This is a genomic window from Hymenobacter sp. PAMC 26628, from assembly GCF_001562275.1.
Lineage (GTDB): Bacteria > Bacteroidota > Bacteroidia > Cytophagales > Hymenobacteraceae > Hymenobacter.
Genome location: NZ_CP014304.1, coordinates 4956332 through 5181420, shown reverse-complemented (window position 1 = coordinate 5181420; position 225089 = coordinate 4956332). Strand labels below are relative to the sequence as shown.

The window sequence follows — 225089 nt, the reverse complement described above, 5'->3', positions numbered from 1 at the left end:
CGAAGCCTCGCCCACCGCTGGGCCCGCCCCGCGGAAACTCCACAACGCGCCCCACCGTAAAGCGGCGCAACGGTTGGGCTAACGCCTTGACTACTTGGGGCGGCCCCCTGGGGCTTGGCTGTCCAGCGGCCAGCCCCTTACTTCGCATCGTCCAATAGCCCGCCCCCGCCATGAAGAACCTTTTTCCCGCGCTCGTTTTTTTGTTGGTCGCCACCGGCTGCAACTCCTCCGCCCCGTCAGACAAGACCGCCGCCGGGTCACCGGCGGCGAAAGCCGCCGCCCCCAATGATACTTTGCAGCAGGCAGTGGCCAAGTACGTGGCGGCCCACGCCGCCGCCTTCCCCGGCTACGAGCCCGTGCGCTGGGGAGCCCCCGCCGCCTACACCAAAATAAACGAAGCCGCCGTCAAGGGCGTGGTAGCCATGCAGGCCTTCGACGATGCCCTGACGCCCCGCAACCAAGCGCTGGCCAACTACAAAGCTTCGCTAGCCCGCCACGACGCGCCGGCCAAAACCGCTGCCATCATGGCCCTCTACGGTAAGGCCAACAAGCACAACGACTCGCTGCTGGTCATTGCCAACAGCTTCATTGGCGTGAAAGACTCGGCCCGCCTGGGCACCCAGCTGGTGCACGCCTACCGCGCCCAAAACAAGGCCGGGGCCTTGGTCCTCGACAGCGCTACGTTCGTAGTGTACCCCGGCGGCCGCGTCGAGCAGCTGTAGCTCTGACCCGGGGCGCGGGCATCGGGGCCAATTTTTTCGGATACAAATAATATATTTTCTTTAATATACTTTATATTTGAAGAGAACAAACTGCGCAGTTTTATGTGGCAACGCGCTGAGGAAACTGTAATTATCCGCTACGCCCCGCAGGCTCGGGGACTTAAAAAGTCGCTTGGCACGCTGCATGCGCTGCTGGGGCGGGCCCCGGCAAAAACCCGTTTTGCATCTTTAGCCAGGGCCCCATCCTCAGCAGGCCGGCTTTCGTATGTCCGGTTGGTACTGAAGCCATAAAAACCAGCACCTTTTCTCTTTAATCCTTCGCCTCCCCCTGCTATGGCCACGCTACACAACATGCCGGAAGACATCAAAAACTTCCTTCGGGCGCACGGCCCAGCCCCCACTGGGCCCCTAGCGGCCGAGCACCAAGTGGGCGTGCAGCTGGCCATTTCGCGCGTAGCCGACCTAGTCATGAGCACCTTTAAGGAGCTGGCCGGGCAGTCAAGCGGCCGCGACTCGCTTTGGACTGCGGCCCGCGCCGCGCATGCATCGCCACAGCCCAATGCTGATGCAGACCTGGTGAAAACTGCACTTGACGACCGCTACCACGGCAAAGTGCACGGCGTAGCCACGGCCGCTGGCATCCAAACCGCATCGGTGAACCAGCTGGTGGAGCAAGTGAGCGGCGCGGCGCTCAGCATTATGGGTGGCCTAGTGGCCCAAAACGACTGGACGGCCCAAGAGTTGAGCCAGTGGCTGCAGTCCCAACCGAGCGTTGCATCGGCCGTAGGGGCCCCGCTAGCCAACGCCGAATTTGCCGCCGCGCCCGCGGCCGCCCGCTCAGCCGCCGGGGCCCCGTCATGGGTAACGCGGCACGCCGGCGCGCTGCTGCTGGGCGTAGGCTTCATCGCGGTGGCCGAGCTTGGCTACATTCTGGGCACCCGCAACCCCGAGGCCGAAGTGGCCGCGACGGCCGCCGCCGAGCCGGGGCCCCCGCCGAGCCGGCCCTACACCGCTGTGCCGGTGGCCAGCCTAACGTCGGCGGCCGACGCGGCCCGAGGCAAAACGGCGGTGCCGGTGGTGCTCAAGCTAAAGAACGGCGTGCGTCAAATCATCGGGTCTAACTCAACCGAGAGTAAACTTTACCAGTTCCTCATCGATCCTACCAAAGAGGTTGATCTAGTAGATCCTTCCAAAGGCTGGATTGGTTTTGACCGCATTTATTTCGAATCCAACAAGGCCATCCTAACCAACGAGTCGCTGTGGCAGCTCTCCAACATCGCCAGCATCCTTAAGCGGTTTCCGGCGGCCAAGGTGAAGCTGGGCGGCTACACTGACAGCTCGGGTAGCCCCTACACCAACTTGCGCTTAAGCCAGGAGCGCGCCAAGGCAGCCATGACGACCCTCGTGGGCATGGGCGTGCCGGCCAACCGCTTGACGTCGGCGGGCTACGGGGCCCTCGATAACCTGGCCAGCAACGACACTGAAGAAGGCCGCTCCCTCAACCGCCGCGTGAGCCTTCAAGTGGTGCAGAAGTAAAGGCTCCGGCGCCTTTTTTAGCCGAAGCGTAGTCAATAAAAAGAGCGGCCTGAGTAGGCCGCTCTTTTCGTTTAATAACTTACTGGCAGCTACTTATTGCGCCATTTGTAGAGTTGCAGCGTGCGGATCGTATCGGGCCGCTTGCGGAAATTGCCGGTTAGGCTATCAAGGGCGGCCTCGCCGTAGAGCAGGAAGTTGTAGAGGCGATTGGCGCGCTGGGCGCGGGCCTGTTGCAGGGTGGCTTTGGCGGCCCAACTGGCGTACAGCACCCGGCCCAGGGTGTTGCCGAACTGGTTTTGCAGCACGCGGCGCTGGTTGCGCACGGCGTAGTACTGCTTCCAGGCGGCGGGCCACGGAATACCGTCGCGGTCGAACGAGGCGGGGTGGTAGAACACGCTGCTGGGCACCGTTACGATGGGGAAGCCGTTCTTCTGGGCCCGCGTCATGTACTCCACCTCATCGCCCCAAATAAATAGGTCTTTGTCGGGTATGCCGATGGTTTCCACTACGTTGCGGTGCACCAGCGTTCCGTTGAAAAACGAGGCCACGCCGTAAATCAGGTCTACGCCCGTCATGTCACTCACCTTGCGGTAGGCCTGGTTGGGGCGGTCCACGAAAAATGCTAGCTCGTCGCGGCTGTTCACGCTCACCGACATCGAATTCTTGATGCAGGGCCCCAGGTTGGGCGAGGCCAATAGCTGGGCCAGGGCGTCGGGCGCGGCCAAGCAGTCGTCGTCCATGCACCAAATCCAGGTGTGGCCGGCGCGGTACGCCGTGTCGATGCCCGTGGCGAAGCCGCCGGCCCCGCCCAGGTTGGCCTGGGTCGTCACCAACAGGTCGGGCTGGGTGGTCAGCCACTCGGCCGTGCCGTCGGTGCTGCCGTTGTTCACAATGAAAATAGCGTCGAGCTTGCGCGTCTGTTCGCGCAGCGTGTCGAGGCACTTTTTGAGGTCGGCCAAGCGGTTGTAGGTAACGACCAAAGCGGCAATTGTTTCCATAACTACCTGTTTTTAAACGCTAATACGCGTGATTTAGTAAATACGATGGCCTCGCGCAGGTGCGAGACCTTGATGACTTCGATGCCTTTCCAGCGCAGGTATACGTACATGGCTCCCGTGATGTAGGCCTCTGTGAGCACTAGCGCGTAGGCGGCCCCCACATGCGCGTAGCGCCGGATAAGCAGCATGTTCAGGGCCAGCCCCACCATCGAGCCCACGGCCGTGACCGTGAAAAAGGCGCGGTCCATGCGCAGGTTCAGCATGGTGTGCAGGCCCAGCAGGTTGCTCATGCCGATGATGAGTGGCAGCAGCGCCACGATGCGCAGTACTGTGACGGCCCCCGCGAACTTGGCCCCGTAGAGTAGCGTGATGACGTAGGGCCCCACCAACCATAACCCCGCGCTCACCAGGGCCATCACAATGAAAAGCGGGAAAAACGTGGTACGCACCATGCGCAGCCCCTGCTCGCGCCCCTGCCCAAACGCCTGGGCCACAATGGGAAAGAACGCCTGGTTGAGCGCCAGTCCCACAAACGACTCGGCCATACCTTCGAGCCGCGTGCCGGCCGCGTAGATGCCTACGTTGTAGGGCAAGCTGAGCAGGCCGAGGATGAACACGTTCGAGCTGGCGTAGATCGTAATCATCACCGACGAGAAAAACAGCGTGCGGTCCTCTTTGAAGCGGTTGCGTAGCTCGGGGCCCGTGGGCCAGCTAAACTTGATTTTGAAGCGCCGCACGGCTACGTAGAGCGCGGCCACGCTTACCAAAATTTGCGACACGCTGATGGCCAGGTTCTGGTACACGTAATCGTCGGCCTTGCGGATAAGCAGCAGCACCGACAGCGAAAAGATGAGTTTCACGGCCAAGTTGAACATGGCCACGCGCCCCAAATCTTCCATGGCCTGGTACAGCCAGAACGGCGAGAGCACCGTGCCGATGCACACCAGAAACGTGCAGATGTGCAGCCCCAAATGCCCCTTGAACTCGGGGTTGGAAAGCGTAACGATGGTGAACACGACCACCGACAGCGCCCACAGCAGTGCCTTGCCGGCCATTACCTGGCTGAAAATGCGGCTGGTCGCTTCGGTATCTTCGCGGTTGGCGGCAATGACGCGCACCGCCGCCATGTCGAAGCCGTAGTTGATGAGCAGGCTGAAATACGTGACGTAGGCCTGCGAAAAGTTGAGCAAGCCCAGCTTATCGGGCCCGATGATGCGCACCACGTAGGGCACCGTGAGCAGCGGCAGCAGGAAGTTGGCCACCTGCACGCTGAACAGCGACGCTACGTTGACGGCGAAGCGGCGCATGGTGGGCTTGGCCATGCCCGCCTCGTTCTTAACAATGGTAATCTCGTCGCTCACTAAAACGGGTTGAATGGTGGCAAAAAACCACAGGGCGGGCGCCTGCGGAGGCGGGCCCGGGGCCCCGGGCCCGCCTCCGCAGGCGCCCTACATACGGAGGCAACCCGCTTTCAGTCAGATGATTTACGAAATTAGGAGCGGCCTCCCGGTTTTTTTCAAATAACTCTTACTTTTCTTAAATCGATTGTTCTCAACATTTTTTTAGGGCAATCATCAATTAGTTAGCTGGTTAATTATATAGATTTTTTATAATGTTTAGTTGCACTTTTGTTTTAAAATTCATAAAAAAACTTTGCTCCACTTGTTATTCGCCGGGGATCGGGCTCTGGGGCAAACTGGGAGTGCGGGCTAAGCGGTTACTTTGCGTTTCTAACTACATATATCTCACTTTTTATCACCCCCTTATGATTCGAATTATTCTCGTGTTGCTGTGCGGCTTGCTTAGCTTGGCCGATGCCCAGGCAGCCGCCGCAGCCAGCGTCCCCACCGCCGACCACCACCCGCGCTACAAAGCCTACAAGTACCGGGGCCAGTCGCGCAAGCGCAACGCCCGTATGGGCTTCTTCGCCCGTCGCCGGGCCCGGCGGCAGGCCCGGCGTGCCCAACAACCCAAGCACCGTGGCGTCATCAAAGTAGGCGACCTGGAAGGCACCATGCCGAAGTAACCGCCCTACTGCCGAGACCTCGGTGGGGCCCCACAACAAAAACAGCCGCCCAAAATTGGGCGGCTGTTTTTGTTTATACTCTTGTTCATCAAGGCATTACCACGAGCCGCTATTGTCGTTGCTCGTGTCGTCGAAACCGCCCCCGCCGGTGTCATCCGAGGAAGTGTCGTCGTAAGAGGAATTGTCCGTGGAGAAGTAATCGCCCGACTGCTCGTTGCCGGTGTTGTTGTCGGAGAAGTAATCGGGGGCGCTTTCGTTGGCCTCTCCACCGCGCCCGGCAAAGTAGTCGCCCGCGGCGCCGGTGCCAGCGGCCCCGGCTACTGCCCCGGCCCCCGCCGCGGCACCGCCGCCCAGGCCCGCGTTGTTGGTATCGAAGTTGTGCGCGCTGCCCGAGCCGCTGTCGTGGCCTTCCGACATGCGGTTGCCGAGGTAGGCGCCTGCGGCAGCGGCGGCGCCGGTGGCTAAAATGCCACCCATGCCGAAACCGCTGCCACTTTGGTTGGGCGCCTGCCCGCCGTAGTTGGCCTGGCCCGGGCCATAGTTGCCACCCTGGGGCGAGTTGGGCAAGAAGTTGGGCGTGCCGCCGGGCCGGTTGGGCTGGTTCGGGTTGGGTTGGTTCGGGTAGAAGTTCGGGTTGTTGGAGGTTTGGGGCCCTGGTGCGGCGTTATCCGCGGTTTTACGCCGGAATATGCGAACCAGTAAATACAGCAGGCCGCCCATTACAAGCGCGCCGATGAGCAGTACGCCCGTGCCAATGCCCGGGGCTGTGGAATTACTTGAGGAAGAAACCGGAGACAAACCGCCCCCGCCATTGGTGGACATGTTGCTGGACGGAGTTTCGGGCGTGGCGCTGGGGGCCTGGCTGCTCAGCGCCGGGGCGGCCGCGCTGGGGGCCCCGGCGGCGGTGGGGGCGGTTTTGTTGGGGTTGGAAGCGGGGTTGGCAGCCAGCATCAGCGTGCTCAGGCCCTTGCGCAAGCCAGCGAAGTAGTTGTTCTGCTTGAAGTTGGGTCCAAAATCCTGCGCGATGACGCGCTGTATTAGGGCGGGCGTAATTTTATCGACCAGGCCGCTGCCGGGCTGGATGGTCACCTTGTGCTCCTGGGCGGCCACGATGACCACGAGGCCGTTGTTTTTGCCGCGCTGGCCCACGCCCCAGGCCGTGCCCAGGGCCCGGCCGTAGTCCGACACCTGGCGGCCGCCCAGGCTGGGCACCGTCACCACCACCACTTGGGTGCCGGTTTGGTCGGCGTAGCGGCGCAGGCCACCGTCGAGCTTTTTGGCGTCGGCGGGGGCCATCAGCTTGGCTTGGTCCGTCACGAACTGGAACGGCACCGGGCGGGCCGGCAGCCCGGCGGCCGACTGGGCCGCGGCGGGCCGGGCCAGGGCCCCCACAAAGAGCAAAGCGAGAAGCAACAGACGAGACATGGCGACAGAAGAAAAGGGTGAAAGTTTTGCCTTCTACGGCGTTTGGCGGCCCGGGGCTACGCGCCGCCGCGGGGGCCCTGGGCCAACAACATTAGGGCCCCGGCCAACTTCTGTATGGGACGGGGCGTTGTATTTTTACGGGCCGGGGCTGCGCGCGCCAATCCTCCGGGGTGGGCGGCTGCGTACCTCCCCACACGTTTGGCTTGTGCAAGGTGCAGAAGCCCGTTGTTGTTGCCGGTTGGCGACGCAGCACCGCTCCAGCGGCCCGCCTTCGGCAGACTATTAGTTGGCTTTTTCCTCTTTATGCTGCTTCCCAAATTTGCCCCCCCGCGCTCCTTCCACGCTGAGTTGAAGCGCCGCACGGCCGAGTATTTCCAAACCACGGGCAAGGCCCAAACCGGCAACGCCTCGCTGCTGGGTAAGGCCGCCCTGCTGCTCGGGGCCCTGGTGGCACTCTACGTGCACTTGGTGTTTTTCACGCCCATCGCCGGCTGGGCCCTGGCCGAGTGCGTGCTGATGGGCGGCGTGCTGGCGCTCATCGGCTTCAACGTGATGCACGACGGGGCCCACGGCAGCTTCAGCCGCTACGGCTGGCTAAACAAGGTGGCGGCCTTCACCCTCAACGTGTTGGGCGGTAGCAGCTACATGTGGGACGCCAAGCACAACACCGTGCACCACATGTACACCAATATCGAGGGCGTGGACGACGACCTCGACATCCGGCCCTGGATGCGCATGACGCCCGACCAGCCCCGCCACCGCGCCCACCGCTTCCAGCACCTGTACTTCGGGTTTTTCTACTGCCTGCTCTACATCTCCTGGATTTTCTTCACCGACTACCAGAAGTACTTCAGCCGCAAAATCGGCAGCGTGGCCCTCAAGCCGATGACCCTCAACGACCACCTCATTTTCTGGGGTTTCAAGCTCCTGAATTTAGGATTATACGTGGCGTTGCCCATTTACATGCTGGGCTGGGGCCCCTGGCTGGCCGGCTTCCTGCTCACGAGCGCCGTGGCCGGCTTCACGCTCAGCATCGTGTTCCAGCTGGCGCACACCGTCGAGCAGGCGGCCTTCCCCGTGCCCCACGAAACCACCCGCAAAATGGAGGACGAGTGGGCCATTCACCAGCTGCGCACCACCGCTAACTTTGCCACCGACAGCCGCGTGATTAGCTGGCTCGTGGGGGGCCTCAACTTTCAGGTCGAGCACCACTTGTTCCCCAAAATCTCGCACGTGCACTACCCCAAGCTGAGCAAAATCATCCGCCAGACCTGCGAGGAGTTTGGCCTCCCCTACCAGGAATACCCCAAGATGCGCTACGCCGTGGCCTCGCACGTGGCCTTCCTCCGGCAAATGGGCCGGGCGTAAGCTGTTGAGAGCCTATCCAAATAGGCCGTCACGCTGAGCGCAGTCGAAGCATCTCTCTCGCAGCAGTAATCCAACCAAAAAAGTTAGTTACGCGAGGGAGAGGCTTCGACTGCGCTCAGCATGACCGTTCTTTTTTGTGCTTATTCGGCTGGCTTTTAAGTTGATTGTAGCGCGGACTCTGCGAGTCCACGCTACTTGTTTTTTATGGCCGCCAGCATCCGGTTCAGGTCGGCGCGCTGGTAGGCTTTGCCGCGCGCCACCACGGCGGCTATCTGCTTCACGTTGTTGATATTGACTAGCGGATTGGCATTCAGCAGCAGCAAATCGGCGTCTTTGCCCACGGCGATGGTGCCGCTGCGGCCGGCCACGCCCATGAACCGGGCCCCGTTGAGGGTGGCCGCGCGCAGGGCCTGGGCGGGCGTTAGGCCCGCCTGCACCAGCAGCGCCAGCTCGTCTTGCAGCGAGGCCCCGGGGTAGGTGAACGAGTTGAAGGCCCCGCTGTCGGAGCCCGCCAGCAGGACGACGCCCGCGGCCTGCATCTGCGGCACCAGCGTCAGGAACTTGGCTTCCAGCTTTTGGGTGAAGGCCCGGGCAGCGGCGGGCTGCTGGCGGGCGCTGGCCAGCCGCCGCGCGTAAGTAGCCTGGATTTTGGGGTCGATGTAAGCCCGCAGCGAGTCGTGGGCGTGGTCGTTGTCGGGCAGCTCGGCCAGGGTTTTGCCGATGGCCAGCGTGGGCACGGCGGCCGTGTGGTGGGTGGCCATCATCCGGAAAATGCGCGCCGCCGCGGCCGGGCTGTAGGTGTCGTACACGGCGGGCAGCAGGGCAAACAGGCCCAGCGGCTTGGGCGTTTTCAGGCTGGCGCGCACCACGGCCGTGAGGCTGTCTTCCTTGCCCGAGCAGGCCTTGAAGACGTAGTACAAGTGCTCGGTAGCATCAAGGCCCCGAGCCACGGCGTCGCCCAGGGTGGTGGAATAGGGCATGTGGCCGGTGGTTTTCATGCCGCGGGCCTCGGCCTGGGTGATGACGTTCAGGTAGGCTTCGGCCGAAATCTTGCTGTCGTAAATCTTCACAAAGTCCACCTTCAGCCGTTGCAGCGAGTCGAGGGCCCGGCTGATTTGGTCGGGCGTTTCCACTTCCAGCGAGCCGGGCCAGTAGGCCCCGGGGCCGTCAATTTTGGGCCCCGACGTGAAGATGCGGGGCCCCGCCAGCGTGCCCGCCTCCTCCGCGCGCCGCCACTCAAAAACGCGACTCGTGAGGTCGCCGCCGCAGTCGCGCACCGTCGTGATGCCGTGGACCAGGTACAGCGCGAGGCTTTTCTTATTAGCCGCCGCCAGGCTGTCGCCGCCGCGGAAGTGCACGTGCATGTCCCACAGCCCGGGCATCAGGTAGCGGCCGGTGCCGTCGATGGTTTGGCGGGCGGCGTAGCGAGCCTGGGCCGCGGGGCCCACTTTCACGATTTTGCCGCCGGCCAAGGCCACCGTTTGGTCGGGCCGCACCTGGCCGGTGGCCACGTCTACCACGCCCACGTGGCTGATGACCAAATCGTAGGTTTTGGCGGGGGCGGCCGGGCGGGCCCCGCCTGCCAGTAGCGCAGCCCCGGCCAGGCCAAGGGCAATCGTATAGGTTTTCATCCGGCTAAGTTGGGCCCGCGGCGGCCAACAACTACCCGGCGCGGGCGCCACCGGGGCCCCGGGGCTTAGTCGAAGCGGTAGCGGCCGGGGGAAGTGGGGGCCGCCGGCACGGGCTCGCCCACCATTTCGCGCAGCGTGGCCTCGATGGTGTGGCTCAGGGCGTTCAGCGCCAAGTCATTGTCTTGCAACCCAAACGGTTCCTCAATTTCGCGCATGATGGCGTCCAGCGCCATAAACGTGTAGCCCACGAACACCACCACCAGCGGCGTGGCCCACCCAATACTGTCCACGAGCCCAAACGGCAGCAGGAAGCAGTAGAAATATACGGTGCGGTGCAAAATGACGCTGTAAGTGTAGGGGATGGGCGTGTTGGCCAGCCGCTCGCAGCTGCCCACAATGTCCGACAGCGCGTTGAGGTTGTAGTCGAACGCCAGCGGCACGGTGCTGCCTGGCAGGGCCCCGGCGGGGCTGCCTTGCACCCAGCGGCCCATTTCCAGCAGCAGGCGCACGAGCCGGAACGTGGACTGCCCCACGGCCGCCGCCAGCGCGGGTGGCAGCAGCCGGGCCAGGTCGGGGGCGGCGTCGGTGCGGCGCAGCTGGTGGCGCAGGGCGTGGGTGAAGGCGATGAGCAAGTGCACAAACTCGGCCGGGGCCCCCGCCCCGGTGGGGTGGCCGGCCAGTGTGAGGGCCTGACGGGCCAGCGAGCGGGTGGTGTTCAGCAGGGCCCCCCACTGCCGGCGGCCCTCCCAAAAACGGTCGTAGCTGGCGTTGTTGTAAAAGCCCAAAAAGATGGCCAGCGTGACCCCGAACAGGGTAAACGGCGCGGCGTTCAGCGGCACCTGGTAGCGCACCAGGTGGCCGTGGGCGTACACCACCGCTACCGCCAGCCCCGCCAGGGCCCCCAGCCGCGGCAAAATTTGGGGCAGCACCGAGCCGTGCCACGCAAAGAGCAGGCGAAACCAATTTTCTTTATCACGAATAATCATACCTGGGCACCAACGGCCCGGGCCCTGCTCCGGTTCGGCCGCCAGCGTTTGGCGGGTCGCCCCAGGGCCCCCGCGCTACGCCGCGGGGGGGCCCAACGCGGCGTCAGCCGCCGGCTCCACGGCCCGCTCGAAGCGCATGGGCCCCTCCGCCGTGGTCTCGACGAGCTCGAAGCCGTTGCGGCGCAGCACCTGCTGGGCCGCTGGGTGGGTGGCCGGGGCGTGGGCCACCAGCCGATGCACCAGGCCCGTGGCGGCGGCTTGCTGCACCAGGCCCGCCACCAGCTCGGTGGCCAAGCCCTGGCCGCGCCATTCGGCGGCAATGGCAAAATCTAGTTCGGCCGTGCCCGCCGCGTCCGGGGGCCCCGCGAAGCCGCCCCCGCCCACCAGCGTGCGCGGCACGTCGCCCTCGGCTTTGCGCAGCGCGTACCAGCCGTACCAGCCGGCGGCGTCGCGCCCGCCGGCGGTGAGCTGCGCCAGAGCGTTTTCCAGCGCCTCCCGGCTGTAGCCTTCGGCTGGCCAGGCGGCAGGTAGGGCGGCCCCCAGCAGCAGCGGGAAGTACTGGGGCTTGTGCAACTCGGCCGTGAGCAGCGCCCGGCTGGCGGCGAGGATGGTCAGGCGGGGCGTTTGGGCAATCAGTGGAATCATAAAGGGCTTATACGGCGCCGTGCGGCAGAAGGCAACCGCGGCACTCAGGCCCCCCACGGCGACGCGGGCCCCGGGCCAAGGCCCCCGCCGCACTGGGCCCCAGCGGAACGCAATACAAAACCAAAGCCTTGCGTTGGCTTCTAGAGCAGCCACTAAGTCCCTAGTAGCCACGGGCAACGTCCTCTATCCACACCGCAAATCCTTTATTTCCAGCGGAATAATTTCGCCCCTACTGGGGCCCCAGCCGCGGCGCGCCAGCGGCCAGCCGCACCCGGATGTACTGCTGGAGCCGCATCTGGTACAGGTTGTAGCCCACGTTGGTGAGCGCCAGCAGCCCGGCCCACCCCACCTGCCCGTGCACCGCGGCGTACGCGCCGATGGCCAAAAAGAACAGGAACAGCGCCAAGTGAAACCGCTCCTGCTGGTAGGTAGTGCGCACGAGCCCCGCCACGGCCCCCCGGGCCACTACGCGCCGGTAGCGCGGGTACCGCCGCCGGGTGAGGCGGTTCACGAAGTCGCCGTGCTGCATCACGCGGTTCGCGGCGGCCACGCCCAGCCGGCGGTAGGGCCCCGGCGTGCGGCTCAGCTGCCAGCGGCCCAGCCACGCCGCTGGCACTGCGTAGGCAAGCAAGCTGGCGGCCAGCAGCCCGTACAGCCATGGCCGCGTCACCCACTGGTAGCAATACACGCCAATGGGCCCCAGCCCCAGCACCGACCAGAACACGTTCGGTACCGCGTTGGCCAGCGCCAGCAGCGCGGGCGGCGGCGGCTCCGCGGCATTCGTTCCGGCAGGCGGCATGGCGCGAAGGGATTAGTTGCGTGGGGCCCCAGCCCCAAGGTACGGCCCGCCTCAGGATTCAACCCGGTGGCTAGCGCACAACTTGCACCCAACCAGTATATTGAGGACCAGTAGCGCGGCGCAACGCGTAGTAATAGATACCACTAGCTAGCCCCTCGGCGTTCCACTCCTGCTCGTAAGCCGGGGCATTGTACACCTGCTTTCCCCAGCGGTTATAAACGGTAAGCGCCCATTCTTTGTCTACCAGGTTGTTAATTTTAAAATAGTCGTTCTGCCCGTCCCCGTTGGGGGTGATGATGTTGGGAATCATCAGCTCCGCCAGCGGCGCCGGATTGCCCGGGGGCGCGGGCGCTGGGCCAGGTGCCGGGGCGGGCGGGGCCGCCTGGCCATTACAAGTAAACCCATCCGGCGTAGACGGGACGCTCAAGTCCCCCAGCCTGGTGATGAACACGTCGTTCGCACTGCCCGTGAGCAGCGCGGACGCAAAGCTGGTAGTGCCGGAAAACTGGCCGGTCAGGTAAATGTCCTGGTTGGGGCCCACGGCGATGGCCGGGTAAGCAAAACCACACAGTGCCTCGCGCTGCGCGGCCAGCACTTTGCCCTGGGGGTTATACTTCACGGCAAATACCAGCTTATTGCCGTTTGAAGTAAGCGTGGCGGTGGGGCCCAAAGTGGCTACGGGGGAGCCAAAAATGCCCGTCACGTACGCGTTGCCAACCTTATCCACCGCTACGCCAGTGCCATACTCGGTGCTGGGGCCTCCAATTTGATTGGCCCACAGCACGTTGCCCTTCGCATCGTGCTTTACCAGAAACCCATCGAAGGCGTCTTCTTTAAGGACATACGGCCCAAATGTGTTCGTACGCAGCGGGTTGCCGCCGAGCTGGCCCGTGATGAAGCTATTGCCTTGGCTGTCCACCGCAAGGCCGTCTATCCTGGCTGCCCCGGGGCCCCCTTCGTCCCTGACCCATTCGAAAGCGCCACTGCTGCTGTATTTCGCCAGCAACGAAATGCTGCCCGTGGTGGCGGGGGTCGGGTTGGTGAGGGTGATGGTGCCGAAAGTGGCAGTATTGCCAAAAAAGCCCGCTACGTAGGCGTTGCCCGCGGCGTCCACCCCCAGCCCCGTGCCTGCGCACCCAAGGCCCGTGCCCCCACCGCCTTGCCGGATCCAGAGTGGGTTGCCCTGGCCATCGTATTTGGCCACAAACAGGTTCAGGGGCCCCTCGCTGGTGATGGCCCCGGCACTGCCACCGAGGAAGGCGCTCCCGCGGAGGCTCCCCGCCACGTACACGTTGCCTGCGGCATCTACAGCTAAAGCACTTGCGCTGAGCAAACTTCCCGGTGCGGTGCCGCCGGCGCGCGCCCACAGTACCTGGCCCTGCGAATCGTACTTGGCTATCACCACATCGCCAGTGGCCTGGCTCGTGAGTTTGGTGCTGCCAAACGTAGCGCTGCCGCTAAAGGCCCCTAACACGCAGGCGTTGCCATCGGCGTCGATGGCAACGTCGGCAAAAACTACGGCCGGTGCTTCCTTGGCCCACAGCACGTCGCCCTGCGCGCTATACTTGGCTAAGTAGGCCTGGGAGCCGCCCGCGCCCGCCTGACCCAGGGTGAAGGCCCCGAACTGTGCGGGGCCGGTGAAACTGCCTACCACGTAGGCGTTCCCGCTGCCGTCGATGGCCAATTTCCGCGCGTTGTCCTGGCCAGGCCCGCCGGCTTGCCGAGCCCAGCGCGCCTGGGCCGCAGCCAACTCCCCGTGCAACAGGCTTCCCGCAAATAGCAACACCTTAACACTGGCCCAAAGCCGAGCAGAAAAATACATATCCAATCTGCTAATTATTAAATAACCAATATGTTCAACCTGTGAATATAAGCGCGTTACTTAATCTCCGCCTTGTTTAATGCCAATTAGTTCGTTCAGCCATTCACGCTGAAGTCAGACTCGGCTGATACCCAGCCGTGTTCGCGCCAGTTTCTTCGGCCGCTCTTCGCGTCTCGTAGCTAAGCAGGGCCCCAAGCGGCCGTTTCTACATTTAAGCCAACTTGCCCCAAACTAACCCCGCTACTAGGGGCCCCAGCGGCCGGGCGCGCCCAAGGCCGCGGGCAGCATCCCAGCTAGTTGCGGCCTAAATAAGGCGCGGCTTCGGCTATTCGGTAGGCCGGGTCGTCGCGGAAAATGCCTTGCAGCGAGCCCACGTGGCGCACGCCCATTAGCACGAGCTGGCGGGTTTGGTGGGTGGCCAGCTGCGTGGTCACGATGTTGGAATACACCTTCAAGTCGCGGTTGTAGAACACGGAGATGAACTCGGCGCCCACGTACTGGGGGTTGAGGAAGGCCGCGTCCACCATGGGGTCGGCCTTCAGGGTGCCGTTGGTGACGCGGGCCGGCGTGCGGTACACCAGCGCGTGCAGCTGCTGCACCGTGGCGGGGGCATTCAGGGCCCGCAGGTACTGCGGCAGCGTGTGGGAACCGTCTAAGAGCTGCTGGTCGAAGGGCGCCGCGAACGTGCGCCAGCGGGCGGTGGCCTGCTGGTAAAGTTCGATGTTTTGGCCCTCGTGCAGAACGCTTTGGGAGGTGCCGCCCGGCGCGTTCACGCAGTGAATGCGCGCCAGCCCCAGCCGCTTGCCCAGCGCAAACCCCAGCTGGTACACTTCGGAGCGGCCATCGGGCAGCGTGTTTAAGTCGAGCCGGCCCTGCCGGTACAGCTGGTAGAGGCTGTCGAGCGCGGCCTGTCGCTCGGGCAGTGCCTCCACCAGAATGCCGTCGGGCCGGTACCGCTGCAACCCGTCGAGGACGGCCCCCAGCTCGGCCTGGCGTTTCGGTGTGAGCACGTCCGAATTTGCATTACCGGCCTTGTAAAGCTGCGCCAAGTGGCTGCACCCCAGCAGCAGCACCGACACCGGGGCCGCCCCCGCCGGGCCCCCAGCCACGGGCGGGCTCTTGGTAGCAGCGCAAGCCGCCAGGCCCAGCAGCCCAAGCAAACCAATTAAACAACGCAGGTCACGGCGGCCGAAACAACTCATCTTGAAACGAAATAACGGGTAATGGTCGCCCGAAAATAGTCGTTCGGCACTCGCGCCGCGGCTCAACTCATCGGCTGGGGCCCTTACTGCCAAAAACCAGCCGCGCCCGAGACCCCAGCGGCTGGGGAAACGGCTAGTGCCTTAGGCTCATGGAATCCCTGCTTTCCCGCATCACCACCAACCCGCGCCAGTGCGGCGGCCGGCCCTGCATCCGGGGCATGCGCATCCGCGTAGCCGATGTGCTCCAGCTTTTCGCCGCTGGCCTCACGGCCGAACAAATTCTGGCCGAAATGCCCGACTTAGAAGCTCTTGACCTGCAAGCCGCTCTACAATACGTCGCCTAACTCCGTTATATTTGCCTCGTGACCTTCACGAGCTTCGTAGCCCGGTGCGGGCCACGGCAAAGCCCTCGGTTGTTTTAACTGGGGCACCTCATTACGAAAAGGCTCTGTAGCTCCCGAACGCCCAAGTACCACTTGGGACATTCATGTAGGGAGAACGGAGCCTTTCCATATTTACAAGGCAACAAGAAACCCGCCCTAGTGCGCTTGCGTCCAAAGAAGCAGAGGCGTGGCGGGTGTTGTTAAAACGGAGAAAAAAGATTCTAAGCAGCCTGTTGGAGTGGCTTGGAAACCTCTGCCGCAGGCAGCGTCAGCAGGGCTTGGGTGTTGCCGTCGGCCTGCACAAATTCTACTTCGTATGCTTCGCCTTGCGCGTGAACCAGCACTACAGTACCCAACGCGCCTACCAACAAGCCGCATTCCGGATGCGCTTGCTGCAATTGCACAGTGTCTAATTCAGCGAAGGATTTCATTAGCGGTCAAGTAAATGAGCAGTGATTAGCAAAACGTAGATACCGGGGGATTGTTCCATCCACACGGTTCGGATGGGATATTGCCGGCCATTGGGTGCCAGTAGCGGGCCATCTACTACAAATTTAGTCCCGTAAGGCGATTGTTTTTCTTCCGTCACCGTGCCTTGATGACCGTGCTGAATCAGGTCAGCTATCAGTTACTCGTAGCGCTGGCGCGAATAGCCGATTCCTATGAAAAACCGTGCTTTGGCCCCACCAATGGGATGGTCGGGATTGAGTAGATATTCCTGCACCTTATTCGGCGCAATGAACAACGGTTTATCGGAGAGTGGCATCCGACAAATCTACTGGCTAATCCGCCCCATAGGCTTGGCAGGCGCGCAAGTCCTCGGCTTCTAAATCTGGATAATCGGCCAGGATTTCGGCCTCCGTCATGCCCGACGCCAGGTATTCGCGCACGTTTTGCACCGGGTAGCGTAGGCCGCGCACCGTGGGTTGCCCGTGGCAAATATTGGGGTCAATGGTAATGCGCGGGTGAGCCGCAGAAACCGGGGTTTCCATGTGGCGAAGATACCAACCCCGCCCGGGGCCCCTACCCCAAAACAAACCAGCCGCCCCGGTACCGGGAGCGGCTGGCTGATGCTACACCTGGCCGGGCACTAATACACCTCCTTCTGGAAGCCGAAGGCCCGCAGCACGCCGCGCTGGGCGTCCTCGTCGGGGTAGTTGGCCTTGATGCTGCCCACCAGCGAACCCAACGCCACGCGCAGGGGCGCTTCGAGGGCATTTTTCTGGCCCACGGCGGCCGAGGCCGCGCCGCGCATCTCGCCGCTGTCTTTGGCCAACTGGGCGTATTCGGTGGCGATGGGCTGCCAGAAGGCGGGGCCGAATTTCTTCTTGTCGTACTGGTGGGCCGTGAGGGCGGCGACCAGCTTGCCCAGGGCCCCGGCGCGGGCCGTGCGGCCGGTGGGCAGGCGGAAGTTCTTGCCCTCGCGGATGATGCCGAACTCGGCGTAGTAGCCTTCGCCGCCGTCCTCGTCGTGGTCTTCGGCCAGGTAGCCTTTCACGAAGCCCAGGTTTTTGGTGATGAGCTTGTCGAGCGTTTTCAGGCGGTTCGACTGCGGGCTCCGGCCGTCGCCGGCCCCGTCGGCGGTGCTCAGGCTGGCGGCGTAAGCGGCGGCCTGGCTGCTAAAGGCGGCTTTGCTCACGAAGAGCAGCGCGGGCAGCTCGGAGGCGGGCCAGGCCTTGGCGGCGGCGGTGCCCAGCGTGGCGAGGGCCAACTGGCTGGTGGGCAGCCGTTCTTTCTTGTTGCGCTTGGCGGGGGTAGCGGGGGTAGCAGCCGAAGCGCCGGGCGTGGTGGGCGACATGAAAATGGGGTAAAATAATTGAAAATGAAAAGGATTGAGCCGCCAATGTATCGCAATTCCCGCCCATTTCCTACCCGCCGCCCGCCCCGTAGCTCAGGCGGGTGCCCGACGATGCCCCGGGGCGGCCCCGTAAGGCAGTCGGGCACCCGTTTGCCTCGCGGGGTGGCCCCGTAGGCCAGTCGGGCACCCGAATGCTTCGCGGGGCGGCCCCGGAGCATAGTCGGGTGCCCGACTGCCCTCCGGGGCCGCCCCCACGGCCTCCAAAAACAAACCAGCCGCTCCCGGGGCAGAGGCGGCTGGCGGTTGCTCAGGCTATTCGTTTTTCAGCTTCGTGTCTGGCGGCACCTTGCCCGTCTTAATTAAATAGGTCAGAAACTCCTTCGGCGTAAATGGCCCGGCCACGCGTTCAGCCTCGCACTCCTCAGCCGTTTTACCGTTCATCGATGTGGTAACCGGCTGCCGCGGCCGACACCGTTCGGCCGCCAACAGTAAGCAAGCCCGTACGTCTTCCGCTGTCAGTTCCGGGTAGTCCGCTTGCCACTCGGCTTCGGTGCGTCCGCTTGCCAGCAGTTCCAGTACTTCCCACACGGCGTATCGCCCGCCGCCCACTGTGGGCTGGCCGTTGCGGGTGAGGTCGAACGTGAGGCGGGAAAAGTCAGGAGGCGATTGCATAGGCCGAAAGTATATTCTATTTGGCTAAAAACAAACCAGCCGCTCCTGGGGCCCCGGCGGCCGGGGAAGCTTAGGATGATAGACAGCTATACCATGGCTACTTCTTAACACGCATAGACAATGACGTTATCTCAAAAACACGCAAATAATACTTCCGTTGTAAAGCTCTGCCAGCTATATGTACCTGTCGGCTGCTTCTATGAGCTTCAAGCGCAGTTTCATATTGTTCATTATTCAATGAGCTTATATGCAACGGCAATACGCCACGTCCATTACGATTAATCACAATGTAATTACGTTGACCATTTACATCGTGAGATTTAAGCTCGACAACTTTACCCCAACTATCAATATCAACTGGACTTGATAAAGAGTCTTGAACAAAGTTTATGTACCTATCTAAATTATCGTATGCAGCTCCGTCTACAATGCCTGATTGTATAGCTCTTGTATCACTTTGCTCTTGCTTATAGTAGAAGTTTATACTTTCTGCATTGGTGCGCTTAAGAAGGTTGCTTATATCTGTAAATAGCTTCACATTGATTAGCGCTAAATTCTGGTCTATTGCACGCTTATCAAAAGACACAATACCAGTTGTCACTTTTTCAAAGACAAACGACAAAACATCTACCAATTTATTATTGATAGCTTGTGAGTTCAGTGCCTCTACACCAATAAGCGGGGCTACCAGATTCCCCTCTGGCAATCTTATCCTCGAAACAAAACTACCCTTTTGTGTTTGCAGGAATTCACAATTATTCAAATACGTTTCTGCTTCCTCGGGCACATCTACACCAAGAGCATCATTTACGATACAAAAGCTTGCATTATGCAATAGCATTCTTCTCAATTCCTGTATGTGCGCTTCAAAGACATGGAATGGAATAGAACCATAAGAAGTTATTTCGTCTGAAATTTGGATTGACAGGGTATTTGTATCACCCTCAGAAAACAAAGTTTCTGCCATTTCATCAGAAATATCATACAGGCTAGATATAGTTTCTACAACACGAGCCAATTTCATATCCCTATCCTGTGGGACTTTCCGAGGCAATGTCAATACAAAGTCACTTATTACGTTGTCGGGAGCACGATACGCAATAAATTTTTCATTTAATTTTTCTAATTGCCAGCGGTTACCTTTAAGGAAGCCAAGGATGCTATTTAAGTTGAAGGGCGTTTCCATGACATTAAGGGTAATACTCTTTGAATTTTTTATCTATAAAATCAATATTTAACGCGTTTGACCTTGGTATTGATATTCTAGTTGTTCTTCCATTATTGCTGTAAATAGCGTTATCATCCGGAAGGTACCAATAAGCACATTTAGCAAGAGCAATTTCGTGATTTCGGATGCTCAACCACTGACTATCATCATCTGGAAGTATCATCAATATTAAAATCAATGGTGCGCCATCGTCAGCTCTATCAATTAAATCATTGTAAGACTTTGCTTCAAGGTCGTACTTGATAAATTTTGGACCAGCAACTACACTCTTTTCACAAGTGCATTTCAGTTGCACATCGATACTTTGTCCTGAGTCTAGCAGTCTTTTTTTGCCATTACTTCTGATGTACTCCCGCACTTTAATGATTGTAACATCTACCCCGTGGTCTAGTTCATGTGTGCGGCTTTTATAACCGGCCCTACTCGCTAACAGATGGAGGTATCCCTTAGATAGCTGCTCTTTAATCTGCTCCTCCGTCATAAGTTACAAGCCATTGGTAGATTTCCTTGAAAGGGGTGCTAATGTACACAAAAAGAGGAGGCCACTAATGTGGCCTCCTCTTTCTTATGGTAACTTCTGATATTCCTCTACGACCCGCAGGCCTCGCAGGCGTCTGGGTTATCCAGCGAGCAGCTCATGTCGCTTTGGTTCTGGGCGGCGACGAGCATCGGCTCCAGGGTTTCGGCGGCTTGCTTTTCCACCGGAATATAGTAGGTCGGTGAGTTAGCAAATGTACATGGCCTCCATGCTGTTGCAAGCGCCCTCGAACAGAACCTCCCCCCGTGCCTGTTCACGGTACTAAACTTTGCACTAGCTTTACTTAAACCGGGCCTTGGTTCGGTTTCCTTGCTTGTTTCCCTATGGCTACGCTCCTCACCGACCCTCACGGCCGCCTCACCAAAGCCCAGGTAGAGGTTTTACTCGTTCTCGACGACGACAGCGGCCAATACGTGGCCTACTGCCCGGCGCTGGAGTTATCTTCTTACGGCGACACCGAAGACGAGGCCCGCGCCGCGTTTGAAGATGCGCTGGCTATCTTCCTTAAAGACACAGCGGAGCGCGGCACCCTCGACCAACTATTGCTGGCTTTGGGCTGGCGGCTCCTCAAGCAGCCCGAGCCCGTGTATGAGCCCCCGCGCTTGTCCGTCGAGTTGCTTAACCAAACGGCCCGTAGCCGCCGCATCCTCACCGAAGAGGTACTATTACCGGCTTAAGCTCACCCGGACTTTTAAAGAAAAAGCCCCTGCTGGTAAAGCAAGGGCTTTTTCTTTGGTCTTATTGCTCGTTTTTGCGCTTACGAGCAGCGGCTTTCGCGGCTTTGGGATTGGCCTGTTCCGCCAGCATCTTATTAAATTCTTCCCTGGTTACTACTCCCGACAGCTCCAACGTGCTCAGGTTGGTGTGCATGTGCAACATTGGAATGTCTTTGTCCTTGTCGCGAACAGTGATGGTGCGAAGCAGTTTTTTACCTGCTCCAGGTGGGAAATCCCATTGCTGGTGGCTAGCCTCGGTGCGAATCAAAACCAGCCCCAGCATCCGCAGCAAGGCTACGAACTGTTGGTATGGAATGGACTTCACGCCGAACTACGACCCGCAGGCCTCGCAATCCTCTGGGTTATCCAGCGAGCAGCTCATGTCGCTTTGGTTCTGGGCGGCCACGAGCATCGGCTCCAGGGTTTCGGCGGCTTGCTTTTCCACCGTGAACTTGATGGCGTCGGCGGCGGCTTTGGTGCGCAGGTAGTACATGCCGGTTTTCAGGCCGCGCTTCCAGCTGTGGAAGTGCATGCTGGTGAGCTTGCCGAAGTTCACGTTCAGCACGTGCAGGTTCAGGCTCTGGCTCTGGCAGATGTAGGCCCCGCGGTCGGCCGACATGTCGATGATGCGGCGCTGCGAAATCTCCCACACCGTCTTGTACAGGTCCTTGATGTGCTGCGGCACCCGGGCAATGCCCTGCACCGAGCCGTTGGCGGCGATGATTTCCTGCTTCATCGCGTCGTTCCACAGGCCCAGGGCCACCAGGTCCTTCAGCAAGTGCTTGTTCACCACCATGAACTCGCCGCTCAGCACGCGCCGCACGTAAATGTTGCTCGTGTAGGGCTCGAACGACTCGTTGTTGCCCAGAATCTGGGCGGTGCTGGCCGTGGGCATGGGCGCCACCAGCAGCGAGTTGCGTACGCCGTGCTCCATTACTTGGGCGCGCAGCGCGGCCCAGTCCCAGCGGCCCGACTTGGGCGTCACGCCCCACAGGTCGAACTGGAACTTGCCCCGGCTCAGGGGCGAGCCGGGGAAGGTTTCGTAGGCCCCGTCCTTCACGGCCAGGTCCTTCGAGGCCGTCATGGCGGCGAAGTAGATGGTTTCGAAAATGTCCTCGTTCAGGCCCGAGGCCTCGTCGCTTTCGAAGGGCATGCGCAGCGCGATGAACGTATCGGCCAGGCCCTGCACGCCCAGCCCGATGGGCCGGTGGCGGAAGTTGCTGCGCTGCGTTTCGGGCACCGGGTAGTAGTTCACGTCAATCACCTTGTTCAGGTTCAGCGTGGCCTGGTACGTCACCTCGTACAGCTTATCGTGGTCGAAGGTGGTGTTGCCCTTGGCGTCCGTCACGAGGTAGCGGGGCAGCGCCAGCGAGGCCAGGTTGCACACCGCAATTTCGTCCTTGTCGGTGTACTCCAGAATCTCGGTGCACAGGTTGCTGCTCTTGATAGTGCCCAGGTTTTGCTGGTTCGATTTGCGGTTGGCCGCGTCCTTGAACAGCATGTAGGGCGTGCCCGTCTCCGTCTGGCTTTCCAGGATGGCGAACCACAGCTCCTGCGCCTTGATGGTGCGGCGGCCGCGGCCGTCGCGCTCGTACTTCAGGTACAGCTTCTCAAACTCGGGGCCCCAGGAGTTCTCCAGGCCCGGGCACTCGTGGGGACACATAAGCGTCCAGTCGCCGTTGTCCTCCACCCGCTTCATGAACAAATCCGGGGTCCACATGGCGTAAAACAGGTCGCGGGCGCGCATCTCCTCCTTGCCGTGGTTCTTCTTCAGGTCGAGGAACTCGAACACGTCGGCGTGCCAGGGTTCCAGGTAAATGGCGAAGGCACCTTTGCGCTTCCCGCCGCCCTGGTCCACGTAGCGGGCCGTGTCGTTGAACACCTTCAGCATCGGCACCAGCCCATTGGAGTTGCCGTTGGTGCCCTTGATGTAGGAGCCCGTGGCCCGCACATTACTGATGGAAAGGCCAATGCCGCCGGCCGACTGCGAAATCAGGGCGCAGTTTTTCAGCGTGTCGTAAATGCCGTCAATCGAGTCGTCCTTCATCGTCAGCAGGAAGCACGACGACATCTGCGGCTTCGGCGTGCCGGCGTTGAAGAGCGTGGGCGTGGCGTGGGTAAACCACCGCTCGCTCAGCATGTTGTACGTCTTAATGGCCGAGTCAATGTCCTCTTTGTGGATGCCCACCGACACGCGCATCAGCATGTGCTGGGGCCGCTCCACCACCTTGCCATCCAGGCGCAGTAAGTAGCTCCGCTCCAGGGTCTTGAAGCCGAAGAAGTCGTAGTTGTAGTCCCGGTCGTAGATGATGGCCGAGTCCAGCGTGGCCGCGTGCTTATGAATTACCTCCCACACGTCCTTGGCCAGCAGCGAGGCGTTGTCGCCGTTCTTGGGGTCCTCGTAGGTGTACAGCCGCTTCATGGTGCTGCTGAATGACTTAGACGTCACCTTGTGCAGGTTGCTCACCGCAATGCGGGCCGCCAAGATGGCGTAGTCGGGGTGGCGGGTGGTGAGCGAAGCAGCGGTTTCGGCGGCGAGGTTGTCGAGCTCCACGGTCGTCACGCCGTCGTAGATGCCGTCAATCACCTTCTTGGCCACCTCAATCGGCGACACGAAATCCATGTGCAGGCCGTAGCACAGCTTCTCAATCCGGGCCGTGACTTTATCAAATTTCACGGACTCGCGGCGGCCGTCGCGTTTAATTACCAGCATAGTGTGTTAGTTCTTTGGGGTGAGCAAAGGAAAATATTCAAGTGGCTTGCCAAAGCAGAACCAGGGTTTTCAAGACCGGAAATTACTCCGAAGGTTAGGGGCCCCCAAGGGAAAACTTTAGAAGTTTTCCACATAGCTTGAAAATAAGGCCGCCCGGCCGCTTTTTCAAAAACGAGCCGGGCGGCAGATGTGACCATTAAGTGAATAATGATTATAGGTCAGCTATTTATTGGCATTGTACTACGTGCAATATGCATCGTTTTTTGCTAATAAACTGCCATATCTCGCTCATTACCAGAGCTCCACCCACCACCGGGGCCCCAATCGTCACCGGGGGGCCCATCGCTTTGCACGAGCAGGAAGCAAATACCGGCCGGCCCCCAATGCGCATCCGGTGGTGGCAAAAAGCACAGGACGAAAGCGCGGGGTCGACTTGGCCGGGCAGCGGCCATTGTTCAGAACCAGGCTTCATCGGGGTACGGAGTGAAGGGGTAAAACCATAGCTTGCGCTCGGCGGCAGATACCGCATTCAGCAAAAGGTCGCCTTTCCCGCCTGCATGTCCGGCGCTCGCATGTTCGACGCCCGCCCGCCCCTGCCCCCCTTCACCTTCGAAACCGCCACCCAAAAAACCGCCTCGCCGAAGACGCCTGGAACTGCTGCGACCCCGCCCGCGTGGCCCTGGCCTACACCGAGGCCAGCCAGTGGCGCAACCGCAGCGAGTTCTTCGCCGGCCGCCCCGCCATTCAGGCCTTCCTCACCCGCAAGCGGGCCCAGGAGCACGAATACCGCCTCATTTAAGGAGTTAAGTAGTCAACCGAAAGTAAACGTAGAAAGACAAAGTGGGTGTTTTTGGGAATGCGCACTTCCTTGTTCTTAACCCTTGATGAAGTAAATACGCTCGAAGCGTGTAGTTTACGTGGCCCACATCCGCGCCAGCAGCGGCGGGCTCAGGCCATTCTGGGGCACCACCGGGGGCACTCGCTGGGGCAACTGGCCTCTTTTTTGCCGTTCGCTATGCCACGGTCCATGCTTGGGTCGAGGCCTGGGAAGCGGGGGGTATCGCCGGCCTGGCCGAGGGGGCCCGCAGTGGCCGCCCGCCCAAAGAAGGGGCGGCGGTAAAAAAAAAGTAGGCGAGTGGCTGGGCCAGGCCACCCAGCAACTGCGTGATTTCGTGCCCCGTCTGCTCACCGAACTGCATGTCCACGTCTCGGTCCAGACGTTGCGACACGTGGCCCGGGGCCTGGGCTACGCCTGGAAGCGCGGCCGACGGAGCCTGAAGAGCAAGCGCGACGGGACGGCCTTCGAAGCCATGCAAAAACAGCTCAAGCAGTGGCATTTGGCCGAAAGTCGGGGCGAAGTGGCCGTGGTCTACGTGGCCGAGTGCCGCTTCGCGCGCCTGGCGCCCGTGCCCTACGCCTGGCAACGCCGTGGGGCCCCGGCCGGGGCCCTGCCGGCCGAGCGCGAAGCCGGCGGCTACTCCGTGCTCGGCTTCTGGCAGCCGGGCCGGGCCGGGCAGCCCCTGACGGCTTATTCGCTGCCCGGGGCCTGGAACGCGGAGGCCTTTGTGGCCGATGAGGTCCGGGGCCCGACCAAGCTCGTGCTTGACAATGCCTCGATTCACCGCGCTGCCTGTGTACGGGAGCGGCAAGCCGAGTGGGCAGCTAAAGGACTAACCTTTTGTTTTTTACCCCCTTACTCACCCGGGCTCAACAAGATTGAAGTGCTTGGGCAGCGCTGCAAGCACTACTGGCTCACCCCCGCCGATTACGTCTGCGACCGAACCCTGAAAGAACGCCTCGACCAGGTGCTCCAAAACGTCGGCTCCCAATATACGGTTACTTTTGGTTGACTACTTACCACTGGCTTGCGGCAACTGGGTTTACTGCTGCGCCTTCCAGGACGTGTGCACGAAGCAGGTCGTGGGCTGGCAGGTACGGGCCGACATGCCCGAAGCCCTGGTGGCCACCGCCTTGCAGCGGGCGCTACTCGCGCAACGGCCCGCTCCCGGCTTGATTGCGCACTCCGACCGCGGCGGCCAGCACGTAGGCAACGGCTATAAAACCCTGCTGCGCGACGCCAAGGCCCAGCGCTCGCATAGCCGCCGCGGCGAATGCTACGATAATGCCCAAGCCGAGGGTCTCTGGTCGCGCCTCAAAACCGAACTACTCGAACTCCGCGAGTGGCCCGTTTTCCTGGACCTGGCCGACGCGCAAGCCAGCGTGGCCAACTATTTTGACTACTACAATCATGAGCGCCGCCACTCCAGCATTGGCTATTTAAAGCCTTATCTCTTTCACTAACACCAACTTGCCAATATCACCTAATTCTCTCCTGTTCAACTAGACCACCTCAGACCTGCTCAATAACTTGTTTCGTCATTCCTATACCCGCATCGAATTCTTATAGCAAGAATTAAACGTGAGCCGGCCCACTGCCGGTGACCTCTTCCCACTAAACTAGGCCAAGCTAAAGTAGAGAAAATCAGGCATTGTCGTACCTTAAACCAATAGACAGTGTCATGAAAAAGACCACGTTTACCGAGGCCCAAATGGTGTTCGCCCTGCGTCCCGCCGACACGGGCGTGACCGTCGCCGAGGTGTGCCGGAAGATGGGCATCAGCGAGGCCACCTACTACAACCGGAAGAAAAAGTACGGCGGGCTGGGCGTGCCCGAGTTGCGGCGGCTCAAGCAGTTGGAAGAGGAAAATCAGCACCTCAAACAGCTCGTGGCTGACCTGAGCTTGGACAAGCAGCTGCTGCAGGACGTGCTCAAACAACCTTCTAAGGCCCGTGCAGCGTTGCCACGCGGCCCAACACCTCCTTGACGCTTACCGCATTTCGGCCCGTCGGGCCTGCCGAGTCATTGGCTTGCAGCGCGCTAGTTGGGCCTACAAAGCGCCTGGCCGCGACGATACGGTCCTGCGCCAGCGTTTGCGCGAACTGGCGCAAGTGCGCGTACGCTACGGCAGTCAGCGCCGCTAGGTCCTACTGCGTCGGGAAGGCTGGCTGGATGATCACCAGCGGGTGCACCGCCTTTGCTGCCTGGAAGGCTTGCACTTACGCAGCAAGCGGCCCAAGCGCAATCGGGCCGCGGCGCACCGGTTAGCGCGGCTCCCAATGGGTCGCCCACATCAGTGCTGGCGCATGGATTTCGTGGCCGATAACCGCTTCGACGGGCGCAAAATCCGCGCCTTAACCATAGTCGATCATTTCAGTCGCCAGTGCGGGGCCATTCACGTGGGCCAGTCGCTCAAGGGCGAAGACGTGGTGGCCGTGATGCAACGCTTACACCAAGAATTAGGCGTGGTAGCTGAGCGCGTTCAGGTCGATAAGGGCAGTGCGTTGATCAGCAAAGCGCTCGACCGCTGGGCTGACGACCGGCACGTAACGCTCGATTTCTCCCGCCCCGGCAACCCGACTGATAACCCGTATATTGAATCGTTTAATGGCAGCTTTCGGGACGAGTGTCTGAATGTGCACTGGTTCTTATCGCTGGCCGACGCCCAAGAAAAGCTTGAACATTGGCGCCAAGAGTACAATGGCTTTCGGCCCCACAGCTCCTTACAGAATTTAACGCCCGATGAGGTAGTGGCGGCCGCCATTACCGTCGAGCTTCAGAACGCCTGATGCTCCACTTTCAACCGGCTCAGTAAATGGGAGGAGGTCACAAGCGGCCTGACTCCAGTTTTGACTGGCCCCCTTTTAGGGGAAGCTTACAGTCTAGGCTCCAGAACAGTACCGAATCAAAGCGTCGCTGGTGGGCAGCAGCAAACAGGACCTGAAGTTCGGAGCGCTTCCCGGTGCCGCTCGACTCGTGCTCCACATACTCTTTGTAGATGATGTAGCCATACGCCTGGGCAAAGCGCTGCAGTTCGGGCAGCTGATTTTCGGTGCGCTGACCTTTATCCTTGGTCGAGAAGCGGGCGTAGGGGGTAACGATTGTCACGCTCTGAAAGTACTCCAATAAGGGTCCCCAAGCCGATAGCGGCTGCCCAACCGTGCCGAGACAGCAACGTTTGAGAAACTAGTTTCAGGAGCACGCGGCGCGGTTCCTTGCACTATGCGGCCAGCGCCTAATCTGGGCAAACGTGGTCGGCTAGCAATAATTAACCCAAGTTGCGGACTATAAGCCGACTTGTTCCAGGGGGTGAACGAAGATGAAGAGGGCAATTTTGAGGACGAACCCTTGGGCCGTGACGGCGTGAATTTGTTTGGGAAAGCGGGCGGTGAGCTGGCTGAAGGTCGTTTCGATGGTTTTGCGAAAGTGCTGGAGCAGAAAGGTTTCGTGCGGCGCGTGGGGGCGCGCACGGTTGCCCTTGCGGGCGGTCTGCTGCCGGTTGCCGCTCGCTTCGGCGAACAGGTCTTCCCAGCCGTAGTCGGTGCAGCCGGCATCGGCATAGCGGACGCTGCCTTCGGGCAGGTCCGGGGCCAGGTGCCGCAGGCCGGTGCTGTCGGCTTCCGAGCCGGCGTGGACGTAAAAGTCCACCGGGATGCCGTCGGTGGTGGCCACGATTTGCACCTTGAAGCCGTAAAACCCACTCCGCTTGCTGGCACAGCGCCCCCGGTACGCTTCGCGGCCCAACAACTGGTTGCAGCCGATGCGCACGTTGTGGCACACGGCTACGGGAAAGGAGTCGATGACGTAGCGGGCCTCGGTGTGCAGGGCCTTGAGGGCTTGGCCGAAGGTGGCGAACAGCCCCAGCAGGGTCTCAGATAAGCGGTGCAGGTGGCGCGTAAAACCGCTCTTATCCAGCAATTTCATGCCCCAGGGCTGCTGCATGTAGTGCCGGCCCAAGACCAGGTTGCCGCCAAAGTAGCGGGCGGCGACCAGGGCCGTGGTCAGCACTTCGGCATCGGACAAGCGCCGGCGCGGGTCGGCCGGGCGTGCCCAAACGGGGCGGGTACGGGTCAGCAAATCGTCGAGGAAGCAGTACATTGCGATGGTCTGTTCGCGCATGGGACCGTGGGAATGAGGAGGTCAGAGACCTTAAACCTACTGCTGCTCTGCCGAGCAGACTTTTTTTATGCCCACCGTACTCCGCAACTTGGGTTAATTAGCGTGCAGCTGAGGGAGCAAGCGTGGTCAGAAGGGCTGCTAACGAAGCGATTCAAGGAGTAGTTGGTGGAGGTCTTCGCGGCGGTGATTGAAGCAGAATACAGATTCTCTCAGCCGTTAGAAGCGAGCTTTGGCAACGTTTCGCAAGGCCCCGATGCCGTTGGTCCAGGACGCCCGTAAACAAGTTCATTCTAGCCGCGGCGAACGCGAAAATAGCGAATGAAGTCCCTACCCACGAGTCCGTTGCAGCCGCGCCGGCCGTCGGTGTTGACGCGGCTACAGCCATTTTGCCACGAATGCCGGCCCGCACGGTCTCTTTTGAACGGTCGGGCACGATTTCCGTTTGTACCTGCCTGCCGCATTTAAACGGACCAAAGACGGTGGTTTTGCCACTGGTACCGTTTGCCGCGCACCCGCCGCGGGCCGAAGCAGCTTTCGTCTAGATCGGCAGCACCGCTAAGCTCGGCCGGCACCGGGCACCGGGCCTGCAACCGGCGGTACAAACGCGTGTACAAGCCGTTGGCAGCGCGCCCACTCAAGCACGTGAACCGGGCCGTGTTAGGGGCCTTCAAATCCGAGGCGAAGCAGCGCAGCACGCACCGGAGTTTAATCATCAATTTTTTTTCCGGGCTATAATGATAATTAGTTCGCTACATAACAGAACGTTACGTCATTCCTTGACGGTGCTTGCTTCCTAGTTTTACTATTTGTATATTTGCAGTAACGAATTATTTTAGTTTATTTATTTATATATAAAGAATATTTGTTTTAGATTTTAGCTGTGATTATTTCTTAAAAAAAATATTTCACCGCATCGCCCAAACATTTTTTAGGCCCGCAGCAAAAAATCACGCGTTTAGCCCCCTTTGTGTGTGCCGCCGGTGAACGCAGGGCACCGGAGCTAAGGGGGGAAAAATACCCGGCCCGGTGTTGGCTCCCGCGGGTTATGGATTATTAATATTCACAAAGCCCCGTTGCGTGGTACCTCCACCCTCTTTCGAAATAGGGTGGAACGAAATCGCCGCCTCACTTCACTATCAACAACCAGTAAAATGCACCTTGAAAAGGTAGGTCAATGAAAAAAATAATATTTAATATTTTAATGTTAACCGTGGTGCTGGCTAATTTCTCTTGTAGCTCCTATCGCAAAATCCCGTATTTTCAGAACCTTGACCGCACTGCTAAAGCGACGGAAGCGATTGATAATCGCTCGCCGCTCGTTATTCAAGACGGCGACATACTCGGCATCAACGTCACCAGTCTGAACCCGGAGGCTTCGGCCGTATTTAACTATAACCTAAGCCGCGTCAACGGCAATAATTACGACACCTCCCCGGGAAATCCGGTCGTTGGCTACTTGGTGGGCCCGCAGGGCGACATCCAGCTGCCCCTGCTAGGATCACTAAAAGTCGCTGGGTTGACCACGGCGGAAATCAGAGCGCAACTGCAACAGAAATTGGTCAGTTATCTTAAGGAACCGGTCGCCAGCATCCGCCTGCTGAACTTTAAAATTTCAGTGCTCGGGGACGTCTTGAAGCCGGACGTGTACACGGTTCAAAACGAGCGCATCAACCTGCTGCAAGCCCTGAGCTTAGCCGGTGACCTTACCATCACGGCCCAGCGCACCAATGTCCTGCTGGTGCGGGAACAGGACGGTCGGCGCGAATACATTCCCATCGACCTAACGTCGAAAGCGCTTTTCACATCCCCATACTATTATTTGAAGAACAACGACATACTTTACGTGCAGCCCGACAAAACTAAGTTTGCTACGGTCGACCGGGGCTACCGCAGTGCCTCGCTCGTGCTTTCGGGGCTTTCCATTATCGCAATTGTTTTTTCCGCCCTGCACCGCTAATCAGTTTATGGAACCATTTAACGGCCAAGTCTCCACTTTTTACACGGCTGCTACCGCTTCCCAACCCCTGAACCTGCGGGCGGTGCTGGCGAGGTACCGGTACCACTGGTCCCTTTTCGTGGCGGGCGTGGCGCTGGCCTTGTTGGGGGCCTACCTCTATACGCAACTGGTTCAGCCGGCCTACGAGGTCCGGGCCAGCTTACTAGTGGAGGGCGAGAAGAAGACGCCCGCCGAAAAATCAGCGCTCCAGGAGTTGGATCTCGTCACCACGCCCAAAGTGGTTGAGAGTGAGATGGAGATCCTAAAATCCAGAAAATTGATGCTAAGTGTGGTGCGCGACCTTCAGTTGAGCACCCTGTACCAGCAGCGCGACCACCTCGGCGCCCGCGACCTCTACGGCCGGAGCCCCGTGCAGTTCACCTTGGTACCAACCCACTCAGTGCCCCGGCAGCACGTGCTGGACATCGTGCTCAAAGACCAAACTTCCTTCTACATGGCGGCGACCAATGGAAACCTGACGGCGCATCCCTTCGGCCGCCCCGTCAGCGACAGCATAGGCACGTGGCAGCTCACCCCGGTCCCCGCGTTTGCGCTGCCCGCAGGCAGCCGCCTGCGCATCGTGGCCCGCGACCCGGATCTAGTGGTGACAGCCTACCAGAAGGCCCTGGAAGTAGATCTGATCAATAAAATTTCGCCGGCCATTAGCCTACAAATTAAGGACGAAGTGCCCCAGCGGGGCATGGACGTACTCAACCAGCTAATGGCTGTTTACAACGGCGCGGCCACGGCCGCGAAAAACAAGCTCACGGCCAACACCCTGCATTTCATCGATTCCCGCTTGGCCTCGCTCCGAGGCGAGTTGAGCCAGGCCGAAGCGGACGAGGCAGGCTACCGCAGCCAGCAGGGCCTGACGGATATCGCCTCGCAATCGAAAGTGTACCTAGAAAATGCCCAGGCCAACGACAGCCGCCTGAACGAGGCCCAGGTGCAGTTGGCGGTGGTCAGCACCATTGAGCGGACCCTGCGCGATCCCCGGCCGACAGCCACCGTCCCCACCGCGCTCGGTATTACCGACGCCACCCTAAGCAGCTTGGTAGAAAAGCTGACCGAGTTGCATGCGCAGCGCGAGCGGCTGCTGACCACCACGCCGGAGAATAATCCCCTCTTTAATCCTTTGAATTCAGAAATCCTGGCTACGCAATTGGCCATCAGGAGCAGCGTCAAAAACATCAAGGCCTCGCTGCTGGCCACGGTGCGCGAGCTGGAATCCTTCAACTCCCGCTTTGAGTCGTCCATCAAGCGCGTTCCCGGCCAGGAACGGCAGCTAGTAGGCAAAAAGCGCCAGTTAACCATCAAGGAGAACTTGTACACTTACCTGCTCCAAAAGCGGGAAGAAGCCTCGCTCAGCTACGCTGCAACCCTCGATGACGCCCGCATCATTGACAGCGCCTACGTGCTGCCCTCGAAGTGGCCCAACCGCTGGCTCCTCTACGCCGTGGCCGCGGCCGTGGGCTTAGTGGTGCCCGCCGCCCTGTTGCAGGTGAAAGACGCGTTGAGCAACAAAATCACGACGCGGGCGGAAATCGAGCGGGCCACCCGGGCGCCCGTGCTGGCGGAACTCGCGTTTGAAAAGGAACCCGGCCCAGGCCCTATGGTCGGCCCACTCCCGGCTACTTCCGTGCTGGCCGAGCAGGTGCGCGGCCTGCGCACCCGGCTACCCGCCTTGTTGCCAGACCAGCCCGCGGGCCGGGTTGTGCTGGTTACGTCCAGCGTTAGTGGGGAAGGGAAGAGCTTCGTCAGTGCCCACCTGGCCATTTCCCTGGCCGGTACCGGCCAGCGAACCGTGCTCGTCGATTTGGACCTGCGCCGTCCAGGAATGGCCAAATTGTTCGGGCTGGCCAACGACCACGCTGGGGTCAGCGATTTCCTAACCGAGCGGGCGGCCTGGCCCGCCATTGTGCAGCCCACCACCGTCTCTCCCAACCTGAATCTCATCGCTAGCGGCACCTTCCCCGTGGCGGACCTGCTGGAAGGGCCCCGTTTGGGCGAGCTACTCACCGGTCTGCGCGGGGCGTTCCACCACGTTGTCCTCGATAGCCCACCCTTGCACCTGGTGGCGGATGCCCTGCTGCTCGCGCAGGCAAGCGACCTCACGCTGTACGTGGTGCGGCAAGGGGTTACCGATCAGGACGAGCTGGCTTTCATCGAGGAGCTGAATCGGCAAGGAAGCCTGCCCAAGCTGCACCTCATCTTTAACGGCATCGACAGCCGCCGCTACGGCTACGGTTACGCCTATGAACGCCGCTACTTAAAATCGGCCTGATCACCGGTCGCCTTAGGCCCCTTAGGGCCCCGAACTGCTGCCTGCCCCTACACCGTATTTTAGCTACGGGCCCGCTATGAATGAGAAGATCGTAGTTTTCGGCGTACTCACGGCCTGGTACCTGGGCCGCTACGCCATGCTGCGCCTGCGCAACCAAAGCACTCGGCACCTGCTGCTCAGCTTTGTGCTGACCACAGTGCCTTTCCAAATCGGCATTCCGCTGGTAACACCAACCTACCACACAATGCCGGGGTCGTTCACGGCCAAACTGTTTTTCTCCATTCCCATGCTGGCCATTCTTATCATGCTGGTGCGGGAAAAAAACACCCGAATTTTCTACACATCGCGCGATGAACGTTGGGTGACGCTAGTGCTGATACTGGTCTTAATTTCCTTTTGCAACCCCAATAATTATGCCCTTTGGGGTACGGGGGCTTTTGCCTGGTTATTCATCACCTGCATTGTTTTCATTCGTTTGGTTGCCAACAACTTGAATCCAGTGGAGATCCTGGAGGGATTTTACGAGAGCTTCGTGCTCCTGTGCGTGTTGCAAGCCGTGCTGGCAGTGTGCTTCCCCCTGCTGGGCATGGTCAGCGTCACCCGGCTGTTCCAGGTAGGCGGAGAAGAATGGTCCACCCGCAACGGGTCTAGGCCCGGCGCAGTGGGCGTATTCGTCCACCCCGGCAACTTGGCCCTTTTCACGATGATGGCGTCATGCTTTTTTCAGGCCTGTTACCTGACCAACCTGAAAAAGAAGGTCAGCTTGGCGCTGCTCCTGCTCAACACAATGACCATCGTGTTGACTTATTCCCGCACTTCCTACCTTACTGCAATAGTGGCCCAGGTAGCGGTTTACTATTTGTATCAAAACGCGGATAAGCCGCTGGTTTCCTGGAAAAGCGTGTTTTTAGGGGTCTTGCCGACCATAGTTCTGCTCTACTGGATAATTTTTATTTCGCCGCTGAGCAGCAACTTCCTCGCCAGCAACGCTGACGAGATGTACCAGGCCCGCCTGGATCACTGGCAAATTGGCCTGGCCATTTTCCGGGAAGCGCCCCTACTAGGAGTAGGTTTGAATACCCACCTCGAATACATTGTCAATAATGTACAACTGATTAAAATTATTCACAATGAATTTTTGACGACCAACCCCATCCACGACATCCACATCGTAATTTTAGCCGAAACCGGAATCATGGGATTCGCCCTGTGGATAATATTTCTGGGCTACTCTATTCACAAGGCGAAAGTCAATATTGCGGCTAACAATAACGTTGTGTTTTCGCTGACGCACATTGGCATAATCGTTTGCTTCGTCTTTTATGGTATTACTGACTGGTCACCATTGTCGCATTCAATATTTCCGCTTTTCTTATTTCTAACATTTCTCGCCTATAAATTCAGCTTCGACCCCCGCTACTTTCCCAGCACCACTTTTCCGCCAACAAAGGTCCCCAGAGTTGCGCACGTAACACACGCTATTGCCAGTTCGCAACCTTCATGATCCTTCTAAATTTCACTTAAAAGAACTCTAAAACTTGAATTAAAAATATGACTAATATTATGAAAAGGAAACTTATTGTAATTACAAGTGAAGATTTATTGGATGTGGATATGCCTATTGTGAAAGAAATACATGGATATTATGATTTTATTTGGATCGTTATATTGAAAGGGTATGGCTGGTTTTCCGAGGTAACCATCAGGGATTTTTGTGAAAAAAATGATATAAAATACAGATTATTGTTTCAAAATCTAAAGCTTAAAAATCCTCAAATAATTTTTTTTCACTTAAAATTACTTATTTTTTTGAAATCACTAAATGCGGATTTGATATATGATAGCTATTTAGGCACCCCTCATCTGCACCTGCTTTCGTCCTTTTTTTTAAATAAAAAGAAGTTTGTTATCGCAATTCACGATGTCGTTCAACATTACAATATGAATCACCGTGCGATAAGATCGTTATATTACAATTTCTTAATGAAAAGATACGATAATATTCATTTGTTTTCAGCCAATCAAAAAAAACAGTTTTTAACAAAATATTCTGGTTACAAGAAAAATCTATTAATTGCCCCCCTATGTCTAAAGGATTTTGGATCAATGGAGGAACTTAATAACCGAAATAACGATGGGGAAAAGGTTGATTTCATTTTTTTTGGAATAATAAGAGAAAATAAAGGGCTGGATATTCTTATAAAAGCCGTGAACATGTTATCTAAAAAATATGGTAAATTTTCCGTAACAATTGCTGGCAAAGCAGCTGATTCCTATTGGAATATATGTGAAAATCTTATTGAAGACAAATCCTTTTATAACTTAAAGATACGGACGATTGACAAAAATGAGGTTGCAAATCTATTTCGGACCGCTCGCTTTCTAGTGCTACCCTACCGAGATATAACGCAAAGCGGGGTACTACTAACCTCTTACAATTACAACGTCCCAGTGATAGCATCGAATCTACCAGGTTTTGAGGAATATATTGAAAATGGTAAAACAGGTCTGTTATTTGAGGCAATGCAAACAGAGTCATTATCTGCTCAAATGGAATTAGCTATAAATATGGATGATGGCAAGTATAGCAAAATGAAATACGAGCTAAGTAAATTCGTAGAAATGAAAATACGAGCTTCTTCAATTGCTAAGAAATATGCACAATACTTTGATGAAGTGATAGAGAGCAATAAATAGAAAGTAATAATTAATTGAAAAGTTCCTTATGAATTTATTTGTTTCCCCTAATGATGAGAATCCTAAGTGATCTAAAGTTATATAATAAAAATTCAAAATTCCCTGTAGGAATGTTGAATATAATATTTTATGCAAATGTTATTTTCCGGGCCTCTAATTTTTTTTACTCAATCGGTTTATTTCCAATAGCAAAGATATTGTGGGTAATAAATCGTTTGGTGTTCAGTATTGATATAGACCCAAAGGCACAGATAGGCGACGGATTTATGATAAAGCACGGTCTGGGGCTTGTTATCGGAAGTCATGCCGTTATCGGTAAAAATTTTACGATCTATCAAGGAGTAACTATTGGCGGTAATTCTGGTAAAACCCGTCAACATGGTCATGGCTTGTTGAAACAGCCTTTGATTGGCAATAACGTTATCGTGAGTCCCAACTCCGTCGTTATTGGTCCAATAATCATTGGCGATAATTGTCACGTGGGAGCGTGCAGCCTAGTGTCTAAAGATGTTGCGGCCGGCAGTACCGTTGTTGAATACAACAAGATCTTATCTAACAGATTATGAATGCAAAATGAACACAAAAGCAGTGCTTTCGGTAACGACGAACCTTAGCCGGTATGGCGGGGCTCAGAAGGTTTTGGTGGATGTCCACAACGGGTTAAAGCTAAACTATGACGCAAAAATTGTTGGCTTCCAAAAGCACGAAAATATTCACCCCAAATACGGTATTAAAAAAGAAGAATACATTCAACTAAAGAGTCCATTTCTATTAAGGGATAAAATTATTATTGTGCATGCCCGCAACTTAATCTCCTTCATTACTTTTTTAAACAAGATTCTATTTCTTAATTCAACGATTATCTACGTCTCGCACAATGTGTACAGCACTTATAAAAGGTTGACTTTTCTCCCAGATATCCTTGTTTCTATTTCTAAAAAAGTAACGGAAAATCTGATAGATTATTTTTCAGTAAAGCAACAGAAAATTCATTTAATATACAATGGTATCATTGATGCCAATACCAAAAGTAACCAACGTAATTACGAGTCTGATAAAATTAAAATTCTTTACGCTGCCCGAGTAAATTCAACCAAAAGACAGTTGTATTTAGTGGATTGCTTAAAAGACAACCTAAGGCCCGAAATTCAGATACATTTTGCCGGCGCAGGTGATGATTTTGACGAATTACTAGAAGCATGTAAGGATAGCAAAAATTTTGTGGCGCTGAGCTTCATTGAGAATATGAATGACTTGATTCCCGAATACGATTACCTAATGCTTTATTCAGTTCAAGAAGGACTGCCGCTTTCCCTTATCGAGGGGATATCGCACGGCAAACCCCTTTTAGTGAATGACGTGGGTGGCAACCTTGAAATCGGTATCCCCGGATTTAATTGCTTTGAATTAGATGAATGCCCTGATTCGTTCATCAAGCAAATAAATAACCTGGTCGAAGTTGATAAAGATAAATACTATCAATACTCCATTAATAGCCGAAAACACTACCTTGATAATTTTACCTATCCAGTAATGATTGAGAAATACCGCCACTTGATCGATAACTTGGAACAGTAACATGAAAATACTTGCGATTGCATCAGCTGGTGGGCACTGGATACAACTTCTAAGGTTGCAGCCTGCTTTCAGGAATCAAGAGGTAGTGTTTGTCTCAACCAAAATGGGGTTCGAGAACATGGTAAAGGGACAAACCTTCTTTCTGGTGCCGGATTCAAACAGATGGGATAAATTTAGCTTGATGAAGGGCTTTTGGCATATCTACAAATTAGTTAACATTATCAAACCTGATATCATCATTACGACCGGCGCTGCCCCAGGATTAATAGCTGTTATCACTGGGAGGTGTTTGGGCATCAAGACTATCTGGATTGATAGCATCGCCAACGTGGAAGAACTATCCATGAGTGGTAAAATTGCCAAAGTAGTAGCTACCAAGTTATATACCCAATGGCCGGATTTAATTGAATCTGATGTCCATTACAATGGAAATGTATTGTCATGATTTTCATCACCATAGGGACTCAAGCCCCGTTTAACAGATTAATTAAAATCATTGACAGCGTAGCAAAACAATTTCCAAACGATAGTTTTATCGCCCAGACCCTGAATGGTAGCTATGAGCCGAGTAATTTAACCACCGTCAATTTTTTAACCCCTAGGGATTTCGACGATTTATTTAATGATGCTGATTTGATCATCAGCCATGCCGGCATGGGCACGATTATTTCTGCTTTGACAAGAAACAAGCCCTTGCTGGTCATGCCCAGGCAAGCAACGCTCTCGGAGCACAGGAACGATCATCAGCTTGCTACCGCGAAAAAATTTCAAGAGCTAAATTGTATTCATGTCGCCCGGAATGAATTAGAATTGTCAAGCACATTAACAAAAATGCTCGATGATAAAATTTTAACGTGTTAGGCAAAACTGACGCTTGGGCTTCCAAAGAATTAATATCCTCCCTTAAGAAGGATATCGCCGAACTTTCGAACCCAAAAAAAGAAGCTTTACTTCCCTGTACAAAAGCTTGTTCAACACCTAATACCTTGCCGCCAAAGTAAGAATAGTAGCCACCGCAGAGTCAGGCCGCTGAAGGGTATTCCCTATGCTAGCATTCCTCCTGGCTAGACATTTAGTGCCCGTTGGTGCCTCGTCTGCGACGAGCAGATATCCGGCCCAGCGATTTTCGCCATTTTCCGCTCCCTGCCCCACGCGTCTTCTCGCGCCCGCCCCATGAAAGTCTTGTACGTATGCTCCGAATTCTACGCGGGCCTGCTACCCTTTGCTACCTCCATCGTGAACATCATGCAGGAAGAGGGTAACTACGGGATTTTTGTTTGTACGCCGCAGTGCGACTACCGCAAGACCATCACCTCCCCCCCCGCAAATTGCGAGTTCATTGACTTCCCCCGGCATAAGCTGCAACAGCTGCGCTTCCGCCTCTACCCCCACCCGCTACTGCGGGCCATCGACCGATTGTGCCAGGAGCAGCGGATCGAGGTGATTCACTTGCTTACCGAGGACACGGCCTTGGCGCTTCACTTGAGCCGGCTGCGACGGTACGGCAAAGTGCTGTACGCGGTGCACGACTTGTTTCCGCATCCGGCCAAGTACCGCAACGCCGTCGCCCGGTTCGTGCGCGAGCTACTGGTAAAGCAACGCGTCGGTTACCTGATTCGACGCGCGGACAACCTGGTTACGTGCAGCCGGACCCAGTACGAGTGGATGGCGGCCAATTTTCCGGCCAAGCGCGTGTTCTTTCATGATTTTCCGACCCTAGTCACCAACAGCATTGCCCAGGGCACGGAGGGGGTCTGTGAACTAAAGGAGACGGCCGGCTACATCCTGTTTTTTGGCCGCATTGAGCAGTACAAAGGCATCGAGCTTCTATACGATGCCTACCTCCGCAACGACGATTTGCGCCGGCAGCCGTTGGTCATCGCGGGCAGTGGCCACGTCTATTTTGAGCGCGACGTTGCAAAAGAGCAAAACGTCATTTTTATCAACCGTTACATCGAGGACGGCGAAGTAAAAGACCTGTTTTCGAAGGCGGCTTGCGTGGTATTTCCTTACACCACGGCCACGCAGTCCGGGGTGCTCTCGCTGGCCTTCTATTTCCGGGTGCCGGCCGTTGTTTCGGGAATTCCCTTTCTGCAAGAATTGATTACCGAAGGCGTCACGGGCTTTTCTTTCTCCTTGGAAGAGCCCGGTGCGTTGGCGGAGAAACTACGCGAAGTGCGGGCCCACGACCCGGCGGCGGTGACGACTGCCGCTTACCAGCACTATGCACTCTCCTACGACGGCGCAGCCTTGAAAAACCAGCTCCTGCGCATATACGGTGCCTTGCGCTAGGGATGCCCCCTGCCCTCAACCCCACGCCCGACGCCGCCTATGCCCTCTTCTACGCTCCTCTCACCCACCCTGCCTTCTGCTACGCTGCTCGCATCCGAGTCGATTGCCCTAATTATTCCCGACTTCGACACGGGCGGCGAGGAAAAGCGGGTCGTGTTTTTGGCTAACCACTACGCGCAGATTTTCAAGCAGGTGTATTTATTCGCCCCCCGAGGGCTTAGCAACGCCTTGTTGAGTGACCGGGTACGGCACGTGGTGACCGCCGTGCGCAGCCCGGGTAGCCTAGCGGGGGTCGTCGTCACTATCCGGCGCGAGGGCATTCGTTTTTTGCAAGGCCACAAGCGGGCCACGCTGCCCTACCTGGTGATGGCTGAGAAGTTGACCGGCGCGGCCTGCGTTTTCAACTTCGACAACATTTACCCCCGTCACAACTACGCCAGCAAACTCTTGTCTCCCCGGCACCTGGTGTACTTGTCCGACGTGGTCAAAGACTTCTACGCCCCTTACTACCCGGGCCGCCACAACGTGACCATCAACATGGGGGGCAACTTTTACCCCGTGCCGTCCCCCGCCGAGCGCAAGCGCCGCCGCGAGGCGTGGGGGCTGGCCGACGAATTCGTGTTGCTGAACCTGGGGCGGCTCGCGCCGCAAAAAAATCATCCGCTGCTGTTTGAGGCCCTGCGGCAGCTGCCCGGCGGCAACTTCGTGTGCCTAGTGGCGGGCAGCGGGCCCGACGAGGCCCGGTTGCAAGCGCTGGCCCGCGCTTACGGGCTGCAAGACAAGGTGCGGTTTCTGGGCCACATCGCTGAGCCTTACCCGTTGCTGTGCGCCGCCGATGCGCTGGTGCAGTCGTCCGACTACGAAGGCTTCCCCAACGCCTTCATCGAAGCGGCCTCGGTGGGCCTGCCCATCGTGGCCACCGACGTCGGCTCGGCCCGAACCCTGGTCGGGCCGGCGGGCATCCTGGTGCCCCCCGGAGCGGCGGACCAACTGGCGGCCGCCCTCGTCGCGATGCAGCAGCAGCTGGCGACCTACCAGCAACGGGCCGAGGCCTTGCGGACAAGCGGCTTTTTTCAGCAATTCCATAAGCTGAGAATGGCTGAAAACTATGTAAGGTACTACGAAGCGCTCGCCAATACCCCCTGACGCTTGGAAGGTCAAGTCCATTTCTCAGCCGCTCGAGACCGCTACTAATCGAGTTTTCTTCTTACGGCCGGTAATTCGGCACGGTCTGCTTTCGACCACTGCATACTGACCACTTAAGGCGCCTCAGCACGAGTGATTATTACTATTTAATAACGCCGCGATGAGCTTAGCTCAAGTGCGAGCAGACGTTGATAGACTGGTAGAATAGCTGCAAACAGGATTTGTTCAATTCCATGAGCCTCAAACAAGAACGCATAAACTTTCTAGGTCTTCCCTTAGATACCGGCGTAACCCTGGCTGACGTCTGTGCCCTACCTCGCAGCAAAGGCGCTTTGCGGATGGTGACGTTCATCAACCCCCATGCCTGGGCCCTGGCCGAAACGCACAATGATTACGTGAGCACGCTGCACCAAATGACATTGGTTCTGCCGGACGGGGAGGGCGTGGCCCGCGCCTGTCGGGAGCTGACGGAAAAGCCTTGCCCCCGCCTGAGCTTTGACATGTCCTCGCTGGCCGACCCTTTCTTTGGGGCCCTACGGGCGGCAGAAGCTTCCCTAATGCTGATTGGCGGCGTTCCCGGCGTTAACGAAGGCGTCCAGGCGAAGCTGCACGCCAACTACGGCGAGGATCTGCGCGTGATCGGCACCGCGCACGGTTACGACAGCTTCGAAACCAAGATTGCCTCCGTGATGCTCCGGCAACCGGACGTTGTGGTGGTCGGCATGGGCTCACCACGGCAAGAAAAATTTCTGGTTGCCCTGAGAGACGCCGGCTACAACGGCATGGCAATAACCTGTGGCGGCTTCCTCGACCAGTACTTGAAAAAAGATTACTACTATCCTCGTTGGATAAATTACGCAAATCTGCGCTTTGCCTGGCGCATATACAAAGAACCAAAACGACTGTGGCGCCGCTATTTGATCGACTACCAAGTAATGACCAAGCTTGTGCTAAAGGCGTTTTACAAGAAGTATGCATCGCCATTAAAGTCGAGTTCCGCCAAAATCAAAAAGTGAGCATACTGCATCAATACTAGTAAACTACCAACTGACCGAATTTGACAACCAAGTGCGATAATGCAATTACTCAATTTGCGTCTTCGCTTGCAATTAAGTGCTAGGCCAAGCCGTCAAAGCAACCCATGATGGCTGAGCTAATCACAAAAAGGCCGCGTAAAAACTATCTTTGCTAATGAATAGCCAATTTAAAAAGTTTTCAGATGCCGCTGCTGTGTTATTTAAGCACACGTTGTTCAAAAATAGTAGTTGGGGGATCATCTCTCAGGGGGGACAGACTATTTTCATCAGCCTGTTTTTCGTAATCATTGCCCGCCAATACTCCACCACCATTTTCGCTGATTACTTGGTGGCTTCCTCCATGTATCAACTGGTGGCGGCCGTCTCGGCGCTAGGGCTGGGGCAGTGGTTTATTCGGGAGGTGGTGCAGGCCGAAGACAAAAGAGCCTTCATCAATCGGTTTGTGAAGATGCAAATCTATTTTGGTGTTGGCTTCTACTTCGTCAATATCGTGCTAGCGTACCTGTTTTACAGCAATCCCTTTGTGCGGATTTTGATTGTAATATTCGGGGCCAACATCGTTTTTGACAACATCATTAACGCCATTAAACACCTGAACGTGGCGGACTTCGAGCAGAAGAAGACGTTCATCATCCTAACCCTGGAGTCCTTTTTGAAACTGCTCGTCGCTTCGCTCTTGTTCGTATACCCTGTCTCGGTAATTATTTTCTCTGCCATCCTCGTGCTGGTGCGGTTCATCACCCTCAACCTGTTTCTGAAGTACGGTTCTTCCCAACAAGTCTCGCTGACTTCACTTTGGCACAGCCGCATCAGGGCCCGGGACGTTGGTACCCTGTTGCGGGCTAACTGGCCTTTTATCATCATTGGCGGGGTATCGATCATAAACTGGCGGATCGCGACCATCATCATCGCCAAAACCCTGACCGCTGTCGATGTCGCGAACTATGAGATATCGTTTAAGATATTCTCAATCGCTCAAATTCTGCCGATTATCATTTCCACAACGGTATTTCCGCTGTTAATCAAGCTGCTAGTTGCCGGCGACCAGCAGAAGTTCCGAGATTTTTATCGGCAGTCTTACCTGTATTATTTGTTATTTGGCCTGCTGGCCTACACGTTTGTCTACACCTTCGTCGACCAGTTGATGCCGTTGATATTCGGGGCGAAATACGCCTTGACGGGCGGTTACGCCAAGCAAATGTTCCTCACCATCTTGGTGTTTCCAACCGCTTTGCTGCAAGCCAACGTGCTGATTGCGCTGAAGCTGGAGAAGCAGGACATGCTGTTCAACACCGCCGCGCTGCTCGTCAACGTGCTCTTTTGTCTGGTAGGGCTACATTTCGTCAAATCGCTCTACATCGTTAACTACTCCATTTTTGCCTCTTTCCTGGTGTTTCACCTCTTGCAAGACGTGCTGTTGGTGCGTAAGCAGGTGACCACCCTCCGGCACGTGCTCAGCTTTTACGGCATCAGCGTAGGGGCCATTTTGGGCTTCATTGGGCTAACGAAAATTCTATTTGCGCCCCTGGTTTTCGCGCTTTGCTGGGGTCTTTGCGGGGTCTGGCTGTTCGGCTACCGTAAGCGGGGCACCCCCGCGCCGGGCCTGAGGTTTGCCGTGGATGGTAGTGGCTACGAAGCGGCCACGGGCCGGGGGGAGGGTTGAGCACTTAATTTGTCGGGCATGAAAAAAAGTGTACTGGCACTGGTCCTGGTGTCCTGGTTGGGGTGGATGAGCGGGGGGGCAATACCCAAGGCGCAGCCCGTGCTGGTCAGGCAGGGCCCGCCGGGCGGCTTCGGCCCCGCCGGCCTTGCTGCGAAGTGGGGGCCGGGCGCGCCCTTGCGGCCGCCGGCTCCCCTGGTCGACGTTCAATCCACTACTGGCCCATCCGCCGATGAGGTCAGCGTGGGGGCATTCGGGGCCGCTGGCGATGGGCGGACAGATAATGGCCCGGCCATTCAGCGGGCTATTGACTACGCCCGCGCCCACGGGATTACCGCGGTGTACTTTCCCCCCGGCACCTACTTGGTCCGGGCCGCAAAAGCGGGCCCGGGAGCCGTCAAGCTCGCCAACGGCGTGGGCCTCCGCGGGGCCGGGCGAGCCAGCTGCACGCTCCGGCTCGACAGTGGTCAGTTCAACCCGCCGGCCTTATTCTACCAGGCGTGGCGCGAAGAGCCGGAGGTTAGCAACGTGGTCGTGGCGGGCCTGACCTTCGATGGCAACCTAAGCCAGCAGCGCTTCGCCCCGAGCTACCAGTTTTGCCACGCGCTGAGCATCAACAACGGGCACAACATCGAAGTGCAAGGTTGCAAGTTCATGGGCTTCCGCGGCGACGGCTTGTTATTTGGCGACACGGACGAATTGACGCCCGACGCCCGCATCACGCGCAACGTGCGGGTGCACGACAATGAATTTTATGACATCTACCGCGAGGGGTGCATGTTCTGCTGCACCGAAGGGGCCGCCTTTTACCGCAACTGGGTGCACGGCCCGGGCTACCTGGTCGGGGGAGTGGACATCGAGCGGCACAGCGCCAACGAGACGGTGCGCCACGTGGCCGTGTACGAGAACCAGTTCGATTTTCGGCAAGGGTTCGGCCCGGTGGAGCGGGGCCGGCGCGTTCGGTACCGCCGGGCCGTGACCATGGGATTTTTCTATGCGGGCTACCCCCAGGGAGTTGCCGACGGCCGCAGCGGCGGTCACCAAGTGCGCGACAACACCATCTACCAAGGCCAGGTGGACTGCTACGGCCACACTGAAGTGGCCATTTCCGGCAACGTTTTCACCAATTTTTTTGAAGACATCACCGGAGTCTCTCACCTGACGCCGCACGTCATCCTCGTTGCCGACGCCCGCACCAGCACCGGGCTAGTGCGCGTCCAGATAGTGCGCAACGTCATCCGGTCGCAGATGCTGGGCAGCGGCATTGTGTTCAACAATTACACACTTTCCTCGGCGGAAGACAACAAAATTGCGGATGTGAAGCTGGCGGGCATCCAGCTGCTCAACGCCTCCGCTACAGTGCTCCACAACACCATCCAGAACGTGGGATCCGCGCCCGCCAAAGCCGCGGGCGTCCTCGTCAGCGGTGATTGCAACGGGGTAGTTATTGCCTACAATACGGTGCGTAGCACCGTCACCGGTCTGGCCAATCCTACCAGCTGCGCCGTAGAATTAGTGAGCTACAACCGCAGCAAAGTGCCTCCTACCATCCAAGGCAACCGGTCCGTAAACATGGCCGGCGGAGTAATCGTCGAGTACGCAGGTCAGCCGAAATACGCGTTGCTACTTGATAACCGCTAAGCAGGGGTCGCGCGATAGCGAGAACGGAAAACAACGCTAAGCCGCTTTGACCGCCAAAAACTAATTGATTTGCCTCAATAAGTCAGCTATTTAGACTTAAATGAGCCGTTAATGCGTGAGATGAGCAGGAGTGTCTCGTCCTGAAAAAAGTTGACCGGTTAGTGGTAGTCCGGGTCTGCGTTGACCGTTTCGGTGGAAGTCCTAAAATTACTGACTTTCGGTCCATCGCTCACGGGTGGTTTGTAGTAGTTTTTCCAGCGCCGCTCTAATGGTCCCCAACTGTGGTGTGCTTCGTCGGGGCTTTGGTAGTTGCAGCTCAGGTGGGGGCGTTTGTAATTATAGAGAAACACCGCCCGTTCGAGGTGTTGCTGCGCTTCGTCCAGGGAGCGTACGGGCTGGTGACTTAGATATTCCTGCTTCAGGATGCCGTTAATGCGTTCGGCCACCGGGTTTTCCAGCGGGTCGGAGCGCTCGGTCATGCTCACCTGCACGTGCCACGCCGCCAGTGGGGCCAGGTATTCCTGGCTGCAGGACTGAATGCCGCGGTCGCTGTGATGAATCAGCTGGCGACCGGCCCGTTTGGTAATTTGACGCAGGGCCATTTCTAGCGCGCCCCGGCAGTGGACCGTGGCCAGCGTCTCGGCTACAGCAAAGCCCATAATGCGGTGCGAGTAGGCATCGGTGAGCAGCGAGATATACAGCCAACCGTATTCGGTAAACCAGTAGGTGATATCCGCCACCCAGACCTGATTGGGGCGTAGGGGTGTCAGGTCTTTAATCAGGTTGGGGCACTTGCGGAATTGGTGCCGGGAGAACGTGGTAATCGTTTTGCGCTTGCGCCGCCGAATGAGCAGGAGCGGCCAGCAAATCAAAGAGGGCATCCCGGCCCAGCTTGATGCCTTGGGTAGTGAACTGTTCTTGCAGCAGATAGTAGAGCTTCTTGCCGCCCGTGCGCGGGTGGTCCTTTCGCAACTGCGCCACCAGGTCCAACACGCACTGCTCCTGCTGCTCGCTGGTGAATTGCCGGTTCTCGTGCTGATAGTAGGCCTGCCGGCTAAACCCAAGTACCCCACTGGCCCGCCGCAGGCAAAAGTGCGGGCAGCTGACTCGCAGGAGCTGGACTACTTGGTAGCGGACTTTTTTTCGATGCTCAGGCCCAGTTCCTGCTCGGCCACCCGGATGACGTTTTTGTAGTAGAGCACCTGCAGCTCGGCTTGCTCGAGCTGTTTTTGCAACTGCTTGACCTGGCCAGTGAGCACATCGGCATGCTGCACCACCTGCTCGACGAGCGTCGTAGGCGGCTTTTTCGACGTGTTTCCCATGGCTTGGGTACGCGCCTGCTCTTCTTGCCGGACACGTTCGAGCCATTTGGTAACGGTCGAGCGGGTGAGCACCTGGTACTTGCTCATCGCCGACTCAATGGTGTGGCGGCCGAAGGTAATTTCCTCGACCATCTGACGCATTTTCAACTCATGCGCCTGCTTGCGAAGTAGAAATAAGTGTTCCATCTGCGGGGGGCTGATGGTCAACTCATTTGTAGGACAAGACAATTCTCAAGTTCTTCATGCTCAGCCAACTCCTGGCCTCTTTCGCCACTCTTCCAGACCCGCGCTGCGCTGGGCGCACCCGGCACCGCCTGCTCGATATGCTCGTTATTGCCGTCTGCGCCGTCGTAGCTGGCGCCGAAACGTGGGTGGACACCGCCCACTACGGCCAGTTGAAACAGGGGTGGCTGGCTACGTTTCTGGACTTGCCCCGCGGCATTCCTTCGCACGACACGTTTCGGCGCGTGTTCTCCCTGCTCAACCCGCAGGTGTTGAAACAGTGCTTCCGCCAGTGGATGGCCACCTCCTCGCCACCCTTACCTCGCGAGGTAGTGGCCATCGACGGCAAAACCGTGCGCTGCTCCTTTGACCGAAGTCGGGCCCAGGGCCCGCTGCACGTAGTCAGCGCGTTTGCGACCGCGCAAGGGCTGAGCCTGGGGCAAGTAGCGGTGATAGGCAAAGGGCAGGAGTTGGCAACTATTCCCATATTAATCAGCGGCCTGCAGCTGGCTGACACCATTGTCACGTTAGATGCGCTAGGGCGTGTTCTCAAGAACGTGGGGGAGGCCAAAAGCGTATTGGGCTTATTTTCAAGATGAACGCCGACCGCACGTTGCTTACTGATGTTCATTGGGCGCTGCTTGCGCCCTTGCTGCCCGGCCGGGCGGGCCGGCGCGGGGTAGTCGCCAAAGACAACCGGGGCTTTGTCGAGGCCGTGCTGTGGGTGGGCCGCACGGGCCTGCCCTGGCGGGACCTGCCGCCGCACCTGGGGCAGTGGCACCGGGTGTTCGTGCGCTTCAGCCGCTGGCGCACCCGGGGCGTGTGGGCCCAGGTCCTGGCCACGCGGCAAGCCGCCGGCCAAGCGGTGCCCAGTCCGCGGCAGCGGCAGGTGCAACTCGATTCGACCACCGTGCGGGCCCACCAGCACGCGGCCGGCGCCCGTAAAAAAAGGCCCGCAGGCGCTCGGGCGTAGCCGGGGCGGCTTTTCCACCAAGCTGCACGTGGCCGGGGACGGGGCCGGCGGCCTGTTGGCCTTTGCCCTGACGGCGGGCCAGGCCGGCGATGCCCCGCAGGCGGCCGAGCTGCTCGCCCCGTTGTTGGCCCCGGCCCGGCAGGTGCTGGCCGACACGGCCTACGATTCGGATGCCTTGCGGGCCCAAATAGCCGAAACCGGTGCGGTGGCCGTGATTCCGCCCCGACCCAACCGCTTGCAGCCGCCCCGCCTCGACCCGCTCACTTATCGTGACCGAAACCAAGTCGAGCGGCTCATCAACCGCCTCAAACAGTTTCGACGCATCGCCACCCGCTACGATAAACTGGCCGATTCGTACGCTGCGTTCGTCCAACTACGCGCCATTATCCTCTGGCTAAATTGAGAACACGTCCTAGGCTGCCAGCAAGCCATTGCCCGGCAGTTGTTAGCCCAGCAGGCCGATTATATTTTCGCGCTCAAAGGCAACCAAGGGCGCTATTACCGGGCCGTCAAGGCCTACTGCCAAACAAGCTGTGTGGAGCGCTGGGCTGAGTATCCAGCCGACTATGATGCCTTCGACCGCCGCCATGGGCGCTGGGTGCGCCGCCGGGCCTGGGTGTTGCCGTTGCGCGACGAGCTAGTCGCCTTACGCGCCTGGCCGGGCTTGCGGGCCATTATCGTGGTCGAGACTATGCGGCAGGTGCAGCACCAGCCCGGCACGCACGTCGAGTGGCGCTACTACCTGACCAGTTGTCCCGATGCCCCCGCGGTGCTCATCCAGGCCATCCGCCGCCACTGGGCCATTGAAAACAGCCTGCACTGGGTGTTGGATGTGGTCTTTCGCGAGGATGAGTTCAGCTGTCGCGACCGGGTAGCCACGCGCAGCTTTGCCGTTCTGCGTAAGCTGGCCTTCAACCTCTTGCAGCAAGGACGGCCGTGCGCCGGCAGTCTACGGGCGCGTCGCCAACAGGCCGGTTGGAATAATGATTATATGGCGCAGGTGCTAATGCGCAGTCGACAGCAGGGCGTATCGGTCAACCTAGACTTTTGATGCGTAAGCCCTGAGCGTCAGAGCCAGGTGCCGGTGCGACAACGTTGCCAGGTACTGCGCGTGTCAGCTAGTGCGTCCTACACCTGGCAGCAGCGCCAAGCACCCGCCCCGGAACCAGCCTGGCAAGTAGCTGTACGAACGGAATTTAAGGGGCATTCCGCCCGTTATGGCCCCCGTCGCTTGCGAGCCGAGCTGCACGCGCAAGGCTACCGAGTGGGCCGCGGACGCATTCGGCGGGCGTTGGCCGCCGCGGGCTTGCGCGCCCAGCAACCCCGCTCTTTTGTGCCCTGCACCACCGGTGCCGATCCCAGTGTGCGAGCCGCCCCGAATCTGCTGCTGGGCCAGCCTGCCCCCATGGCCCCGAATCAGGTGTGGGTAGGCGATCTCACCTACTTGCCTAAACAGGGCGGCGGTTGCTGTAGCTGGCCACCTGGCTCGACCGCTACTCCCGCCAGGTGGTCGGCTGGGACGTGCGCTCTCGCCATGCCCGAAGACCTGGTCTGCGAGGCGCTACGCCGCGCCCTGGCCGTGCGCCGTCCCCCGGCCAGGCTCCTCGTGTACTGGCTGCCCCAGGTGCCGCCGCGGCGGCACCTGGGGCAGCCAGTACACGGCCACCCGATTCAAAGACTTAATCGCGCAAAACGGGTCACTTCAAAGCAGGAGCCGGCGCGGCAACGGCTACGATAGCGCCCACGCCGAGTCCTTTTGGAGCCGCTTCAAGGCGGAATTATTCGACGGCGGCGGTAGCTTCCCGAGATTAGCCGAAGCCAAGCTGGAAATCAGCCATCACGGGGCCCATTACAGCGCCAAGCGCCGCCACTCCGCCCTCGGCTACCACTCGCCCAACCACTTCGAATCTCAACTCAAAACCACCTCCCAATTGTGTCCGGCTTGGCTAGACCACCTCAGCTCAGCACTTGCTAGGTTAAGTCACTTGGATGGAGTTTTCAGCCTCCGTACCTTCGTTGGCTCAATTACGCTATGTATGAGTTAGGAGTTACGCAGTTGATGACTGGTTTTTAATTTAGGGCATGAATTCGCCGAAGGTCCATGCCGAGGAATACATCCAGTTTTTGGTAGCGAGCCCGGTGGCGGTGAGCGGCACGGAAGCCGCCCGCGTCCACGCCGGGCCGCTGGTGGCCCACGATGCCTACACGCGCCTGCTGCACCGGCTAGCGCCGGAGGCGGCCCCGCTGTGGCAGGAAGCGCAGGGCCTGGTTGCACCGACGAGCGGGGTCCTGGTGCTGGACGACACGACGCTGGATAAGCCCTACGCCCGGTACATGGGCTTGGTCACCCGCCACTGGTCGGGCAAGCACCACGCCGTGGTGCAGGGCATCAACCTGCTCACGCTCTTGTGAAGCGACGGGCAGGCCCTGGTGCCGGTCGATTACCGCCTTTACGACAAGGCGGCCAACGAATTGAGCAAAAACGACCATTTCCAGGCCCTGTTGCGCACGGCCCAGCAGCGGGGCTTTGCCCCACGCTGCGTGCTCTTCGACAGCTGGTATGCGAGCCTGGCCAACCTCAAGCAGGTACGCGCCTGCGGCTGGCCCTGGCTCACGCGCCTGAGGCGCAACCGGCGGGTCAACCCCGACGGGCAGGGGCTGCGCCCGCTCCAGGACTGCCCCCTGGCCGCGGGCGGGCAACGCGTCTGGCTGCAAGGCTACGGCTTCGTGCGGGTCTTCCAGTTCGCCGCCCCAGACGGTGGCACGGAAGGAGCTGAATACTGGGCCAGTAGCGACCCAGAACTGAGCGAAGCCCAGCGAGCCCCGCTGGCGGCCCTGGCCTGGGGCATCGAGCAGTACCACCGCGGGCTGAAGCAGTGCTGCGGGGTGGAAAAGGCCCAGGTGCGTGCCGCCAAAGCCCAGCGCAACTACATTGGCTACGCGCTGCGGGCCTTTCTGCGCCTCGAAGCCCAGCGCCTGCGCACCGGCCGCAGCTGGTACGAGGCCAAAAAGCAACTCCTGCGTGACGCTATCCGAGCCTATTTGAGCAACCCTACTTTCCTTTTGCATCCGGCAACTGCGTAACTCCTATGAGTATCAAACCGCAATTATTCGCCGCCGTGCGCGGCCTCATCACGCAGGCGCGCGAGCAGGCTGTACGGGCCGTCGATGCCGAGCGGGTACTTCTATATTGGCATATTGGGCAGGTTATTCTGGAAGAAGAGCAGCATGGGGCCGACCGCGCAGCCTATGGTAGCAGCCTCATTAAAGGCCTGGCGGCGGAGTTGCAGCCGCAGTTTGGCAGCGGATTTTCGGGACGACAGCTAGAACGCTACCGCCAGTTTTACCGCACCTTCCCAATTGCGTCCGCACTGCGGACGCAATTGAGCTGGATGCACTATAAAACGCTTATCAGCCTCGACAATTCTGATAAGCGTGAGTTTTACCTGGCCGAAGCGACCAAAAACAATTGGTCGGCCCGGCAGCTGGAGCGGCAGGTCAACAGCCAGCTGTTCGAGCACTTGCTGCTGAGCAACGACGTGGCGGCCAGCCGTAGCCCGTCAGGAAAAACCGCCCACGGAGGCCCGCGATATCATCAAGGACCCTATGGTACTGGAGTTTTTGAGCCTGAAACGGGAGGCCGCTTACTATGAACGCGACCTGGAAACCGCGCTCATTACCCACCTGCAGGAATTTCTGCTGGAGCTGGGCAACGGCTTTTCGTTCGTGGCCCGACAGCAACGCCTGCACCTCGACGGCGATAACTTCTTCGTGGACCTAGTGTTTTACAACCGACTGTTGCAGTGCTTCGTGCTGGTTGAAATCAAGACTGATAAGCTCATCCACCAAGATTTGGGCCAGCTGCAGATGTACGTCAACTATTATGACCGCCTGGAAAAGCTGCCCCACGAAAACCCCACTATCGGTATCCTGCTCTACGCTGATAAGAACGACGCGGTAGTAAAAATTAGTCTGCCGGCCGATAACCAGACCATTGTAGCCAGTAAGTACCAACTGTACTTACCTACGCAGCAGCAACTGCTGGCGGAGGTGAGGAAGGGAATTGATAAGTTGGACCAGCCGTAGCCTACAGTAAGTCATTGTGCCGAATACAGAACATCAGTCTGAACCTATCGAGGTATCGCTAGTGCGCAAGTGATGCTACCTTAATGTACTCCAATAAGGGTCAGCCAGAAAGACCTAAAAAAATTAGCTCTACGCGCTGGAAACGCCCTCAGTAAAAGCATCCAATAAAGGCAAAAGGCCCGTGGCTGTTGCAAAACTTAATATAGCGTAGCTAACCCAAGTTGCGGGCTAGTAGGGGCATAAAAAAAGTCTGTTCGGCGTTGTACGCTTCCCCGTTTAGTAAGCCAGTAGTTAGTAGAGGTTAAGCCGCTTGTTTAAATTCGATGGGAGTCATAAAATACAAGGCCTGGCGGGCCCGTTGGGTGTTGTAGTCGTGCATCCAGTCGGCCACAAGTTGGCGCACGTGGGCCAGCGAGCGAAACAAGTGGGCGTCGAGCAGCTCGCGGCGAAAGGAGCCGTTGAAGCGCTCGATGTAGGCATTTTGCGTTGGTTTGCCGGGTTGAATCAAGTGCAGGTCAATACCTTGTTTCTCACACCAGTCGCCGAGCCGGGCGCTGATGAATTCTGGCCCATTATCGGTACGCAGCTGCGTGGGCCGGCCATAGCACTCAACTAAGCGCGTCAGCACCTGCACCACCCGACTGGCCGGTAAGGAGAAATCAATTTCTACGCCCAGCAACTGGCGGTTGTCGTCGTCGAGCACATTCAGGGTCCGAAAACGGCGACCATCCGTTAACACGTCACTCGTGAAGTCCAGCGACCAGCAGACGTTGGCCGAAGTGGGCACCGCCAGCGGCTGCTTGACGCGCGCGGGTAGGCGTTTTGTGCGGCGGCGGGGCAAGTTGAGTCCCATCGCCCGGTAAATGCGTAGGGTGCGTTTATGATTGATTCTCAGCCCATTTTTACGTAACCGGTGGTGCAATTTCCAGAAGCCCCAGCCGCCATGCCGTCCGATTAAGACACGTAGGGCCTCCTGCACGGGCGCATCTGCTACTCTGAGCTGCGGCGGCTGCTCGGCATAACGAGCGCGCGAAAGCCCCACCAACGCACACGCCCGTCGTTGGCTCCAGCCCTTACTTACTAAGCCCTGCGCTGCCTGGCGCCGCGCCGCAGGGCTGGCTACTTTTTTCGCAGTATCTCCTTGATAGCCTGATTCTCTAAGCTCAGGTCGGCGAACAGCTGCTTGAGCTTGCGATTCTCTTCTTCCAAGTGTTTGAGCCGGGTCAGCTCGGTCACACTGGCCCCAGCGTACTTGCTCTTCCAGGCATAAAAGGTGGCCTCGCTCAGGCCATGCTCGCGCACAATCTGGGCCACGGTTTGGCCACTCTGTTGTTGTTGCAAAATGGCCACCATCTGGGCCTCACTGAATCGTCCTTTTTTCATCTCGCAGGTGTCAGGTAGTGAAAATACGCTTTTCTCTACTCACAACTGGCTCTCTATTTAGGGAAGCGTACAGGCGTGAACAGGCTAGGTTTGGGTCTCTGACCTCCCAACCTGACCTAACTCATGCGCGAACAGACCGTTGCAATGTACTGCGTACTCGATGATTTAATCCGCTTCACCCGCCCGGCTGGCACGCTGCCCCCGGCTTCGGGCCGGCGCCTGACCGATGCCCAGGTGCTGACCACGGCCCTGGTGGCGGCCCGCTTTTTCGGCGGCAACCTGGTCGTGGCCAAGCACTATATGGAGCAGCACGGGGGCCAGAACCGGTTGGACAAGAGCGGCTTCACCCGCCGCCTGCATGCGCTCACCGACACGCTGCTGGCCCTCTTCGCCCCGGTGGGCGACTTGCTCAAACACCTGCACCTGGAAGCCCGCTATGTGCTGGATTCTTTTCCCGTGGCGGTGTGCCATAATACCCGCATCCCGCGCTGTAAGCTGCTGACGGGCAAGGCCTATTATGGCCGCTGTGCCAGCAAGCGCAGTTGGTTTTACGGCCTCAAGGTGCAGGTCGTAACCACTAGAGCCTGTTATGTACTTGAAGCGTGTCGGGCGAGCATAATACAGGCAAAAACGACAAAATGAAGCTGCTGTAAGGTCTGACTCAAGCGCTCGTGGTCGCGGGCCAGCCGCCGAAAGCGGCTGCACCAGGCAAAGCTGCGTTCGACCACCCACCGGCGGGGCAATAATACAAAACCAGTCTGCCCTTCTGGTTTCATAATTACTTGCAAGTCAATGTCATGCACCGCCGCTTCGTACTCCGGGTCCTCCCCCGTATACCCCTGGTCGCCGAAGCTGACCTCGACCGTTTGACCCGTCACTTCCTGCACCTGCCGACATAGCTCGCCCACCTGCGCCCGCTCCTGCTCATTAGCCGGGGTGACGACCACGCTCAGCAGGTGGCCCAGCGTATCCACGGCGATGTGCGCTTTACTTCCCTTGCGCCGTTTGGCTCCGTCATAGCCCGCCCGGTGTCCACTCTCAGGCGTGCTTTGCAGCGTGCGCCCGTCAAAAATGACGGCCGTGGGTGTAGCTGCCCGGCCCAGTAACATTCGCTGCAACTCATTCAAGTCGTGTACGATACGTTCGAATACGCGGGCGTCCCGCCAGCGCTCCCATTGCTGGTACACGGCCGCCCAGGGCGGCAGGTCGTGGGGCAGGTAACGCCAGGGGCAACCTGTGTGGGCCAGATAGCGCAAGCCATTAAAGAGGGCGCGCAACGGGTGTTCCCGTTGGGGCGCATCTTCACGCATCAAGCACAGGTAGGGGCACACAAATGCCCATTCATCGTCCGAAATATCACTGGGGTAACACCGCGTTGTCGCCATACCCCAAATTTAACCCTCAGTACAGAACAGCCTCTAGCGACGGCCTGCCCGTCGAGTTTTATATCCATGCCGGGGCCGAGTCGGAGCAGACCGGCCGGCGCGGCCTGGCGCTGGACTTGCCTGAAGGGAGCGTGCTCTATACCGATGCCGGCTACACGGACTACGTGGCCGAAGACCTCTTCAACGAAGCCAGCGGTAGCCAGCAGCAAACAGCGCGCCGTTAGAACAGCAAACGGCCCCATCATCCGGCGCAACGTTTTCTGATACAGTTAGGACTTACGCAAAGCGTGTAATTTGAGTAAAAAAGGCATGAAAGTCACCGCTCAGCTTTACGGCCAGTTTTTGTTCAGCAGCCAGGTGAACTATACGGGCACCTATTTAGCGGAGCATTTAGCTGGTTTGCAGCACGATAACGTGCCGTATTTTCTCAAAACCACGCGCTTCACACCGCGCCAGCTTTGGCAACAGGTGCGACCTGAGTTTGTGGGCAGTGCGCGGGGCTATGTCCTCTTTGATGATACGGTGCTCGATAAGCGCCACCGCCAGCGTATCGAATTGGTGCGACGCCAGTATTCCGGTAACGCCCACGGCCTTATTAAAGGCATTGGCCTGGTGAACTGTGTGTATGTCAATCCGGAAACCAACCAATGCTGGCTGCTTGACTATCGCCTCTTCGCCCCCGAAGCCGATGGCAAAAGCAAGCTCGACCACGTGGCCGACAGGCTGGACCAACTCGCCAGCCGCCACATTCCGTACCGCACCGTGTTGATGGACCGCTGGTACGCCACCACGGCCCTGTTCAAGCAGCTCACCGAGGCGAACAAGTTCTTTTATTGTCCGCTCAAAAGCAACCGATTGGTGGACGACTCCGGCGGGCAGCAGCCCTACCAGCCCGTGGCCCTGCTCACCTGGTCAGCGGCCGACGTAGCGCAGGGCAAGCTACTGAAAGTGAAGGGTATGCCCAAAGACGCCAACCTGAAGCTCTTCCGCGTACTGGTGTCTACCCACCGGACGGACTACCTCGTGACCAACGCGTTAGCACAAGAGGACACGCAGGCTGCCGAACAAGAAAGCAACGTGCGCTGGCTCATCGAGCAGTTTCACCGTGAAGCCAAACAACTTACGGGTTTGCAGGCCTGTCAGTGCCGGTTGGCGCGCAGCCAGCGCAACCACATCGCCCTGGCCCTACGCACCTGGACGTGTCTCAAACGCCTGGCTTGCCAAGCCAAAACCACCGCTTATCACCTCAAACAGCGCCTGTTGGACGACTACATGCGCCGCGAACTCGCCCAACCTACCTTGCGCTTTGCGTAAGTCCTAACAGTATTTTCGCAAAGGTATCAAAACCTGTTTCAGTCAACTCACCGCCCAGTTTCCCAAGCAGATTCACGCCGTTACGGCCGCTGGCTTTGCCTTAAAAATCGCTCTTTTCATCTTTGCCCACGTCCTGGACCAAGTCGGCTTATAACCCGCAACTTGGGTGAGCTAGGTCGCTCTCAGTTCGCTTATCGAGAACCTACACCTGTTAAGCGAGTCCAAACGTGCTACGGCTATGGCGTAACTAGCGTCTACCCCGGCCAAGGAGGCCCGCCGGTCCCTAACGAGTGAATCAGTGGCTGTTCTGCACCCCCACCAAGGCACTGAAGAGCCGGCCGCAAAAGTGCTGAAATCCGATGCCATAGCCATTAAGCAGCTCATGGCGTAACTGGTTAATCAGCAGCGCAAGCTCGCTAGATGCAGCCTTAAGCAAGCCAAGTCAACCGCCAAGCAGGAAACTAAAGAAGCCTCGGTAAAAGCAGCCTCATCGGTCGGTTCTCAGCCGGAAGCCACAACGCCCGCCCCGTCGGCCCGCAGCCCCCCGGTGGTGCTACGCGCGGCTGGGCTACGCGTAGCACCACCGGGGGGGGCAAAACGAGCACGCCCCAACTTGCAGGTTGGGGCGTGCTCGTTTTAGAAGAATATTGCCACATGAATAGTACACGTAGTGTTCCGAAACAACACCGCAATAGTGCCCGCAAGGCCCAGGCCGGCCCTGCGGGGCTTATTTGCTTGACCAACCAAAAGTACCCCCATCCGAAGCTGCCCCAATGCGGTTTTCACAACCGTAACCGAACCATAACCCCCGCGAAATAGCCTGGGGCGGGCCCAATCCATTCACCAAAGCAAGCAGCACGCTAACCGGCCGGCCCTGCAAAATGGCTACCGCAGTGCCCTCGTTACACCTGATAATGCTCCCTGCCGGCGGCGGGGCTCAGCCGCGGGGCCCCCAGCGGCCCGCAATACTTCCGCGATAAGCTGGCTGGTGCAGGCGCTGGGCAATTTGCTGCGGAGCCGTAGGGCGGCCGTGGGGGCAATGCCAGCAGGGCCGGCGCGTTTAGGAGCCGGCCAACGGCCAGCAGCAGTTTTTGAACCATATGAAAGAATGGGGCCCCAGCCCGCGGGCTACCGGATGGCGTTGAGCACCAAGTCGACCCCAAGCGGGTTGTGCAGGATGCGGCAGATGACGGGAGAATCGGGGTTGTTGAGAATCCAAAGCTCGGTGAGGTCTTCCTGCGCCACGACGTGCAGCACGTCCAGCGGCTGGCCGTTGAGGCGCAAAGCGGCAGCTGCGGCCTTGCTCTGCCGCACATACACCGTCTGGTCGTAGGTGTAGCGGCCCTGGGCGCGCAGGTCGGCAAATGCCTGCTTCGACAGCATCAGAAACGTCTGGTGTGGCAGCGGCACCGAGGTGCCGGGCTGCGGCTGGGCAAAGTATAGCCGGTCGGCCCGCTGCCAGGCCGCGGGGGCCACGAGGCAGGCCCCCGTGGCCAGGCCGCGGATGCGCCAAGTCAGTTTCAGCGTGTCGGTGGCCCGGGCCACGGCCAGCTCGAAAGGCGCGTGCTGGCCGTGCAAGTCCAGGGTGTAGGCGAACGTGGTGCCGGGGCCCACCACGGGCCTGAACGGTGGGGCCTGGGCGGGCGCCGCGGGGCCAGCCAGGACGAGCAACAGCAGCAATAGAAGGTTTTTCATGCGGTGCGTGGGCACGCTAGTCGGTGGTGGGCGGCAGTACCTGCGTGCCCCAGTTCGCTGGCTGGGCGGCCATTTCCAATATCAGCTCGCCGCCCTTCACGATGTCCTGGTCCGCAATCCAGGCTTGGCGGAAGGGCTTGCCGTTGAGCCGCGCCGACTTAACGTAAACGTTGGTGGCCGAGAGGTGGCGGGCGGTGATGCGGAAGTCGCGGCCGTTTTCCTGGTGCAAGGTGGTTTGCTGCACCAGCGGCGCGTTGAGCAGGTAGTACGACTGGCCGGCGTTGGGGTAGAGGCCCATCATCTGGAAGGCCAGCCACGACGACATGGCCCCCGAATCGTCGTTGCCGGGCAGGCCGAAAGGGGTGGTGTTAAAGCTCTGCGCAATAATCTGGCGGATGCGCTGGCTGCTCAAGTCGGGCCGGCCCAGCCAGTGGTAGAGGCTGGGCGTGAGAAAGGACGGCTCGTTGGCCACGTTATAATACTTTTTGTCGAAGAGTGTGTCGAGCCGGGCCCGGAAGGCATCCCGGCCGCCGGATTTAGCAATGAGCACGGGCACCTGGTGCGGCACGCTCAGCGAGTATTCCCACGACGTGGCCTCGTAAAAAAAGCCGCACCAGTGGCACATGTACCACGGGTATTCGCGCATGAGCGGGGTGTAGACGAAGGTGGGGTGCTGCCGTACCGACGTGCCGTAGGGAATAGTGTCCAACCATTTGTCGGCCGCGTCGCGGGGCATGGTGAAGCCCGTGGCCCCGTGGTTGCGGTAGCCCTCGCGCCACAGGTTTTGCCAGCTGCTGGCCTACCGGTGGTACTGCTGGTACAGCTGCGGCTGGCCCAGGCCCCTGGCTACCACCGCGATGCAGTAGTCGTCGTAGGCGTAGTCGAGGGTGCGGTTGCCGGCGCGCGGCACGCCGTAGGGCACGTAGCCCAGGCGGTGGTAGTCGGCCAGGGCCCCGCGGCCTTCCTTTTCCTCGTTGCCGCCGGGCGGCACCGTGGCGTCGTGCAGCATGGCGGCCAGGCCTGGCGATAGTCGATGCCGGGCAGGTTCTTCACGAAGGCATCGGCGATGAGGACCTCGGCGTTGGAGCCGCCCTGGGTGCGGCCGTTGGCGTTGCCGCTGCGCGCCTCGGGCAAGTAGCCGTCGTGCTTATAAATGTCAATCAGGGAGTTAACAATTGCCACTTCCCGCTGGGGCGCGAGCAGCGTAATGAGGGGGTTGGACGTGCGAAAGGTGTCCCAAATAGCGTAGAAGTCGTCGTATTAGGGCTGCGGACCGTTCCAAAGCGGGTTTTCGCCGGTGCGGTCCACAGGCATGAGCATGGTGTGGTAGAGGCCGGTGTAGAACAGCTTTTTCTGGTCGAGCGGCGTGTCGGGGTGCAGCTCGGCGCGGCCCAGCAGGGCGTCCCAGCGGGCGCGCAGCTGCCGGCGCACCAGCCCGAAATCCCAGTCCGGAATTTCGGCCCGCACGTTCTCACTGGCCCGGGCCGCGTTCAGAAACGAGATGCCCACTTTCACCCGGAGCGTGTCGCCAGCGCTGTCCGCGAAGCGCAGCAGGGCCCCCGTTTTCTCGCCTGAGTCGGCTTGCAGCTTCTGGCCGGGCCGCAGCTGCGCGCCCTTCGAGGTGGCAAATTCGGCCACGGGCGCGTCGAACACGGCCGCGAAGTACACGGCGTAAGCGGGCCCGTTGTTCCAGCCGCCGCGGATGCGGCTGTAGCCCCGCACTTCGGTGGTGGATACCACTTCCACTTCGGAGCCCACGAATTGCTGGGCCTCGCGGCCATCGGGCCCGGGCTGCTCGCCCAGGAAGAAACCGGCGTCGATTTGCAGCGCCTTGGGCTGGCCCTGGGGGTAGGCGATGCGGTAGAAGCTCACCGTGGGCGAGGCCGTGAGTTCGACCCCGATGCCGGGCACCGCGCCGGCTGCCGCGAGCTGGGCGTGGTAGTAGCCCAGCTCGGCGTGCTCGGCCCGGCGGTGGGCCGATTTATCGCCTTGTATTAACGGCCCGCTGAAGGGCATGAGCAGGATGTTGCCGTACTTGGGGCCCCCGCCGGTGCCGCTCACGTGCACCTGCGCAAAGCCCGTGACGGGCGTGGGCTCGGGCAGCCAGCCGCTGTTGGGGCTGGCGGTGCAGTCGGGGCTGGACTTCACCATCCCAAAGGGGCACGAGGGGCCAACGAACACCCGCCCCAGCCCTTCCGAGCCAATCATGGGGTCCACGTACTGGCCGTAGCCCTGGCCGGCGGCCGGAGCCAAGCGGCTAAGCAGGCTGCCGGCCAGCAGCAGAATGTTGCCGAAACGCATGGCGAAAAGGAGTTAGCAAAGTAAATGCAGACAGCCGGGGGCCCCAGCCCTACCGCGGCCGGCTGCTTACCCAAATGGGATTGGTCAGGGCCAGCATGGCGCCTTTCGGGTTGCGCACTTCCACCCGCAGGTAGCGGGGAAGGCCCGGCGGCAGCTGCCAGCGCACGGCCGTGGAGCCGCCGGACGCGACCGGACTGGTCGCCAGTACCCCGTTTTCGCCCAGCAGCGTGACAGTGCCGGCCGAGGCGCCGCGCAGCTCGAACGCTACCCCGATGCGCTGCCCGGCGGCCACGGCCAGGGTGTCGCCGATGCCGGCCGGGGCGCCACCGGCCCGCGCCGTAAACGTCAGGTTAAGCGGACGGTCGGCTACCAGGTAGGCCCGCCGGGCGCGTAGGCCTTGTGTAATGCCGGCGCGCAACAAGGCACTGGCCTGCACTACGGTGCGCGGCCGGCCGAGCTGGTTGGGCGAAGGGGCCGCGGTGTGCGTGTCGCTGGCGGCCACGGCCAGCAGGGGGCAGCCCTGGCGCAGCAGCGCATCCCACCACGCCAGGGCGCGCTCGTTGCGGGCGTCCCAGCGGCCGTTCCACACCTCAATGCCATCGAAGTGCCGCACCGCGAACCGGAAGCGGTTGATAGTGTCCGGGAAGAACGGGTGGTTGATGATGGCCAGGCCGCCCACGGCGCGCACCTGCGCGGTATAGCGGGCAATGCTGCTGTCTGCCGGCGCGTAGCGCCAGTCGATAAGGGTAGTCGGCTCCAGCCCGAGCGCGTTCCAGTGCCCGAAAGCGGTGGTCGTCACTTCCTCCCCGTTGATGACCAGCAGGTTGGGGCGGGCGTAGCGGCCCCAGCTCAGGTTGGCGCTGTTGGTGTTGTGCTCGGTCGAAACGATGAAGTCCAGCCCCTGGGCCCCGGCTTCGGCCACCAATTCCTCGGGCGTGCGCCGGCCGTCGGAATGCAGCGTGTGCAGGTGCACATCGCCCTGGTACCAGCCCGGCCGGTTGTTGACCGCCGGCGCGGCGAACGCGGGAACGAACGCGGGGCCCGGCGGGCCGGGCACCAGCGCCACGGTCAGCGTCCAGTCGATGCCGGCCGGGGCAATGGTGGAGGCGTAGAGCAGCACGTGCCAGGTCCCGGGCCGCAGGGGCCCCGGCACGTAGCCGGGAGAGGCCGCTTGGGCGTTGATAAAGAAGGCCGTCCTGGCTCCGCCCGACCAGCCCCGGAAGCCCGCCGTGGTGCCCGGCCGGTAGCCCTCGGGGCCATAAATGCCCAGGTTGAGCACGTTCCCCGCTTCGTGGTTGTAGTCTTCCCGTACCCGGATTTCGGCCGTGCCCGCCGGCACTTCGATGGGCACGTACAGCAGCCGGAACAGGCTGTCGGCCGGCACGTGCCCCTGCCGGACTACCGCCGTAGGAGCCTGGGCCGCTACCGGGCCAGCCAGGCAGCACAGGCCCAGAAAAAGCAGCCAGTAGGCCTTTCGCTTCAGCTTTTTAACCAAAACGAGCACCGGGCTAGTTAGCTGTTGCCGAAGCCGACGGACCGGCGTTAACCGGGTTGGGCCGGAAGTACGAGCCGTCCGCGAAGCTGATGGCGTAGGGCGATTTGAAGTGCGTGCTCGGCGCGTAGTAATCGGTGCTGATGATTTGGGCCCCCGACTGCTCGGCGGCCACGAAGCTGGATTTGTCGTTGCGGCGCGCCTCCTGGGTGTCGCTGTCGGCGCGGGTGCGGATGATGTAGCCCTTCGCTACCAAGGCTTTAATGACGGCTTGGTCCTGTTTCGCGTTGTTCAGGATGTGGATGGCGGCCTCGGGCGTGCCGGGCTCGGCATCGGCAAACAGCACCCGGCCCTTCAGCGACGGGTGGCCCTGAATGTAGGTCGCGCGCTTCTCGCCCAGCTCATCGAGCACGAACACGAACTTGCCTTGGGCGGCGCGCAGCGTGGGCCAGTGGCGGTGCAGCACGGCGCTTTCCAGGGTGGCATACTGGCCGCGCACCTGGTCGGGGGTGATGATTTTATCGGCCCCCAGGTTGTCCAGAATTTCCCGGTCCAGGGCGTCGAACACGGCCGGGGTAAACGGCTCGGGCACCGTGAAGCCGGGCCGTTTCAGGGCTTCGCTCTTGGCGTTCATGGTGATGAACACGGGGTGGTGCGTGGGGTGCGCCGCCGACCATTTTTTCAGCTCCTGCAAGGCCAGCTTGAACGTGGGGGCGTTGCTGCGGTAGTCGAGGTCCTGGATGTGAAATACCTTGAAGCCGGGCTGCTTCATGAGGCCGGCCGCGTCGTAGGGCGGCTGGCCGGGGGCCAGGTCCAGGCCCTTGGGGTGGGCGTACTTGCCGCCCTGGGTGTCGGCGTACACATCGATTTCCAGCGCCAGCAGGCCCTTGTTGAGCTGCTCGGTCAGCGTCGCGTGCTCGTAGTCAATCTTGCTCATGCTGGCCGAGTCGGCCTTTTGCAGCACCGCAAACAGCTTGGGGTCGATGGCTTGCTTGTAGCTGTTGTGCGAGCCAATGACCTGAATCTGGTTCATCAGGGGCTCTGGCACCCGCTGGGTAGCGGCGCAGAGGGCCCCGGCGGCCAGCGCGCTGAAGATGAAAGTGGTTTTCATAAAGGGGCTAGTAGCCGGGGTTTTGCTGGAGGTTGGTATTGAGCTGCCGCTCAATGGTGGGCACCGGGTAGAGGCGGCGGAAGCTGCTCTTGTCCATCTTCAGCACGTCGTTGGGCAGCGGGTATTCCGTTTCAAACTGCCCAAAGCGAATCAGGTCGTTGCGCCGCCAGGCTTCCCAGCTCAGCTCGCGGGCGCGCTCGTCGAGCATGCCGCTCAGGGCGATACTGGTGGCCAGCTGGGCCCCGGCGCGGGCGCGCACCTTGTTCACGAGCACCAGCGGGGTTTGCATTTCGCCGTTGCTGGCGGTGGCCGGGGCCCCGCGCAGGATGGCTTCGGCCTTCATCAGCAGCACGTCGGCCAGGCGCAGCAGGGGCACGTCGTTGCCGTTGAGGCGGGTGGCCTGGATGGTGGCCGGGTCGGGGTAGTACTTAATGGAACGCACGCCCTCCGACTGGGTGACGATGGTGTTGCCCACGTCCATGGGCTTGGGCGGCACCAACGTCAGCACCGGGTTGATGACGATTTGGGTGGTCGTGTTGGGGTAGTACACCGGCGTAGTGGTGAAGCCGCCGTTGCCGTCGGGCACGAACTGCGGGCCCGCCAGCCAGGTGGCGTTGCGGGCGTCGCCGGGCAGGTTGAAGCGGGCGTAGAACTCGGGCGTGGTGCTCATGGCAATGCTCAGGCCCACGTTGAAGCCGTACGCCTGCACCAGGTAGTAGAAGAAGCCGAAGCGCGTGAACTGGTTGCCGGGAATCTGCTGGTCGTAGGGAATGGCGAAGATGGTTTCCCGAATCTGGGGCCCGTTGTTGGGCAGGAAAATGTCGCGGTAGCGGGCGTCGAGGGCGTAGTTGGGGTTGGCCTGCACGCTGTCGGCCATGCGCACCACGTCGGGGTAGCGGGCGGGGGCCCCGTACACCTCGGCGTTGAGGTAGAGCTTAGCTAGCAGCGCGTACACCAGGCCCTTGGTGGGCCGGCCGTACTGCTGGGTATTGGTGGCGCCCGCGCCCGATTTGGCCGGCAGCTTGGGCGTGAGGCTCTTCAACTCGCTCTCAATGAACTCGTAGACCTTGGTGCGGGGCTGAGTGGCGGGCAGCGGGGCCGTGGGGTAATCGGTCACAATGGGTACGTTGCCGTACAAATCCAGCAGAAAGAAGTAGTACAGCGCCCGCATGGCCCGAATCTCGGCCAGGCGCGCCGCCTGCTCGGCCGGCGCGAAGCCGAACGTGTTCGTAACGTTGAGCAGGCGGTTGCAAGTGGTGATGCCCCCGTAGGCCCACTGCCAGATGGTAAGCACGTTGGGGTGGTCGGGCGTCCAGGTGTGGTAGTGCAGCTGCCGGTACTGGCCGCCGTCGTCGAAGTTGCCGTCGCGGGCGGGCAGAATGGCCTCGTCGGTGCTCATGTCCTGCATGCGCCAGTAGGGCACGGCGAATTGCGACGAGAGGTTGGAGTAAATGGCCCCCACCGAGGCGTTGTAGTCGCTGAGGGTTTTGGGGAAGTTGGCGGCCACGAACTGCGACTCGACCGGCACGTCCAGCTTTTTGCAGCCGAACAGGGCCCCGGCCAGCCCGCCCGCCAGCAGCAGGGCGCGGCTTGTTGCGTAAATCTTTTGCACGACGAAGGAAGAAGTTAAGCGCGGTTAGAAGGAAGCCGACAGGCCCAGGGTGAACGTCCGGGTCTTGGGATAGAAGTTCTGGTTGTCGATGCCCGGCGTGAGGCCCCCGATGTTGATTTCGGGGTCGATGCCCCGATACTTGGTGATGATGAACAGGTTGTTGGTTGCCACGTAGAGGCGCAGCGCCTGCACGTAGGGCGTGTGGGGCCGCAGGGTGTAGCCCAGCGTGGCGTTGTCGAGGCGCAGGTAGGCGCCGCTCTCCAGGAAGCGGTCGGAGATGAGGTAGGCGTTGATGTCGGTGAAGGCCTCGCCCTGCGTGAAGCGCGGGATGTTTTGCAGGCGCGCATCGGCCGGGTTGTTGAGGCCAGCTAGGGTGGCGTTCAGAATCTTGTTGCCGTACACGCCGCGCACCAGGAAATTCAGGTCGAACCCTTTGTAGGTAAACGTGTTGGCCCAGCCGTAGATGAGCGTGGGCTGGGCGCTGCCCGCCAGCTGCATGTCGGTGGTCAGCGGCTGGGTGGCCGTCACGCTGCCGTCGGCTTTCTGGTAGGTGCTCACGCCCTGGTCGTTTTTACCCAAGTAGTGCCATAGCTTGAAGGTGCCCAGCGGCGAGCCGGGCTGCACAATCTGGCTGTAGTTGCCGCTCTGGCCCTTGCCCCCGAGCTGCGCCGTCTGGATGTAGGGGATGGTGAAGCGGTCGGTCGACAGGTTGTCGATGTTGTTTTTATTGTGCGCGAAGTTCAGCGACGAGCGCCAGGTGAAGGCCGCCGTTTGCACCGGCACCACGCTCAGGGCCACCTCGATGCCGCGGTTGGTCATGCGGCCCACGTTGGCCGTGTAGGTGGTGTACTGAAACTCGGTGCTCGACACGGGCAGCACGTCGTCAATCAGGTCGCTGGTTTTCTTGATGTAGTAATCCACCGAAGCCGTCACGCGGTTCTTGAACAGGCCGAAATCCAGGCCGATGTTGGTGGTGGCGGTGCTTTCCCACTTGAGGTCGGGGTTTTCGTTGCGCACGGCGTTCACCACGTTCGAGATGGCGCCATTGTTGAGGTACTTGCTGCTGCCGGGCGGCGTGCCGTAAATGAGGATGGCCGAGAAGGCATCGAAGCCCTGGCTGTTGCCCGACACGCCGTAGCCGGCGCGCAGCTTGAGGTCGGAAAACACGGGCAGGCCCCGCATAAACTCCTCGTTGATAAGGCGCCAGCCCAGGGCCGCCGTCGGGAAGTAGCCGTAGCGGTTGTTCACGCCGAACACCGACGAGCCATCGCGCCGCAGCGACACCTGCGCCAGGTAGCGGTCGCCGTACTGGTACTGCACGCGGGCGTACTGCGAAAGGAGCCGCAGGGTCGAAATCGGGTTGTTGTCGAAGCCAATCTGGGCCAGCGACGACGGATTGGACAAGTACAGGTTATTGGCGCCCAGCGCATTGTTGGCAAAGTTCTGGGTCGTGATGCCGAAGCCGTCGTTCGTGCGGTCCTGCTGGTACGAGTAGCCGCCCAGCAGCTGGAAGCTGTGCAGCCCGAGCGTTTTGTCGTAGTTGGCGTAGGCCTCCAGCACGTCGTTGGTGTTCACGTACTCGGCGCGGCGGGCCACCCCGCCCAGGTTCACGGCCAGGCCCGACTGGCTATTGAGGTAGCTGCTCTGGTTGCTTTGGTCGCGCTGGGTTGAGGCGCTGAGCGTCACCCGCAGGCCCGTGAGCACGTCCACCTGCACCAGGCCGTTGACCAACGTTTTGTTGTCTTTGGTCACGTAGGCGTTGTTGTTGGCCAGCGAGAGCGGGTTGAGCGGGCCGCTGCCCGTGCGGGTGTAGTTTTCCTTGTAGCTGCCGTCGGGGTTGTAGGGGCCCACCGTGGGCAGGTAAAACAGCATATTTTGCAGCACGCCTGTATTAAGCTGCGGAATGTCGTTCTGGGTGGTACTGCTGTTGATGATGTTAATGCCCAGCTTGAGGCGGTTATTGAAAAAGCGCTGGTTGAGGAACCCCCGGTAGATGAGGCGTTCTAGCGAGGTATTTATTAGTATACCATTGTTTTTCAAGTAGTTCACGCTGGCGCCGTAGTCCGTGGCGTTGGCCGCGCCCGTGAACGAGAGGTTGTGGTTGGTCGCGTAGCTGGTGCGCTCAATCAGGTCCTGCCAGTTGGTGTTCGAGCCGTCGTCGTCGGTGGGCATGGCCAGCGGCCGGGTCTTGTTGTCGACCAGGTACTGGCGCAATTCGTCGCCGCTGAGCATGTCGATTTTCTTCGACACGTTGGCCACCGCCCCGTAGGCGCTGTAGGTGAGGCGCGACTGGCCGGGCTTGGCCCGCTTGGTGGTGATGATGATGACCCCGTTGGCCGCCCGCGTGCCGTAAATAGCGGTGGAGGAAGCGTCCTTCAGCACGTCGATGGTCGCGATGTCGTCGGGGGCCAGTAGGTCGATGCTCGCGCCCGGCACCCCGTCGATGACGTAAAACGGCTCCGTCACCCCCCCGTTTATAGTGCGGATGGTGGAGGGGCCCCGCAGCACCACGGACGGCCGCTGGTTGGGGTCGCCGCTCTTGGTGATGTTCAGGCCGGCCACCTTGCCTTGCAGCAGCTCGGCGGGGGTGGTGAGTACGCCCTGGTTGAATTCCTCGGCCTTGATGGACGTGACGGCGCCCGTAATATCCGCGCGGCTGGCCGTGCCGTAGCCAATCACCACCACATCGTTCAGCTTCTGCGCATCGGGCAGCAGCGTCACGTTGAGGTTGGTTTGGGTGCCGGGTGCTATCTCTTTCGTCACCGTGCCCACAAACGAGAACACCAAAATATCGGCCGGCCCGCTGGTCTGGATGCTGTAGGTGCCGTCGGGGTTGCTGGCCACCGCCGCGGTGCCATCCTTGATGCGAACCGTGACGCCGGGCAGCGCGGCGTTCTTTTCGTCGGTCACGGTGCCCTTCACGGTTTGCTGGGCCCAGGCCAGGGCCGGGGCGCCGAGGAATAACACCAGAAAAAAGGTGCTGTGCCAGCCACGGCCTAACGTCTTTAGCGCGCGTTTTAAGAAGTACTGATTAGCCATGAATCTCCGTTTTTAGTACGTGCTATATTGGCCAACAAAACACGGGTAGGGCTATTATTTCAACATGATTGAAAGATTACCATTGTACTTAAGGCAGATAATTCAGCACTTAAGGCGTTGAGACAGGCGGCATTAGGCGACGGCGCTTTTAGTCGTCGTCGCTGGCTGGGCCGGTGAGGGCGGTGGGATAGGGCTGCTTCCCCTTGGTAGCAAACCAGATGATGCGGTTCAGCACGTCGTCGCGCCCGCCGTCGACGTGGTCGAATTCCGGTCCGGACGAGAGACGCCCATAGCGCCGGGCGGCCCCGGTGAGCTTGCTCAGCGCGGGGTTGAGGCGGTCAAGGCGCACGCGGTTGGCGCGGTGGCGAAAGGGCGCGAGGTTGGGCGTGGGGGCAAAGCACTCGAACATGGGCAGCGCCGTGGCATCGACCACGTTCATGGGCGGCAGGCCCAGAATCTGCTCGATGGAGCGCACCACGCACGTTTGGTTATAGTTCTTGGTGACGGTGCGGCGCAGGCGGCTGTAGGGGCTCACCACGAAGCCCGTGGTGCGGTAGGCCGACACGTGGTCCCAGCCGGCCTGCGAGTCGTCCTCGGTCACGAACACCACGGTAGTTGCCCAGAACCGGCTTTTGCTGAGGGCCTCCAGCATGCGGCCCAAGGCCAGGTCGTTGTCGGCCACCATGGCGGCGGGGGTGGGCATGCCCGGCCGGGTGCCCACCGTGTGGTCCGTGGACAGGGCCATGACCGACAGCGCGGGGAACGCATCGCCGGGCTGTTTTTCGTAGGCAGCCAACTCCTTAATGAAGGCAGCGGCCCGAATCTGGTCGGTGATGCGCAGCTCGTCGGAGGCCGGGTAGTTGGGCGAGAGCAGCGGCCGCACCCGCGAAATGGTGCTGGTGTTGGTGAACCTAAGCGGCCGCCCGGCTTGGTAATTGGTGTAGATGTCGGTCCAGCTCTGCTTGGTGTCATAGTGCGGCTGAGCGGCCTCGCCGTAGATGCGCACGGTCTTGCCGTGGTCGGCCGCGTTGTTCCAGATGAAGCCGGTTGGGCTGTACACCAGGGCGTCTTCCTGCACGTGCGGGTAGCTGCGGAACCAGGCCCGCACATTCTTCTCCACGTAGTCGCTCACCATGCCGGCGTCGGTCCACTGGTGGCCCTCGGCCGACGATTTGCCCGAGGCATAGTAATTGTCGAGCAGCAAAAATTCGCGGGCCAGCTGGTGCTGGTTGGGCGTCACGCTGTCGCCGAATACGCACAGCGACGGCTCGCCCCGGCCCTGGGGCATGTCACCGAGCACCTGGTCATAGGTGCGGTTTTCCTTGATGACGTACACCACGTGCTTAAACACCGAGGGCTCGCCGATGCGCTCGGGCAGCGGCACCGGCGGCACGTTGGGCCGAGGCAGCTGCTGGGCCAGCTCCTTGCGGAAGGCAAAATTCAGCTGCCGCACCTGGGCGGTGTACTGCACCAGCTGCCGAGCCGTAGGCAGCGCAATCAACGACACCGTAGCTCGCTGGTGGTGGGCATTATAGGCCGGTGGGGCGTCCTTCAGCGACACTTCCAACTCGCCTCCCTCCGCCCGAATGTCGCGGGTGCTCACGCGCGCGCCCTCCCCTTCCAGGTTGGCCACGAACAGTGTATGCACCCCCAGCGTGAGGCCGCCGGGGTAAGCCTCAGTGGGGATGAAGCCCTGCACTTGGCTGGCCCCCGGGGCCCCGGCGCGGGCGGCGGCCTGGCCCAGCTGCACCACGGCCACGGCGTTGTCGAGGCCGTTGGCGACGTAGAGCGTGGTGCCGGCTGCGTCGAGGGCCAGCGCGTTGGGGGAGTCGCCGCCGTAGCCCGGCGGGCCGGGCAGTAGCTGCACCGAAATGGTTTCGCGCACGCGCAGGTCGGCCACGGCCACTACGCTCACCGCGTCGCTGTTGCCGTTGGCCACGTACACGAACTGCTCGTCGGGGCTGGCCAGCAGGGCGGTGGGGTGCAGCCCCACCGGCAGCTCCTTTACCAGGTGGCCATTAGAGCGGCGCAAGATGGACACCGTGCCCTGGGTGGTGGCCCCGGTCCGGGGGTCGACGTAGGCGTGGCCGTAGGCACCGGGCACGCCGGCGGCCTCCTGGCGCAGGGTATCGGTGGGCAGCGGGCCGCCCCAGTTGCTAACGAAGACCTGCTCACCGGCCACGGCTACGCCGTAGGGGGCCGTGCCGGTGGGCTGCGTCCACACCGTTTGGCCGGTGGCCAGGTCCAGCTTCACGAGCTGATTGTTGCCGTTGAGGGCCACGTAGAGGCAGCGGCGGCCCTGCTCGGTGGTCAGGGCCAAGTCGTTGGGCAGGGCCAGCGGGGCCCCCACGGGCGCAAAGGGAAATAGCCGCGTCAGGTGCAGCTCCCCGGCCGTGTACGCGGCTTCCAGCACGCCCGACTGACGGGTGGCGCCGTTGGCAGCGCTCCAGTAGAGGTGCGTGGCCCCGTTTTCGCGCCGCACTTTCAGGCCCGAATAGGTGCTCATCATGCCCTTGGTGCGGGCGTCGGCGGCGTAGTTCCAGCGCGTCACCACGCGGCGTTGCAGCGTGTCAACCAAGGCAATGCCGTACCGGTCCTCGACCGCCAGCAGGGGCATTTCGGGGACCAGCTGCACGTCGAGGGCGTGGTTTTCGAGGTCGGGACTGCCGTAGGCCACCACACGGCCGGCCGGGGCCAGTAGGCGGTTGTAAGGCAGCAGCAGCGGCAGGTGGCCGTTGCCAAGCGTACTGTCGTCGTAGGGGCTGTGCAGGGTCGCCTGCTCGGGGCTGACCCGGTTCTTGCTGGTTTTGGGCCCCGAGCAGCCCAGCACCCCCGCGAGCAAACAGCAGGCGGCCCGGCCGATGACGTGCCAATTGCCCTTCGTGCGCAGGTGCGGGGCCGCGCGGTCGGTGGTGATCACCGAACCGGTTCGGTCCGAGTTAAGGGCAGAGCGGAGGTTGCTGGCTGTCACCGTTACTCCCTGCGGTTGCGTTTCTTCGCTGGCCAGGATCACGTTCAGCACGTTGGGTGGGCCAGCCGCCGTACCACGTTGTTGCGCGTCGTGGCACGGGGCCCCACGCAGCCAATTGCTGCGGGGTAAGACCCGCCGAGGCGCGTGTTCTGGGTGGCGAACCGCCCGTCGGGGTTAGTAATCGCCCCGCAGGTGGGGCCACTGGGGGTGTGCAGCGCCCGCATCGTGGCCTCAATCGAAGGCTCGCCCTTCGCACGCTTTAGCCAACCCGTTAAACCGCTGGTGGCGTCCTGAGCGTGCGCGCCCAGTGCGGTTAGCATTAGCACCAAGGCGGCAGCTATGCAATGTTTCATTGATAATCACTTAACAAGAATTCTATCGGAGCACACTTTTTTCTTAGTTGGGTGCAAAGTTGGCGCGGAGGTGTTGCGGCAGCGTTACAGAAAGGTTAGGGAAGCTTTATGATTTCCGCCGGGCCGTTGCATTGGGAAGCCGGTTACGGCGGCCAGCGCCTCAGCGCGGGGGCAAACGTTTCGTCCAAGCTATGGGTTGATCTTGATGCTGCGGACAGCAGGGCCCTAATTGTTACCCCTGCTTGCTTGTGCCGTTCATGGCGCCTGGTGGTTGTGGACATGGCACCAACTTGATTGCACGAGTTGACTGAGTCGATACGCTCACGGCAACGATCCAGTCAATGGGCGTTAGTGCCCACTCACTCAGGACTTGCTGGCGGACGACGGACGAGTGCGTACTCGTTTCGAAAACCCTTCGGACACCAGGGGAAGTGATTTGCCAACAATCACATAACCTAGCCGCAACGCCAAGGGGCCCGGCGTACCCCAATTTTGCGGAAGAAACAAGCCGGTTGTAGTCGCCGGACGAGCTTATTCGGCTTCGCAATAACGCCGGTTGCCACTTGCCAGCGGGCACCGCTTGCCTCTGGGGCTGCGTTCCCCGCCCCAACTTATTCGTCATGCCCGCCACCCAGCCGCCGCGCGCTTTGCAACGCTGGCAATTCCGCACGGCGTTGAGTTTGTTTGTGGGCTACAGCGCCTATTACCTGTGCCGTTCCAACTTGGCCATTGCCGCGCCGCTGCTCATCTGGGAGTTTGGCGGGCGGGGACTGAACAAGGAAGTGCTGGGCCAGATTGCCTCGGTGGGGGTCCTGTTTTACGCAGCGGGCAAGGTGGTGAACGGCGTGCTGGGCGACTTCTTGGGGGGCAAAAAGGTTTTCCTGTGGGGCATGGTGGGGTCGGTGGCGGCCACGGTGGCGTTCGGGCTGGGGCAGGGCGTGGCCCTGTTTTTCGCGGCCTGGGCCGCCAATCGGCTGGTGCAGTCCATGGGCTGGGCCGGGCTGGTACAAACCACCGCCCACTGGTTTTCTTACCAGTCCTACGGCCGCATCATGGGCCTGCTCAGCCTGAGCTTCCTCTTCGGCGACGTGGTAGCCAAACTAGTGCTTGGGCAGCTGCTGGTGCTGGGCCTGGGCTGGCGGGGGCTGTTTATGGCGGCGGCCGGCGTGCTGGCCGTGGTGGCCCTGGGCTGCTCGTTCAGCCTGAAAAGCCGCCCCGAAAGTGTGGGCCTGGCCGCCCCGCCGGCCCGCCCCGACAACCTCTTTGCCCACGAAGCCGGCCCAGGGGCCGACCGGCCCGCGACGCTGGGCCGGCTGCTGGGGCCCTATTTCCGCAGCCCGGCCTTTTTGCTGATGCTGGCGCTGTCGTTCGGCCTCACGGCGTTGCGGGAGGCGTTCAGCTTCTGGGTGCCCACTTACTTGGTGGAGGCCGCCCACTTGTCGGAAGGCGCGGCTTCGAAGTGGAGCGCACTGTACTCGGTGTTCGGCATGGCGTCGATTTTGGGGGCGGGCTACCTCTCCGACGCGCGGCTGCGGGGGCAGCGCGGCGGGCTCATCCTGGGGGCCTGCGTGCTGCTGGTGCCGGTGCTGGCGCTCATGGCCCGGCCGGCGGCGGGGGCCGCGGGGCCACTGGTGCTCATCTCGCTGGTGGGCCTGCTGCTGCTGGGGCCCTACTCGTTCCTGGCCGGGGCCATGTCGCTCGACGCCGGGGGGCGGCAGGGGGCGGCCACGGCGGCGGGCCTGGTAGACGCCGTGGGCTATGTGGGCGGCACTGGGGCGCTGTGGCTCACAGGGGCCCTGGCCGAGCACCGGGGCTGGGGCTACGCCTTCGGGGCCCTGGCCCTGCTGGCAGCAGCCACGGCGGGGGCGGCGCTGGTCTTTTACCGCACCCAGGAGCGCCGGACTGCGCCGGCACAGGCCGGGGCATAGCGCTGAATCCGGCCCCGCGCAGTGTTGCCTTATATGAAATAACGGGTAATAATTAGTTAACGATTTGATGACTAATTGGGGACCTGCTGCCGGCCAGCCGGCTAGACCTTTGTCAATAATATATTGGATTATGAGCACCGGGGCAACGGGCTCCCAGGCCCGCTGCCGGCCGTTGATTTACCAGCGGTGGGGTACGCTGGGCCCAGGCCGAGAAGACGAGACGAGAAGAAACCGGCCCGCTCGCGCGGCGCGGCCCCAGGTGTATGCATTTCCCCTCCCCGCCGATGACGCCCACGACTACCAACCCGCAGGAAACGGTGGCTGCCCTCTTCGCCCTGTACGAGGCCCACGGTGACGACGATTACATCGGCGAGCCGGTGTCACAGCTGGAGCACATGTGGCAAGCCGCCGCGCTGGCCCAAGCCAACGGCTACGAAGACGAAGTAGTGCTAGCCGCCTTTTTCCACGACCTGGGCCACCTGTGCGCGCATGGCGGCGCTTCGATGAGCGGCTTCGGGGCGGTGGACCACGAGCGACTGGGGGCGGACTACCTGCGGGCCCGCGGCTTCTCCGAACGCCTGGCTGCGCTGGTCGAGAGCCACGTGCTGGCCAAGCGCTACCTCACCCACAAATACCCTGAGTACCTGCGCCGGCTCTCACCGGCCAGCCAGGCCACGTTAGCCTTCCAGGGCGGCGTGATGAGCGCCGTCGAGGCCGCCGCTTTCGAACAAAACCCCGACGCCGACATCATCATCCGCCTGCGGGAGTGGGACGACCAGGCCAAAGAAGAACACCGGCCCGTAGGCTCCCTTGACCATCTTAAACAAATGACCTTGAGGCATTTGGCGAATCAATAATTGAGTGAGTTGGTGAGTCGGGTGAAGAGGCCTCGATTTACCCAACTCACCCGACTCACCAACTCACTCACTTATCGATTCGCCAACTCACCAACTCACTCCTTAATTTATGCGAAGCTTTTACAGAATATTTCCGGTACTTCTGCTGGTCCTAGGGCTGGGGCTGCTGCCGCAACTGCTGCGGGCGCAGAGCCCCGGCACCCCCGTAAGCGGTGTGGTGAGCGACGACCAAAAACAGCCCCTGCCGGGGGTAACCGTGCTGGTGAAAGGCAGCACCCGGGGCACGAGCACTGACACCGACGGCCGGTTTGTGCTGAACGCCAGCCCCGGCGAGGTGCTGACGTTCAGCTTCGTGGGCACGACCACCCAGGAAGTAACCGTGGCTGGCCAAAAGACCTTCGCCATCACGCTGGCCACCGACGCCAGGCAGCTGAGCGAAGTGGTGGTGACGGCCCTGGGCGTGAAAAAGGAAACCCGCAAAATCGGCTACGCCGTGCAGGAAGTGAACGGCGCGGACGTGACCCTGGCCCGCGACCCCAACCCGATTTCCGGCCTCGTGGGCAAGGTGGCGGGCTTGTCGGTGGGCCCCTCGGCCGAGCTGCTGCGGGCCCCCAACGTGCTGCTGCGCGGCAACCAGCTCTCGCTGTACGTGGTCGATGGCTTTCCCATCGACACCGACACCTGGAACATCAGCCCCGACGACATCGACACCTACACCGTGCTGAAGGGCCCCGCCGCCGCTGCCCTCTACGGCAACCGCGCCTCGAACGGGGCCATCCTCATCACCACCAAAAAAGGCAACCGCAACAAGAAGGGCTTCACGGCGGAGCTGAACAGCAGCACCGTGGTGAACAGCGGCTTCCTGGCGTTTCCGCGGGTGCAGGACTCCTACGGGCCGGGTGAAAACACTTTTTATGAGTTTGTGGACGGCAAGGGTGGCGCGAAAGGCGGCGTAGACGGCGACTACGACGTGTGGGGGCCTTACTTCAACGGGCAGCTCATTCCGCAGTACGACTCGCCCGTCGTGAACGGCGTGCGGCAGGGCACGCCCTGGGTAGCGCGGGGGGCCAATAACCTCAAAAACTTCCTGCGCACCGGCTACCAGACCAACAACAACGTGGCCCTGAGTGCCAACGGCGACAATTACACCACGCGCTTCTCGCTCTCGCAGCAGCACCAGGACAGCTACATCCCCAACAACTCGCTCAACATCGTCAATTTCAACCTCTACGGCTCCTTCAACCCGAGCCCGCGGTTCAAGATTGAGGCCAACGTCAACTTCAGCCGGCAGTTCACCGACAACTTTCCCGACGCCGACTATGGCCCCAACAGCCTGCTCTACAACGTGGCCGTGTGGACCGGGGCCGACTGGGACGTGAACGCGCCCGACATCCGCGGCATCTGGCAGCCGGGCAAGGTGGGCACGCAGTCGGTATTTGCCGAGTACCAGCGCTACCACAACCCCTGGCTGATGGTGGAGAAGTGGACCCGCGGCCACTACAAGAACGACACCTACGCCTACCTAACCGGCAACTACAAGATTGACGACCACATCAGCGCCACGCTGCGCACCCAGGTGAGCACCTACGGCCTGCTGCGGACGGAGAAAATGCCGTTCTCGGCCCACCCCTACGGCCGCGAGGGCAACCTGGGCGACTACCGCGAAGACCGCCGCAACTTGTTCGACAATAACGCCGAGGGCTTCCTAAACTTCAACTACGACGTGGGCGCGGCGAAGTTCCTGAACTTCTCGGGCCTGGTGGGCGGCAACGTGCGCAACTTCACCTACAACTCGAACTGGACCTCGACCGACTACCTGAGCGTGCCGGAAGTGTACTCGTTCAGCAACTCGCTCAACCCGGTGCAGTCCACGAGCTTCAACTCGCAGATGCGGGTGCTGAGCGCCTACTATTCGCTCGACGCCACGCTGGGCAAGTTTGCCACCATTTCGACCACGGGCCGCATCGACCGCTCGTCGGCGTTCCAGACGCCCACCACCTACTACTACCCGAGCTTGTCGCTGGCCTCGGTGGTGTCGGACTACGTGCAGGTGCCGGCCTTCATCTCCTTCCTGAAGGTGCGCGGCTCCTTTGCCAACATCCGCACCGACGCCACGTCGGCCACCATCGGGCCCGCGCCGTTCAACGCCATCACGGCCTTCAGCGGCCAGACGCTGACTAGCAATCCCAACGATAACCCGCTCTTTTACAACCCGCTGGGCTACGGCAACGTGTACGCCTCGCCCTACAACGGGCCCGACTACTCGCTGAAGTCGGTGTATTCTACGCTTAAGCCTTACAACAACCAGCCGGCCGGCTACGGCTCGAACAGCCTGTTCGCCCAGAACCTGAAAACGACCACCCGCGTGAACTATGAGGAGGGCTTCGACGTGAAATTCCTGGGCAACCGCCTGGGCTTGAGCGCCACGGCGTTCCAGTACATTGACGGGCCGCGCATCCTGCCCAACCAGATTTCGACGGCCGCGGGCTTCACCACCGAGTACATCAACGCCTTGAAAACCAAGAAGACCGGCTACGAGGTGAGCCTCACCGGGGCCCCGGTGCAGAGCGCCAACGGCTTCGGCTGGGACGTGCTCGTGAACTGGTCCACCTTCAAGGAAGTGTACCAGGAGCTGCCCGCCGGCCAGGACGTGTACCAGACGTTTTTTGCCAAGGGCGACCGGACGGACAAGTTCTACGGCTCGGCCTTCGTGCGGGCCCCCGACGGGCAAATCATCAACGACGCGGCCGGCAAACCCCTCACCAACCCCGTGCTGCAAAACCTGGGCAACCTGAACAACAGCTACAACTGGAGCATCTACAACAAGTTTCACTACAAGTCCCTGAGCCTGGGCTTCCAGTTCGACGGCGCGGTGGGCGGCGTGACCACGGACTACATGTTCAACAAAACCATGCGCGGGGGCCGCAACGCCCTCACCGCCGAGGGGGCCCTGGGCGACGCCCGCTTCCAGGACTGGACAAACTTTGACCCGACCGGCAAGAACGGCTACAAGGGCGCTTACGTGGGCGAGGGCGTCGTGATTGCCAACGGAGGCTCGATCAACTACGACTCCAAAACGGGCCAGATTCTGAACCCCGAGGCCCTGCAATTCTCACCCAACACCCAGGTGGCCCTCGTGCAGGACTACGTGAGCAAGTACTACGGCGTACAGGAGTCGAACCTGATGAGCAAAACTTATGGCAAGCTGCGCGAGGTCACGCTGAGCTACGAGCTGCCCCGTTCGCTGCTCGAAGGCACCTTCATCCAGAAGGTGTCGGTGTCGCTCATCGGCCGCAACCTGCTGTACTTCTACGCCGACAAGCGCTTCAAGGACGTGGACCTGGACCAGTACAACGGGGCCATCAGCGTCACGGGCTTGCAGTCGCCCACGGTGCGCAGCTACGGCCTGAACCTGAACGCTACTTTCTAACCGCTACCGCCCCTTATCAGGATGAAAAATATCTTCAAAACCGGCGGGTTGCTGCTCGGCCTCGCCCTGGCCGGCACCGGCTGCAACAAGAGCCTCGACGAGTTGACCGTGAACGAGAACAAGCCCAACGCCGTGCCGGCGTCGCTGCTCTTCACCGGTATCCTCAACGACGCCTACGAGGGCCCCAACGGCCAGAACGAAGTCTGGGACCAGTACTACATCTGGAATTACGACTACTACGGCAACGACCGCTACGACTTCGGGGCCGGGGCCAACTACTACACCACCCTCAAAAACGTGGAACTGATGGCCGCCAAGGCCCAGACCGAGGCCGCTCCCAACCCCCAGGCCTACGGGGCCCTGGCCAATTTCTTCCGCGCCTACCTCTACACCCGCATGAGCCTGGAGATGGGCGACCTGCCCCAAACCCAGGCCCTGCAAGGCCTGGAAGGCCTGACCCCGGCCTACGACTCGCAAAAAGCCGTTTTCGTGCAGGCCTTCAAGTGGCTGGAAAGCGCCAACGCCGACCTGGGCACCCTGGTGGCCGCCGGGGCCCCCAGCGTGGCCGGCGACATTTACTTCGGGGGCAACCTGGCGCAGTGGCAAAAGACCGTGAACACCCTGCGCGTGCGCCTGCTGCTGGCGCTGAGCAAGAAAAACGGCGATGCCGACCTGAACGTGGCCGGGCAGTTCGCGGCCGTGGTGGGCAGCCCGGCCAAGTACCCGCTCATGGCCAGCGCCGCCGACAACATGCAACTGCTGGCCAACGCGGCCACCAACAACTTCTACCCCACCAACGCCCGCAACTTCGGCAACGAAGGCTCGCGCAAGAACACGTCGGCCACCTACGTGGGCCTGCTCACCCAGCTCCACGACCCGCGCGTGTACGCCACCTGCGAGCCGGCCCGCTACCTGGTGGACAACCTCAAGCAAAGCCCCACCGATTTCGCGTCCTTCGTGGGGGCCGACCCCGGCCTCGACCTGGGCGTCATGTACGACCAGGCCGGCAAGCAGCAGTACTCGTTCCTGAACCGCAAGCGCTACTATTCCACCCTCACCGGCGAACCCAGCATCCAGATTGGCTACCCCGAGCTGGCCTTTAACATCGCCGAAGGCATCAACCGCGGCTGGCTGGCCGGCGGCAACGCCGAAGCCTACTACACGGCCGGCATCCAGGCCTCGATGGCGTTCTACGGGCTGCCCACCAGCGGCACCTACACTGCCTACTTCTACCGCCCCGGCTCGGCCGACGTCACCGTCGCCTCGAACTACGACACCTACGCCGTGCCGGTGAGCTTCGAGGCTTACTACGCCCAGCCCGCCGTGAAGTACGCCGCCGGGGCCCCCGGCCTCACCGAGATTCTCCAGCAGAAGTACCTGGCCCTGTTCCGCCACTCGGGCCTGGAGGCGTACTTCACCTACCGCCGCACGGGCGTACCGAACTTTACCACGGGCCCCGGCACCGGCAACGGCGGCCGCATCGCGCTGCGCTTTAAATACCCCGCCTCGGAGCGCACCGCCAACACGACCAACTACCAGGCTGCGCTGGCCAGCCAGTACGGCGGCAACGACGACATCAACGGCGTGATGTACGTGCTGAAATAAGCCCTGGCATTCCGGCTTCTGGGGGTATTTGGGAGCCGAAGGCCAGGCACGAACTAACCCGCGCTATTACCCTTCTTTCACCCGGCCGCCGCGCATTCCGTAGGGGCCGGTTTTTAGACAATCTTATGCCCCGCTACACCTTATTACTCCTCTTGGTGTTACTGGGGTTCAGCCTGCGCGCCGGGGCCCAAACCCGGGCCAAGGTCGGCTCTGGGGCCCCGGCCGGGTCGGCAACCCTGCTGCAAGTGCCGGGCACGCAGGAAAGCTGCAAAATCGACGAAAAAGGCCGCTCGGTGCTGCCCAGTGGGCGCTACGTGACGCCGGCCGGCGAACTGGTGCGCATTACCCACGACCCGATGGGCCTGGCGCTTTCGCCCGACGGCAAAACCGCCGTGACGCTGCACAACGGCGTGTTTACGCGCCTCGACCTGGCCAGCCTCGCGGCGGTGCGCGTGCCCAGCTACGACAAAAAAATCAAGTCGCCGCTCTCGAAAGGCTCGTTTTTGGGGGTAGCCTTCGCGGCCGATGCTAAAACAGTGTACTTGAGCGGCGGCGACAATGGCGCGGTTATCGTCTACGACCTCGAGCGGATGCAGCGCCTCGACTCCATCTCGTTGAACGGAACGGTGGGCGGGCAGGCCTTCAATGACAGCTTCACCGCGGACCTGGTGCTGAACGAGGCCGGCCACGAGCTGCTGGTGCTCGACCGGGGCAATTTTCGGCTGGTGCGGCTCGACCTGACGACCCGCCAGGTAACGGCCAGTATCCCGGTGGGCCGGCAGCCCTTCGGCTTAGCCCTGAGCCCCGACCACCGCACGGCCTTCGTAGCCAACGTGGGGATGTACGCCTACCCGCTCATCCAGGGGGCGACACCCAAAAATGCCGATTCCCTGATGATTACGCACCACCCCTATGGCAACAATACGCCGGAATCCATCAAGGGCACGACGGTGGAAGGCCGGCAGATTCCCGGCCTGGGCAACCCCAATGCGCCCGACGCCATGAGCGTATTTACGGTGGACCTGGCCACGAACCACGTCGTGGACCGTTTCAAAACCGGCCACCTGCTGGGCGAGATGATTGAGGATGCCGAGGTGGTAGGCGGGGCTAGCCCCAACTCGCTGGCCGTGGGCCGGCAGTACGCCTACGTCACCAATGCCACCAATGACAACATCACTGTCATCGACTATAAAAACCATAAACTGCTGGGCGACATTCCGATTAAGGTAGACCCACATCTGGACAAGTACCGGGGCCTGCTACCTTTTGGCCTGACGCTGAGCCGCGACGAAAAAACGCTGTACGTAGCCCTGCTGGGCTTCAACGCCGTGGCCGTGGTGGACGTGACCAGTCGCACCACCAGAGGGTTGATTCCGACCGGCTGGGGCCCGGCGCGGGTGCGCCTATCGGCCGATGAGCAGACGCTCTACATTACCTCGTGCCGGGGCCTGGGCGCGGGCCCCAACGGCGGCGCGGGCTTCGTGGCCCCGCCCCAGGGCACCTACATCGGCGATATTCAGCTCGGCAGCTTCCAGAAAGTGCCCGTGCCCGACGCCGCGCAGCTAGCCACTTATACCCGCCAGGTGCTGGCCAATACCTTCGCGGCCAAGCCCCTGACCGCTGCTCTCAGCAAAAACCCGCTGCCGGCCCTGCCCGGCCGCACGCCCACGCCGATTAAGTACATCGTCTACATTACGAAGGAGAACCGGACCTACGACGAAGTACTGGGCCAATTGCACGAGGCAAGCGGCGACAGTACCCTGGCCCGATTGGGGGTGAACTGTGAATACACCCTGCCGATGGAGCAGCGCGGCCAATTTCCGCACCTGCGGGTGGCCCCCAACCACCACAAGGTGGCCCGGCAGTTCGCGTTTTCGGACAATTACTACTGCGACTCCGACGCCTCCATTCACGGCCACCACTGGATGCTGGGCGTGATTCCCAACGAGTGGGTGGAGGCCAATTCCAACGTGAGCAAAACGGCCAAAATCTTTTCGCCCGCCCCCGGCCGGCGCTTCCCGGGCTCGACGGGCAGCATGGACCCCGAGGACTATGCCGAAACTGGTGGCCTCTGGGAGGCGCTGGCGCGCCGGCACGTGGGGTTTTACAACTTTGGGCAGGGCAACGAAACCGCCCACAACCGCGAGGCCTGGCGCGACACCGCCACCGGCTCGGGCCACCTGGTAATGGTGCCCATGCAAAAGGCCTTGTTCACGCGCACGAGCCGCGACTACGCGGGCTTCAACACCAACATTCCCGACCAGTTCCGGGCCATGCAATTCGAGCGTGAGTTCACCAAAAGATGGCTGACGGGAAAGGTAAAGATGCCCGCGCTGGTCACCATTCAATTGCCCAACGACCACGGGGCCGCCGCGCGCCCCGCCGATGGCTACCCCTACCCGCAGTCGTACATGGCCGACAACGACCTGGCCCTGGGCCGAATGCTGCACTTTTTGTCGCGCACGCCCTACTGGAAAAACATGCTCGTCATCGTCACCGAAGACGACCCCCAGGGCGGCGTCGACCACGTGGACGCCCACCGCTCGATTCTCATGCTCGCGGGGCCCTACGTTAAAAAAGGCTACGTGAGCCACGCCCACGCCAACTTCGGGGCCATTCTGAAAACCATTTATAATATCCTTGACGTGCCCTACGTGAACCAGTACGACGCCACGGGCACACTGTTGCAGGACTTTTTTACCGCCCGGCCCGACTTCCGCCCCTACTCCTTGGAGCGCAGCGATACCCGCATATTTGACCCGCAACAGGCCATGCGCCGCTACGGTAAAACCATCGACTGGCGCCAAGTGGAAAAAGGCCCCGAGATGGACGACGAAGACGAGGCCCGGGAGGCCCACTACCGCCAGCAGCAGAAAACCAAGTAAGCAGCCCATAGTGCCCTCATGAAAAATCAGTTGCTGGTGCTACTCGGCCTGCTAGGCTGGCACCTGGCCCGGGCCCAGCCGCCGGTCCGGGCCCGCAAGGTGGTGTTCATTATCGCCGATGGCATTCCGGCCGACGTGCTGGAAAAGGCGAACACCCCGAATATTAAAAAGCTAATTGCGGGTGGCACCTACCTGCGCGCCCACGTGGGCGGTGAGAAGGGCACTTATACCGAGACGCCCACCATCTCGGCGCCCGGCTACAACGACCTGCTCACCGGCACCTGGGGCTACAAGCACAACGTGTGGGGCAATGCTATCAAAGCACCTAATTACCATTACCCTACCATTTTTCGCCTGCTGAAAGAGCAGCAGCCCGCACGGAAAATCGCCATCTTCTCAACCTGGCTCGACAACCGCACCAAACTGGTGGGCGAGGGCTTGCCGGCGGCCGGCGGCCTGCACTTCGACTACAAGGCCGATGGCTACGAGCTCGATACCGTGGCCTTCCCGCACGACAAACAGAGCCTCTACACCCACGCCATCGACGACAAAGTAGTGGCTGAAGCCGCTACCTGCCTGCGCGAAAACGGCCCCGACCTGTCGTGGGTGTACTTGGAACACACCGACGACATGGGCCACCGCCACGGCGACAGCGAGGAGCAAGTGCGCGCCGTGGGCTACGTCGATGAACAAGTGGGCCGTATTTGGGCCACGCTGCGCGAGCGCATGAAAACCAAGCCCGAAGACTGGTTACTGGTACTCACCACCGACCACGGACGCGACGCCCAGTCCGGCCGCAACCACGGCGGCCAGTCAGACCGCGAGCGCACTACCTGGCTCGTGCTCAGCGAGCAAAGCATCAACGCTTATGCCAGCAGCGAGCCAGTAACCATTGTAGACGTACTACCCACCATCGCCCGGTTTATGCAGCTGTCCCTACCGGCTGCTACCCAGCGCGAGCTGGACGGGGTGCCGCTCATTGGGCCAGTATCGCTGGCCGCGCCGCGGGTGACGGCCGGCAGCGATAGCCTGCGTATTACTTGGACCGCCCTGGCCAGCCAACCGGAAAAAGTGAAGGTATGGGCCACCAAAACCAACAACTTCAAAACCGGCGGCACGGACGACTACGAGCTGCTGAGTACCGTGCCGCTGGCCCGGCAGCGCCTGGCCCTCAGCCGGGCGGCCTACCCCGCTGCGTTCTACAAAATCGTGCTCGAAGGCAGCCACAACACCATAAATTGCTGGCTAATGCCCGCCGGGCCACCCGCGCCCAGCGGCCCGGACTAGGCCGGCAGTAATGCTTGCAGCTGCTGGCGCAGCTCGGTGAGCGAGGCTAAAAGGCCGTCGTGGGGGTGGGCGGCCAGCTGCTGCGCCGAGTGCGTGCCGTTGGTAAGGCCCAGGCTGCGGGCGCAGCCGGCGCGCCGGCCCGACGCCAGGTCGGAGGGCGTGTCGCCCACGTTCCAGACCTGCCGCGGGTCGGTGATGCCGAAGGTCTGCATCGCCTTTTGAATCATGAGGGGGGCGGGGCGGCCCTCCGTCACCTCGTCGCTGGCGATGGATAAGTCAATAATTGATTGGCTACTGCCCCGGTGCTGCGCGTCAAGACCCACCTGCCAGCCCAAGCGGCGCAGAATCAGGTCCGTCACCTCGCGGTAGAAGCCCGTGGTGAGGGCAATACGAATGCCTTGGCCTTTGAGAAAGGCAAATAAGTCGAGACAACCTTCGGTGGGCAGTACTTCGGCCGTGCGGTAGTGACTTTCCAGTACGTCCCGAAACACTTGGTACGAGTGGTCTACGTGGGCGGTCAGCTCGGCCCCGGGGGCCGTGGGCCCCAGCTGCTCACGCCACAGCAGGTCGAACACGAAGCGCTTGGCTTGGCCCTGTACAGCCAGGATGCGGGCGGCTGAGGCGTGGAGCCCGGTGGTGGCGGCAGCGCGGGCAAAGCACGCTTCTACTTCGTGCTGGTCGCGGACGGTGGTGCCGGCCATGTCCAGCACCACAAGTTGCAAAGAGGCCATAAAACGGGCAGCTATTTGTGTTGACCAATATGCAACAAATATACGTTCCGCGGCGGGCCCCTTGTTCCGTCATTATCACGTTTGCGTTACGTTTGCCGTCCTAGCTCTTTTGCATGAAACACGATAAATTAAGTTTGATTGGCGTCCGCATCCTGGAACTGCGCAAAGCAAAAAAGTTGAGCCTGCGCGAGCTGGCCAAGCGCAGTGGCCTCTCGGCGGGTTTGCTCTCGAAGATTGAGAATTTCCGTACCGTGCCTTCCCTCTCGGTGCTGGTTGAAATCGCTAATTCGCTGGAAGTGGACGTGGCGGTACTGGTGAAGAACATCAACGGCGAAACCACTGCTCCTTACCTACTAGTGCGGGCCGACGAGGGCCGCCCCGAACAGCGCGACGACTCCAAGGGCCTGCTCTACAAGTACCTGCTCTCCCAGGATCTGCTCAACTACAGCCTGCGCGTCAATGAAGTCCACATCAGCCCCAACACTTACCGCAAGCCGCTCGCCACCAACGCCCTGGAGCTAGTGTACGTACTGGAAGGCACCGTGCACTACGGTTTCAAAGAAGGCGAGGTGGCAGTGGGTCCCGGCGATACCCTGTACTTCGACGGCCTGCTGGCCCACTCCGTGCGTAACGACGCCGCACGCCCCGCCCGCCTGCTGAAAGTGTATTTGCTGCGTCACACCGATTAATTACCAGCTGCCCCGCTGATTAAAACCGGGCCTTGCGCCATAAATAACCTATTCGTAACCGTCCTGCTAGTTTCCTATTAGTTAACTTTTGTTACGTTTGCGCCGACTACCCAACCAGCCGGCGCGCCATGGAAAAATCGTTTGACTTAATCGTAGTAGGCGCGGGAGCCTTGGGCGCGTTCCACGCCTACTTCGCCCTGCAGCGCGGCCTGAAGGTGCTGCTGCTGGAAAAAGATGCTCGGCCCATGGAAGCCACTGTGCGCAACTTTGGGCAAATTATTCCTTCGGGCATGGCCGAAGGCGAGTGGTTCGACTACGCCCGCGTGAGCCTGGCCACTTACCAAGCCATTCAGGCCGAATACGACATTTCCATTCGGTCCACCGGCTCGCTCTACCTGGCCTCGTCGGCGCTGGAAATGCAGGTACTAGAAGAAAAGCACGCCCGCTACCGGGCGCTGGGTTACGCTTCGCAGGTGCTCACCGGGGCCCAGTGCCGGCAGCGCCTGCCCGCCGTGCGGGCCGATTATTGCGCGGGGGGGCTGCACTTTGCCCAAGAAGTCACGGCTGAGCCCGACCTGCTGATTCACCAGTTGCTGGCCTACCTGGTGGCCCGCTGGCGGCTCGACTACCGCCCCGCTACGCCGGTCCGGGAGGTAACGGCCGGCGACGCCGGCTGCACGGTAACCGACGCGCAGGGCCGGCGCTACGCCGGGGCCCAGGTGGTGGTGTGCAGCGGCCGCGACTTCCAGTTTTTATTCCCCGAGGTATTCGCGCAAAGCGACTTGCAATTGGTCAAGCTGCAGATGCTGGCCACCTACCCGCTGCCGCAGGTGTCGCTGCCGGGCGCGGTGCTCACGGGCTTGTCCATCCGGCGCTACCACGCCTTCCACAGCTGCCCGTCGTTCGCCCAACTCCAGCGAGTGGACGTGGACCCCGAATTGCAGCGATGGGGCATCCACCTCTTGTTCAAACAAGCCCTCGATGGGTCCATCATCGTCGGCGACACGCACGAGTACGCCGACCTGGCCACGGCCGACCCCCTGGATTTCAACAACGATGACCAGCTGAACCAGCTTGTGCTGCGCGCCGCCCAGCGCATCTTGGACTTGCCCGACTGGCGCGTTCAGCGCACCTGGAACGGGTACTACTGCCAAAGTAAATCGACCGAAATTTTCCAGCACTCGCCCGACCCGCGCATTCACATCGTCACCGGCATTGGCGGCAAGGGCATGACAACCGCTGGCGGCTTTTCCCGCCAGCACGTGGCCTCCTTAACTTAAGCCACTCAAAATTGCGGCTATTCGCTAAAAATTCTCTTCCACAGCAAAGTTAAGATAGGGCTGTTTTAGGTGGTAAAGTTTCGGTAGGAAAACCGGCGGCAACAACCCAACGACCCCAACGGCTACGACAACCCGGTAATTACCCCGTTGTCGTCGATGTCCATGCCCTCCGAGGCGGGCAAGGCGGGCAGGCCCGGCATGCGCAGCATAGTGCCCAGCAGCGGAATGAGGAACCCGGCCCCGGTGGCCAGTTCAAACTCCCGCACGGTGACGCGGAAGCCCGATGGGCGGCCCACGAGCTTCTCGTTGTCGGAAAACGACTTTTGGGTTTTGGCCATGCAGATCGGCAGGCCCGCCAGGCCCAGCCGGTTGATGCGGCGCAGGTCGGCCTCGGCCTTGGGCGTGTAGTCGACGCCGGCGGCCCCGTAAATTTCCCGGGCAATGGTGTCAATTTTGGCTTTGACGGGCTGATTCCACGCGTAGAGCGGACGGAAGTCGTTGGTGCCGCCGGCGATGCTTTCGAGCACGGCTTCGGCCAGCCCGGTGGCGCCCGCGCCCCCGTCGGCCCAGGCCGTGCTCAGCACAGCTGGCACGCCCAGGTGGGCGCACAGCTTTTGCAGCAGCGTGATTTCAGCCGCGGTGTCGGTCCCGAAGTGGTTGATGGCTACCACGGGATTTAGCCCAAACTTGCGGGCGTTCTCGATGTGCTTTTCCAGATTTGCAAAGCCCTGGGTCACCCGGTCCAGGTCGGGCGTGTTCAACTCGGCCGCGGGGGCGCCGCCGTGGTGGCGCAGCGCCCGGATGGTGGCCACGAGCACCAGCGCTGCGGGCCGCAACTCCCCGTAGCCGCACTTCAGGTTGAGGAACTTCTCGGCCCCCAAATCAGCCCCGAAGCCGGCCTCGGTCACCACGTAGTCGCCGAGCGACAGGCCCATGCGGGTGGCCAGAACGGTGTTGGTGCCTTGGGCAATGTTAGCAAAAGGCCCGCCGTGGATGAGGGCCGGGTTGCCCTCCAAGGTTTGCACCAGGTTGGGCTTTAGGGCGTCGCGCAGCAGGATGGTCATGGCCGCTTCGGCCTTGAGGTCGCGGGCGTACACCGGCTCGTTGTCGTAGGTGTAGCCGACGAAAATGTTGCCGAGTTTGGTTTTCAGGTCGGCCAGGCTGGTGGCCAGGCACAAGATGGCCATGACCTCGGAAGCGGCCGTGATGTTGAAGCCGTCGGTGCGCATCGCCCCGTTGGCCTTGCCGCCCAGGCCGACGATGATTTCGCGCAGGCTGCGGTCGTTCAGGTCGATGGCCCGCTTCCAGGTCACCGTGCGCGGGTCGAGGCGCAGGGCGTGATGGGGTTGGTGAAGGGCGTTGTCGATGAGGGCGGCCAGCAGGTTGTTGGCCTTTTCTACGGCGGCGAAATCCCCAGTGAAGTGCAGGTTGATGTCGACCATGGGGATAAGCTGCGCATGGCCGCCCCCGGTGGCGCCCCCCTTCATGCCGAACACCGGGCCCACCGACGGCTCGCGGAGCACCGCAATGGCCTTTTTGCCCAGCCGGTTGAGCCCGTCGTTCAGGCCCACCGACACCGTGGTTTTGCCCTCGCCCGCCGGCGTAGGGGTGAGGGCCGTGACCAGGATGAGGTGGGCGTTGGCTATTTTCTGCGCATCGAGGAGGTGTAGCGGCAGTTTGGCCTTGTACTTGCCGTAGGTTTCCAGATCGTCTTCGGCGATGGCGAGGCGTTCGGCCACCAGCCGGATGGGCAGAATGGCCGCGGCTTGGGCAATGGCAATATCGGTCATGGGGGCGCAGCGTTTAGCGGAGGAGTAACGGGCGTGTAACAGCAAGCCCGCGTTTTTGTCCGTTGCCGCGGATCGGGGGTGGGCAAACCCAGCTTTTGACTCCCGTGTCCCGTGCTAGCCGGGGTTACTTAAATTGCCTGGATGGAAGACGCCGCACAGGAATTAGGGGCAGTGTGTTGCTTCTGCGGAAACGCCTTGTTGGTAGCGGCGGCGATGTTAACCGTGCGATTTCTATGACCTATGCAAGGGCCAGCGCATAGGTTTTGTCATAATTTCGGTCTTTCTGGACGCAAGCAAAAAGGTAGTGGACGAGTTTGTTGCGCACATTATTGAGGACCAGCATCTTGTTTTTGCCTTCGGCTACTTTCCGTTCGTAATGGGCCTTTAGGGCGGGGCAGTGGCGCACGGCGGCCAACGCGGCCAAGTGCAACAGCATCTTGACGCGCTTGTTGGCCTGGTGGCTCACGCGGGGCCGACCTCGTCGTTGGCCCGAGCTGTGCTCGAAGGGCACGACGCCGGCGTAGCAGGCGTACTGCTTGGGGTCGGCACTGGTCATGAACTCGTTGGTGGTTACCAGTACTTCCGCCGCCGTGACCAGCCCGATGCCGGGCACGGAGCCTAGGCGCTCGTAGAGGTGGGCCAGGGCCGGGTCGTCGCGCAACAGGGCTTTAACGGCGCGCTCCACGGCCTGCACATCGGCCCGCAGCGCGGCCAGCGCGGCGGCACTGCCGCGTTCTTCGGCCCGTTGCTCGGTCGCCGAAAAGAAGCCTTGGCTGCCACTCAGCGGCGTTTGCAGCATTCGGATGACTTTAACCAGCCGGCTGCGGCGGGCCAGCAGCCGGTCCAGTTCGGCCAGTACCGGCCGAGCGGGCTGCCAGAGCTTGGCCTGGTCGCGGTAGCGGGCGGCGCAACGGGCAATGCGCTCGGCGTCTACTTTGTCGGTCTTGCCGCGCACCAGGCCCATGCAGGCCTTCAGGTGAGCGGCCCGCTCCACCCGGACCGGCACGGCCAGGGCCTGCAACGCCGCCAACAGGGGCCGGTTATAGAGGCCCGTGTGCTCCAGGCACACCAAACAATGGGCCAGCGAAAAACCGGGGACGCGTCGGACCAAGTCCTTGACCCATTGCCGAATGGCTGCTGGCTCGTTGGATAGTTGCTGCTGGTCGCAGAGGCGATGGTCGGCGCTGAGCAGGGCCACGTCGAGCGTATCTTTACCCACGTCAACGCCTAGAAAATGGGTGTACATAAAAAAGAAGGGGGTTAGCTGCTCCTGGACAACCCTGCGTTTGCCGCCTCGATGCCTTGCTAATAGGCTCTGAGCCTGGCTTTCTATTGAGGTGCGCGAACGCACCCCGGCGGGTCCTGAATCGGACCATAGGCTGGAACCTGCTCCCGTTGTTAGAGCAGTTTAATAATCAGTATACAGATGGCTGTGCGTAGCTTGCCGCATGAAGCCGTACTCCCAAGCCCTGCGCGAGCGCGTGGCCAGCGCCTGTACCCAACCGGGACGAACCATTGCCCAAGTGGCCGCCGCGTTCAGCGTGAGTACGGCCTTCGTGGACAAGCTCTTGCGGCGGCAACGGACCACGGGCTCGGTCGCGGCCCGGCCCCACACCGGCGGCCCGGCGGCCAAACTCGCCGCCGCCGCGCAGGCGCAACTGGTGGCCTGGGTGGGCCAGCAGCCGGACGTGACCCTGGCCGAACTGCAGGCGGCGCTGGTCGCTGGCGGCGGCCCGGCCGTGAGCCGGACGTTGGTGTGGCAGGTGCTGGCGGGGCACGACTTGCGGCGAAAAAAAAGAGTATCCACGCCGCCGAACGCGACACCGAGCGGGCAAAAGCGTTGCGCGGCGCCTTTCTCGAAGCCCTGCAGGGCGAAGATGTGACACGCTTCAAGTGCGTGGACGAAGCCGGCGTGAACCTGACCCACACCCGCCGCTACGGCCGGGCCGTGGGCGGGCGGCGTGTCGGCCAGGGCGTACCGTTGCACGGCGGCCCCAACGTGCCGGTGGTCGGGGCGCTCTCGGTGGACGGCCTGGAAGCCGTCATGACGCTGGACGGCGCCCTCACCCAAGACCGCTTCGCCGCCTACCTCGACCAGGTGCTCGGCCCCAGCTTGCGGCCCGGCGACGTGGTCGTGCTCGATCATCTGCGCGTGCACAAAGTGGCCGGCATGCGCGAACGCATCGAGGCGTGCGGGGCACGGGGGCTGTTTTTACCCCCGTATTCGCCCGATTTCAGCCCCATCGAAAATGGCTGGAGCAAGTTCAAAGCCTGGTTGCGCACGGCCCAGGCCCGCACCCGCGAAGCCTTGGACGAGGCCATTGGCGCGGCCATGCAGTGGATTAGCGCCGACGATGCCCAAAACTGGTTTGCCCACTGCGGCTATCATGTACACTGATTATTAAACCGCTCTAGTAGGATAAATCTAGTATCTTGTCGGGTAAAATGACCTGACAAATGGCGAAGTATTATGTCTTAGCGCTGAGGGCCGAAGAACAGGCCTCGCTAACGGAACTCGTGCAGCAGCGGCGCGTGGCCAGCGCCCGGCTTGTGCGGGCTCAGTGCCTGTTGGCCGTAGCTACAAACGGCTTGAACTGGAGCGACACCCAGACTAGCCAAGCCTACGGCGTGAGTACGCGCACCCTGGAGCGCCTGCGCCAACGCGCCTGCGAGGCGGGCGTGGAGGCCGCCCTGCTGGGGCAGCCCCGCCAGCAGTGGCCGGCCAGTAAGTACACCGGGGAGGTGGAGGCGCACCTGGCCGCGGCGGCCTGCTCCACCCCGCCCGAAGGGTACGCCCACTGGACATTGCGCTTGTTGGCCGCTCACCTGGTCACGCTGCAGGTGCTGCCCGAGGCCAGCCCGGCGATGGTGGGGCGGGTACTAAAAAAAATGCGTTACAGCCCTGGAAGCGACAGATGTGGGTGATTCCACCCGCTCAGAACGCGGCCTTCGTCTGCGCCATGGAACGGGTGCTTGACGTCTACCAACGCCCGTACGACCCAGCCCAGCCAGTCGTGTGCCTGGATGAGTCGCCCAAGCAATTACTACGCGAAAGCCGCGTGCCACTCCCGCTGCCCGATGGCAGCACCCGCTACGACTGCGAGTACCACCGCCAGGGCGTGGCCCAGGTGTATATGCTGCACGAGCCGCTGGCCGGTCGCCGCCGGGTGCAGGTCGAAGACCGCCATGACCGACTCACGTTTGCCCGGGCGGTAGCCCGCCTGCTGGAGGAGGACTACGCCCAAGCGACGCGCGTGACGCTGGTGCTCGACAATTTGTCGGCGCACCAGCCCGCCGCTTTTTACGAGATTTTTGACCCGGTACGGGCGCACGCCCTGTTGCAGCGCGTGGAATTTGTGTTCACCCCCAAGCATGGCTCGTGGCTCAACATGGCTGAAATCGAGTTTGCCGCCCTGCTCACCCACGGCCTGCCGCAGCGCGTGCCCGACCGGCCGACGCTGGAAGCGCACTGCTACGCTTGGCAACTAGCGCGCAACCAACTGGGGGCACCCACCAACTGGCAGTTTACAACCGAGAAGGCCCGCATCAAACTCAAACGGTTGTACCCGACAACCGGCTAGATTTGACCTACTAGGGTAGCCCGCCGGGGTGGTTGTCCGAAAACAAAAGGTGAAAAGAACCGGACGTTGTCTTGGTTTCGTCCCACGCCTCAAAACTAAAGGCTCCCGTTGCACCGACGCCCAACGTTGAGCCGCTCTACGCGGCCATCGGCCGGCTACAGATGGAAAATGCGCTGCTAAAAAAAACGCTGCCCCGATGAGCACGTCCAGCAACGCGCCCTAGTGAAGGCAGCGGACCCGGCCAGTTCGGTGGCCGCCCGCTGTCAGGCCCTGGGCCTTTCGCGCAGCAGCTTCTAATACCAGCCCTGTGGGGAAAGTGCGTATAACCTCGAACTCATGCGCCTGCTCGACGAGGAATTCACCCAGCACAACTTCAAGGGCGTGCTGGGCCTGCGCGACCACCTGCGCCTGGCTGGCCACGCCGTCAACGAAAAGCGCGTGCGCCGGCTCGTGCGCCGGATGGGCCACGAGCCCATTTATCCCAAACCGCGCCTGTCCGTGCCGGGCCAGGGCATCACGTCCTACCCCTACCTGCTGCGCGAGCGCCCGGCCACGGCCCCGAACGAGGTCTGGAGTACCAACATCACCTACGTGCCCATGGTCAAGGGCTTTTTGTATCTGGCCGCCGTGCTCGACTGGTACCCGCGCTACGTGCTGAGCTGGCAGCTTTCCAATACGCTCGACATGGGCTTTTGCCTCCAGGCGCTGGCCGATGCCCTGCGCGTGGCACCGGCCCCGCACATCTTCAATTCCGACCAGGGCAGCCAATTTACCAGCCCGGCGTACGAACAGGCCCTGCTACAAGCTGGCTGCCGCATTAGCCGCGATGGCCGGGGACGCGTCACCGGCAATGCCTTCATCGAGCGCCGCTGGCGCACGGTCAAATGGGAGCATATTTACCTCAACCCAGCCGACGACGGCCGGCACCTGCACCAGCAATTGCACGCGTACTTTGGCTACTACAACCAGCGCCGGCCGCACCAAAGTCTGGGTGGTCAAACGCCCGCCCACGTCTACCGAATGAGTCCCACATTCAAGCATAACCATATTTGGCGGTGGTCTAAATGGGGATGAAATTCGCAGGAGCCCTTATGGTTCATACGCAACATTTTTGCGCCAAGTGTGGCAGCGACCAAATTCGCCGCAATGGGCACCGCCAGGGGCACGCCCGCTACCAATGCAAAGCCTGCCGCCACCAAGCCCGCTTCGAGCCCGCCGCCGTGGCGAAAGCCGCGCAGTACGCGCAGGTAGACAAGCTGCTCGAAGAGCGCAACTCACAGCGCAGCATCGTGCGGGCAACGGGGGTGTCGCGCATGACCATTGCCAGCCGGATTAAAAAAAAGCCGCCCTCGTAGCCCCGGCGTTGCCCCGCTTGCGGTCGAAAAAGGCGCAGAAAAAGCGGTGGGAAGCGCTGGAACTGGACGAGCTGTGGACCTTCGTGGGCCGCAAGAAGCACAAAGTCTGGCTGTGGCTGGCCGTGGAGCGGAGCGGGCCAGTCGCCGCATCGTGGCCTGGACGCTGGGCACGCGGGGCGCGGAGGCGGCCCGCCGGCTCTGGCACCAGCTGCCCGCGCGCTACCGCCGCCACTGCTGGTACTTCACCGACGAGTGGAAAGCCTATGCCCAGGTCCTGCCACGTATCCGGCACCGGCGCTGTCCCAAAGGCGATGGCGGCACCAATGTCGTGGAGGCCATTAACTGCTCCTTGCGCCACCGCTGCAGGGTGCTGGTACGCAAAAACTGTTCCTTCAGCAAGTGCCTGAAAATGCACATCGCCCGCATTAAAATTAGCATTGATGGCCATAACCGTAGTATCATCCTTGATTAGACCAACGCCAAACTATTATTTGTCCTCTACTGCCTCAAAACGTATCCCGCCTTTGACGTGCTGGCCGCTACGTTTGGCCTGCCACGCTCCAAAGCTTGCGAACACGCGCTCCGCTTAGCCAAGGCCCTGGAACGTGCCCTGCGCACGCAAGGCGTGCTGCCGGCCCGCGCCATCGACTCGCTGGCCCAGGTGCAAGCGGTCTTTGCCGAGGTGCCCGTGCCGCTGCTCGATGCCCCCGAGCGCCCCCCACACCGGCCGCGCGCCGTCGTGGACCGGGCGGCCGGCTACTCGGGCAAAAAAAAGACTGCCCCGTAAAAAGGCGCTTGTCGCCGCCCCCGCCCGGTGTGTTCACTACCTGGGACCCACCACCTGCGGGTCCACGCACGACGACCAACTGCTTAAAAACGGGTTCGCGGCCAACCGGGGCTTACGCGACCCCTTCGCCTTGCCGGCCGATTGGGGCTACCTGGGCCTGGTCACCGACTACGGCCTGCCGCCCCAAAGCCTGCCGCCCCAAAGCCTGCCGCCCCAAAGCCTGCCGCAGCGCAAGCCCCGGCACCGCAAAAAACGCCCCGACGCGGCCCTGACCGATGCCCAACGAACCGAAAATGGGCCCACGCCCGCCGCCGTGCCACGGGCGAACACGCCATCGGCGGGGCCAAACGCCTGGGCTGCGTGGCCCAAACCGGCCGCAATAAGTCCGCTGCATTTAACGACCGGCTCCTCGCCCTAGCTTGTGGAATCTGGAATTGGCATCTCAAAAAACGAAAAGAAGCTATTTAGGAACAAGTCTACTCAATACAATACCCCCGCAATGTCTTTACCACCCGGCCACCCTATAGGTTTTTCCCTAATTGAACGCTCTTTCTCCTGAACGCCTCGTCTACTTTGGGACCCTTTTGCTAAACGTGGGTTGCGTCTTGGCGCTACCTTCGACGATATCCGTTTTCACCCCATGAAGGAATTACAATGCTTAGAGGCTATCCAAATAGGCAATTGGACCAGGTGATTCGCGCGCAAGCAAAATGAAGCATGGCCAGGTAGTTTTCGGGCTTTTTGGCCCAGCGAATGAGCAAGTGCCGGAAGCGGTTGCGCCAGGAGTGGGTCCGCTCCACGGCCCAGCGCCGGGCTTTCTGGCCGGCTTTTTTGGCCTGGACTTCTTCCCCCCGCGGGCGGATGTGGGCCGTGTAGCCGAGGGCCGCCAGCAGTTCGCGCACCTGCTTCGAGGCGTAGCCGGCAGCCAGGCACAGCCCCTGCTGCCCGCCCGCCGCCCGGTGGGCGTCGCGGGCGGCTTCGGCCTGGGGCGGCACGCTGGCCCAGGTGCTCTCCACCAGCTTCCCGTCGTGGCGGTTGGCCCCGTCGAGCACCAGCCCCACCGGGATGCCCCGGGCCTCCGTCAACAGGCTGCGCTTGACGCCGCCGTTGCCGCGGTCCGGGGGGTTGGGCCCCGTTTTTTTTTCCGCCCAGCGGCGCTTTGTGCAGCGAGCCGTCGAGGGCCATCCAGGCAAAGTTTAACCCAAGCAGCTCGTCGTAGTCGCCCAGGGCCTCGTCCCAGCGGCGGGCAAATACGCCGGCTTGCACCCACTGCTGGAACCGGCTGTGGGCGGTACTGCTTTGGCACAAACCGGTTGCATCCAGCGCTTTCCACTGGCAGCCCGTGCGCAAAACGAAGAAGATGGCGCTCCGCGCGTCCCGGTCCGGGATGCGCGGCCGATGGCAGCCCAGCGGGTGGGCCTTGCCCACATGCGCGGGCAGCAGGGGCGCTAACCGCGCCCAAAGCGTGTCTGAAATCGTGAATTCTTGAACTGTCGCCATTAGCCAAAGTTAATCCCCTATTTGGATAGCCTCTAAGCCGTTGCCGGAAAGTGCGCATGTATTGACTCGTTGTCACAGGGCGGCAAAGCGCTCACTGGTCAGCACAAACACGTCGCGGCGGCGTAAAACCAAACTTTTAGCCAAGGCCAGTGGTGGGGCCGCCTGACAAAGCCTGGGTAGCAGCCCGCCGTAGCCACCGCTCCTGCTTCTAACAAAGGCCGTCCGCCGGGCAGCGCGGCCATTGGGCGCTTTTCAATGGTCGAAATACGTAGTTGATTGAGCCAGGTCGGCCAGTAAGCCGGGCTGCGTCGGCTGCCAGCCCAATCGGGCTTGGGTGAGCGTGCTGGAGGCGGGATTGTCGGTTCCGAATAAGGGCCCGAGGAAGCCAAAGTGCCGGCCGGCCTCCTGGGTTGACTGGCCGACCACTGGCATGTGAAGGCGGCGGCCGATAAGCGCCGCGATTTCTTTGGTCGATATTCCCTCCTCCGCCACGCCGTGGTACCGTGCGCCCGCCGTGCCTTGCTCCAAGGCCAGCCGGAAAAGGTGGGCCGCGTCCAGGCGGTGGACCGCCGACCAGCGGTTGAGGCCGTCGCCGACATACGCCGACACGCCCTTCTTGCGCGCAATCCCGATGAGGCGGGGCACGAAGCCGGTATCCCCGTCGCCGTGCACCGTGGGCGGTAGGCGCACCACCGACGCGCGCACCCCCTGGGCCGCTAGTGCCAGGGCGACGTCTTCAGATGCGAGGCGGTGCGCGGCGATGGAGCCGGGGTCGCCCGCCTCGTCTTCGCTCGTCAGCCGGCCCGCCGCCAGGGCGGCAATGCCGGAGGTGACGACGAGCGGGCGGCCCGAGCCCGCGAGGGCCTCGCCGAGGGCCTCAACCGCGCGCTGGTCTGCCTCGCCGATGGCCCCGATGAAGCGCGCGGCAATGCCGCCGGGTAGCCCGCCCAGCAGCACGCGCAAACGCGTCGAAAGCGGCGCGTAGGAGAACTCGTGGATATAGGCCAGGTGGATAACGCCGTCCGCCGCCGCGGCCCCCGTGCGCAAGCTTGCCAGGTCATCCAGGGCCCCCTCGTGGGCTTGGGCCCCCGCAGTAGCCAGCTTCAAAGCCGCGGCCCGGGAGCGGGCGAGGCCCAGCACCTGGTGGCCCGCGTCGAGCAATTCTTGCACCACGGCCGCTCCAATGAAGCCCGTGGCGCCGGTAACAAAGACCCGCATCGCTATAGTTTTTAGGATTAATTAATTGCTTGCCAACGCGTGCTCCGCGGCCGCTGGCCAGGACCGCAGCGGCCGGGGCAGGAGCGTGCGGATGGGCAGGGGGTCGCCGTTCATATCGACTTGCAGGCTGTCCCGGAAGCCCTCCATTGCCCCCTCGGGGGGGCTACCCCGGCGTTCGGGGGCCGGGGCGGGGGGGCTGGCGGGCGTCGGTGGGGGCAAGAGGGCCGGACGCCGGGCCAGCATAGCCGCAATGGTTTCGATTAACTGCTTGATGGACAGCACGTAGTCATTGCCCACGTCGTAGCCTTGCCCATACGTGCGCGGGTCATCAAGCACGCCGACGAGGTAATACACCAGGTCGTCCACGGCAATCGTGCGCATCCGCGGCCGGTCGCCGCCCATCCTGCTGCCGACAGGAAGCCTGGCTTGGTTCACGACCCCGTCAAACCCGCCGCCGCCCACGCCGACGATGAAACCGGGCCGGATGACGGTGGCATCGAGGCCGCTGGTGAGCAGCAATTGTTCCGTGTGCCAGCGCTCGCGCAGCCACTCGCTCGGGGCCTCGGGGGAGGTGCCTAGGGAAGTGATGTAAACCACCCGGCGCACCCCGCCCGCCCGGCAGGCCGTGATAACGTTTTGCACGCCGGTTTTCTCGATGTCCATGAAGCGCTGATTCGCTGCGCTGCCCGGCTGCGCCGACAAGGTGTGGATGGAGATGTAGACGGCTTCCACCGCCGCTACGGCCCGCTGCACCGCTGCGAGGTCTGAAATATCTCCCGGCATCACCTCGCAGCCGGCGCGGGCCAGATCCTCGACCTTCGCTACCTCCCGCGCCAGGCAGCGAACCGCGTAGCCGGCGGCTAATAAGGCGTTACTCAGCTGCCGGCCAATAAAGCCCGACGCGCCGATAACCAAAACTGTTTTCATAAATCAGGTGGCTTGTTAAGGCGCTTCCTCCCGTTCAGGAGGAAGCGCGTGGGGAATTAAGGTTCGAGTACCCGCCGCGCGGCAGCGCCGCTAGCTCATGGCCAAGGCCCGCTTCACGGCCTGTCGAAAGGGCAAAGGTGGCCGTGGCAGAAGCGCGCGCAGCGGCAGCGGGTTGCCAATCATCTCGACCTTCACACCCTCCACAATGCCCTTGATGGTGCCGCGGGCGAGCTTGCCCATCCGTTCGATGAGCGGAGCACCCGCACCCATTAGGCCGAGCGGCAACTGGAGCTTGAGCGGATGCGGCCGGCCCAGCAGGTCGGCCGTGCCGTCAATCAGCTGGTTGGTGGATAAGAGGTTGTCGTTGCCCACGTCGTAGCCTTGCCCGTAGGTGCGGGGCTCGTCCAGCACGCCGACGAGGTAATACACCAGGTCGTCCACGGCAATGGTGCGCATCCTGGGCCGGTCGCCGCTCAGACTGAAGGCGACGCGGCGCTTGGCGTTGCCTACCACCGTGTCGAACCCGAGGCCGCCCACGCCAATGACGAAGCCGGGCCGGATGACGGTGGCGTCCAAGCCGCTGGTGAGCAGCAGCTGTTCGGTGTGCCAACGCTCGCGCAGCCACTCGCTTCGCTCATCGGGAGAAATGCCCAGAGAAGTAACGTAAATTACCCGACGCACGCCCGCTGCGCGGCAGGCCGTGATGACGTTTTGGACGCCGGTTTTTTCGACATCCATAAACCGCGCGCCGGCCCCGCTGCCCGGCTGGGGCGATAAGGTGTGGATGGAGATGTAGACGGCCTCTACTGCTGCTGCCGCCCGCTGCACCGATGCCAGGTCCGCAATGTCGCCCGGCATGATTTCGCAGCCGGCGGCGGTCAGGTCTGCGACCTTTGCCACATTCCGCGCCAGGCAGCGGACCGCGTAGCCGGCGGCCAACAGCGCGGTGGTTAACTGCCGGCCAATGAAGCCCGACGCGCCGATAACCAGTATTTTTTTCATAAAGTAAGTAGCAGATGGTTGTGCTTCGCCGTGCTGCGGGAGTAGAGTCGTTGATTGAGTTTAGGCCGCCGCACAATTACCGCCCGGCCATGCAAAATTACCCGCCGCCTAAGAACGGCCTATGCGTTATCGTCCGTATTATCTTTGTGGGCGTTCAAAATAATAGGAGTAGCTCATGGACCCCCTCTCAGATGTTTTGTCATTGGTGAAGATTCGCGGGTACCTCTACAATGCCTTTTCGGCGGGGGGCGAGTGGTCCATCGCGTTCGGCCCGCACGAAGGCATCAAGTTCTACGCGGCGGCGGCCGGCGCGTGCTGGCTGTCTGTAGCGGGGGTGGCCGACCCAGTTCGGGTCGAGACGGGGGACTGCCTGCTGTTGCCGCACGGGCAGCCTTTCCGCGTGGCCAGTGACTTGGCGCTGGCACCCGTGGATGTGCTCACCCTCTTTCCTAACCGGGGCACGGGCGGCATCGTGACGTACCAGGGCGGCGGCGATTTTCTGAGCCTGGGCGGTTATTTCACCCTCGCGGGCGCGCAGGCCGACCTGTTGCTGGGCGTGCTGCCGCCGGTCGTCCACATCCGGGCGGAAGCCGACAAGGCGGTGTTGCGCTGGACGCTGGAACGGCTGCAGCAGGAGTTGCACGCGCCGCAGCCGGGGGGCTTTCTGGTGGCCCAGCAGTTGGCCACCCTGCTGCTGGTGCAGGCGCTGCGGCGGCACCTACTCGATGGGGCCGCCGGCGGCGTCGGCTGGCTCTACGCGCTGGCCGACAAGCGGCTGGGCGCGGCCCTCACCGCCCTGCACGCGGACCCGGCGCAGCGCTGGACGGTGCAGGCGCTGGCGGCGTGCGCCGGGATGTCGCGCACCAGCTTCGCCGTCCAGTTCAAGCAAGCGGTCGGCCAAGCCCCCCTAGAGTACCTGACCCGCTGGCGGATGCGGCTGGCCGCCGACCGGCTGACCCACGCTGGCGACTCGCTGGCGGTCATCGCGCAGGCGCTCGGCTACGAATCCGAGAGCGCCTTCAGCACCGCCTTCAAGCGGGTCATGGGCTGCTCGCCCCGGCACTACAACCGGGCCGAGCAGCCCCTGCCGCCTGCTCCGCGACTGCCAGCCGCCCCGGTTAGCCTCCCTTTCCCGGCCGAGCTACCCGACCCAGCCCGGACGTCCACGAACCGCGTCCGGGTACCTGCCTAGTGGGCAAAATCGACTGAATGAATTTCCGACCATCGATTTTCCGGCCACCCACCTTGCCTGAGCCACCGGGGTATAAGCCAGCTACAACGTGGCCAGGGTTCATTGGCACCAGGGAGGCACCGAAGCAATAAATATACCCTATACTCTTAGCGGGAATTTCTGTCCCTAGTATTGTGCTACCCCCTTGGGCAGAGAGCATCAAAAAGTGTGGGGCAATCCTCTTTTGCAGTCGGTTCAGACAACAACGGAGCAAATAACCGCTTAATCCAGAAACCGACTGCCCCACACTTTTTGATGCTCTCCCCTTGTAACCGACGACAACCCGAAGTTTGGACACAACAAACCGCATCCTGGATACTTTTCGGTTGGGCAGCTGCCGCACCTTTGCCGTAAGCTAACTAGCGCAAGCACGAGCAATGGAAACGACTTTGATAACCGGCGCGTCGGGCGGCATAGGGGAAGCCCTGGCCGCCCGGTTTGCCGAACGGAAGCACAACCTGCTGCTGGTGGCCCGAAACGCCGCCAAACTCGCCGCGCAATGTCGGCAGCTGGCCGAAACGTATGGCATCAGCGCCCAGTACATCGCGGCCGATTTGGCGTTGCCTACTGCCCCAACCCAGATTTTTGCCGAAACCCAGCAGCGCGGCCTGGAAATAACCGGGCTCATCAACAATGCCGGGATTGGCTCGGGCGGGGAGTTTTCGGCGCTGGCGCTGGACGCGGAGTTGCGGTTGCTACAGTTGAACGTGTCGGCCCTGGTGGCCCTGACGCACCTGTTTCTGCCCCAGATGCAGGCCCGCCGAAGCGGCACCATCGTCAACGTGGCCTCGATGGCGGCCTTTATGCCCATCCCGTACATGGCGACGTACGCAGCCAGCAAAGCCTTCGTGCGCGCATTCACCGAGGCCATTACCGAGGAGTGCAAGCCGCACAACATTCGGGTCTTGCTGCTGTTCCCAGGGCTGACCAAAACCAATTTCAACGAGGCCGCGGGCATTGCGGGCGACATCGGCAAAGGCCTCAATACGGAGTACACCAGCGCGGCGCAAACCCCCGAGCAGGTGGCGGATGAAACCCTCAAAGCGCTCGATACCGGCCAACAGGCCGTCGTATCGGGTCGCCTGAACCGACTCGGGGCCAAACTGCTGGCACTAGTACCGAATGCCGTAACCGCCAAAAGCATGGCCGGTAGCTACCGGAAGAAAATGGGCTTATAACGCAGCACGCATGAGCAGGGAAGAAACCATAACCATTCAGGTGCCGTCGGTGGCGGCGCAGCTTCAGCTAGCGGGCGTAGCGGCGCGGCTCAAGCACCCGCTGTTCAGCATCCTGCGCTTTGAAGACCTGCCGCCCGCCGCCGTGACGCAGCGGGTGCGGCTGATTTCCGACTTGTACCAGATTACCTTGAAAAAGGACTGCCCCTGCAAGCTGCAGTACGGGCAAACCCCCTACGACTTTGGCGAAGGCGTCATGTCGTTCTTTGCGCCCAAGCAGGTGGTCATTTTGGAGCCCGGTGCCGTGCTGCCGGCGGCGGGCTGGCTGCTGTTGGTCCACCCCGATTTTTTACGGGGCCACCCGCTCAGCCAGACAATCAACGACTACGGCTTTTTTGAGTACGCCGTGAATGAAGCCCTGTTGCTGTCGGCGGAAGAACAGGACGCCATCGAAGGGCTGCTGCGGCAGGTGGAGCAGGAAGCCAACCGGCCCCTCGACCACCTGAGCCAAGCGGTGCTTATCCTCCATCTGGAACTGCTGCTGACTTACTGCCAGCGCTACGTCAACCGGCAGTTTATCACCCGCAAACCGAACAACCACGAGCTGCTGCGCAAGGTGGAATTGCTTTTACACCAGCATTTCACCCAGCAAGACCTTCTCGAAGGCCTGCCAACCGTTGGCCTACTGGCCGAGCAGCTCCACCTGTCGCCCAAGTACTTAAGTGACTGCCTGAAGCAGTTAACCGGGCAGACCGCGCAGCAGCTTATTCACGAGAAGCTGCTAGCCCACGCCAAACACGTTTTGACTACTACCGAACTGGCCGTGAGTGAAATAGCGTATCAACTGGGATTCGAGTACCCCCAGTCCTTTAGTAAGCTGTTCAAAAACAAAACCAACCAGACCCCGCTGGAATACCGCCAGTCGTTCAACTGACGGCTGCCTGTCAGGGGTGTAAAGCCCCGGAATATGATGCTGAACCTTGGGGTGTTGTTAAGCCAATACAGCAGTGTGGGGGCCGGCGTACGGTAGCGCGAATTTTGTAGTTCGCGTTCGCGGGCCGCTCGCGTCATCGGCCGGAGCCGCGAGCTATAAAATTCGCGCTACGGCTACCTGTACACTGATGCTGAAACCATTGTAGGGGATAACTGCCGACTTGAAGGGTTTTCCCTAATTACTTAACAAAACCTTAGGTAGAGGGCGCGCGAGAAATGCCCACCCGTGCTGGAACTGTGAATCCAGGAGTTGATTTGATTTTTGTAGCTTTAGAACATGGAAAAGCCGCAGAACATCGAAGAATTCTACCGAGCGCACCTGGCGCTGATGCCCACGGCCATTCAGCAGGAGGTGGGGCATTTCAACGTGCTGCGGTGGGCAGACCTGGACGAAGGCAAGGCGCGGTGCTCTTCTTTCAGCCGCCAGCAGTTTTACAAGATTACCCTGATTTCGGGCGACAACACCTACCACTACGCCAACCGGTCGGTGCGCGTTGAAAAAAACGCGCTGGTTTTCAGCAACCCGCTGGTGCCTTATCACTGGGAGCTGCACGACGAGGAGCAGACCGGAATGTTCTGCATTTTCACCGAGGACTTTCTGCTGCGGCACGCGCCGCTGGCCCTGGCCGAGTACCCGCTGTTCCGACCCGGCGGGCAGGTGGTGTTTCAGCTCACCGACGCGCAGTACCAGGCCGCCGATGCCGTTTTTGCCAGCATGGTGGCCGAGCTGGAATCCGACTACCTGTTCAAGTACGACGTGTTGCGCAACGCGACGCTCGATTTAATTCACATGGCCCAGCGCCTGCAACCGGCCGCGGCCCGGCATCAGCACCCCAATGCCCCCACCCGCATCGCCGCCCTGTTTATGGAATTGCTGGAGCGGCAGTTTCCGATTGAGTCGCCGGGGCAGCGGGTGCGCCTGCGCTTCCCGGTCGAGTTTGCCGCCCAACTGGCCATCCACGTCAACCACCTCAATAAGGCGCTGAAGGAAACCACCGGGCAAACCACATCGGCCCTGCTCGCCGCCCGCCTCATGCAGGAAGCCCGGAGCCTGTTGCGGCATACGGTGTGGTCAGTATCCGACATCGGCTGGTGCCTAGGTTTCGAGGAACTGCCGCACTTCATCAACTTCTTCCGCAAGCACACCCGCACGACCCCGAACGCCTTCCGCCGGACGCTTTGATTTTCGCAGCTTTTTGCTTGGATTTTGTAGCTCTACCCGTAGCGCAGGCCGGTACTTTTGCTCCATTACGAACCAATTAATCTCCGCAAAGTATGAGCAAGACCTTTTGGTGGGGGGTGGCGCTGGCCGCCGTCTGCCTGCCCGCCCTGGCGCGGGCGCAAACGCCGACCGCTACCGAAGCCCGGAACAAACAATTAATCCGGCAGACTTTTGCCAAGTGGACCCAGGGCAAGGGCACGTTGTACGACTTACTTGCCCCGAACGCGCAGTGGACGCTAACCGGCAGCTCCCTGCTTTCGAAGACGTACACCAGCAAGCAGCAGTTCATCGACGCCACGGTTACGCCCCTGTTCCAGCGGCTGTCCACGCCCTTTGTACCCCGGCTCCAGCAGCTCTACGCCGAGGGTGATGAGGTTATCGCCACCTTCGATGGCACCGGCACGGCCAACGACGGTAAGCCCTACCACAATACATATTGCCTGCTGATGACCCTGAAGGGCGGCCAGATTGTCCGAACCGTTGCCTACCTCGACCTGCTGGCCTATATGGAGCTGCTACACCGCGTACCCGCCCGCCCATGAGGACTTCTTCGTTTGTAATTCGACTCCGGCTGGGACTTCTGGCCCGGCGGGTGGGCTTGCTGCTCGCCGCTGGCTGCTGGGCGCACGGGGCCGCCGCCCAGCAACCCGCCGCCCCCGCGCTGCTGGCGCAGCCCGGTTACTACCGGATGCGGCTGGGGGCCGTGCTCGTCACGGCGCTGGCCGACGGCACCGTGCCGTACCCGTTCCGCGACATCCTGACGCACACTACCCCCGCCGAGGTAGACCGACGGCTGGCCCGCGCCGACCTTACCTCGCCGGTCGAAGGCTCCGACAACGGCTACCTCCTGGAATTAGGGACGCGCCTTGTGCTAATCGATACCGGGGCCGGCGATTTGCTGGGCCCCACTACGGGCCATTTGCTGGCCGGGCTGCGGGCAGCCGGCTACCAGCCGGAGCAGGTGACAGATGTGCTGCTCACCCACCTGCACTCCGACCACGCCGGGGGCCTGGTGACGGGTGGGCAGCGCGTGTTCCCCAACGCCACGCTGCACGTCAGCCAAGCCGACCTGGATTATTGCCTGAGTGACGCGCGCGTACAGCAGGCCCCGGCATCGGCCCGCCCTTACTTTCTGGCGGCCCGCGCCGCGCTTGTCCCTTACCAGGCGGCGGGCAAGGTGCAGGCTTTCACGGGGGCCATCACGCTTTTCCCGGGCCTGCAAGCCCAGCCGGCCCCCGGCCACACGCCCGGCCACACCAGCTACGTACTGGCCAGCCAGGGCCAGAAGCTGGCTTTTTTGGGCGACGTGCTGCACGCGGTGGCCGTGCAGCTGCCCCAGCCCGCCGTGAGCTTGCTCGGCGACACCGACCAGGCCCGCTCGGCGGCCACCCGCCAGCAGGCCGCCGCCGATGCGGCCCGGCTGGGTTACTGGGTGGCGCTTGCCCACACGTCCTTCCCCGGCATCGGCCACGTGCGCCCCGCCGGCCAGGGCTACGAGTGGGTACCCATTAATTACAGCCTCAAGGGCACGGGGCAATAAGGACAAACCAATGACTACGTTTCAACTGGTCAATTAAACAAGAGGGCATCAAAAAATGTGGGGCAATCCTGTTTGTTGGCAGCCTCCTGCGGAAGCGCAGCAAACGGCCATTTTTACCAATCTAGGATTGCCCCACCCTTTTTTTTGTTCTCCAATAATCGTTGTTAGGCCTTCTTATAACAGCGGGGGGATTGAGGTGGTCGGGTAGGAATGGACACGGAGAAAGTAACTTTCCCCTGTCATGGAAGCAGAAAAATCAGCCGGTAAACGGCCACGAACCAAGTATGATGCAGCGTTTCGGAGCGAGGCGGTCCGCCGCGTGAACCAAGATGGGCAGATGGCGGCGCGGGTCGCCCAGGCGTTGGGCATGAGCGAGGCCGTGTTGGACAAGTGGGTGCGGGCGGCCCGCGCGCAAGCCGCTCGTCCAGTGGGTAGCGAAGCGCTGGAGCAAGAAAACAAGCAGTTGCGGGCCCAACTGGCGCGCGCCGAAATGGAGCGCGACATTTTAAAAAAAGCGCTGACCATCTTTTCGCAACCGACGGGCCGATGAAACGCTTCACCTTCATTGCCTTACATGTCCATTGCTGGCCCGTACGGCAGCAGTGCCAGCTGCTAGGCGTTAGTCCCAGCGGGTACCACGCGCGGTGCAAGCGGGCACCCGCGTCGGCGGCCGAGCAAGCGCTTCCTGCTTGGCAAGTGGCGGCCCAGCGCGTGTTTACCACCCACGCCGGCCGCTACGGTCAGCGCCGACTACGGGCCCAGCTGCGCCGCGAAGGCCATGAAGTAGGCCGGCAGCGGCTGCGCGGTTGGCTCAGCGCCAGCGGCTTACGCGCGCTCAGTACTCGCACCAGCACGCGGCCCCCACGCACTACCCAGGCCGACCCGCAAGCCGTAGCTGCTGCTAACAAGCTAGCAAACCCAAGTTGCGGAGTAGTGGAGTCATAAAAAAAGTTTGTTCGGCCTGAACAGACTAGGTTTGGGTCTCTGACCTCCCAAACTCCTGCTGACCATGCGCGAACAGACCATTGCAATGTACTGCGTACTCGATGATTTACTACGCTTTACCCGCCCTGCTGATACGCGGCCACCGGCTTCGAGTCGGCGCTTGACCGATGCGCAGGTGCTGACGACGGCCCTGGTGGCGGCAACCTGGTAGTAGCCAAGCACTACATGGAGCAGCACGGGGGCCAGAACCGGTTGGATAAGGGTGGCTTCACCCGCCGCTTGCATGCGCTCACTGACACGTTGCTGGCCCTCTTTGCCCTGGTAGGCGAGGTACTTAAACAGCTGCACCCCGAAGCCCGCTACGTGCTGGACTCGTTTCCGGTGGCCGTGTGCCACAATACGCGCATTCCACGCGGTAAGCGGCTGACGGGCAAGGCGTATCACGGCCGTTGCGCCAGCAAGCGCAGCTGGTTTTATGGCCTCAAGGTACAGGTCGTGGCCACCAGCGACGGCGTACCGGTCGAGTTTTACATCCACGCCGGGGCCGAGTCGGAGCAGACCGGCCGGCGCGGCCTGGCCCTGGACTTACCCGCCGGCAGCGTCCTCTACACCGATGCCGGCTACACGGACTACCTGGCCGAAGACCTCTTCAACGAGGCTAGCGGGAGCCAGCAGCAAACCGCCCGCCGCCAGAATAGCAAACGGCCCCAGCATCCGGCGCAGCGCTTTCTGATACAGTATTTTCGGAAGGGTATTGAAACCTGTTTCAGTCAGCTCACCGCCCGCTTTCCCAAGCAGATTCACGCCGTGACAGCCGCTGGCTTTGCCTTAAAAATTGCCTTTTTCATCTTTGCTCACGTCCTGGACCAAGTCGGCTTATAGGCCGCAACTTGGGTTAGCTACCTGGCCCGCCGCCACGGCCCCGAATCAAATCTGGGTCGGCGACATCACCTACCTGGCCCTGGCCACGGGGCAGTGGGCGTACCTGGCGTGCTGGCGCGATGCCTTTTCCCGGCGCGTGGTGGGCTGGCACGTGAGCGAGTCATTGCACACGGACCTGATTTTGACTGCTTTTAACCGGGCCGTGGCCGTTTGTCAGCCCCCGCCTGGCCTGCTCGTGCACGCCGACCGCGGTAGCCAGTACACCAGCGACGCCTTTACTCAGCTGCTGGACCGCACCCAGGCCATTGCTAGCCTGAGCCGGCCCGGTAATCCGTATGACAACGCCTTGGCTGAGAGCGGCTGGAGTACGCTCAAAACCGAGCTACTGCCCCGCGGGGCTTGCTTTGCTGACCTGGAAGAAGCGCGCCTGGAACTGGCCGAATACCTCGACCACTACGACAACACCCAGCGCCTGCACTCGGCCCTGGGCTACTGCACCCCGCTCGAAATCGAACTCCACTAGCGCTTTAACCTACCTTAGCTCCCTGTCCATTTGGACCCGACCACCTCAGATAAAATGAACTGTGTTAAAAGTCAAGGGCTGGGGGCAAGATTTGAGCTAAAATCTGCTTGATAGGGAATCCCCGACTGGATGGTAGCACAAGCCTGCTTAAGCAGTTTGTTGCAGACAGCCACCAGGGCGACTTTCCCATTCTTGCCTTTAGCCACCAGGCGGTCATAGAGTGCTTTGCAGGCCGCGTTCGACTGTTTGGCGGCGAAGCTGCTCATGAAGAGCTTGCTGCGGATTAAGCCTCCGCCCATGCGCGTGATGCGCGTCTTGCCCCGTACACTGCTGCCCGAGCTGTACTCACGCGGGCACAGCCCGGCCTTGGCAATGAGCTGCCGGTAGTTCTCCACTTGCGCGAAGCCCTTGGCGAAGAGCAGCAATTGGGCGGCCGTCTTGCGGCCAATACCCGGGATGGAGCAAAGCAGCGGCATTTTACGGGCATAGTGCTGCTCCAACAAGGCCAGTAGTTCAGCTTCCAGCGCCTGGATTTGCTGGTCGAGGAGCTTGAGCGTCTGTTGCAGCCGTTTGCGGGCGATGGCACTGACCACGGGCTGGTGTTGCAAGCCTTGCAACGAATTGCTCACCATGGTCCGCTGCCGGATAAACTGCTCCATCACCTGCTCTAATTGCCGGCACTCCACCAGGATGGGGGCCTCCGGCTGCCAGCCCGGCAAGGGCTGTTGCTGCCCATAGCGCAACAACCACTGGGCATCCTTGCGGTCGCTTTTGCCTTTGCCCAGGTGCATTTGGATAAAGCGCCGGACCACCAACGGATTCAGCACGGCTACTTGCGCGCCGTGCTCGACCAGATAATAGGCCAACGATAGATACTAGACGCCCGTGGCCTCCATCACGTAGCAGCAGGCCATGCCACAACGGCGAATGAGCTGTTGGAAGCCGGCTTTCGAATTGCTCACTTCCAGGTGCTGGAGCTTATCCGCCATTAATTAACTGATATTACGCGGTGAATTGGGCTAATTGCTGGTACATGGCTTTGAGTCCGGTCAAATATAGTTGTGCTTTCAAGCGAAAATGCCCAATGCCGCACTTGAGTTTGAGCGCTTCTAACTTGGTGTAAGCCAGAATAGCGGCAAAAAAATGATTGGCTTGGGTGTCGGGCGTTTTGGTGGGCGACTTGCCCATCGACGCATTCTGTTTGAGGGATTTGTGGTATTCTTCGACTTTCCACCGTCTCTGGTAAATCGCCGCCAACTGGGCTTGGTTCAGGGTCGTGTCGCTGCTGACCAGGTAGAGCACGCCCTGCGAACCGTCTTTGTTTGTAAAGACTTGCCTGGTCACGAGCACCGCCGGTTGGACGGACCGCAAAAAGACGCGCAGGGGCTGCTCCTCGGGAAAAACAAGGGTATCGACGGCCTGAAACCGGCCTTGCGCCCGCGCGGCCTCGCTCAAGGCCACCGTGCGCGAGGATTCGAGCGCCACGACGAAGTGGTGGCCCAGGGCCCGCACGGCATTCAGGTTTTCGGCCGAGGCGTACCAACTGTCGGCCAGCAGGTACCGATAGGCCACTTGCTGCTGGGCCACGCGCAGCATGGCCCGCAGGTGCTCGTTCTTGGTGTACTTGCTTTTGGCTTTGGTTTGCTGGGTTTTGGCGTCCCAGACGGCCTCGGTTTTTTCGATGAGTTCCACGGCGATGGGCACGGCCAACGCGCCGGCCTGGTAGAGCAGGCTCACGAAGTTAAGCCCCTTGACAAAGCGGCCCTGGCCGTGGTCCCAGTGCGTACAAATCAGGGCGCTGGGGTCGGTGTGCGCCTTCTCCAGGACAGAATCGTCGACGATAAGCACCGCAAACTCGTCGGCCGGCCGCTGCTGCTCGGCCCGGCGAATCAGCGGCTTGGCTTGCCGCCAGACCTGCTCGGAATCCAGGTACGAGCCACTGAGCCAGCGCGTCACCTGGTCGTGGCTCACCGCCCCGCCCAGCAACCGCGACAAACCCGTGGCCGAGGTTTGACCCGTCGAGCTAATCAGATAATCCGTGTATAAGTCCAGCGTGCAGGTCATGGCGGCAAGCAGTGAAAGGGGCAAACCTTAATTTAGCGCGTAACATCAGTTGATAACAGACGGCCAGGGAGGCTTTGCTCACGTCAATGCCGACAATAGGTGCTGGTTGATTCATGGGGCATGGGAATAAGTGAAAAAAGAAACAAGCAACCGTAGCGCTTTCCAGGCAGCAATTCTCAATCCTAATACAGGCTCTGCGGCCTTATGGAACTGTCCAATGTCGCCCTGGAACAGAAAGGGGATTCTCATTTTAGACGGGCTCAAACGGCCCTTTACGCTAATCCATCTTATTCCTTCCTGTCGCTGCTGGCTCCTACAAGTTAGGCCACGGCCCAAACATAGGATGACGCTAAGCTCCCTTCGGGGCAGTTTTGGAAGGCTTGCGCAGGCTGCGCAGCCCCTCGGGTTGTACTTCCACCTTTCCCTGGCTACCGCACGCCGGGTTTTGTGTTCAAAAAGCCGGGTTTTGTATAGGTCAGGCGCGGGTGGGGCACCGGACCTTTGCGAGGGTACAACTAGTGCCTTCTTTCCTTACAGAAACCACCTAACACGATGAGCAGTATCAAACAAGTCGTGCTCGGCCGCCAGGGCCTGCACGTATCGGCCGAGGGCCTGGGCACCATGGGCATGACGGGCATGGCCGGCGGGCAGATGAGCGTCTACGGGGCCGCTGACGAAACGGAAAGCATCGCCACCATTCACCGTGCGCTGGAACTCGGCGTGACGATGCTCGACACGGCCGATATTTATGGCCCGCTCGTGAATGAGCAACTGGTGGGCAAGGCCATCGTGGGCCGCCGTACGCAGTACACCATTGCCACCAAGTTCGGCTACGAGCTAGATGATGCCGGCACCATGACCAATGGCCTCAACGGCCGGCCGGAGTACGTACGCAAAGCCATCGAACGCTCGCTGCGCAACTTAGGCACCGACTACGTGGACCTTTACTATCTGCACCGGCTCGACCCCAGCACCCCCATTGAAGAAACCGTAGGAGCGATGAGCCGGCTCGTGGAGGAAGGCAAAGTGCGCTACCTGGGCCTCTCGGAAGTCCCCGCCGACGTGCTGCGCCGGGCCCACGCCGTGCATCCGCTTACTGCCCTGGAAACGGAGTACTCGCTTTTTGACCGCCGCGCCGAAGAGGACGACATTCTGCACACGGCCCGGGAATTGGGCATCGGCTTCGTCGCCTACTCGCCCCTGGGCCGGGGCTTCTTGACGGGCGAACTTGCCTCGCCCGACGATTTTGCGGCCGATGACTTCCGGCGCTTCTTCCCCCGCTACCAAGGCGAGAACTTCTACAAGAACCTGGAGCTAGTACAGAGATTACAAACCTTGGCCGGAGCTAAAGGCGTAACTTCTGCGCAATTGGCTCTGGCATGGGTGCTGGCTCAGGGCGTGGTACCCATTCCCGGCACCCGTCGGCGCAAGAACCTGGAGGCTAACGTGGCCGCTGCCGACATTTCCCTCACAGCGGCCGAGTTGGCCGAGTTGGACGCCATCCTGCCAGTCGGCAGCGTGGCGGGCGCAGCGTACCCGGGCATGTAGTATTTTCTAGTTGGGAGGTGAGCGAAGCCGAGGCGTTGCCTCGGCTTCGCTCACCTCCCATCCCCTTTCCATGAAACAACCTACCAAAGCGTTTCGTGTGCTGGCCACCGTCACCGACTACACCCGCTTTTACGGCCTGCCTGCGCCAACCCATCCCCTGCTGACGCTCATCGACCTGGCCCGGGCCCGCGAGCAAGCCCACGTCCGGGAGTCACCGGAGTTGCTAGACCCGGTGGTGCCCCAGCTCTATACCATTTTTCTCAAGCGCAACCTCAACGGTCCGCTTTACTACGGGCACCAGTCCTACGATTTCCGGGAGGGCGTACTGGGCTTCTCGGCCCCCGGCCAGGTGTTTCAGGTAGATGCAGCGCTGGATGCCTCGCAGGTGAGCGGCTGGATGCTGGTGTTTCACCCCGACCTGCTGCGGCGCTACCCACTGGGCAAAAAAATAGCAGGCTACGGCTTCTTTACCTACGAAGTACACGAGGCCCTGCACCTCTCAGCCCAGGAGGAAGGCCTGCTTGACAGCTTACTGCACGGTCTGCGCACGGAAGTCGAGCGCCCTGTTGACGCTTTCAGTCAGGACGTTCTGGTGTCGCAGTTGGACGTGCTGCTCACCTACGCCAACCGCTTCTATCACCGGCAGTTCCTGACCCGGCGGGGGGCTGAGCACGACCTGCTGACCCGATTTGAGGGGCTGCTGCGAAGCTATTTTGTTCAGCCGGGGCCGCAGCCGCTGCCCACCGTGCAGTATTTCGCCGATGCCCTGCACGTGTCGCCCGCCTACCTCAGCGACATGCTGCGTAGCCTCACGGGCCTGACCAGCCAGCAGCATATCCACCATAGTCTTATCGAGCAAGCCAAGCAATTGCTGCTCACCACCTCACTCTCCATCAACGAAACGGCCTTTCAGCTCGGCTTTGAGTACCCGCAGTACTTCAGCCGCCTCTTCAAAAGCAAGACCGGACTGAGCCCGGCCGCCTTCCGCTTCTCAGCTCAATAAGCGGTCGCTTACTGGCCACTGGCTACCCATTTGCTTTCTCACCCCCAATTCGTGCTTATGAGCCTTACCTCCTTTCGTACGCTGGGCCGTTCCGGCCTTATTGTTAGCCCGCTCGCGCTGGGCACCATGACATTTGGGACCCCGCACTAGGTGTAAAGTCCCAGAGAGTAGTGGTGTGGTCTTTACGACCGAACTTCGCCAGCACTTATGGGACAAGTACTTCACGGCAGCGCCCGGACAACTCCGGCAGTACGGCGCCTTATCCAACAAAGTCCGGAAAGCTTACAAAGCTTGGCCACCCGCCACGGGATTAACCCCAAAACCGTCGCCAAGTGGCGCAGCCGCACCACTACGGCCGATGCGCCAATGGGGCCCAAACCCGCCTCGGCGGTGATCACGGCCGAGGAGGAGGCCATTGCCGTGGCCTTTCGCCAGCACACGCAGTTGCCACTCGATGATTGCCGCTACGCGTTGCAGGAAACGATTCCCCATCTGTCGCGCTCGGCCCTGCACCGCCTGTTCCAGCGCCACGGCCTCAGCCGGCTGCCCGGCCCGGAACCGGCGGAAAAGAAAAAGAAATTCAAAGACTAGCCCATCGGGTATCTGCACGTGGATTTTGCCGAAGTCCACCCCGAAGAAGGACGTGTGTACCGCTTCGTCGCCCTTGACCGCACCAGCAAGCTGGCCTTCGCCGAGTTGCAGCCCCGGGCGACCAAAATGCTGGCCGCCGACTTCCTGCGCCGGGTGCTGGCGGCCATCCCCTACAAGGTGCCTAAAGTGCTGACCGACAATGGCACCCAGTTCGGCAACATGCCGCATCAGGCCTACGCCTGGCGGCATATTTTTGACCGCGTGTGCGACGAGCACGGCCTCGAGCACCGCTTCACCAAGCCGGCCCATCCCTGGACCAACGGCCAGGTCGAGCGCTTCAACCGCACGCTCAAAGAGGCGACGGTGCAGCGCTACCACTACCAGACGACGGCCCAACTCAACGAGCACCTGCCAGCCTTTTTGCTGGCCTATCACCACGCCAAGCGCCTCAAGCGCCTGCGCAGCAAAACCCCGCACGAATTCATCTGCCAACAATGGCCCCTCAACCCTACTATCTTTATTCGCGACCCCACCCAGCTCACCCTGGGACTATACAACTAGGGCTCGCCTGACGACGTATCCCAAGCTATTTTCGACGCCTATGTGGAGGCGGGCGGTAACTTCCTTGATACGGCCGATGTGTACGCCGGCGGGCGCAGTGAGGAATTATTGGGGCGCTACATTGCTGAGCGTCACCTGCGTGACCAACTGGTACTGGCTACCAAGTTCGGTTTTTGTGCCCAGCCCGGCAATCCCCACGCCGGTGGCAACGGGCGCAAGCACATTAACCAAGCCCTGGAAGGCTCACTGCGCCGGCTTAACACGGACTACATAGACCTGTACTGGCTGCACGTCTGGGATACGGTGACGCCCGCTGAGGAGGTATTGCAGACGCTCGGCGACCTGGTGCGTGCCGGCAAAATCCGTTACTTCGGCTTTTCCGATATGCCGGCCTGGTATGTCACCAAAGCCGCTACCCTGGCGCACGCCCACGGCGTGCATGGCCCCATTGCCATGCAACTTGAATACTCGCTGGTGGCCCGCCGCATCGAGAATGAATACGTACCCGCCGCTCAGGATTTAGGCCTGGGCATTACCCCCTGGAGTCCGCTGGCGGCAGGTTTTCTAGCGGGGAAATATGCTAAAGCCGGCGTAGGAGCCGCCAGCGGGTCAGGACGGCTCATGGGGCCTAACCCCTTCGGCAATATGAAATTCACCGACAAGAACTGGCAGATTCTGGAGGCTCTGCGGTCGGTGGCCGCGCAGCAGGGGCAGCCGCTGGCCCAGGTAGCCCTGGCGTGGGCCTCGGCGCAGCCCGGTATTACCTCGCTCATCGTGGGGGCCAGCCGGCTGGAGCAGTTGCAAAGCAATCTGGCTTCGCGCGACGTGCACCGCAGCCCCGAACAGTTGCGCTCTCTGGATGAGGCCAGCATCGAAGACCCATTCTACGACCGGATGTGGAGCCTGATAAAAGGTCCCGTGTTTGGCGGCGCGCAGGTGCAAGGCTGGCGGTAATAATAGACTGGTTATCAGCTGGTATAGTGCTGTGCGCGGCAGGAACGATGCCTCGTTCACCGCACTCGGCCTCTCCTTTACCGCATCTCTCGGGCTGCGCAGCCTGCGCAAGCCTTCCAAAACTGCCCCGAAGGGGGCTTAGCGTCATTTTATTCCCTCGCTGCTATAAAAAGGCCTGTTAGCGAGCCAAATACGCATTCTAAATCCAGCATTTGCAGCGGTAAATGCTGGTCGGACTGGGTCAACTGCCGCGCAGCACGGGGCCTACCGCCGTGCCCAGCAGCTCGATGCTGCGCAGGCGCTGGGCCAGCGGCACCGGGCCGACACTCATTTGCAGGCTGATACGGGCAATGCCCCCCAGCACCTTATCGATGTACTGAATCTTGCGCGCTACGTCGGCCGGGCTGCCCACCACAAGGGCTGCGGTGGGACCGGTCAGTTCGGCAAAGCGGGCCGGGGTGATGGGCGGCCACCCCGCCTTGCGCCCCAATTCCCCAAAAATGGTGGCGTAGGGCGGGAAAAACTCGGTTTGGGCCTGCGCGGTGGTGTCGGCCACGTAGCCCAAGGCGTTGATATTGACCCGGAGCGCCTCGGGCGGGTGCCCGGCCCGGCGGCCGGCCGCGCGGTACAGGTCCAGCAGGGGCCGGTAGGCGGCGTACTCGCCGCCGAGCACGCCCAGTGCCAGCGGCAGGCCCAGCGTGCCGGCCCGCACGGCCGAGGCCGGTGTGCCACCGACTCCCAGCCAGATGGGCAGCTGCGCCTGCACCGGGCGCGGGTATACGCCCTGCCCCGTGAGCGGGGGGCGAAAACGTCCGCGCCACTGCACTTCGGCCTGGTCGCGCAGGGCCAGCAGCAGCCCGAGTTTCTCCTCAAATAAGGCGTCGTAGTCGCGCACGTCCTGGCCAAACAGGGCAAACGCCTCGGCGTAGGCCCCGCGACCCACAATCAACTCGGCCCGGCCCTGCGAAATCAAATCCAGGGTCGCAAATTCCTGAAACACCCGCACCGGGTCGGCCACGCTCAGGATAGTAATGGCGCTGGTTAGTCGCAGGCGTTGCGTGCGGGCCGCACCGGCAGCCAGCAGCAGCGGGGGCGCGGCATCCAGAAACTCGCGGGTATGATGTTCGCCCACGCCAAAGATGTCGATGCCTACCTGGTCGGCCAGCTCCATCTCGGCCAGCAGGTTAGTGACGGGGTTGTGCGCCCGGCCCGTGGCCGGCGCGCCCGCGTCGTGGTCGGCAAATACGAAGCGACTGATGCCAATTTCCATATATTATTACCGAGCGCTACGCCGTTGCTTGCACGGGGCGGCGCAACCATACGATGACGCCCAGTCCTATTAACAGCACGAGGGCCGGCACACCATTGGCCATTCCGCCCGGAATTTTGGTGGCGTGCATCACCACCGCGCCGGCCATAATAATCATCAGCCCCATCGCGGCGGCGCGTGTGAAGAGCGGCACCAGCAGCCCGATGCCGCCCAGCACTTCGCCCCCGGCCACTAAGTAGGCCACTATACCGGGCAGCCCGATGCTGGTAAACATCCCCAGCGTACCGGGCAAATCGGCGAATTTTTTTACGCCGGAGGCAATGAACGCTAGGCCAAGCAGGCCTTGCAGCACCCAGGCAGTAATGTTACGAGCAGAAGCAGACATGATGGTTGATGAAGTAAGTTTTTGATTAGAAAACGTGTACAGAGTGAAAATTATAGGCTATGCCATTTCTTGTACGGGCGGAATACTTTGCCTTCTGCCCGCCCGGTACTCACGTCCGTTAGCTCAAGGAAGCTGGGTACGGTTGGCAGGTAAGGGGCTAGGAGTTGGAATTAGTCCGCAGCCCTTCGACGTAAATCGTCCCGAACGAAAGGCCGACGGATGCCTTCCTGTCTTTTACTAAGTCTTCCTATACAATTACCGGGCAGCGGGCACGGCTCGACTAAGCTATTGCCCAGTTTGAGGCAGCAGGCGGCAACACCGCCTGAAAATGAGGTACAGAATCGGCATAATGTGGGAGGAGGTGATTAAGCGGGTAGGCAAAGGTAATCAAATCTGGTTACCAAAAGTTATTAAATGGCAAATTGTGTTTAAAATTCAAAAGGATACTAGTTACCTTTTGGTAATTGACTGCGCTCTATGCTTACCTTTGGAAAACATTGCCTTCTCATCATGGAGCCGCATCAGCCCACTCACTGCCTTTCGGCCCTAATTCCTTTGCGCGCTGCGCTATCGGTCATTAATGGCAAATGGAAACTACAAATCCTGGTTTCGCTTTACACCGGCCATTCCCGCTTCGGCGACATCAAAGCGAGTATCCCGATTATTTCGGCCAAGGTGCTGGCCAAGGAATTGAAGGATTTGGAAGCGCACCAACTTATCCAGCGCACGGTGCAGGCCGGCCCACCAGTAGCCGTTAGTTACCAGGTACAGCCCTACGCGCGCACCCTAGACCCTATTATTTTTCAGTTGCGCGACTGGGGCGTGCAGCACCAAGCGCGCCAGGCCGTTCCCCAATAAAAATACCTACCTGATTTGCGCACCCTCAAGCAAAGCGAGTAGAGCCAGTGGCCTTGCGCTACTGCCCAGCAGCTACACTAAAAAGCAAGCAGCCCCTTTTTTGATTTTCATCTGCTTTACCGGCGCGTTGGGTGTTATGGGCCGGCACACAAACGGTTACTCTACTACCAAGCCGAACTTGGCCACTACGCCTAGTAGGCCGTGGAGTGAGAAGCGTGCTCCGAGCAGCGGATTGGTCATGGGGTCGATGACGAAACCAATGGCACTGGTGAAATCAGCCGCCGCGAGGCGGGTGTTCTGAAACACTGCGCCGGCCAGCGAGCAGTCCCGAAAAACGGCACCCGACAGGTCGGCATCGGCAAAATCGGCCTCATCGAGGCCGCATCGCACGAAGTGGGTGTGCGGCATCCGGCGGCCGGCGAACGAAGCATAGCGCATCTGACACAGGTCGAAATGTACGCCGAACTGCATATCGCGGCAGGCCGTGAACTGCAGACCCAGCAGCTTGCAATCATCAAAAGCCACGTTTTGCAGGGCCGTGTCCGCCAGTCGCGCCGATGCGAGGTTGCAGCGCTCAAACCGGCAGTCAGCGAAGCGTTTGTGACTGAGGTCGGCCTCGCTGAAGTCGCAGTTGATGAAGTGATATTCCTCGAATTCTGAGTGTCCCGCTAGGTGCCGGACATCCCAGCGTGCTACTACATTTTCGGCAGGGAACCGGGTTGGCTTGCTAACAGGAATACGGGCTTTGCGAATGGGCTTCATCGGGCGGGTCGGAATGGGCGAAAACAGCTGAAATAACGCATTTGAGGCACTCAATTGGTACCGGTGCCGACTAAACACTCGACTGTTTGAAAGGGCATTTCAGGCCCTTTTGGCTTATTATGAGCTTTGTCTTCGAGACGATTGAATCCTGCGAATGGGTCTGTTTTTTTATTTCGAACAGTCGAACATATGCAATTATGTTTAGCCTGCCAGTGCCCCGTTCTCCGACGGTACAACTTTTTCACTATAAAAAATTGCCGAGAAGTGAACGATGTTCAGTATATTTGCACTGTACATAAATCTTTTTCATTCGTGGGCATTGCTGAACGCAAAGAGCGGGATAAAACCGAACGCCGTCAGGCTATCCTGACAGCGGCGCAGCATCTGTTTACAGAGCATGGGTTTGATAAGGTAAGTATGCGCAATATTGCAGAAGCCATTGAGTACAGCCCCGCCACCATCTACCTCTATTTCAAGGACAAGAACGAGTTATTATTTGCCCTCCAAAGCCAAGCTTTTGGGCAACTGGCGCAGGCATTCCGCGCGGTTTCTCCGTCTGGTAACGCTTCCGAGCGGCTGTTGGCCCTGGGTCGGCAGTACCTGCGTTTTGCGTTGGAGCACCCGGAGTTGTACGAACTGATGTTTATGATGACGGCCCCCATGGAAGCCGAAGCTGCCTGCGACGCGCTGGTGCCGTGGGCCGGGGGCCGGGCGGCTTTCGACCAGGTGGCTGGCGCCGTACAGCAGGGAATCGACGCAGGCCTCTTCAAGCAGGCAAATGCTGAAACCGCCGCCCTCATGGTTTGGAGCCAGGTCCACGGCTTGGCATCCTTGTGGCTGAGCAAGCGCTTGGTGATTTTCCCCGAAGACCGCCGCCACGCGCTAATTGAAGGAGCCCTAACGCTTTTTAATCAGGTTTTACAAACCGGGCTATAGTTTTTTTATCCTTTTTTATGAACAGTGTATTTTTAATTATCATAAATTATACAGTTGACTTCCAGTTTATTGGTAATTAATATTTTCTGCGCTTTTTTTCAACAATCATTTTCTCTTAACCATTGCCATGAAAATTCTGATGTTTGGCCGCGGCATTATCGCGGTCCTTTACGGCTGGGCTTTGGAGAAAGCAGGCCACTCCGTGGATTTCTACGTCCGGCCGGGGCGGGCTGCCTACTACGGGCCGTCGCAATCCCTCAAACTGCTGGATGCCCGTGCCAAGGCTAAGGGCGTACCAGTGGCGGAGGACTGGCCGCTGCGCCTGCGCGAAGACCTGCCCACCGACCATGACTACGACCTAATCGTCGTTAGCGTACAGCATTACCAGTTTACGGAAGCCACAGAATTTCTGGGGCCGCGTGCGGGCCGGGCCACGGTGCTGGTATTCGGCAATTTTTGGCATGACCCGCAGGTGGCGGCGGCGGCGCTGCCCGCCGACCAACTGGCCTGGGGCTTTCCGCAGGCCGGCGGGGCCGTGGGGGCCGACGGCGTGCTGACCGGCTCGTTGTTTGGCAAGGTCCGATTCGGCACTTTCGGTACCACGCCCACGGCCCGCGAAGTGGCCGTGCGGGAGCTGTTTCAGCAGAGCGGTTTCCAGGTGGCGGAGGACCGGGATTTTCGGGGCTGGCTCTGGACGCATTTCGCCATCAATGCCGGGCTTTTCGCGCAGGCATGGCGGGCCGGGTCGCCGGGTCGCGTGCTGGCCTCGGCGGCCCAGCGCCGGGAGGCCATTCGCACCGTGCGCGAACTGCTGCCGGTGCTCGCGGCGCGGGGCGTCGACCTGAAGGCGCGGGCGGCCGACGTGGCGTTGTACCAGAGGCCGCCGCGGGTGGGCAGCGGGCTGCTTTGGCTGCTGTTCAAGGTTAGCCCGCCGCTGCGCGCGATGGTGGAAAGCTACACCAACGGGGAAGAACAAGCCCGCACCTGCCGCGATGTGCTGGCCGAAGCCCGGCGGCTCGGCGTACCCGTGCCCCGGCTCGAAGCAGCAGTCGTTTTCGCGCCGGAATCCAGTGGCGGGTAATTGTTTATTCAGCGAGGGTTTGCGGGGTGAATGCGTGCCGCTAGCTATTTGCTTTTCTTATCAGAGCATCAAAAAGTGTGGGGCAGTGGCTGGCAGTAAGCTATTGACCACTGCCAGCACAACGTCGACCGATTCTGTTTAACCTTGGAGAGCATCAAAAAGTGTGGGGCAATTCTCTGTTTCAGTTGGGTTTCGTGACATCAAAGAATCTTCCCGTTGAACCTAGAAATTGACTGCCCCACACTTTTTGATGCTTTCCACCACTCTGCAGCCCGGATGGTTATCTTGCAGGAGAATGGAGCTACTTCGCACGTTTATTCAGTCGCTCAGCCCGGTGCCGGAGCCGGATTTTGCGCTGTTGACCCCGTATCTAAGGGCCCAGAAGGTCCCTAAAGGCACCCACGTGCTGGAAGCGGGCCGGGTGTGCGAGGCCGTTTACTTTGTCAATACAGGCTTGCTGCGCATGTACTATGTAGGGCCGGATGGGCACGAGGTCAATTGCCGCTTTGCCGGGGCCGCGGGGTTTCTAACGGACTACCAAAGCTTTTTAACGCAACAGCCTTCCCGATACTTCTGGCAGGCCTTGCAGCCCGCGGAGGTCCTGGTCTTACCCTACGCGCTGGTGCAGCGGCTCTACCGGGAGTCAGCGGCCTGGGACCACTTCGGGCGCCTGATGGCCGAGCGCGTGTACCAACAGCTCAACGAACGCGTGGAGCTGCTGCAATTTCTAACCCCTACCCAGCGCTACCAGCACCTGCAGCAACACCAGCCCGAGCTTTTGACGCAGGTCTCGCAAGCGCACCTGGCTTCTTATCTGGGGGTGCAGCCTGAGTCCCTGAGCCGCATCCGGCACCGGCTCAGTCAGAAATAAAAATCTTTTGCGTCGGTCTTAACCAACGTCAACGATTCCGGCTAGCGGGCGGCAGGACCTTTGTGCAAGCAACCGCACCACCCATTCCCTCGCTATGAATCAAACAACTTCGACCCGGGCGCTCATCACGGGCGCTTCCGGCGGCATCGGCTATGAGTTGGCCAAGCTCTTCGCCCAAGACGGCACCAGTCTGGTGCTGGTGGCCCGACAGGAAGACAAGCTGCGCCTGATACAGGAAGAATTTGAGCAGTTGTACGGCATCCAGGTCGCTTACAGGGCCCTGGACTTGTCGCAGCCCGGCCAGGCCACCGCCCTTTACGACTGGTGCCAGACGCAGCACTTCCAGGTTGATTATCTGGTGAACAACGCCGGCTATGGCGACTACCGTCCGGTCGCGGAAGCTGACCCAGCCGTATACGAGAACATGCTGGCCCTGAACGTGGGCGCCCTTACTACGCTCACCACTTTGTTCGTCAAGGAGATGGTGCAGCGTCGGCGGGGGCGCATCCTGAACGTGGGCTCGCTGGCCGCGTTTCAACCCGTGCCCCGGCTGGCCGCCTACGCCGCTTCCAAGAGCTACGTGATGCACTTCACCGAGGCCCTGCACGCCGAACTACGCGGTACGGGAGTCAGCGCCACCGTGCTCAACCCCGGCGTGACGAAAACCGGCTTCGTGGCCCGCGCCAACATGGGCCGCTCGGCCGATGCCCAAGGCTCGTTGCTGGACCCGGCCCGGGTGGCGCGGGCGGGCTACCGCGGGCTGCTGCGCGGCCAGCTTAACGTGGTGCCGGGTCTGCGCGGCAAGCTGCTCTCGTTCAGCGCCGGCTTGATGCCCTCGCGGCGGTTGCTGCTGGCCATTGCCACGCTGGTGTCGCGGCCCACTGCCCAGTAACCAGTTGGCCGGGCCTCCTCTCATTTCTCTTCAACCCAGACCTAATTCCTGACCATGATAAAATTCACCATCCTGTTGCGCAAGCGCGCCGACCTTAGCCACGAGGAGTTCGTGCAGTACCATAAAACGCAGCACGCCCCGCTTTTTATGTCGCTGCCGGAAGTGCAGCAGTACGTGCGTCGCTACGTGCAAGGCCACACCCAGCCCCTCGATTTGCCCGGCCTACCGGCCCCCGCCTACGATGGCACCACGGAGCTGTGGTTTGACTCCGCGGAGGATATCGCCAAAGTATTTACCGCCCCACGCTATATGGAAATCATCCGCCCGGACGAGGCCAAATTCCTCGACCTGCATGGGTGCGGTTTTTTAGTGCTGGCCGAAAACCCGGTATTTGAGGGGGTAGCCCACTAGATGTGTAGTCCCAAAGAGTGAGGGTGTATAGTCCGGGACTATACGGCTAGGGATTCAACCGCTGGAAATAGGCATCCAGTTCCTGACGGCTCGCGACGCGACGGGTTTCGGCGCTACCATAGCCCACTTCCAACTCGCCCGCCGCAATGCGCGCGAGTACACTGTCGCTGAACTCGTCCAGCGGTTCTCCCATCGGTGGCACGTCGGGGCCGCCCAGGTTGGTTTGCACGGCGGGCGGCACCAATTCGACCACGGTCACCCCCAGCTTAGCGGCCTCGTAGCGCAGCGAGAGCGTAAAGGAGTGCGGGCAGCCTTCGTCGCGCAATAGATGGGCACCATGGCCAAGGGTACGAACGCTAGGCCCGAAGACACGTTGAGCACCGTGGCCCCCGGCCGGTCCTGTAGGTGCTTCAGCAGGAGCGCTGTGAGGTGAATCGGCGCGTCGAGGTTGATGGCGAGTTCGGCGCGCGCGTTTTCCCAGGCCCCGGGCGAGGCCGCTAACTCCGCCACGGCGACGCGGTTCTGGATACCGGCATTATTAATCAGCACGTTTAGGGCCGGATGTTCCCGTTGCACCCATTCGGCCAGGGCCACCCGCTCGGCGGGCTGGGCCAGGTCAGCCTGGTAGGTGAGCAGGCCGGGCACCTGTTGCTGCGCCTCGTAAAGCTTATCGGCCCGGCGGCCCACGGCAATGACCTGGCTGCCGGCGGCTTGCAGGCGCTTGGCCAGAGCCAGGCCAATGCCCGTGGCTCCGCCCGTGAGCAAGATGGTGTTGTTAGCTAAATTCATAAGAAAGAATGCGGTGGAGAAAGAAAGCCAACCGTCCGGACTTGTGGCCAAAACGCTTTACCAGGAGTTACCTTTCCGCCCACCGAAAACTGGAAGCCGGGAAGGCAGCTGCTTACTAGCCAAGTCAAGCTGAGTAGCTAACATACTTACGGTTAATGGGCATCTACTACTCGTCCAGCGCTACTTCATATGCTTCTTTTTGATAAGCGCAGACGGGGCCAGACCGAACCTGTTTTTGAAGGCAAACGAGAAATGAGATAAATCCTTAAAGCCCAGGTCAAAATAAATCTCCGAAGGCTTTTGGTTTTTTTCAGCAAGCAGAAAATACGCTTCCTGCAAGCGTTTTTGCACCAGCCAGCGGCTGGGGGTTTGGTTGAAAATCGCTTGAAAGTCCCGTTTGAAAGCCGATAGGCTGCGCCCCGTTAGAAAAGCGAATCGCGGCAGGCCGACATTGAAGGTAAAATTCCGGTTCATGAACTTATCCAAGCTGATTTTCCCCGGTAGTCCATAGTCGAACAGGATGTCCGCGAGTTCCGGCTGATTTTGCAACAGAATCAGTAGGAGTTCTTCGTATTTCACGTCGGCGAATACGTCGGCTATTTTCCCGGAAGCGTCCCAGTAGTGCGGGAGCGAACGAATAAAAGCGGGGATGATTTCCTGCTGGTTTATCGGCACGAAGGTGTCGGAGTGCCTGGTTTTTTTCGCCGCTGTTTGGTGCTTCGCCTGAAACGATTGAAGAAATTTTTCCTCAAAACAGAAGAACGTCATTTCGCAGTCGGCACCCGCGCTTGCCGGGTCGTAGCGCACCAGGCGGTTTTTGCGCACCAGGTAGTAATCGCCCGTTCGGAGCGTTAGGCGCTGGCTGCCATCGTACACTCGCAGCTCGCCGGCTAAAATATACAAAAACAGGTGGTCGGGCACGAATTGCTCCGGCGCGATGGACGTGCTGACCCGCTGCGCGGGGCCCCCGGCTGCGCTCAGCCTGGTATTCTGGTCCATTTCTTCGTCACGCCGAGCAGCGAGAACTTCCAGTAAATTCTGATTTCCAGCCCCTCTCCCCGCATCCGCATGGTGCAGCCAAAGGTTTTGCCCGTTCGCGCGTCGTAGCAGCGACCGTTTTGGTATTCTCCGTCCCGGTATTCCAGGCCGGACAGAATCACCGCATTTAGCAGCGTCTGGCTGCGCAAGGCCGCATCCGGGTTTTTGGTGTCCTTTTTCAAGGTTTTACCATCTTTTTCGTACAGGTTATTGCCCCAGCCGGCCAGCAGCGTCCCGGAGTAGGTGCCGCCGGATTTGAAGATTTCTGTTTGGGAGTCTTGGGCCTGGCTCACCCACCGGCCGAGGACCTTATCGGCTTCCGGGGGTTTGCCCGTGTCCAGCGTCTGCGCCATACTATTTGCGGTTAAAAAGAAGCAAGCAAGCAGGTTAAACAAGAGGGTCTTCGCCCGTACAACAACGCTTACGTGGCTGGCGGCGTCGCTCATTCGATGAGCTGGTACTTAATCAGGCTTTCCGCAGCCGCTAGAATCGCCTGCTCGTTGGTGGCCAGCGGCTTCCAGCCTAATAGCTGCTTGGCTTTGGCAGTGCTGACCCGGCGGTTTACCTGCAAAAACATGGCCCCCGTTTTGGCTTGTGCATTAAACAACGACGCGAACCGGATAACCCAATCGGGCACTGTTTTCGTCGCCACCTTTTCGGCCAGTTCAGGCAGCTTTCGCTGGAGAAGCTGCGCAATCTCGGGCATCGAAATCTGTCCGTCGGCCGAGGCGATGAAGCGCTGCCCGTTGGCCGCCGGCGTGGTCATGGCCCGCACGTGCAAATCGGCAACGTCGCGCACATCGACCACATTCAACGGAATGTTCGGCACCGCCTTCAGCGAGCCATCTACCAAGTGCCGGATGATGTCGAAGCTGCCGGACGTGTGGCTGCCCAAGGACGGGCCCAGGATGGCCACCGGATTGATAACGCTTAGTTCGAGCGCACCGCCTTCGTTTTTGATAAACTCCCAGGCGGCCCGTTCGGCTAGCCCTTTTGATTTTTCATACGTTGACAACCCTTTCAGCTGCGGGTCGGTCCAGTCCACCTCCGTCGTTTCGGTCGTGCGGTCGGTGTGGCTAAAGCCCACGGCACCAAAGCTGGACGTGAGCACCACCCGCTTCACGCCCGCGTCGCGAGCGGCCTTTAGCACCCGCAGCGTGCCTTCCACGGCGGGCTTGAGGTGGGCGCTTTCGTCAGTGGGGGTAGCAAACGAGAGGGGCGAGGCCACGTGCAGCACGTAGGCGCAGCCTTGCAGGGCCTCGGCCCAGTTCTTATCGCTGGTCAGGTCGGCTTCCACAAATTCCAGTTGGTGGCCCGGCGTAGTGCCGCCGGTCTTCAGCGTTTCCAAGACGCTGGCTTGGCTGGCCAGGGAGCGCAGCGTGGTTCGGACGCGGTAGCCCTGGTGCAACAAGGCCAGGATGCACTGCGCGCCCACAAAGCCGGTGCCGCCCGTTACCAAAACTGTTGCCGGATTTTTCATCAGTGTATCGTTTAGCAGGTACGATACAAAGGTCCGGCGAAAAAACAGCCTTAACTTTGTTAAAAAGTCCAATTATTGTTTGTCCAAAAGTCCACTTCGTGCTGTGTACGAGTGTCCTGCTATAACTATTCACGCCCGTATAGCGTGGTCCTGTGCACCCATCGATAAGTATAGTGCGGCAAGCTTACCGATTAACTTTTGGACCAAACTTTTAACCAAGGCCGTAGGTGAGGCCGGAGATGATGACTAGGTTTTTGCGCTCGCGGCCGCGCAGACTGACTTCGACGTTCTGGTCGTCTTTTTGGGAGGTCTTGCCCTCCGGCCCGTACATATCCGTGGCCCAGAGCAGCCGGCCGGAGTAGGTGCTGCCGGCTTTGAACAGCTCGATTTTACTGTTCCGGTCCTCACTGAGCCAGACCCCGAGGGCCTTATCCGCCGTCTGGGGGTGTTGTTAAACAAAAAGGGGAAATCCGCCGAGTTGGCGGATTTCCCCTTTTTGTTTAACAACACCCAACTCTGGCCGCTCTAGAAACGAACGGCTAGCTCAGGGCATCTAATTCCTGCATGTCCTGCGCGGTCAGCTGCACAGCGGCGGCCCGCATATTCTCTTCCAAGTGGGCCAAGCTGGTGGTGCCCGGAATGGGCAGGATGTTGGGCGCGTGGTGCAGCAGCCAGCTCAGGGCGAGCTGCCGCACCGACACCTGGTGCCGGGCGGCTACTTGCTGCACGCGGTCCGTTTCCTGCACTTGGCCCCCGCCGATAGGGAAGTACGGAATGAAGGCAATGCCCTGTTCGCGGCAGTAAGCCAGCACGGGCTCCGCCGCCCGGTCGAAGAGACTGTAACGGTTCTGAACCGAGGCCACCGAAAAATGCTGCTGGGCCAGCTTGATATCTTCGACATTTGCTTCCGACAGGCCCAGGTGCCGCACCAGGCCCTTGTTTTGGGCTTCGGCCAGAAAGGCAAACGTGCGCTCAGCCGGCACCCGCGGGTCGAGGCGGTGCAGTTGGTAGAGGTCAATCCGTTCCAGTTTGAGGCGGCGCAGGCTGCCATGTAGGGCCTCGTGCAGGTGCTGCGGCGTGCCGTCGAGCAGCGTACCCTCCCGGCCGGGGGCAAAGGTGACGACCCCGCCCTTGGTGCCAATCACCAGCCCGGCCGGGTAGGGGTGCAGGGCTTCGGCAATCAGTTTTTCCCCCTCGAAGGGACCGTACATATCGGCCGTGTCGATGAAGGTGATGCCCAGCTCCGCTACCCGGCGCAGAAGCGCCAGGATGGCCGGCCGGTCGGCCGGGGGACCCCAGAGGCCGGGCCCGGTGATGCGCATCGCGCCGTAGCCGAGCCGGTTAACCGGCAAGTCGCCTCCTAGCAGAAAGGGGGTCGTGGTTTTCGCAGCCAATACGTTGTCCATGAGATGAGTAGTTTAAGAAACGAGTTGCCGCCCTGGCGAGGGACAAAGGTCAGGGCCCCGGCCGCGGGGCGCTTTAGCCAAATTCCGGTTTGAGTGCTATCAATTGCGGCGGGAGGGGGAGTAAGCTCAGCGGGCGCTGCCCCGCGCTCATTTGCACACTACCTTCCCCAACGGCTGGGGGCTATCCCGCAACGCGGCCTGGGCGGCGGGCCAGGCGGGGTCGTCGGGGTAGAATGCGCTGCGCAGGTAGGCCCCGGTGAGCTGCTGGACCGCCGCCACGCGCGCCGGGTTCTCGTCCGACGTTTCCGTCACCCGGAACCCGGAAATTCCGCCCAGCAGGTGCTCACCCCCGAACAACGTCACCAGGCACTTGCCGGCCGGACTTAGGAAATACGGGTCGGTGAACCAGTCGGGCCCCCGAGCAGTCAGGTGGGAGATGTCTTTATCTCCCGCCACCACGAGGGCCGGGGTCGTCATCTGGGCAAAGCTGCGGTTCATGAACGGGTACTGCTGCGCCGCGGACGGCGTTAAATCGCCCCCGCCCGCGGAAAGCAGCACCCCCACCTGGATGCGCGCGTCGGTCATGTCCGCGCCCAGGCCGCCCCCCGGCTCCAGCACGCGCGCGCCCAGCAGCAGGCTCACCGTCTGCGCGCCCCAGGAGTGCCCGACCGCGGCGATGCGGCTGCGGTCGAGGCGGCCCGCCAGCCCCGGCACGGCGGCCTCCAGCAAGTCGAGGTGGTCGAGGATGCGCTGGAGGTCCTCCACGCGGAACTGCCAGATGCGGGGAGTCCGGGGGTCTTCGGGCCGCAGGCCGAGCATCCGCGAGTCCAGGTGGGTGGGCTGCATTACGACGAAGCCGTGCGCCGCCCAGAACTCGACCAGCGGGGCGTAGCCGTCCAGGGAGTTCCCGTTGCCGTGCGAGAAGACAATGATTGGTAGGTCGCGCCCGGTCGCGGGGGCCGACACGCGCACTTGTAAGTCCTCGCCCCGGCCCGGTGCGGCCAGCACCACCGGACTCGCGGAAATAACGGTCATAGGGGCGCTGACGGTTCCGTCGCGGCGGCTGCTCGGCACGGGGGCTGTTTGAGTAGGATTCATAGGCAGGGGACAAGGGGGATTTGCCCCGTTGTAACGAGAACCCCAAAATTTTAACAAAGGTCAGCGGCAGTTATTCTGGGGCCTATGACAAAAGTCAGCCGAGTGCATAACTTTTGTCATAGGCCCAGGGCGCAGCGCCGGGCCCCGTTGCCGAGGCCGTATACGCCCGCTACGTCGCCAGCGAACTGATGCTTTCCCAGGTAACCGACGAGCCGGTGAGATTCTACACCAAACGCTGAGCACGGCAAAGTACCACCCCAGTAGCCCGCCGCGCCGGGAGGCCAAAATCACTACTTTCCCGAGAGGCCGCTTATAAGTGGGTGTTGTTAAACAAAAAGGGGAAATCCGCCGAGTCGGCGGATTTCCCCTTTTTGTTTAACAACACCCACTTATAAGCTGTCCGCCACGGCCGCGGGCGGGGTGCTGTGCCAGGTGCAGAGCTGGTCGAGGATGGGCAGCAGGGCCAGCCCGTGCGCCGTGAGCGAGTATTCGACGCGGGGCGGCAGTTCGGCGAAGGCTTCGCGGCGCACGATACCGTCTTCCTCCAGTTCCTTGAGCTGCTCGGTGAGCACCTTGCGCGAGATGAGCGGCATATGCTGCGCGAGCTGCCCGAAACGCAGCCGCTGGGTTAGCATCACGATGATAATGGGTTTCCATTTGCTGCCCAGTACGCCCATTGTGCGGGTCATGGAGCAGGTAGAGGTGTGAAAAGCGGCGTCACGCATGGGAACAGGGTTGGGAAAAAGACAATGGTTGCGGGGAGGTAACCAGCTTGTACGAGAAAATAACTGCTTTTAGTAACTAAAAGTGTCTTTTGTTAGTTTCCTTATGAAACCAATCGAGAAAAGCTTACTCCTTCCGGCGTCGGGCTTTTGCCAACCCAACTTACCTAACATGAACATAATTGTCACCGGCTCGCTTGGAAACGTCAGCGGTCCCCTTACCGAGACGCTGGTCCGCAACGGGCACCGCGTCACGGTCATCAGCAGCGACCCGGCCAAAGTAGCGCAAATCAATCGCCTGGGGGCCGCCGCCGCAATTGGGTCCTTGACCGATGCCGCCTTCTTGCGGCAAACGTTCACGGGGGCAGAGGCCCTGTACGCCATGATTCCCTTCAGCTTCACCGCGCAGGACCAATCGGCGTATCTGCGCGAAATCGCCACGAATTACGTGCAGGCCATTCAGCACACGGGTATCAAACGGGCGGTGTTACTGAGCGGTTGGGCCGCTGATTTGGTGCCGTCATCGAGCGTGGAAGACGTGTTTGCGCCGCTAACAAATGTCGCCGTCACGTTTCTGCGTCCGGCCTATTTTTACAGCAACTTTTATATGTCCCTGCCGGCCATCCGGCAGACCGGCCAGCTCACGGCGACGTATGGCGGCGACGACCGGCTCGTCTTTGTCTCGCCCCAGGACATTGCGGCCGTGGCCGCCGAGGAATTGGTTTCCGCCGCCCCGAGCTCGATTCGCTACGTGGGCAGCGACGAAATGACGTGCAACGAAGCGGCCCGCCTCCTGGGAGCCGCCATCGGGGTCCCCGCGCTCCACTGGACGGTTATTTCCCCGGAGCAGATGCTGGCCCAGTACAAAGGGATGGGAATGCCGGCGACGTTCGCGCAAAGTTTGGTGGACATGGAGGCAACGATGCACGACGGCACGGCGCTGGCCAATTTTCATCGCGCCAATCCCCCGCTGGGCACCGTGAAGCTGGCCGAGTTTGCCCAGGAATTCGCCGTGGCCTACCAGGCGCACTAAATCGCGGCTCTTACCTGGTCGCGGCTGGCCGAGCCGGCACCGGCCCTACCAGGTGAGGGAACACGCTGCTTGCCCGGCGCAGCTCGGCAGTCATTCAAAGAAAAAGAACCACTCCATCCAACTAATCAACGCAACAACATGGGAAAACTCACTGGAAAAGTGGCCGTCATTACCGGCGGCACGTCGGGCATGGCCTTGGCCACGGCCCAATTATTTGTGAAAGAAGGTGCCTACGTCTTCATCACGGGCCGCGACCAGGCCCGGCTGGACGAGGCCGTGCGGGCCATCGGCCAGAACGTGACCGGCGTACAGGGCGACGCGGCCAACCTGGACGACCTGGACCGCCTTTACGAGACGGTAAAGCGGGAAAAGAGTAATTTCGACGTGCTATTCGCCAGCGCCGGCATGGGCGGGGAAGCCCGCAAGCTGGGGCAGGTCACGGAAAAGGACTTCGACAGCATTTTCGGGCTGAACACGCGGGGCACCCTCTTCACGGTGCAGAAAGCGCTGCCGCTACTCAACGAGGGCGGCTCCATCATCATGACCGGTTCGATTGCGTCGGTCAAGGGCTGGCCGGATTACAGCGTGTATTCGGCCAGCAAGGCGGCGCTGCGCTCCTTCGCCCGCACCTGGCTCAACGAGCTGAAGAACCGGCGTATTCGGGTAAACGTGCTGAGTCCGGGGCAGATTGCCACTCCGATTCAGGAGCAAATGTTCGACGCGGAGACCATGCGGCAGTTCGAATCCCTCATCCCGCGGGGCAAGATGGGCCGCCCGGAGGAGATTGCGACGGTGGCGCTATTCCTGGCTTCCGCCGACTCGACCTTTGTGAATGGGGTGGAGTTGGCGGTAGACGGCGGCACCTCGGCCATCTAAAATCGCTGGGTGTTGTTAAACAAAAAGGGGAAATCCGCCGACTCGGCGGATTTCCCCTTTTTGTTTAACAACACCCGTCTAGGCAAAACCGCGCACGGCAGTCAGGCAGCAGGCCATGAGCAAAAAAGCAGACTTTTTCATGCGCGAAAGCGGGGAAGACAAGTCAAAAAACACAACAGGCGAACCGGCTTACCGCACCTTCGCAGCTGGCTCCGCGCCGGGCTTCGGCCCGTTAATTCTGACGTAGAACTCCTTGACCGGCACCCGGTAGCGGGTAATCAGCTCGCCGTGCGGGGCCAGGGCTACGGTATCCAGCCCCACCACCAGGCGGCTCTGGGCCAGCACCTGCCGCAGCTGGGCTTCGTCGGTTTTCGACCAGCTGGTGGGACCGTAGCGGAGCACCGTGTCCTGCCCGGCCCCGGTGGCGGCGAAGCGCAGGGCGTGGGGCGTGCCGGGCCGGAAAGCGGCGGGCAGCACCGCCGGAAAAACCAGGGTCAGCGGCTGCGCGCTGTAGTTGCGGATGAGCACCGTGCGGGTGGGCTGACAGGCCGCCAGCAGCAGCCACGCCGCGGGCCAGCAATTCTTCATGACATTGCATTGTTAAGTAAAAGGCAAGGGCCTGCCGGGCGAGCCGGCTGGCTACATGTATAGTCCCAGCATGTAAGTGGAGGCATTTTCAGTACCGAACTTCGCCAGTACTTATGGGACAAGTACTTCACGGCAGCGCCCGTACAACGCCGGCAGTGCGACGCCGCATCCAGCAAAGTCCGGAAAGCGCGCAAAGCTTAGCGAAACGCCACGGGGTCAATGTGAAAACGGTGACCAAGTGGCGCAACCGCAGCACGACTACAGCCGCGCCGACGGGGCCAAAGCCGGTTTCCACCGTGCTTACCGCCGAGCGGGAAGCGGGCGCGGGCGCTTTTCGCCAGCAGACCCAACCGCCGCTCGATGACGGCCGCTACGCCCTGCAGGAAACCATCCCACCGCGCGCGCGCTCGGCCCTGCACCGCCTGTTTCAACGCCACGGCCTCGGCCGCCTGCCGGCTCCGGAGCCCGCGGAGAAGCAAAAGAAATTTAAGGATTACCCGATTGGCTACCTGCGCGTCGACTTCGCCGAAGTGCCTACCGAAGCGGGTACAGTGTACCGCTTCGCCGCCCTTGACCGCACCAGCAAGCCGGCCTTTGCCGCATGGCACCCCCGGGCCACGAAAATGCTGGCCGCTGACTTTTTGCGGCGGGTGCTGGCCGCCATTCCCTACCCAGTGCCTAAAGTGTTGACCGACAACGGTACCCAATCCGGCACCCTGCCCCGCCGGGCCTACGCCTGGCGGCACATTTTTGACCGTGTCTGCGACGAGCGCGGCATCGAGCACGGCATCGAGCACCGCTTCACCAAGCCCGCCCGTCCGTGGACGAATGGGCAGCGCTTCAACCGCACCTGGAAAGAGGCCACGGTGCGCCAGTACCAGTACCAGTACCAGTACCAGTGCCAAACCACGGCCCAACTCAATGAGCACCTGCAAGCCTTTTTACTGGCTTACAACTACGGTAAACGGCTTGAGCGGCTACGAGGCAAACCCCCACACGAATTGGTTTGCCAACAATGGCGCTTAACCCCTACTATCTTCATGCGTGACCCCACCCACCTCATGCTGGGACTATACACCTAGCCATATCAGCTGGCTAGTGAATTTATGTGTGAACAGGTAGTTAACACGTATGCCAGTTTTCGTGAATAGACCTGTCGCTTTTATTATTCTTGCCATTGTTTAAAAGCCCGTTGCTTTGGACAAACCAGACCTAGAAGGGCAACGGTTATTTACCCCATCTGCGTCTAACCGCTATCTTTCTGACCAGTTGCGTGGCACCTTTGCACCCTACCTAACCTTGCTGATGCACACCGGAACCATCCTGCTCATCGACGACGAACCCCTGTTGCGTCAGGCCGTGGCCCGCACCCTGGAACTGGAAGGCTACGTTGTACTTCAGGTGCCGGATGCCCACCGGGGATTGGATGCCCTGCGCGAGCACGCCGACGACATCGGCGTTATCCTATCCGATGTGAAGCTGCCCGACGGCCGTGGCCTCGACCTGCTGCCGCGTTATAAGGCGCTGGCCCCGCTGGCCGAAGTGGTGCTAATGACGGCCTTTGGCACCATTGCCGATGGGGTAAAAGCCATGAAGCTCGGGGCCTTCGATTATCTGACCAAGGGCGACGCCGACGAGCAGATGGTGGTAGTGGTGGACCGAGCGGCCGAACAGGCACGGCTCCGGCGCCGCGTGGCCGCGCTGGAGAAGAAAGTGGGCGAGCAGTACAGCTTCGACGCCTTAATTGGGAAAGCACCGGTGTTAGAGCAGGCCAAAAAGATGGCGCAGCAAGTGGCCCCCACCGAAGCGGCCGTGCTGCTGGAAGGGCCCACGGGGGCGGGCAAGGAGTTGTTTGCGCAAGCCATTCATTACGCCAGCCCGCGCCGCACCAAGCCATTCGTGGCCCTGAACTGCAGCGCTTTCCCCAAGGATTTGTTGGAATCGGAGCTGTTTGGGTACCGCAAAGGGGCCTTCACCGGCGCGGCGGTGGACAAAAAAGGGTTGTTTGAGGAAGCCAGCGGCGGCACCTTGTTCCTCGACGAAATCGGGGAACTCGAAGTGGGGGCGCAGGCCAAGCTGCTGCGGGCCCTGGAAACGCAGGAGTTCACCAAGCTCGGCGACACCAAGCCCACCCGGGTGAACGTGCGCATCGTGGCCGCCACCAACCGCAACCTCAAGCAGGAGGCCGACCAGGGCCATTTTCGGCCCGACTTGTACTACCGCCTCTCGGTGGTGGTAATACCCGTGCCGCCGCTCAGCGTGCGGCCTGGTGACGTGCGTGCCCTGATTGACCATTTCGCGCAGCACTTTGCGGCCAAGCTGCGCCAGCGCCCGCTCACGATTACCCCCGCCGCGCTGCGGGCCCTGGAAACGTACCCGTGGCCGGGTAATGTGCGGGAGTTGAAAAACGTGCTCGAACGCGCCGCCATCTTGGTGCCCACCGACGAGCCGCTGGACGTGGAGGACCTACCCATTGAGGTGCAGGTGGCCGCCCTGCCCCACGGTCCGGCCAATGCCGACTCGGACGACCCGCGCACGCTGCGCAACTTCGAGCGGCAGCACGTGCAGCGCATCCTGCTGGAATGCAACGGCAACAAGGCCGAAGCGGCCCGGGTCCTGGGCATTGCCCACACCACGCTTTACCGCAAAATTCAGGAGTTTGGGTTGTAAGGCCAGCCGCGTTTGATGGGGTTACTCAGCGCCCCACGGCATGCGGGGGCAAATCGCCGTTGAATTGACCGTTGGCCTCCCACAACTCAAAGGCCGCGATGGAAAGCCGCCCCGCCATGAAGCCCCACATGTCGTGGCCCCGCCATTCCAGGCAAAAGCGCAGAAAGTCGGGCTCGGCCTGACTGGCGGCAAACCCGCGCGCCGTCACTTCGGCCCGGCGGGCGACTGGGAGCGTCGCTAACCAGTCGTTGAAGTCGATGGCGTTGAGCGGCAAGGAACTGGCCTGTGCAAAGTATGCCTTGGCGGCGCGGGTAATCTCGGAAAGCAGGTCGGGCATCGAACAGGGTGTTGGGTCCTTCACGCAAAGGGGCTTCGTTCAGCCCCCAAACCCAAGGCCAATCCTGCCAATTGCGCTTAGGGGCTGTTCACAGCCCTTGCGCCGGGCGGCCACCGTAGCGTTTTGCACATCGCCCTAGCGAAACGCTACGGTGACGAGCAGAACGACCAACCGAGCACAGTGGCCTAACAAATGGTAATGAATTGACATTCAGTAGCCAGGAATGGTGGACCCCGAAGTAGGCATCCGTGGTACCAGCCTTGATGCAAAGGAGCTACGCCACTTGAGTGGCTTCACTCTTTTCATTCTTTTCCGATGACCCCACTTGAGACGGCCGATTTGCTCACGGTCGAATTCCCCGAGCTATGCGAGGCCCTGCACGCGCCGCAAACCTGCACCAGCCTGTATCGTCAGCTCGACTGCTTCGCCGACTTCACCCGCCGGGCCGTCGCCGGAGGCGAACTTGACCTGCTCCGCCATTGCTTCGCCGTGGCCGACAGTCTATTGCGGCGGGCCGACCGCTACCTCTCCGCGGCCATCGAAACCGCGTACCTGCACTGCCTGCACCTCGATGGCAGCACCTACGGCAACCAACTGGCCCGTCAGCTAATGCCCGTGGGCCTGTACCAGGCTTATGCCCGCTCGCATGGCAACATGCTGCCTTAAAGGTTGGAGACGAACTAGCGTTTCGCTAGCTCACCCCTAGCGAAACGCTACGGTTCGCGCCGGCTCCCGCATCGGTCAACTGGCAAGGTGCAAAATATTTTGGCCTGTCAGTCAGGGATTTGCAAGTATTTTAATGCTACGGGTGCAGAATGGGGCCACTGCTTGCTGCGGCTCAAATACCCGGCTTCGGGGTATTAACCGCTTTTCTCACATGATACCCATTCTGATGATTCCGCTGCTGACTGCCGTGGGCCTAGCCGGCTTCTGGCTCTTTTACCGCTCGGTCGATTTCTTCGACCGCATCTGATTTCTTCCCCCGCTTTTGCCCCCGCTACCATGATGCTTGCCCTGTTGCTGCTCGCCCTCGCCACGTTCGGCTACCTGTGCTACGTGCTGCTGAAACCGGAAAAATTCTGAAAACACAACGGTTATATCGAGCGCCGCCGAGACATCTCGCGTGTTAGACTACTTCAATCAATGCAACGATAGCGAGCGAGATGTCTCGGCGGCGCTCGACATGACGGCCTGCTGAAATTCCAATTTCCATGAACAAAGACCTACTCGGCATCCTGCTCATCTTCGCCAGCACGGTGCTGCTGGCCATTCCGCTGGGCCGCTACCTGGCTACCATTTACCGCGGCGATAAAAGCTGGACTGATTTCCTCGGGCCCCTGGAGCGGCTGCTGTTCCGCGCTGGCGGTATCGACGCCAACCGGGGCATGACCTGGCAGCAGCACCTGGTGGCGCTGCTTACCATCAACCTGGTGTGGTTCTTCTGGGCCATGCTCGTGCTCTGCACCCAAGGCAGCCTGCCGCTCAACCCCGACCACAACCCGTCGATGTCGCCCGACCAAGCGTTCAACACGGCTATTTCTTTCTTGGTGAACTGCAACCTGCAGCACTACTCCGGCGAGTCGGGCGCCACGTACTTCTCGCAGGTATTCTGCCTGATGTTCCTGCAGTTCGTGACGGCCGCCACCGGCATGGCCGCCTGCGTGGTCGTGTTCAATGCCCTGAAGGAAGGCAGCAACGACAAGCTCGGCAACTTCTACAACTACTTCGTCAAGAGCATCACCCGCGTGCTGCTGCCGCTTTCGTTGGCCGTGGCACTGGTGCTGGTATTCCAAGGCACGCCCATGAACTGGGCCGCCAAAGCCCCGATTGTGACGGTGCAGGGCGACTCGGTGAACGTGAGCCGGGGCCCCGCCGCGGCCCTGATTGGTATTAAGCAGATCGGCACCAACGGCGGCGGCTTCTTCGGCGTCAACTCGGCCCACCCGCTCGAAAACCCGACGTATTTCACCAACGCCGTGGAGAACGGGGCCATCGTGCTCATTCCCATTGCCATGGCGCTGGCCTTCGGCTTCTACCTGGGCCGGCCCCGGCTGGGCTGGATGGTATTTGGGGTGATGACGGCCGGCTACCTGCTGCTGCAAGTGCCCACCGTGGCCCTGGAAATGCACGGCAACCCGGCCATTACGCACCTGGGGGTTAATCAGTCTCTGGGCTCAATGGAAGGCAAGGAGGTGCGCTTTGGTGCGGCCGCTTCGGCGCTGTGGGCCATTCAGACCACCGTCACCAGCAACGGCTCCGTCAATGCCATGCACGACTCGCTCACGCCCCTCTCGGGCATGAACGCGCTGCTGGGCATGATGACCAACGCCTTCTACGGCGGGGTGGGGGTGGGCTTCCTCAACTTCTTTGTCTTCATCATCGTGGCCGTGTTCATCTCGGGGCTGATGGTGGGGCGCACCCCGGAATTTTTGGGCAAGAAAATCGAGGCCCGCGAAATGAAAATTGCCATCCTCATCGCCCTGCTGCACCCGCTGCTCATCCTGGCCGGCACCGCCCTGGCCGCGCACGGCTACGCTGGCCATCCCACCGAATACGCCTCCTGGCTAAATAACCCCGGCTACCACGGCTTCTCCGAAATGCTCTACGAGTACACCTCCTCGGCCGCCAACAACGGCTCGGGCTTCGAGGGCCTCGGCGACAACACGCCCTGGTGGAACATCAGCACGGGCATCGTGATGCTGCTGGCGCGCTACCTGCCCATCATCGGGCCGGTGGCCATCGCCGGGCTGTTGGCCCGCAAGAAGTTCATCCCCGAAAGCGCCGGCACCCTGCGCGTCGACACGGCCACCTTCGGCGTGATGGTCTTCTTCGTGATTTGGATCATCGCCGCGCTAGCTTTTTTCCCGGCCCTGGCCCTGGGGCCCCTGGCCGAGCACTTCACGCTGTATTAACGTCCGGGCAGTACTCCGCTAAAATGGAGCACTGCCTTCCTTAAGCCCTACGAGCGAGGCCCTGACGTGGCCTGTTCGTAGGCACTAGGCCAATTAAACTCTTTCGATTGGCCGCTGGCCCTTGTTTCTCTACTCCGTGGCCCTCACCAAATCCATGCTCTACTTCCTGCTGGCGGCCCTGCTCGAAATCGGGGGCGGCTACCTGGTGTGGCAGTGGCTGCGCGAGCACCGGCCGTGGTGGGTGGGTGCGCTGGGCTTCGTGGGGCTGGCCCTCTACGGCGTCATCCCGCCCTACCAGCCGGCCACCTTCGCCCGCACCTACGCCGCGTACGGCGGCGTGTTCATTGTGATTTCGCTGCTGTGGGGCCTGTGGGTCGACCAGCGCCCGCCCGACCGCTACGAGTGGGTTGGGGCGGCCATTTGCCTGGTTGGTTCCTGCGTCATTATGTACGCCCGCCGGGGATAGCGCCCGTTTTTTCGCTTTTGTCTTGCCGTTTTTCTTTTCTCATGGCTACCCAGTCCCAATCCCTTTTTCAACCCGCCCTCGTCCGCGAAGCCATTGGCCAGGCGTTCGTGAAGCTCGACCCGCGCACCATGTTCCGCAACCCGGTGATGTTCACCGTGGAAATCGGCACCGTGGTGATGCTCTTCGTCACGCTCGGCCTGCTCGTCAACCCCGACCCCAAACAGGGCAGCTTCGGCTACAACGCCACGGTGTTCGTGGTGCTGTTCCTGACCTTGCTCTTCGCCAACTTCGCCGAGGCCATTGCCGAGGCCCGCGGCAAGGCCCAGGCCGACTCGCTCCGCAAAACCCGCCAGGACACCCCCGCCAACGTGCGCCAACCCGACGGGCAGATGGTGGCCGTGAGTTCGGCCCAGCTCCAGAAAGGCCAGGTGTTCGTGGTCGAAGCCGGGGAAATCATCCCCACCGACGGCGAGATCATCGAGGGCCTGGCCACCATCGACGAGTCGGCCATCACCGGCGAGTCGGCCCCGGTCATCCGCGAGGCGGGCGGCGATAAGTCGTCGGTCACGGGCGGCACCAAGGTGCTCTCCGACCGCATCGTGGTGCAGGTCACGACGGCCCCCGGCGAGTCGTTCCTCGACAAGATGATTGCCCTGGTGGAGGGGGCCTCGCGGCAGAAAACGCCCAACGAAATTGCCCTCACCATCCTGCTGGCCGGCTTCACGCTCGTGTTCGTGATTGTGTGCGTGACGCTGGCGCCGTTTGCCGAATACGCCAAAACGCCCCTGGCCGTGTCGGCCTACATCGCCCTGTTTGTGTGCCTGATTCCAACCACCATCGGCGGGCTGCTCTCGGCCATCGGCATCGCCGGCATGGATAGGGCCCTGCGCGCCAACGTCATCACCAAAAGCGGCAAAGCCGTGGAAACGGCCGGCGACATCGACGTGCTGCTGCTTGATAAGACCGGCACCATTACCATTGGCAACCGCAAGGCAACCCATTTTTGGCCCGCTCCCGGCGTGGCCATGGGCCAGTTCGTGGAGTTTGCCACCTTAAGTTCGCTCACCGATGAAACTCCCGAAGGCAAAAGCATTGTGGAGCTGGCCCGCGACAACAAGGTGGACCCCGCGCAGCTACGCCGCCGCCTGGATGGGGCCGAGCTTATCAAGTTCACGGCCGAAACCCGCAGCTCGGGCGTGACGCTGGCCGATGGCACGCGCATCCGCAAGGGCGCTTCCGACGCCATCCGGGTGCTTTCGAACGCGGCCGGCAACGAGTTTCCGACCGAAACGGCCGACCGCGTGACGGCGGTGGCCAGCAACGGCGGCACCCCGCTGGTGCTCAGCGAGAACGACCGGGTGCTGGGCGTGGTGGAACTGCAGGACATCATCAAGCCCGGCATCCAGGAGCGGTTCGAGCGCCTGCGCAAAATGGGCATCAAGACCGTGATGGTGACCGGCGACAATCCGCTCACCGCCCGCTTCATCGCCCAGAAAGCGGGGGTGGACGACTTCATCGCCGAGGCCAAGCCCGAGGACAAGATGCAGTACATCCGCGCCGAGCAGCAGGCCGGCAAGCTGGTGGCCATGATGGGCGACGGCACCAACGACGCCCCCGCCCTGGCCCAGGCCGACGTGGGCGTGGCCATGAACAGCGGCACCCAGGCCGCCAAGGAAGCCGGCAACATGGTGGACCTCGACAACGACCCCACCAAGCTCATCGAAGTGGTGGAGATTGGCAAGCAGCTGCTGATGACGCGCGGCACGCTCACCACGTTTTCCATCGCCAACGACGTGGCCAAGTACTTCGCCATCGTGCCGGCCCTGTTCATGGTGGCCATCCCCGCCCTGGGGGCCCTGAACATCATGGGCTTGAAGTCGCCGCAGTCGGCCATCCTGAGCGCGGTTATTTTCAACGCCCTCATCATCCCGGCCCTGGTGCCGCTGGCCTTGAAAGGCGTGAGCTACACGCCCATCGGGGCGTCGGCCTTGCTGCGTCGCAACCTGCTGATTTATGGCCTGGGCGGGGTCATCGTGCCCTTTATCGGCATCAAAGTCATTGACCTGATTGTCGGGGCCTTCCTCTAAATCTTTTGCATTTCCATGAAAACCCAACTTATTTCCGCCCTCCGGCTCTCCCTGGCTATGCTGGTGCTGGTGTGCGTCCTCTACCCAGCCCTGGTGTGGGCCGTGGCCCAAGTGGCCCCCGGCCGCGGCGAAGGCGTCCAAATCAGCCGCGACGGCCGCGTGGTCGGCTTCGCCAACGTGGGCCAGAAGTTCGACAAGCCCGCATACTTCAACTCGCGCCCTTCGGCGGCCGACTACCACGCCGATGCCAGCTCGGGCTCGAACAAAGGCCCCAGCAACCCCGAATACCTGGCCGTGGTGAAGGCCCGGTTGGATACCTTTCTGCTCCAGAATCCCGGTGTGAAAGCCGCCGACGTGCCCGCCGAGCTGATTACCGCCAGCGGCTCGGGCCTCGACCCGCACCTCTCGCCCCAGGGGGCCCTGGTGCAGGTGGCGCGGGTGGCCGCCGCCCGCCGCCTGGCCCCGGCCCAGGTGCAGGCCCTGGTGCAGCAGCAGATTGAAACCAACCCCATCGGCCCCGACCGGGTGAACGTGCTAAAGCTGAACCTGGCGCTGGATGCGCTGGCTGGCAAGTAGCATTGGCCCGGCATTATCCGCATGGATGGAATGGATTCCTCAACCACGTCAATGGTGTTAGCTCACACTTTTTAGAACACACCAACGCCGGCCTGCACTCACCAACCTGAATTTCCACACCCTTCATCGCAACCCATTTAATGTAGAATTTGTCATGAATGCTCGTGTACTCATTTGCCTGATGGGCCTCGCGGCCCTGCCTTTCGGGGTACTGGCCCAGGCCGACACCACCACCGCCCGCCGCCCCGCGCCCGCCGGCCGGCCCACCGTGGACGGCAGCAACGGCCGCTGCCTGCCCTCGCCCCTCTCAGGCCCGTTTCCGGTGACGGAATGGGACGGGGCACCGGTGGTGGGCCTGCCCGCCGAAGCGCCCGACTACCCGCTGCAAAAGGCCCTGGGCCTGGCCGGCAAGCGCTTCAAGGTGTATGGCTGGGCCTCGGTGGGCGGCAATTTGAGTACTTCGCACGATTCGAACGCTCCCACGGCCTACAACATCGTGCCCAACACGGTCGTGCTTGACCAGATTATTCTGCGCCTGGAGCGCCAGCCCAATACCGTGCAAACCGACCATGTGGACTGGGGCTTTCTGGTCGATAATATTTACGGCATCGACTACCGCTACACCATCGCCAAGGGCATTTTCAGCGACCAGCTACTCCAGCGCAACAACCTCTACGGCTACGATCCCACCCAGGTGTATGCCATGCTCTACCTGCCCCATGTGGCGCAGGGCCTGCTGCTGAAGGTGGGACGCTTCATCTCGCCGGCCGACATTGAGGCCCAGTGGGCCCCCGACAACTACTTGTATTCGCACTCGCTGATGTTTGCCGTGGACCCTTACACCTTCAGCGGGGCGCAGGCCACTATCCGGCTGAGCCCATACTGGCAGATTGAGCTGGGCCTGCACGGCGGCAACGACGTGGCCGTGTGGAGCAACTCGGCCCATCTCAACGGGCTGGCCATGTTCCGCTGGGTGTCGCGCAACAACGCCAACTCGGTGTACGCTGGCATCAACTCCATTGGCAGCGGTGAGTATAGCGCCGGGCACGACAACCTGCAAATGGCGGTGGCCACCTGGGGCCACCGCTTCAGCCCCAAAGTGCATACCATGACGGAGGGGTACTACATCTGGCAGTACGACGCTGCCGTGGGCGGCACGGCCATCGACGGCCCGCCCCGGCGCTTCTACCCCGGCGTGGGCGAAGGCAGCCTGCAGCCCGGCCGTTCCAACGCCGTGGGCTTCGTGAACTACTTCCAGGTGCAGCTCAGCCCTAAAGACTACGTGTCGCTGCGCAACGACCTGCTACTCGACCCGCAGGGCAACCGCACCTCCTACGCCACCACCTATACCAGCCACACCCTCGGGCTAATTCACAATTTCAACTCCCTGGTGCGCATCCGGCCCGAGGTGCGCTACGAACGCGCCTACGCCGCCGACGCAACGCCGTATGACAACGGCAGCCGCCGCGACCAGTTTATGGGCGCGATGGACTTGATTATCCGGTTTTAATACTTCACCAACCCCTTCTTACTCCGCCTTTTTCCGGGCCACATACGCGCCTGATTTTCTACCCTTTTGCTTTTACCCTCAATCCCTGGAATTCCCACTCCAACCCATTTCATGAAAAATATTTCAGCTACGCTTTTATTCCTGGCGGCCAGCGGCTCGGCCCTGGCCCAGACCACCGAAACGGCCACTGCCCAAAACCCCGCTACCAACCAATCGTCGGCACCGGCCAAAACCACCGCCGATTCGGCCGCCGCTAACCGCCCCTTACTGAGCTACTGAAAACAACTGTTTATCCCTATTCGCACTCTTTTTTAACCCCTAACTTTTTCATCTCTGGTGCGCCGATGCCTGCTATGGCCGGCCGCGCCTCCCACCCACCAATTTTTAGTTACCACCATGAAAAAAATCCTACCAGCCGCTACGCTGCTGCTGGGCAGCCTCGCGGGCCACGCCCAAACCACCATTCAACTCTCGCCGGACGACCGTCAGCAAATCATTAGCCAGCTCCGCCGTGAGCTGCGCGACAGCCTGACCGCTTCCGCTAAGGGTGGCAACACCATTATTTCCAACGACCTGACGGTGGCCAAAACCGATACCGGCAAGTACACGGAGCCCTTTGCCTGGGGCGACTTCTCGTGGGTGCAGGGTGCCAACCGCCAGAAAAAGGCGCTGCTCGACAGCAAGTACTTCACCGGCGGCACCACCATCGACTGCAACTACAACTACTCGTTTGCGCGGCCGATTGACCACACCAACTCGGGCTCGACGGCCACGTTCCGCTCAAACGAGTTCAACATCTCCTACATCGAGACGGGCGGCGAGTTTCACGACCCCAAGACCGGGGCGCGGGCCAAGCTGTTCCTGCAATTCGGCACCCGCGCCACGGGTATTCCGCGCAACGACAACACGCCCTTGCGGGGCCAGTTCGACCTCTATACCGCGCTGCGCTTCGTGACCGAGGGCTACGCCGGTTTCCACATCAACAAGATGCACGGCATCAACGTCGACTTTGGTATTTTCAAGTCGTACGTGGGCCTGCTCTCCTACAACAACTTCGAGAACTGGAACTACCAGCCTTCCTACACGTCCGACAACACGCCGTGGTTCTTCACCGGCTCGCGGGTGCAGCTCTTCCCCACCGATAAGCTGAAAGTGGAATTGTGGCTCGTGAACGGCTGGCAGACCTACGGCATGTTCAACGAGTCGCCGGGCGTGGGCTTCCAGCTCCAGTGGCGCCCCAAGGAGTCGGTGTCCATCCTGGCCTCGTCGTACTACGGCCACGACACGGCCCTGGATTCGAAGCGCTACCGCTTCCACACCGACAACTCGGCCGTGATTCGCTACTTCAACGCCCCCGGCCGCCACGGCATCAGCAAGGCGGCCTTTTCGCTCACCGGCGACCTGGGCTTTGAGGGCGGCGACGGCCTCGTAACGGGCTTCAACGGCACTGCCGCCAAGCCGGCCCAGAACTTCTTGAGCGCCATGTTCTACAACCGCTTCTGGTTTGGCAAGTCGCAGCACTTCGCCACCACGTTTGGTGGCGGCGTTATCTCGAACCCGGGCCGCTACCTGGCCCTGCTGCCCACCGGCACCGGCATTCTCACCCAAAATCCCGGCGACGAGTTCAAAGGCTGGGACGCCTCGGCCAACGTGCAGTACATGCCCAACGACTACCTGACCTTCGGCTTGGAGTACGTGACGCGTCACACCTCGGTGCCCTACTTCTCGGGCCACGGCGGCGTGACCTCGCCCAACGGCTGGAACGCGCCCATCGGCGACCCCACGGGCTACGTGGCCGACCTGGTGAAGGACGAAAACCGCATCATTTTCTCCACTATCTTCCGATTCTAAAACATGACCACATGGAATTATGGTCGAGAGCAAGGAATCGTGAACCGCCTGCGTGGCCGTTGATGGCTTCACACCCGAACTGAATTTCAATGAACGGCCGGCCCAAAGTGGGCCGGCCGTTTTATGGTTTCTTATTGACCTTTCCGCCATGAAAACCATTATGCTGACCGCTGAGCTTCTTGGACTTATTGGGCTCCAGAACTTCGCCCACGCCCAAGCGGCCCCGACCACCACGACCACTACTGGCCCGCCCGCTGCGCCCACCGCTACCACGGCCGCGCCCACCGCCGCAGCGGCTGGCGATACCGCTTTGGCCGACCCCAAGCCCGTGTTTTTTGGTTACGTGGGAGTATACTACGGCTACGATTTCAACAACCCCGCCAGCCTAGCGCGGCCAGGCTTCATCTATTCCGAAAACCTGCACAACCAGATTGCCATCAACATTGCCCTGCTGGGCGCCCGCTACACCAGCGAGCGGCTGCGCGGCACCTTTGCTATTCAAACCGGCACCTACCCCGACGCCAACTACGCCGCCGAACCACAGATTTTCAAGAACATCTACGAAGCCTGGGGCGGAGTGAAGCTGGCCAAACACCTGTGGCTGGATGCCGGTATCTTCCTCTCGCACATCGGGCTGGAAGGGCCGATTTCGCGCGATGACCTCACGCTGACGCGCTCCATCATGGCCGACAACTCGCCTTACTACGAGGCCGGGGCCAAGCTCACCTATGACCAGGGCAAGAAGTGGCTGTTTTCAGCCTTGGTGCTGAACGGCTGGCAGGTGATTCGGGACCGCAACCAGAACGAGGCCGTGGGCTCCCAAATCCAGTTCCGGCCCTCGTCGAAATGGCTGCTCAACTCCAGCACCTTCGTGGGCGAGGGCTACAACCAGCCCGATTCGGTGGGCCGGCAGCTGCGCTACTTCCACGATTTTTACGTGACGTATGACCCCTCGCCCAAGTGGAAAATGGCCGCGGCTTTCGACGCCGGCATCCAGGCCCGCGCGCACAATACGGGCGGGCACGATGCTTGGCAGGGCGGCTCGCTCATCGTGCGCCGCCGCCTGTGGGCGCGCGCCGGCGTGGTGGGCCGCGTTGAGTACTTCCACGACCCGGCCGGCGTACTGGCCCCCACCCGCGCGGGCGGCCTCAATACCGCGGGCTACTCCCTGGGCTTCGACTACTTCCCCGTGCCCCGCGTGATTCTGCGCGCCGAAGGCAAGCAGTTTGTGGACCGCAACGAAGTGTTTGCCCTGAATAAGGTACCCCGCCGCACCAACGCTGCCGTAACCGTGCTGCTTGGCCTAACCTTCTAGCCAACCTGCCCCGTGACCGAGCTTGAGCAAGACCAACGCGACTCTTCCGCCGAGCGGTTCCTGCGCCTCGTGCAGGGCAAGCGGCGCGGCACGCTCAAGATTTACCTGGGCCTGGCCGCCGGCGTGGGCAAAACCTTCCGCATGCTGCAAGAGGCGCACGAGCTGCACCAGCACGGCGTGCACGTGCTGCTGGGCTACGTGGAAACCCACGGCCGCGCCGGCACCGAGGCCGAGCTGCGCGGCGTGCCGCTGCTGCCCCGCAAGCACGTGTTCTACAAGGGCCGGGCCCTGGCCGAGATGGACCTCGACGCCATCGAGAAGCAGCGCCCGCAGGTGGTGATTGTGGACGAGCTGGCCCACTCCAACGTGCCCGGCTCGCGCCACGAAAAGCGCTGGCAAGACGTGGAGGAGTTGGTGCAGAAAGGCATTTCGGTGATAACGGCCGTGAACGTGCAGCACCTGGAAAGCCTGCACGACCAGGTGCTGAAAATCACCGGCACCGACGTGACCGAGCGCGTCCCCGACCGGCTCCTCAAGCTGGCCGACGAGGTGGTGAACGTGGACCTGACCGTGGGCGAGCTGCGCGCCCGCCTGGAGGAAGGCAAGATTTACGACGCGGCCAAGGTGCCCACGGCGCTGGCCAACTTCTTCCAGGCCGAAAACCTGCTGCAGCTGCGGCGCCTGGCCGTGCGCGAAGTGGCCCAGCTGCTGGGCCACCAGGTGGAGACCAGCGGCGGCGGGGCCCCCTCCGTGCTGCCCAGCCGCCGCAACGACGACCGCCTGCTGGCCTGCATCAACTCCAACGACGCGGCGGCCAAGGAAATCATCCGCAAGACCTCGCGCCTGGCCGACCGCTTCGGGGCCGCCGCCTGGTACGTGCTGTACGTGCAAACCGGCCGCGAGAGCGCCGACCGCATCGGGCTGGCCGCGCAGCGCCACCTCCTCAACAACCTCCAACTGGCCACCGAGCTGGGGGCCCAAATCCTGCGCGTGAAGGACGACGACATCGTGGGGGCCATCCGGCGGGTAGCGGCCGAGAAAAACGCTACCCTGCTCGTCTGCGGCGTCACGGGCGAAAAAGGGTTGTGGGAGCAATTCTCCCGACGCGGGGTGACCAATGACCTCCTCCGGGCCGTGGCGCAGGACCGCACCGACCTCGACATCTACTTAGTAACCTATTGAGCGCTGAGCGCAACCCGACGTGAACCTAAAAACCCTTATTACGCTCGGCTTCGTGGCGATGCTGGCTTTGCTGCTGGGCTTGGGCGGCTACGCCTACTACACCGTGCACCGGCTGGACCGCGGCTCGCGCGACGTGCTCAAGGAGAACTTCTACTCCGTGGAGCTGGGCCAGCAGATGCAACGGGCCCTCGACCAGATGGAAACCACGCCCAACGTGCCCACGGGCCTACCGCGCTTCCGCCAAAGCCTAGTGCGCGAGGCCGGCAACATCACGGAGACGGGCGAAAAGGAGCTAGTGGACAGCTTGATTCAGAACCAGTCGGATTTCCAGCGCCTGCTCGATGCCGGGGCCCCCGCCGCCGCCCGCGCCCCCACGCTGGACCTGCTGCGCCGGCAAACCTACCGCATGGTGGCCCTGAACACCGCCGCCCTGACCCGCAAAAACGAGCTGGCCAACGTGAACGCCACCCAGGCCGGGCGCTACCTGGTGGCCTTTGTGGTGATGAGCCTGCTGCTGGGCCTGATGTTTGTGCTGAGCGTGCCCGAAGCCGCCGTGGGGCCCCTGCGCAAGCTCACCCAGAGCCTGGAGCACGCCACGGACAACAACTTCACGGCCACCATTCCCATTGAGCACAGCAACGAATACGGGCGGGTGGCCCGGGCCTTCAACCAGATGCTGGTGCAGCTGCAGGAGTACCGCAGCTCGACGCTGGCGGAACTGATAACCGAGCGCAACCGGGCGGCCAGCATCGTGAGCGGGCTCGATGAAGGCCTGCTGTTATTGGATGAGCACCGCTGCATCATCCTGGCCAACCCGGTGGCCTGTGCCCTGCTCAGTCGGCCGGTGGAGCAGCTCGTGGGCCAGTCCGCCGCCGCCGTGGCGCAGGAAAACGACCTAATGCAGGAAATCCTGCGCCCGCTGGAGGTGCAGGCGGCTCGCCGCGAGCAGGCCGTGGCCGATGCCCCGCTGCTGCGCATTGTGCAGCAAGGCGAGGAAGCATACTACCGCCTCGCGGTGCAGGAGCTGGTTTCGTTCAACGAAGCGCTGAACAAGAACGAATTCGTGGGCCAAATTCTAACCCTGCGCAACGTATCGGACTACAAGAAGCTCGACCAAGTGAAGTCGAATTTCCTAGCTACGGTGTCGCACGAGTTGAAGACGCCGCTGTCCAGCATCAACCTCAACACCAAGCTGCTGCAGGACGAGCGCCTGCCCGCCGACGAGCGGCAGCGCATCACGGGCCACATCCGCCAGGAAACGCAGCGCCTGCAGCGCATGGTAGGCGAGCTGCTCGACGTCTCGCGCCTCGATGCCGGCACGGGCATCCAGCTCGAAGTGCGCCCTACCCCCCTGGCCGAAGTAATGGGCTTCGCCACCGCCACCGTGCAGCCCCAACTCGACGACAAGCAGTTGCGCCTTGACCTGCAACTAGCCCCGGACCTGCCCACCGTGCGCGCCGACGTGGAGAAAACCACCTGGGTGCTCATCAACCTGCTGGCCAACGCCATCCGCTACTCGCCCCGCGGCGAATGCCTAACCGTGCGCGCCGCCGTGGCGGGTACCTTCGTGCAGGTGAGCGTGCAGGACCGCGGGCCGGGCATTGCGGCCGAGCACCACGACAAAATCTTCCAGCGCTTCGCCCAACTGCCCGACAAGGCTGGCTACCGCGGCGGCTCGGGCCTGGGCCTGAGCATTGCCCGCGAGTTCATCACCACGCAGGGCGGGCGGCTGTGGGTCGAAAGCGAGCTGGGCAGCGGCAGCACGTTTCACTTTACCCTGCCGGTGGCCGGGTAGCGCCAAAAAAATGGGCGTGCTGAGCTTGTCGAAGCAGCTCTCCCGCGCAAGTAATCCAACGGGCTCGGCGAAGTGGTAGAGCTGCTTCGACAAGCTCAGCACGCCCTACTCACTTTACTAATTCTACCCTTTAATCCCTCATTGCCATGCAAGCCACCATCAAATCCAAGCTCACGCTCGGTCTGGGCTTTCTGTTCCTGATAATCCTGCTGCTGAGCGGGGTTGGGACGTATTTTCTGTACCAGATTTCGCGCAGCGCTGAGGCTACGCTGCGCAACAACTATCGCTCGGTGGCCTATGCCCGGGAGCTGGCCGACGCGTTGGCCGACCTGCGTGACGCCCGCCTGAGCGCCGGTGCTAATGCAAATCCGGCCGCCGCTCGGGCACGCCTGGCATTTGAGCAGTCTCTGATGGCTGAGCAGCGCAACATTACCGAGCCCGGGGAGGGGCCGCTGGCCGATTCGCTGGCCACCGGTTTCCGGCAGCTGGTGGCAGCGGCCCCGGCTTCGGCGGTGGCGCAGGTTGCCTACCAACAGCTACGCCGCCAGTCGGCCCGCGTGGCGGCCCTGAACCTGCACGCCATCGAGCAGCAAAGCCAGCGCACCCGGCAAATTGCCAACCGCACCATCACCACGCTGGGCTTGCTAGCGGCGTTGGGCATCCTGGCTACATTTTCGTTCATCTTCTCGTTTCCCGACTACGTGACGAAGCCGGTGGAAGAGCTCACCGCCGGCATTCGCCGCTTGGCGGCCGGCGATTACAGCCAGCGCCTGCCCGTGCCCGCCTACCAGGAATTTGCTGGGGTCGCCACGGCCTTCAACGACATGGCCCAAAAGCTGGAAAACTACGAAACCCCCGATGGCACGCCCCGCCTCGAAACCGACGGCGCCCTGGAACGCACGACCGTGCACCGGCGGCCCGGCGCGGCAGCGGCTCCGGCCCCGAATGCGGATGGGCGCCCGGGCGTGTAAGGGCTTTAAAAAAGCCTATTTCTAGCCTTAAACGGGCCGTCAAGCATCCTGCTTCGGGCGCTGGACTGCTCGCAAAATAGTTACTCCGCCGACCTGCTTATGGAGCTGTACTCCACGTTTTCGCTGCTGCTGGTGGTGGCGGCTTTTTTCGCCTACCTCAACCACCGGTTCCTGCGCCTGCCGCCCACCATCGGGCTGATGGCGCTGACCTTACTCTCGTCGCTGGGGCTGGTGGGGTTGGGGCGGCTGGGCGTGCCGGCCGTGCTACGGGTGGTGGAGATGGTGCGCACCATCGACTTTCATACCGTGCTGATGCAGTACATGCTGAGCTTTCTGCTGTTTTCGGGGGCCATGCAGCTCGACACGCGCAGCCTGGGGCGGCAGCGCACGCCGGTGGTGCTGCTGGCCACGCTGGGCACCCTCATTTCAACCCTGATGGTGGCCTGCGGGCTGTATTTGGTGCTGCCGCTGTTCCGGCTGCCGCTCGATTTTATTTACTGCCTGTTGTTTGGCAGCCTCATTTCGCCCACCGACCCGGTGGCCGTGCTCGGCATCCTCACCAAAGCCGGCCTGCCCAAAGCCCTGGAAACGGAAATCGTGGGCGAGTCGCTGTTCAACGACGGGGTGGGCGTGGTGCTGTTTGCCACGGTGCTGTCGGTAGCCGTGGCCGGGCCCGCGGCCTTCGACCCCGTTCAGGCCCTGGCCCTGCTGCTGCGCGAGGCGGCGGGTGGGCTGGGGCTGGGCGCGTTGCTCGGCTACGCGGGCTTCCGGCTACTGCGTAACGTGAACAACTACAAGGTCGAAGTGCTGCTCACGCTGGCCATCGTGACGGGGGGCTCGGCTTTGGCGGCGCGGCTGCATACGTCGGGGCCACTGGCCATGGTCGTGGCCGGCCTCATCGTGGGCAGCCAGCAGGGCCGCCGGGCCATGTCCGACGAGACGGAGGACTACGTGGACAAGTTCTGGGAGCTGATTGACATGGTGCTCAACGCCCTGCTGTTCGTGCTCATGGGCCTGGAAATGCTGGTACTGCGCATCAGCGGGCAGTACGTGGCGGCAGGGCTGGCCGTGGTGGCACTGGTGCTGCTGGCCCGGCTCGTGTCGGTGAGCATCCCGCTGAGTTTTCTGCGGCGGCGGCGGGCTTTTTCCGAGTTCAGCCTGGCCATGCTCACCTGGGGCGGCCTGCGCGGGGGCATCTCCGTGGCGCTGGCCCTGAGCCTGCCGCCCACCATGCCGCGCGAGCTGCTGGTGGGTATCACCTACGTGGTGGTCGTGTTTTCCATCCTCGGGCAGGGCCTCACCATCGGCCCGCTGGCCACGCGGCTGCAGCGCGGCCTGAGCAAGCAGCAATGAGAGATGGAAAATGAGAAAGGAATAAATAAGGCCGTTCCCTCATGCAGAGCGCAGTCGAAGCGTGCCTACCCCAAGAGTAATCAAGCAACAACAACGATTGAATTAGTTGCGCGGTAGAGATGCTTCGACTACGCGGACGCCAGATGAGCATGACGGCCACGAGCCGGCCACGAGCCGGGCACTAATCGTTATCACTGACCACTAATCATTGACCACTAAAAGATAATGCTGCCTTACACCTTTGTTACGCCCCGCACGGCCCATTACTACAGCCTCGGCGAGCAGGGGCCCGGCATCCAGCACCTGTGGGTGTGCCTGCACGGGCACGACCAGCCCGTGGCCGCCCTGGCCGCCCAGCTCGTGAACCTCGACACGCCCGAGCGCCTGCTTATTCTGCCCGAAGCCCTCTCGCGCCACGCCCGCCCCGAAACCTCCGACCGGTCCTTCGATGCCCTCGGCGTGTGGTTTGCCCCGCATTCGGTGGACGAGGATTTGGCCGACGTGACCGCCTACCTCGACGGCCTCACCGACGCCATCCGGGCGCACTGCCCGGCGGGCACGCCCGTCACGGTGCTCGGCTACGGGCACGGCGCGGCGGCGGCCGTGGGCTGGCTGGCCGAAAACCACCTGGTGTTCGAGCGGCTGATTCTGTACGCGGCCGTGCTGCCGCCCGAAATCGACCGGCGGGCGCTGTTTGCGGCCCTGCCGGCGCGGCCCATCGTGGTGGTGGCCACCACCACCGACGGCCGCGCCTTGGTGCAGGACCTGCTCGACGCCGGCCAAACCGCCCGCCTCAGCTACGCCGACGAAGGCCCGCTGACCCTGGCCGCCCTCGGCGCGGGCGGCGAAGCCAGCGGCCGGCGGGGCCGCTAGGGCCGTTGCGCGTCCATCGCCAGGTTCAGCCGGATCACGTTCACGTGGGCGGGTCCCATAAAGCCCAGCCACGGCTGCTCCACTAAGGCATCCACCAGTGTTTTCACCTCCGCGGGCGGGAGCTTTCGGGCGGCGGCCACTCGGGCCACCTGCGCGTAGGCGCCCGCCGGCGAAAGGTCGGGGTCGATGCCGGAAGCGGAGGCCGTGACCAGCTCCGTAGGCACCTGCCCGCGGTGCAGAACCGGGTTTTGACGCAGCAAGGTGTCGAGCCGGGCCCGCACTGCAGCCTGAAAATCGGGGTTGGACGGGCCGGCGTTGGAAGCACCGGTGGCGGCCGCGTTGTAGTCCACGGCCGAGGGGCGCCCGTGGAAATAGCGGGCCTGCGTGAACTTCTGGCCGATGCGCTCGAAGCCCACCACCCGGCCCCGCACGACCACCGGCGAACCCGCCGCCGTACCCGGCACCAGCCGGCCGATGGCCCACAGCACCCCCGGAAACACAAAGCCAAACGTGAGCAGCAACAAGCCGCTTAGCAGCACGGGACGCAGCAAATGAATCATGAGCGTAACAGAAAGAAAGGGTAAAACGGATTAACGATTGGCGAAAAACTCGGCTAGGGGCCCCAGCGCCAGCGCCGGGAAAAACAGCAGCGCCCCCAGAATGCCGATGACCACGACCAGCAGCACGGCAAACGTGAAGCTTTCGAGCCGGATGCCGCCCACGCTTGGCGGCGTGTAGGGCTTGGCCCGCAGGCCCGCGCCCAGCACCAGCGCCCCGATGATGGGCACGAAGCGCCCGCTGAGCATGGCCAGGCAGGGCACCAGGTTCCAGAACGGGGTGTTGCTGCCCAGCGAGCCGTAGCCCGAGCCGTTGCCCGCGGCGGCCGAAACAAACTCGTAGAGCATGGCCGTGAAGCCGTGGCTGCCAGGATTACCGAGCCACTTCAGCGAGTTGGCGGCGTCGGGGGTGCGCTGATACACCCAGGCGGCCACCGCGGTGCAGGCCAGCACCACTACCGGCTGCGCCACGGCCACCAGCGTGGCCAGCTGCATCTCGCGGGCTTCCACCTTCTTGCCCAGCAGCTCGGGGGTGCGGCCCACCATCAGGCTGCCCACGAAGGCGGCGATGACGAGGTAGATGAGGAAATTGAGGAAGCCCGTGCCCAGGCCGCCAAAAAAGGCGTCAATCTGCATCAGAAGCATGAACGGGGCCCCGGCCAGGGGTGCGAAGCTGTCCTGCGCGCCCGCCAGCGTACCAGCCGGAATGGCCATGTTGAAGGCATTATAGAACGCGGTATGGAACACGCCGAAGCGGATTTCCTTGCCCTCCAGGTTGCCGGCCGCCGCCGGGTCGAGGCCCAGCGCATTCAGGAAGGGCGTGCCGTGCATTTCGGCGGCGACGGCCGGCACTAACAGCAGCAGCAGTCCGGCCGTCATCACCCCGAACACCATGCGCGCAAACCGCGGCTGCCGCAGGTAGTAGCCCAGCATAAACACGAAGGCCATCGGCGTGAGCAGCACAGCCACGTGGTGCAGGGCGAAAGCCGCGAAGTTGGGCGTTTCGAACGGGTGCGCGCAGTTCGGCCCGAAAAAGCCGGCCCCGTTCGAGCCCAGCTCTTTGATAGCGAGCAGGGCCGCCACCGGCCCCCGCGCCACCGTGCCGGCCGCGCCTTCGAGCGAGGTGTAGGCCGCCGCGCCCTCAAACGTCATCGGCACGCCCGTGAGCAGAAACAGCACCGAGAACACCAGGCACAGCGGCAGCAGAATCAGCACGCAGGAGCGCACCAAATCCTGGTAGAAGTTGCCCACGTTGGTCGATTCGCGCCCGCCCAGGGCCCGCACCACGGCAATGCCAGCGGCCAGGCTGGTACCCGCGCTCACGAACTGCAGGAACGTGAACACCGCCATCTGAGCGAAGTACGAGGCCCCGGTTTCGCCCGAATAGTGCTGGGCGTTGGTGCTGGTGAGGAAGCTCACGCCCGTGTGCAGGGCCTGCGGGAAGCTCATGGCCGGAATGTGGTCCGGGTTCCAGAAGGGGAGCTTGTCCTGCACCAGCAGCACCAGCACGGCCCAGACCAGCCACACGGCGTTCACGCCCAGCAGCGCCAGCGTGTACCGCTGCCAGGTCATGCCCTGCTCCGGGTTGAGGCGGGCGAGGCGGTAAAAGCCCCGTTCCAGCGGGGTAAGAAAGTGCAGCCAGGTGCGCTCGCCGGCGTACACGCGGGCCATGTAGCAGCCCAGGGGCCAGGCCAGCAGCACGGCCAGGCCGAAGAGCAGGGCAGCGGTGAAGATGTTGAGAAGCATATGCGTTGAAAGAATGTACAAAGGCCCGGCGCGGGGGTGAGGTTACTCGGATTAGAAATGCGCAATCAAATCCAGCGCCCCGATGAGCTGGTCGCGGCGGGTGCCCTTGTCGTAGGCCCGCAGCCCGTCCGCGTAGGCGTGGTCGTAGCGCACCTCGGGCCGGAACGTAAATAGGCCGCCCGCGAAGTGCTTGATGTAGCCGATGGTGTGGCTCGAATACACCGTTTTATTGCCCGTGCGTTGCCCGTCGATGTCGTTCAGCACATCGTTGCGGACGGACAGGTAGCTGGTCGGGGACAGCAGCACCTGGAGGTAATTGACGGCCGCCACCGAGTTGGAGCGGCCCGGAATGAGGGCGCCCGCGCCGGAGCCGGCCCAGGGCTGATCCGGCCCGTCGATGACGGTGCCGCCGGCCAGCGCGTCGTACTGCCAGAGGTAGTAGGCCTCGGTCATCATGTGCACGCGGGGGCCGAAGCGGTGGCCCCAGGTAGCCACTACCATCTGCACGTTGTCGTGGTCCTTCGAGTAGCTGCCCTCGCCCAGCGAATTGATGCCGCCGAAAACGGAATTGTTGTTGTTGCGGGCCACCCAGCGCACGAAAGCCTGGCCGTTGAGCTTGGCCGATTCGCTCCAGGGCACCAGCTCGTTGCCGGCGTGGGCACCCAGCTCCACGGTCACCTGGGGCGAGAGGCGCAGCGCGGCCAGCGCGCCGGTGAAAGTGAACGGGTCGTAGCTGAACGTGAGCGAGTGGCTGAACAGGTAGTTGTCGGGCGCGAGCTGGGCCTCGATGTCGGGCGGCGAGATGTAGCGGCCCACCCGCAAGGTCAGGCCCTGGGCCACTTTCGGCACGTAGAGCGTGACATACTGCTCGATAGGGTCGAAGCCGTACAGGTTGTTTTTCTTCAGCAGCGGGTCGCTCACCAGGCCCTTGGCCAGGGTGTAGCGGTAGTCGATGCCGTACATGAACGTGGAGCGAAACCCCCAGTCCACGTGGTCAGTCTGCACCGTGTTCATCGGGCGCTCGAAGCGCAGCACGGCCTGGTCCAGCACCAGCTTGTTGGGTTGAATGTTGTAGGCCACCGGAATGTTGGAGTTCTTCGAGGTGCTGGCCGAAAACGACGGATTGACCCAGCCGTATACCCGGTAGCGGCTACTGGCCTGGCCGCCCAGGGCCTTTTGCAGCGGGTAGACCGATGTGCGGTCGGGGGCACCGATGACGGGGCCAATCCATTCCCCGCTCGGAAACGGCAGCGCGGGCAGGGGTTGCGGCAAGGCCCGGCCGTTGGCGGTGCGGGCGGTGTCGGAAGCGGTTGGAGAGGGTGGGTTGCCGCCGCCCGTGCCAATGGGGGATGCCTGGCCGGAAGCAAGGGTGGCGCCCAACAGCAGGGCACCGGTAATAACTGCTTTCATGAAAACAGGGAATGATTGAGTGGAACGGGATGCCGGTTTTCCGAGGCGGAGACGGCGTTTTCTATTCTTCCACTACGCTCACCAACGACTGTACCAGCCCCGCTAAAAGCCGTTGAAAGGCCACTATCCGGCGGGCAGGCGTCTTGCCCGCTAGCGTTTCGCTAGGGGCTTGGTTCAAAACGCTAGTGCGCTACTTTCGCGCGTTACTTCTCGCCTACTGCCAGGTTGGCCGCCCGGATATTCTAAAAATGACCGAGAATACCGCAAACCCAACTTTAGTTCTCGCGTACCCATGTTGGCGTCCGCTCGCCATCCGCACCACGAGCCGCTGCTCCTGCAACCGGGCCCATTTTCGCCTCTATGCCAACTAGCATTCCCGCCCTGACCGCGGCGGTCCCATCGGCCCACGCCAACCCGCTTTCCCGCGCCTCCGCCGCCGGTACGCTCATTGCCCTCGGCATCGTGTACGGCGACATTGGTACTTCGCCGCTCTACACCGTGCGCGGCGTGTTCGTGAGCCGGCCCGTGACGGAGGACGTGGTGCTCGGCACCATTTCCGCCATTCTCTGGACGCTCACGCTGCTCACCACCGTCAAATACGTCTTCATTGCGCTAAAAGCCGATAATAATGGCGAGGGCGGCATCCTGGCCCTGTTTGCCCGGCTGCGGCGGCTGCGGGTGAAGTGGCTGTACCTGGCCGCCATCATCGGCGCGGCGGCCCTGCTGGCCGACGGCATCATCACGCCGCCCATCTCGGTGGCCTCGGCCATTGAGGGCCTGCGCATCCTCAAGCCCGACCTGAACACGGTGCCCATCGTCATCGTCATTCTGGTGGGCCTGTTTGCGTTTCAGCAGTTCGGCACGGCCATCATCGGCAAGTTTTTCGGACCGGTGATGGTGCTCTTCTTCTCCATGCTGGCCGTGCTCGGTTTCAAAGAGCTGATTCATGATTTCAGCATTCTGCGGGCGCTGAACCCGTACTACGCCGTGCACATGGTGACGCGGGTGCCGGGCGCGTTCTGGCTACTGGGCTCGATATTCCTGTGCAGCACCGGGGCCGAGGCGCTCTACGCCGATATGGGCCACGTGGGCCGGCCCAACATCTACGTGTCGTGGACGTTCGTCAAAATCTGCCTCGTGCTCAACTACCTGGGGCAGGGGTCCTGGCTGCTGCGCCACCTGGGCGCGCCGCTGGGCGAGCAGAATCTGTTTTTCCTGATGATACCGCCGGCGCTGCTGCTGCCGGCCATCGTCCTATGCACGCTGGCCACCATCATTGCCTCGCAGGCCCTGATTTCGGGCTCGTTCACGCTCGTCATTGAGGCGCTGCGGCTGCACTTCTGGCCCAAGGTGCGCATTTCTTATCCCACTGAATTGCGCGGGCAGGCCTATGTGGCCTCGCTCAACTGGCTGCTGTGCGCCGGCTGCATCGGGGTGGTGCTGCTGTTCCGGGAGTCGGGCAAGATGGAAGCGGCCTTCGGTCTGGCTGTCACCATCACCATGCTCATGACCACCGTTCTGCTGGCCTTTTACCTGCGCCTGCGCCGTACCAGCCCCGTCTGGATTTTCCTGCTGCTCGGCGTATACTTCACCGTGGAAGGCTCTTTCCTGGTGGCCAACCTGGCCAAATTCACCCACGGCGGCTGGCTGAGCGTCCTGCTGAGCGTGCTGCTGCTGACCGTGATGGTGGCCTGGATTCAGGGCCAGCGCATCCGCAACGACCTCACCGAACTGGTACCGCTGGCCGACTACCTGCCGCTGCTCCAGGAGCTGAGCAACGATGAGTCGGTGCCCAAATTCGCCACCCACCTGGTGTACCTCACCAAGTCGGCCGACAGCTCGCAGCTCGAAAACGGCATCGCCCACTCCATCTTCAAAAAGCGCCCCAAGCGCGCCGACGTGTACTACCTCGTGCACGTCGACACCACCGACGACCCCTACACCCGCTCCTACCACGTCACGCACGTACTGCCGCAGGAGCTGGTGCGCATCGACATCCGACTGGGCTTCCGCGTCGACCCCGCCATCAACTACATGTTCCGCCAAATTGTGGGCGACCTGGTCAAAAACAAGGAAATCGACATCACCTCGCGCTACGAAAGCTTGCGCGAACAGGACGTGGTGGGCGACTTCCAGTTTGTGCTGCTCAACAAAACCGTGCCCTACCAGCACTTCCTGCGCGGCTGGAAGCGCATGGCCCTGCGCCTGCACGGCTGGCTGAAGTGGCTGGGCGTGTCGGACCAGGAAAGCTTTGGCCTCGACAACAGCACCTTCACCGTGGAAAACGTGCCGCTGCAAATGCCCCTGCGCCCCGAGTTGGAGCTGGTGCGGGACGCATAAAACGTCAATCAGCAAGTGTTATAAAACGGCCCTGCTTTGGCAAACTTAGCAGAACCGTTTTAATTCAGTCGATAAGTCCCTACACCTTATTGGGCAGCGACTCATCTGCCACGGCAAAATCGGGCACGGGGTCTTGGTCCTGTTCGGGCGCGTCGCGCAGCAGATCGGAGGTATGCGCGGCGGGCTTGATGGTGAGCGGCACCTTTTCAATGGCCACGTCGCTGGTATCGAGGCCAAATAGCGCTTGGTCAGAGATGGCGACGCGGTTGATGAAGAAGTAACCATTCATAATGAACCGCTCTTGCCAGTTCAATTCGTTGTCGTAACTAAGCACTTTTTCCAACACCACAAAGCGAAAATCGCCGGGAATGTGGTGGTGGGCCAGAGAGTCGTAGCGCGAGGTGATGTCGATTTCGCCCTTGGCGCTCATCTCTTCCAGCACCCGCCGAAACAGCATGTTGAGGCGGGGCTGCACCCGAAAGCCCAACTTGAAGTTGATTTTGTAGGCTACGCCCGGCACCAGTTCCTCGACCATGTAACGCGTGGAGTACGGGTCGGTGAGGATGCTCATGTTGATGAACCAGTAGCGGTCGGCCCGCTTGGGCTGCTTGCGGATGATGGAGTACAGAATTTCGCTTTCCAATTCGCCGGCGGCTTTGCTGTGGGTAAGGTACACTAGGTTAGAGGCGTACTTGGCCACCGACGGGTCCGTGCTCAATTCTTGCAGCGTGGGCAAGCTCTCGGCCACCGGCGCCGTTTTGAGCAAACGGTTTTTGATTTCGCGGCCTCTAAATCCGACGTACATCATGAAAATCAATCCCCACTCGAAAACCAGGATGCCGAGCCGGTTCAGCAGCTTGGTGATGTTGGCGATGAGAAACGACGTCTCAACGGTGAAGAACACCAGCATGATGCCCACCACCACCGGCAGGGCCCAGTGCTTCACGCCGCGCAGGTACTGCGAGAGCAAGATGCTGGTCATCAGCATGGCCACCGTGATGGAGAAGCCGTAAGCCGCCGTCATGGCCTCCGACGTTTTAAACCAGAGTTGCACGCACACGCAGCCAAACCACAAGAGCCAGTTGATGCTGGGCACGTAAATCTGCCCGCGCTGGTCGGTGGGAAACAGCACCCGCACCTTGGGCCAGAAGCGCAGGCTCACGGCCTCCGAAATGAGCGTGTAGGAGCCCGAGATGAGGGCCTGCGAGGCGATGATGGTGGCCGCCGTGGCCAGGACGATGAGCGGCACCAGGCCCCACTGCGGAGCAATCATGAAAAATGGGTTTTGGTTGCTGGCCAGTGGCGCGCCCACGTGGCCCATCGTCCAGGCGGCCTGGCCCAGGTAGTTAAGCACGAGCGTGGTTTTCACAAAAACCCACGACGTGCGGATATTCTTGCGGCCGCAGTGGCCCAGGTCCGAGTACAGGGCCTCGGCCCCGGTGGTGCAGAGAAACACGGCCCCCAGCAGCCAGAAGCCCCGCGGATACTCGACCAGTAGCCGGATGGCGTACATGGGGTTGAGCGCGGCCAACACGCCGGGGTGGTGCATGATTTGAAGGATGCCCAGCGTGCCAATCACCGAAAACCACACCAGCATTATCGGCCCGAAAGCGGCTCCGACCACCTTGGTACCAAATTGCTGAAACGCAAACAACAAGCTGATGATGGCAATGACGACGATGACGATGGTTTCCTGATTCAGCGCCGGGTACAGGATTTTTAGGCCCTCGATGGCCGAGGTCACCGATATTGGAGGCGTGATAATGCCGTCGGCCAGCAGCGTGCCGGCCCCAATGATGGCCGGCCACAGCAGCCACCGGCCTCGGCTCTTCACCAGCGAAAACAGCGAGAAAATGCCGCCCTCGCCGTGGTTGTCGGCCTCCAGCGTCAGCAGGATGTACTTGATACTGGTTTGCAGCGTGAGCGTCCAGAAAACGGCCGACACGCCGCCGTACACCAGCAGCTCGCTCACCGGCCGGGGCCCGATGATGGTTTGGAAGACGTAGAGCGGCGAGGTGCCAATGTCGCCGAAAATAATGCCAAGCGTGACCAGCAGGCCCGCCGCCGTGATGCTGCGGGTGTGGATGCTGGTACTCGAAAGCGCAGGAGAAGCCATAAATTAAGGGAAGGTATAGCGGGGCTTGTTAAGCGGCCGCGTGGGCAAGAGGTAAGGTGAAAAAGAAGGTGCTGCCGGTGCCGGGGGTACTGCTCACCCCGAGTTGGCCGCCTTGGCTGGTAATGAACTCGCGCGAAATGCTCAGGCCCAGGCCCGACCCGCCGCGGTGCGGGGCGGCGGCGTCGGGCACTTGCGCGAACCGCTGAAAAATGCGCTGCTGGTATTCCGGGGCGATGCCGGGGCCGTGGTCCTGCACGCTTACCCGCACGGCATCGCCCTGCTCGGTCAGGGCCGCGCTGAGCTTGACCTGGCCCCGGTCGGGAGAATAGCGCACGGCGTTGGCCAGCAGGTTGAGCAGCACCCAGGCCGTCTTTTCGAGATCGGCCCGCACAGCCGGCAGGTCCGCGCCCAGGTCGACGTCGAGCGAAAGGCCCTTAGGGGCCAGCTGCAGCTGCATGGGCCCGGTGGCGTAGCCCACCAGCTCGGCCAGCGAAGTCGAGCGCAGGTTGAGCGGGATGGCACCGGACTCCAGGCGCGCCACGTCCAGCAAATTGGTCGTGAGCCTGAGCAGGCGCTGGTTTTCCTGCTTGAGCGTGGCCACAATCTGCTGCTGCTCTGCATTGATGGGCCCTACCCGCTGGTCCTGCAGCAGCTTGAGGTGAAAGTTGATGGTGGAGAGCGGCGTCTTGAGCTCGTGCGACACGGTGGCCAGGAAGTCCGATTTGGCTTGGTCGAGCTTCTTAAAGTCCGACACGTCGTGCAGGGCCAGGATGGTGCCCACGAATTCCATCTTGTCGAGCGGGGCGTTGAACGATACGGCGTCGTGCACCACCAGCCGGTAGTGCAGCTCCTCGTCCGGGCGCTGCAACGTGAAGGGAATAGGGTTGGCCCCGCGCTGCCGGGCGGGGGCGAGCACATACGGCAGCAGCTGCTGCATGAGCGGGTTGCGCGTGGCCAGGTCATCCGCGGAGGCGCCCACCACCTGGTTTTCGCTCAGCTCCAGTAAGGCGCAGGCTGGCGGGTTAGCCACCAGCACGCGCCGGTCTTCGTCGAGCATCAGCAGGGCCTCGTCCAGGGTCTGCACAATGCTGGCTACGCGGTTGCGCTCGGTCACGAGCCCGCCCAGGTTGCGGGTGCGCACGTCGTTGACGTGTACCAGTAACTGGTTAAACGACGTGGCCACCTGCCCGAACTCGTCGCGGCTTTCCACCGGAATGGTGGCCGAAAAGTCTCCTTGCGTGACGTGAGCGATGCTGGCCGATAGTTTCCGCAGCCCGCTCACCGCCGCTTCGGGCACGCTCAGCACAAAGCCCAGGGCAATCATGATGCTGAGCACGATGAGCACGAGCAGGGTGCGGCCGGCTGCCACGGCTGCGCGGTTGGCTTGCTCGTTTTTGTGGGTGACGGCCTGTAGGTTCAAGTGCACCATGCGGTGGGTTTGCTGCCGCAGCAGGGCCAGGGTTTCGGCGCTGCGCAATGGCTGAAACAGCACCAGACTGTGGGTGAGGCTATCCACTAGGGGCCACTCGCCCGGCTCAGTGATGTTGCCGGCTTCGCGGGTCAGGTCCTCGCGGAAGCGGGGTAGGCCTTCCGAAGCCGCGGGGTGCGCTTCGGCGAGGTCCAGCGCCCGCAGCATGTCTTCGCCCAGTTGCACGGAGTAGAAGTTATCCTGCAGCACGGAGCGGGCATTGCGGTCCAGCTGCTGCACGGTGTAGTGCGCATAGCTGCCCAACACGATGAGCAGCCCGAGCAGGGCCAAAAAGCCCAAGGTAATTTTGGATTTGATGTTCATAACGGCCGAGAACCAACCAGTCTTCGAAAAACAGGCTTACCATTAGCAGGCCGAAGCGTACTAGTTAGCTGTTATTTATTGCAATACCATAACCATCAATTATCTATAGTAAATACGCTCCGTCGAATGCGAACGTCCGCACCCGGCAACCGTATCATTTTGTCCCGGTGGTCGGTCAAAAAGATGCAGCGCGGGGCCTTCAGGGAAGGCCGCTACAGGGCATATTCTAGAATTTTGCGGTACAGCGTCTTCACGCTGATGCCCAGCTGGCGGGCAGCTTCGGCCTTGTTGCCGGCGGTTTCCTGGAGCACCAGCTCAACTTGGCGCTTCTCGACGCCCCGCAGAGAGCGGCCGGCCGGGTCGGGCTCCGTGGCCGCGAAAGGCACGGCCTGAAACTCCGCCGGCAGGGTGTCCACCGTCAGAATTTCCTCGTCGGCCAGAATCACGGCGCGTTCCAGCACGTTCTTGAGTTCGCGCACGTTGCCCCGCCAGTCGTAGTGCAGCAACAGCTGCACAAACTCCGGGTCCATGCCCGTCAGGCGCTTGCGCAGCTTGGCGGCGTAGAGCTGCAAGAAGTGGGTGGCCAGCGGCTCGATGTCGTCGCGCCGGGCGTTAAGCGGCGGCACGGGCACCACAAAAATTGAGAGGCGGTAGTACAAGTCGGGCCGAAAATGGCCCTGGTCGGCCTCCTGCTTGAGGTTGCGGTTGGTGGCGGCCACGATGCGCACGTTCACCCGGGTGGGCTTGGTGTCGCCGAGCTTGGTGAACTCCTGCGTTTCCAGGGCCCGCAGCAGCTTGGCCTGCGCCCCCACTTCGAGTTCCCCGATTTCGTCGAGGAACAAGGTGCCGCCGCTGGCTTCCTCAAACAACCCTTTTTTGTCCACCGCCGCGCCGGTGAAGGCCCCTTTGCGGTACCCAAACAGCTCCGATTCCAACAAATCCTTGGGGAAAGCGCTGCAGTTCAGGGCCACGAATGGCTTGGTGCGGCGCGGGCTGGCGTAATGAATGGCTTGCGCAAACAACTCCTTGCCCGCCCCCGTGGGCCCTTCCAGCAGCACGGCCGCTTCGGTGGGGGCCACCCGCTCCGCCAAGGCCCGGGCCTTGGCCAAAGCCGCGGACGAACCAAGCAGGGAATCGAACCCGAACTGCGCGCCCACTTGCTTTTCTAGGTCGGCGACGCGGCGCTGCAACCGGGCCTTTTCCATGGCGCGGGCCACCACCACAAACAGTTGGTCGTCGGAATCGCCCTTGGTGAGGTAGTCAAAGGCCCCAAGCTTCATCGCCTGGACGCTGGCCGGCACGGTGCCGTAGGCCGTGAGCAAAATCACTTCGATGTCGGGCGCCAAGGCTTTCAGGCGGGGCAAAAGCTCCACGCCGTTGGCGTCGGGCAGCTTCACGTCGCAGAGCACCACCAATACCTCGGCGGCGTGCTGGCTCAATACCTCCAATCCGCGCCGGGCGTCTGCCGCCTGCAGCACGGTGTACCCCTCAAATTCAAGCACCCGCGCCACCACCGCCCGCAGACTAGCTTCGTCGTCAATGAAAAGGATGCTGCCTGCGGACATTAAGTTAGTAAGGGAGGAGTACTTCTAGGGCTGGCAAGATATGGCGCAGGATAAAACCCTTGCTTACTCGTCTAGTTCGGCGCTCGTATTTCGCACATGCGAATCAGCGGGCCGGGATGCGCTGCCTGGCCTTCAAACGGGCGAAAACAACTAAAATAAACTGTTCAATAATCAAGGTACAACAACGGCTTCTTTCGAATGATTAGCGTGAACTCAATCGATAGACGAAAAAAACAACGTTAAGGCCTTCCAGTACTTGAATGCATCACTGTTGGGCCTTTATTGGACTAATTGCTGCTGTTAATCAATTAGTTGTTCCGATTAGGTTCGTTCAAGGCAGTAGGTAATCAGAAGCTTGTCGGGGTAAATTAGGTTGTTCCTGCGCATTGGAGAGCATCAAAACGTGTGGGGCAAGCCAGTTTTGGGCTAAGCCACTGGCTACTCCTTTTCCGCCTAGTTCGACCGAAAAGTCGGATTGCCCCACACGTTTTGATGCCCTCCTTCACCCGTGCGGCCGAGGCCATAGACACGCAGACCGTGCGCACGGGCAGTAATACGGGGCTGTTAATGCTACGACGCCAACAAGCAAGTAGCTGGGCGTAAGCGCCGCATCGCCGTCGATACCCAGGGCCTGCCCTTTGCCGTGCTGGTGCAGACGGCCAGCGTACAAGGCCCCCTGGGCGCGGCCCCGGTGCTGGCCGGGGCAAGGCCAACGCCCCGCAGTCGCAGCTGCTCTGGGCCGCTGGTGGCCACCGCTGCCCCGGCGCTGGGTGATGGCGCACAGTTTTGATTGGATCAGTAGATACCGCCGCGTGGCTGGCCGAGACTGCCAAACCAATCCCCGCGGCCGTGAAGCCGTTATCAACGCCTGTTTTTGTCAGTTGATACTGCGCCAACTAACCAAAGGACCTCCTCCCGAACGCAGCAATTGATGTTCCCAACTCCCGTCTAACACCCCGCAAAATAAAAATGTCTTCTTAATAAAATAATCATGCTAACGGTTGGTTAATCGGTTTTTACGGGCCTACTTGCCCCCGGTTTCGCGGCCTCCCCCCGGTCGTTGCGGCTCCCTACCCCGGGCCCAACCGACGCGCTGCTTCCATTCCCAGCTTTCCTTTCCACCCCGGTCGTTTATGGCACCTCGCCACGGCAATGCTCCTCGTGCTTCCGGCTGCGGCACAGTTGCGGCTGACACCGTTTGGTTAGTCCCAGGCCCGGGGGCAGGCGCCGCTTGCCCGGCGCAAACCCGTTGCCTGTGCGGGCCCCCAACTAACCGCTTTCCGTTTTTTGCTGGTCCAGGGTTGTCGAAAATGCATGTTAACAGGTCGTCGACTATTTGCGTCCGGCGCTTCCTTACGTTCTCTATATGGCCCCTTTTTACGCGCGTACCATTGGTTTTTTCTTAGCAATTGCGCGCCGCGCCGCGCTGGACGGTCCAAAGGGGACGTTGACGGCCTGCTTCATGGGGCATTGTCTTCGGACCAGCACCCTGTTGGTGCTGTTGCTGCTCTTCGCGGTGGGAGCCCAGGCGCAAACCGTTCCGGCGGGGCAGGGCTTGGTGGCCGACGCCACCGAATTGAGTGCCTTGCGCGCATTTTACAACGCCACGGGTGGACCCAATTGGACCACGCGCCCTGGTTGGCTCAAAGGCACCACGTTGGCTGAAGCCGGCAACTGGCCCGGGGTCTGCGTCAGCGGGGGGACGTGACGTACCTCGTAGTTGATGCGGGAAACCTGTCGGGGACGCTGCCCGCCAGCCTGGGCCAATTGACGTACCTGGTAAAGTTGCAAGTCAGCTCCGGGTACTTCACCGGCTCCATCCCCCGCGAGATCGGCCAATTAACCAAGGTGCAAATCCTGAATTTTTCCGGTGATAGACTCACCGGTACCATTCCTGCTGAACTATGTGTATAGTCCCAGCATGTAAGTGGAGGCATTTTCAGTACCGAACTTCGCCAGTACTTATGGGACAAGTACTTCACGGCAGCGCCCGTACAACGCCGGCAGTGCGACGCCGCATCCAGCAAAGTCCGGAAAGCGCGCAAAGCTTAGCGAAACGCCACGGGGTCAATGTGAAAACGGTGACCAAGTGGCGCAACCGCAGCACGACTACAGCCGCGCCGACGGGGCCAAAGCCGGTTTCCACCGTGCTTACCGCCGAGCGGGAAGCGGGCGCGGGCGCTTTTCGCCAGCAGACCCAACCGCCGCTCGATGACGGCCGCTACGCCCTGCAGGAAACCATCCCACCGCGCGCGCGCTCGGCCCTGCACCGCCTGTTTCAACGCCACGGCCTCGGCCGCCTGCCGGCTCCGGAGCCCGCGGAGAAGCAAAAGAAATTTAAGGATTACCCGATTGGCTACCTGCGCGTCGACTTCGCCGAAGTGCCTACCGAAGCGGGTACAGTGTACCGCTTCGCCGCCCTTGACCGCACCAGCAAGCCGGCCTTTGCCGCATGGCACCCCCGGGCCACGAAAATGCTGGCCGCTGACTTTTTGCGGCGGGTGCTGGCCGCCATTCCCTACCCAGTGCCTAAAGTGTTGACCGACAACGGTACCCAATCCGGCACCCTGCCCCGCCGGGCCTACGCCTGGCGGCACATTTTTGACCGTGTCTGCGACGAGCGCGGCATCGAGCACGGCATCGAGCACCGCTTCACCAAGCCCGCCCGTCCGTGGACGAATGGGCAGCGCTTCAACCGCACCTGGAAAGAGGCCACGGTGCGCCAGTACCAGTACCAGTACCAGTGCCAAACCACGGCCCAACTCAATGAGCACCTGCAAGCCTTTTTACTGGCTTACAACTACGGTAAACGGCTTGAGCGGCTACGAGGCAAACCCCCACACGAATTGGTTTGCCAACAATGGCGCTTAACCCCTACTATCTTCATGCGTGACCCCACCCACCTCATGCTGGGACTATACACCTAGCCTTACGTACTGTTTACCAAGTGTTCAGGTGACGGCCCCGCTGCCGCACTACTTCGCCTTTGCGCGGGGTGGCAGCTTGGCCAGCGACTCATTGACGCCCTTGCTGAGCTGGTTCAGAAGCAGGCCCGGCGCAATCCGGCTGGCGTAGCGCAACACGCCGGCCAGGCCCGGATATATCTCCCAGGTGTCTTGCTGCATCCCCTTCACGGCCTCGGCAATCAGCTTGTCGGGGGCCATTAGGTCGCTGTCCTTCACGTCGTCGGCAAACTTGTCGTTCAGTGGGGTTTTCGCGCCCGGTGCCACCAGCTCGAACACCTTTACGGCGGTGCCTTGCAGCTGCACCCGCAGCGACTTGGTGTAGGAGCGCAGCCCCGACTTGGTAGCCCCGTACACCGGAGCCAGCGGAAACGGGGTCAGGGCTAGACCGGAAGTCACGTTCAGGATGGCGGCCGTCGGCTTGGTTTTGAGGTGAGGCAAAAACTGCTGCACCATGCGAATGGGGCCGGCCAGGTTGATTTCGATTTCCCGCGTCACGTCGAGCAGGTCCAGGTCCGGGTCGTTGAGGTTAAGCTTGCGCATCTCGCCCGCATTGTTAATCAAGATGTTGAGCGCCGGAAACCGCGTCGTTACTTCCTGGTAGAGCTGCCGGATGGCGGCCGGGTCGCTCACGTCGCTCCGGAAGGTGTGCACCCCCGTCAGGCTTCGCTGGGCTTGGTCGAGCTTGGCCTGGTCGCGGCCCGTGATGAGCACCGTGTTGCCCATGCCCAGTAGCTGGCGGGCAAATTCGAGGCCCAGGCCGCTGGTGCCGCCGGTGATAAGGATGGTGTTTTTCTGCAAGTCCATGAGCGAAGGTGGCGGTTAGTAAAACAGTGCTAAAGGACCCCAAAGGTCCGACTCGCGCAGCACTGGTTAGTTGCGCCAACCAAACCGATTTTTGCGAAATTCACCCCTGGCCCCGAAAATTTGCGGGCGAAAGCGCGGTCTGCCGCTTGAAAAAATTCGAGAAGTGGGCCACCTCGGCAAAGCCCAGGCTGTCGGAAATCTCGGAGATGTTCCACCGGGTTTGCTTGAGCAGCAGCTTGGCTTCCTGCGTCACGCGGCTCCCGATAATTTCAGTAGTAGTGTAGCCGGTGGTTTCCTTCAGCACCCGGTTGAGGTGATTGACGTGCACCGCCAGCCGGTCGGCGTAGTCTTTGGCCGTGCGCAGCTGCAGTTTCTGCTGCGGCGTTTCGATGGGAAACTGCCGCTCCAGCAGCTCCACAAACAGGGCGGCGACCCGTGCGGCGGCGGTGTGGCTCAGGTGCAGGGCCGAGGCGGGCTGAAGCTTCTGGCCGAAGTGCAGCAGTTCCAGCACGTAGGTGCGCAGCAAGTCGTATTTATAGGCGTAGCCGCCGGCAATTTCCTTGTGCATTTTCCGAAAAATGGCCTCCAGCTCCGCCACGTCCTCGTCGGTTACCGGAAACACCGGGCAACCGCCGGCCCGGAACAGCGGCAGTTCTTCGAGTACGACCCCGCTTTTGGCCGGCAGCAGAAATTCCTCGGTAAAGACGCAGAAATGGCCGGCCTGCTGCTGGTCCAGCGGCTCCCAGTTGTAGGGAACCTTGGGCGTGGCAAACAGCAGCGCATGGCGCTCAATGTCAATTGCTTTATCGGCGTATTCGGCCCGGCTGCGCCCGCTGATGAGGCTGATTTTGTAGTACGCCCGGCGGTCGTAGAGCATGGGCGGCTTCTCGCGCACCCGCCGAAACAGGTCGGCCACGTCGAACACGTTGAAGTGCCCGATTTCCTGCTGGATGCCATCGGGCAGCAGGGCACCGGGCGGGCTGTCGAGCGCCACCGTCAACTCTTGGTAAAACTCGTCCAGGGAAATTGTCTTCATCACCAGCTTGATTTGCGAAATTCAAAGGTAGGACGTGGCTGGGAAGCCGATTGAGTTCAACAAAGAGGACTGGCTTTCGCGGTTGGTAATCTGCTTGCTGTTTTTATTTGTCTCATTCGGTAACGACGCTACTTACGTGATTTGAAGAACAATGCACCACCGCTTGGCTATTTGGCCGGGTCCAAGGGGTATCAAAACGCCGCCCCGCCGAAAGGTTCACGGCGAGGGTAAAGTCCCGGCCCCGGGCGGCAGCTGCCGGTGCAGGTAGGCCACGAAATCGGCAGGGGTGCGCAGGGGCAGCTCGTCGGGGATGGTGAGCCGGAAGCGGCTTTCCACTTCCAGAATGATATCGACCATGTCGAGCGCCTCGAATCCAAATTCGCCCACCAAATCCGAGCCGGGGTGCAGCTGCCGCAACTTGATGCCCTTGCGCTGGCTGATGAGTTGCCGCACCTGCTGCGTGAGGGAGGTAGTGGGGTTCTCGTTACAACAGGGCGGAAAATTACGCTAAGCCTGGACAGGTATTTCCTCTTCATCCTGTTGTTAGCAGAAAGCCTAATCTTCAGAATGCGCAGCCCGCATAACCGCTCGAAGCCCCGCTCGGCAAGCTGCCGGCGGGGCTTTTGGTGGCAGAACAGGCTACGTCACCGCAGGGCAGTAACTCCCTAGGCAAATACAATCACCGGACGGCCACGCAATCCGCCCGCGGCCAGCGCCTGCTGGGCAGCGGCAACCTGCTCCGGCGCGTACTCTCCGGCAACCCGGAGCTTTATTTCCCCGCTTTCAACCAGGGTTCGCAACAGGTGGAGACCTTCCGTGTTTTCCACCACATCGGGCACCCATACCAGCTTGGTTTGAATCCCCCGCTCTGGTGGCAGCTCAGCAAAAGGGCGCACGGCTATATACACGCCCCCGTCGCGAATGGCCGGAAAACTGCTCGCCCCCAGTACGGCCGTGTCAATTAGCGCATCAACGCCCTGCGGGAACTCCTGGCGGATAGCCTCGGCGAAGCCATCTCCGCGTTCTACCACTGCGTCAGCCCCGTAGCTGCGGACCAGGTCGCTTTCTGCTGGTTTGGCATCGGCGACAACGGTTAGCCCCCTTTTTTTAGCGGCCGCAATGGTGTAGTGCGCCAGCACGCCCGCGCCGCCGGTCACCGCCAGCACCTGGCCGGCTTTGAGTTCCGTCAGCTCCAAAGCCCGCAGGGCCGTCAGGCCATTCATGGGGAGGCCGGCCGCCTGCGCGAAAGTTGTTCCCGTCGGTATCGGCACGACGGAGGCGGCCGGCACGACGATAAAGGCGGCCTGGGTGCCGCCATCGGGCCGGTACGGCATCAGGGTCGCCATGACCTCCTCCCCAACCCGCAGCCGGGACACCCCCGGCCCGACCGACTCAATCACGCCGGCTGCATCAAAGCCGGGAACAGCCGGGAAACGTACCGCGCTATTTTCAATCTTGCGCATCACTTCGTCAGCCGGATTGACCCCGGCCGCTTTCACGCTGATGCGCACTTCGCCGAAGGCCGGTGGCCGCACGGTGCGCTCCACCACGTGGATAATTTCCGCCCCCCCCAGCCCTTCGTAGGTCACCGCTTTACCGGACACCGGGCCGGGAATTGTTTCCATGAACTCTGCCATATGCTTTAGATTTTAAACGACCTTCTCTCCAAATACTGCTGCAAATTCTCGGGCGAAGTCCCGAAGCTTAGTTTCGCCGGCTATGGGCCGATGCAAATCGTAGTCTTCGCGGATAGCACCACTGTGAATGGCCGCCCCAAGCTCGACGAACAGGTGCGCAATCATTACTGGCATACCGGCCTCTTGGAAGGCCGCGAAGGCTTGCTCGTCCGTGAAAGTGACCCACTGCAAAGCCGGCTTCCCGATGCCAGCCCCCATAATCTGCGCTGCTGCGCTGGCCGTTATATCATCGCTGGCCAGATAGCGTATTTTTTCGCTTCCCGTGGCCGTCAGCTCTTCCGCCGCAACCTTCGCAATATCTTTTGTTGACGTAAAGACGATTCTATCCTCCCCACCATAATTAGCGCCGATAAACCCGGCGTTTTTAATCAGGTCGATAAATCTATACAGGTTCTGAAAGAAGTAGCCCGGACGTAAGTGCGTAACGCTTACCTGAGGTAGTTCATTTAAGCTGCTTTCTACCTCATACGAGCCAATAATAGGTCCTGTACCCTCAGCCAGATGAGCGCCCCAGCTGCTTAGGTGGACTACGCGCTTAACCCCAGACGTGCGGACGGCCTGGGCGTAAGCCCGCCCAATGTTCTGGCTGTGCGCCCGAATGTCAGGCACTGTAAAATCCAGCGGAACCATCGCGTAAACGGCATCTGCTTCGGCGAAGGCCCTGGCCAAAAAATCGGCATCGGTTATCGACCCAATTGCCGCAATGCCGCCTAAGGCTTCAATCTCCTTTCTTTCGGCATTGCTGCTAATAATAGTGACCGTGTGCCCTTGCGCAAGCAAGTGTTGGGCAAGCGGCCGGCTGATGTGACCTAATGCTCCGGTCAGAGTGATTTTCATTATCGCTATTTAATAAGTTTAAGCGGTTGCTCCGTGCTAACTATTACCACGGATTATTAACAACGTGTTCATCTACATGGGTAAAAAAGCAGCCGGTCGGGCCGTCGTCATCCAGGCAAGCCAACCACACGGCTGGGCGAGCGCCCTGCTCCACGGTATAGGGCGCATTCGGGCCACCCGCGTCGGTTTGGGTAAGGCCCGGGTCGGCACTGTTTACTTTGATTCCCTCCGGTCGCAGCTCTTTCGCTAGCAAGACCGTGAACATGTTTAAGGCCGCCTTTGAAGCCGCGTAGGGAAGCCGGGGCGGCTTCGGGCCATTCTGATGCAGGGGTTCGCTGGCAATGGTTACCGACCCAATCGAAGAAGACATATTGACGATGCGCCCGGCCGTACTGTGCTTAAGCAAGGGCAGGAAAACCTGGGTTACGCTTACCTGGGCCAGAAAATTGGTTTGCAGGTAGTCGAGCAGCAGCTGCGGACTGGCCTGGCTGGGCGAGCCTTCCTCCGTGAGCTTGGGCAGGATACCGGCATTATTAACCAGTATGTCCAAATAGCCAAACTTTTCCGTCACCGTTTGCACGGCGGTGCTCACGCTCGCGCCGTCCGTTATATCAAGCAGAATCGCTGACGCATCGATTCCTTCGGCCACTAAGCCCGCCGCCGCGGCCTCGCCAGCGGCGGCATTTCGGGCCCCTAACAACACCGTCATCTGCCGCTTGCCCAACTGCCGCGCAATCTCCAGGCCCAGCCCTCGGTTTGCCCCGGTTACCAACGCTATTTTTTGCCGTGTTGCCATGCTGTCCTGTTTGTTTTTGCAAAGCTTGCCCCGCTACACGGGGCTTGCGCTTGCCCAAAGACAAGAAATCAGACAACCACCTCACGCAATGTTGCGGCGGATTCGGCTCAAACTGGTATCCGTTACCCTCAGGTAAGAGGCGATATGCTTTAACGGAACCCGGCTGATTAGGTCCGGCTCATTTTTTAAGAAATGAAGGTATCGTTCGCGCGCATTGAAGCGCACTCTGAAAAGACTATGTTGTTTGTACCTGGAAAAAGTCTCTTCGTACAGCAGGCGGCCAAACCGTTCAAAGACCGGAAAGCTCCAGAATAGCGCATCCAAGGCTTGCTTGTTTACACAGAGGAGGAGGGTCTCTTCGAGCGCTTCCACGGTAGTGGGACTAACGGCAGCCCCATTGAAACTTACCAACTCACACGTAAATGAACCCTCTTTGAAGAAATTATTCGTACACTCATTTCCCTTAACATCAAACGAGTAAGACCTCAATAATCCCTTATAAACAAACCCCCACCAATCGCCGTAGTGGCCCTCTTTCAGCAAAAGCTCCCCTTTGGGTACTTTCCGGCAACTGAACAGCATGGTTATCGCAGCGGCATCTCCATCCGTCACGGGGATGTAAAGGCGAAATTGTTTTGTAAGCCAGTCGGAGAGTTCTTTTTCAAGCATAAGCAAAGAAGTTATTTTTTCATAATATTTATTTGTAAATTCATCAGAGCAAACAGCCAGTACGAACGTTAAGCCGTTCGCTTTGCCCCCTATTTTTAACAACACCCCCACTTTACGGTGGCGGCATCACCAGCTTAGCGTCATTTTTCGCCCCGTTGTAACGAGAACCTCGTAGTAGAATAACGGCACGTGAGCATGAAATAAAGGAACGGAGTACGGGAAGAATACAGGCAGGCCCCCGCAACGCCCGATACGACCCCAGGGGCCCGTACCGGGCGCGGGGTAGGCAATGAGTGGAGGTACCCTGAGCAGCTAGAACGACTCGCCGGTCGCCCGGGTCAGGGCCGCCTCGGCGATGCGGTACTCAGCCTGGGCATCGACCAGAGCCGCGGCGGCCTGCTGGCTCACGGCCTGAGCTTCGAGCAAATCGACGAGCGTGAGCAGGCCGGCCTGGAAGCGGTTGTTGTTGAGGCGCAGATTCTCCTGGGCCTGCGTTACTGTCAGGCGCTGCAGCTCGATGCGGCGGGCGGCCTGGTTGAGACGCAGCAAGTCCCGGCTGATTTCGAGCTGCACCTGCTGGCGGTTTTCCTCCAGGTTGGCCGCGCTGGCCTGGGCCTGGTAGCGGCGCTGGGCTTCAAGCAACCGGTTTTCCTTCCAATGCACGAGCGGCAGGTTCACGCTCACCAGGGCGTAGGCCGGCGTAATGGTGCGGTCGGGAAAGAAATCGCTGGGCTTCTGCACGAGGAACAGGGCGTTGGCGCTGGCATTGACCTGCGGCAACCGGGCACTGCGGGCGATGGTGATTTGCAGGGAGTCGGCCCGGTTGCTGAGCGCGAGCTGGCGCAGGTCGGGGCGCTGGGCGAAGGCCCGCTGCACGTAGTCAGCGGCCGACACGGCCGGAAACTCGCCCGCGATGGACTCGGCTAGGCGCAGGGTGTCGCCGTCAGTGCCTGGCCGGCCGATGAGCTGGCGCAGCACCAGCTGGCTCAGGCGTTGGTCGTCGCGGGTGCGCAGCAGCAGTATCTCGGCGTCGCGCAGCTGCACCTGGGCGCGCAGCAGGTCGGCTTTATAGCCCAAGCCCACCCGGAACTTGTTGTCGAGGTCGCGCACCAGGGCTTGCAGCTGGGCGCGGTTGCGCTCGGCCAGGGTTATCTGGTCGCGCAAAGCCACGGCCTGCCAGTAGGTCTGGTCGGTTTCGGCTACCAGCTGTTGGCGGGTGGCTTGCACCTCCTCGCCGCTGCCCTGGGCCTGGAGGCCGGCCAGCGCAATCTGGGCGCGGATGCGTCCACCGGAGTATACCGGCTGGCTGATGCCCACCCCGGTACTGAGGCCCTGGGCTTCGAGGGGCGTGCCGCGCAGGCCCCGCACAAAGTAGCTGGTGCTGCTGGCGTCGAGCTTAGGCAGCAGGCCGGTTTTGGCCGCCGCGTGGGCCGCTTCGGCGGCCTGCTGCCGATGGCCGGCCACGGTCAGGCGCTGGTTCTGGCTCAGGGCCAGTGCCCGGCACTCGGCCAGCGTGAGCGGGGCGGTGGCATTAACCGGCGCGGCGAGCGCGGGCATAGTTTGGGCATAGAGGCCCGGCGCTACCAGCGCCAGGCCCACACATAACAGTATCTTCATGAAAGCAGGGTCGAGGTTAGTGGGCGAGTGCCAGCGTGGGCTGGTCGTCGCCTTTGGGGGCGGCCGGGGCCGCGTTTTTCTTGGGCTTCAGCGACTGGTAGTAGAGCACCGGCACCACAAACAGGGTCATGACCATGGCCACCATGATGCCGAAGGCGATGACGCTGCTCAGCGGCGACCACAGGGGGGACTTGCTCAGAATCATCGGAATCACGCCCACGGCTGCGGCCGACGAGGTAAGGAAAATCGGCCGCATCCGGCGCTGGGCCGAGTGGATGGCCGCGTCCTTGATGCTGTAGCCGTGCTCGCGCACCAGCTCGTCGGCGTAGTCGACCAGGATGATGCCGTTGCGCACCACGATGCCCAGCAAGCTGTTGATGCCCAAAAAGGCCGTCATGCCCAGCGGGTTATCCGTTACCCAGAGGCCGAACATGGCCCCCGGCAAACTCAAAAAGAACGTGGAGAGCACAATCAGGGCCTTGCCCACGTGGCGGAACTGGATGAGCAGGGTAATGAAAATCAGCAGGAAGCTCAGGCCCAGCGCCAGGTTGGAACTGGGGCCGGCCTCGCGGCCCGACTCGTCGTCGCCGCCGTATTCGAGGTGCACCCCGGCCGGCAGCTGGAGGGCATCGAGCTTGGGCCGGGCCTCGCCCAGAATCTGCACCGCCACCCGACCGAAATCGGTGTCGCTGCTCACGGTAAGCGTGCGCAGGCCGTTGCGGCGCACGATATTGCTCAGGTGCCAGGCCGGCACCACGTCGGCCACCTGGCGCAAGGGCACCTTGGTGTTGTAGGACGTGGTCACGTACACTTGGTTCACGTCGCTGAGCTTCGCGCGGTCTTTTTCATCAAGGCGCAGCACGATGTCGAGCGGCTTGTCGCCCTCCCAGAGCGTCGAAACGGGCCAGCCCTTCAAGCTGCCGCCGAGGGTCTGGCCCACGGCTTCCTTGCTCACGCCCAGGCGGTCGGCCTGGTCCTGCTTCACGCGCACGGCCACGCCCAGGTAGGGGTTGCACCAGTCGTCTCGCACGAAGTGGGTGTTGGCGGTGGTGGCAAACACCTGCTCCACCTGCTGGCCCACCGCCCGGATGGCGGCCACGTCGTCGCCCACCACGCGCACCTCAATCGGGGCCTTGGTTTCCTTCCAGCTCAGGCGGCGCACCCGCACCGAGCCCTCGGGCACCACCTGCTGCAAGGAGTGACTGTATTCTTTGGCCAGCGCTACCGTGGCTTCGGCGCTGGTCGTGTTGATGAACACCTGGGCGTAGTTCTCGGCCGGGGCCTCGGGGGCGTAGCTGGAGTAGAAGCGCGGCGAGCCGGTGCCGATGAAGCTCACTACCTGCCGGATGCGCTTATCGCCCTGGATGGCGGCCGTCACCCGGTCCACGGCCTTTTCGGTCTGGGCCACGGGCGTGCCCTCGGGCAGCCACAGCTCCAGGTTGAACTGGTCGCGCTCGGAATAGGGCAGGTATTCAAACTTCAATTGCGAGCCGAAGACGCTGGCGAACAGAATGGACGAAAAGCCCAGCGTGAGCACCAGCTTGGGGTGGGCAAAGCTCCAGTCCACGGCCCGGTTGAAGCGGGTTTGCACCCGGTCGATAATCGAGGGATTGGCCGCCGGCGCGTTGGCCTTTTTCTCGTGCAGCCCCTTGCGAATGGCGAAGTAGCAGAGGTAGGGCGTGAGCAGCATCGACACCAGAAACGACGAGACCAGCGCCACCGTCACGGTGGCCGGGATGTGCATCGAAAACTCCCGCGTCAGGCCCGTGTACACGATGGCCGAGGGCAGAAAGGCGAAGATGATGGTGGCGGTAGCCGCCAGCACCGGCACAAACAAATCGGTGGCCGAGCGCCAGGCCGCCTGCCAGCGGTCCATGCCTTCATCGAGTTTCTCCACGTAGTTGTCGACCACCACGATGGCGTCGTCCACTACCATGCCCAGCACAATCACCAGCGCCGCCAGCGACACCTGGTGAATCTCCATGCCCAGCATGTGCAGCACGGCAAACGTGATGAGAATGGAGAGCGGGCAGGCAATGGCCGAAATCAGGGCAATGCGCAGCGGCAGCAGTAGCATGACCACGGCAATCACAGCGGCCACGGCAATGCTCAGCTCCACGAAAAAGTCGTGCAGCTTGTGGTCCACCACGTCGGGCTGGCTCACGATTTCCTCCACCTTCACCCCGGCCGGAAACTTGGCTTCCACCTCTTTGATGCGGGCTTTGAGCTTATCGCCAAACCAGACGATGTTGTTGCCCGGCTGCATCTCCACGGTCAGCATCACGGCCGACTGGCCGTTGATTTTGATGCGTGAAACCACTTCCTCTTCCCGGCGCTCCAGGTGCGCCACGTCGCGCAGGCGCACCTGGTTGCCCGAGGTGGGGTCGGTATAAATCAGCTGGTTGGCCAGCGCCTCCTGCGAGCGGTAGAGCCCCTCGGTAAACACCGGCACGCGGGCGTCGGGCAGCTTCAGCTCGCCCGAGTAGCGCACGTTGTTCTGGCTTTGCAGCACCCGCCCGATTTGCCCGAAGTCCAGCCCGTACTGCCGCAGCCGGTCGGCCGAAGTCGTCACGTACACCTGCTCCTTCTGCTCGCCGTAGCGCCTGATTTTCGATACCTGCGGCAGGGTCTTGAGGGCGTCTTCGAGCTGGTCGAGGTACTGCTTGAGGTCGGCGTAGCTGCGGTTTTTGGCCGTCACGGCAATCATTAGGGCCGCTACGTCGCCGAACTCGCCGTTCACGAAGGGCCCCTGCACCGCCTGCGGAAACAGCTGCTTGTTGGCGTTGAGCCCGTCCTGCAGCTTAGCCCAGAACTTATCGGTGTCCGTCACCCAGTCCTGTAGGGTCACGTTCACCACTACGGCTCCGGCCTTGGTCGTGGAGTAGGTTTTTTCCTTGCGCACTTCCTTATAGCTGAAGAGCTGCTGCTCCAGCTTTTTGGTCAGCTGGTTCTCCACTTCCAGCTCGTCCGCCCCCGGGTACACCGCCAGCACCAAGCCCTGCCGGATGGTGATGTGCGGGTCTTCCATGCGCGGCATGCTGTAAATGGCCCAGATGCCGGCCAGCGCCAGCATGATGGTGATGCCAAAGGTGACCTGCTTGTATTTCATGGCCGCCTCAATCAGGTTGATGCGGCGGCGCGTTGGTTTAGTTTCTTCCATAAAAGCGAAGCGGGGTTATTGGAGAATTCGAATGGCCTGCCCGTCGTGCAGGCGCTGCTGCCCGGCCACGATGACCTTGTCGGTGGCCGCCAGGCCCTGCGTCACCACCACCTGCTGGCCCTGCACCGGCCCGAGCACTACGCGTCGGCGCACGGCAGTTTTGCCGGCCGCGTCGGGCACGTAGACCACGCTCGCGCCATCGGCTTCCTGCACCACCAGCTGCGGGGCCACCGCCACCACCGGCGCGGCCGTACCGGCCGGTAGCGGAATCCGCAGGCTGGCCAGCATGCCCGGCAGCAGGCGCAGGCCGGGGTTAGGCAGCAGTACTTTCAGGTAGAAGCTGCGCGACGTGGGGTCGGCCACGGGATTAATCACCTGCACCGTGCCGCGCACTTCGCGGCTGAGCGCCGGCACCTGCACCCGCACGGCCGTGCCCTTGGCGATGCGCCCAATCTCGGCCTCGGGCACCACGGCCCGGGCATACACCTGCTCGGTTTTGATAAGGCTGAAGGCCGGGCTGCCCGGCATTGCCGCCACGCCCGGCTCCACCATTTTGGCCGCGATGAGGCCCGCGAAAGGCGCGCGCAGGTGCGTATCGGCCAGGTGCTTGCGGGCCACCCGGGCGTTGGCCTCGGCGCGTTGCAGCGCGGCGTTGGCCTGCACCAGCTCGCGCTCCGTCAGGCTTTCCGATTTGAATAATTGCTGCGAGCGGCGGGCATTGTCGCGGGCTTCGAGCAACGAGGCCTCACCGGCAGCGACCAGGCTGGCGTATTCTTCCGCACCTAGCTCGGCCAGCAGCTGGCCTTGTTGCACCGCGTCGCCTTCGCGCACCAGCACGCGCTGCACCGTGCCGGCTACGCCGAAGCCCAGGCTGGCCGTATTCTCGGCCTCGATGGTACCGCTGTACGTCTGGTCGGCGGTGCCGGCGGTGGTCCCCACCGGCTGCACCTGCACGGCCACGGGCTCGGGGCCCTGCGGGGCGCTGGCCGCTGCCACTTTATCGGTAGCTTCTGACTTAGAGCACGCTACCGCAGCGGGCAGCAGCAGTAACGCCAGCCAGCGGCTGGGTTGCCGGGTGGAAAATGAAACATGCGACATGAACGAGGAAGGTAAAGGGGGTTTATTCATAAAATGACTAGTAGTCCAGTTGGGCAAAAAAGAAGTCGTCGGTTAGTAATCAAAAGCAGGAATCAGCCTAGAAAAGCGGAAAAGAAGCAGGAAACAAAACGTCATCCATAAAGTGACTATTAGTCCAAATAGCCCGAAAAGAAACTGTACGACGGCGCAGTTAAAAGCAAGAGGGGAGAATGGGGGCTAAACGGGCGAACGCAGCCCGCTTTCCAGCCAGGCGAGGAAGGTTTCGAACAGTTCGTTCAAGTCCACGTGCTGGTGCTCCGATAAGTGCGGGCCTTTGCTGACAATGAACTGCATCATGCCGTACGAGGAGGCCCAAATGGCATTGACCATCAGGTCGGCTTTCAGGTCGCGGCGGATGGAGCCGTCGGCCATGCCTTCGCGCCACAAGTCCTGCATCAGCGCGTGAATGGCATTGTTCGTTTCGTAGAGCGTGGCGGCGTTGGTGCTGGTGAAGGGAGACTCGAAGAAGGCGATGAAGCCGAAATAGGCTGGATTGGCAATCACGAAGGCATAGTACGTGCGGGTGATGCGCAGGACCTTTTCCAGTCCGGTACCAGGTGCCGCCACGGCCTGCACAAACTGTTTGTGCACTTCGTGCAGCGCCTGCTCGTTGATGGCCAGCAGAATATCCTCCTTGCTACGGTAGTGCCGGTAGAGGGTGCCCTTGCCCAGCTCCGCCTCGGCCGCAATGTCGTCAATGGTGGCCACGACGATGCCTTTGGCCAGGAAGACCTTCTTGGCCGCCGCCAAAATGGACTCCTCGCGGTAGACTTTTTCCCGCTGTTTGCGTTCCTGTACCCCCATCAACTGAATTAGTCAGTTTGTGACTAACGGTCCAAAATTAGCTTATTTTTGCCGATTGTGGTACGCTGACCTCCTGAAAATAAATTCACTAGTGGCATCAAGATACTCAAAATCAGCCCAATAAATTAGCCATTCCGTTGGTCGCTCAGGATAATGCAAAGACCAGAATAGCATAGGTAGCCTCTTGAAAGCAGGAATGACCTACCACTTCCAGCCCCAGCTTTTGCGTGTGCAGCCGCAGCAAGGCACTTTTCGTTTCGGCATCGGCAATAAACGCAATGCCGATTTCGTGTGCATTGGCCAGGGTTTACTAGTAGTCTGACAACTTAATTTCAGTGCTAACGGTTACCTGAAATCATTTCTATATTTTCGCTCATGGCCCGTCCTGCTGCCCCCGTAATTTTAGCTTCTTCTGACCAAACAGCGCGGTGGTGGTCTATTATAGGATGAAAAGCGTATACTTAGAGGGTGTTAGGGAATCAGGCAGGAGTTAATCGATTGAGACCCATGGTCATGTTGGCAATGAGCAGCCAGGTTTCGTGGGAGCGCGGGGTAAATTCGTAGTCGATAGCCAGTCGGCGGAAGTTGGTGAGCCAGGCAAAGGTGCGCTCGACGACCCAGCGCTTGGCCACCGGCACAAAGCCGCGGGCCGTCGGCGGGCGACGGCCGATTTGGTGCGCGAGGCCGAGGGCCAGGACGTGTCGGGCGAAACGTCCCCGATACCCCTTGTCCGTTACGATGGTGCGCAGGCGGGGACCCCAAGCCGGACGCGCGGGCAACAAGCGCAGGGCTTCGACCCCGTCGTGGCCGTTGGCGGCGTGCACGCGACGAGCAAAAATACGCCCTTGCACATCGCTCACAATCTGGCGTTTGCGGCCGTTGACTTGTTTGCCCCCGTCCAGCCCGCGGTGCTCAAAGACGCGGGGCGCGCGCCGCACGCTTTGGCTGTCGAGGCAAACCAGCGCGGGCGTCGCTGCTCGTCCAGCAGCCAGCCGGTCGGCCTGCTTAACGGCGTCAGTAAGGTGCTGCCAGCAGCCGTTGAGTGGCCAGCGCCGAAAATAGTAGTACACCGCCGACCACGGCGGAAACGGGGCGGGTAGGCTACGCCATTGACAGCCCGTGCGGCAGATATAGCGCACGGCGTCAACGATTAAGCGCAGGCAGTGGCGGCGTTTGCGTTGGGTAAGGAGCAGCGGCGCGATAACTTGCCACTGCGAGTCAGTAAGGGGTTGATAGCCGTCAACCATAAAGCGAACCGGAGCCGAGGAACTCCGCTTGCTGCTTACTGGCTCGTTTTCTTTTGGGTTATGCCTAATTCCTAACACCCTCTTAGTCGATGGTTTACACGCAGCATTTTTGCGCCAAATGTGGCAGCGACCAAATTCGGCGCAACGGGCACAGTCGGGGCCACGCCCGTTACCAATGCAAGGTCTGCCGCTAGCAGGCGCGGTTCGAGCCGGCCGCCGCCGCCAAGGCGGGGCAGTATGAGCAAGTGGTCAAGCTATTGGGCGAGCGTAATTCGCAGCGTAGTATCGTGCGGGCCACCGGGGTAGCGCGCATGACGGTGGCCAAATTAGTAAAAAAAAGCCCAGACCAGCAGCCCACCATTGCCGCGGTTACGTCCGAAAAAAGCCCAGAAAAAGCGGTGGGAAGTCCTGGAACTGGATGAGATGTGGCCATTTGTAGGCCGCAAAAAGCGCAAAGTCTGGCTGTGGCTCGCCGTGGAGCGGGCCAGTCGCCGTATCGTCGCCTGGACCCCGGGCTGCCGGGGCGAAACCACCGCCCGCCGGCTCTGGCAGGCGCTGCCTACCCGCTGTCACCGGCATTGCTGGTACTTTACGGACGAGTGGAAAGCCTATGCCCAGGTGTTGCCCCGTTGGCAGCACCGACCCTGCCCCAAAGGCGAAGGCCAGACCAGTAGCGTGGAAGCCATCAACTGCTCCTTACGCCAGCGCGGCGGCGTACTCGTGCGCAAGTCCTGTTCGTTCAGCAAATGCCTAAAAATGCACACCGCCCGAATCAAGATTATCATCGATAATCATAATCGAAATATCATCCTTCAATAAACCATCGCCAACAGCGCTAACGGCTATTGTCAAAAAAGGCACCCATAAAAGCCGCAAAATAACGCGGGCCAGGGCCTTACCCGCAATGGGTGCCGGTAAAAGTCGGCTGGCCGTGCAAACCGAAGCCGGTATTTCGGCTACCCAGTATTATGGCCTCAAGCGGCGCTACTGGAGCGCTGGCTTAGCCGCCGCCCTCGAAGGGCGTCCGCGCAGCGGCCAACCCCCGAAAGTAACGGCGGCCCTGGAAGCGCATATTACCAGCCTGGCCTGTAACGACGCGCCCGCCGGGGCAGCTCGCTGGACCTTGTCGCTGCTCAACCAACGGCTGGTGTCGCTCGACTGCGTGGTGAAAATTTCGGACGAGACGATTCGCAAAGTGTTAAAAAAAGTCAGCTAAAGCCCTGGTTGAAAGAGAGGTGGTGCATCGGCACCAGCACGGGGGAGTACCTGGCCAACCTGGAAGAGGTGCTCGGCCTCTGCCAGCGTCCGCCGCAGGCAGGCGTAGTGCGGCGCTGCTTCGACGAGCGCCCCTGCCAATTGCTCGGCCACGTGCTGACCCCGCTTCCGCCCCAGCCCAACGCCACCCAAAAAGAACACCAGGAGCATGTGCGAAAAGGCATGTGCAACGTCTTACCGGCCCATAATCGTGTGCAACGTCTTACCGGCCCATAATATAGACACAGGCCAACGCCATCTACGGGTCAGGGCGACCAAAACGAAGGCTGATTATGCGCAGTTTATGGCCTGGCTGGTGCAAACGCATTATCCAGAGGCGGCGAAAATTAAGCCCGTGCAGGGCAACTACCGTACGCACACCTGCGGGGCTTTCTACGAAAACCTGCCCGTCGAAACGGCCCGCACCCTGCGCTACCAACTCGAATTTCACTACACGCCCAAGCACGGCTCCTGGCTCAACATGGCCGAAATCGCATTTGCCGCCCTTGCCCGCCAGTGCCTCGACCGACGCATTGGCAGCCAGCAAACCCTCGAACAAGAGGCCTTGATTTGGGAAGCCAACCGAAACCAAACAGCGGTTAAAGTGAATTGGTCCTTTACCACCGAAAAGGCCCGTGATAAGTTGAAAAATAGGTACGCCCAGTTGTCTAAAATAACTGCCAAAACTAAAGTGTCAGACCACTAGCTTACTTCAAACAGGCGTGGCTCAGCCCTTGGCCCCAGTGAGTAGGTTGCACCAGCACGGGTCGCTGATTCGGAAAAGAGTGGTAAATTTTCGCGTAGGCGAGGCGTATTTTTGGACATGGATTATCTGACCCTGCTGGAGGAGAGCACCAAAAAGTGTGGGGCAGGAAGGTCAAACAGAATCGGTCGACGTTGGGTATTGCTAAATAAATAGGGTAAAACCTCCGACTCGGTCGGGCCTATGCGGGTTTGCTCGGCGGCTGCCAGGCGGCAATCAGGTCCATGTCAAACGGGGCCTCGGCGGGTAGGGGCTGGTCGGAGAAGTCGTACTCGCCGTGCAGGTTCAGGTGGTGGTAGGAGAGCACGGCGAAGGGCGAGAGCGTGGCCAGCGTGGCGGCCTGCTGCTCGGGCGGCAGCCGGGCCAGGTGCTGGGAAAGATGCAGGTAGTTCCAGCAGATGATGGCGTTCATCAGCAGGCGCTTGCAGGTTTCGGCCACCAGCTGCTCGGAGCGGGTGGCGGCGTGAAACTCCTGGTTGCGCCCGTGCCAGACGGCGTGGGCGAGCCGGTGGGCGCTCTCGCCTTTGAGCTGCTTCTGGATGCGCTGGCGCAACTCCACTTGGTCGACGTAGCGCAGCAGGAACTCGGTTTTGACCAGCCGGCCCAGCTCTTTCAGGGCCCGGTAGAGCGGGTGCTGGCGGGCATACGAATTCAGGCGGCCGAACAGACGCGAGGCCTCGCGGTGGCGCAGCTTCGGGGTGACGACCAGGCGTAGCACCTCGTCCCAGTGCCGGGCGATGCGTTCGGGGTCGAGGCGCGCATCGGGCAGCAGCGTCTGCCCCAACTGGCGGTGGGCGGCCACGGGCTCCCAGCTGTAAAGCTGCTGGTTGGTGAGCTGGCGGATGCGCGGCTCGTAGGCGATGCGCAGCATGCGGGTCACGGCGAAGATGACTTCCGTGTAGCCGTGCGTGTCCGTGGAGTGGACGTCGGTGGGCCGCCCGGCGTGGCGCAGCAGCCCGTCCAGCAGGTGCGTGGCTTCGCGGTCGGCGGCGCTGAACACGGTGGAATCGAAGACGAGCAGTGTCTCGTCCACGTAGGAGTAAGCCGTCAGGCCGCGGCGGTTGCCGAAGTACTTGAAGGAGGCGCTGCTGCCGAGCGAGTCCACGGCCAGGTCGTACTTCTGCCCGTCGCTGCTGCTGCTGTGCAGCACGTCGGGCGAGAGGCGAAAGGCCTCGTGCAGGCGCAGCTGGCGGGTGAAATCCAGAATCAATTCGTTGGCCTAGCGCAGGTTGTCGAGCGAGAAGTGGGTGCTGGCCAGGCGCTGCAGGGCCGCCTCGTCCACCTGGGGCGCGACCTGGGCCAGGCGGCGCAGGCCCAGGTTGCAGCCCAGTCCCACCAGGGCCGCCAGCAGCTGCGACAAGGGCGGCAGCGTGCGTGTTTGCTGGGCAGCGAGCCAAAAGCCGTGTCAAACTGCGTCAGGCGGGCTACGCTGGTCAGTACCTCGCGCAGGGGCACGACCCGGTGGCGGGGAAATAGGTGGGCCGGCAGGCGCGGCTGCTCGGCCGGCAGCCGGGGCGTGGTGAGGCGGTAGCGCCCGGCCGGGGTACGGTGCGCGTGCGGGTTGTAGGCTCCGCTCAGGTGGGCGTTCGTGGCCGCAAACTGGGTTTGCAGCTGTGCCTGGAGCGTGGCTTGCACCGTCGCAAAATCGCGCCAGGCACTCAGGCCCGCCTGTTCCAGCAAGGCCTCGCGCTGCCGGGCCCATTGCGCGGCCGGCAGCAAGTAGTGCTCAAAGGCCCGGTACTGGTAGCAGCACGTAAAGTTGAGTTGGCCGGACTTAATGGCCGTGGTCATCTCTTTAAACAGCAGGGCTTTGTAGAGCGACGGGCGCAACCGGCCCTGCGCATCGAGCACGTAGGCCCGTTGCGTGAGCGAGAGCAAGTCCAGCGGCACCTGCGCGCCCAGATGCCCGTCGTGCTGCTGGTAGTAGTGCACGGCTCGCCAGAGGTCGGCGCGGGTGGTCGCCTCGTCCACGACCAGGGCTTTGACTGGGGCCCCGAGCTTGGTTTGCAGGCGCAGCGACGCCGCGGCCAGCGCCTCGTGAAACAGCGCCTCGCCAGCATGCTGCTCAGTGGCCAGGCGCAACTGCTCCAGGTGCTCGTGGTCTTCGCTGAGCTGGGCGGCCGTCACCTGGTGGCGCTGCAGCAGCGCGTCGATGCGGGCCAGCTTCTGCTCGGCCGGTATGTCGGGGGCATCGACCAGGGCGCGGATTGGGGTCAGCGCCTGCAGGTGTCGGTAGCCCTGGCCCGTAACCTGGCTGGTCAGCTGCTGCGTGGCGGTGCGCTATTGATAGAGCGTCTCCTTGACCTGCTCGCGGCACTGGTTGGCGGCGCTGGTCACCGTGTGCAGCAGCGTGTCGACCGGGGCGTCACCCAACTCGTAGTACTGGTGCACCACGAAGCTGAGCAGGTAGAGGCAGCGCCGCTCGTCGCGGCGGTAAAATTGCGCGGCCTGGGCCCGCAGCACGTACTCCGCGTAGTAGGTGATGGCCTGGTCCGAAAGGCGCAGGCGCTGCCAGAGCGGCTGCAGCTGCTCGAAGAGCTGCCGCAGGGACGCGAAGTGGGTGACCCGTTCGCGGATTTCCCCGGCGCGCAGGCCCTGGCGGATGCGCTTAAGAAAGGTGAGCGGGTAACGCCGGCCGCGTCCGTCTCGCGGGCGTCGGTTTCGTTGGGGTCATCGGCGGCCAGCAGGTGGTCCAGCAACCGCTGCTCGCCGGGGTGCAGGTGCTGCTGCAAGCGGCGCAGCAGCCGTTTCTCAAACGCGAGCAGGGCCCGCGTGATGAGGTCAGCCAGCGTATTGTAAGTGGGCAGTTCCAGCTGGTGCTTGTGCAAAAACAGCACCAGGTAGTCGAAAACCGCCGACGGCTTGAGGTGCTGGCTGCTCAGGCGCACGGCCTCCTGGTAGAGCCGGTCTGCGGCGGCCGCCTCGAACCGGCCGATGCCCAGTTGCTCACAGATGAGCTGCTGGTGGGCATAATAAAGCGCGCTGCCGCAAAGTCATCGGCCCCCAGTCCTACCTGCTGGGCGACATAGGCGATATCGGCCGCGTGGTAGCGGGTGGCCACGTAGAAGCGCTGGCTAATCTGGAAGTAACCCAGCTGCAAGAGAAACCCGACGTGGTTGGCGGGGGCCAGCATCCGCAGCAGGTGCGCATCCGCCCAATCCGGTGCGGTAAAGACTCGCGCCTGCTCGGCGGCCGGCACCAGCGGGGGGTGCTCGTAAAGCTCGCGCTCCTTACCTAGATGAATCCGCAGGTGCGTGGCCATAAAGCGCCCAAAGGTCGATGGTGTAAACGACCGTTATCCCTACTCAGTAATGCTAGTGTTAACGTTCGTGTAAAGGTATCGAAAACGGATACCTTTACAAGGCGCATTTACCTTATCGCTAACCTGCCCGTTTTGCCCATGATTTTCGGCTACGTCCGCGTCTCGACCAGCGCCCAATCGGCCGACAGCCAAAAGAGTCTCATCGCCCGCTACCTGGTCGAGCACCGCTGGACCCTGGACGAGTGGATAGAGGTGGAGATGTCCTCGCGAAGGACCGCCGGGCAGCGCCGCCTGCCCGAACTGCTAGCCAAGGTCGCGGCCGGCGACACGGTCATTATCTCCGAACTCTCGCGGCTGGATCGCTCGCTACGCGAAGTGCTGGGCCTGATTGAGGAACTGATTCACCAGAAGCGCTGCCGGCTGATTCTGGTCAAGCAGGACCTGGACCTGGGCCCGCAGAACCACCGCGACATGACCCACAAAATCCTGCTCACCATTTTCGCCATGCTGGCCGAGTTGGAGCGGGACTTCGTTTCTGAGCGCACGAAAGAGGGCCTACGGTCCCGGCGCGAGCAGGGTATCGTGCTGGGCAAACCCAAGGGCGTGGTGCAGCAGTCCATGTATGATGCTGACCGCGAGCGCATCCTGCACCTGCACGCGCTGGGCGTGCCCCTGGCTACCATTGTGGACGTGCACCTCAGATACGGCAAGTACCTCTCCCTGAAGAATTACCTGGCCAAATTACAGCGGCTTCCGGCTCGAAATGCCACTGCGTGACCGGTCGAGTCGGAGGTTTTACCCTATTTATTTAACAACACCCAGACATGCCCGAAGCCCTGGTGGCCACCGCCTTGCAGCGGGCGCTACTCGCGCAACGGCCCGCTCCCGGCTTGATTGCGCACTCCGACCGCGGCGGCCAGCACGTAGGCAACGGCTATAAAACCCTGCTGCGCGACGCCAAGGCCCAGCGCTCGCATAGCCGCCGCGGCGAATGCTACGATAATGCCCAAGCCGAGGGTCTCTGGTCGCGCCTCAAAACCGAACTACTCGAACTCCGCGAGTGGCCCGTTTTCCTGGACCTGGCCGACGCGCAAGCCAGCGTGGCCAACTATTTTGACTACTACAATCATGAGCGCCGCCACTCCAGCATTGGCTATTTAAAGCCTTATCTCTTTCACTAACACCAACTTGCCAGTATCACCTAATTCTCTCCTGCTCAACTAGACCACCTCAGAGTACCGCGACGCCCAAAACCAGTGGTTCCGCGCCTACGGCAACGAGCAGTGGAATTCGACGCCCAAGGCCTCGTGCAGCGCCGCGAAGCTAGTATCAACGACGTGGCCATCGCGGAGGAGGACCGGAGATTCCGCTGGCCCCAGGGGGTCCCACGCCTGGCCGATTACCCGGGGTTGACGGAATTGGGAATGTAGCCTCCGTCTGTCATGCTGACGAAGGAAGCATCTTTTCACCGCTGAACGAGCCGTTCCAACGGGAATTGCTAATCGTCTGTCATGCTGACGCAGCAAGCGTCTTCTCACCATTGAACGAATCGTTCCAACGTGAAAGGATGCTTCCTGCGTCAGCATGACAAACGGTCAATAATTAAACCGCCAAGAAATCCCGCTTGGGGTTAACCGTCGCAATTAGTGCCTCTTTTTCAGCCCGCGTCCAGCCCTTCAATTCCTTCTCCCGCGCAATAGCACCATTGATGTCTGCGAACTGCTCCGCATATAGCAAATTGCAACAGAAATAGCGGCCAGCAAACGTTTCTGGGGCCCCACGATTACCATAGTGCTGCGCCAGGCGGCGAGCTAAATCGTTCGTCACGCCAATGTACAGTACTGCTTTCGCGGGATTGGTGGTGATGTAAACGAAGTAGGCCATACGCAAAAAATCGTCTGTCGTGCGGCCGAAGGAAGCATCTTCTCCCGCTGAAACGATTCGTTCAGCGGTGAAAAGATGCTTCCTTCGGCCGCACGACAGACGATTAACGATTTCTGATGAAAGGCTTAGAAATCCTCGTCGAGCGAGAACACGTTGTCGTTACGCTCGCTCATCACGCCGGCTTTCTGGTACTCGGCCACGCGCTTCTCGAAGAAGTTGGTTTTGCCCTGCACCGAAATCATTTCCATGAAGTCGAACGGGTTGGTGGTGTTGTAGATTTTGCCGCAGCCCAGGGCCACCAGCAGGCGGTCGGCCACGAACTCGATGTACTGCGACATCGTCTTGGCGTTCATGCCGATGAGGCTCACCGGCAGGGCCTCCGTCACGAACTCCTGCTCGATGGTCACCGCGTCGGCGATGATGGCTTGCACGCGCTCCGTGGGCAGCTTGTTTTGGAGGTAGCTATAGAGCAGGCAGGCGAAGTCGCAGTGCAGCCCTTCGTCGCGCGAAATCAGCTCGTTAGAGAACGTTAGGCCGGGCATCAGGCCACGCTTTTTCAGCCAGAAAATGGAGCAGAACGAGCCCGAAAAGAAGATGCCTTCCACGGCGGCAAAGGCGACGAGGCGCTCGGCGAAATTCTCGGAGTTAATCCACTTCAGGGCCCACTCGCCTTTTTTCTGCACGGCGGGCACCGTTTCGAGGGCGTTGAAGAGGTAATCCTTTTCCTTAGGGTCTTTGATGTAGGTATCAATCAGCAGCGAATAGGTCTCGCTGTGAATGTTTTCCATCATAATTTGGAAGCCGTAGAAGCAGCGCGCCTCGGGTAGCTGCACTTCCTGCATGAAGTTGACGGCCAGGTTCTCGTTCACGATACCATCAGAGGCCGCGAAGAAAGCCAGCACGTGCTTGATGAAGTGGCGCTCATTGTCGGTGAGGTTGTTCCAGTCTTTTTGGTCCTGGCTTAGGTCGATTTCCTCGGCGGTCCAGAACGAGGCTTCGGCCTGCTTGTAGAACTGCCACACGTCGGCGTTCTGGATCGGAAAAAGCACAAATCGGTTGGGGTTTTCGGCGAGGAGCGGTTCCATGCGGTAGCGGCTAGGGTTGGCGAAAAGACGAAGGGAATGGGCAAGCAAACCGGCCGGCGCGGCCGTTGTTTGGCCGGGCAACAGCGGCCACGCGGGGGCCCCGACTCCAAAGATAGGCAAGTACCGGACTATCAGGGCGCGGAAAAATGCAGATTTTTTTAATCGCATTTTCTCCCAATAAGCTCGTCATTGAGCCGATTTTCCCGGTAGCATCCGGTTCCCAGGCCACCCGTAACACTCCAGTAATACTCCATTAAAACACCGAAAATTCACCCATTTACAGGCACTTATCCACATCACACCTGTGGATAAGTAGGACTTGTCCACAAAATACGCCTTACCTCAATGCAATTCGGGGTCCGGAGACCACACGCGGGGCCCCGGCGGCCGGCGGTGTTATAGGCCACGTTTTGCGCCCGTTGTAGGCCCCGGCAAAACGCCGGGCAAATGAGGATTAACGATTTAGGTTTGGTTTTCCAGAATCAACCGCGTACTTTTGCCTTCCGATTTTCAGAAACCCCGCGCAGACCGATGTACGCTATTGTCAATATCGCTGGCCGACAGACCAAAGTTGAAGCCAACAAATTCGTTTACGCCTACAAGCTGGCCGGCAACGTCGGCGACACCGTGCAATTGGGCAATGCCCTGTTGACCGATGACAACGGCACCCTCACCGTAGGCGCCCCCACCTTGGACGTGGCCGTAACCGGTACCATTCTCGCCCACGTGAAGGGCGACAAGGTGCTCGTCTTCAAGAAGAAGCGCCGCAAGGGCTACCAAAAGATGAACGGCCACCGCCAGGATTACACCAAAGTAATGATTAACAGCATCGGCTAGGTTTTGAGCTTTTAGCTAACGGCCAGTGGCTGTTAGCTTTTTGCTTTACCTAAGTGCTGTATTTTTAAATAGCTAGCAGCCAACGGCTGGTAGCTAAAAGCTCCAACAAAATGGCTCACAAGAAAGGTGTCGGCTCGTCGAACAACGGCCGCGAATCGCATTCCAAGCGCCTCGGCGTGAAAATTTTTGGCGGGCAGACGCTCATCGCCGGCAACATTATCGTGCGCCAGCGCGGCACCAGCCACCACCCCGGCGCCAACGTGGGCATTGGCAAGGACCACACGCTGTTCGCGTTGGTTGACGGCACGGTGCAGTTCAACAAAGGCCGCAAAGACCGCTCGTTCGTGACGGTGGTTCCGGCCGTGGCCGAAGCCGCGCAAGCCTAGCTCCCAGCATTTTTGCCTTCGGGCAAACAAACAAGAGGGCTGCTCCTACCGGGGCAGCCCTTCTGTGGTTTCGGGCAGCCGCAATTGGCTAGTGCCCGAAATATACCCGCAGGTTTACTTGGGCCGCCACGGCCCAGGCGTGCGCCGGCGCTTGTTCGGGGCGGTAGTAGTACTGCGCGGGGGCCTGCAAGCCGAGGCCCGCGTTGGCATCGAATAGCAGCGGGTGGCCGGCCCAGCCGCGCTGCGTGCCCACCAGCGCGTACACCCCGGGCACGAGCCGGGCCGGTACCGTGCGGCTGCGCCCCCGGCCGCGCGCGGCGGCCAACGCTTGCCACTCGCCGCTGCCCTCCAGGGCCAGGTAGTCACCGAACCGGGCCGGGCGGCGGGCCACCGAATCGTTGGCGCGGGCGTGGTGGTAGTAGTAGCGTGCGCCCAGGGCCCCGGTGCCACCCACCAAGGGTGGCGTGGCTTGGGCCCGGCGGTTGCCCCCGACGCGGCCCGTGGGCAGGTAGGCTTCGGCTTGGGCATAGAGGCTGAGTTGGGGCCCCACGCGGTACTCGGCCCCCAGCGCCAGCGGCACCACCAAGCGGCCGCGCACGTCGGGGCTGATGACCAAGTGGGCGAGGTTGAAGCCTGCCTTCAGCCGCAGCCGGTGCGGCAGGCTCTGCGCCCGCAGGGGCTCCGCCCCGACGGCCAGTGCCACCAACACAATTGTTTTGAACAGCCGCATGGGGAGCAATAAAAGCCCGAGGATAGTTAACTTCCCAAGTTAATTTCGAATTCCTTGAATCAGCGGCTATTATCTGCCAACTGATTCAGAAACTGGCTAATCTGGGCGGCGTGGCTGACCACCAAGAAATGCCCGGCACCGGGCACCAAGTACTCAATGCCCGCGGCGGGGGGCGGCAGCAGCCGGTCGTGGGTGCCGTGCAGGCGGGCGGTGGGCCCCGGGCCAGGCACGCCCCGCCAGCGCAGCAACTGCCCGATGGCCCACTGGGCAAACACTGGGTCGGTATCGGCGATAATTTGCCGGAGCAACGCGTATTCGCCCTTGGTTTTCACGCCGAACGCCCACTTGGCGGCCCGGGGCAATTTCTGGAGCAGCGTTGGGGGCACCAAGCGGTCCAGGCCCGTGGCACGGGCTACGCGCAACGGCCAAAGCAACTCGTGGGGGCCCGCCAAACTCGAAACTAGCACCACCCGCGCCAGGGGCCGCAGCTGGGCAATTTCCAGCGCCAACAGGCCCCCAAACGACACGCCGACCAGCCAGCAAGCCTGCGCCACCGGCACGGCCGCGGCCAGCCGGGCGGCGTAGTGCGCCAGCGTCTCGGAGGCCGATTGCAGCGGTAACCAATTCATTACGTGCACTTCACCTACCAGTTGCCAGCGCTGGAACACCCGCTTATCGGCTCCCAAGCCCGGAATGAGGTAGAAAACGGGCCGCGCCGGGGCCCCGGTCACGAATCGAGCCGCACGTACACGCCTTCTAGGTAGAAGATGTTGTGGGGCTGAGGGTCGTCCTCGCCTTCCTCATCGGCGGGGTAGGTCACGGAGAGCTTGAGGGCCACGCTGGGCAGGGGCACGGGTGGGGCCTCGTCAGAATTGAACTCGAGCAGGGCGGGCCACTCGCTGGCGGCCAGGGCATCGGCTACCTCCTCCTGGAGGGTTTCGGCGCGGTCGGCGGTGAGGCGCAGCAGCGTATCGAGGGACTGAAACGGCAGGGCGAGGTGGAAAAAATGGGGCTCGTGGTCGAAGTCGGTGGTGGCCCACACGGTCACGTCGTCGGTGTTGTCGAACACGATGGCCACGACGTACACGTGCTCCACGAAGAAGTCCACGTCGTCGGCCAGGCTGTCGCTCAGGAGTTTCATGCACCCGCGGGGGCCGCTTGGAACAGTTCCAGCGTAATCTGGTCGGCCAGCAGCTTGCCCGCGTCGGTCAAAGTAAGCACTTCCTGCTGGATGGTGGCCCAGCCCTGGGCCGTAAGCGTGGCCAGGTAGGCCGGGTGGGCCCCCGCTAGGTCGAGGCCCAGCGCGTCGCGCAGGTGGGCCAGGTCGCAGCCGCGGGCCGTGCGCAAGGTGGTGAGCAGGTACTCGTTGGCCCGGTCGCGGGCCGTCAGTTCCTCCACCGTGGCGGGCACCTCGCCGCGCTCGAGCACTGCGGCCACGTACTGCGGGTTGTTGGCCACGGTGAACTGGCGGTTCTGGCCGTCGAAGGAGTGGGCGCTGGGGCCCACGCCCAGGTAGGGCACGCCGCGCCAGTAGTTGCCGTTGTGGCGCGACTCGCGGCCCGGGCGGCAGAAGTTGCTGATTTCGTACTGCCCGTAGCCGTGGGCACGCATCTGAGCCAGCAGCAGCTCAAACTGCACGGCCACGAACTCGTCGGGCGGCGCGGCAAAGGTGCCCTTGCCCTGGCGGCGGCCCAGCAGCGTGTCGGGCTCGATGGTGAGGGCGTAGGCCGACACGTGGGGCACGCCGAGCGCAAACGCATTAGCCAGGTCAGCCTCCCAGATGTGGTGGCCGGGTGCGGGCACGCCGTAAATCAGGTCGATGGACAGGTTTTCGAAGCCCGCGTCCTGAGCCCGGCGCACGGCCGCGGCCGATTCGGGGGCGGTGTGGGCCCGGTTCATCAGGCGCAGGTGTGGCTCGTAGAAGCTTTGCAGCCCGATGCTGAGGCGGTTGACGGCGGTGGCCGCCAACTCGGTCAGCTTGGGGCCCGTGAGGTCGTCGGGGTTGGCTTCGAGGGTAATTTCCGCCCCCGGCGCCACGGCAAAATGCCGGTGAATGGCCGCAAATATTACTTCTAACTCGCTGGCCGTAAGCAACGAAGGCGTACCGCCGCCGAAGTAAATGGTATCGAGCACCACGTGGGGCCCCAGATAATTTTGGCGCAGGGCAATTTCCTGCACCAGGGCGTCCACCAGGCGGCTTTTCAGCGCCAGCGAGGTGCTGAAGTGGAAGTCACAGTACGAGCAGGCTTGCTTGCAGAATGGGATGTGGAGGTAGAGGCCAGGCATGGGCGGCAAAACGGGGAAGGCGGCCGTTTTACATTCGGGAAATTAAACGCCGGCTGGCGCGTTATCGTCCCCGAATGTACGTCCGGTTTTTTCTGCGTTTTGGGTGGCTGCTGGGTCTGGCGCTGCGGCTGGGGGCCCCGGCCGCCCGTGCCCAAACGCCCACCCTCGACCCCGCCGCGCCCAACCAGCCGGGGCTGGCCTCCCCCCCGCTGCCGCCGCCCGCCGCCGCGCCCCGCGCGGCCGGGGCCCCCAAGCGGCCGGTGCACCTGCGGGTGCTGCGCCTCGACGCGGCGCCCGCCGATGGGGCCCTGCTGCGGCGCTACAAGCTGAAAGCCAGCGTACCCGATTCGCTCAGCGCCCTGCGCGAGCTGCGCGAGCTGGTGCTGGCGCTGCAAGGCGAGTCGTACCTCACGGCCTCGGCCGACAAAATAAAGTGGGGCCCCGACACGGTGCGGGCGCGCATTTTCGTGGGCGAGCCGTTCCGGTGGGCCTACCTGCGCAACGGCAACCTCGGCGACGGCCTGCTGACGCGCGCCGGCTACCGCGAGCGGTTTTTCCGGCAGGCCCCGTTCCGGCCCGGCGAGTGGGCCCAGCTGCAGGAGCGCGTGCTGGCGGAGGCCGAAAACCAGGGCTACCCCTTCGCCACGGTGGGCCTCGATTCGGTGCAGCTCGACGGCCACAGCATTGCCGGGCGGGTGGTGCTGAAGCGCGGCCGGGCCATCGTGTTCGACTCCCTCCAGGTTGTGGGGGCTACCAAAACGCGCAAGCAGTTCCTAACCAAATACTTGCAGATTTTCCCGGGCCAGCCCTACAGCCAGCAGCGGGTGCAGGCCGCCGCTCAGCTCCTGCGCCAGCTGCCCTACCTGAAGGTGCGGGCCGAGCCGGAGGTGCGCTTCGCCCGGGGCCGGGCGCGGGTATATTTGCTGCTCGACGATAGGCCCTCGAACCAGTTCGACGCCATTGTGGGCGTACTGCCCGGCGCCGGCACGCAGGGTGTGCAGTTCACGGGCGACGTCACCATCAACCTGCGCAACCTGAAGGGCGGCGGCAAGCAGGTAGGCTTGCAGTTTCGCAAGGTCGATGCATTATCACAGCTACTTGACATCCAATACGTTCATCCCAACTTTTTCGGCACGCCACTGGAGTTGGCCGGCAGCTTCAACCTGTACAAGCAAACCGACGCCTTCCTGACGGTGCGGCCGCGGCTGCAAGTCACCTACCCGTCGGCGCGGGCCGGGCGGGTCACGTTCTTTGTGGAGCAGCGCAACTCGCGGCTGTTCACCGACAGCGCCGCGTCCAGGGCCCTCACGGTGCTGCCCGAAAACATCGATTCGCAGTACACTTCCTACGGCCTGAGCTACGCCTGGAATACGCTCGACGACCTGTTTTTCCCGCACCGCGGCTACCTGCTGAACGGCCAGGCCGCCGTGGGCACCAAAATCATCACCCGCAACCCCGATTTGCGCTCGGACCTGTACGACAGCCTGGCGCTGCGCTCGACGCAAACCACGCTGGCGCTGCGGGCCGAGCGCTACGCGCCCGTGGGCCGGGCGGGGGTGCTGCTACTGCGCGTGCGCGGCGAAAGCCTGGCCAACCAGCGCCTGTTCCTCAACGAGATGTACCGGCTGGGGGGCCTCAATTCGCTGCGGGGCTTCAACGAGAACCAGTTCTACGCCAGCAGCTACGCCGTGGCCACGGCCGAGTACCGGCAATTCATCGGTGCCGAGTCGTACGTGTTCCTGTTTGCCGACCAAGCTTATTTCCAGCGCGGGGCGGTGGCCAGCCAGGCCGCGGTAACCGACCAGCCCACGGGCCTGGGCGCGGGCCTGAGCTTTCGCACAGCAGCGGGTTTGTTCCAGTTTGTGTACTCGGTGGGGCAGTCGAGCAGCGCTAACCAAGGCTTCGCGCTGGGCAATTCCAAAATCCATTTCGGCATTACAAACCGGTTTTAAGTAGGCGGCCTGCCATTCAACAGCTCTTGAGCAATTTACTAGCCAAATTGGCCGAATGATGCTATTAGCAAAAGTAATAGCCAGCCAAAATGGCTGAAAAGGGCACGAAATGGGGGCCCCGTGGCCCTGGTACGGGCTTTGATAATACTAGAGCGTGGCCGACCCTTTAGTTGGCCCCTCCGCCATGAAACTCATCAGCTCGAAAATAATCCGTGATTTTGCTCCCCAAATGGACCTGCTCAACACCATCGGTGGGGGCGTGGCCCAGCCCCAGGTGCGTCTTGACAAGCGCCAGCAAGGCGTGATTCTGCGGGTGGCGCTGCCATCGGCTTCGCCCGACACGTTCCACGTGGCCCTGCACAACCAGCGCCTGACCGTGTACGGCGCCTACCGCCACCAGCCCGACGACAAGCTTTCGGCCCCGCTGTTCACGCGTGTGCTCGACCTGCCCGCCAACCTCGATGTGGCCCGCATCGACGCCGTGCAACAGGGCCCCGAGCTGCGCGTGCGCATCCCTTACAAACACACCAACGACGAGCCGCGTGAGCTGGACATCCGCCACGAAGACTAGGCTCCTTTTTATACCGCCGGGACCGACCGGCGCCGCCGTCCACTGATAAAGCCGGGACCGACCGGCTACTTTTCTTATCTCCGACTGCTTTCCCACCGCCCACAGCGGTGGTTTTTTTTGCCCCATAATGGCTGCCCGAACGAAGAACTGTCATTCCGACGAAGGAGGGATCTGGGTAAAACCCAAGGAAAATCCCCCGATTCCTCCTTCGTCGGAATGACAGTTCTTTGCTCTAAAACAGCGGAACTAGCAGCACGAAGCTCAGCAGCAGCGCCACGTAGAACCAGCCCTGCACCTGCCCGCGGTAGCGGCGCGGCACGCGGTTGCTGGCCACTAGCAGGGCCCCGATGGCCAGGGCCAGGTGCAGCACCACGAAGGCCATGGCCTTTACCCAGTTGCTCACGATGGTGTTATCTTCCTGGTATTGATTGCTTTCGCCCAGGCCTGCCAGGACCCAGCGCAAGCCAAAGTAGGCCACGGCTTCGAACGCCACGAACCCGAGCAGGCCGGCCAGCCACGCAGGAAAAGCTGTTGGTTGGGGCGCGTCGGCCATGGCGGTTGGGGGTTGAATCGAAGACCTGGCCGAAAATTACGGCCGGGGCCGGCCCAGCACCTCGGCCGTGCGGGCCCGCACGTACAGGTCTTCTACTTTGGTACGGGCCCAGGGCGTGCGCCGCAAAAAAACCAGGCTCGACTTAATGCTCGGATTAACAGCGAAGCAGTTGATTCGCAGGCGCTCATCGAGGCCCGGCCAGCCGTAGGCGGCCAGCAAATACTCGAGGGTGGCGGCCAGCGTCACACCGTGCAGCTCGCGGATGAGGTGGCCCAATTCGTCGCGGGCGTCGGCAGGAAGGGGCACGGCAGCGGATAGAAAAAGAGAGGAAATGGAGACAAAGTTGGCACAAAGTGAGTTGCCCAGGCACGCAACCCGACCGGACCTGCGTTATTTTTGGCAAAGCCATGCCCCGTCTCCACTCCACCCCCGCCGCCCCCGTTGCGCGCCTACCCCGGCGCCCGGCGGCGCGCTGGCTGACAGCAGCGCTGCTGTTGAGCCTGCTGGGGGCCGGTGTGTACTACGCCCGCCACACGGTGCAACTCAACCGCTACGCCCGGCGCACCTGGGCCACGCTCACGCACGGAGGCCTCACGGGGCGCGAAAAAACGCCGCTGCTGGCCGGGTTCTCGGTGCATGGCATCGACGTATCGGCCTACCAGGGGCACATCGATTGGCCCGAGGTAGCGCGCCACGCGGTGCGGTTTGCCTTCATTAAGGCCAGCGAGGGCGTGCGCCTGCAAGACCCGCGCTTTGCCCGCAACTGGCGCGAGGCGCAGGCGGCGGGCATTTGCCGGGGGGCCTACCACTACTTTTCGCCCAACCGCAGCGGAGCCGAGCAGGCGCGCCTGTTCATCCGCACCGTGCCGCTGGGCCCCGGCGACCTGCCCCCGGTGCTCGACGTGGAAGCCGGCCAGTTCCACGACGTGGCCGTGATGCGCCGCGAGGTGGCTACTTGGCTGCGCTTGGTGGAAGCCCACTACGGCGTGCGGCCCATCGTGTATTCCAACCACGGCTTCTACCGCCGCCACCTGGCCGGGCACTTCGACGAGTACCCGCTCTGGCTGGCCCACTACGAGGTGGAGCGCCCCACCCTGCCCGCCGGCAAGTGGATTATCTGGCAGCACTCCGACGAAGCCTACGTGCCCGGCATCCGCGGCACGGTCGATTTCAACGTGTTCCAGGGCAGCTACGCGGCGCTGCTAGCCCTGCGCGTACCGACGCCGGCCACCGCCCCTGCCCACCGCTGACGGGGCCCCGGCCACGAAAAAAGCCGCCCGGCGGCGCTGCTTGTGCCAAGCAACGGCCACCGAACGGCTCCTTTGGGGCCTCAGAGGGCCAGCTACTTACATTTTGGGCGCCATTTTGTCGTCCTTCTTCATCATCTTGGCGTCCTTCTTCATCATTTTGTCGTCACTGGCCTTGTGCTTCATCTTCTTGTCTTCCTTGGCCATCATTTTGGCGTCTTTCTTGGCCATCTTGTCGTCACTTTGGGCCGAAGCGCTGAAGAAAGAAGCGGTGAGGGCGAGGGCAGCTACGAGTTTGAGGGTGGTCTTCATGGTATGCGAAAAAAGGGTGTGTGTGAGTTGTAAGGGGTAATTTTCCGAAAGGTGGGCCGCGGGCCTGAACGCAACATGAAGAACTATTTCAATCGCCAAATCATGCACGGGGGCCCCTGGTCCCGCCGCGCTGCACTAGCCGCCGCCCTGGTAGCAGGGCTGCTGGCCGCCGGCTGCGGCAGCAGCCGGCCGGGCTTCACACAGTCGGGCCAGGGCTCCTACTACGCCAATAAATTCAACGGGCGGCCTACGACCAGCGGGGCCATCTATCGGCCCGGCAAAATGACGGCCGCCCACAATACGCTGCCCTTCGGCACCCGCATCCGCGTCACGAACGTGCGCAACGGCCGCTCGGTGAAGGTGACCGTGAACGACCGGGGCCCCCACGTGGCTGGCCGCATCGTGGACGTGTCGGGCAAGGCCGCCCGCCGCCTCGACTTGGTGCGCGCCGGCGTGGTGCCCGTGAAGCTCGAAGTCATCCGGGCGGCTCCGCGCACGGGCGGCCGCTAGCTACTTTTGCCGCCATGAACCGAAACATCCGCAAGAAAGTCGCCTGGACGTGCCCGCCCGGCCTGGGCCGTTTCGCTGCCCTCGACCACTGGGTGCGCGCCGCCGAAGACGAGGGCTGGTCGGAAGCCGAAGTCCAACAAGTGCTCGACGAGGTGGTGGAGGCCGACGACGACAAGGCTGGCCATGAGGTGCTGGCCTACTATTCGGCCCGCCCCTAACCAGGGCCCCAAAACCCAAACGGGGCCGCCCAGCCAGTAGCTGAGCGGCCCCGTGGGCTCTTGCGGGTGCCGCGGCGGGCGGCGCTTACTTCTTGTCTTTTTCGCGCTTGGCTTTGGCCTTTTCGGTGGCTTCGGCGCGCTTAGCTTTTTCTTTCTCCTTGCGCTCCAGCTCTTTGGCCATTTTTTCGCGCTTGCCGGGGTACTTGATGTCGTACTGCTGAATCTTCAGGATGCTGTCCTGCTCGGCCATCACCTTGTGCGTCGTGACGCGGCCCGTGAGCGAGGCCACGTCGCCCTCGGCCATTTGCACCGTGGTGCCGTTGGGCGACGTGACGAGGCCGGCGGGGCTGACGGTGTAACCGCTCAGCAGCTTTTTATCGGCCGTGAGCGGGTTGGCCAGGCCCTGCTCGGTGAGCACCACGCGGCCGTTCACCATGGCCAGGCCGTCCTTCACGCCGGCGCCCGGCGTGGCGGCTAAGCGCGCCCGGGCCGGCACGGCGGTGCGGCGCGGCGGCAGCTTGGTTTGGGCCTGGGCCCCAGCGGCGCCCAACAGCAAAGCCCCTAAAATTACAAACCGGAACGAAGTACGCATAACGGGTAATTTTTTAGATAAATTGAATTTAAACAGGGATACTCTAAGCAGAAAATTTCCGGACTGAGCAAATGTATTACGCTACCCGGTACCCTACCAAACCCTTATGCAAAACCGGTACCAACGGCGCAGGCGCGGCGGTAAAAACGCGGCATGGCTTCCTTACGTTCAACTGGTACCGGGCTGGGTAGCGCCGGATTAATTAACCTCTCCATTCCCATGGCCACGAAAATTCCCGCTGACGACCTGTACCGCACTTTCCACGAGGAAGTGAACATGACCGCTTCCGAGTTAGAAAAGTGGCTAAAAAGCGACGAGTCAAAAAGCGTAGGCCAAGCCGATAACGGCGGCGAAAGCATTGGCCACCAATCGGGCAAGCGCATCGTTGATATTTTGCATAAAAAGAAGGACGGCATTAGTCCCGACGACGAGGCCCACATGCATAAAGTGCATTCTTACATTGCCCGCCACTCGGCCCAGCGCCCCAGCGGCGACGTGGCTCACACGCCCTGGCGCTACTCGCTGATGAACTGGGGCCACGACCCGCTGAAGAAATAAACAGGCCCCGGGTGCGCAGTTGGCCCCGTGGCCTTGTCTTCGCTGCTTATTGCCGTCATTTGCTGCTCCCCGCCCTCGCTTTTTTACGCATCATCAATGGAATATAAGGATTATTACAAGACGCTGGGCGTAGAGAAAACCGCCACGGCCGAGCAAATTAAAAAGGCGTACCGCAAGCTGGCCCGCCAGCACCATCCCGACGTGAACCCCAACGACCCGGAGTCCGAGCGCAAATTCAAGGAGGTGAACGAGGCCAACGAGGTGCTGAGCGATGCTGACAAGCGGAAGAAGTACGACCAGTTGGGCGCCGATTGGCAGCGCTACGAGCAGCAGGGCGCCGGCCGGGGCCCCGCGGGCGGGCGCGGGGCCCCCGGCGGCGGGGGTGGCTTCGACTGGGGCCAGTACACGCAGGGCGGCGGGGGCGGCAACCCATTTGGCGACGAAGGCGGTGATTTTTCGGACTTCTTCGGCTCCATTTTCGGCAATATGGGCGGCGGTGGGGGCCGTAGCGCCCGCCCCGGTGCGGGCCAGGACTACCAAGCCGAACTGGAGCTAAGCCTGGAGGAAGCTTACCAGGGCGGCCCGCGCACCATCACGGTGAACGGCAAAAACCTGCGCCTGACCGTGAAGCCGGGCGTGGCCGATGGCCAAACCATCCGGCTGCGCGGCCAGGGGGGCCCCGGCCGCAACGGGGGCCCCGACGGGGCCCTGCTCCTCACCTTCCGCCTCGCGCCCGACGCGCGCTACGCCCGCACCGGCAACGACCTGACCCAGGACGTGCCCGTGGACCTGTACACCGCGCTGCTGGGCGGCGAGCAAACCGTGGCCACGCTGGGCAGCCCGGTCAAAATCAAAATCAAGCCCGAAACCCCGAACGGCACCCGCCTACGCCTGCGCGGCAAGGGCTTCCCGGTATACGACCAGGCGGGCCAATTCGGCGACCTCTACCTGCGCCTGACCATTGCCCTGCCCCAGCACCTCACCGACGAGGAGAAGGCGCTGTTTGGGCAGCTGGCCGCGCTGCGCGGCACCGAAGCGTAGCCGTTGCTTTTCCCGATTTACGTCTTTTCCCGCCCGCTTATGTTCGTTCTCACTTTCCAGGAATGCGCCGTTCGCTACGGCCTGAACGCCGAGGATTTGCACGGCTTCGTCGCCGTGGGCTTGCTGCGCCCGGCCCCCACCCCCAACGCCGTGGAGGTCGACGACGAGCCCGACGAGCTGCTGCCGCGCCTAGCGCGCCTGCACCACGGCCTGGGCGTGCCGCCCGAAGCCCTCGACCTAGTGCTGGCCATGCGCCAGCGCCTGCTGGGCCTGCAAGCCGCCCTGGCCCGGGAAACCTCCCGCGCCCAGCAACTGGAGCAGTTCCTGTACGGCCGGGGCCCCTTGCTGGAGGGGTAGTTTTTCCCCTTAACAGGTATCCATTCACGTTCAACAGCCGTTCAATTAGCCAATTAAGGCTCTTTGAACGGCTGTTGAACGTGAATGGATACCTGTTAAGGGATTAGGCGATGGCTAGGGCCAGGGCGGCGCCCACTACGGTAGCTCCCAGCTTGGCCCAGTCGAGCCGGTGTTCGGGGCTGGTTTCGAACAGGATGGTGGTGGAAACGTGCAGGAAATTGCCGGCCACCAGTCCCAGCAGCGCGGCATAGGCCCCCGCGCCCAGCCGCTCATGCAGCACTAAGTAGTTGCTACTCAAAATGCCCACCGGGCCGGCCAAGGCAAAGATTAGCAGCGCGGGCCACGTGCGCCGGGCGGGGCCAGGCCGCTGGTGTAGCAGCGTAGCCAGCGCAAACGCGGCCGGCACGTGGTGCAGTGCCACCCCAGCCACCACGGCGTGGTACGGGGGCCCCACCGCGCCGGCAGCAGCCGGCACCAAAATGCTGCCTTCCAAAAGCGAGTGCACCGCCAGGGCCCCCAGCAGCAGCAACGGCACGCGGCCTGCCCGGGCCGCGTGGGCGTCGGCCGCATGCACGTGGCCATGCTCGATGCCGTGCGAGAACACCTCCAGCAGTACCTGCCCAAAAAATCCTCCCAGCACCCAGTACCCCACCCGGGGGCCCTGGCCCGGCACCAGCTGCCAGGCCTCGGGCAGTAAGTGCGTGACGGTGAGGGTAAACAAATAAGCTCCGCTAAAGGCCAACAGCGGCTTCAGGGCCGCCTGGCCCAGAGCCGCGGGCACCCGGCCAGCGGCCCAGCCCGCCCCCAGCACCGTGCCCAGCAATACAAAAATGGCAATCCACATCCGCAAAAACGCAAAAAACGGCCGTCCTGCGGCTGCACAAAAGCGGCCGCCTGCCCCGCGCTGGTCGGCGAAGCAGGCGGCCGCTGCAAAAATTACTGAGCCGGCGGGCAGCTACTTTTTTTCCGCCGCTGGCTGGTGGCGCGCGTCCCCATCGGCGGGGGCGGCGTCGTTCTTTTTCTCCTCGCCCTTCAAGTTGGCCGCATCAGCCGACGTGGCCTCGGCGGCGTTGGGCATGGCGCGCTCGTCGAGCTTCACCGACGAGTTGGTGGGCCGCGGAATGGCAGCGCCTTTGGCGGCGTTGGGCATGTCGGCAGAATCACTGGCGCGCATGTCGCTGATGCGGGTACCGGGGGCTACCATGTCCACCGATACTTTTTCGTCGGGGCGCCAGTCGGAGGGCTCGGTGCTGCAAGCATTCAGGGCGAGGGCGGCGGTGGCCACGGCCAGCAAGCGAGGGGAGAGAAATTTCATGGGTGAGGAAACAAGCAATAGCGGTCAGATGGAATGCGTTACGTAGCGGCGGGCAGCGGGGTGGGCCGCGCCGCGCTTTTTTTGGCGGGGGCCCTAGGCCAGCAGGTTCTTGCGGCGCAGCAGGGCTTCGAACAGCTTGCGGTCGTTGTCGGAGTTGAAGATGCGCTGGGGCAAATGTAAAAACACCGGCACGTCGAACGTGCGGGCAATCCACAGGCGCCAACCAGCGGTGTCGGCGGGCGGGTCGCCGGGCTTGAGGTACAGCAAGTACGCATCGTCGTCGCGGCGCACCTTGCCGATCATGTCCCAGGTCAGCTGCATGGCTTTTTCCTTGCTCACGCGCAGCAGCAGCTGCTTCTGGTCCATCTCAAAGCTCATCCGCTCAAACAGCGGCTTGCTTTGCTCCATCTGCGTCACGCCCGTGACCTGGGCCGAGCGCAGCAGCACAAACAGCAGCGTGAGCACGAAGCTCAGCGCCAGCCACCACCACGAATGCCAGATAATGGCCGGCAGCAGCCCGATGGCGAACGGCACGAGGGCGTACTTCCAGTCTTTGCGCCACACTTCGGCCATGGCCAGCTTGGTGTAGGCGTTGGTGTCGAACTGCGATTTTTTGGTGACGATGGCCAGCGGCGACGGTTGCTGCTGCTGGCGGAAGCCGCCGCCCCCGCCGCGTTGGTTGGGTTGATTCATGATTCTTTTAAATGTGGAGATGCGTAGGACGTGTGGATGTGGAAGTTTGATAATGAGAGTTTTGATAGTCTAAAACAAACCTCCCACGTTTTCACATTCTCCACACTCAACACATTAATTTTTAAAATGCTTTCAAGCTCAAGTCTAGGATGTCGGCTGAGTGCGTGAGGGCCCCCACCGAAATGTAGTCGACGCCGGTGGCGGCCACTGCGGCCAGGGTTTGCTCGGTGATGCCGCCGCTGGCCTCGGTTTCGAAGCGGCCGGCCACCAGCCCCACCGCCTCGTGCATTTGGGCCAGCGTCATGTTGTCGAGCATCAGGCGCTGGAAGCCGCCAGCGGCCACGGCCTGCTGTACTTCTTCCAAGGTGCGGGTTTCGAGCACGATGGGCAGCTGCCGGCCGGTGCGGGCCAAGTAGGCGTGCGTGGCGGCCAGGGCCGCGGCCACGCCGCCGGCGTAGTCCACGTGGTTGTCCTTCAGCATAATCATGTCGAAGAGGCCGTAGCGGTGGTTCACGCCGCCGCCAATCAGCACGGCCCACTTTTCGCAGAGGCGGAAGTTGGGCGTGGTTTTGCGGGTGTCGAGGAGGCGGGTTTTGGTGCCGGCGAGCAACTCGGTGAGGCGGGCCGTGTAGGTGGCAATGCCGCTCATGCGCTGCATGCAGTTGAGCACCAGGCGCTCAGCGGTGAGGATGCTGCGCGCGGGGCCCTCCACCACAAAGGCCACGTCGCCGGGCTGCACGCGGGTACCGTCGGGCAAGGCCTCGCGCACCTGCAAGGCCTCGTCCACGGCCGCGAAGATGCGCGGGGCCAGGGCCACGCCAGCCAGCACGCCGCTCCCTTTCACTAATAGGCGGGCGCGGTTGCGGGCTTCAGCCGGAATGGCGGCCAGCGCCGAATGGTCGCCGTCGCCCACGTCTTCGGCCAGCGCCGTGCGAATGAAGGTGGCGAGGGCCTCGTCGGTTAAGTAAGTAGGGAGCGGTTGCACGCCGCAAAGGTACGGGCCCCGCCCTTGCCGTGGAAGCACCACCGGCGCCCCAACGCAAAGCCCCGCCGCCTGGTGATCAGGCAGCGGGGCTTCAGTGGCAATAATGGTTGGTTACTCTTTGGTAAAGTCCAAATTATCAATTACCGGGGCCCCGTGCGAAGGCTTCAGCTTGACGTAGACGCGGTAGGTACCGCCGCGGCTGGCGTAGCGCCCCACCGCGTACTGGATGCCTTCGCCACTGGCTCCCTGGTGGATAAAGTCGAACCCGGTGGGGCCGTTTTTGGCGAAAAAGTCTTTCAGCACCAACTCGGCCTGGGTGGCGTTGAAGTTTTGCTTGTCGCCGTCAAAACTAATTTCGACGGCCGGGGCCAGGTACTGGGCCAGTTCGTGCGCCGAGCCGTTGCGCAGGGCCCCGCGCACGGGCCCCAGATCAGCTTGGGCTTGGGCCGTAAAGCCCAGCAGCACCAGCAACCACGCGGCAGCCAGCGTCCGCAAAAAGAAGGGTTTCATGGTAAAAAGTAAAGGACTTATCATCAAAGCGGAGTGTAGCGAAAACAGTGCCAGTTGGAGAGGGTCCCCCAGCCAAGGCCAAATTACGAGCGGCGGCCCGCGCGGGTTGGCGGGCAAGCGGGCAGAAATCTGCCTAAAATTCTATCTCGTGGCGCGGTTGCGGTTAACCCTTGTGCCGGCCCCTGTATCTTTGCGCCATGAACAAACAGGTATTATTGGTGATTCTGGACGGGTGGGGCCTGACCCAAAACACGATTAATTCGGCCGTTGACCAAGCACAGACGCCCTTCTACCACGAAGTGTTGCAGCGTTATCCGCACAGCACGCTCCAGGCTTCGGGCGAGGCCGTGGGCTTGCCCGAGGGCCAGATGGGCAACTCGGAAGTGGGCCACATGAACATCGGCGCGGGCCGCGTGGTCGACCAGGAGTTGGTGCGCATCGGCCGCTCCATCCGCGACCGGAAGCTGGGCCAGATGCCGGCCTTGGTGAAAGCCTTTGAATACGCCCGCACCAATAACAAGCCCTTGCACCTCATTGGGTTGCTGTCCGACGGCGGGGTGCACTCGCACATCGACCACGTGAAGGCCCTCTGCACCATCGCCCACGAGGCGGGCGTGCCGCGGGTGTTTGTGCACGCCTTTACCGACGGGCGCGACACCGACCCCAAGAGCAGCGTGCGCTACATCAACGACCTGGAGCAGCACGTGGAGCGCACGGGCGCCAAAATTGCCTCGGTGGTGGGCCGCTACTACGCCATGGACCGCGACCAGCGTTGGGAACGGGTGCAAGTGGCCTACGACCTGCTGGTAAACGGCGTGGGCACGCCCTCGCAGAACCTGATCCAAACCATTCAGGAGCAGTACAAAGAAGGCATTACCGACGAGTTCCTGAAACCCATCGTGAAAGTGGGCAGCGACGGGCAGCCGCTGGCCACCATTCAGGAGGACGACGTGGTGCTGTGCTTCAACTTCCGCACCGACCGGGGCCGCGAGATTACGGAAGCGCTGACGCAGCAGGACTTCCACGCCTACCAAATGCAGCGCTTGAACCTGCACTATCTGACGCTGACCAACTACGACGACAGCTTTGGGGGCGTGACGCCGGTATTTGAGAAAGACAACCTCAACCGCACGCTGGGCGAGGTGCTGGCCGAGAACGGCAAGACGCAGATCCGCATCGCCGAAACCGAGAAGTACCCGCACGTGACGTTCTTCTTTTCGGGCGGCCGCGAGGTGGCGTTTCAGGGCGAAAGGCGCATTATGTGCCCCTCGCCCAAGGTGGCCACCTACGACCTTCAGCCCGAGATGAGCGCCGCTGACCTGCGCGACGCGCTCATACCCGAACTGCAAGCCAACGCCGCCGATTTCGTGGTGCTGAACTTTGCCAACCCCGACATGGTGGGCCACACCGGCGTGTTCGCAGCCGTGGTGCAGGCCGTGGAAACGGCCGACGCCTGCGCCCGCGCCGTGGTGGAAGCCGCCCGCGCCGCTGGCTACGCCAGCATCATCATCGCCGACCACGGCAACGCCGAGTTCATGCGCAACGCCGACGGTTCGCCCAACACGGCCCACACCACCAACTTGGTGCCCTGCATTTTAGTGGACGACAACTACCACGGCACCCTCGCCGATGGCAAATTGGCCGACCTCGCCCCCACCATCCTGGCGCTGATGGGCGTGGCCCAGCCTGCCGAGATGACCGGCCTGAACCTGCTGCGCCCCGCCGACGCCCCGCATGCGTAAGAGCCACGGCGCTTGGCTGGGGGCCCTGCCGCTGCTGCTGGCGGGCTGTGGGGCCCCCGAGGCCGCTCCCTCCGCACCGGCCGCCACCCAGCCGCTGTACTTCGACGTGAAGGGCTTGCTTGATCAACAAATTAAGCAGCTCGGCCAGGCCCACACCGCCACCCTCAAGCGCGTGAGCGTGCGCGGCAGCGTCCCCGAAACGGTGCGCGTGCCCGCCGTGAAGTGGGCCGACGAATTGCAGCTGTTTTTCCAGGCTGACATTAATAAAGCCGCCCTGCGTGGCGTTTATGCCGTCGATTCGGCTCGGCTCCCCGACGGGCGGCTGCGCCGCACCTACACCCGCCTGCCCGGCCACGACATTGCCCCGGTGGGCCGGCTGTCGGTACTCAGCGCCGGGGCCGCTCCCGAGGAAATTACGGCCGACGTGGACCAGCAGAACGCGCTGTTCTCGGCCCGCAAGCACCTGCGGCTCGACTTGCGCCAAGGCCTGCTTACCGCCTACGCTGTGCAAGGCACCCAAAAGCTGGTGCTGTTCGATACGCTGCGCTACGCGGCGGCCGGGCAGGTGCAGCGCTAGGTGCAAATAGGGCCCCAGGGCTCTATTTGTGCTCGTAGGCCCCCACGGTGCGGGCCGCGCGCGGCAGGTTGCGCAGGTCGCGGGCCGGCACATTCCCGTAGGCAGGGCCTAGCTTGAGGGCGGGCGAGGTGGCTTGCAGCGAGTAATCGAGCCGGCTGCCGCTGAACGGCGAGCGTAAAAACAGCGGGTCGGTATTCAGCAAGTTGCCGAGCGCCGCGTCGGCGAGGCCCGGCTTGCCGGTAGTAGCGAAGGCAGTGCCGGCGTAGGTACTGGTGCGCAGCACCGAGTTGCGCACCACGAGGCTAGCGCGGTAATTATCTACGTCGTCGAAGTACAGCTCGTCATCGATAGAACCCCACACAATGCTGTTGCGCAGCGTGATTTGCGGCGACGACAGCGCGGTTACGTTGTCCAGGGGCGACTTGTCGGTAAAGGTTAGCGAGGCCGATTTGCGCACCGCCGTGGTGTTGGGGTAGTTGGCCACGGTGCAGAAGTTCACGTCGTACGTCCCGCCAAAGCCCAGCATGGCGTATTCAGCGCAGTTAGCAAACAGGCAGTTGGTGGCCTTCACATCGCCGGCAATGCTGATGATGCCACCGCCGGTATCCAGCGATACGGGCGTCTGCGCAGCGCCAGCAAACGATACGTTATTGCCGGAAATGTTCTTAATCGTCGTGTTGTCCATGGCCACGTCGGGATGGGGCCCCGTGGGGGCGGTGTTCAGCAGCAGCAGGCCGTAGGTGGCGTTCTTGATTTCGGCGTAGCGAATGCGGTTGCCGCGGCTGGTACTCGTGAATACGAGGCCGCCCCACTGCCCCGGCGTGTCGGCGTAGAAATCTTCGAGCCGGTCGCCGCCGAAGCGCACGATGTTGGCGTTAGTGTCCTTCACCGTATCGGTGGGCACGAAGGCGTTGGGCTCACTTAAGTCGTTCACCAGCAACCGGCCATCCACTTGCAGCACAGCCCCGGCGTGCGAATAGATGCGGGCCCCCTTCGGGATGCGCAGCGTGGCGCCTTGCGCCACCGCCACGCCCACCACGTAGGCTTGCGTGCCGCTGCCGTAGGTGCGGTTGACGATGACGTGGGGCTTGTCGGTCTTCCAGGTAACGTCTTTGGCGATGATGTCGCCGTAGTGGAAATAGGCGTTCTGGCCGTAGGCGACCAGCTTCACGTCCTGGGCGTTGCCGTTGGTGAGGAAGTTGATTTGGTCGGCCACTACAAACTGCTTGGCCGCGGTGGCCGTGCCGTTGTCGCCGACGGTGGCGCGCACCAGGATGAGCAGGCTGTCGTTGCCCCGCACCGTTACGCCGCTGGCGCTGGCCCCCGCATCGCCGCTGATAATGAGCGAGTACGGGCTGGCCCCAGCCCCGGCCAGGCTGATGTCCGTCTTCAGGGCCCCGCGGTTGCGGTTGTACACCCACAGCCGCTTCGTCACGGTGCGCACCGTGGTAAACACGGTATCGAACAGCACCGTGTCCTGCACAAAGCTCAGGCTGCCCGAGGTTTGCACTAAGTCTTCCTTCGGCTCGCAGCCCGGCAGCAGCGCCGACAGGCAACCGAGTAAGATGAAGGCAAGAAAAAAGTGGCGCATTGGAAAATGTAATTCGGCGCATCGAGGCCGTCATGCAACGCGCAGCGAAGCACCTCTTCCGCAGCAGCATATCTTAATTATTGCTGCGGGAGAGGTGCTTCGCTGCGCGCTGCATGACGGCCTGAATATGCTATTTATAATGGAGATGACAACGGCTCAAGGGCCCCATTATCTCCTTACGACACACCCACTTTCAGGCGCTCGGCGCTTTCGGCGATGCGGAGGTTTTCCACGAAATCGTCCACGTTGCCGTCCATCACGCTGGGCAGGTTGTGCACGGTGTAGCCGATGCGGTGGTCCGTCACGCGGCCCTGGGGGTAGTTGTAGGTGCGCACCTTGTCGCTGCGGTCGCCGCTGCCGATCATGCTCTTGCGGATGGCGCCTTCGGCCTCATTCTTTTTGGCCAGTTCAATCTCGAAAATGCGCGAGCGCAGCACTTGCAGGGCCTTGTCGAAGTTTTTGAGCTGCGATTTTTGGTCCTGGCACTGGGCCACAAGGCCGGTGGGGAGGTGAGTGAGGCGCACGGCCGAGTAGGTCGTGTTCACCGACTGGCCGCCGGGGCCGCTAGACATGAAGAGGTCCTTGCGGATGTCGTTCATATCCAGGTCAATGTCGAACTCTTCGGCTTCCGGCATCACCACCACCGAGGCCACGCTGGTGTGGATGCGGCCCTGGGTTTCGGTGGCCGGCACGCGCTGCACGCGGTGCACGCCGCTCTCAAACTTGAGTTTGCCGTACACGTCCTCGCCCTTCACGGCCAGGATAATTTCCTTATAGCCGCCGGCCGTGCCTTCCATCGCGTCCACGAGCTCCATTTTCCAGCCCTGCTTTTCGGCGAAGCGCAGGTACATGCGCTGCAAGTCGCCGGCAAACAGCGCGGCTTCGTCGCCGCCGGCCCCGGCCCGGATTTCCATGATGACGTCTTTCGAGTCGTTGGGGTCGCGGGGCAGCAGCAAGTCCTTGATGGCGCCTTCCAAGCGTTCCTGCTCGGGCCCAAGCTCGTCGAGCTCAGCCTTGGCCATTTCGCGGAAATCCTCGTCTTTTTCGGTCGAAATAACTTGGCGGGCATTCTCGATGTTGCTGAGCACCTGCTGGTAATTGCGGTACTCGGCCACGATTTTGCCCAATTCTTTATACTCTTTGTTCAACGACTTGTAGCGCTTCAGGTCCGACATCACATCGGGCTGCATTAGCTCTTCGCTCACGTCGTTGTACCGCAGGCGGATGGCTTCTAATTTGTCCAGCATTGTAGTGGTCGAAAAAAATAGTCTGTAGGTTTGCAAAGATACTGGATTCAAACACCGCCGTTTGAGTCGGGCGTTCCTTTTTCCGCGGCGCGGCTGGGGGCCCCGCCGGCCGGCGTTGTGGGGGCCCGGTGTCGGTTGCCCTGCCCTTTGCCGGCCCATCCACCCGGCCCCACGCCCAACCGCCACCTTAATGCAAGTGCTCAAATTCGGAGGCACGTCCGTAGCCTCCGCGGAAAACATCGAGAAATCGTGCGCCATCGCGCTCCAAGCCCTGGCCCGGGGCCCCGTCGTGATGGTGGTATCGGCCCTGGGGGGCACCACCGACGCCCTCATCGGGGCGGGGCGAGCGGCGGCCAGCGGCGACTACCGCTACCGCGACACGCTGGCCCAGCTGCAACAGCGGCACCTGGCCGCCGCCCAGGCCCTACTGCCCCCGGCCGCCCAGCCCGACATCACCGACCTGCTCACCCGCGGCTTTTCGGAGCTGCTGCAGCTCTGCGACGGCATCTTTTCGCTCGGCGAGCTGTCCGACCGCACCCTCGACCGGCTGATGAGCTACGGCGAACTGTTCTCGTCGCAGCTGGTACGCGAGGCCCTGGGGGCCCGCACTGCCGCCGTGTGGGCCGACGCCCGCCAACTCATCCGCACCAATGCGCGCTTCGGCGCGGCTGAGGTGAACGTGGCCATCACCCGGCTCCAAGTGCAGGCGTTTAAAAGCGCGCGCCCCGGCGAGGTGTGGGTGGTGCCGGGCTTCATTGCCGCTGACGAGCAGGGCAACACTACCACGCTGGGCCGCGGCGGCTCCGATTACACGGCCGCCCTGCTGGCCGCCGCCCTCGACGCCGACGTGCTCGAAATCTGGACCGACGTAAGCGGCATGATGACCGCCGACCCACGCCTCGTGTCGCGGGCGCGGCCCATCGCCGGCATCTCGTACCAGGAGGCCATGGAGCTGTCGCACTTCGGGGCCAAGGTATTGTATTCGCCTACCATTCAACCAGTAATGGAGCGCGGTATTCCGCTCTGGATCAAAAACACCTTCGCCCCGGCTGACTACGGCACGCTGGTGGAAGTGGCCCCGCCGCCCAGCAGCGAGGTGGTGCGTGGCCTCTCCAGCATCGGCAATTTGTCGCTGCTGAACCTGGAGGGCAGCGGCATGGTGGGCATCCCCGGCTTCTCGAAGCGCCTGTTTGAGGCCCTGGCCCGCGAGCGCATCAACGTGGTGCTCATCACCCAAAGCTCGTCGGAGTACTCGATTTGCGTGGGCTTGGCCGCTGCCGACGTGCCCGGGGCCCAGGCCGCCGTCGACGCCGAGTTTGCCCCCGAAATTGCCAGCGGGCGCATTGCCCCGCTGCGGCCCGAAAACGACTTGGCCATTGTGGCGCTGGTGGGTGAAAACATGAAGAACCACCCCGGCATCAGCGGGCGCCTATTTGGGGCCCTGGGGCAGAACGGAGTCAACATCCGGGCCATTGCCCAGGGCTCGTCGGAGCGCAACATTTCCACCGTCATCCGGGCCGCCGATGTGCGCAAGGCCATCAACGTGCTGCACGAGGCGTTCTTCGAGCCGGCTTATAAACAGGTGAACCTGTACGTGTTGGGGCCCGGCAACGTGGGCGGCAAGCTGCTGGCCCAGCTGGCCCAGCAGCAGCAGCACCTGCAGCAGCAGCTGGGCTTACAAGTGCGCGTGGTGGCCATTGCCAACCGCCGCCACTGCGTCGTGGACGAGAACGGCTTGGACCTGGCTGCCTGGCCCGCCGCGCTGGCCGCCGCGGGACCCTGCACGCTGGAGGAGTTCACCGAGCTCATTGTGAGCCGCAACCTGCGCAACTCTATTCTGGTAGACGTAACGGCCAACCCCGCCGCCGCTGACAACTACGCCGCCCTGCTCGAAAAGAGCGTGGCCGTGGTGGCCTGCAACAAGGTGGCCGCGTCGTCGGCCTACGCCAACTACGCTGGCCTCAAAAAGCTGGCCCAGGATTTCAACACCCGCTTCCTGTTCGAAACCAACGTGGGCGCGGGCCTGCCCATCATCGGCACGCTCAGCGACCTCACACGCAGCGGCGACGTGGTGCGGCGCATGGAGGCCGTGCTTTCGGGCACGCTCAACTTCGTGTTTAACAATTACGACGGCTCGCGGCCCTTTGCCGAGGTGGTGCGCCAGGCCCAGGACGAAGGCTATACCGAGCCCGACCCGCGCCTCGACCTTAGCGGCACCGATGTGGCCCGCAAAATCCTGATCCTGGCCCGCGAAGCCGGCCACCCGCTGGAAATGAGCGACGTGCAAATCGAATCGTTCCTGCCTGCCTCCTGCCTGGAGGGTGACGTGGAAGCCTTTTACGAGCAGTTGGCCGTGCACGAAGCCCACTTTAGGGCTCTGTACGACGCGGCCACGGCCGGGGGCAAGCGCCTCAAGTTCGTGGCTCGCTTCAACGACGGGGCCGCCGCCGTGGGCCTGCAAGCCGTGCTGCCCAGCCACGACGTGTACGAGCTGCGCGGCAAGGACAACATCGTGCTCTTCTACACCGACCGCTACGCCGAGCAGCCGCTGGTGGTGAAGGGCGCCGGCGCGGGGGCCGAGGTCACCGCCGCCGGCGTGTTCGCCGACATCATCCGCGCCGCCCGGCTGTAATCGTTACGCTTTTTGAAGCGTGAGACAAAATAGGTCGTCATGCAGAGCGCAGCGAAGCATCTCTCCCGCGGCAGTAATTAATAGAATAGTCAGCGGGAGAGATGCTTCGCTGCGCTCTGCATGACGGCCTAGAAAAATCATCATTTTAATGCCCCTCCCCGATTCCGTTCTCGTCCACGCGCCCGCCACCATTGCCAACCTGGGCTGTGGGTTCGACGTGCTGGGCCTGGCCCTGGCCGCGCCCTACGACACGCTGCGCCTGCGCCGCACCGGGGGGCCCGGCCTGAAAATCACCCACCTCGACCACTACGGCCTGCCCACCGACCCCCTCCACAACGTAGCCGGAGCGGCCCTGCTGGCCCTGCTGGAAAAGGTGCCCGAGGCGGTGGGCTTCGAAGTTGAAATTACCAAGGGCATCATGCCGGGCAGTGGCGTAGGCAGCAGCGCGGCCAGCGCCGCTGGGGCCGTAGTAGGGGCCAACGCGCTGCTGGGCCACCGGTTCAATAAGCTGGAGCTGGTGGACTTTGCGATGGCGGGCGAGGCCGTGGCCAGCGGCGTGCGCCACGCCGACAACATCGCGCCGGCCATTTTTGGCGGCTTTACGCTGGTTAGGGCCCTGGCGCCGGTGCTCGACGTGGTGGCCCTGCCGGCCCCGCCGCTGTGGGTGGCCGTGGTGCACCCCCAAATCGAGGTCAAGACCAAGGAGGCCCGGGCCCTGCTGCCCACCGCCGTGCCGCTGGGGCTGGCCGTGCGCCAGTGGGCCAACGTGGGCGGCCTGGTGGCCGGCTTCCTCACCGCCGACTACGCCCTGATTGGCCGGGCCCTGGAAGACTACATCGTGGAGCCGGCGCGGGCCCCGCTCATCCCCGGGCTGGCCGAGGCGCGGCGGCGGGCCCTGGCGGCCGGGGCCCTGGGCGGCGGCATTTCGGGCTCGGGGCCCTCCATCTTCATGCTGAACCGCGACGGCGAAACCGCCCACGCCGTGGCCGCGGCTCTGGGCAGCGTGTTTGCCGAACTGGGCATTGCCCACGACTTGCACGTGGGCCGCATTGCTCCGGAAGGCGCCCGCGTGGTGGCCGAATAACGGCCACGACCCGATCATTAACCCGTTGTTAACGAATACGCTGGGTAAATTCCTAGCTGTACATTCGCCAGCGGCTTATTCGTCGAAACCAGCCTTTCAAGGTCTTTTTATTGCTACACTTCTCTTCCTGATGCAGTACTATAGCCTTCGCCGCCAGGCCCCCACAGTCGATTTTCGCACGGCCGCCATTACCGGCCAGGCCCCCGACGGCAGCTTGTACTTCCCGGAAACCATTCCGCGCTTCGGGGCCGATTTCCTGCGCGACCTGCCCGCGCTGGACCGCGCTGACCTGGCCCTGGCCGTGATGCGGCCCTACGTGGGCGGCACCATCCCGGACGCGGACCTGCGCGAGATTTGCGCCGCGGCCGTGGACTTTCCTTTTCCGCTCGTGCCCGTGAGCCCGGGCATTGCGGCCCTGGAGCTGTTCCACGGGCCCACGCTGGCGTTTAAGGATGTGGGGGCCCGGTTCATGAGCCGGTGCCTGGGCTACTTTGCGCAACGCGGCGACACGCCCCCCGTGACGGTGCTGGTGGCCACCTCGGGCGACACCGGCGGGGCCGTGGCCAGCGGCTTTTTGGGCGTGCCGGGCGTGGAGGTGGTCATCCTCTACCCCAAGGGCAAGGTGAGCCCGGTGCAGGAGCAGCAGCTCACCACGCTGGGCCAAAATATTACGGCCCTGGAAGTTAGCGGCACCTTCGACGATTGCCAGGCCCTGGTGAAGCAGGCCTTCCGCAACCCCGAGCTGGCCGCCCACCGCTTCCTCACGTCAGCCAATTCCATCAACGTAGCGCGCTGGCTGCCCCAGCAGCTGTATTACTGCTTCGCAGCCCAGCAGTGGCCCGCCGATGCCGCGCCGCCGGTGGTGAGCGTACCGAGCGGCAACTTCGGCAACATTTGCGCCGGGCTGCTGGCGCGGGCTTCGGGCCTGCCGCTGGGCCACTTCATCGCCGCCTGCAACGCCAACGACCCCGTACCGCGCTACCTGCGCTCGGGCACCTACGCGGCCCAGGCCGCCGTGGCCACCCACTCCAACGCCATGGACGTGGGCGACCCCAGCAACTTCGTGCGCATCCTGGAGCTGTTCCACAGCGACCTGGGGGCCCTAAAGGCTGCCCTCAGCGCCGAAACCGTGAGCGACCCTGACACGGTGGCCACCATCTTGCAGGTATGGTTCGAGAACGGCTATTTGCTTGACCCCCACGCCGCTGTGGCCTACGCCGCTTTGCTCCGCCACCAAGCCCAGTACCCCGATGCCGCTGGTATTTTGCTGGCCACGGCCCACCCCGTGAAGTTCCCCGGCGTGCTGGAACCCATCATCGGCCAGCCCATCGAGCTGCCCGAAGCCGTGCTGCACCTGCAAGGCCGCCCCAAGCAAGCCATTCCAATGGACGTGGATTTTGGGGCCCTGAAGGAGTTTTTGCTGCGGTAGCGGTCAATAAAAAACGGGAGACTCGGCCTGGCCAAACCTCCCGTTTACATTATTCCTGGAGGCCTACTTAGCGGCCAGTATATCAATCATTTCAATGGCCGGCGGGGTCGAAAAAAGCTCTTCGGCGTGGGCCATGAGGGCGGCGGCTACCTTGCCCCCGAGGTGGGCTTTGCGGCCGGCGTCTTCGGCAAATGTGTCGAAAATACCGAACGTGGAGGGCCCCATCTGGATGCCGTACCAAGTTACGGTATCCGGCTCTTCCATAACGAGGGCCCGCCCGCCGCGCAGGAAATCGGCCACGGCCTGCTCTTTTCCGGGCTTGGCTTCGAGCCGTACCAGCAATCCTACTTTTACCATGATGTGTGGGCTTTAAGGGTAAATCGTTACCGTTCAGCTACGCAAACGTGGCGGCAACCGGATTGTTTTGGGCCGCGCAGCGCAACGCCGGGCGGCGCCACCAAGCGCTACCAGGCGCCACCGCGCACTACGGCGCAACGGCCCGCACCATGCGCGCCTTGTCGAACATGTCGGCCACGCCGCGCACGTCGACGTAGCCCTGGCTACGTAGTAATTCCTCAGTTTCGGTCGACAGCGCCTCGTTGATTTCCAGGTAGATGCCGCCGCCGGGGCGCAGCAGCGCGCGGCCCAGGGCCCCCAGGCGGCGGTAGAAGAGCAGCGGGTCGGCATCGGGCACGAACAGGGCCGTGGCGGGCTCCCAATTCAGCACGTTGGCGCGCATCTGGGCCCGCTCGCTCTCGCGCACGTAGGGCGGGTTGCTCACCAGCGCATCGAGGGCCCCGGGGACCAGGCCAGCGGGCGCGGCTTGCAGAATATCAACCTGTTGGAACTGCACCTGCGGGGCGTAGCGGGCCCCGTTGCGGCGGGCCACGGCCAGGGCTTCGGCCGAAATATCGACGGCCAGCACCTGTGCCCGGGGCAGGGCGCGGGCCAGCGCCAGGGCCAGGCAGCCCGAGCCGGTGCCCACGTCGAGCACCGTGCGGGCTCCCGGCTGCGCGGCCGCCACCAGGCGCGCCAGTTCCTCGGTTTCGGGGCGCGGGATGAGGGTGGCGGGCGTCACTTCCAGCTCCATGCCAGCGAAGTGCGCCGTGCTCAGCACGTACTGTACCGGCTCGTGGGCCAGCAGGCGGGCTTCGAGGGCGGGCAATTGCTGCTGCACCGCCGCGGGCACCGCCTCCTGGGCCCGCATGCGGCGCTGGAGCGGGTCGAGGCCCAGCAGGTGCTCGGCCACCAGCGCGGCGATGGCGGCAGCCTCCGGGGCGGGGTAGGCGGCGGCGAGGGCGGCGGCGAGACGGTCGGTGAAGGCACGGGTGGTCATCGGGCAAAGGTGGGGCCCCGGGCCAAATTCAGCCGGATTTTCCCGCGGCTCCCAGCTAAACTGCTGGCCACTGATGGTCACAACCATGGTGCCCGCGCCCTCCGAAACCCAGCGGCGCTGACACTACACAAAAATTCATGGCCCGCTAAACGCCTGGGTCCGCCTGTTTTTCCGGCGGGGGCCCCGGCGCTGCCCCGCGCCCGTACTTAGTGGAAAACTGTAGCCGTCAATTTTATGCAGACGCTTACCCGTAACCAGCCGATACCGGTGCATCCGCTCGAGCCGGACGAGGCCACCGGGAGCAACTTGTTCACCATCGTGCGCTCGGAAGGCGACTTGCCCTACGAGGAAAACCTGCTGCTGCCGCACCGCAAGGCGTACTACCTGCTGGTTTTTGTGCAGCACAGCCGCGGCCGGCACTGGGTGGACGCGACGCCCTACGAGCGCAAAGACAACACGCTGTACTTCACCGCGCCGAGCCAAATCCTGGTCAAGGAGGCCGCCACGCCCTTTTGGGGCACCCGCCTAGAGTTCACAGACGAGTTTTTGGCCTTGCAGCAAAACGTGGCCCTACTGGAGCTGCCGCTCATCCAAAACCCCCACCACGGGCACGAGCTGCTGCTCACGGCGGCCGACGGGGCCCTGGTGGAGGAGCTGCTGGCCAAAATGGAGGCCGGGCACCACCGCCCCGGCGAGTGGCAACACCGCATGCTCACCGCCTACCTCACCGTGCTGCTCACCTACCTGAACCGGCTTTACACTGAGCAGTTCACGGGTGCCGAGCCTTCGGCTGACCAGCGTCTGCTGAAAACTTACCGGGCCAAGGTGGAGGAATGCTACCGCGAGCTGCACGAGGTGGGCGCGTACGCGGCGCTGCTCCACATTTCGGCGGGGCACCTGAGCGAGGTGGTGAAGGCCCAGAGTGGCAAGCCGGCCATCAAGCACCTGCACGAGCGCCTGGTGCTCGAAGCTAAACGCTTGCTGCTGTACACCCCGCTCTCGCTCAAGGAGCTGGCCTTCGACCTCGGGTTTTCGGAGGCGTCCTACTTCAACCGCTTCTTCAAGCGCGAAACTGGCGTCACCCCGGCCGAGTACCGCGCCACCATCCGCAAAATGTACCAGTAATGCCGCGGAATAGGTGCCAGCCGCGCCCCGGGGGCCCGGTAATTTTGTATTATCGATTAATTAACCAACTGACCACCATTCCTAATGAAGACAGCACTCATCACCGGCGCCAACAAAAGTATTGGCTTTGAAGCCGCCCGGCAGCTGCTCCAGCACGGCTACCACGTGTACCTGGGCAGCCGCGATTTGCAAAACGGCCAGCAAGCCGCCGACCAGCTCCGAGCAGAAGGCCTCGTGGAGGTCGAGCCCCTCCAGATCGACGTAACCGACAGCGCCTCCATCGCCGCCGCCCGGGAGGCCCTGGGCCAGCAAACCAGCAGCCTGGACGTGCTCATCAACAATGCCGGCATCAGCGGTGCGTTTCCGCAGCCAGCCCTCACCAGCGACATTGGCATGATCAAGGAGGTATTCGAAACCAACGTGTTCGGCGTAATTGCCGTGACGCAGGCCTTCGTCGACCTGCTGCGGCAGTCGCCCGCGCCCCGGATCGTGAACGTGACCTCGGGCCTGGGCTCGCTCACGCTGCACAACGACCCATCCTGGAAATACTATCCGGTGAAGGGTGCCGCCTACCAGCCGTCCAAGGCAGCCCTGAACGCCTACACCATCATGCTGGCCTACGAGCTGCGCGACACGCCCTTCAAAGTGAACGCCGTGGACCCCGGCTACACCGCCACCGACTTCAACCACCACAGCGGCCCCGGCAGCGTGGCCGATGCCGCCGCGCGCCTGGTAAAAGCCGCCACGCTGGGCCCTGATGGCCCCACCAGTCAGTTCTTTAGTGACGACAACGCACCCGAAACAGGCATCAGCCCCTGGTAAAACCCTCGGTCTTTGACCGGTAATAAAAGCCCGCCCGTCCTGCTTTGCCCGCACCAACGCTGGGTAAAGTAGGACGGGTGGGCTCGCTGTTTCCCACTACAACGGTTTTCAGGTCGGTGTACACCGACCTGAAAACTACCCTAGTTCTTGGCTGGGGCCCCCGCCGCCCTTCGCAGCGGCGAGCCCCCGCGGTGCGGCGGCGCGGTTACTTTTGCGGCATGGCCGACGCCCCCTCCCCTAACGCTTCCGACGACTCTTTGTTCATGCGCCGCGCCCTCGACTTGGCGCTGCGCGGCACTGGCTACGCCCGGCCCAACCCGCTGGTGGGCTGCGTGGTAACGCACGGGGGCCGCATCATCGGCGAGGGCTGGCACCAGCAATACGGGGGCCCCCACGCCGAAGTGAACGCCGTGGCCAGCGTGGCCGATAAGTCGCTGCTGGCAGAGAGCCGCGTGTTCGTAACGCTGGAGCCCTGCGCCCACCACGGCAAAACGCCCCCCTGCGCCGACCTACTCATCGCCCACGGCGTGCCCGAGGTGGTGGTGTGCAACGACGACCCGTTTCCGCTGGTGGCGGGCCGCGGCAACGCGAAGCTGCGCGCCGCTGGGGCCCTAGTCAGCACCGGGCTACTGGCCGCCGAGGGCCGCTGGCTGAACCGGCGCTTCTTCACCTTCCACGAAAAGAAGCGGCCCTACCTGGTGCTGAAGTGGGCCGAAACGGCCGACGGCTTTTTGGCCGGGCGCTACTTCCAGCCGGTGGCCATCAGCGGGCCCCAGGCGCGGCTGCTCACCCACCAGTGGCGGGCCGAGGAGCAGGCCATTCTGGTGGGCACCCGCACGGCCCTGCACGACAACCCCCACCTGAACGTGCGCGACTGGCCCGGGCCCGACCCGCTGCGCGTGGTGCTCGACAAAAACCTGTGCCTGCCGCCCACCCACCACGTGCTCGACGGCCAGCAGCCCACCCTGTTCTACACCTACCGCCAGCGCGCCGACGCCCCCAACCGCGCCTACGCCACCCTCACCGAAGCCGACGACCTGATGCCCCAAATCTTGGCCGACCTTTGGCAGCGCCAGGTGCAATCGGTGCTGGTGGAAGGGGGCCCCACGGTGCTCAACGCCCTACTCCACGCGGGGCTGTGGGACGAAATTCGCATCTTCCGCAGCCCCCGCAAGCTGGGCGCCGGCGTAGCAGCTCCGCGCCTGGGCTTCAGCGGCTTGCAAAGCGTTGAGAACGTGGGCGACGACCAGCTGTTCCGCTACCTGAACGAGTAGCGTGGACGCTGCAAGTCCGCGCGTTGAACGATTAGTTGAACGATAAATAAACCACTACCTAAAACGCGCGGACTCGCAGCGTCCACGCTACCTCCAATGGCCGAAACCCTCGCCCTCACCGCCACCACCAAGGCCGCCCGCTACGCCGAACTGCTGCCCCAAATCGACGCCCTCACCGCCGGCGAGCCCGACCTGACCGCCAACCTGGCCAACACAGCCGCCGCGCTACGGCAGGCCTTCGGGTTTTTCTGGGTGGGCTTCTACCTCGTGAAAGGCGACGAGCTGGTGCTCGGGCCGTTCCAGGGCCCCATCGCCTGCACCCGCATCCGCAAGGGGCGGGGCGTGTGCGGCGGCAGCTGGGCGCAGGCCCGCACCCTGCTCGTGCCCGACGTGGAGCAGTTCCCCGGCCACATCGCCTGCAGCTCCGATTCGAAGTCGGAAATCGTGGTGCCCGTCCTCAAAGACGGCGCCGTGGTAGCCGTGCTCGACGTGGACAGCGACCAGCTCAACGACTTCGACGCCGACGACCAGGCTGCCCTGGAGCAGTTGATGCAGCGGGCAGCGCAGTGGTTTTAATCTGCCGCCGGGCGGCAAAAAGCTATAATTTTCTGCATTCGTAAAGTTTTTATCATTAAAAACCTTTATATCATTTTATTAATAGCAAACAAAAAGTACGGGGGGAAGCTTTCGGATTTACTCTTTCATTCACCCAACCCCTTCTTTTATGCGCAAGCAAAATTTGTTCGCCGCCCTGCTGGGCCTGTTCCTACTGCTGGGCGTCCAGCTGACGTCCGCCGCCCAAGCCACCAACAAGGACTTGGCCGGTAGCGCCGCTATTTCGCCTGACCACACCACCCTGCTGAAGGCATTGCAGGCCGCCGGCTTGGCCGACCAGGCCAAAGGCAAGGGCCCCTACACCGTGTTCGCGCCTACGAACGCGGCCTTCGACAAGCTGCCCGCCGGTACGCTCGACAAACTGCTGATGCCCGCCAACAAGAAGATGCTCAGCGGCATCCTCACGTACCACGTGGTGCCCGGCAGCTACAAAGCCGCTGCCCTAAAAGACGGACAGAAGCTCAAGACCGTGGAAGGCGAAATGCTGACGGTGAAAAAACAAGGCGACAGCGTGATGATTATGGACGCCAAAGGCGGTTCCGCCACCGTGCAAAAAGCCGACATCATCGCCACCAACGGCGTCGTGCATTCCATCGATGCCGTGCTGATGCCCAGCAAGTAATTGCTGTTCAAAAAAGCCAAAAAGGCCCGGCTGCTCGATGAGCGGCCGGGCCTTTTTTATTGCAATACAATTACTTAGTCTTTCTCGAATACCTTCACTACGAACACGAAGTCTTGCAGCTTCTTGATTTGCTGGGGGCGCGGGGTGCCGGCCAGGCGGTTGGTGTGGGGCAGGTGGTAGGGAGCGGCGGGCTGCTTCTTGGCCAGCGAATCGACGAGGCGCAGCAGCAGCGACGACTTGGTGGCGAAGGCCGCGCTCTGGGCGTCGCTCTGGCGGCCGCTCACCACGCCGATGAGGTTGCCGCGCTCGTCGAGCAGGGGCCCCCCAGAGTTGCCCGGGTTCACCGGAATGCTGACCTGGTAGAAGGCCGTATCGCCACCGAAACCCGAGCGCGCGCTCAGGGCCCCGTCGCCGTACACCATGTCTTCGCGCGGGTAGCCGAGGGTGTACACCCGCTCGCCCAGGTCGGCCTGCCCAGCCTTGAAGGTGTACGGCAAGCGGCCAAAGCCGTTGAAGTCGCGGTCTTTGATACGCAGAATGGCCAGGTCGTGGGCGCGGTCCGAGTACACGGTTTCGGCGTGGTAGTGCTGCTGGTCGCGGCCTTCAATCAGCAACGAGTCAGCGCCTTGAATGACGTGGTAGCTCGTGACTAAGTAACCGTCGGCGGTGAGAGCGAAGCCCGTGCCACTGAACTTGCCGTTGTTGACGGGCGCCGGGGCCCCGCCCTTGCCGGCGTCCACTTGGCTCAGGCTGCGGCTCAGGGCGCGCTGGTTGCTTTGCAGCTTGTTCAGCTCGCGGCGCAGCACCGTGTAGCCGTACATCGAAGGCTTGGTATTGGCGGCGCGCCACCACTCCAGGCCCAGCAGCGAGCCAAATACAGCCAGCACCGCCACCGAGGCGGCTACGCCCACCGTGGCCCGGTGCCCGCTCCAAAACTCGCGCAGCACCCGCTCGGTGCGCGAAATGCGCAGCATGGGGTTCACCGTGGCGCGCAGGGCCCCGGGGGCCGGCGCCTCGGTAACCGACTGCTTAGCCGCCGTTTCGGCCAGCATTCCGGCGTGCAAGCCGCGCAACTGCTGGCGCAGGGCGCGGCGCTGGCCCACGGCCCGGAGCGTGCCCGTCAGCTCGCCGAAGTCGGCGTAGCGCAGGGCAAAGTCGGGGTCGGCGGCCAGGCGGGCCTCCAGGCCGGTGCGGGCGGGCGGGGCCAGCTCGCCCCGGGCGTAGGCTTCAAATAAGGCGTAGTAATCGGCTTCGGTTTGCATGGCGGGGGCTCATTCAGCAATGAACATTTATCATTTAACCGCTTGGCCTACGGCCTTGGGCACCGACAGCTACCGGCTGTTAAATGATAAATAATACCTGTTAAATGATTTAAATCGGCGCTTCCTTGTAGTGGGCAAAAAAGAGTTTTTTGAGGCGTACGAGGCACTTATATTTTTGATTCTTGGCGTTGTCGGCGTTGGTGTAGCCGAACTCCGCCGTCAGGTCTTGCATGGATTTCTCCAGCAGGTAAAAGCCTTCGAGCAGCGAGCGGCACGGCTCGCCGAGGTGGTCGAGGGCCTCGCTCATGGTGGTGAAGCGGCGGTCCTGCTCTTCGGCGGCGAGCAGGTCGTCCTCGGCTCCGGTGTGGTGCAGGGGCCCCAGGTCGTCGTCTTCCTGCAAGCGCACGCCGAAGCGGCTTTTGCTGGTAAGGCGCTTGAGCCAGAGGCGGCGGCACACGGCGTAGAGGTAGGTTTTGATCTGGCAGCTGAGCTCAAGCGAGCCGTCGCGCACCTTTTCATAAAATACCATCACGCCTTCCTGGTACACGTCCTGGGCGTCGTCGTCCGAGCCGCTGTTTTGCAGCACGAAGTGCGACACCATGGGCCAGTGCAGCCGGTAGAGCTGCGCCAGGGCCCGCTCGTCGCCGCCGCGGATGGCGGCAATCAAGGCTTCGTCGGGGGCGGGTGCCAGGGGAGTCGAAGAAGAAAAAGAAGAGTCGCCTCTGCTCATTCGCTTTGGGGGTTAATACAAGGAAGAGTAGGAAGTAACCCGCCGAAAAAAAAGTTTTGGCAAGCGGGTTACCTTTTACGGGAAACCGGATAAAGGGCGATTTCCAGTTAAAATCTTTTCAAAAATACCCCAACATGAACAAGCTCGTTAAATTTGCTGCCCTGGGCCTCGCCCTCACCGCTGGTCTGTCGTCGTGCGAGTCGAAGACCGCCGAAACCACCACCACCACCCCGGCTGCCACCGAAACCACCACCACGGCTACCACCGACACCACCGCCATGGCTCCTGCTGCTAACGGCGCTATGGCTCCGGCCGCTGGCACCACCACGGCTCCCGCCGCTGCCGATGGCGCTATGGCTCCGGCCGCTGGCACCACCACCACCACTGAGGTGAAAAAGTAATTAGTAGGATGGCCCTAGCGCCATTCACCTAATTCTGGGTTCAAACAGCCCGGATTTTTCTAACGGAAAGTCCGGGCTGTTTTTTTGTGCCCAGCGCTAGGCCACCAACGCCAGCAAATCGGCCGCGATGCCGGGCCAGGGCTGGTGCAGGTTGAGGGTGGCCACGCGCACGGGGTGGGGCCCCAGGGTATAGCGCGCGTCGAGCGGGGGCGCGGCCGGGGCCGGGGCGGCGGGGTACAGCAAAATGCCCTCCAGGGCCTGGCCGGGGGCGGGCGCCTGGTTTTGCAGGTAGGCAAAGAGCTGGTAGAGGTGGGGCGCGATGAGGCGCTGGCGGTCGTAGCGCGGGCGCAGGGCGGCGGCGTAGTACTTGGTGTCGAGGATGATTTTGCGGGCCGGGCGCTCCAGCGTCGTGTCGGTGAGCATGGTGGGCAGCAGGTCGAGGTCGGCGGGTGCGGCGGCCTGGGCCTGCCAGGCAATGGTTTCGGCAAACACCCGGTACTGCCGCTGCTCACGCCGGTAGAAGTTGCGCACAAACTGCTCGAACAGCCGCGCCATCAGCGGCTCGTCGCGCCGAAAATCCAGCACCCGGCCCCGGCCCGGGGCCCCGGGCGCGGGCAGCGCGTGCCGCCACACCAGCTCGCACAAGTGCAGGGCAAACGCCGCCTCGCCCCCCCACCGCTGCTGGCGCAGGGCCCCAAATAGTTCGGATGATGGGGCCCCGGCCGGGGCCAGCGCCAGGCTCCCGGGCAACCGCCGCCGCAGGTGCTGCACTTCGCGCCGCAGCGCCACGGGCAGGGCCGGGCGGGCGGCCAGCGCAGCCAGGGTGGCGGCCAACAGGCGGGCCAGCGGCGCATCGGGCCCCAGCTCCACGAAGCGGCACACGGCGCGGCCCTGCGGCAATAGCCCCCGCGCCAGCGAGGCCCCCAGCGCCACGCGCCCGCGCAGCGTGCCCAGCACCTCCTCGTGCTCCTCGAAGGCCAGCGGCAGGCCCGTGCGCAGCAGCCGGCGCGTGGCTTGCAGCAGCAGCTGCGTGAGCAGCTCCAGCGGCCGGTGGAAGGGCGCGGCGCCGCCCGGGGCCCAGTCGGCCGGCTCGGGCAAGCGGTTCCAGGCGTAGCACAGCAGGTAGTAGAGCGTAGCGAGCGGAACGGTGGGAGCCATGTGGGCGGTGGGAAGCGGCTGGTTAGATTACGGAAGGCTGCGCGGCTCGCCTGGTATTCGTGCAGGGAAGTGCTTTGCCACTAACAAAATAAGGCCCTCCCGAAATACAAAAACACGACATTTCGGGGACTTTATCCAAAGGTTGGGCTTGCTTAAAAGCGCGTCTCAGTAACTGCATCTGCTACGCCCAGCGCATGTGAAATTGTACTTACCAGCATTCCGCGCAAAGCTGGGTGACCATTTAAATCCATAGTTTTGAAGGCCGCACCAGTCAAACTTCATCTACTTTTTAGCGCAACTAAAGCCCTCACTGCATGAGCACTTATTCAAGACGCACATTCATCGAGCAAATGGGCTGGGGATTGGGGGCCGCGGTTACGTTGCCTTCCCTCGTCTCGATGACACCGGAACGCGCGAATGTGCAGGATAAGCAACGACTGAATATTGCGCTCTGTGGCTTGGGCCGCTACGCCAACGTGCTCAAAGGTGGGCTGGCGGCGTCGCAATATTGCCGCCTGGCGGGCATTGTGACGGGCACCCCCGCCAAGGCGGCTGAGTGGCAGCGGGCGTATGGCATACCGGACAAAAACAGCTATACCTACCAAACCTTCGACCAGCTCAGCCGCAATCCAGACATTGATTTGGTGTACATAACCCTCCCCAACGGGTTGCACAAAGAATACGTCCTCCGGGCCGCCAAGGCGGGTAAGCACGTCATCGTGGAAAAACCGATGGCCTTCACGGAGCAGGACTGCCGGGAAATGATTGACGCCTGCCAAAAGGCGGGGGTACAATTAGCAGTTGGGTACCGGCTGCACTACGACCCCCACCACATTGAATTAAAACGGCTGGGCCAAGACAAGATCTTCGGGCAGGTGCGGCTCATGGAGGCTTCGTTAGGCTACCGGTTGGAAGGGATAAGCCCAGACGACTGGCACTTGAACAAAGCGCTGGCCGGCGGGGGGCCCCTCATGAACCTAGGGGTATACTGCGTGCAAAGCGGCCGCTACGTGCTGGGTGAAGAACCGGTGGCCGTCACGGCGCAGATCGGGCCCGTTACCATGCCCGCACTGTTCAAAGAAGTGGAAGAAAATATTACGTGGCAGCTCTATTTCCCCAGCGGGGCCATCTGCACCTCCTCCAGCACGTCGAACTGCAACGTTGACCGCTTCTTTGCCTCCGCCGACGAGGGCTATTTTGAGTTGGAGCCCGCCCTCAGCTACGGGCCTTTCAAAGGCCGGACCAGCCGGGCCGCGTTTAATTTTCCCGTGGTCAACCAACAGGCGGCGCAGCTGGATGACATTGCCCAGCACATCTTGGCTAACAAGCCTTTGCCCGTCCATATTTCCGGCGAGGAAGGCCGCAAAGACATGCGGGTAATAGAAGCCATCTACCGGGCGGCTCACACGGGCCGAAAAATTACTTTGGCGTGAGTACGCGCAAGAAATGGACGTTTTCGCTCCTGACTTCCGGCGCTTTGCTGAGCCTGGTATTTGCCTTGTTGTTGCTGAATCCTGGGCTCTTATACGCGAATCGAACGGCAACGGCCCACTACGTCATCTACCACAACCGCTCCCTGGACCCGGCGCTACTGCCCCGTTTGGAACAAGTGCGCACCATAGTTCAACAAAGTAGCTGCTTTGATTCGACCCTACGCCTGAACATCTGCTTGAACGATGGGTCGCGGTACCCCAACCTCATAGAAAAGCTGTGGGGCCCCGCGTTTGCGTGGGGTTTCTACCATAACGTTGTGCTCAGCGGAGAAGCTAACCCTGCAGCTAATTACCTGTACCTGAATGGCTACAAATGGAACCTGGTTCAGCTACTAGCCCACGAAGCCACCCATTGTTACCAGGTGCGTCGGCTGGGTTTCTGGCAGTCAAACCCAGTAGCGCGCTACCCGACGTGGAAATGGGAAGGCTACGCGGAGTACGTCGCTCGCCGGGGCCCCAACTGCCCCCCTTTGCGCCAACAGATCCGGCAATTAAACCAAGCGGCGCAAGCAACACCGCACGAATGGGGTATTACGCTAGCCGACAGTACCAACGCAAGCCGTGAATACGCTAACTACCTTATTCTTACCACCTATTGCTTGGACGTAAAAAAGATGACGTATCGGCAATTATTAGCGGATACCACTTCGGAGCAGACGGTTCACCGCCAATTGGCAAACTGGTATCAACACGAAAATAGCAGGGCACCTTTGTAATAACAACCTGTTTCATAGGTTTTCACATGTTGCAAAAAGTCGCGCTTACAATGTAAAAATTGGCTATTGGCAGCTGCTTCCCGGACCCAGAGAGTCCCGAGATTCTGGAAGGACTTTGTAAAGGCCCTCCCCCGCGTTCGGCAGCGCGGCCCAGGGCCCCTACCTCCCACTACCCAGATAGACCCCGCAGCTTGCGCAGCTGGGCGGCGGCCGTGGCGGGCTCGTCGCGCCAGTAGTCGGCCAGCAGGGGCCCTATTTCTTGGTCGATGACGAGGCGCAGCCACGCCGCGGGCGCGGCCAGCGGGCCGGGCGGCGGCACGAAATAGCTGTGGCCCAGGACAAAATCGGGGCCCAGGCCGGGGTCGTCGCTTATCGTTTGGTTGAGGGCGGTGAGGCGGGCGGTGAGGCGTTCGGCCAGGGCCCCGGGTACGCCGTGGGCGGCCAGCAGCGCCCGCAGCGGGGCCCCAAACTGTGGCCGCAGCTCCACCACGGCAAAGCGGCGGCGCAGGGCGTAGTCGAGCGGGCTCAGGGAGCGGTCGGCCAGGTTGAGGGTGGCGACGACAAACAGGTTTTCGGGCACGAAGAAGCGCGGGGCTTCGGGCGGGGCGTAGGGCAGGCGCAGGGCGTGGGCGGGGCCCCGCTTGTCGGCTTCGAGCAAGCCCAGCAACTCGCCAAAAATGCGCGCCACCTGCCCCCGGTTCAGCTCGTCAATCAGCAGTACGTAGGGCCGGGTGGGGTCGGCGGCGGCGCGCTGGCACAGCAGCGGCAGCACGCCCGGCACCAGCCGGAACTGGCCCCGGTCGTCGGGCCGGAAGCCGAGCACAAAATCCTCGTAGCCGTAGCTGGGATGGAACTGCACCAGCTCCAGGCGGCTCTCGTCGCGGGCGCCCAGCAGCAGCCAGGCCAGCCGCCGGGCCAGAAAGGTTTTGCCCGTGCCGGGGGGCCCTTGCAGCAGCAGGTTGCGGCGGCGGGCCAGGCCGGCCAAGGCGGCATCCAGCTCATCCTCAGCCATGAGCAGCTCGGCCAGCGCCTCGGCCTTGGTGTAGGGTTCGGCGGGCACGGGGGGTGGCCCGGCGGGCGCGTACGGCGCCGCGGGCTCGGCGGCCGGCGTGGGGGTGGCCGGTTCGGGGCCCCCGAGGTAGAGGCCGTCAGCCGATTCGGCAGCATCGTTGGCGTGGCCGGGGGCCAGCACGGGGCGCTTGGTGCTGATGGTGAAGTCGAGGGCCTCAAGCACGGCGTTGGTGGGCGTGCCGGCGGGGTGGGGCCAGCGCGCGGCGGCGTCGCCGGTGGCCAGGCGGTGGGCCCACTCGGCCACGGCGCGGGGCGGGTAGCGGCGGCTGCGGTACACCAACTCGTATACGGTGCTGGGCGGCAGCGTAGCGCCGGCGCGGTCGATTTGCCGCAGCGCGCGCAGCACCAGCTCGCGGGTGAGCAGCGGCACAACGGCAGAAACGACGGGTTCGGGAGCAGCGGTGGCCATGCGGCAAAGTACGGGGCCCGGATACTTGAGGCCCTAAATGGGCACAAAAAAATCCCGCCGACAAGGACGGGATTTTTAGTAAGGGACTTGGCTGACCCGCGTTACGGGGCTACCGTGAAGGTGCGGGTAACCGAGTTGTAGGGCCCCGGGAGTAGGGTGCCGCTGTTGTCGACCAGCTCGAGCTTGACGGTGTTTTCGCCGGCGGGCAGGCCTTCCATCTGGAAGGGGGCCCACCTGTCGATCATGAACTCGGTGCCGTTGATGGTGGCGCGCACCTTGTTGCCGCCCGAGTCGAGGGTGGTGTTCACGAGGTAAAAATCGAGCATGATTCTCTTGGCATCGGCGCCTGAATACGTGTCCTTGGGCCGGCTGTAAAACAGGTTGGGCTTGTTGACGTCGATAATCGGCTCGGCCGGGGCGGGGGCGTTGCCCACGTTGACGATGCGCAGGTCGTAGGCGCCGCGCTGCTTCAGGCTCTCGTGGTAGGAACGCGAGAGGAACGAGAGCACCACGTGCTGGCCGTCGGCGATGGGCTTGGTGAACGAGGTCTCGTAGTGGGCGGTGTAGGGCTGGTTGTCCACGATGTTGTGGATGTGCTGGCCCTTGGCTGAGTTAGCCATCTGGGCCATCTCGGGGCCCCCACTCATTTTGGTGAGGATGAAGTTGCTAATCTGGTAGTTGAAGCGCACCTCGCCGCTGGGCATGGTGGCGCCGGATGGCGGCGACACCAGCCGCATTTGCGCCTCCGGGAACTTGGGCGAATCGTTGAACGGCGTAAGGCGAATGCCGTTTTTCTCCATCGCATTGGCCCCCATGGCGCTGCTTTGGGCGGCGGTAGGCGTGGTGGTGGGCACGTTGCTGTTCGACGCTGCGGCGTCGGTCGACGAGCGGCTGGTGTCGCAGGCCGTGGCGGCGAGCAGGCCCAGGGCCAGCGGCAGGCCGGTGGGCAACCAGGAGGCTAAGCGGTTTTTCATAGGAATGCGGTACGGTGTTTATCAGAAAAGTGCAAAAGGCGAAAGAACGGGCGCGCAGCAAGCAATATCTGCACGAATAACGCAATACTTTGGCATTCGCGGACGCAGCTAGCTTTGAAACCAACCGCCAGCGCCGCCAGTTTCTTACCTTGCGGCCCGCTTTTGACCTCCCTGGCCAAGCCGGACCGCATTTTTCTTCATTCGTTTCATTCTCTGATTTTTGGCCATGCAAGACCGGCTCCTGGACCAGATTCCGTCCCTCGACCTCGCTGATTTCCGCTCCGGCGACCCGCAGCGCAAAGCCCATTTTGTGCAGCAGCTCGGCGAAGCGTACCAAAGCATCGGCTTC

215 protein-coding genes and 14 pseudogenes (1 of these 229 cut by a window edge) are annotated in these 225089 nt (G+C 61.8%); 127 read left to right on the top strand and 102 right to left on the bottom strand.

The genetic code is table 11. The features are described from left to right. Positions 1-170: 170 nt before the first annotated feature. Both AXW84_RS22515 and AXW84_RS22510 read left to right on the top strand, forming a co-directional pair. Positions 171-722, top strand: coding sequence for a hypothetical protein (locus AXW84_RS22515; RefSeq protein WP_068238648.1), 552 nt, complete (start codon positions 171-173; stop codon positions 720-722). Positions 723-1055: 333 nt separating this feature from the next. Then, entirely contained in the window at positions 1056-2258 is a 1203-nt protein-coding gene (locus AXW84_RS22510; protein WP_068238645.1) for an OmpA family protein, read from the top strand. Positions 2259-2347: 89 nt separating this feature from the next. Here the strand turns inward: AXW84_RS22510 and AXW84_RS22505 are convergent, their stop codons facing one another. Both AXW84_RS22505 and AXW84_RS22500 read right to left on the bottom strand, forming a co-directional pair. Next, the gene (locus AXW84_RS22505; protein ID WP_068238643.1) at positions 2348-3256 is read right to left on the bottom strand and encodes a glycosyltransferase family 2 protein; all 909 of its coding nucleotides are present in this window, start codon (positions 3254-3256) and stop codon (positions 2348-2350) included. A 2-nt stretch (positions 3257-3258) separates the two neighbouring features. After that, entirely contained in the window at positions 3259-4617 is a 1359-nt protein-coding gene (locus AXW84_RS22500) for a flippase (RefSeq protein ID WP_236943203.1), read from the bottom strand. A 404-nt stretch (positions 4618-5021) separates the two neighbouring features. Between AXW84_RS22500 and AXW84_RS22495 the strand changes: the two genes are divergently transcribed. Continuing rightward, positions 5022-5282, top strand: coding sequence for a hypothetical protein (locus AXW84_RS22495; RefSeq protein ID WP_068238641.1), 261 nt, complete (start codon positions 5022-5024; stop codon positions 5280-5282). Positions 5283-5378: 96 nt separating this feature from the next. Here the strand turns inward: AXW84_RS22495 and AXW84_RS22490 are convergent, their stop codons facing one another. Further along, positions 5379-6707 (bottom strand): TPM domain-containing protein, encoded by a 1329-nt coding sequence (locus AXW84_RS22490; protein WP_082774065.1) that lies wholly within the window; start codon positions 6705-6707, stop codon positions 5379-5381. Positions 6708-7010: 303 nt separating this feature from the next. Here AXW84_RS22490 and AXW84_RS22485 point away from each other — a divergent pair, with 303 nt between their 5' ends. After that, positions 7011-8075, top strand: coding sequence for a fatty acid desaturase family protein (locus AXW84_RS22485; RefSeq protein WP_068238637.1), 1065 nt, complete (start codon positions 7011-7013; stop codon positions 8073-8075). Positions 8076-8266: 191 nt separating this feature from the next. Here AXW84_RS22485 and AXW84_RS22480 read toward each other — a convergent pair whose 3' ends face one another. The 6 genes from AXW84_RS22480 to AXW84_RS22455 form a co-directional block, all read right to left on the bottom strand. Then, the gene (locus AXW84_RS22480) at positions 8267-9706 is read right to left on the bottom strand and encodes an amidohydrolase family protein (protein ID WP_068238635.1); all 1440 of its coding nucleotides are present in this window, start codon (positions 9704-9706) and stop codon (positions 8267-8269) included. A gap of 65 nt (positions 9707-9771) precedes the next feature. Further along, a complete protein-coding gene (locus tag AXW84_RS22475; protein WP_068238633.1) occupies positions 9772-10692 on the bottom strand; it encodes a bestrophin family protein in 921 nt (306 codons plus the stop codon). A 75-nt stretch (positions 10693-10767) separates the two neighbouring features. Beyond that, positions 10768-11337 (bottom strand): GNAT family N-acetyltransferase, encoded by a 570-nt coding sequence (locus AXW84_RS22470; RefSeq protein ID WP_068238631.1) that lies wholly within the window; start codon positions 11335-11337, stop codon positions 10768-10770. Positions 11338-11566: 229 nt separating this feature from the next. Beyond that, positions 11567-12136, bottom strand: coding sequence for a hypothetical protein (locus tag AXW84_RS22465; protein ID WP_068238629.1), 570 nt, complete (start codon positions 12134-12136; stop codon positions 11567-11569). A gap of 70 nt (positions 12137-12206) precedes the next feature. Further along, positions 12207-13958 carry an SBBP repeat-containing protein gene (locus AXW84_RS22460; protein WP_082774064.1) on the bottom strand — a complete coding sequence of 584 codons (1752 nt, stop codon included), beginning with the start codon at positions 13956-13958 and terminating at the stop codon, positions 12207-12209. A gap of 293 nt (positions 13959-14251) precedes the next feature. Continuing rightward, positions 14252-15118: a DUF5694 domain-containing protein gene (locus AXW84_RS22455; protein ID WP_068238625.1), complete on the bottom strand. Its 867-nt coding sequence runs from the start codon at positions 15116-15118 to the stop codon at positions 14252-14254. Between the two features lie 191 nt (positions 15119-15309). On the opposite strand from AXW84_RS22455, the gene AXW84_RS22450 reads away from it, so the two are divergent. Further along, positions 15310-15504, top strand: a complete 195-nt coding sequence (locus AXW84_RS22450; RefSeq protein ID WP_068238623.1) for a DUF433 domain-containing protein — start codon at positions 15310-15312, stop codon at positions 15502-15504. Between the two features lie 260 nt (positions 15505-15764). On the opposite strand, the gene AXW84_RS22445 is transcribed toward AXW84_RS22450, so the two are convergent. From AXW84_RS22445 to AXW84_RS23745, 7 genes and pseudogenes are all read right to left on the bottom strand, one after another. After that, positions 15765-15974: a DUF4926 domain-containing protein gene (locus AXW84_RS22445; protein ID WP_068238621.1), complete on the bottom strand. Its 210-nt coding sequence runs from the start codon at positions 15972-15974 to the stop codon at positions 15765-15767. Continuing rightward, positions 15974-16309: pseudogene (locus AXW84_RS26675) on the bottom strand (DUF6883 domain-containing protein). Before AXW84_RS26675 ends, AXW84_RS22445 begins: the two are co-directional and overlap by 1 nt. A 16-nt stretch (positions 16310-16325) precedes the next feature. Then, positions 16326-16535 carry a DUF433 domain-containing protein gene (locus AXW84_RS22440; RefSeq protein WP_068238619.1) on the bottom strand — a complete coding sequence of 70 codons (210 nt, stop codon included), beginning with the start codon at positions 16533-16535 and terminating at the stop codon, positions 16326-16328. A 98-nt stretch (positions 16536-16633) separates the two neighbouring features. Next, the gene (locus AXW84_RS22435) at positions 16634-17341 is read right to left on the bottom strand and encodes a hypothetical protein (RefSeq protein WP_068238617.1); all 708 of its coding nucleotides are present in this window, start codon (positions 17339-17341) and stop codon (positions 16634-16636) included. A gap of 312 nt (positions 17342-17653) precedes the next feature. Further along, entirely contained in the window at positions 17654-18013 is a 360-nt protein-coding gene (locus AXW84_RS23750; RefSeq protein ID WP_071892443.1) for a DUF433 domain-containing protein, read from the bottom strand. A gap of 97 nt (positions 18014-18110) precedes the next feature. Further along, positions 18111-19199: a hypothetical protein gene (locus AXW84_RS25310; RefSeq protein WP_157887195.1), complete on the bottom strand. Its 1089-nt coding sequence runs from the start codon at positions 19197-19199 to the stop codon at positions 18111-18113. Between the two features lie 4 nt (positions 19200-19203). Further along, positions 19204-19722 (bottom strand): DUF4365 domain-containing protein, encoded by a 519-nt coding sequence (locus tag AXW84_RS23745; protein ID WP_071892440.1) that lies wholly within the window; start codon positions 19720-19722, stop codon positions 19204-19206. A 380-nt stretch (positions 19723-20102) separates the two neighbouring features. Between AXW84_RS23745 and AXW84_RS22425 the strand changes: the two genes are divergently transcribed. Further along, on the top strand, positions 20103-20456 hold the full coding sequence (locus AXW84_RS22425) for a type II toxin-antitoxin system HicB family antitoxin (RefSeq protein WP_068238615.1): 354 nt from the start codon (positions 20103-20105) through the stop codon (positions 20454-20456). A 61-nt stretch (positions 20457-20517) separates the two neighbouring features. On the opposite strand, the gene AXW84_RS22420 is transcribed toward AXW84_RS22425, so the two are convergent. After that, complete coding sequence (locus tag AXW84_RS22420) at positions 20518-20787, bottom strand: hypothetical protein (protein ID WP_157887194.1); 270 nt, start codon at positions 20785-20787, stop codon at positions 20518-20520. A gap of 39 nt (positions 20788-20826) precedes the next feature. Next, positions 20827-23208 carry a ribonucleoside-diphosphate reductase subunit alpha gene (locus AXW84_RS22415; protein ID WP_068238611.1) on the bottom strand — a complete coding sequence of 794 codons (2382 nt, stop codon included), beginning with the start codon at positions 23206-23208 and terminating at the stop codon, positions 20827-20829. A gap of 499 nt (positions 23209-23707) precedes the next feature. On the opposite strand from AXW84_RS22415, the gene AXW84_RS22410 reads away from it, so the two are divergent. From AXW84_RS22410 to AXW84_RS25300, 4 genes and pseudogenes are all read left to right on the top strand, one after another. Then, positions 23708-24007, top strand: coding sequence for a DUF1348 family protein (locus tag AXW84_RS22410; RefSeq protein WP_204248481.1), 300 nt, complete (start codon positions 23708-23710; stop codon positions 24005-24007). Between the two features lie 373 nt (positions 24008-24380). Continuing rightward, positions 24381-25058, top strand: coding sequence for a transposase (locus AXW84_RS22400; protein WP_157887193.1), 678 nt, complete (start codon positions 24381-24383; stop codon positions 25056-25058). Then, the gene (locus AXW84_RS22395) at positions 25051-25509 is read left to right on the top strand and encodes an integrase core domain-containing protein (RefSeq protein WP_068238605.1); all 459 of its coding nucleotides are present in this window, start codon (positions 25051-25053) and stop codon (positions 25507-25509) included. The genes AXW84_RS22400 and AXW84_RS22395 overlap by 8 nt, the downstream gene beginning before the upstream one ends. A 218-nt stretch (positions 25510-25727) precedes the next feature. Then, positions 25728-26835: pseudogene (locus AXW84_RS25300) on the top strand (IS3 family transposase). Between the two features lie 37 nt (positions 26836-26872). Here the strand turns inward: AXW84_RS25300 and AXW84_RS22380 are convergent. After that, positions 26873-27154 carry a recombinase family protein gene (locus tag AXW84_RS22380; protein WP_068238599.1) on the bottom strand — a complete coding sequence of 94 codons (282 nt, stop codon included), beginning with the start codon at positions 27152-27154 and terminating at the stop codon, positions 26873-26875. Between the two features lie 177 nt (positions 27155-27331). Continuing rightward, entirely contained in the window at positions 27332-28165 is an 834-nt protein-coding gene (locus tag AXW84_RS22375; RefSeq protein ID WP_071892437.1) for an IS982 family transposase, read from the bottom strand. Positions 28166-29339: 1174 nt separating this feature from the next. Here AXW84_RS22375 and AXW84_RS22370 point away from each other — a divergent pair. From AXW84_RS22370 to AXW84_RS22315, 13 genes are all read left to right on the top strand, one after another. Beyond that, the gene (locus tag AXW84_RS22370; protein ID WP_068238595.1) at positions 29340-30122 is read left to right on the top strand and encodes a polysaccharide biosynthesis/export family protein; all 783 of its coding nucleotides are present in this window, start codon (positions 29340-29342) and stop codon (positions 30120-30122) included. Positions 30123-30129: 7 nt separating this feature from the next. Then, positions 30130-32445, top strand: coding sequence for a GumC family protein (locus AXW84_RS22365; RefSeq protein ID WP_068238593.1), 2316 nt, complete (start codon positions 30130-30132; stop codon positions 32443-32445). A gap of 76 nt (positions 32446-32521) precedes the next feature. Then, on the top strand, positions 32522-33949 hold the full coding sequence (locus tag AXW84_RS22360; RefSeq protein WP_068238592.1) for an O-antigen ligase family protein: 1428 nt from the start codon (positions 32522-32524) through the stop codon (positions 33947-33949). Between the two features lie 59 nt (positions 33950-34008). After that, positions 34009-35142, top strand: coding sequence for a glycosyltransferase family 4 protein (locus tag AXW84_RS24175; RefSeq protein ID WP_157887192.1), 1134 nt, complete (start codon positions 34009-34011; stop codon positions 35140-35142). Positions 35143-35192: 50 nt separating this feature from the next. Beyond that, positions 35193-35708, top strand: coding sequence for a serine O-acetyltransferase (locus AXW84_RS23720; protein ID WP_082774059.1), 516 nt, complete (start codon positions 35193-35195; stop codon positions 35706-35708). Positions 35709-35715: 7 nt separating this feature from the next. Further along, positions 35716-36720: a glycosyltransferase family 4 protein gene (locus AXW84_RS23715; protein WP_071892428.1), complete on the top strand. Its 1005-nt coding sequence runs from the start codon at positions 35716-35718 to the stop codon at positions 36718-36720. A 1-nt stretch (position 36721) separates the two neighbouring features. Continuing rightward, on the top strand, positions 36722-37165 hold the full coding sequence (locus tag AXW84_RS22345) for an oligosaccharide biosynthesis protein Alg14 (RefSeq protein WP_068238586.1): 444 nt from the start codon (positions 36722-36724) through the stop codon (positions 37163-37165). Continuing rightward, complete coding sequence (locus tag AXW84_RS22340; RefSeq protein WP_068238584.1) at positions 37162-37581, top strand: glycosyltransferase; 420 nt, start codon at positions 37162-37164, stop codon at positions 37579-37581. Before AXW84_RS22345 ends, AXW84_RS22340 begins: the two co-directional genes overlap by 4 nt. Positions 37582-37893: 312 nt before the next feature. After that, positions 37894-39012 (top strand): glycosyltransferase family 4 protein, encoded by a 1119-nt coding sequence (locus AXW84_RS22335; protein WP_068238583.1) that lies wholly within the window; start codon positions 37894-37896, stop codon positions 39010-39012. A 39-nt stretch (positions 39013-39051) separates the two neighbouring features. After that, a complete protein-coding gene (locus tag AXW84_RS22330; protein WP_068238581.1) occupies positions 39052-40158 on the top strand; it encodes a glycosyltransferase in 1107 nt (368 codons plus the stop codon). 233 nt (positions 40159-40391) lie between these two features. After that, on the top strand, positions 40392-41174 hold the full coding sequence (locus tag AXW84_RS22325) for a WecB/TagA/CpsF family glycosyltransferase (protein ID WP_082774057.1): 783 nt from the start codon (positions 40392-40394) through the stop codon (positions 41172-41174). A gap of 175 nt (positions 41175-41349) precedes the next feature. Continuing rightward, entirely contained in the window at positions 41350-42858 is a 1509-nt protein-coding gene (locus AXW84_RS22320; RefSeq protein ID WP_068238577.1) for an oligosaccharide flippase family protein, read from the top strand. A gap of 18 nt (positions 42859-42876) precedes the next feature. Then, on the top strand, positions 42877-44496 hold the full coding sequence (locus AXW84_RS22315) for a right-handed parallel beta-helix repeat-containing protein (RefSeq protein WP_068238575.1): 1620 nt from the start codon (positions 42877-42879) through the stop codon (positions 44494-44496). A 158-nt stretch (positions 44497-44654) separates the two neighbouring features. Here AXW84_RS22315 and AXW84_RS22310 read toward each other — a convergent pair whose 3' ends face one another. Both AXW84_RS22310 and AXW84_RS22305 read right to left on the bottom strand, forming a co-directional pair. After that, entirely contained in the window at positions 44655-45377 is a 723-nt protein-coding gene (locus AXW84_RS22310; RefSeq protein WP_157887191.1) for an IS3 family transposase, read from the bottom strand. A gap of 240 nt (positions 45378-45617) precedes the next feature. After that, a complete protein-coding gene (locus AXW84_RS22305) occupies positions 45618-46004 on the bottom strand; it encodes a hypothetical protein (RefSeq protein WP_236943202.1) in 387 nt (128 codons plus the stop codon). A 56-nt stretch (positions 46005-46060) separates the two neighbouring features. Here AXW84_RS22305 and AXW84_RS22300 point away from each other — a divergent pair, with 56 nt between their 5' ends. From AXW84_RS22300 to AXW84_RS26110, 8 genes and pseudogenes are all read left to right on the top strand, one after another. After that, positions 46061-46639 (top strand): ISAs1 family transposase, encoded by a 579-nt coding sequence (locus tag AXW84_RS22300; RefSeq protein WP_068238573.1) that lies wholly within the window; start codon positions 46061-46063, stop codon positions 46637-46639. Then, a pseudogene (locus AXW84_RS24170) lies at positions 46636-47416 on the top strand (IS5 family transposase). The gene AXW84_RS22300 and the pseudogene AXW84_RS24170 overlap by 4 nt, the downstream one beginning before the upstream one ends. A gap of 39 nt (positions 47417-47455) precedes the next feature. Continuing rightward, a complete protein-coding gene (locus AXW84_RS22285; protein ID WP_068238571.1) occupies positions 47456-48064 on the top strand; it encodes an ISAs1 family transposase in 609 nt (202 codons plus the stop codon). 27 nt (positions 48065-48091) lie between these two features. Beyond that, positions 48092-48751 (top strand): IS3 family transposase, encoded by a 660-nt coding sequence (locus AXW84_RS26670; RefSeq protein WP_071892425.1) that lies wholly within the window; start codon positions 48092-48094, stop codon positions 48749-48751. Further along, a complete protein-coding gene (locus AXW84_RS26665) occupies positions 48696-49058 on the top strand; it encodes an integrase core domain-containing protein (RefSeq protein WP_157887256.1) in 363 nt (120 codons plus the stop codon). Before AXW84_RS26670 ends, AXW84_RS26665 begins: the two co-directional genes overlap by 56 nt. Positions 49059-49095: 37 nt before the next feature. After that, positions 49096-50097, top strand: a pseudogene (locus AXW84_RS22280) (IS701 family transposase). A gap of 5 nt (positions 50098-50102) precedes the next feature. Next, positions 50103-50666, top strand: coding sequence for a DUF1016 N-terminal domain-containing protein (locus AXW84_RS26115; RefSeq protein WP_236943201.1), 564 nt, complete (start codon positions 50103-50105; stop codon positions 50664-50666). Continuing rightward, positions 50635-51099 (top strand): PDDEXK nuclease domain-containing protein, encoded by a 465-nt coding sequence (locus tag AXW84_RS26110; RefSeq protein ID WP_236943200.1) that lies wholly within the window; start codon positions 50635-50637, stop codon positions 51097-51099. The genes AXW84_RS26115 and AXW84_RS26110 overlap by 32 nt, the downstream gene beginning before the upstream one ends. A gap of 301 nt (positions 51100-51400) precedes the next feature. On the opposite strand, the gene AXW84_RS22270 is transcribed toward AXW84_RS26110, so the two are convergent. Next, a protein-coding gene (locus AXW84_RS22270) for an IS3 family transposase (RefSeq protein WP_157887190.1) occupies positions 51401-52482 on the bottom strand; the annotation gives its coding sequence in 2 pieces (ribosomal slippage) (positions 51401-52233 and positions 52233-52482; 1083 coding nt in all). A gap of 123 nt (positions 52483-52605) precedes the next feature. Between AXW84_RS22270 and AXW84_RS22260 the strand changes: the two are divergent. After that, positions 52606-53061, top strand: a pseudogene (locus AXW84_RS22260) (transposase); the annotation flags it as partial. Positions 53062-53069: 8 nt separating this feature from the next. On the opposite strand, the gene AXW84_RS23700 reads toward AXW84_RS22260, so the two are convergent. Next, a complete protein-coding gene (locus tag AXW84_RS23700; protein ID WP_068230369.1) occupies positions 53070-53867 on the bottom strand; it encodes an IS5 family transposase in 798 nt (265 codons plus the stop codon). 29 nt (positions 53868-53896) lie between these two features. On the opposite strand from AXW84_RS23700, the pseudogene AXW84_RS25290 reads away from it, so the two are divergent. The 3 genes and pseudogenes from AXW84_RS25290 to AXW84_RS26660 form a co-directional block, all read left to right on the top strand. Then, a pseudogene (locus AXW84_RS25290) lies at positions 53897-54088 on the top strand (IS982 family transposase); the annotation flags it as partial. An 88-nt stretch (positions 54089-54176) separates the two neighbouring features. After that, positions 54177-55181 (top strand): IS701 family transposase, encoded by a 1005-nt coding sequence (locus AXW84_RS22250; protein ID WP_068234647.1) that lies wholly within the window; start codon positions 54177-54179, stop codon positions 55179-55181. A gap of 7 nt (positions 55182-55188) precedes the next feature. Continuing rightward, a pseudogene (locus AXW84_RS26660) lies at positions 55189-55335 on the top strand (IS982 family transposase); the annotation flags it as partial. Positions 55336-56309: 974 nt separating this feature from the next. On the opposite strand, the gene AXW84_RS22245 reads toward AXW84_RS26660, so the two are convergent. The 8 genes and pseudogenes from AXW84_RS22245 to AXW84_RS22210 form a co-directional block, all read right to left on the bottom strand. After that, positions 56310-56876 (bottom strand): hypothetical protein, encoded by a 567-nt coding sequence (locus AXW84_RS22245; RefSeq protein WP_157887189.1) that lies wholly within the window; start codon positions 56874-56876, stop codon positions 56310-56312. Between the two features lie 16 nt (positions 56877-56892). After that, positions 56893-59084, bottom strand: a pseudogene (locus AXW84_RS26105) (GH92 family glycosyl hydrolase). Between the two features lie 142 nt (positions 59085-59226). Beyond that, the gene (locus tag AXW84_RS22235) at positions 59227-60681 is read right to left on the bottom strand and encodes a CehA/McbA family metallohydrolase (protein ID WP_157887188.1); all 1455 of its coding nucleotides are present in this window, start codon (positions 60679-60681) and stop codon (positions 59227-59229) included. Positions 60682-60685: 4 nt separating this feature from the next. Further along, positions 60686-61780, bottom strand: a complete 1095-nt coding sequence (locus AXW84_RS22230) for a phosphatidylinositol-specific phospholipase C1-like protein (protein WP_068238556.1) — start codon at positions 61778-61780, stop codon at positions 60686-60688. A gap of 7 nt (positions 61781-61787) precedes the next feature. Next, on the bottom strand, positions 61788-63392 hold the full coding sequence (locus AXW84_RS22225; RefSeq protein ID WP_204248401.1) for a RagB/SusD family nutrient uptake outer membrane protein: 1605 nt from the start codon (positions 63390-63392) through the stop codon (positions 61788-61790). A gap of 24 nt (positions 63393-63416) precedes the next feature. Next, positions 63417-66359: a SusC/RagA family TonB-linked outer membrane protein gene (locus tag AXW84_RS22220; protein WP_204248400.1), complete on the bottom strand. Its 2943-nt coding sequence runs from the start codon at positions 66357-66359 to the stop codon at positions 63417-63419. Between the two features lie 220 nt (positions 66360-66579). After that, complete coding sequence (locus AXW84_RS22215) at positions 66580-69351, bottom strand: bifunctional YncE family protein/alkaline phosphatase family protein (protein ID WP_236943199.1); 2772 nt, start codon at positions 69349-69351, stop codon at positions 66580-66582. Positions 69352-69446: 95 nt separating this feature from the next. Then, the gene (locus AXW84_RS22210) at positions 69447-69722 is read right to left on the bottom strand and encodes a hypothetical protein (RefSeq protein ID WP_157887187.1); all 276 of its coding nucleotides are present in this window, start codon (positions 69720-69722) and stop codon (positions 69447-69449) included. Between the two features lie 653 nt (positions 69723-70375). Here AXW84_RS22210 and AXW84_RS22205 point away from each other — a divergent pair. The 6 genes from AXW84_RS22205 to AXW84_RS22180 all read left to right on the top strand — a co-directional run bounded on the left by AXW84_RS22205 (position 70376) and on the right by AXW84_RS22180 (position 81747). Next, a complete protein-coding gene (locus AXW84_RS22205) occupies positions 70376-71683 on the top strand; it encodes an MFS transporter (RefSeq protein ID WP_068238552.1) in 1308 nt (435 codons plus the stop codon). A 284-nt stretch (positions 71684-71967) separates the two neighbouring features. Then, the gene (locus tag AXW84_RS22200) at positions 71968-72540 is read left to right on the top strand and encodes an HD domain-containing protein (protein ID WP_068238550.1); all 573 of its coding nucleotides are present in this window, start codon (positions 71968-71970) and stop codon (positions 72538-72540) included. Positions 72541-72649: 109 nt separating this feature from the next. After that, positions 72650-75970, top strand: a complete 3321-nt coding sequence (locus AXW84_RS22195; protein ID WP_068238548.1) for a SusC/RagA family TonB-linked outer membrane protein — start codon at positions 72650-72652, stop codon at positions 75968-75970. Between the two features lie 21 nt (positions 75971-75991). After that, the gene (locus AXW84_RS22190; protein WP_068238546.1) at positions 75992-77575 is read left to right on the top strand and encodes a SusD/RagB family nutrient-binding outer membrane lipoprotein; all 1584 of its coding nucleotides are present in this window, start codon (positions 75992-75994) and stop codon (positions 77573-77575) included. A gap of 125 nt (positions 77576-77700) precedes the next feature. After that, positions 77701-80460, top strand: coding sequence for a bifunctional YncE family protein/alkaline phosphatase family protein (locus AXW84_RS22185; RefSeq protein WP_071892423.1), 2760 nt, complete (start codon positions 77701-77703; stop codon positions 80458-80460). 18 nt (positions 80461-80478) lie between these two features. Continuing rightward, complete coding sequence (locus tag AXW84_RS22180) at positions 80479-81747, top strand: alkaline phosphatase family protein (protein ID WP_068238544.1); 1269 nt, start codon at positions 80479-80481, stop codon at positions 81745-81747. Here the strand turns inward: AXW84_RS22180 and AXW84_RS22175 are convergent. Beyond that, positions 81744-82478, bottom strand: coding sequence for an HAD family hydrolase (locus AXW84_RS22175; RefSeq protein ID WP_068238542.1), 735 nt, complete (start codon positions 82476-82478; stop codon positions 81744-81746). The genes AXW84_RS22180 and AXW84_RS22175 overlap by 4 nt on opposite strands. Before the next feature lie 113 nt (positions 82479-82591). Here AXW84_RS22175 and AXW84_RS22170 point away from each other — a divergent pair, with 113 nt between their 5' ends. Further along, a complete protein-coding gene (locus tag AXW84_RS22170) occupies positions 82592-83167 on the top strand; it encodes a helix-turn-helix domain-containing protein (RefSeq protein ID WP_082774054.1) in 576 nt (191 codons plus the stop codon). Positions 83168-83295: 128 nt separating this feature from the next. After that, positions 83296-84447, top strand: coding sequence for a TIGR03364 family FAD-dependent oxidoreductase (locus AXW84_RS22165; RefSeq protein WP_068238535.1), 1152 nt, complete (start codon positions 83296-83298; stop codon positions 84445-84447). 122 nt (positions 84448-84569) lie between these two features. On the opposite strand, the gene AXW84_RS22160 is transcribed toward AXW84_RS22165, so the two are convergent. Together AXW84_RS22160 and AXW84_RS22155 are read right to left on the bottom strand one after the other, a co-directional pair. Continuing rightward, positions 84570-86237, bottom strand: coding sequence for a formate--tetrahydrofolate ligase (locus AXW84_RS22160; protein WP_068238533.1), 1668 nt, complete (start codon positions 86235-86237; stop codon positions 84570-84572). 238 nt (positions 86238-86475) lie between these two features. Next, positions 86476-87483 (bottom strand): IS110 family transposase, encoded by a 1008-nt coding sequence (locus tag AXW84_RS22155; protein WP_068238531.1) that lies wholly within the window; start codon positions 87481-87483, stop codon positions 86476-86478. 202 nt (positions 87484-87685) lie between these two features. On the opposite strand from AXW84_RS22155, the gene AXW84_RS26100 reads away from it, so the two are divergent. The 9 genes from AXW84_RS26100 to AXW84_RS22110 all read left to right on the top strand — a co-directional run bounded on the left by AXW84_RS26100 (position 87686) and on the right by AXW84_RS22110 (position 92378). Continuing rightward, positions 87686-88120, top strand: coding sequence for a hypothetical protein (locus AXW84_RS26100; RefSeq protein ID WP_068238529.1), 435 nt, complete (start codon positions 87686-87688; stop codon positions 88118-88120). Next, the gene (locus AXW84_RS22145) at positions 88078-88635 is read left to right on the top strand and encodes an IS630 family transposase (protein WP_236943198.1); all 558 of its coding nucleotides are present in this window, start codon (positions 88078-88080) and stop codon (positions 88633-88635) included. The genes AXW84_RS26100 and AXW84_RS22145 overlap by 43 nt, the downstream gene beginning before the upstream one ends. 59 nt (positions 88636-88694) lie before the next feature. Then, positions 88695-89162 carry a helix-turn-helix domain-containing protein gene (locus tag AXW84_RS22140; protein WP_068227630.1) on the top strand — a complete coding sequence of 156 codons (468 nt, stop codon included), beginning with the start codon at positions 88695-88697 and terminating at the stop codon, positions 89160-89162. Then, positions 89153-89818, top strand: coding sequence for an IS630 family transposase (locus AXW84_RS22135; protein WP_082773621.1), 666 nt, complete (start codon positions 89153-89155; stop codon positions 89816-89818). The genes AXW84_RS22140 and AXW84_RS22135 overlap by 10 nt, the downstream gene beginning before the upstream one ends. Positions 89819-90154: 336 nt before the next feature. Then, positions 90155-90892 carry an IS3 family transposase gene (locus AXW84_RS22130; protein ID WP_082774053.1) on the top strand — a complete coding sequence of 246 codons (738 nt, stop codon included), beginning with the start codon at positions 90155-90157 and terminating at the stop codon, positions 90890-90892. A gap of 17 nt (positions 90893-90909) precedes the next feature. Next, positions 90910-91173, top strand: coding sequence for a transposase-like zinc-binding domain-containing protein (locus AXW84_RS22125; protein ID WP_068238525.1), 264 nt, complete (start codon positions 90910-90912; stop codon positions 91171-91173). A 112-nt stretch (positions 91174-91285) separates the two neighbouring features. After that, entirely contained in the window at positions 91286-91645 is a 360-nt protein-coding gene (locus AXW84_RS22120) for an IS1 family transposase (protein WP_068238523.1), read from the top strand. Between the two features lie 57 nt (positions 91646-91702). After that, complete coding sequence (locus AXW84_RS22115) at positions 91703-91960, top strand: hypothetical protein (protein WP_068238521.1); 258 nt, start codon at positions 91703-91705, stop codon at positions 91958-91960. A 130-nt stretch (positions 91961-92090) separates the two neighbouring features. Then, positions 92091-92378 (top strand): hypothetical protein, encoded by a 288-nt coding sequence (locus tag AXW84_RS22110; RefSeq protein WP_068238519.1) that lies wholly within the window; start codon positions 92091-92093, stop codon positions 92376-92378. A 247-nt stretch (positions 92379-92625) separates the two neighbouring features. Here the strand turns inward: AXW84_RS22110 and AXW84_RS22105 are convergent. The 4 genes from AXW84_RS22105 to AXW84_RS22090 all read right to left on the bottom strand — a co-directional run bounded on the left by AXW84_RS22105 (position 92626) and on the right by AXW84_RS22090 (position 96607). Further along, a protein-coding gene (locus AXW84_RS22105) for an IS5 family transposase (protein WP_204248399.1) occupies positions 92626-93460 on the bottom strand; the annotation gives its coding sequence in 2 pieces (ribosomal slippage) (positions 92626-93102 and positions 93104-93460; 834 coding nt in all). A 252-nt stretch (positions 93461-93712) separates the two neighbouring features. Then, a complete protein-coding gene (locus AXW84_RS22100; protein WP_068238517.1) occupies positions 93713-94678 on the bottom strand; it encodes an SDR family oxidoreductase in 966 nt (321 codons plus the stop codon). Positions 94679-94699: 21 nt separating this feature from the next. Then, positions 94700-95605, bottom strand: coding sequence for an SDR family oxidoreductase (locus tag AXW84_RS22095; protein ID WP_068238515.1), 906 nt, complete (start codon positions 95603-95605; stop codon positions 94700-94702). Positions 95606-95695: 90 nt separating this feature from the next. Continuing rightward, positions 95696-96607: an SDR family oxidoreductase gene (locus AXW84_RS22090; RefSeq protein WP_068238513.1), complete on the bottom strand. Its 912-nt coding sequence runs from the start codon at positions 96605-96607 to the stop codon at positions 95696-95698. A gap of 175 nt (positions 96608-96782) precedes the next feature. Here AXW84_RS22090 and AXW84_RS22085 point away from each other — a divergent pair, with 175 nt between their 5' ends. The 10 genes and pseudogenes from AXW84_RS22085 to AXW84_RS22045 all read left to right on the top strand — a co-directional run bounded on the left by AXW84_RS22085 (position 96783) and on the right by AXW84_RS22045 (position 105118). Beyond that, a complete protein-coding gene (locus AXW84_RS22085) occupies positions 96783-97799 on the top strand; it encodes an AraC family transcriptional regulator (protein ID WP_071892417.1) in 1017 nt (338 codons plus the stop codon). 416 nt (positions 97800-98215) lie between these two features. Next, positions 98216-99016, top strand: a complete 801-nt coding sequence (locus tag AXW84_RS22080; RefSeq protein WP_068238511.1) for an SDR family NAD(P)-dependent oxidoreductase — start codon at positions 98216-98218, stop codon at positions 99014-99016. Between the two features lie 10 nt (positions 99017-99026). Then, positions 99027-99947, top strand: coding sequence for a helix-turn-helix domain-containing protein (locus tag AXW84_RS22075; protein WP_068238509.1), 921 nt, complete (start codon positions 99027-99029; stop codon positions 99945-99947). 336 nt (positions 99948-100283) lie between these two features. After that, positions 100284-101189: a helix-turn-helix domain-containing protein gene (locus tag AXW84_RS22070; RefSeq protein WP_068238507.1), complete on the top strand. Its 906-nt coding sequence runs from the start codon at positions 100284-100286 to the stop codon at positions 101187-101189. A 92-nt stretch (positions 101190-101281) separates the two neighbouring features. Beyond that, the gene (locus AXW84_RS22065) at positions 101282-101770 is read left to right on the top strand and encodes a nuclear transport factor 2 family protein (RefSeq protein WP_068238505.1); all 489 of its coding nucleotides are present in this window, start codon (positions 101282-101284) and stop codon (positions 101768-101770) included. After that, on the top strand, positions 101767-102768 hold the full coding sequence (locus AXW84_RS22060) for an MBL fold metallo-hydrolase (protein WP_071892414.1): 1002 nt from the start codon (positions 101767-101769) through the stop codon (positions 102766-102768). The genes AXW84_RS22065 and AXW84_RS22060 overlap by 4 nt, the downstream gene beginning before the upstream one ends. 241 nt (positions 102769-103009) lie before the next feature. Beyond that, on the top strand, positions 103010-103318 hold the full coding sequence (locus AXW84_RS22055) for a transposase (RefSeq protein ID WP_068238502.1): 309 nt from the start codon (positions 103010-103012) through the stop codon (positions 103316-103318). Beyond that, positions 103315-103713: an IS3 family transposase gene (locus AXW84_RS26655; protein ID WP_071892413.1), complete on the top strand. Its 399-nt coding sequence runs from the start codon at positions 103315-103317 to the stop codon at positions 103711-103713. The genes AXW84_RS22055 and AXW84_RS26655 overlap by 4 nt, the downstream gene beginning before the upstream one ends. Positions 103714-103777: 64 nt before the next feature. Further along, positions 103778-104595: pseudogene (locus tag AXW84_RS22050) on the top strand (IS982 family transposase). Further along, a complete protein-coding gene (locus tag AXW84_RS22045; RefSeq protein ID WP_068238497.1) occupies positions 104564-105118 on the top strand; it encodes an IS3 family transposase in 555 nt (184 codons plus the stop codon). Before AXW84_RS22050 ends, AXW84_RS22045 begins: the two are co-directional and overlap by 32 nt. A 71-nt stretch (positions 105119-105189) precedes the next feature. Here the strand turns inward: AXW84_RS22045 and AXW84_RS22040 are convergent, their stop codons facing one another. Together AXW84_RS22040 and AXW84_RS22035 are read right to left on the bottom strand one after the other, a co-directional pair. After that, on the bottom strand, positions 105190-105984 hold the full coding sequence (locus tag AXW84_RS22040) for an IS110 family transposase (RefSeq protein WP_068238495.1): 795 nt from the start codon (positions 105982-105984) through the stop codon (positions 105190-105192). Positions 105985-106120: 136 nt separating this feature from the next. Beyond that, entirely contained in the window at positions 106121-107182 is a 1062-nt protein-coding gene (locus tag AXW84_RS22035) for an IS701 family transposase (protein WP_068227993.1), read from the bottom strand. A 552-nt stretch (positions 107183-107734) separates the two neighbouring features. On the opposite strand from AXW84_RS22035, the gene AXW84_RS22030 reads away from it, so the two are divergent. From AXW84_RS22030 to AXW84_RS22015, 4 genes and pseudogenes are all read left to right on the top strand, one after another. Continuing rightward, entirely contained in the window at positions 107735-108730 is a 996-nt protein-coding gene (locus AXW84_RS22030; protein ID WP_068238493.1) for an aldo/keto reductase, read from the top strand. A 70-nt stretch (positions 108731-108800) separates the two neighbouring features. Continuing rightward, a complete protein-coding gene (locus AXW84_RS22025) occupies positions 108801-109733 on the top strand; it encodes a helix-turn-helix domain-containing protein (RefSeq protein ID WP_068238491.1) in 933 nt (310 codons plus the stop codon). Between the two features lie 207 nt (positions 109734-109940). Further along, positions 109941-110885 (top strand): annotated as a pseudogene (locus tag AXW84_RS22020) (IS481 family transposase). A 42-nt stretch (positions 110886-110927) separates the two neighbouring features. Next, entirely contained in the window at positions 110928-111839 is a 912-nt protein-coding gene (locus tag AXW84_RS22015; RefSeq protein ID WP_204248398.1) for an aldo/keto reductase, read from the top strand. Between the two features lie 241 nt (positions 111840-112080). On the opposite strand, the gene AXW84_RS22010 is transcribed toward AXW84_RS22015, so the two are convergent. Further along, positions 112081-113109: an LLM class flavin-dependent oxidoreductase gene (locus tag AXW84_RS22010; protein ID WP_068238489.1), complete on the bottom strand. Its 1029-nt coding sequence runs from the start codon at positions 113107-113109 to the stop codon at positions 112081-112083. Between the two features lie 16 nt (positions 113110-113125). Beyond that, positions 113126-113494, bottom strand: coding sequence for a DoxX family protein (locus tag AXW84_RS22005; RefSeq protein ID WP_082774048.1), 369 nt, complete (start codon positions 113492-113494; stop codon positions 113126-113128). 477 nt (positions 113495-113971) lie between these two features. Between AXW84_RS22005 and AXW84_RS22000 the strand changes: the two genes are divergently transcribed. Continuing rightward, a complete protein-coding gene (locus tag AXW84_RS22000) occupies positions 113972-114352 on the top strand; it encodes a winged helix-turn-helix transcriptional regulator (RefSeq protein WP_236943197.1) in 381 nt (126 codons plus the stop codon). A gap of 156 nt (positions 114353-114508) precedes the next feature. Here AXW84_RS22000 and AXW84_RS26090 read toward each other — a convergent pair whose 3' ends face one another. Continuing rightward, positions 114509-114790: a pentapeptide repeat-containing protein gene (locus AXW84_RS26090; RefSeq protein WP_236943196.1), complete on the bottom strand. Its 282-nt coding sequence runs from the start codon at positions 114788-114790 to the stop codon at positions 114509-114511. A 15-nt stretch (positions 114791-114805) separates the two neighbouring features. On the opposite strand from AXW84_RS26090, the gene AXW84_RS26085 reads away from it, so the two are divergent. After that, the gene (locus AXW84_RS26085; RefSeq protein WP_236943195.1) at positions 114806-115012 is read left to right on the top strand and encodes a hypothetical protein; all 207 of its coding nucleotides are present in this window, start codon (positions 114806-114808) and stop codon (positions 115010-115012) included. On the opposite strand, the pseudogene AXW84_RS26650 reads toward AXW84_RS26085, so the two are convergent. Further along, positions 114926-115114, bottom strand: a pseudogene (locus AXW84_RS26650) (hypothetical protein); the annotation flags it as partial. The gene AXW84_RS26085 and the pseudogene AXW84_RS26650 sit on opposite strands and share 87 nt — an antisense overlap. 264 nt (positions 115115-115378) lie before the next feature. Here AXW84_RS26650 and AXW84_RS21990 point away from each other — a divergent pair. The 5 genes from AXW84_RS21990 (at position 115379) to AXW84_RS21970 (ending at position 119305) form a co-directional block, all read left to right on the top strand. Next, positions 115379-116050 carry a TetR/AcrR family transcriptional regulator gene (locus AXW84_RS21990; protein WP_236943194.1) on the top strand — a complete coding sequence of 224 codons (672 nt, stop codon included), beginning with the start codon at positions 115379-115381 and terminating at the stop codon, positions 116048-116050. A 127-nt stretch (positions 116051-116177) separates the two neighbouring features. Beyond that, positions 116178-117131, top strand: coding sequence for a ketopantoate reductase family protein (locus tag AXW84_RS21985; RefSeq protein WP_068238478.1), 954 nt, complete (start codon positions 116178-116180; stop codon positions 117129-117131). Between the two features lie 295 nt (positions 117132-117426). Then, the gene (locus tag AXW84_RS21980) at positions 117427-118002 is read left to right on the top strand and encodes a Crp/Fnr family transcriptional regulator (protein WP_068238477.1); all 576 of its coding nucleotides are present in this window, start codon (positions 117427-117429) and stop codon (positions 118000-118002) included. A 94-nt stretch (positions 118003-118096) separates the two neighbouring features. After that, a complete protein-coding gene (locus tag AXW84_RS21975; protein WP_068238475.1) occupies positions 118097-118894 on the top strand; it encodes an SDR family NAD(P)-dependent oxidoreductase in 798 nt (265 codons plus the stop codon). A gap of 54 nt (positions 118895-118948) precedes the next feature. Then, a complete protein-coding gene (locus AXW84_RS21970; RefSeq protein WP_068238473.1) occupies positions 118949-119305 on the top strand; it encodes an EthD domain-containing protein in 357 nt (118 codons plus the stop codon). A gap of 46 nt (positions 119306-119351) precedes the next feature. Here AXW84_RS21970 and AXW84_RS25595 read toward each other — a convergent pair whose 3' ends face one another. The 9 genes and pseudogenes from AXW84_RS25595 to AXW84_RS21935 all read right to left on the bottom strand — a co-directional run bounded on the left by AXW84_RS25595 (position 119352) and on the right by AXW84_RS21935 (position 125841). Beyond that, positions 119352-119558, bottom strand: coding sequence for a hypothetical protein (locus AXW84_RS25595; RefSeq protein ID WP_204248397.1), 207 nt, complete (start codon positions 119556-119558; stop codon positions 119352-119354). 2 nt (positions 119559-119560) lie between these two features. Next, the gene (locus tag AXW84_RS21965; RefSeq protein ID WP_204248396.1) at positions 119561-120094 is read right to left on the bottom strand and encodes an SDR family oxidoreductase; all 534 of its coding nucleotides are present in this window, start codon (positions 120092-120094) and stop codon (positions 119561-119563) included. 180 nt (positions 120095-120274) lie between these two features. Next, positions 120275-121093, bottom strand: a complete 819-nt coding sequence (locus tag AXW84_RS21960) for an AraC family transcriptional regulator (RefSeq protein ID WP_068238469.1) — start codon at positions 121091-121093, stop codon at positions 120275-120277. Further along, positions 121072-121578, bottom strand: coding sequence for a DUF2147 domain-containing protein (locus tag AXW84_RS21955; protein WP_082774047.1), 507 nt, complete (start codon positions 121576-121578; stop codon positions 121072-121074). The genes AXW84_RS21960 and AXW84_RS21955 overlap by 22 nt, the downstream gene beginning before the upstream one ends. Next, positions 121575-122612 carry an SDR family oxidoreductase gene (locus AXW84_RS21950; RefSeq protein WP_068238465.1) on the bottom strand — a complete coding sequence of 346 codons (1038 nt, stop codon included), beginning with the start codon at positions 122610-122612 and terminating at the stop codon, positions 121575-121577. The genes AXW84_RS21955 and AXW84_RS21950 overlap by 4 nt, the downstream gene beginning before the upstream one ends. A 211-nt stretch (positions 122613-122823) precedes the next feature. After that, positions 122824-123021: pseudogene (locus AXW84_RS23690) on the bottom strand (hypothetical protein); the annotation flags it as partial. 130 nt (positions 123022-123151) lie between these two features. Continuing rightward, entirely contained in the window at positions 123152-124018 is an 867-nt protein-coding gene (locus AXW84_RS21945; RefSeq protein WP_068238464.1) for an aldo/keto reductase, read from the bottom strand. 147 nt (positions 124019-124165) lie between these two features. Next, a complete protein-coding gene (locus AXW84_RS21940) occupies positions 124166-125116 on the bottom strand; it encodes an alpha/beta hydrolase family protein (RefSeq protein WP_068238462.1) in 951 nt (316 codons plus the stop codon). Positions 125117-125505: 389 nt separating this feature from the next. Continuing rightward, positions 125506-125841, bottom strand: coding sequence for a winged helix-turn-helix transcriptional regulator (locus AXW84_RS21935; RefSeq protein WP_068238461.1), 336 nt, complete (start codon positions 125839-125841; stop codon positions 125506-125508). A 169-nt stretch (positions 125842-126010) separates the two neighbouring features. Here AXW84_RS21935 and AXW84_RS21930 point away from each other — a divergent pair, with 169 nt between their 5' ends. Both AXW84_RS21930 and AXW84_RS21925 read left to right on the top strand, forming a co-directional pair. Next, positions 126011-126871, top strand: coding sequence for an NmrA family NAD(P)-binding protein (locus AXW84_RS21930; RefSeq protein WP_068238460.1), 861 nt, complete (start codon positions 126011-126013; stop codon positions 126869-126871). Between the two features lie 138 nt (positions 126872-127009). After that, positions 127010-127747, top strand: a complete 738-nt coding sequence (locus AXW84_RS21925; RefSeq protein ID WP_068238459.1) for an SDR family NAD(P)-dependent oxidoreductase — start codon at positions 127010-127012, stop codon at positions 127745-127747. Positions 127748-127936: 189 nt separating this feature from the next. Here AXW84_RS21925 and AXW84_RS21920 read toward each other — a convergent pair whose 3' ends face one another. After that, positions 127937-128335, bottom strand: a complete 399-nt coding sequence (locus tag AXW84_RS21920) for a hypothetical protein (RefSeq protein WP_068238457.1) — start codon at positions 128333-128335, stop codon at positions 127937-127939. 113 nt (positions 128336-128448) lie between these two features. On the opposite strand from AXW84_RS21920, the gene AXW84_RS21915 reads away from it, so the two are divergent. Together AXW84_RS21915 and AXW84_RS21910 are read left to right on the top strand one after the other, a co-directional pair. Next, the gene (locus AXW84_RS21915; protein ID WP_068238455.1) at positions 128449-129417 is read left to right on the top strand and encodes a DDE-type integrase/transposase/recombinase; all 969 of its coding nucleotides are present in this window, start codon (positions 128449-128451) and stop codon (positions 129415-129417) included. 223 nt (positions 129418-129640) lie between these two features. Further along, positions 129641-131005 carry a sigma-54-dependent transcriptional regulator gene (locus tag AXW84_RS21910; protein WP_068239914.1) on the top strand — a complete coding sequence of 455 codons (1365 nt, stop codon included), beginning with the start codon at positions 129641-129643 and terminating at the stop codon, positions 131003-131005. 25 nt (positions 131006-131030) lie between these two features. On the opposite strand, the gene AXW84_RS21905 is transcribed toward AXW84_RS21910, so the two are convergent. Next, complete coding sequence (locus AXW84_RS21905; protein WP_068238453.1) at positions 131031-131342, bottom strand: hypothetical protein; 312 nt, start codon at positions 131340-131342, stop codon at positions 131031-131033. A 315-nt stretch (positions 131343-131657) separates the two neighbouring features. Here AXW84_RS21905 and AXW84_RS21900 point away from each other — a divergent pair, with 315 nt between their 5' ends. The 15 genes from AXW84_RS21900 (at position 131658) to AXW84_RS21835 (ending at position 148233) form a co-directional block, all read left to right on the top strand. Continuing rightward, entirely contained in the window at positions 131658-132008 is a 351-nt protein-coding gene (locus tag AXW84_RS21900) for a DUF7674 family protein (protein ID WP_068238451.1), read from the top strand. A gap of 336 nt (positions 132009-132344) precedes the next feature. Further along, positions 132345-132425: a K(+)-transporting ATPase subunit F gene (gene kdpF / locus AXW84_RS26645; RefSeq protein WP_068238449.1), complete on the top strand. Its 81-nt coding sequence runs from the start codon at positions 132345-132347 to the stop codon at positions 132423-132425. Positions 132426-132553: 128 nt separating this feature from the next. Next, complete coding sequence (kdpA, locus tag AXW84_RS21890) at positions 132554-134254, top strand: potassium-transporting ATPase subunit KdpA (RefSeq protein WP_068238447.1); 1701 nt, start codon at positions 132554-132556, stop codon at positions 134252-134254. 136 nt (positions 134255-134390) lie between these two features. Beyond that, on the top strand, positions 134391-134720 hold the full coding sequence (locus AXW84_RS21885) for a YnfA family protein (RefSeq protein ID WP_068239912.1): 330 nt from the start codon (positions 134391-134393) through the stop codon (positions 134718-134720). A gap of 41 nt (positions 134721-134761) precedes the next feature. Further along, positions 134762-136807: a potassium-transporting ATPase subunit KdpB gene (gene kdpB, locus AXW84_RS21880; RefSeq protein WP_068238445.1), complete on the top strand. Its 2046-nt coding sequence runs from the start codon at positions 134762-134764 to the stop codon at positions 136805-136807. Positions 136808-136822: 15 nt separating this feature from the next. Next, positions 136823-137383: a potassium-transporting ATPase subunit KdpC gene (kdpC, locus tag AXW84_RS21875; RefSeq protein WP_068238443.1), complete on the top strand. Its 561-nt coding sequence runs from the start codon at positions 136823-136825 to the stop codon at positions 137381-137383. A 154-nt stretch (positions 137384-137537) separates the two neighbouring features. Beyond that, a complete protein-coding gene (locus AXW84_RS21870; protein WP_082774045.1) occupies positions 137538-138893 on the top strand; it encodes an outer membrane beta-barrel protein in 1356 nt (451 codons plus the stop codon). Between the two features lie 111 nt (positions 138894-139004). Further along, positions 139005-139172 (top strand): hypothetical protein, encoded by a 168-nt coding sequence (locus AXW84_RS25280; protein WP_157887182.1) that lies wholly within the window; start codon positions 139005-139007, stop codon positions 139170-139172. Between the two features lie 117 nt (positions 139173-139289). Then, positions 139290-140744, top strand: a complete 1455-nt coding sequence (locus AXW84_RS21865) for an outer membrane beta-barrel protein (protein ID WP_068238437.1) — start codon at positions 139290-139292, stop codon at positions 140742-140744. A 148-nt stretch (positions 140745-140892) separates the two neighbouring features. Continuing rightward, positions 140893-142059, top strand: a complete 1167-nt coding sequence (locus AXW84_RS21860; protein ID WP_068238435.1) for a porin — start codon at positions 140893-140895, stop codon at positions 142057-142059. 12 nt (positions 142060-142071) lie between these two features. Beyond that, positions 142072-143241, top strand: coding sequence for a histidine kinase (locus AXW84_RS21855; protein WP_068238433.1), 1170 nt, complete (start codon positions 142072-142074; stop codon positions 143239-143241). A 19-nt stretch (positions 143242-143260) separates the two neighbouring features. Beyond that, positions 143261-145036: a sensor histidine kinase gene (locus AXW84_RS21850; RefSeq protein WP_068238432.1), complete on the top strand. Its 1776-nt coding sequence runs from the start codon at positions 143261-143263 to the stop codon at positions 145034-145036. Between the two features lie 146 nt (positions 145037-145182). Continuing rightward, positions 145183-146007: a HAMP domain-containing protein gene (locus AXW84_RS21845; protein ID WP_068238431.1), complete on the top strand. Its 825-nt coding sequence runs from the start codon at positions 145183-145185 to the stop codon at positions 146005-146007. A 99-nt stretch (positions 146008-146106) separates the two neighbouring features. Then, entirely contained in the window at positions 146107-147360 is a 1254-nt protein-coding gene (locus AXW84_RS21840; protein WP_068238429.1) for a cation:proton antiporter, read from the top strand. Between the two features lie 225 nt (positions 147361-147585). After that, the gene (locus tag AXW84_RS21835; RefSeq protein ID WP_068238427.1) at positions 147586-148233 is read left to right on the top strand and encodes a hypothetical protein; all 648 of its coding nucleotides are present in this window, start codon (positions 147586-147588) and stop codon (positions 148231-148233) included. Here the strand turns inward: AXW84_RS21835 and kdpC (AXW84_RS21830) are convergent. The 3 genes from kdpC (AXW84_RS21830) to AXW84_RS21820 are packed head-to-tail and all read right to left on the bottom strand — an operon-like array spanning position 148230 to position 151946. Continuing rightward, positions 148230-148793, bottom strand: coding sequence for a potassium-transporting ATPase subunit KdpC (kdpC, locus tag AXW84_RS21830; protein ID WP_068238426.1), 564 nt, complete (start codon positions 148791-148793; stop codon positions 148230-148232). The genes AXW84_RS21835 and kdpC (AXW84_RS21830) overlap by 4 nt on opposite strands. A gap of 30 nt (positions 148794-148823) precedes the next feature. Next, positions 148824-150536: a potassium-transporting ATPase subunit KdpA gene (gene kdpA / locus AXW84_RS21825; RefSeq protein WP_068238424.1), complete on the bottom strand. Its 1713-nt coding sequence runs from the start codon at positions 150534-150536 to the stop codon at positions 148824-148826. A gap of 51 nt (positions 150537-150587) precedes the next feature. Continuing rightward, positions 150588-151946: an outer membrane beta-barrel protein gene (locus tag AXW84_RS21820; protein ID WP_068238422.1), complete on the bottom strand. Its 1359-nt coding sequence runs from the start codon at positions 151944-151946 to the stop codon at positions 150588-150590. Between the two features lie 360 nt (positions 151947-152306). On the opposite strand from AXW84_RS21820, the gene AXW84_RS21815 reads away from it, so the two are divergent. Next, on the top strand, positions 152307-154286 hold the full coding sequence (locus AXW84_RS21815) for a KUP/HAK/KT family potassium transporter (protein WP_082774044.1): 1980 nt from the start codon (positions 152307-152309) through the stop codon (positions 154284-154286). Between the two features lie 79 nt (positions 154287-154365). Here AXW84_RS21815 and AXW84_RS21810 read toward each other — a convergent pair whose 3' ends face one another. From AXW84_RS21810 to AXW84_RS21800, 3 genes are all read right to left on the bottom strand, one after another. Beyond that, positions 154366-156402 carry a KUP/HAK/KT family potassium transporter gene (locus AXW84_RS21810; protein ID WP_071892409.1) on the bottom strand — a complete coding sequence of 679 codons (2037 nt, stop codon included), beginning with the start codon at positions 156400-156402 and terminating at the stop codon, positions 154366-154368. A gap of 28 nt (positions 156403-156430) precedes the next feature. Next, positions 156431-158194: a HAMP domain-containing histidine kinase gene (locus tag AXW84_RS21805; RefSeq protein WP_068238420.1), complete on the bottom strand. Its 1764-nt coding sequence runs from the start codon at positions 158192-158194 to the stop codon at positions 156431-156433. Between the two features lie 212 nt (positions 158195-158406). Beyond that, the gene (locus tag AXW84_RS21800; RefSeq protein WP_068238417.1) at positions 158407-159759 is read right to left on the bottom strand and encodes a sigma-54-dependent transcriptional regulator; all 1353 of its coding nucleotides are present in this window, start codon (positions 159757-159759) and stop codon (positions 158407-158409) included. Between the two features lie 571 nt (positions 159760-160330). On the opposite strand from AXW84_RS21800, the pseudogene AXW84_RS26080 reads away from it, so the two are divergent. The 3 genes and pseudogenes from AXW84_RS26080 to AXW84_RS21785 all read left to right on the top strand — a co-directional run. After that, positions 160331-160426, top strand: a pseudogene (locus tag AXW84_RS26080) (IS5/IS1182 family transposase); the annotation flags it as partial. Positions 160427-161125: 699 nt separating this feature from the next. After that, positions 161126-161467, top strand: coding sequence for a hypothetical protein (locus AXW84_RS21795; protein ID WP_068238415.1), 342 nt, complete (start codon positions 161126-161128; stop codon positions 161465-161467). Positions 161468-161723: 256 nt separating this feature from the next. After that, positions 161724-162686 carry a DDE-type integrase/transposase/recombinase gene (locus tag AXW84_RS21785; RefSeq protein WP_068238412.1) on the top strand — a complete coding sequence of 321 codons (963 nt, stop codon included), beginning with the start codon at positions 161724-161726 and terminating at the stop codon, positions 162684-162686. 48 nt (positions 162687-162734) lie between these two features. Here AXW84_RS21785 and AXW84_RS21780 read toward each other — a convergent pair whose 3' ends face one another. The 12 genes from AXW84_RS21780 to AXW84_RS21725 form a co-directional block, all read right to left on the bottom strand. Next, complete coding sequence (locus tag AXW84_RS21780; protein WP_068238410.1) at positions 162735-163529, bottom strand: SDR family oxidoreductase; 795 nt, start codon at positions 163527-163529, stop codon at positions 162735-162737. A gap of 100 nt (positions 163530-163629) precedes the next feature. After that, a complete protein-coding gene (locus AXW84_RS21775; protein WP_068238408.1) occupies positions 163630-164565 on the bottom strand; it encodes a helix-turn-helix domain-containing protein in 936 nt (311 codons plus the stop codon). A gap of 216 nt (positions 164566-164781) precedes the next feature. Continuing rightward, positions 164782-165018 carry an acyl carrier protein gene (locus AXW84_RS21770; RefSeq protein ID WP_068238406.1) on the bottom strand — a complete coding sequence of 79 codons (237 nt, stop codon included), beginning with the start codon at positions 165016-165018 and terminating at the stop codon, positions 164782-164784. A 212-nt stretch (positions 165019-165230) separates the two neighbouring features. Next, positions 165231-166202 carry an NADP-dependent oxidoreductase gene (locus AXW84_RS21765; RefSeq protein ID WP_068238404.1) on the bottom strand — a complete coding sequence of 324 codons (972 nt, stop codon included), beginning with the start codon at positions 166200-166202 and terminating at the stop codon, positions 165231-165233. Positions 166203-166214: 12 nt separating this feature from the next. Beyond that, on the bottom strand, positions 166215-167099 hold the full coding sequence (locus AXW84_RS21760; protein ID WP_068238402.1) for an NmrA family NAD(P)-binding protein: 885 nt from the start codon (positions 167097-167099) through the stop codon (positions 166215-166217). 43 nt (positions 167100-167142) lie between these two features. Beyond that, a complete protein-coding gene (locus AXW84_RS21755) occupies positions 167143-167895 on the bottom strand; it encodes an SDR family NAD(P)-dependent oxidoreductase (RefSeq protein WP_068238400.1) in 753 nt (250 codons plus the stop codon). 81 nt (positions 167896-167976) lie between these two features. Continuing rightward, a complete protein-coding gene (locus AXW84_RS21750; RefSeq protein WP_068238398.1) occupies positions 167977-168564 on the bottom strand; it encodes a Crp/Fnr family transcriptional regulator in 588 nt (195 codons plus the stop codon). A 312-nt stretch (positions 168565-168876) separates the two neighbouring features. Next, positions 168877-170181, bottom strand: coding sequence for a TolC family protein (locus AXW84_RS21745; protein ID WP_082774043.1), 1305 nt, complete (start codon positions 170179-170181; stop codon positions 168877-168879). Between the two features lie 16 nt (positions 170182-170197). After that, positions 170198-173341, bottom strand: a complete 3144-nt coding sequence (locus AXW84_RS21740; protein ID WP_068238394.1) for an efflux RND transporter permease subunit — start codon at positions 173339-173341, stop codon at positions 170198-170200. 15 nt (positions 173342-173356) lie between these two features. Further along, positions 173357-174439 (bottom strand): efflux RND transporter periplasmic adaptor subunit, encoded by a 1083-nt coding sequence (locus AXW84_RS21735; RefSeq protein WP_068238390.1) that lies wholly within the window; start codon positions 174437-174439, stop codon positions 173357-173359. A 216-nt stretch (positions 174440-174655) separates the two neighbouring features. After that, positions 174656-175282: a TetR/AcrR family transcriptional regulator gene (locus tag AXW84_RS21730; protein WP_068238387.1), complete on the bottom strand. Its 627-nt coding sequence runs from the start codon at positions 175280-175282 to the stop codon at positions 174656-174658. A gap of 479 nt (positions 175283-175761) precedes the next feature. Beyond that, positions 175762-176529, bottom strand: a complete 768-nt coding sequence (locus tag AXW84_RS21725; protein ID WP_071892408.1) for an IS5 family transposase — start codon at positions 176527-176529, stop codon at positions 175762-175764. An 89-nt stretch (positions 176530-176618) separates the two neighbouring features. On the opposite strand from AXW84_RS21725, the gene AXW84_RS26640 reads away from it, so the two are divergent. The 4 genes from AXW84_RS26640 to AXW84_RS24150 all read left to right on the top strand — a co-directional run bounded on the left by AXW84_RS26640 (position 176619) and on the right by AXW84_RS24150 (position 178489). Beyond that, positions 176619-176723 (top strand): transposase-like zinc-binding domain-containing protein, encoded by a 105-nt coding sequence (locus AXW84_RS26640; protein ID WP_442905568.1) that lies wholly within the window; start codon positions 176619-176621, stop codon positions 176721-176723. 229 nt (positions 176724-176952) lie between these two features. After that, positions 176953-177348 (top strand): IS1 family transposase, encoded by a 396-nt coding sequence (locus AXW84_RS21720; RefSeq protein ID WP_071892632.1) that lies wholly within the window; start codon positions 176953-176955, stop codon positions 177346-177348. A 112-nt stretch (positions 177349-177460) separates the two neighbouring features. Continuing rightward, positions 177461-177745, top strand: a complete 285-nt coding sequence (locus AXW84_RS24160) for a helix-turn-helix domain-containing protein (protein ID WP_162268276.1) — start codon at positions 177461-177463, stop codon at positions 177743-177745. A gap of 207 nt (positions 177746-177952) precedes the next feature. Continuing rightward, complete coding sequence (locus tag AXW84_RS24150; protein ID WP_082774041.1) at positions 177953-178489, top strand: transposase; 537 nt, start codon at positions 177953-177955, stop codon at positions 178487-178489. 238 nt (positions 178490-178727) lie between these two features. Here the strand turns inward: AXW84_RS24150 and AXW84_RS21700 are convergent, their stop codons facing one another. The 4 genes from AXW84_RS21700 to AXW84_RS21685 all read right to left on the bottom strand — a co-directional run bounded on the left by AXW84_RS21700 (position 178728) and on the right by AXW84_RS21685 (position 181808). Next, the gene (locus AXW84_RS21700; RefSeq protein WP_068238375.1) at positions 178728-179756 is read right to left on the bottom strand and encodes a Tn3 family transposase; all 1029 of its coding nucleotides are present in this window, start codon (positions 179754-179756) and stop codon (positions 178728-178730) included. Further along, complete coding sequence (locus AXW84_RS26635) at positions 179753-180673, bottom strand: hypothetical protein (RefSeq protein WP_068238373.1); 921 nt, start codon at positions 180671-180673, stop codon at positions 179753-179755. The genes AXW84_RS21700 and AXW84_RS26635 overlap by 4 nt, the downstream gene beginning before the upstream one ends. 206 nt (positions 180674-180879) lie before the next feature. Next, positions 180880-181482 carry a hypothetical protein gene (locus AXW84_RS26630; RefSeq protein WP_442905617.1) on the bottom strand — a complete coding sequence of 201 codons (603 nt, stop codon included), beginning with the start codon at positions 181480-181482 and terminating at the stop codon, positions 180880-180882. Continuing rightward, a complete protein-coding gene (locus AXW84_RS21685) occupies positions 181425-181808 on the bottom strand; it encodes a DUF4158 domain-containing protein (protein ID WP_068238369.1) in 384 nt (127 codons plus the stop codon). The genes AXW84_RS26630 and AXW84_RS21685 overlap by 58 nt, the downstream gene beginning before the upstream one ends. Positions 181809-181946: 138 nt before the next feature. On the opposite strand from AXW84_RS21685, the gene AXW84_RS21680 reads away from it, so the two are divergent. The 3 genes and pseudogenes from AXW84_RS21680 to AXW84_RS26625 all read left to right on the top strand — a co-directional run. Then, entirely contained in the window at positions 181947-182585 is a 639-nt protein-coding gene (locus AXW84_RS21680; protein ID WP_068238367.1) for a recombinase family protein, read from the top strand. A 47-nt stretch (positions 182586-182632) separates the two neighbouring features. Further along, a complete protein-coding gene (locus AXW84_RS21675; protein WP_068238365.1) occupies positions 182633-182989 on the top strand; it encodes an integrase core domain-containing protein in 357 nt (118 codons plus the stop codon). A 112-nt stretch (positions 182990-183101) separates the two neighbouring features. Continuing rightward, positions 183102-183238: pseudogene (locus AXW84_RS26625) on the top strand (hypothetical protein); the annotation flags it as partial. A 172-nt stretch (positions 183239-183410) separates the two neighbouring features. Here the strand turns inward: AXW84_RS26625 and AXW84_RS21670 are convergent. Next, positions 183411-183692 carry a GIY-YIG nuclease family protein gene (locus tag AXW84_RS21670; protein WP_068238363.1) on the bottom strand — a complete coding sequence of 94 codons (282 nt, stop codon included), beginning with the start codon at positions 183690-183692 and terminating at the stop codon, positions 183411-183413. A gap of 125 nt (positions 183693-183817) precedes the next feature. Beyond that, a complete protein-coding gene (locus tag AXW84_RS21665; RefSeq protein WP_068238361.1) occupies positions 183818-184777 on the bottom strand; it encodes a ribonucleoside-diphosphate reductase small subunit in 960 nt (319 codons plus the stop codon). A gap of 531 nt (positions 184778-185308) precedes the next feature. On the opposite strand from AXW84_RS21665, the gene rplU reads away from it, so the two are divergent. Further along, positions 185309-185614 (top strand): 50S ribosomal protein L21, encoded by a 306-nt coding sequence (gene rplU / locus AXW84_RS21660; RefSeq protein ID WP_068238359.1) that lies wholly within the window; start codon positions 185309-185311, stop codon positions 185612-185614. Positions 185615-185724: 110 nt separating this feature from the next. Continuing rightward, on the top strand, positions 185725-186000 hold the full coding sequence (rpmA, locus tag AXW84_RS21655) for a 50S ribosomal protein L27 (protein WP_068238357.1): 276 nt from the start codon (positions 185725-185727) through the stop codon (positions 185998-186000). Between the two features lie 88 nt (positions 186001-186088). Here the strand turns inward: rpmA and AXW84_RS21650 are convergent, their stop codons facing one another. From AXW84_RS21650 to hemW, 4 genes are read right to left on the bottom strand one after another with little or no spacing between them, the layout of a single operon-like run. Further along, a complete protein-coding gene (locus AXW84_RS21650; RefSeq protein WP_068238354.1) occupies positions 186089-186730 on the bottom strand; it encodes a hypothetical protein in 642 nt (213 codons plus the stop codon). A gap of 59 nt (positions 186731-186789) precedes the next feature. Next, positions 186790-187461 carry an alpha/beta fold hydrolase gene (locus AXW84_RS21645; protein ID WP_068238351.1) on the bottom strand — a complete coding sequence of 224 codons (672 nt, stop codon included), beginning with the start codon at positions 187459-187461 and terminating at the stop codon, positions 186790-186792. After that, complete coding sequence (locus AXW84_RS21640) at positions 187458-187871, bottom strand: hypothetical protein (RefSeq protein WP_068238350.1); 414 nt, start codon at positions 187869-187871, stop codon at positions 187458-187460. Before AXW84_RS21640 ends, AXW84_RS21645 begins: the two co-directional genes overlap by 4 nt. Further along, positions 187868-189016 (bottom strand): radical SAM family heme chaperone HemW, encoded by a 1149-nt coding sequence (hemW, locus tag AXW84_RS21635; RefSeq protein ID WP_068239910.1) that lies wholly within the window; start codon positions 189014-189016, stop codon positions 187868-187870. Before hemW ends, AXW84_RS21640 begins: the two co-directional genes overlap by 4 nt. Positions 189017-189090: 74 nt before the next feature. Here hemW and AXW84_RS21630 point away from each other — a divergent pair, with 74 nt between their 5' ends. Continuing rightward, a complete protein-coding gene (locus tag AXW84_RS21630; protein WP_068238349.1) occupies positions 189091-190968 on the top strand; it encodes a BamA/TamA family outer membrane protein in 1878 nt (625 codons plus the stop codon). Positions 190969-191152: 184 nt separating this feature from the next. Beyond that, positions 191153-191539, top strand: a complete 387-nt coding sequence (locus AXW84_RS21625; RefSeq protein WP_068238347.1) for an Hsp20/alpha crystallin family protein — start codon at positions 191153-191155, stop codon at positions 191537-191539. Positions 191540-191771: 232 nt separating this feature from the next. Here AXW84_RS21625 and AXW84_RS21620 read toward each other — a convergent pair whose 3' ends face one another. Next, complete coding sequence (locus AXW84_RS21620; protein WP_068238344.1) at positions 191772-192092, bottom strand: hypothetical protein; 321 nt, start codon at positions 192090-192092, stop codon at positions 191772-191774. A gap of 36 nt (positions 192093-192128) precedes the next feature. Further along, positions 192129-192398, bottom strand: a complete 270-nt coding sequence (locus AXW84_RS21615) for a VF530 family DNA-binding protein (RefSeq protein ID WP_236943193.1) — start codon at positions 192396-192398, stop codon at positions 192129-192131. 101 nt (positions 192399-192499) lie between these two features. Between AXW84_RS21615 and AXW84_RS21610 the strand changes: the two genes are divergently transcribed. Beyond that, the gene (locus AXW84_RS21610) at positions 192500-193342 is read left to right on the top strand and encodes a glycoside hydrolase family 25 protein (RefSeq protein WP_068238342.1); all 843 of its coding nucleotides are present in this window, start codon (positions 192500-192502) and stop codon (positions 193340-193342) included. Positions 193343-193438: 96 nt separating this feature from the next. Here the strand turns inward: AXW84_RS21610 and AXW84_RS21605 are convergent, their stop codons facing one another. Then, the gene (locus AXW84_RS21605) at positions 193439-193651 is read right to left on the bottom strand and encodes a hypothetical protein (protein WP_068238339.1); all 213 of its coding nucleotides are present in this window, start codon (positions 193649-193651) and stop codon (positions 193439-193441) included. A 75-nt stretch (positions 193652-193726) separates the two neighbouring features. On the opposite strand from AXW84_RS21605, the gene AXW84_RS21600 reads away from it, so the two are divergent. Together AXW84_RS21600 and AXW84_RS21595 are read left to right on the top strand one after the other, a co-directional pair. After that, on the top strand, positions 193727-194161 hold the full coding sequence (locus tag AXW84_RS21600) for a septal ring lytic transglycosylase RlpA family protein (RefSeq protein WP_236943192.1): 435 nt from the start codon (positions 193727-193729) through the stop codon (positions 194159-194161). A 14-nt stretch (positions 194162-194175) separates the two neighbouring features. Then, positions 194176-194379, top strand: coding sequence for a hypothetical protein (locus AXW84_RS21595; RefSeq protein ID WP_068238336.1), 204 nt, complete (start codon positions 194176-194178; stop codon positions 194377-194379). 85 nt (positions 194380-194464) lie between these two features. On the opposite strand, the gene AXW84_RS21590 is transcribed toward AXW84_RS21595, so the two are convergent. Then, positions 194465-194971, bottom strand: a complete 507-nt coding sequence (locus AXW84_RS21590; protein ID WP_157887180.1) for a DUF6799 domain-containing protein — start codon at positions 194969-194971, stop codon at positions 194465-194467. 219 nt (positions 194972-195190) lie between these two features. On the opposite strand from AXW84_RS21590, the gene AXW84_RS21585 reads away from it, so the two are divergent. The 3 genes from AXW84_RS21585 (at position 195191) to AXW84_RS21575 (ending at position 196927) form a co-directional block, all read left to right on the top strand. Then, complete coding sequence (locus tag AXW84_RS21585) at positions 195191-195529, top strand: DUF3140 domain-containing protein (protein WP_068238330.1); 339 nt, start codon at positions 195191-195193, stop codon at positions 195527-195529. A gap of 96 nt (positions 195530-195625) precedes the next feature. Then, a complete protein-coding gene (locus AXW84_RS21580) occupies positions 195626-196570 on the top strand; it encodes a J domain-containing protein (RefSeq protein WP_068238327.1) in 945 nt (314 codons plus the stop codon). 39 nt (positions 196571-196609) lie between these two features. Next, positions 196610-196927, top strand: a complete 318-nt coding sequence (locus AXW84_RS21575) for a hypothetical protein (protein ID WP_068238318.1) — start codon at positions 196610-196612, stop codon at positions 196925-196927. 103 nt (positions 196928-197030) lie between these two features. Here the strand turns inward: AXW84_RS21575 and AXW84_RS21570 are convergent, their stop codons facing one another. From AXW84_RS21570 to AXW84_RS21550, 5 genes are all read right to left on the bottom strand, one after another. Continuing rightward, complete coding sequence (locus AXW84_RS21570; RefSeq protein ID WP_068238312.1) at positions 197031-197771, bottom strand: zinc/iron permease; 741 nt, start codon at positions 197769-197771, stop codon at positions 197031-197033. Positions 197772-197882: 111 nt separating this feature from the next. After that, positions 197883-198242: a hypothetical protein gene (locus tag AXW84_RS21565; protein ID WP_157887179.1), complete on the bottom strand. Its 360-nt coding sequence runs from the start codon at positions 198240-198242 to the stop codon at positions 197883-197885. Between the two features lie 93 nt (positions 198243-198335). Further along, the gene (locus tag AXW84_RS21560) at positions 198336-198935 is read right to left on the bottom strand and encodes a YcxB family protein (protein WP_068238303.1); all 600 of its coding nucleotides are present in this window, start codon (positions 198933-198935) and stop codon (positions 198336-198338) included. A 121-nt stretch (positions 198936-199056) separates the two neighbouring features. Further along, on the bottom strand, positions 199057-199920 hold the full coding sequence (nadC, locus tag AXW84_RS21555) for a carboxylating nicotinate-nucleotide diphosphorylase (protein ID WP_068238300.1): 864 nt from the start codon (positions 199918-199920) through the stop codon (positions 199057-199059). A 111-nt stretch (positions 199921-200031) separates the two neighbouring features. After that, positions 200032-200430 (bottom strand): DUF4783 domain-containing protein, encoded by a 399-nt coding sequence (locus AXW84_RS21550; RefSeq protein WP_068238297.1) that lies wholly within the window; start codon positions 200428-200430, stop codon positions 200032-200034. A gap of 197 nt (positions 200431-200627) precedes the next feature. Between AXW84_RS21550 and gpmI the strand changes: the two genes are divergently transcribed. Both gpmI and AXW84_RS21540 read left to right on the top strand, forming a co-directional pair. Further along, on the top strand, positions 200628-202172 hold the full coding sequence (gene gpmI / locus AXW84_RS21545) for a 2,3-bisphosphoglycerate-independent phosphoglycerate mutase (RefSeq protein WP_068238293.1): 1545 nt from the start codon (positions 200628-200630) through the stop codon (positions 202170-202172). Then, positions 202165-202749 (top strand): hypothetical protein, encoded by a 585-nt coding sequence (locus AXW84_RS21540; RefSeq protein ID WP_068238291.1) that lies wholly within the window; start codon positions 202165-202167, stop codon positions 202747-202749. The genes gpmI and AXW84_RS21540 overlap by 8 nt, the downstream gene beginning before the upstream one ends. A gap of 22 nt (positions 202750-202771) precedes the next feature. Here AXW84_RS21540 and AXW84_RS21535 read toward each other — a convergent pair whose 3' ends face one another. Both AXW84_RS21535 and prfA read right to left on the bottom strand, forming a co-directional pair. Then, positions 202772-204340 carry a hypothetical protein gene (locus AXW84_RS21535; RefSeq protein WP_068238288.1) on the bottom strand — a complete coding sequence of 523 codons (1569 nt, stop codon included), beginning with the start codon at positions 204338-204340 and terminating at the stop codon, positions 202772-202774. Between the two features lie 176 nt (positions 204341-204516). Further along, positions 204517-205587 carry a peptide chain release factor 1 gene (gene prfA, locus AXW84_RS21530; protein WP_068238286.1) on the bottom strand — a complete coding sequence of 357 codons (1071 nt, stop codon included), beginning with the start codon at positions 205585-205587 and terminating at the stop codon, positions 204517-204519. Between the two features lie 190 nt (positions 205588-205777). On the opposite strand from prfA, the gene thrA reads away from it, so the two are divergent. The 3 genes from thrA to thrC all read left to right on the top strand — a co-directional run bounded on the left by thrA (position 205778) and on the right by thrC (position 210732). After that, complete coding sequence (thrA, locus tag AXW84_RS21525) at positions 205778-208219, top strand: bifunctional aspartate kinase/homoserine dehydrogenase I (protein WP_068238283.1); 2442 nt, start codon at positions 205778-205780, stop codon at positions 208217-208219. Positions 208220-208367: 148 nt separating this feature from the next. After that, positions 208368-209303: a homoserine kinase gene (locus tag AXW84_RS21520; protein WP_068238280.1), complete on the top strand. Its 936-nt coding sequence runs from the start codon at positions 208368-208370 to the stop codon at positions 209301-209303. Positions 209304-209433: 130 nt separating this feature from the next. Then, positions 209434-210732, top strand: a complete 1299-nt coding sequence (gene thrC, locus AXW84_RS21515) for a threonine synthase (RefSeq protein ID WP_068238278.1) — start codon at positions 209434-209436, stop codon at positions 210730-210732. Between the two features lie 63 nt (positions 210733-210795). Here thrC and AXW84_RS21510 read toward each other — a convergent pair whose 3' ends face one another. Together AXW84_RS21510 and prmC are read right to left on the bottom strand one after the other, a co-directional pair. Further along, the gene (locus AXW84_RS21510; RefSeq protein WP_068238275.1) at positions 210796-211089 is read right to left on the bottom strand and encodes a putative quinol monooxygenase; all 294 of its coding nucleotides are present in this window, start codon (positions 211087-211089) and stop codon (positions 210796-210798) included. A gap of 127 nt (positions 211090-211216) precedes the next feature. Then, positions 211217-212068, bottom strand: a complete 852-nt coding sequence (gene prmC / locus AXW84_RS21505) for a peptide chain release factor N(5)-glutamine methyltransferase (RefSeq protein WP_068238272.1) — start codon at positions 212066-212068, stop codon at positions 211217-211219. 234 nt (positions 212069-212302) lie between these two features. Here prmC and AXW84_RS21500 point away from each other — a divergent pair, with 234 nt between their 5' ends. The 5 genes from AXW84_RS21500 to AXW84_RS21480 all read left to right on the top strand — a co-directional run bounded on the left by AXW84_RS21500 (position 212303) and on the right by AXW84_RS21480 (position 216526). Continuing rightward, positions 212303-213193: an AraC family transcriptional regulator gene (locus AXW84_RS21500; protein WP_068238270.1), complete on the top strand. Its 891-nt coding sequence runs from the start codon at positions 212303-212305 to the stop codon at positions 213191-213193. An 84-nt stretch (positions 213194-213277) separates the two neighbouring features. Beyond that, a complete protein-coding gene (locus AXW84_RS21495) occupies positions 213278-214015 on the top strand; it encodes an SDR family oxidoreductase (protein ID WP_068238268.1) in 738 nt (245 codons plus the stop codon). A 218-nt stretch (positions 214016-214233) separates the two neighbouring features. Further along, on the top strand, positions 214234-215289 hold the full coding sequence (gene ribD / locus AXW84_RS21490) for a bifunctional diaminohydroxyphosphoribosylaminopyrimidine deaminase/5-amino-6-(5-phosphoribosylamino)uracil reductase RibD (protein WP_068238265.1): 1056 nt from the start codon (positions 214234-214236) through the stop codon (positions 215287-215289). Between the two features lie 96 nt (positions 215290-215385). Then, positions 215386-215865 carry a GAF domain-containing protein gene (locus tag AXW84_RS21485; RefSeq protein WP_068238262.1) on the top strand — a complete coding sequence of 160 codons (480 nt, stop codon included), beginning with the start codon at positions 215386-215388 and terminating at the stop codon, positions 215863-215865. A 148-nt stretch (positions 215866-216013) separates the two neighbouring features. After that, positions 216014-216526: a fasciclin domain-containing protein gene (locus AXW84_RS21480; RefSeq protein WP_068238260.1), complete on the top strand. Its 513-nt coding sequence runs from the start codon at positions 216014-216016 to the stop codon at positions 216524-216526. A 74-nt stretch (positions 216527-216600) separates the two neighbouring features. On the opposite strand, the gene AXW84_RS21475 is transcribed toward AXW84_RS21480, so the two are convergent. Then, positions 216601-217788 carry a S1 family peptidase gene (locus AXW84_RS21475; protein ID WP_068238257.1) on the bottom strand — a complete coding sequence of 396 codons (1188 nt, stop codon included), beginning with the start codon at positions 217786-217788 and terminating at the stop codon, positions 216601-216603. A gap of 109 nt (positions 217789-217897) precedes the next feature. Beyond that, positions 217898-218518, bottom strand: a complete 621-nt coding sequence (locus AXW84_RS21470) for an RNA polymerase sigma factor (RefSeq protein ID WP_068238248.1) — start codon at positions 218516-218518, stop codon at positions 217898-217900. A 134-nt stretch (positions 218519-218652) separates the two neighbouring features. On the opposite strand from AXW84_RS21470, the gene AXW84_RS25270 reads away from it, so the two are divergent. Further along, positions 218653-218919: a hypothetical protein gene (locus AXW84_RS25270; protein WP_068238245.1), complete on the top strand. Its 267-nt coding sequence runs from the start codon at positions 218653-218655 to the stop codon at positions 218917-218919. A 96-nt stretch (positions 218920-219015) separates the two neighbouring features. On the opposite strand, the gene AXW84_RS21460 is transcribed toward AXW84_RS25270, so the two are convergent. Further along, the gene (locus AXW84_RS21460; RefSeq protein ID WP_068238242.1) at positions 219016-220077 is read right to left on the bottom strand and encodes a 5-methylcytosine restriction system specificity protein McrC; all 1062 of its coding nucleotides are present in this window, start codon (positions 220075-220077) and stop codon (positions 219016-219018) included. A gap of 314 nt (positions 220078-220391) precedes the next feature. Between AXW84_RS21460 and AXW84_RS21455 the strand changes: the two genes are divergently transcribed. Both AXW84_RS21455 and AXW84_RS21450 read left to right on the top strand, forming a co-directional pair. Then, complete coding sequence (locus AXW84_RS21455) at positions 220392-221510, top strand: Gfo/Idh/MocA family protein (RefSeq protein ID WP_068238229.1); 1119 nt, start codon at positions 220392-220394, stop codon at positions 221508-221510. Between the two features lie 44 nt (positions 221511-221554). Continuing rightward, positions 221555-222286, top strand: a complete 732-nt coding sequence (locus AXW84_RS21450; protein WP_157887178.1) for a hypothetical protein — start codon at positions 221555-221557, stop codon at positions 222284-222286. Positions 222287-222455: 169 nt separating this feature from the next. Here AXW84_RS21450 and AXW84_RS21445 read toward each other — a convergent pair whose 3' ends face one another. Together AXW84_RS21445 and AXW84_RS21440 are read right to left on the bottom strand one after the other, a co-directional pair. Next, on the bottom strand, positions 222456-223766 hold the full coding sequence (locus AXW84_RS21445; RefSeq protein ID WP_068238225.1) for an McrB family protein: 1311 nt from the start codon (positions 223764-223766) through the stop codon (positions 222456-222458). Positions 223767-223867: 101 nt separating this feature from the next. Further along, complete coding sequence (locus AXW84_RS21440) at positions 223868-224740, bottom strand: hypothetical protein (RefSeq protein ID WP_068238222.1); 873 nt, start codon at positions 224738-224740, stop codon at positions 223868-223870. A 226-nt stretch (positions 224741-224966) separates the two neighbouring features. On the opposite strand from AXW84_RS21440, the gene AXW84_RS21435 reads away from it, so the two are divergent. Further along, positions 224967-225089 carry the start of an isopenicillin N synthase family dioxygenase gene (locus AXW84_RS21435; protein ID WP_068239905.1) on the top strand. The gene runs 855 nt beyond the window's last position, so the window shows 123 of its 978 coding nt (coding positions 1-123); it begins with the start codon at positions 224967-224969; its stop codon lies beyond the right edge, outside the window.

What these genes read in the sequence shown, in the direction of transcription:
- AXW84_RS22515 (WP_068238648.1), top strand. Translation starts at nt 171, where the DNA reads ATGAAGAACCTTTTTCCCGCGCTCGTTTTTTTGTTGGTCGCCACCGGC.
- AXW84_RS22510 (WP_068238645.1), top strand. Translation starts at nt 1,056, where the DNA reads ATGGCCACGCTACACAACATGCCGGAAGACATCAAAAACTTCCTTCGG.
- AXW84_RS22505 (WP_068238643.1), bottom strand. Translation starts at nt 3,256, where the DNA reads ATGGAAACAATTGCCGCTTTGGTCGTTACCTACAACCGCTTGGCCGAC.
- AXW84_RS22495 (WP_068238641.1), top strand. Translation starts at nt 5,022, where the DNA reads ATGATTCGAATTATTCTCGTGTTGCTGTGCGGCTTGCTTAGCTTGGCC.
- AXW84_RS22490 (WP_082774065.1), bottom strand. Translation starts at nt 6,707, where the DNA reads ATGTCTCGTCTGTTGCTTCTCGCTTTGCTCTTTGTGGGGGCCCTGGCC.
- AXW84_RS22485 (WP_068238637.1), top strand. Translation starts at nt 7,011, where the DNA reads ATGCTGCTTCCCAAATTTGCCCCCCCGCGCTCCTTCCACGCTGAGTTG.
- AXW84_RS22480 (WP_068238635.1), bottom strand. Translation starts at nt 9,706, where the DNA reads ATGAAAACCTATACGATTGCCCTTGGCCTGGCCGGGGCTGCGCTACTG.
- AXW84_RS22475 (WP_068238633.1), bottom strand. Translation starts at nt 10,692, where the DNA reads ATGATTATTCGTGATAAAGAAAATTGGTTTCGCCTGCTCTTTGCGTGG.
- AXW84_RS22470 (WP_068238631.1), bottom strand. Translation starts at nt 11,337, where the DNA reads ATGATTCCACTGATTGCCCAAACGCCCCGCCTGACCATCCTCGCCGCC.
- AXW84_RS22465 (WP_068238629.1), bottom strand. Translation starts at nt 12,136, where the DNA reads ATGCCGCCTGCCGGAACGAATGCCGCGGAGCCGCCGCCGCCCGCGCTG.
- AXW84_RS22460 (WP_082774064.1), bottom strand. Translation starts at nt 13,958, where the DNA reads ATGTATTTTTCTGCTCGGCTTTGGGCCAGTGTTAAGGTGTTGCTATTT.
- AXW84_RS22450 (WP_068238623.1), top strand. Translation starts at nt 15,310, where the DNA reads ATGGAATCCCTGCTTTCCCGCATCACCACCAACCCGCGCCAGTGCGGC.
- AXW84_RS22445 (WP_068238621.1), bottom strand. Translation starts at nt 15,974, where the DNA reads ATGAAATCCTTCGCTGAATTAGACACTGTGCAATTGCAGCAAGCGCAT.
- AXW84_RS22440 (WP_068238619.1), bottom strand. Translation starts at nt 16,535, where the DNA reads ATGGAAACCCCGGTTTCTGCGGCTCACCCGCGCATTACCATTGACCCC.
- AXW84_RS22435 (WP_068238617.1), bottom strand. Translation starts at nt 17,341, where the DNA reads ATGTCGCCCACCACGCCCGGCGCTTCGGCTGCTACCCCCGCTACCCCC.
- AXW84_RS23750 (WP_071892443.1), bottom strand. Translation starts at nt 18,013, where the DNA reads ATGCAATCGCCTCCTGACTTTTCCCGCCTCACGTTCGACCTCACCCGC.
- AXW84_RS25310 (WP_157887195.1), bottom strand. Translation starts at nt 19,199, where the DNA reads ATGGAAACGCCCTTCAACTTAAATAGCATCCTTGGCTTCCTTAAAGGT.
- AXW84_RS23745 (WP_071892440.1), bottom strand. Translation starts at nt 19,722, where the DNA reads ATGACGGAGGAGCAGATTAAAGAGCAGCTATCTAAGGGATACCTCCAT.
- AXW84_RS22425 (WP_068238615.1), top strand. Translation starts at nt 20,103, where the DNA reads ATGGCTACGCTCCTCACCGACCCTCACGGCCGCCTCACCAAAGCCCAG.
- AXW84_RS22415 (WP_068238611.1), bottom strand. Translation starts at nt 23,208, where the DNA reads ATGCTGGTAATTAAACGCGACGGCCGCCGCGAGTCCGTGAAATTTGAT.
- AXW84_RS22375 (WP_071892437.1), bottom strand. Translation starts at nt 28,165, where the DNA reads ATGCGCGAACAGACCATCGCAATGTACTGCTTCCTCGACGATTTGCTG.
- AXW84_RS22370 (WP_068238595.1), top strand. Translation starts at nt 29,340, where the DNA reads ATGAAAAAAATAATATTTAATATTTTAATGTTAACCGTGGTGCTGGCT.
- AXW84_RS22365 (WP_068238593.1), top strand. Translation starts at nt 30,130, where the DNA reads ATGGAACCATTTAACGGCCAAGTCTCCACTTTTTACACGGCTGCTACC.
- AXW84_RS22360 (WP_068238592.1), top strand. Translation starts at nt 32,522, where the DNA reads ATGAATGAGAAGATCGTAGTTTTCGGCGTACTCACGGCCTGGTACCTG.
- AXW84_RS24175 (WP_157887192.1), top strand. Translation starts at nt 34,009, where the DNA reads ATGAAAAGGAAACTTATTGTAATTACAAGTGAAGATTTATTGGATGTG.
- AXW84_RS23720 (WP_082774059.1), top strand. Translation starts at nt 35,193, where the DNA reads ATGATGAGAATCCTAAGTGATCTAAAGTTATATAATAAAAATTCAAAA.
- AXW84_RS23715 (WP_071892428.1), top strand. Translation starts at nt 35,716, where the DNA reads ATGAACACAAAAGCAGTGCTTTCGGTAACGACGAACCTTAGCCGGTAT.
- AXW84_RS22345 (WP_068238586.1), top strand. Translation starts at nt 36,722, where the DNA reads ATGAAAATACTTGCGATTGCATCAGCTGGTGGGCACTGGATACAACTT.
- AXW84_RS22340 (WP_068238584.1), top strand. Translation starts at nt 37,162, where the DNA reads ATGATTTTCATCACCATAGGGACTCAAGCCCCGTTTAACAGATTAATT.
- AXW84_RS22335 (WP_068238583.1), top strand. Translation starts at nt 37,894, where the DNA reads ATGAAAGTCTTGTACGTATGCTCCGAATTCTACGCGGGCCTGCTACCC.
- AXW84_RS22330 (WP_068238581.1), top strand. Translation starts at nt 39,052, where the DNA reads ATGCCCTCTTCTACGCTCCTCTCACCCACCCTGCCTTCTGCTACGCTG.
- AXW84_RS22325 (WP_082774057.1), top strand. Translation starts at nt 40,392, where the DNA reads ATGAGCCTCAAACAAGAACGCATAAACTTTCTAGGTCTTCCCTTAGAT.
- AXW84_RS22320 (WP_068238577.1), top strand. Translation starts at nt 41,350, where the DNA reads ATGAATAGCCAATTTAAAAAGTTTTCAGATGCCGCTGCTGTGTTATTT.
- AXW84_RS22315 (WP_068238575.1), top strand. Translation starts at nt 42,877, where the DNA reads ATGAAAAAAAGTGTACTGGCACTGGTCCTGGTGTCCTGGTTGGGGTGG.
- AXW84_RS22310 (WP_157887191.1), bottom strand. Translation starts at nt 45,377, where the DNA reads ATGCCCTCTTTGATTTGCTGGCCGCTCCTGCTCATTCGGCGGCGCAAG.
- AXW84_RS22305 (WP_236943202.1), bottom strand. Translation starts at nt 46,004, where the DNA reads ATGGAACACTTATTTCTACTTCGCAAGCAGGCGCATGAGTTGAAAATG.
- AXW84_RS22300 (WP_068238573.1), top strand. Translation starts at nt 46,061, where the DNA reads ATGCTCAGCCAACTCCTGGCCTCTTTCGCCACTCTTCCAGACCCGCGC.
- AXW84_RS26115 (WP_236943201.1), top strand. Translation starts at nt 50,103, where the DNA reads ATGAGTATCAAACCGCAATTATTCGCCGCCGTGCGCGGCCTCATCACG.
- AXW84_RS23700 (WP_068230369.1), bottom strand. Translation starts at nt 53,867, where the DNA reads ATGGCGACAACGCGGTGTTACCCCAGTGATATTTCGGACGATGAATGG.
- AXW84_RS22250 (WP_068234647.1), top strand. Translation starts at nt 54,177, where the DNA reads ATGAAAGTCACCGCTCAGCTTTACGGCCAGTTTTTGTTCAGCAGCCAG.
- AXW84_RS22245 (WP_157887189.1), bottom strand. Translation starts at nt 56,876, where the DNA reads ATGAAAAACCTTCTATTGCTGCTGTTGCTCGTCCTGGCTGGCCCCGCG.
- AXW84_RS22230 (WP_068238556.1), bottom strand. Translation starts at nt 61,780, where the DNA reads ATGAAAACCACTTTCATCTTCAGCGCGCTGGCCGCCGGGGCCCTCTGC.
- AXW84_RS22210 (WP_157887187.1), bottom strand. Translation starts at nt 69,722, where the DNA reads ATGCTAACCGCACTGGGCGCGCACGCTCAGGACGCCACCAGCGGTTTA.
- AXW84_RS22205 (WP_068238552.1), top strand. Translation starts at nt 70,376, where the DNA reads ATGCCCGCCACCCAGCCGCCGCGCGCTTTGCAACGCTGGCAATTCCGC.
- AXW84_RS22200 (WP_068238550.1), top strand. Translation starts at nt 71,968, where the DNA reads ATGACGCCCACGACTACCAACCCGCAGGAAACGGTGGCTGCCCTCTTC.
- AXW84_RS22195 (WP_068238548.1), top strand. Translation starts at nt 72,650, where the DNA reads ATGCGAAGCTTTTACAGAATATTTCCGGTACTTCTGCTGGTCCTAGGG.
- AXW84_RS22190 (WP_068238546.1), top strand. Translation starts at nt 75,992, where the DNA reads ATGAAAAATATCTTCAAAACCGGCGGGTTGCTGCTCGGCCTCGCCCTG.
- AXW84_RS22185 (WP_071892423.1), top strand. Translation starts at nt 77,701, where the DNA reads ATGCCCCGCTACACCTTATTACTCCTCTTGGTGTTACTGGGGTTCAGC.
- AXW84_RS22180 (WP_068238544.1), top strand. Translation starts at nt 80,479, where the DNA reads ATGAAAAATCAGTTGCTGGTGCTACTCGGCCTGCTAGGCTGGCACCTG.
- AXW84_RS22175 (WP_068238542.1), bottom strand. Translation starts at nt 82,478, where the DNA reads ATGGCCTCTTTGCAACTTGTGGTGCTGGACATGGCCGGCACCACCGTC.
- AXW84_RS22170 (WP_082774054.1), top strand. Translation starts at nt 82,592, where the DNA reads ATGAAACACGATAAATTAAGTTTGATTGGCGTCCGCATCCTGGAACTG.
- AXW84_RS22165 (WP_068238535.1), top strand. Translation starts at nt 83,296, where the DNA reads ATGGAAAAATCGTTTGACTTAATCGTAGTAGGCGCGGGAGCCTTGGGC.
- AXW84_RS22160 (WP_068238533.1), bottom strand. Translation starts at nt 86,237, where the DNA reads ATGACCGATATTGCCATTGCCCAAGCCGCGGCCATTCTGCCCATCCGG.
- AXW84_RS22155 (WP_068238531.1), bottom strand. Translation starts at nt 87,483, where the DNA reads ATGTACACCCATTTTCTAGGCGTTGACGTGGGTAAAGATACGCTCGAC.
- AXW84_RS26100 (WP_068238529.1), top strand. Translation starts at nt 87,686, where the DNA reads ATGAAGCCGTACTCCCAAGCCCTGCGCGAGCGCGTGGCCAGCGCCTGT.
- AXW84_RS22140 (WP_068227630.1), top strand. Translation starts at nt 88,695, where the DNA reads ATGGCGAAGTATTATGTCTTAGCGCTGAGGGCCGAAGAACAGGCCTCG.
- AXW84_RS22135 (WP_082773621.1), top strand. Translation starts at nt 89,153, where the DNA reads ATGTGGGTGATTCCACCCGCTCAGAACGCGGCCTTCGTCTGCGCCATG.
- AXW84_RS22130 (WP_082774053.1), top strand. Translation starts at nt 90,155, where the DNA reads ATGCGCCTGCTCGACGAGGAATTCACCCAGCACAACTTCAAGGGCGTG.
- AXW84_RS22125 (WP_068238525.1), top strand. Translation starts at nt 90,910, where the DNA reads ATGGTTCATACGCAACATTTTTGCGCCAAGTGTGGCAGCGACCAAATT.
- AXW84_RS22100 (WP_068238517.1), bottom strand. Translation starts at nt 94,678, where the DNA reads ATGCGGGTCTTTGTTACCGGCGCCACGGGCTTCATTGGAGCGGCCGTG.
- AXW84_RS22095 (WP_068238515.1), bottom strand. Translation starts at nt 95,605, where the DNA reads ATGAAAACAGTTTTGGTTATCGGCGCGTCGGGCTTTATTGGCCGGCAG.
- AXW84_RS22090 (WP_068238513.1), bottom strand. Translation starts at nt 96,607, where the DNA reads ATGAAAAAAATACTGGTTATCGGCGCGTCGGGCTTCATTGGCCGGCAG.
- AXW84_RS22085 (WP_071892417.1), top strand. Translation starts at nt 96,783, where the DNA reads ATGGACCCCCTCTCAGATGTTTTGTCATTGGTGAAGATTCGCGGGTAC.
- AXW84_RS22080 (WP_068238511.1), top strand. Translation starts at nt 98,216, where the DNA reads ATGGAAACGACTTTGATAACCGGCGCGTCGGGCGGCATAGGGGAAGCC.
- AXW84_RS22075 (WP_068238509.1), top strand. Translation starts at nt 99,027, where the DNA reads ATGAGCAGGGAAGAAACCATAACCATTCAGGTGCCGTCGGTGGCGGCG.
- AXW84_RS22070 (WP_068238507.1), top strand. Translation starts at nt 100,284, where the DNA reads ATGGAAAAGCCGCAGAACATCGAAGAATTCTACCGAGCGCACCTGGCG.
- AXW84_RS22065 (WP_068238505.1), top strand. Translation starts at nt 101,282, where the DNA reads ATGAGCAAGACCTTTTGGTGGGGGGTGGCGCTGGCCGCCGTCTGCCTG.
- AXW84_RS22060 (WP_071892414.1), top strand. Translation starts at nt 101,767, where the DNA reads ATGAGGACTTCTTCGTTTGTAATTCGACTCCGGCTGGGACTTCTGGCC.
- AXW84_RS22055 (WP_068238502.1), top strand. Translation starts at nt 103,010, where the DNA reads ATGGAAGCAGAAAAATCAGCCGGTAAACGGCCACGAACCAAGTATGAT.
- AXW84_RS26655 (WP_071892413.1), top strand. Translation starts at nt 103,315, where the DNA reads ATGAAACGCTTCACCTTCATTGCCTTACATGTCCATTGCTGGCCCGTA.
- AXW84_RS22035 (WP_068227993.1), bottom strand. Translation starts at nt 107,182, where the DNA reads ATGACCTGCACGCTGGACTTATACACGGATTATCTGATTAGCTCGACG.
- AXW84_RS22030 (WP_068238493.1), top strand. Translation starts at nt 107,735, where the DNA reads ATGAGCAGTATCAAACAAGTCGTGCTCGGCCGCCAGGGCCTGCACGTA.
- AXW84_RS22025 (WP_068238491.1), top strand. Translation starts at nt 108,801, where the DNA reads ATGAAACAACCTACCAAAGCGTTTCGTGTGCTGGCCACCGTCACCGAC.
- AXW84_RS22010 (WP_068238489.1), bottom strand. Translation starts at nt 113,109, where the DNA reads ATGGAAATTGGCATCAGTCGCTTCGTATTTGCCGACCACGACGCGGGC.
- AXW84_RS22005 (WP_082774048.1), bottom strand. Translation starts at nt 113,494, where the DNA reads ATGTCTGCTTCTGCTCGTAACATTACTGCCTGGGTGCTGCAAGGCCTG.
- AXW84_RS22000 (WP_236943197.1), top strand. Translation starts at nt 113,972, where the DNA reads ATGCTTACCTTTGGAAAACATTGCCTTCTCATCATGGAGCCGCATCAG.
- AXW84_RS26090 (WP_236943196.1), bottom strand. Translation starts at nt 114,790, where the DNA reads ATGCGCTATGCTTCGTTCGCCGGCCGCCGGATGCCGCACACCCACTTC.
- AXW84_RS26085 (WP_236943195.1), top strand. Translation starts at nt 114,806, where the DNA reads ATGTACGCCGAACTGCATATCGCGGCAGGCCGTGAACTGCAGACCCAG.
- AXW84_RS21985 (WP_068238478.1), top strand. Translation starts at nt 116,178, where the DNA reads ATGAAAATTCTGATGTTTGGCCGCGGCATTATCGCGGTCCTTTACGGC.
- AXW84_RS21980 (WP_068238477.1), top strand. Translation starts at nt 117,427, where the DNA reads ATGGAGCTACTTCGCACGTTTATTCAGTCGCTCAGCCCGGTGCCGGAG.
- AXW84_RS21975 (WP_068238475.1), top strand. Translation starts at nt 118,097, where the DNA reads ATGAATCAAACAACTTCGACCCGGGCGCTCATCACGGGCGCTTCCGGC.
- AXW84_RS21970 (WP_068238473.1), top strand. Translation starts at nt 118,949, where the DNA reads ATGATAAAATTCACCATCCTGTTGCGCAAGCGCGCCGACCTTAGCCAC.
- AXW84_RS21965 (WP_204248396.1), bottom strand. Translation starts at nt 120,094, where the DNA reads ATGAATTTAGCTAACAACACCATCTTGCTCACGGGCGGAGCCACGGGC.
- AXW84_RS21960 (WP_068238469.1), bottom strand. Translation starts at nt 121,093, where the DNA reads ATGGACCAGAATACCAGGCTGAGCGCAGCCGGGGGCCCCGCGCAGCGG.
- AXW84_RS21955 (WP_082774047.1), bottom strand. Translation starts at nt 121,578, where the DNA reads ATGAGCGACGCCGCCAGCCACGTAAGCGTTGTTGTACGGGCGAAGACC.
- AXW84_RS21950 (WP_068238465.1), bottom strand. Translation starts at nt 122,612, where the DNA reads ATGAAAAATCCGGCAACAGTTTTGGTAACGGGCGGCACCGGCTTTGTG.
- AXW84_RS21945 (WP_068238464.1), bottom strand. Translation starts at nt 124,018, where the DNA reads ATGGACAACGTATTGGCTGCGAAAACCACGACCCCCTTTCTGCTAGGA.
- AXW84_RS21940 (WP_068238462.1), bottom strand. Translation starts at nt 125,116, where the DNA reads ATGAATCCTACTCAAACAGCCCCCGTGCCGAGCAGCCGCCGCGACGGA.
- AXW84_RS21935 (WP_068238461.1), bottom strand. Translation starts at nt 125,841, where the DNA reads ATGCGTGACGCCGCTTTTCACACCTCTACCTGCTCCATGACCCGCACA.
- AXW84_RS21930 (WP_068238460.1), top strand. Translation starts at nt 126,011, where the DNA reads ATGAACATAATTGTCACCGGCTCGCTTGGAAACGTCAGCGGTCCCCTT.
- AXW84_RS21925 (WP_068238459.1), top strand. Translation starts at nt 127,010, where the DNA reads ATGGGAAAACTCACTGGAAAAGTGGCCGTCATTACCGGCGGCACGTCG.
- AXW84_RS21920 (WP_068238457.1), bottom strand. Translation starts at nt 128,335, where the DNA reads ATGAAGAATTGCTGGCCCGCGGCGTGGCTGCTGCTGGCGGCCTGTCAG.
- AXW84_RS21915 (WP_068238455.1), top strand. Translation starts at nt 128,449, where the DNA reads ATGGGACAAGTACTTCACGGCAGCGCCCGTACAACGCCGGCAGTGCGA.
- AXW84_RS21910 (WP_068239914.1), top strand. Translation starts at nt 129,641, where the DNA reads ATGCACACCGGAACCATCCTGCTCATCGACGACGAACCCCTGTTGCGT.
- AXW84_RS21905 (WP_068238453.1), bottom strand. Translation starts at nt 131,342, where the DNA reads ATGCCCGACCTGCTTTCCGAGATTACCCGCGCCGCCAAGGCATACTTT.
- AXW84_RS21900 (WP_068238451.1), top strand. Translation starts at nt 131,658, where the DNA reads ATGACCCCACTTGAGACGGCCGATTTGCTCACGGTCGAATTCCCCGAG.
- kdpF (WP_068238449.1), top strand. Translation starts at nt 132,345, where the DNA reads ATGATGCTTGCCCTGTTGCTGCTCGCCCTCGCCACGTTCGGCTACCTG.
- kdpA (WP_068238447.1), top strand. Translation starts at nt 132,554, where the DNA reads ATGAACAAAGACCTACTCGGCATCCTGCTCATCTTCGCCAGCACGGTG.
- kdpB (WP_068238445.1), top strand. Translation starts at nt 134,762, where the DNA reads ATGGCTACCCAGTCCCAATCCCTTTTTCAACCCGCCCTCGTCCGCGAA.
- kdpC (WP_068238443.1), top strand. Translation starts at nt 136,823, where the DNA reads ATGAAAACCCAACTTATTTCCGCCCTCCGGCTCTCCCTGGCTATGCTG.
- AXW84_RS21870 (WP_082774045.1), top strand. Translation starts at nt 137,538, where the DNA reads ATGAATGCTCGTGTACTCATTTGCCTGATGGGCCTCGCGGCCCTGCCT.
- AXW84_RS25280 (WP_157887182.1), top strand. Translation starts at nt 139,005, where the DNA reads ATGAAAAATATTTCAGCTACGCTTTTATTCCTGGCGGCCAGCGGCTCG.
- AXW84_RS21865 (WP_068238437.1), top strand. Translation starts at nt 139,290, where the DNA reads ATGAAAAAAATCCTACCAGCCGCTACGCTGCTGCTGGGCAGCCTCGCG.
- AXW84_RS21860 (WP_068238435.1), top strand. Translation starts at nt 140,893, where the DNA reads ATGAAAACCATTATGCTGACCGCTGAGCTTCTTGGACTTATTGGGCTC.
- AXW84_RS21845 (WP_068238431.1), top strand. Translation starts at nt 145,183, where the DNA reads ATGCAAGCCACCATCAAATCCAAGCTCACGCTCGGTCTGGGCTTTCTG.
- AXW84_RS21840 (WP_068238429.1), top strand. Translation starts at nt 146,107, where the DNA reads ATGGAGCTGTACTCCACGTTTTCGCTGCTGCTGGTGGTGGCGGCTTTT.
- AXW84_RS21835 (WP_068238427.1), top strand. Translation starts at nt 147,586, where the DNA reads ATGCTGCCTTACACCTTTGTTACGCCCCGCACGGCCCATTACTACAGC.
- kdpC (WP_068238426.1), bottom strand. Translation starts at nt 148,793, where the DNA reads ATGATTCATTTGCTGCGTCCCGTGCTGCTAAGCGGCTTGTTGCTGCTC.
- kdpA (WP_068238424.1), bottom strand. Translation starts at nt 150,536, where the DNA reads ATGCTTCTCAACATCTTCACCGCTGCCCTGCTCTTCGGCCTGGCCGTG.
- AXW84_RS21820 (WP_068238422.1), bottom strand. Translation starts at nt 151,946, where the DNA reads ATGAAAGCAGTTATTACCGGTGCCCTGCTGTTGGGCGCCACCCTTGCT.
- AXW84_RS21815 (WP_082774044.1), top strand. Translation starts at nt 152,307, where the DNA reads ATGCCAACTAGCATTCCCGCCCTGACCGCGGCGGTCCCATCGGCCCAC.
- AXW84_RS21810 (WP_071892409.1), bottom strand. Translation starts at nt 156,402, where the DNA reads ATGGCTTCTCCTGCGCTTTCGAGTACCAGCATCCACACCCGCAGCATC.
- AXW84_RS21805 (WP_068238420.1), bottom strand. Translation starts at nt 158,194, where the DNA reads ATGAACATCAAATCCAAAATTACCTTGGGCTTTTTGGCCCTGCTCGGG.
- AXW84_RS21800 (WP_068238417.1), bottom strand. Translation starts at nt 159,759, where the DNA reads ATGTCCGCAGGCAGCATCCTTTTCATTGACGACGAAGCTAGTCTGCGG.
- AXW84_RS21795 (WP_068238415.1), top strand. Translation starts at nt 161,126, where the DNA reads ATGGCCCCTTTTTACGCGCGTACCATTGGTTTTTTCTTAGCAATTGCG.
- AXW84_RS21785 (WP_068238412.1), top strand. Translation starts at nt 161,724, where the DNA reads ATGGGACAAGTACTTCACGGCAGCGCCCGTACAACGCCGGCAGTGCGA.
- AXW84_RS21780 (WP_068238410.1), bottom strand. Translation starts at nt 163,529, where the DNA reads ATGGACTTGCAGAAAAACACCATCCTTATCACCGGCGGCACCAGCGGC.
- AXW84_RS21775 (WP_068238408.1), bottom strand. Translation starts at nt 164,565, where the DNA reads ATGAAGACAATTTCCCTGGACGAGTTTTACCAAGAGTTGACGGTGGCG.
- AXW84_RS21765 (WP_068238404.1), bottom strand. Translation starts at nt 166,202, where the DNA reads ATGGCAGAGTTCATGGAAACAATTCCCGGCCCGGTGTCCGGTAAAGCG.
- AXW84_RS21760 (WP_068238402.1), bottom strand. Translation starts at nt 167,099, where the DNA reads ATGAAAATCACTCTGACCGGAGCATTAGGTCACATCAGCCGGCCGCTT.
- AXW84_RS21755 (WP_068238400.1), bottom strand. Translation starts at nt 167,895, where the DNA reads ATGGCAACACGGCAAAAAATAGCGTTGGTAACCGGGGCAAACCGAGGG.
- AXW84_RS21750 (WP_068238398.1), bottom strand. Translation starts at nt 168,564, where the DNA reads ATGCTTGAAAAAGAACTCTCCGACTGGCTTACAAAACAATTTCGCCTT.
- AXW84_RS21745 (WP_082774043.1), bottom strand. Translation starts at nt 170,181, where the DNA reads ATGAAGATACTGTTATGTGTGGGCCTGGCGCTGGTAGCGCCGGGCCTC.
- AXW84_RS21740 (WP_068238394.1), bottom strand. Translation starts at nt 173,341, where the DNA reads ATGGAAGAAACTAAACCAACGCGCCGCCGCATCAACCTGATTGAGGCG.
- AXW84_RS21735 (WP_068238390.1), bottom strand. Translation starts at nt 174,439, where the DNA reads ATGTCGCATGTTTCATTTTCCACCCGGCAACCCAGCCGCTGGCTGGCG.
- AXW84_RS21730 (WP_068238387.1), bottom strand. Translation starts at nt 175,282, where the DNA reads ATGGGGGTACAGGAACGCAAACAGCGGGAAAAAGTCTACCGCGAGGAG.
- AXW84_RS21725 (WP_071892408.1), bottom strand. Translation starts at nt 176,529, where the DNA reads ATGGTTGACGGCTATCAACCCCTTACTGACTCGCAGTGGCAAGTTATC.
- AXW84_RS26640 (WP_442905568.1), top strand. Translation starts at nt 176,619, where the DNA reads ATGGTTTACACGCAGCATTTTTGCGCCAAATGTGGCAGCGACCAAATT.
- AXW84_RS21720 (WP_071892632.1), top strand. Translation starts at nt 176,953, where the DNA reads ATGTGGCCATTTGTAGGCCGCAAAAAGCGCAAAGTCTGGCTGTGGCTC.
- AXW84_RS24150 (WP_082774041.1), top strand. Translation starts at nt 177,953, where the DNA reads ATGTGCGAAAAGGCATGTGCAACGTCTTACCGGCCCATAATCGTGTGC.
- AXW84_RS21685 (WP_068238369.1), bottom strand. Translation starts at nt 181,808, where the DNA reads ATGGCCACGCACCTGCGGATTCATCTAGGTAAGGAGCGCGAGCTTTAC.
- AXW84_RS21680 (WP_068238367.1), top strand. Translation starts at nt 181,947, where the DNA reads ATGATTTTCGGCTACGTCCGCGTCTCGACCAGCGCCCAATCGGCCGAC.
- AXW84_RS21675 (WP_068238365.1), top strand. Translation starts at nt 182,633, where the DNA reads ATGCCCGAAGCCCTGGTGGCCACCGCCTTGCAGCGGGCGCTACTCGCG.
- AXW84_RS21670 (WP_068238363.1), bottom strand. Translation starts at nt 183,692, where the DNA reads ATGGCCTACTTCGTTTACATCACCACCAATCCCGCGAAAGCAGTACTG.
- AXW84_RS21665 (WP_068238361.1), bottom strand. Translation starts at nt 184,777, where the DNA reads ATGGAACCGCTCCTCGCCGAAAACCCCAACCGATTTGTGCTTTTTCCG.
- rplU (WP_068238359.1), top strand. Translation starts at nt 185,309, where the DNA reads ATGTACGCTATTGTCAATATCGCTGGCCGACAGACCAAAGTTGAAGCC.
- rpmA (WP_068238357.1), top strand. Translation starts at nt 185,725, where the DNA reads ATGGCTCACAAGAAAGGTGTCGGCTCGTCGAACAACGGCCGCGAATCG.
- AXW84_RS21650 (WP_068238354.1), bottom strand. Translation starts at nt 186,730, where the DNA reads ATGCGGCTGTTCAAAACAATTGTGTTGGTGGCACTGGCCGTCGGGGCG.
- AXW84_RS21640 (WP_068238350.1), bottom strand. Translation starts at nt 187,871, where the DNA reads ATGAAACTCCTGAGCGACAGCCTGGCCGACGACGTGGACTTCTTCGTG.
- hemW (WP_068239910.1), bottom strand. Translation starts at nt 189,016, where the DNA reads ATGCCTGGCCTCTACCTCCACATCCCATTCTGCAAGCAAGCCTGCTCG.
- AXW84_RS21630 (WP_068238349.1), top strand. Translation starts at nt 189,091, where the DNA reads ATGTACGTCCGGTTTTTTCTGCGTTTTGGGTGGCTGCTGGGTCTGGCG.
- AXW84_RS21625 (WP_068238347.1), top strand. Translation starts at nt 191,153, where the DNA reads ATGAAACTCATCAGCTCGAAAATAATCCGTGATTTTGCTCCCCAAATG.
- AXW84_RS21620 (WP_068238344.1), bottom strand. Translation starts at nt 192,092, where the DNA reads ATGGCCGACGCGCCCCAACCAACAGCTTTTCCTGCGTGGCTGGCCGGC.
- AXW84_RS21610 (WP_068238342.1), top strand. Translation starts at nt 192,500, where the DNA reads ATGCCCCGTCTCCACTCCACCCCCGCCGCCCCCGTTGCGCGCCTACCC.
- AXW84_RS21605 (WP_068238339.1), bottom strand. Translation starts at nt 193,651, where the DNA reads ATGAAGACCACCCTCAAACTCGTAGCTGCCCTCGCCCTCACCGCTTCT.
- AXW84_RS21600 (WP_236943192.1), top strand. Translation starts at nt 193,727, where the DNA reads ATGAAGAACTATTTCAATCGCCAAATCATGCACGGGGGCCCCTGGTCC.
- AXW84_RS21595 (WP_068238336.1), top strand. Translation starts at nt 194,176, where the DNA reads ATGAACCGAAACATCCGCAAGAAAGTCGCCTGGACGTGCCCGCCCGGC.
- AXW84_RS21590 (WP_157887180.1), bottom strand. Translation starts at nt 194,971, where the DNA reads ATGCGTACTTCGTTCCGGTTTGTAATTTTAGGGGCTTTGCTGTTGGGC.
- AXW84_RS21585 (WP_068238330.1), top strand. Translation starts at nt 195,191, where the DNA reads ATGGCCACGAAAATTCCCGCTGACGACCTGTACCGCACTTTCCACGAG.
- AXW84_RS21580 (WP_068238327.1), top strand. Translation starts at nt 195,626, where the DNA reads ATGGAATATAAGGATTATTACAAGACGCTGGGCGTAGAGAAAACCGCC.
- AXW84_RS21575 (WP_068238318.1), top strand. Translation starts at nt 196,610, where the DNA reads ATGTTCGTTCTCACTTTCCAGGAATGCGCCGTTCGCTACGGCCTGAAC.
- AXW84_RS21570 (WP_068238312.1), bottom strand. Translation starts at nt 197,771, where the DNA reads ATGTGGATTGCCATTTTTGTATTGCTGGGCACGGTGCTGGGGGCGGGC.
- AXW84_RS21565 (WP_157887179.1), bottom strand. Translation starts at nt 198,242, where the DNA reads ATGAAATTTCTCTCCCCTCGCTTGCTGGCCGTGGCCACCGCCGCCCTC.
- AXW84_RS21560 (WP_068238303.1), bottom strand. Translation starts at nt 198,935, where the DNA reads ATGAATCAACCCAACCAACGCGGCGGGGGCGGCGGCTTCCGCCAGCAG.
- AXW84_RS21550 (WP_068238297.1), bottom strand. Translation starts at nt 200,430, where the DNA reads ATGAAACCCTTCTTTTTGCGGACGCTGGCTGCCGCGTGGTTGCTGGTG.
- gpmI (WP_068238293.1), top strand. Translation starts at nt 200,628, where the DNA reads ATGAACAAACAGGTATTATTGGTGATTCTGGACGGGTGGGGCCTGACC.
- AXW84_RS21540 (WP_068238291.1), top strand. Translation starts at nt 202,165, where the DNA reads ATGCGTAAGAGCCACGGCGCTTGGCTGGGGGCCCTGCCGCTGCTGCTG.
- AXW84_RS21535 (WP_068238288.1), bottom strand. Translation starts at nt 204,340, where the DNA reads ATGCGCCACTTTTTTCTTGCCTTCATCTTACTCGGTTGCCTGTCGGCG.
- prfA (WP_068238286.1), bottom strand. Translation starts at nt 205,587, where the DNA reads ATGCTGGACAAATTAGAAGCCATCCGCCTGCGGTACAACGACGTGAGC.
- thrA (WP_068238283.1), top strand. Translation starts at nt 205,778, where the DNA reads ATGCAAGTGCTCAAATTCGGAGGCACGTCCGTAGCCTCCGCGGAAAAC.
- AXW84_RS21520 (WP_068238280.1), top strand. Translation starts at nt 208,368, where the DNA reads ATGCCCCTCCCCGATTCCGTTCTCGTCCACGCGCCCGCCACCATTGCC.
- thrC (WP_068238278.1), top strand. Translation starts at nt 209,434, where the DNA reads ATGCAGTACTATAGCCTTCGCCGCCAGGCCCCCACAGTCGATTTTCGC.
- AXW84_RS21510 (WP_068238275.1), bottom strand. Translation starts at nt 211,089, where the DNA reads ATGGTAAAAGTAGGATTGCTGGTACGGCTCGAAGCCAAGCCCGGAAAA.
- prmC (WP_068238272.1), bottom strand. Translation starts at nt 212,068, where the DNA reads ATGACCACCCGTGCCTTCACCGACCGTCTCGCCGCCGCCCTCGCCGCC.
- AXW84_RS21500 (WP_068238270.1), top strand. Translation starts at nt 212,303, where the DNA reads ATGCAGACGCTTACCCGTAACCAGCCGATACCGGTGCATCCGCTCGAG.
- AXW84_RS21495 (WP_068238268.1), top strand. Translation starts at nt 213,278, where the DNA reads ATGAAGACAGCACTCATCACCGGCGCCAACAAAAGTATTGGCTTTGAA.
- ribD (WP_068238265.1), top strand. Translation starts at nt 214,234, where the DNA reads ATGGCCGACGCCCCCTCCCCTAACGCTTCCGACGACTCTTTGTTCATG.
- AXW84_RS21485 (WP_068238262.1), top strand. Translation starts at nt 215,386, where the DNA reads ATGGCCGAAACCCTCGCCCTCACCGCCACCACCAAGGCCGCCCGCTAC.
- AXW84_RS21480 (WP_068238260.1), top strand. Translation starts at nt 216,014, where the DNA reads ATGCGCAAGCAAAATTTGTTCGCCGCCCTGCTGGGCCTGTTCCTACTG.
- AXW84_RS21475 (WP_068238257.1), bottom strand. Translation starts at nt 217,788, where the DNA reads ATGCAAACCGAAGCCGATTACTACGCCTTATTTGAAGCCTACGCCCGG.
- AXW84_RS21470 (WP_068238248.1), bottom strand. Translation starts at nt 218,518, where the DNA reads ATGAGCAGAGGCGACTCTTCTTTTTCTTCTTCGACTCCCCTGGCACCC.
- AXW84_RS25270 (WP_068238245.1), top strand. Translation starts at nt 218,653, where the DNA reads ATGAACAAGCTCGTTAAATTTGCTGCCCTGGGCCTCGCCCTCACCGCT.
- AXW84_RS21460 (WP_068238242.1), bottom strand. Translation starts at nt 220,077, where the DNA reads ATGGCTCCCACCGTTCCGCTCGCTACGCTCTACTACCTGCTGTGCTAC.
- AXW84_RS21455 (WP_068238229.1), top strand. Translation starts at nt 220,392, where the DNA reads ATGAGCACTTATTCAAGACGCACATTCATCGAGCAAATGGGCTGGGGA.
- AXW84_RS21445 (WP_068238225.1), bottom strand. Translation starts at nt 223,766, where the DNA reads ATGGCCACCGCTGCTCCCGAACCCGTCGTTTCTGCCGTTGTGCCGCTG.
- AXW84_RS21440 (WP_068238222.1), bottom strand. Translation starts at nt 224,740, where the DNA reads ATGAAAAACCGCTTAGCCTCCTGGTTGCCCACCGGCCTGCCGCTGGCC.